Annotated in this window: 187 protein-coding genes, 3 tRNA genes, 2 rRNA genes, 1 other RNA gene and 7 pseudogenes (2 of these 200 running past the window's edge); 79 read left to right on the top strand and 121 right to left on the bottom strand. The window is 58.6% G+C overall.

Annotation, left to right across the window (positions count from 1 at the left end; genetic code table 11):
- The 6 genes from FHL16_RS03385 to pmbA all read right to left on the bottom strand — a co-directional run.
- Positions 1-352, bottom strand: the beginning of a protein-coding gene (locus FHL16_RS03385; RefSeq protein ID WP_077747423.1) for a ZIP family metal transporter. Its footprint begins 542 nt before the window's first position; the window shows 352 of its 894 coding nt (coding positions 1-352); the start codon lies at positions 350-352; its stop codon lies beyond the left edge, outside the window.
- A gap of 30 nt (positions 353-382) precedes the next feature.
- Positions 383-994 (bottom strand): superoxide dismutase, encoded by a 612-nt coding sequence (locus tag FHL16_RS03380; RefSeq protein ID WP_077747422.1) that lies wholly within the window; start codon positions 992-994, stop codon positions 383-385.
- 1 nt (position 995) lies between these two features.
- Positions 996-1,424 (bottom strand): hypothetical protein, encoded by a 429-nt coding sequence (locus FHL16_RS03375; RefSeq protein WP_077747421.1) that lies wholly within the window; start codon positions 1,422-1,424, stop codon positions 996-998.
- Positions 1,425-1,451: 27 nt separating this feature from the next.
- Positions 1,452-2,834, bottom strand: coding sequence for a class II fumarate hydratase (locus FHL16_RS03370; protein WP_077747420.1), 1,383 nt, complete (start codon positions 2,832-2,834; stop codon positions 1,452-1,454).
- Positions 2,809-3,222 carry a FagA protein gene (locus FHL16_RS03365; protein WP_077747419.1) on the bottom strand — a complete coding sequence of 138 codons (414 nt, stop codon included), beginning with the start codon at positions 3,220-3,222 and terminating at the stop codon, positions 2,809-2,811. The genes FHL16_RS03370 and FHL16_RS03365 overlap by 26 nt, the downstream gene beginning before the upstream one ends.
- A gap of 248 nt (positions 3,223-3,470) precedes the next feature.
- Positions 3,471-4,817 (bottom strand): metalloprotease PmbA, encoded by a 1,347-nt coding sequence (gene pmbA, locus FHL16_RS03360; RefSeq protein WP_010463346.1) that lies wholly within the window; start codon positions 4,815-4,817, stop codon positions 3,471-3,473.
- Positions 4,818-4,925: 108 nt separating this feature from the next.
- Here pmbA and yjgA point away from each other — a divergent pair, with 108 nt between their 5' ends.
- Positions 4,926-5,450 (top strand): ribosome biogenesis factor YjgA, encoded by a 525-nt coding sequence (yjgA, locus tag FHL16_RS03355; protein WP_010463348.1) that lies wholly within the window; start codon positions 4,926-4,928, stop codon positions 5,448-5,450.
- A gap of 49 nt (positions 5,451-5,499) precedes the next feature.
- Here yjgA and tldD read toward each other — a convergent pair whose 3' ends face one another.
- From tldD to mreB, 8 genes are all read right to left on the bottom strand, one after another.
- The gene (gene tldD, locus FHL16_RS03350; protein WP_010463350.1) at positions 5,500-6,942 is read right to left on the bottom strand and encodes a metalloprotease TldD; all 1,443 of its coding nucleotides are present in this window, start codon (positions 6,940-6,942) and stop codon (positions 5,500-5,502) included.
- A 4-nt stretch (positions 6,943-6,946) separates the two neighbouring features.
- Complete coding sequence (locus tag FHL16_RS03345) at positions 6,947-7,807, bottom strand: carbon-nitrogen hydrolase family protein (protein WP_010463351.1); 861 nt, start codon at positions 7,805-7,807, stop codon at positions 6,947-6,949.
- Between the two features lie 178 nt (positions 7,808-7,985).
- Entirely contained in the window at positions 7,986-11,789 is a 3,804-nt protein-coding gene (locus FHL16_RS03340) for a YhdP family protein (protein ID WP_010463353.1), read from the bottom strand.
- A 75-nt stretch (positions 11,790-11,864) separates the two neighbouring features.
- Complete coding sequence (gene rng / locus FHL16_RS03335; RefSeq protein ID WP_010463355.1) at positions 11,865-13,322, bottom strand: ribonuclease G; 1,458 nt, start codon at positions 13,320-13,322, stop codon at positions 11,865-11,867.
- Positions 13,323-13,379: 57 nt separating this feature from the next.
- Positions 13,380-13,976, bottom strand: coding sequence for a Maf family protein (locus FHL16_RS03330; protein WP_077747418.1), 597 nt, complete (start codon positions 13,974-13,976; stop codon positions 13,380-13,382).
- A gap of 43 nt (positions 13,977-14,019) precedes the next feature.
- Positions 14,020-14,511, bottom strand: coding sequence for a rod shape-determining protein MreD (gene mreD / locus FHL16_RS03325; protein WP_010463359.1), 492 nt, complete (start codon positions 14,509-14,511; stop codon positions 14,020-14,022).
- Positions 14,511-15,644: a rod shape-determining protein MreC gene (gene mreC, locus FHL16_RS03320; RefSeq protein WP_077747417.1), complete on the bottom strand. Its 1,134-nt coding sequence runs from the start codon at positions 15,642-15,644 to the stop codon at positions 14,511-14,513. Before mreC ends, mreD begins: the two co-directional genes overlap by 1 nt.
- Positions 15,645-15,784: 140 nt before the next feature.
- Positions 15,785-16,822 (bottom strand): rod shape-determining protein MreB, encoded by a 1,038-nt coding sequence (gene mreB / locus FHL16_RS03315; RefSeq protein WP_002555108.1) that lies wholly within the window; start codon positions 16,820-16,822, stop codon positions 15,785-15,787.
- Positions 16,823-17,032: 210 nt separating this feature from the next.
- Here mreB and gatC point away from each other — a divergent pair, with 210 nt between their 5' ends.
- From gatC to FHL16_RS03285, 6 genes are all read left to right on the top strand, one after another.
- Positions 17,033-17,320, top strand: coding sequence for an Asp-tRNA(Asn)/Glu-tRNA(Gln) amidotransferase subunit GatC (gene gatC, locus FHL16_RS03310; RefSeq protein ID WP_007901429.1), 288 nt, complete (start codon positions 17,033-17,035; stop codon positions 17,318-17,320).
- Positions 17,321-17,336: 16 nt separating this feature from the next.
- On the top strand, positions 17,337-18,788 hold the full coding sequence (gene gatA, locus FHL16_RS03305; RefSeq protein ID WP_077747416.1) for an Asp-tRNA(Asn)/Glu-tRNA(Gln) amidotransferase subunit GatA: 1,452 nt from the start codon (positions 17,337-17,339) through the stop codon (positions 18,786-18,788).
- Between the two features lie 10 nt (positions 18,789-18,798).
- Positions 18,799-20,244, top strand: coding sequence for an Asp-tRNA(Asn)/Glu-tRNA(Gln) amidotransferase subunit GatB (gatB, locus tag FHL16_RS03300; RefSeq protein WP_010463367.1), 1,446 nt, complete (start codon positions 18,799-18,801; stop codon positions 20,242-20,244).
- A 148-nt stretch (positions 20,245-20,392) separates the two neighbouring features.
- Complete coding sequence (locus FHL16_RS03295; protein ID WP_077747415.1) at positions 20,393-20,767, top strand: septal ring lytic transglycosylase RlpA family protein; 375 nt, start codon at positions 20,393-20,395, stop codon at positions 20,765-20,767.
- A 50-nt stretch (positions 20,768-20,817) separates the two neighbouring features.
- Positions 20,818-21,876 carry a calcium/sodium antiporter gene (locus FHL16_RS03290; RefSeq protein ID WP_077747414.1) on the top strand — a complete coding sequence of 353 codons (1,059 nt, stop codon included), beginning with the start codon at positions 20,818-20,820 and terminating at the stop codon, positions 21,874-21,876.
- The gene (locus tag FHL16_RS03285; protein ID WP_010463373.1) at positions 21,873-22,253 is read left to right on the top strand and encodes a carboxymuconolactone decarboxylase family protein; all 381 of its coding nucleotides are present in this window, start codon (positions 21,873-21,875) and stop codon (positions 22,251-22,253) included. Before FHL16_RS03290 ends, FHL16_RS03285 begins: the two co-directional genes overlap by 4 nt.
- Before the next feature lie 101 nt (positions 22,254-22,354).
- On the opposite strand, the gene FHL16_RS03280 is transcribed toward FHL16_RS03285, so the two are convergent.
- On the bottom strand, positions 22,355-23,296 hold the full coding sequence (locus tag FHL16_RS03280) for an AEC family transporter (RefSeq protein WP_010463375.1): 942 nt from the start codon (positions 23,294-23,296) through the stop codon (positions 22,355-22,357).
- Positions 23,297-23,542: 246 nt separating this feature from the next.
- Between FHL16_RS03280 and FHL16_RS03275 the strand changes: the two genes are divergently transcribed.
- Positions 23,543-24,049, top strand: coding sequence for a hypothetical protein (locus FHL16_RS03275; protein WP_077747413.1), 507 nt, complete (start codon positions 23,543-23,545; stop codon positions 24,047-24,049).
- Positions 24,050-24,256: 207 nt separating this feature from the next.
- Here the strand turns inward: FHL16_RS03275 and garD are convergent, their stop codons facing one another.
- From garD to kdgD, 4 genes are all read right to left on the bottom strand, one after another.
- Positions 24,257-25,810 carry a galactarate dehydratase gene (gene garD / locus FHL16_RS03270; RefSeq protein ID WP_010463378.1) on the bottom strand — a complete coding sequence of 518 codons (1,554 nt, stop codon included), beginning with the start codon at positions 25,808-25,810 and terminating at the stop codon, positions 24,257-24,259.
- Between the two features lie 11 nt (positions 25,811-25,821).
- Positions 25,822-27,279, bottom strand: coding sequence for an MFS transporter (locus FHL16_RS03265; RefSeq protein ID WP_224795491.1), 1,458 nt, complete (start codon positions 27,277-27,279; stop codon positions 25,822-25,824).
- Positions 27,280-27,354: 75 nt separating this feature from the next.
- The gene (locus FHL16_RS03255; RefSeq protein WP_077747412.1) at positions 27,355-28,800 is read right to left on the bottom strand and encodes an aldehyde dehydrogenase family protein; all 1,446 of its coding nucleotides are present in this window, start codon (positions 28,798-28,800) and stop codon (positions 27,355-27,357) included.
- 58 nt (positions 28,801-28,858) lie between these two features.
- Positions 28,859-29,770 (bottom strand): 5-dehydro-4-deoxyglucarate dehydratase, encoded by a 912-nt coding sequence (gene kdgD / locus FHL16_RS03250; protein ID WP_010463384.1) that lies wholly within the window; start codon positions 29,768-29,770, stop codon positions 28,859-28,861.
- A 236-nt stretch (positions 29,771-30,006) separates the two neighbouring features.
- On the opposite strand from kdgD, the gene FHL16_RS03245 reads away from it, so the two are divergent.
- From FHL16_RS03245 to FHL16_RS03235, 3 genes are all read left to right on the top strand, one after another.
- Positions 30,007-31,308, top strand: coding sequence for a hypothetical protein (locus FHL16_RS03245; protein WP_010463386.1), 1,302 nt, complete (start codon positions 30,007-30,009; stop codon positions 31,306-31,308).
- A 14-nt stretch (positions 31,309-31,322) separates the two neighbouring features.
- A complete protein-coding gene (locus FHL16_RS03240) occupies positions 31,323-31,514 on the top strand; it encodes a hypothetical protein (protein WP_077747411.1) in 192 nt (63 codons plus the stop codon).
- 280 nt (positions 31,515-31,794) lie between these two features.
- On the top strand, positions 31,795-32,139 hold the full coding sequence (locus FHL16_RS03235; protein WP_077747410.1) for a hypothetical protein: 345 nt from the start codon (positions 31,795-31,797) through the stop codon (positions 32,137-32,139).
- Positions 32,140-32,279: 140 nt separating this feature from the next.
- Here FHL16_RS03235 and FHL16_RS03230 read toward each other — a convergent pair.
- Positions 32,280-32,462, bottom strand: a pseudogene (locus tag FHL16_RS03230) (FCD domain-containing protein); the annotation flags it as partial.
- A 124-nt stretch (positions 32,463-32,586) separates the two neighbouring features.
- Between FHL16_RS03230 and FHL16_RS03225 the strand changes: the two are divergent.
- A complete protein-coding gene (locus FHL16_RS03225; RefSeq protein WP_077747409.1) occupies positions 32,587-32,985 on the top strand; it encodes a hypothetical protein in 399 nt (132 codons plus the stop codon).
- Positions 32,986-33,027: 42 nt separating this feature from the next.
- Here FHL16_RS03225 and FHL16_RS03220 read toward each other — a convergent pair whose 3' ends face one another.
- The 4 genes from FHL16_RS03220 to FHL16_RS03205 form a co-directional block, all read right to left on the bottom strand.
- Entirely contained in the window at positions 33,028-33,768 is a 741-nt protein-coding gene (locus FHL16_RS03220; RefSeq protein WP_177346216.1) for a FadR/GntR family transcriptional regulator, read from the bottom strand.
- Positions 33,769-34,019: 251 nt separating this feature from the next.
- Positions 34,020-35,747 carry an ABC transporter ATP-binding protein/permease gene (locus tag FHL16_RS03215; RefSeq protein ID WP_010463398.1) on the bottom strand — a complete coding sequence of 576 codons (1,728 nt, stop codon included), beginning with the start codon at positions 35,745-35,747 and terminating at the stop codon, positions 34,020-34,022.
- A gap of 96 nt (positions 35,748-35,843) precedes the next feature.
- Positions 35,844-36,404 carry a response regulator transcription factor gene (locus tag FHL16_RS03210; protein WP_007901386.1) on the bottom strand — a complete coding sequence of 187 codons (561 nt, stop codon included), beginning with the start codon at positions 36,402-36,404 and terminating at the stop codon, positions 35,844-35,846.
- Positions 36,397-37,659 (bottom strand): ATP-binding protein, encoded by a 1,263-nt coding sequence (locus FHL16_RS03205; protein WP_010463401.1) that lies wholly within the window; start codon positions 37,657-37,659, stop codon positions 36,397-36,399. Before FHL16_RS03205 ends, FHL16_RS03210 begins: the two co-directional genes overlap by 8 nt.
- Positions 37,660-38,002: 343 nt before the next feature.
- Between FHL16_RS03205 and FHL16_RS03200 the strand changes: the two genes are divergently transcribed.
- Positions 38,003-38,719, top strand: a complete 717-nt coding sequence (locus FHL16_RS03200; RefSeq protein WP_010463403.1) for an SIMPL domain-containing protein — start codon at positions 38,003-38,005, stop codon at positions 38,717-38,719.
- Positions 38,720-38,938: 219 nt separating this feature from the next.
- On the opposite strand, the gene FHL16_RS03195 is transcribed toward FHL16_RS03200, so the two are convergent.
- A complete protein-coding gene (locus FHL16_RS03195; RefSeq protein ID WP_077747407.1) occupies positions 38,939-39,307 on the bottom strand; it encodes a DUF6124 family protein in 369 nt (122 codons plus the stop codon).
- Positions 39,308-40,391: 1,084 nt separating this feature from the next.
- Between FHL16_RS03195 and FHL16_RS03190 the strand changes: the two genes are divergently transcribed.
- The 8 genes from FHL16_RS03190 to FHL16_RS03155 all read left to right on the top strand — a co-directional run bounded on the left by FHL16_RS03190 (position 40,392) and on the right by FHL16_RS03155 (position 51,170).
- On the top strand, positions 40,392-42,017 hold the full coding sequence (locus FHL16_RS03190) for an ABC transporter substrate-binding protein (protein ID WP_010463407.1): 1,626 nt from the start codon (positions 40,392-40,394) through the stop codon (positions 42,015-42,017).
- A 307-nt stretch (positions 42,018-42,324) separates the two neighbouring features.
- Positions 42,325-43,926 (top strand): ABC transporter substrate-binding protein, encoded by a 1,602-nt coding sequence (locus tag FHL16_RS03185; protein ID WP_010463409.1) that lies wholly within the window; start codon positions 42,325-42,327, stop codon positions 43,924-43,926.
- Positions 43,927-44,098: 172 nt separating this feature from the next.
- Complete coding sequence (locus FHL16_RS03180) at positions 44,099-45,517, top strand: OprD family porin (RefSeq protein WP_010463411.1); 1,419 nt, start codon at positions 44,099-44,101, stop codon at positions 45,515-45,517.
- A gap of 78 nt (positions 45,518-45,595) precedes the next feature.
- Complete coding sequence (locus FHL16_RS03175) at positions 45,596-47,191, top strand: ABC transporter substrate-binding protein (protein WP_077747406.1); 1,596 nt, start codon at positions 45,596-45,598, stop codon at positions 47,189-47,191.
- A 72-nt stretch (positions 47,192-47,263) separates the two neighbouring features.
- A complete protein-coding gene (locus FHL16_RS03170) occupies positions 47,264-48,274 on the top strand; it encodes an ABC transporter permease subunit (RefSeq protein ID WP_038978933.1) in 1,011 nt (336 codons plus the stop codon).
- A 7-nt stretch (positions 48,275-48,281) separates the two neighbouring features.
- Positions 48,282-49,211: an ABC transporter permease subunit gene (locus tag FHL16_RS03165; protein WP_371857861.1), complete on the top strand. Its 930-nt coding sequence runs from the start codon at positions 48,282-48,284 to the stop codon at positions 49,209-49,211.
- Positions 49,212-49,221: 10 nt separating this feature from the next.
- On the top strand, positions 49,222-50,190 hold the full coding sequence (locus tag FHL16_RS03160) for an ABC transporter ATP-binding protein (protein WP_010463418.1): 969 nt from the start codon (positions 49,222-49,224) through the stop codon (positions 50,188-50,190).
- Positions 50,190-51,170, top strand: a complete 981-nt coding sequence (locus FHL16_RS03155) for a peptide ABC transporter ATP-binding protein (protein ID WP_010463420.1) — start codon at positions 50,190-50,192, stop codon at positions 51,168-51,170. The genes FHL16_RS03160 and FHL16_RS03155 overlap by 1 nt, the downstream gene beginning before the upstream one ends.
- Before the next feature lie 177 nt (positions 51,171-51,347).
- Here the strand turns inward: FHL16_RS03155 and FHL16_RS03150 are convergent, their stop codons facing one another.
- The 4 genes from FHL16_RS03150 to FHL16_RS03135 form a co-directional block, all read right to left on the bottom strand.
- On the bottom strand, positions 51,348-51,599 hold the full coding sequence (locus FHL16_RS03150) for a hypothetical protein (protein ID WP_077747405.1): 252 nt from the start codon (positions 51,597-51,599) through the stop codon (positions 51,348-51,350).
- A 179-nt stretch (positions 51,600-51,778) separates the two neighbouring features.
- On the bottom strand, positions 51,779-52,963 hold the full coding sequence (locus tag FHL16_RS03145; RefSeq protein WP_077747404.1) for an MFS transporter: 1,185 nt from the start codon (positions 52,961-52,963) through the stop codon (positions 51,779-51,781).
- Entirely contained in the window at positions 52,956-53,990 is a 1,035-nt protein-coding gene (locus tag FHL16_RS03140; RefSeq protein WP_238706147.1) for a hypothetical protein, read from the bottom strand. Before FHL16_RS03140 ends, FHL16_RS03145 begins: the two co-directional genes overlap by 8 nt.
- A 14-nt stretch (positions 53,991-54,004) precedes the next feature.
- Positions 54,005-55,390, bottom strand: a complete 1,386-nt coding sequence (locus tag FHL16_RS03135) for a DUF6002 family protein (RefSeq protein WP_077747403.1) — start codon at positions 55,388-55,390, stop codon at positions 54,005-54,007.
- Positions 55,391-55,537: 147 nt separating this feature from the next.
- Between FHL16_RS03135 and FHL16_RS03130 the strand changes: the two genes are divergently transcribed.
- Positions 55,538-55,771: a hypothetical protein gene (locus FHL16_RS03130; RefSeq protein WP_234452936.1), complete on the top strand. Its 234-nt coding sequence runs from the start codon at positions 55,538-55,540 to the stop codon at positions 55,769-55,771.
- Here FHL16_RS03130 and FHL16_RS03125 read toward each other — a convergent pair.
- Positions 55,768-57,351, bottom strand: a complete 1,584-nt coding sequence (locus FHL16_RS03125) for a peptide chain release factor 3 (protein ID WP_010463432.1) — start codon at positions 57,349-57,351, stop codon at positions 55,768-55,770. The genes FHL16_RS03130 and FHL16_RS03125 overlap by 4 nt on opposite strands.
- 364 nt (positions 57,352-57,715) lie before the next feature.
- On the opposite strand from FHL16_RS03125, the gene FHL16_RS03120 reads away from it, so the two are divergent.
- From FHL16_RS03120 to FHL16_RS03105, 4 genes are read left to right on the top strand one after another with little or no spacing between them, the layout of a single operon-like run.
- Entirely contained in the window at positions 57,716-58,432 is a 717-nt protein-coding gene (locus FHL16_RS03120; protein WP_010463434.1) for an ABC transporter permease, read from the top strand.
- 20 nt (positions 58,433-58,452) lie between these two features.
- Positions 58,453-59,346: a glycine betaine ABC transporter substrate-binding protein gene (locus tag FHL16_RS03115; RefSeq protein WP_010463436.1), complete on the top strand. Its 894-nt coding sequence runs from the start codon at positions 58,453-58,455 to the stop codon at positions 59,344-59,346.
- Positions 59,347-59,358: 12 nt separating this feature from the next.
- A complete protein-coding gene (locus FHL16_RS03110; protein WP_010463438.1) occupies positions 59,359-60,012 on the top strand; it encodes an ABC transporter permease in 654 nt (217 codons plus the stop codon).
- Positions 60,009-61,166: an osmoprotectant ABC transporter ATP-binding protein OsmV gene (locus FHL16_RS03105; protein ID WP_077747401.1), complete on the top strand. Its 1,158-nt coding sequence runs from the start codon at positions 60,009-60,011 to the stop codon at positions 61,164-61,166. Before FHL16_RS03110 ends, FHL16_RS03105 begins: the two co-directional genes overlap by 4 nt.
- Before the next feature lie 61 nt (positions 61,167-61,227).
- Here FHL16_RS03105 and FHL16_RS03100 read toward each other — a convergent pair whose 3' ends face one another.
- Complete coding sequence (locus FHL16_RS03100; RefSeq protein WP_238706146.1) at positions 61,228-62,697, bottom strand: DUF2599 domain-containing protein; 1,470 nt, start codon at positions 62,695-62,697, stop codon at positions 61,228-61,230.
- A gap of 1,072 nt (positions 62,698-63,769) precedes the next feature.
- Between FHL16_RS03100 and FHL16_RS03090 the strand changes: the two genes are divergently transcribed.
- Positions 63,770-64,933, top strand: coding sequence for a type III PLP-dependent enzyme (locus FHL16_RS03090; protein WP_010463443.1), 1,164 nt, complete (start codon positions 63,770-63,772; stop codon positions 64,931-64,933).
- Between the two features lie 75 nt (positions 64,934-65,008).
- Here FHL16_RS03090 and FHL16_RS03085 read toward each other — a convergent pair whose 3' ends face one another.
- Both FHL16_RS03085 and FHL16_RS03080 read right to left on the bottom strand, forming a co-directional pair.
- Positions 65,009-65,785: a tetratricopeptide repeat protein gene (locus FHL16_RS03085; protein ID WP_077747400.1), complete on the bottom strand. Its 777-nt coding sequence runs from the start codon at positions 65,783-65,785 to the stop codon at positions 65,009-65,011.
- Positions 65,782-66,462: a Fe2+-dependent dioxygenase gene (locus FHL16_RS03080; RefSeq protein ID WP_077747399.1), complete on the bottom strand. Its 681-nt coding sequence runs from the start codon at positions 66,460-66,462 to the stop codon at positions 65,782-65,784. Before FHL16_RS03080 ends, FHL16_RS03085 begins: the two co-directional genes overlap by 4 nt.
- Positions 66,463-66,668: 206 nt before the next feature.
- On the opposite strand from FHL16_RS03080, the gene FHL16_RS03075 reads away from it, so the two are divergent.
- Both FHL16_RS03075 and FHL16_RS03070 read left to right on the top strand, forming a co-directional pair.
- A complete protein-coding gene (locus FHL16_RS03075; RefSeq protein WP_077747398.1) occupies positions 66,669-68,984 on the top strand; it encodes a TonB-dependent receptor in 2,316 nt (771 codons plus the stop codon).
- Between the two features lie 230 nt (positions 68,985-69,214).
- Positions 69,215-71,743, top strand: a complete 2,529-nt coding sequence (locus FHL16_RS03070) for a PepSY domain-containing protein (protein WP_077747397.1) — start codon at positions 69,215-69,217, stop codon at positions 71,741-71,743.
- Between the two features lie 131 nt (positions 71,744-71,874).
- Here FHL16_RS03070 and FHL16_RS03065 read toward each other — a convergent pair whose 3' ends face one another.
- From FHL16_RS03065 to ptsP, 4 genes are all read right to left on the bottom strand, one after another.
- Positions 71,875-73,416, bottom strand: coding sequence for an alkaline phosphatase D family protein (locus tag FHL16_RS03065; protein ID WP_077747396.1), 1,542 nt, complete (start codon positions 73,414-73,416; stop codon positions 71,875-71,877).
- A 164-nt stretch (positions 73,417-73,580) separates the two neighbouring features.
- Entirely contained in the window at positions 73,581-75,320 is a 1,740-nt protein-coding gene (locus tag FHL16_RS03060; RefSeq protein ID WP_077747395.1) for a PTS fructose-like transporter subunit IIB, read from the bottom strand.
- An 11-nt stretch (positions 75,321-75,331) separates the two neighbouring features.
- Complete coding sequence (pfkB, locus tag FHL16_RS03055; protein WP_077747394.1) at positions 75,332-76,273, bottom strand: 1-phosphofructokinase; 942 nt, start codon at positions 76,271-76,273, stop codon at positions 75,332-75,334.
- Positions 76,273-79,134 carry a phosphoenolpyruvate--protein phosphotransferase gene (gene ptsP / locus FHL16_RS03050; protein ID WP_077747393.1) on the bottom strand — a complete coding sequence of 954 codons (2,862 nt, stop codon included), beginning with the start codon at positions 79,132-79,134 and terminating at the stop codon, positions 76,273-76,275. Before ptsP ends, pfkB begins: the two co-directional genes overlap by 1 nt.
- Positions 79,135-79,425: 291 nt before the next feature.
- Between ptsP and cra the strand changes: the two genes are divergently transcribed.
- Together cra and FHL16_RS03040 are read left to right on the top strand one after the other, a co-directional pair.
- Complete coding sequence (gene cra, locus FHL16_RS03045; protein ID WP_010463461.1) at positions 79,426-80,421, top strand: catabolite repressor/activator; 996 nt, start codon at positions 79,426-79,428, stop codon at positions 80,419-80,421.
- A 3-nt stretch (positions 80,422-80,424) separates the two neighbouring features.
- Positions 80,425-81,201, top strand: a complete 777-nt coding sequence (locus FHL16_RS03040) for a TatD family hydrolase (RefSeq protein ID WP_010463463.1) — start codon at positions 80,425-80,427, stop codon at positions 81,199-81,201.
- A gap of 128 nt (positions 81,202-81,329) precedes the next feature.
- On the opposite strand, the gene FHL16_RS34895 is transcribed toward FHL16_RS03040, so the two are convergent.
- The 4 genes from FHL16_RS34895 to FHL16_RS03020 all read right to left on the bottom strand — a co-directional run bounded on the left by FHL16_RS34895 (position 81,330) and on the right by FHL16_RS03020 (position 87,355).
- Positions 81,330-82,034, bottom strand: coding sequence for a methyl-accepting chemotaxis protein (locus FHL16_RS34895; protein WP_371857853.1), 705 nt, complete (start codon positions 82,032-82,034; stop codon positions 81,330-81,332).
- A gap of 1,640 nt (positions 82,035-83,674) precedes the next feature.
- Positions 83,675-84,511 (bottom strand): regulatory signaling modulator protein AmpE, encoded by an 837-nt coding sequence (gene ampE, locus FHL16_RS03030; protein WP_010463467.1) that lies wholly within the window; start codon positions 84,509-84,511, stop codon positions 83,675-83,677.
- Entirely contained in the window at positions 84,508-85,083 is a 576-nt protein-coding gene (gene ampD / locus FHL16_RS03025; protein ID WP_010463469.1) for a 1,6-anhydro-N-acetylmuramyl-L-alanine amidase AmpD, read from the bottom strand. Before ampD ends, ampE begins: the two co-directional genes overlap by 4 nt.
- Positions 85,084-85,147: 64 nt before the next feature.
- A complete protein-coding gene (locus FHL16_RS03020) occupies positions 85,148-87,355 on the bottom strand; it encodes a DUF1631 domain-containing protein (RefSeq protein WP_077747391.1) in 2,208 nt (735 codons plus the stop codon).
- 285 nt (positions 87,356-87,640) lie between these two features.
- Here FHL16_RS03020 and nadC point away from each other — a divergent pair, with 285 nt between their 5' ends.
- Positions 87,641-88,489, top strand: coding sequence for a carboxylating nicotinate-nucleotide diphosphorylase (nadC, locus tag FHL16_RS03015; RefSeq protein WP_010463472.1), 849 nt, complete (start codon positions 87,641-87,643; stop codon positions 88,487-88,489).
- A gap of 90 nt (positions 88,490-88,579) precedes the next feature.
- Here nadC and FHL16_RS03010 read toward each other — a convergent pair whose 3' ends face one another.
- Positions 88,580-88,885 carry a DUF6388 family protein gene (locus tag FHL16_RS03010; protein WP_077747454.1) on the bottom strand — a complete coding sequence of 102 codons (306 nt, stop codon included), beginning with the start codon at positions 88,883-88,885 and terminating at the stop codon, positions 88,580-88,582.
- A gap of 315 nt (positions 88,886-89,200) precedes the next feature.
- Between FHL16_RS03010 and FHL16_RS03005 the strand changes: the two genes are divergently transcribed.
- A complete protein-coding gene (locus FHL16_RS03005; RefSeq protein WP_077747390.1) occupies positions 89,201-90,235 on the top strand; it encodes a hypothetical protein in 1,035 nt (344 codons plus the stop codon).
- Between the two features lie 9 nt (positions 90,236-90,244).
- Here FHL16_RS03005 and FHL16_RS03000 read toward each other — a convergent pair.
- The 16 genes from FHL16_RS03000 to rlmE form a co-directional block, all read right to left on the bottom strand.
- Positions 90,245-90,320, bottom strand: a tRNA-Thr gene (locus FHL16_RS03000).
- A 127-nt stretch (positions 90,321-90,447) separates the two neighbouring features.
- The gene (gene pnp, locus FHL16_RS02995) at positions 90,448-92,553 is read right to left on the bottom strand and encodes a polyribonucleotide nucleotidyltransferase (RefSeq protein ID WP_010463478.1); all 2,106 of its coding nucleotides are present in this window, start codon (positions 92,551-92,553) and stop codon (positions 90,448-90,450) included.
- A 195-nt stretch (positions 92,554-92,748) separates the two neighbouring features.
- On the bottom strand, positions 92,749-93,018 hold the full coding sequence (gene rpsO, locus FHL16_RS02990) for a 30S ribosomal protein S15 (protein WP_003176135.1): 270 nt from the start codon (positions 93,016-93,018) through the stop codon (positions 92,749-92,751).
- Between the two features lie 117 nt (positions 93,019-93,135).
- On the bottom strand, positions 93,136-94,053 hold the full coding sequence (truB, locus tag FHL16_RS02985) for a tRNA pseudouridine(55) synthase TruB (protein WP_010463480.1): 918 nt from the start codon (positions 94,051-94,053) through the stop codon (positions 93,136-93,138).
- 3 nt (positions 94,054-94,056) lie between these two features.
- Positions 94,057-94,458, bottom strand: coding sequence for a 30S ribosome-binding factor RbfA (rbfA, locus tag FHL16_RS02980; RefSeq protein ID WP_007942872.1), 402 nt, complete (start codon positions 94,456-94,458; stop codon positions 94,057-94,059).
- A gap of 159 nt (positions 94,459-94,617) precedes the next feature.
- On the bottom strand, positions 94,618-97,146 hold the full coding sequence (gene infB / locus FHL16_RS02975; protein WP_010463483.1) for a translation initiation factor IF-2: 2,529 nt from the start codon (positions 97,144-97,146) through the stop codon (positions 94,618-94,620).
- A gap of 27 nt (positions 97,147-97,173) precedes the next feature.
- The gene (gene nusA, locus FHL16_RS02970) at positions 97,174-98,655 is read right to left on the bottom strand and encodes a transcription termination factor NusA (protein ID WP_010463485.1); all 1,482 of its coding nucleotides are present in this window, start codon (positions 98,653-98,655) and stop codon (positions 97,174-97,176) included.
- A 47-nt stretch (positions 98,656-98,702) separates the two neighbouring features.
- Complete coding sequence (gene rimP, locus FHL16_RS02965; RefSeq protein ID WP_010463487.1) at positions 98,703-99,161, bottom strand: ribosome maturation factor RimP; 459 nt, start codon at positions 99,159-99,161, stop codon at positions 98,703-98,705.
- 138 nt (positions 99,162-99,299) lie between these two features.
- A tRNA-Met gene (locus FHL16_RS02960) sits at positions 99,300-99,376 on the bottom strand.
- A gap of 96 nt (positions 99,377-99,472) precedes the next feature.
- Positions 99,473-99,558: transfer RNA gene (locus FHL16_RS02955), tRNA-Leu, on the bottom strand.
- Between the two features lie 22 nt (positions 99,559-99,580).
- Entirely contained in the window at positions 99,581-99,964 is a 384-nt protein-coding gene (gene secG, locus FHL16_RS02950) for a preprotein translocase subunit SecG (RefSeq protein WP_010463489.1), read from the bottom strand.
- Between the two features lie 4 nt (positions 99,965-99,968).
- The gene (tpiA, locus tag FHL16_RS02945) at positions 99,969-100,724 is read right to left on the bottom strand and encodes a triose-phosphate isomerase (protein ID WP_077747389.1); all 756 of its coding nucleotides are present in this window, start codon (positions 100,722-100,724) and stop codon (positions 99,969-99,971) included.
- Between the two features lie 66 nt (positions 100,725-100,790).
- A complete protein-coding gene (gene glmM / locus FHL16_RS02940) occupies positions 100,791-102,128 on the bottom strand; it encodes a phosphoglucosamine mutase (protein WP_010463493.1) in 1,338 nt (445 codons plus the stop codon).
- Positions 102,129-102,144: 16 nt separating this feature from the next.
- Positions 102,145-102,996, bottom strand: a complete 852-nt coding sequence (gene folP, locus FHL16_RS02935; RefSeq protein ID WP_077747388.1) for a dihydropteroate synthase — start codon at positions 102,994-102,996, stop codon at positions 102,145-102,147.
- A gap of 8 nt (positions 102,997-103,004) precedes the next feature.
- Positions 103,005-104,918 carry an ATP-dependent zinc metalloprotease FtsH gene (ftsH, locus tag FHL16_RS02930; protein WP_010463496.1) on the bottom strand — a complete coding sequence of 638 codons (1,914 nt, stop codon included), beginning with the start codon at positions 104,916-104,918 and terminating at the stop codon, positions 103,005-103,007.
- Positions 104,919-105,120: 202 nt separating this feature from the next.
- Positions 105,121-105,750, bottom strand: coding sequence for a 23S rRNA (uridine(2552)-2'-O)-methyltransferase RlmE (rlmE, locus tag FHL16_RS02925; protein WP_008005470.1), 630 nt, complete (start codon positions 105,748-105,750; stop codon positions 105,121-105,123).
- 105 nt (positions 105,751-105,855) lie between these two features.
- Here rlmE and FHL16_RS02920 point away from each other — a divergent pair, with 105 nt between their 5' ends.
- Positions 105,856-106,164: a YhbY family RNA-binding protein gene (locus tag FHL16_RS02920; RefSeq protein ID WP_008057408.1), complete on the top strand. Its 309-nt coding sequence runs from the start codon at positions 105,856-105,858 to the stop codon at positions 106,162-106,164.
- A 9-nt stretch (positions 106,165-106,173) separates the two neighbouring features.
- On the opposite strand, the gene FHL16_RS02915 is transcribed toward FHL16_RS02920, so the two are convergent.
- The 8 genes from FHL16_RS02915 to grpE all read right to left on the bottom strand — a co-directional run bounded on the left by FHL16_RS02915 (position 106,174) and on the right by grpE (position 116,640).
- The gene (locus tag FHL16_RS02915; protein ID WP_077747387.1) at positions 106,174-106,578 is read right to left on the bottom strand and encodes an MFS transporter; all 405 of its coding nucleotides are present in this window, start codon (positions 106,576-106,578) and stop codon (positions 106,174-106,176) included.
- 28 nt (positions 106,579-106,606) lie between these two features.
- The gene (greA, locus tag FHL16_RS02910; RefSeq protein ID WP_010463507.1) at positions 106,607-107,083 is read right to left on the bottom strand and encodes a transcription elongation factor GreA; all 477 of its coding nucleotides are present in this window, start codon (positions 107,081-107,083) and stop codon (positions 106,607-106,609) included.
- Entirely contained in the window at positions 107,080-110,301 is a 3,222-nt protein-coding gene (gene carB, locus FHL16_RS02905) for a carbamoyl-phosphate synthase large subunit (protein WP_010463509.1), read from the bottom strand. Before carB ends, greA begins: the two co-directional genes overlap by 4 nt.
- Positions 110,302-110,422: 121 nt before the next feature.
- The gene (carA, locus tag FHL16_RS02900; protein WP_010463512.1) at positions 110,423-111,559 is read right to left on the bottom strand and encodes a glutamine-hydrolyzing carbamoyl-phosphate synthase small subunit; all 1,137 of its coding nucleotides are present in this window, start codon (positions 111,557-111,559) and stop codon (positions 110,423-110,425) included.
- Positions 111,560-111,817: 258 nt separating this feature from the next.
- Entirely contained in the window at positions 111,818-112,621 is an 804-nt protein-coding gene (dapB, locus tag FHL16_RS02895) for a 4-hydroxy-tetrahydrodipicolinate reductase (protein WP_077747386.1), read from the bottom strand.
- Between the two features lie 10 nt (positions 112,622-112,631).
- A complete protein-coding gene (gene dnaJ / locus FHL16_RS02890; RefSeq protein WP_010463516.1) occupies positions 112,632-113,756 on the bottom strand; it encodes a molecular chaperone DnaJ in 1,125 nt (374 codons plus the stop codon).
- A gap of 297 nt (positions 113,757-114,053) precedes the next feature.
- Positions 114,054-115,970 carry a molecular chaperone DnaK gene (gene dnaK / locus FHL16_RS02885; protein ID WP_077747385.1) on the bottom strand — a complete coding sequence of 639 codons (1,917 nt, stop codon included), beginning with the start codon at positions 115,968-115,970 and terminating at the stop codon, positions 114,054-114,056.
- A 103-nt stretch (positions 115,971-116,073) separates the two neighbouring features.
- Complete coding sequence (gene grpE / locus FHL16_RS02880; protein ID WP_077747384.1) at positions 116,074-116,640, bottom strand: nucleotide exchange factor GrpE; 567 nt, start codon at positions 116,638-116,640, stop codon at positions 116,074-116,076.
- Between the two features lie 239 nt (positions 116,641-116,879).
- On the opposite strand from grpE, the gene recN reads away from it, so the two are divergent.
- Complete coding sequence (recN, locus tag FHL16_RS02875; protein WP_077747383.1) at positions 116,880-118,553, top strand: DNA repair protein RecN; 1,674 nt, start codon at positions 116,880-116,882, stop codon at positions 118,551-118,553.
- A 75-nt stretch (positions 118,554-118,628) separates the two neighbouring features.
- On the opposite strand, the gene fur is transcribed toward recN, so the two are convergent.
- Positions 118,629-119,033: a ferric iron uptake transcriptional regulator gene (gene fur / locus FHL16_RS02870; protein WP_003197684.1), complete on the bottom strand. Its 405-nt coding sequence runs from the start codon at positions 119,031-119,033 to the stop codon at positions 118,629-118,631.
- Positions 119,034-119,130: 97 nt separating this feature from the next.
- Here fur and FHL16_RS02865 point away from each other — a divergent pair, with 97 nt between their 5' ends.
- Positions 119,131-119,658, top strand: a complete 528-nt coding sequence (locus FHL16_RS02865) for an outer membrane protein assembly factor BamE (protein ID WP_010463534.1) — start codon at positions 119,131-119,133, stop codon at positions 119,656-119,658.
- Positions 119,659-119,719: 61 nt separating this feature from the next.
- On the opposite strand, the gene FHL16_RS02860 is transcribed toward FHL16_RS02865, so the two are convergent.
- Genes FHL16_RS02860 through FHL16_RS02850 form a run of 3 tightly spaced genes read right to left on the bottom strand, consistent with a single transcriptional unit; the run spans position 119,720 to position 121,872 of the window.
- The gene (locus FHL16_RS02860; protein WP_077747382.1) at positions 119,720-120,034 is read right to left on the bottom strand and encodes an RnfH family protein; all 315 of its coding nucleotides are present in this window, start codon (positions 120,032-120,034) and stop codon (positions 119,720-119,722) included.
- Positions 120,027-120,461, bottom strand: a complete 435-nt coding sequence (locus tag FHL16_RS02855) for a type II toxin-antitoxin system RatA family toxin (protein WP_010463538.1) — start codon at positions 120,459-120,461, stop codon at positions 120,027-120,029. Before FHL16_RS02855 ends, FHL16_RS02860 begins: the two co-directional genes overlap by 8 nt.
- 7 nt (positions 120,462-120,468) lie before the next feature.
- Positions 120,469-121,872: a sodium-dependent transporter gene (locus tag FHL16_RS02850; protein ID WP_010463541.1), complete on the bottom strand. Its 1,404-nt coding sequence runs from the start codon at positions 121,870-121,872 to the stop codon at positions 120,469-120,471.
- Positions 121,873-121,990: 118 nt separating this feature from the next.
- Between FHL16_RS02850 and smpB the strand changes: the two genes are divergently transcribed.
- Positions 121,991-122,473 carry an SsrA-binding protein SmpB gene (smpB, locus tag FHL16_RS02845; RefSeq protein WP_007900551.1) on the top strand — a complete coding sequence of 161 codons (483 nt, stop codon included), beginning with the start codon at positions 121,991-121,993 and terminating at the stop codon, positions 122,471-122,473.
- Positions 122,474-122,522: 49 nt separating this feature from the next.
- Here the strand turns inward: smpB and FHL16_RS02840 are convergent, their stop codons facing one another.
- Positions 122,523-123,290 carry a GntR family transcriptional regulator gene (locus FHL16_RS02840; RefSeq protein ID WP_010463546.1) on the bottom strand — a complete coding sequence of 256 codons (768 nt, stop codon included), beginning with the start codon at positions 123,288-123,290 and terminating at the stop codon, positions 122,523-122,525.
- 262 nt (positions 123,291-123,552) lie between these two features.
- Between FHL16_RS02840 and FHL16_RS02835 the strand changes: the two genes are divergently transcribed.
- From FHL16_RS02835 to FHL16_RS02775, 13 genes are all read left to right on the top strand, one after another.
- Positions 123,553-125,247, top strand: a complete 1,695-nt coding sequence (locus FHL16_RS02835) for a lactate permease LctP family transporter (RefSeq protein WP_077747381.1) — start codon at positions 123,553-123,555, stop codon at positions 125,245-125,247.
- A 151-nt stretch (positions 125,248-125,398) separates the two neighbouring features.
- Positions 125,399-126,223 carry a (Fe-S)-binding protein gene (locus FHL16_RS02830; protein WP_010463550.1) on the top strand — a complete coding sequence of 275 codons (825 nt, stop codon included), beginning with the start codon at positions 125,399-125,401 and terminating at the stop codon, positions 126,221-126,223.
- Positions 126,220-127,674 (top strand): LutB/LldF family L-lactate oxidation iron-sulfur protein, encoded by a 1,455-nt coding sequence (locus FHL16_RS02825; RefSeq protein WP_077747380.1) that lies wholly within the window; start codon positions 126,220-126,222, stop codon positions 127,672-127,674. The genes FHL16_RS02830 and FHL16_RS02825 overlap by 4 nt, the downstream gene beginning before the upstream one ends.
- Positions 127,674-128,345, top strand: coding sequence for a LutC/YkgG family protein (locus FHL16_RS02820; protein WP_077747379.1), 672 nt, complete (start codon positions 127,674-127,676; stop codon positions 128,343-128,345). The genes FHL16_RS02825 and FHL16_RS02820 overlap by 1 nt, the downstream gene beginning before the upstream one ends.
- The gene (locus FHL16_RS02815) at positions 128,342-131,152 is read left to right on the top strand and encodes an FAD-binding and (Fe-S)-binding domain-containing protein (RefSeq protein WP_077747378.1); all 2,811 of its coding nucleotides are present in this window, start codon (positions 128,342-128,344) and stop codon (positions 131,150-131,152) included. The genes FHL16_RS02820 and FHL16_RS02815 overlap by 4 nt, the downstream gene beginning before the upstream one ends.
- A 206-nt stretch (positions 131,153-131,358) precedes the next feature.
- Positions 131,359-131,634 (top strand): hypothetical protein, encoded by a 276-nt coding sequence (locus FHL16_RS02810; RefSeq protein WP_010463558.1) that lies wholly within the window; start codon positions 131,359-131,361, stop codon positions 131,632-131,634.
- 367 nt (positions 131,635-132,001) lie between these two features.
- Positions 132,002-132,253 carry a hypothetical protein gene (locus FHL16_RS02805; protein ID WP_010463560.1) on the top strand — a complete coding sequence of 84 codons (252 nt, stop codon included), beginning with the start codon at positions 132,002-132,004 and terminating at the stop codon, positions 132,251-132,253.
- Between the two features lie 115 nt (positions 132,254-132,368).
- Positions 132,369-132,762, top strand: a transfer-messenger RNA (tmRNA) gene (gene ssrA / locus FHL16_RS02800).
- 183 nt (positions 132,763-132,945) lie between these two features.
- Complete coding sequence (locus tag FHL16_RS02795; RefSeq protein WP_077747377.1) at positions 132,946-134,202, top strand: integrase domain-containing protein; 1,257 nt, start codon at positions 132,946-132,948, stop codon at positions 134,200-134,202.
- A gap of 410 nt (positions 134,203-134,612) precedes the next feature.
- Positions 134,613-136,004: a YfjI family protein gene (locus tag FHL16_RS02790; RefSeq protein ID WP_077747376.1), complete on the top strand. Its 1,392-nt coding sequence runs from the start codon at positions 134,613-134,615 to the stop codon at positions 136,002-136,004.
- Positions 135,988-136,320, top strand: coding sequence for a hypothetical protein (locus FHL16_RS02785; protein ID WP_138739009.1), 333 nt, complete (start codon positions 135,988-135,990; stop codon positions 136,318-136,320). Before FHL16_RS02790 ends, FHL16_RS02785 begins: the two co-directional genes overlap by 17 nt.
- A gap of 538 nt (positions 136,321-136,858) precedes the next feature.
- Positions 136,859-137,104 (top strand): hypothetical protein, encoded by a 246-nt coding sequence (locus tag FHL16_RS02780; RefSeq protein WP_138739008.1) that lies wholly within the window; start codon positions 136,859-136,861, stop codon positions 137,102-137,104.
- A gap of 273 nt (positions 137,105-137,377) precedes the next feature.
- Positions 137,378-137,620, top strand: a complete 243-nt coding sequence (locus tag FHL16_RS02775; protein WP_077747374.1) for a hypothetical protein — start codon at positions 137,378-137,380, stop codon at positions 137,618-137,620.
- 505 nt (positions 137,621-138,125) lie between these two features.
- On the opposite strand, the gene FHL16_RS34890 is transcribed toward FHL16_RS02775, so the two are convergent.
- The 4 genes from FHL16_RS34890 to FHL16_RS02755 are packed head-to-tail and all read right to left on the bottom strand — an operon-like array spanning position 138,126 to position 141,497.
- Complete coding sequence (locus FHL16_RS34890; RefSeq protein ID WP_077747373.1) at positions 138,126-138,596, bottom strand: NUDIX hydrolase; 471 nt, start codon at positions 138,594-138,596, stop codon at positions 138,126-138,128.
- Positions 138,597-138,621: 25 nt separating this feature from the next.
- Complete coding sequence (locus tag FHL16_RS02765; protein ID WP_077747372.1) at positions 138,622-139,272, bottom strand: DUF7002 family protein; 651 nt, start codon at positions 139,270-139,272, stop codon at positions 138,622-138,624.
- Complete coding sequence (locus FHL16_RS02760) at positions 139,269-140,954, bottom strand: adenylosuccinate synthetase (protein ID WP_077747371.1); 1,686 nt, start codon at positions 140,952-140,954, stop codon at positions 139,269-139,271. The genes FHL16_RS02765 and FHL16_RS02760 overlap by 4 nt, the downstream gene beginning before the upstream one ends.
- 3 nt (positions 140,955-140,957) lie before the next feature.
- Positions 140,958-141,497 carry an AAA family ATPase gene (locus FHL16_RS02755; RefSeq protein ID WP_077747453.1) on the bottom strand — a complete coding sequence of 180 codons (540 nt, stop codon included), beginning with the start codon at positions 141,495-141,497 and terminating at the stop codon, positions 140,958-140,960.
- A gap of 1,276 nt (positions 141,498-142,773) precedes the next feature.
- Between FHL16_RS02755 and FHL16_RS02750 the strand changes: the two genes are divergently transcribed.
- From FHL16_RS02750 to FHL16_RS02730, 5 genes and pseudogenes are all read left to right on the top strand, one after another.
- Positions 142,774-143,637 (top strand): integrase domain-containing protein, encoded by an 864-nt coding sequence (locus FHL16_RS02750; protein ID WP_077747370.1) that lies wholly within the window; start codon positions 142,774-142,776, stop codon positions 143,635-143,637.
- A 350-nt stretch (positions 143,638-143,987) separates the two neighbouring features.
- Complete coding sequence (locus FHL16_RS02745; RefSeq protein WP_077747369.1) at positions 143,988-144,305, top strand: hypothetical protein; 318 nt, start codon at positions 143,988-143,990, stop codon at positions 144,303-144,305.
- 152 nt (positions 144,306-144,457) lie between these two features.
- Positions 144,458-144,712, top strand: a pseudogene (locus tag FHL16_RS34315) (YfjI family protein); the annotation flags it as partial.
- Positions 144,696-145,045 (top strand): annotated as a pseudogene (locus tag FHL16_RS34790) (hypothetical protein). The pseudogenes FHL16_RS34315 and FHL16_RS34790, both read left to right, overlap by 17 nt.
- A pseudogene (locus tag FHL16_RS02730) lies at positions 145,023-145,477 on the top strand (integrase domain-containing protein); the annotation flags it as partial. The pseudogenes FHL16_RS34790 and FHL16_RS02730, both read left to right, overlap by 23 nt.
- Positions 145,478-145,527: 50 nt before the next feature.
- Here the strand turns inward: FHL16_RS02730 and FHL16_RS02725 are convergent.
- The 3 genes from FHL16_RS02725 to FHL16_RS34885 all read right to left on the bottom strand — a co-directional run bounded on the left by FHL16_RS02725 (position 145,528) and on the right by FHL16_RS34885 (position 148,826).
- Positions 145,528-146,469 carry an Abi family protein gene (locus tag FHL16_RS02725; protein ID WP_077747367.1) on the bottom strand — a complete coding sequence of 314 codons (942 nt, stop codon included), beginning with the start codon at positions 146,467-146,469 and terminating at the stop codon, positions 145,528-145,530.
- 124 nt (positions 146,470-146,593) lie between these two features.
- Complete coding sequence (locus FHL16_RS02720; protein WP_077747366.1) at positions 146,594-148,066, bottom strand: HsdM family class I SAM-dependent methyltransferase; 1,473 nt, start codon at positions 148,064-148,066, stop codon at positions 146,594-146,596.
- Positions 148,059-148,826 carry a restriction endonuclease subunit S gene (locus tag FHL16_RS34885; protein WP_177346215.1) on the bottom strand — a complete coding sequence of 256 codons (768 nt, stop codon included), beginning with the start codon at positions 148,824-148,826 and terminating at the stop codon, positions 148,059-148,061. The genes FHL16_RS02720 and FHL16_RS34885 overlap by 8 nt, the downstream gene beginning before the upstream one ends.
- Between FHL16_RS34885 and FHL16_RS02710 the strand changes: the two are divergent.
- The 4 genes and pseudogenes from FHL16_RS02710 to FHL16_RS02695 all read left to right on the top strand — a co-directional run.
- Positions 148,808-149,075 (top strand): annotated as a pseudogene (locus FHL16_RS02710) (IS66 family transposase); the annotation flags it as partial. The gene FHL16_RS34885 and the pseudogene FHL16_RS02710 overlap by 19 nt on opposite strands.
- Positions 149,076-149,324: 249 nt before the next feature.
- Positions 149,325-151,691, top strand: coding sequence for an EcoAI/FtnUII family type I restriction enzme subunit R (hsdR, locus tag FHL16_RS02705; RefSeq protein ID WP_077747364.1), 2,367 nt, complete (start codon positions 149,325-149,327; stop codon positions 151,689-151,691).
- Positions 151,692-151,778: 87 nt separating this feature from the next.
- Positions 151,779-153,248: a type I restriction-modification system subunit M gene (locus tag FHL16_RS02700; protein WP_077747363.1), complete on the top strand. Its 1,470-nt coding sequence runs from the start codon at positions 151,779-151,781 to the stop codon at positions 153,246-153,248.
- On the top strand, positions 153,245-155,590 hold the full coding sequence (locus FHL16_RS02695) for a restriction endonuclease subunit S (protein ID WP_077747362.1): 2,346 nt from the start codon (positions 153,245-153,247) through the stop codon (positions 155,588-155,590). Before FHL16_RS02700 ends, FHL16_RS02695 begins: the two co-directional genes overlap by 4 nt.
- Before the next feature lie 374 nt (positions 155,591-155,964).
- Here FHL16_RS02695 and FHL16_RS02690 read toward each other — a convergent pair whose 3' ends face one another.
- A complete protein-coding gene (locus FHL16_RS02690) occupies positions 155,965-156,501 on the bottom strand; it encodes a dihydrofolate reductase family protein (RefSeq protein WP_077747361.1) in 537 nt (178 codons plus the stop codon).
- Positions 156,502-157,020: 519 nt separating this feature from the next.
- Between FHL16_RS02690 and FHL16_RS02685 the strand changes: the two genes are divergently transcribed.
- Positions 157,021-157,398: a DUF6124 family protein gene (locus tag FHL16_RS02685; protein ID WP_010463649.1), complete on the top strand. Its 378-nt coding sequence runs from the start codon at positions 157,021-157,023 to the stop codon at positions 157,396-157,398.
- A 119-nt stretch (positions 157,399-157,517) separates the two neighbouring features.
- Here the strand turns inward: FHL16_RS02685 and FHL16_RS02680 are convergent, their stop codons facing one another.
- The 10 genes from FHL16_RS02680 to FHL16_RS02635 form a co-directional block, all read right to left on the bottom strand.
- The gene (locus FHL16_RS02680) at positions 157,518-157,940 is read right to left on the bottom strand and encodes an organic hydroperoxide resistance protein (RefSeq protein WP_010463651.1); all 423 of its coding nucleotides are present in this window, start codon (positions 157,938-157,940) and stop codon (positions 157,518-157,520) included.
- Between the two features lie 37 nt (positions 157,941-157,977).
- Positions 157,978-158,934, bottom strand: a complete 957-nt coding sequence (locus tag FHL16_RS02675) for an enoyl-CoA hydratase/isomerase family protein (RefSeq protein ID WP_172792225.1) — start codon at positions 158,932-158,934, stop codon at positions 157,978-157,980.
- Positions 158,935-159,127: 193 nt separating this feature from the next.
- A complete protein-coding gene (gene pelG / locus FHL16_RS02670) occupies positions 159,128-160,498 on the bottom strand; it encodes an exopolysaccharide Pel transporter PelG (protein WP_010463655.1) in 1,371 nt (456 codons plus the stop codon).
- Complete coding sequence (gene pelF, locus FHL16_RS02665; protein ID WP_077747360.1) at positions 160,499-162,013, bottom strand: GT4 family glycosyltransferase PelF; 1,515 nt, start codon at positions 162,011-162,013, stop codon at positions 160,499-160,501. It lies immediately after the preceding gene.
- Complete coding sequence (locus tag FHL16_RS02660; protein ID WP_077747359.1) at positions 162,010-162,999, bottom strand: HEAT repeat domain-containing protein; 990 nt, start codon at positions 162,997-162,999, stop codon at positions 162,010-162,012. Before FHL16_RS02660 ends, pelF begins: the two co-directional genes overlap by 4 nt.
- Positions 162,977-164,344: a PelD GGDEF domain-containing protein gene (locus FHL16_RS02655; RefSeq protein ID WP_042932393.1), complete on the bottom strand. Its 1,368-nt coding sequence runs from the start codon at positions 164,342-164,344 to the stop codon at positions 162,977-162,979. Before FHL16_RS02655 ends, FHL16_RS02660 begins: the two co-directional genes overlap by 23 nt.
- A gap of 5 nt (positions 164,345-164,349) precedes the next feature.
- Positions 164,350-164,868: a hypothetical protein gene (locus tag FHL16_RS02650; RefSeq protein ID WP_010463662.1), complete on the bottom strand. Its 519-nt coding sequence runs from the start codon at positions 164,866-164,868 to the stop codon at positions 164,350-164,352.
- A gap of 28 nt (positions 164,869-164,896) precedes the next feature.
- On the bottom strand, positions 164,897-168,490 hold the full coding sequence (locus tag FHL16_RS02645; protein ID WP_077747358.1) for a tetratricopeptide repeat protein: 3,594 nt from the start codon (positions 168,488-168,490) through the stop codon (positions 164,897-164,899).
- Positions 168,468-171,281 carry a bifunctional glycoside hydrolase 114/ polysaccharide deacetylase family protein gene (locus tag FHL16_RS02640; protein WP_077747357.1) on the bottom strand — a complete coding sequence of 938 codons (2,814 nt, stop codon included), beginning with the start codon at positions 171,279-171,281 and terminating at the stop codon, positions 168,468-168,470. Before FHL16_RS02640 ends, FHL16_RS02645 begins: the two co-directional genes overlap by 23 nt.
- A 62-nt stretch (positions 171,282-171,343) precedes the next feature.
- Entirely contained in the window at positions 171,344-172,276 is a 933-nt protein-coding gene (locus FHL16_RS02635; protein ID WP_010463668.1) for an NAD-dependent epimerase/dehydratase family protein, read from the bottom strand.
- 417 nt (positions 172,277-172,693) lie between these two features.
- Here FHL16_RS02635 and FHL16_RS02630 point away from each other — a divergent pair, with 417 nt between their 5' ends.
- From FHL16_RS02630 to FHL16_RS02585, 11 genes and pseudogenes are all read left to right on the top strand, one after another.
- On the top strand, positions 172,694-173,617 hold the full coding sequence (locus tag FHL16_RS02630) for a hypothetical protein (protein ID WP_010463670.1): 924 nt from the start codon (positions 172,694-172,696) through the stop codon (positions 173,615-173,617).
- 178 nt (positions 173,618-173,795) lie between these two features.
- Positions 173,796-174,521, top strand: a complete 726-nt coding sequence (locus FHL16_RS02625; RefSeq protein WP_077747356.1) for a zeta toxin family protein — start codon at positions 173,796-173,798, stop codon at positions 174,519-174,521.
- The gene (locus FHL16_RS33975) at positions 174,518-174,685 is read left to right on the top strand and encodes a hypothetical protein (RefSeq protein ID WP_172792220.1); all 168 of its coding nucleotides are present in this window, start codon (positions 174,518-174,520) and stop codon (positions 174,683-174,685) included. Before FHL16_RS02625 ends, FHL16_RS33975 begins: the two co-directional genes overlap by 4 nt.
- Positions 174,686-175,077: 392 nt before the next feature.
- Entirely contained in the window at positions 175,078-175,461 is a 384-nt protein-coding gene (locus FHL16_RS02620; protein ID WP_077747355.1) for a DUF6124 family protein, read from the top strand.
- A gap of 35 nt (positions 175,462-175,496) precedes the next feature.
- Positions 175,497-175,754 (top strand): hypothetical protein, encoded by a 258-nt coding sequence (locus FHL16_RS02615; protein WP_077747354.1) that lies wholly within the window; start codon positions 175,497-175,499, stop codon positions 175,752-175,754.
- A gap of 308 nt (positions 175,755-176,062) precedes the next feature.
- Positions 176,063-176,755 (top strand): DUF433 domain-containing protein, encoded by a 693-nt coding sequence (locus tag FHL16_RS02610; RefSeq protein WP_077747353.1) that lies wholly within the window; start codon positions 176,063-176,065, stop codon positions 176,753-176,755.
- Entirely contained in the window at positions 176,752-177,159 is a 408-nt protein-coding gene (locus FHL16_RS02605; RefSeq protein WP_077747352.1) for a PIN-like domain-containing protein, read from the top strand. Before FHL16_RS02610 ends, FHL16_RS02605 begins: the two co-directional genes overlap by 4 nt.
- 96 nt (positions 177,160-177,255) lie before the next feature.
- Positions 177,256-178,662, top strand: a complete 1,407-nt coding sequence (locus FHL16_RS02600; RefSeq protein ID WP_077747351.1) for a DUF2252 domain-containing protein — start codon at positions 177,256-177,258, stop codon at positions 178,660-178,662.
- Positions 178,663-178,938: 276 nt separating this feature from the next.
- Positions 178,939-179,178: pseudogene (locus tag FHL16_RS34310) on the top strand (RAD55 family ATPase); the annotation flags it as partial.
- Positions 179,179-179,236: 58 nt separating this feature from the next.
- Complete coding sequence (gene rimJ, locus FHL16_RS02590) at positions 179,237-179,806, top strand: ribosomal protein S5-alanine N-acetyltransferase (protein WP_077747350.1); 570 nt, start codon at positions 179,237-179,239, stop codon at positions 179,804-179,806.
- Between the two features lie 102 nt (positions 179,807-179,908).
- Entirely contained in the window at positions 179,909-181,348 is a 1,440-nt protein-coding gene (locus FHL16_RS02585; RefSeq protein WP_077747349.1) for an ArnT family glycosyltransferase, read from the top strand.
- Here FHL16_RS02585 and FHL16_RS02580 read toward each other — a convergent pair.
- On the bottom strand, positions 181,299-182,162 hold the full coding sequence (locus FHL16_RS02580; RefSeq protein ID WP_077747348.1) for a phosphatase PAP2 family protein: 864 nt from the start codon (positions 182,160-182,162) through the stop codon (positions 181,299-181,301). The genes FHL16_RS02585 and FHL16_RS02580 overlap by 50 nt on opposite strands.
- Positions 182,163-182,188: 26 nt before the next feature.
- Entirely contained in the window at positions 182,189-182,860 is a 672-nt protein-coding gene (gene pmrG, locus FHL16_RS02575; protein WP_077747347.1) for a lipopolysaccharide core heptose(II)-phosphate phosphatase PmrG, read from the bottom strand.
- A gap of 263 nt (positions 182,861-183,123) precedes the next feature.
- Here pmrG and FHL16_RS34880 point away from each other — a divergent pair.
- Both FHL16_RS34880 and FHL16_RS34875 read left to right on the top strand, forming a co-directional pair.
- Positions 183,124-184,185 (top strand): annotated as a pseudogene (locus FHL16_RS34880) (methyl-accepting chemotaxis protein); the annotation flags it as partial.
- Entirely contained in the window at positions 184,180-185,043 is an 864-nt protein-coding gene (locus FHL16_RS34875) for a methyl-accepting chemotaxis protein (protein ID WP_409201930.1), read from the top strand. The pseudogene FHL16_RS34880 and the gene FHL16_RS34875, both read left to right, overlap by 6 nt.
- 117 nt (positions 185,044-185,160) lie before the next feature.
- On the opposite strand, the gene FHL16_RS02565 is transcribed toward FHL16_RS34875, so the two are convergent.
- The 8 genes from FHL16_RS02565 to FHL16_RS02530 all read right to left on the bottom strand — a co-directional run bounded on the left by FHL16_RS02565 (position 185,161) and on the right by FHL16_RS02530 (position 193,803).
- On the bottom strand, positions 185,161-185,529 hold the full coding sequence (locus FHL16_RS02565; protein WP_010463700.1) for a glyoxalase superfamily protein: 369 nt from the start codon (positions 185,527-185,529) through the stop codon (positions 185,161-185,163).
- Between the two features lie 120 nt (positions 185,530-185,649).
- Positions 185,650-187,107 (bottom strand): N-acyl-D-amino-acid deacylase family protein, encoded by a 1,458-nt coding sequence (locus tag FHL16_RS02560; RefSeq protein WP_077747345.1) that lies wholly within the window; start codon positions 187,105-187,107, stop codon positions 185,650-185,652.
- 1 nt (position 187,108) lies between these two features.
- Positions 187,109-187,969 (bottom strand): MurR/RpiR family transcriptional regulator, encoded by an 861-nt coding sequence (locus FHL16_RS02555; RefSeq protein WP_077747344.1) that lies wholly within the window; start codon positions 187,967-187,969, stop codon positions 187,109-187,111.
- A 15-nt stretch (positions 187,970-187,984) separates the two neighbouring features.
- Positions 187,985-189,334 (bottom strand): GntT/GntP/DsdX family permease, encoded by a 1,350-nt coding sequence (locus tag FHL16_RS02550; RefSeq protein WP_010463705.1) that lies wholly within the window; start codon positions 189,332-189,334, stop codon positions 187,985-187,987.
- A gap of 182 nt (positions 189,335-189,516) precedes the next feature.
- On the bottom strand, positions 189,517-190,962 hold the full coding sequence (locus tag FHL16_RS02545) for a SulP family inorganic anion transporter (RefSeq protein ID WP_077747343.1): 1,446 nt from the start codon (positions 190,960-190,962) through the stop codon (positions 189,517-189,519).
- Positions 190,963-191,167: 205 nt separating this feature from the next.
- Positions 191,168-192,061, bottom strand: a complete 894-nt coding sequence (locus FHL16_RS02540) for an NAD-dependent epimerase/dehydratase family protein (protein ID WP_077747342.1) — start codon at positions 192,059-192,061, stop codon at positions 191,168-191,170.
- 103 nt (positions 192,062-192,164) lie between these two features.
- Positions 192,165-193,076: a LysR family transcriptional regulator gene (locus FHL16_RS02535; protein ID WP_077747341.1), complete on the bottom strand. Its 912-nt coding sequence runs from the start codon at positions 193,074-193,076 to the stop codon at positions 192,165-192,167.
- Between the two features lie 136 nt (positions 193,077-193,212).
- Positions 193,213-193,803, bottom strand: coding sequence for an NAD(P)H-dependent oxidoreductase (locus tag FHL16_RS02530; RefSeq protein ID WP_010463714.1), 591 nt, complete (start codon positions 193,801-193,803; stop codon positions 193,213-193,215).
- Between the two features lie 161 nt (positions 193,804-193,964).
- Between FHL16_RS02530 and FHL16_RS02525 the strand changes: the two genes are divergently transcribed.
- On the top strand, positions 193,965-194,279 hold the full coding sequence (locus tag FHL16_RS02525; RefSeq protein WP_077747340.1) for a putative quinol monooxygenase: 315 nt from the start codon (positions 193,965-193,967) through the stop codon (positions 194,277-194,279).
- Here FHL16_RS02525 and FHL16_RS02520 read toward each other — a convergent pair.
- On the bottom strand, positions 194,269-195,033 hold the full coding sequence (locus FHL16_RS02520) for a sulfite exporter TauE/SafE family protein (protein ID WP_077747339.1): 765 nt from the start codon (positions 195,031-195,033) through the stop codon (positions 194,269-194,271). The genes FHL16_RS02525 and FHL16_RS02520 overlap by 11 nt on opposite strands.
- A gap of 207 nt (positions 195,034-195,240) precedes the next feature.
- On the opposite strand from FHL16_RS02520, the gene FHL16_RS02515 reads away from it, so the two are divergent.
- From FHL16_RS02515 to FHL16_RS02505, 3 genes are all read left to right on the top strand, one after another.
- Positions 195,241-196,131 carry a LysR family transcriptional regulator gene (locus FHL16_RS02515; RefSeq protein WP_077747338.1) on the top strand — a complete coding sequence of 297 codons (891 nt, stop codon included), beginning with the start codon at positions 195,241-195,243 and terminating at the stop codon, positions 196,129-196,131.
- Positions 196,132-196,186: 55 nt separating this feature from the next.
- Positions 196,187-196,762, top strand: coding sequence for an NAD(P)H-dependent oxidoreductase (locus FHL16_RS02510; RefSeq protein ID WP_077747337.1), 576 nt, complete (start codon positions 196,187-196,189; stop codon positions 196,760-196,762).
- 199 nt (positions 196,763-196,961) lie between these two features.
- Positions 196,962-197,372 (top strand): MerR family transcriptional regulator, encoded by a 411-nt coding sequence (locus FHL16_RS02505; RefSeq protein ID WP_010463721.1) that lies wholly within the window; start codon positions 196,962-196,964, stop codon positions 197,370-197,372.
- A gap of 64 nt (positions 197,373-197,436) precedes the next feature.
- On the opposite strand, the gene FHL16_RS02500 is transcribed toward FHL16_RS02505, so the two are convergent.
- The 11 genes from FHL16_RS02500 to FHL16_RS02450 form a co-directional block, all read right to left on the bottom strand.
- Complete coding sequence (locus FHL16_RS02500; protein ID WP_077747451.1) at positions 197,437-200,052, bottom strand: efflux RND transporter permease subunit; 2,616 nt, start codon at positions 200,050-200,052, stop codon at positions 197,437-197,439.
- A 33-nt stretch (positions 200,053-200,085) separates the two neighbouring features.
- Positions 200,086-200,922 (bottom strand): outer membrane lipoprotein-sorting protein, encoded by an 837-nt coding sequence (locus FHL16_RS02495; protein WP_077747336.1) that lies wholly within the window; start codon positions 200,920-200,922, stop codon positions 200,086-200,088.
- A 69-nt stretch (positions 200,923-200,991) separates the two neighbouring features.
- On the bottom strand, positions 200,992-202,290 hold the full coding sequence (locus FHL16_RS02490) for a DUF1302 family protein (RefSeq protein ID WP_010463724.1): 1,299 nt from the start codon (positions 202,288-202,290) through the stop codon (positions 200,992-200,994).
- A gap of 2 nt (positions 202,291-202,292) precedes the next feature.
- On the bottom strand, positions 202,293-203,057 hold the full coding sequence (locus FHL16_RS02485; RefSeq protein ID WP_010463725.1) for an SDR family NAD(P)-dependent oxidoreductase: 765 nt from the start codon (positions 203,055-203,057) through the stop codon (positions 202,293-202,295).
- Positions 203,054-203,791: a 3-oxoacyl-ACP reductase family protein gene (locus FHL16_RS02480; RefSeq protein WP_010463726.1), complete on the bottom strand. Its 738-nt coding sequence runs from the start codon at positions 203,789-203,791 to the stop codon at positions 203,054-203,056. Before FHL16_RS02480 ends, FHL16_RS02485 begins: the two co-directional genes overlap by 4 nt.
- Positions 203,792-203,800: 9 nt before the next feature.
- Complete coding sequence (locus tag FHL16_RS02475; protein WP_077747335.1) at positions 203,801-206,671, bottom strand: aminotransferase class III-fold pyridoxal phosphate-dependent enzyme; 2,871 nt, start codon at positions 206,669-206,671, stop codon at positions 203,801-203,803.
- Positions 206,672-206,716: 45 nt separating this feature from the next.
- Positions 206,717-207,934 carry a beta-ketoacyl synthase N-terminal-like domain-containing protein gene (locus tag FHL16_RS02470; protein ID WP_077747334.1) on the bottom strand — a complete coding sequence of 406 codons (1,218 nt, stop codon included), beginning with the start codon at positions 207,932-207,934 and terminating at the stop codon, positions 206,717-206,719.
- Positions 207,931-209,226, bottom strand: a complete 1,296-nt coding sequence (locus FHL16_RS02465; protein WP_077747333.1) for a beta-ketoacyl-[acyl-carrier-protein] synthase family protein — start codon at positions 209,224-209,226, stop codon at positions 207,931-207,933. The genes FHL16_RS02470 and FHL16_RS02465 overlap by 4 nt, the downstream gene beginning before the upstream one ends.
- Positions 209,223-210,281 (bottom strand): beta-ketoacyl synthase, encoded by a 1,059-nt coding sequence (locus FHL16_RS02460; RefSeq protein WP_077747332.1) that lies wholly within the window; start codon positions 210,279-210,281, stop codon positions 209,223-209,225. The genes FHL16_RS02465 and FHL16_RS02460 overlap by 4 nt, the downstream gene beginning before the upstream one ends.
- Position 210,282: 1 nt before the next feature.
- Complete coding sequence (locus tag FHL16_RS02455; RefSeq protein ID WP_077747331.1) at positions 210,283-211,557, bottom strand: beta-ketoacyl-[acyl-carrier-protein] synthase family protein; 1,275 nt, start codon at positions 211,555-211,557, stop codon at positions 210,283-210,285.
- An 8-nt stretch (positions 211,558-211,565) separates the two neighbouring features.
- The gene (locus tag FHL16_RS02450) at positions 211,566-212,135 is read right to left on the bottom strand and encodes an acyl carrier protein (protein ID WP_010463734.1); all 570 of its coding nucleotides are present in this window, start codon (positions 212,133-212,135) and stop codon (positions 211,566-211,568) included.
- A gap of 520 nt (positions 212,136-212,655) precedes the next feature.
- On the opposite strand from FHL16_RS02450, the gene FHL16_RS02445 reads away from it, so the two are divergent.
- Entirely contained in the window at positions 212,656-213,000 is a 345-nt protein-coding gene (locus tag FHL16_RS02445) for a cupin domain-containing protein (RefSeq protein ID WP_007946320.1), read from the top strand.
- Positions 213,001-213,219: 219 nt separating this feature from the next.
- On the opposite strand, the gene mmsB is transcribed toward FHL16_RS02445, so the two are convergent.
- Both mmsB and FHL16_RS02430 read right to left on the bottom strand, forming a co-directional pair.
- Positions 213,220-214,107: a 3-hydroxyisobutyrate dehydrogenase gene (mmsB, locus tag FHL16_RS02435; protein WP_077747330.1), complete on the bottom strand. Its 888-nt coding sequence runs from the start codon at positions 214,105-214,107 to the stop codon at positions 213,220-213,222.
- Between the two features lie 10 nt (positions 214,108-214,117).
- A complete protein-coding gene (locus FHL16_RS02430; RefSeq protein ID WP_010463738.1) occupies positions 214,118-215,644 on the bottom strand; it encodes a CoA-acylating methylmalonate-semialdehyde dehydrogenase in 1,527 nt (508 codons plus the stop codon).
- A gap of 163 nt (positions 215,645-215,807) precedes the next feature.
- Here FHL16_RS02430 and FHL16_RS02425 point away from each other — a divergent pair, with 163 nt between their 5' ends.
- Positions 215,808-216,755 carry a LysR family transcriptional regulator gene (locus FHL16_RS02425; RefSeq protein WP_010463739.1) on the top strand — a complete coding sequence of 316 codons (948 nt, stop codon included), beginning with the start codon at positions 215,808-215,810 and terminating at the stop codon, positions 216,753-216,755.
- On the opposite strand, the gene FHL16_RS02420 is transcribed toward FHL16_RS02425, so the two are convergent.
- The 8 genes from FHL16_RS02420 to FHL16_RS02385 all read right to left on the bottom strand — a co-directional run.
- Positions 216,752-217,255, bottom strand: coding sequence for an OmpA family protein (locus tag FHL16_RS02420; protein ID WP_010463740.1), 504 nt, complete (start codon positions 217,253-217,255; stop codon positions 216,752-216,754). The genes FHL16_RS02425 and FHL16_RS02420 overlap by 4 nt on opposite strands.
- A 6-nt stretch (positions 217,256-217,261) precedes the next feature.
- Positions 217,262-218,530 (bottom strand): diguanylate cyclase domain-containing protein, encoded by a 1,269-nt coding sequence (locus FHL16_RS02415; RefSeq protein ID WP_077747329.1) that lies wholly within the window; start codon positions 218,528-218,530, stop codon positions 217,262-217,264.
- Positions 218,527-219,102: a YfiR family protein gene (locus tag FHL16_RS02410; RefSeq protein ID WP_010463742.1), complete on the bottom strand. Its 576-nt coding sequence runs from the start codon at positions 219,100-219,102 to the stop codon at positions 218,527-218,529. Before FHL16_RS02410 ends, FHL16_RS02415 begins: the two co-directional genes overlap by 4 nt.
- Positions 219,103-219,216: 114 nt before the next feature.
- The gene (gene recD / locus FHL16_RS02405) at positions 219,217-221,328 is read right to left on the bottom strand and encodes an exodeoxyribonuclease V subunit alpha (protein ID WP_077747328.1); all 2,112 of its coding nucleotides are present in this window, start codon (positions 221,326-221,328) and stop codon (positions 219,217-219,219) included.
- A complete protein-coding gene (recB, locus tag FHL16_RS02400; protein WP_077747327.1) occupies positions 221,325-225,014 on the bottom strand; it encodes an exodeoxyribonuclease V subunit beta in 3,690 nt (1,229 codons plus the stop codon). The genes recD and recB overlap by 4 nt, the downstream gene beginning before the upstream one ends.
- Positions 225,011-228,463: an exodeoxyribonuclease V subunit gamma gene (gene recC, locus FHL16_RS02395; RefSeq protein WP_077747326.1), complete on the bottom strand. Its 3,453-nt coding sequence runs from the start codon at positions 228,461-228,463 to the stop codon at positions 225,011-225,013. Before recC ends, recB begins: the two co-directional genes overlap by 4 nt.
- A gap of 156 nt (positions 228,464-228,619) precedes the next feature.
- Positions 228,620-228,735: ribosomal RNA gene (gene rrf / locus FHL16_RS02390) — 5S ribosomal RNA — on the bottom strand.
- Positions 228,736-228,893: 158 nt separating this feature from the next.
- A 23S ribosomal RNA gene (locus tag FHL16_RS02385) occupies positions 228,894-230,686 on the bottom strand; it runs 1,099 nt beyond the window's last position.

Raw genomic sequence — 230,686 nt, 5'->3', positions numbered from 1 at the left:
TGATAAGGCCACTGGCCGCCCAGGGTGTCAGCCCCAGGCTTTCAGCAGCCGAGATCCCCGGAACGATCAGCGAAAACGCCGTCGCCGCGAGCATCACTCCGGCACCAAAACCGAGCAACGTATCGCTGACCGCCTGCGGCATGCGGCGAATCACCAGCACCGGAACCGCACCCAACGCAGTGCCCAGGGCACAAATCGCCCCGCCCTGCAGTGCACGCAGCAGCTTGGGTTCGAGATCGAGCCACGCCAGCCCGTGCGCGACCAACAACGACATGCCCGCCAACAGCAATAGCGATCCCACCGCGTAACGAAACATTCGTCCGCTGCCAAACGCCAGTGTTTCAGTGCCCATAGTCAGCCTTGGATTGTTTTTATAGAGGACTTAAACCAGCGCAGCCTGATAACGCGTAGCGACTTCAGGCCAATTGATCACGCTGTAGAACGCATTGATGTATTCCGGACGACGGTTCTGATATTGCAGGTAGTAAGCGTGCTCCCACACATCCAGGCCAAGGATCGGCGTATTGCCATTCATCAACGGGCTGTCCTGGTTGCCGCTACTTTCCACTATCAGGGTCTTTTGCGGCGTGACGCTGAGCCAGGCCCAGCCACTGCCAAAGCGGGTCAGCGCAGCTTTGGTGAAGGCATCCTTGAAACTGTCCAGGCCACCCAGTTGCTCATCAATCGCCTTGGCCAGCGCACCTTCGGGTTTGCCGCCACCGTGAGGCGCCATCACTTCCCAGAACAGCGAATGGTTGGCGTGGCCGCCGCCCTGATTGATCACCGCCGCGTGGAGCTTTTCCGGCAGCTGCCGGACGCTGGCGACCAGTTTTTCCACCGACCACTCGGCAAATTCGGTGCCTTCGACCGCGGCGTTGAGATTATTGATGTAGGTCTGGTGGTGCTTGGTGTAATGGATCTCCATGGTCTGCGCATCGATATGCGGTTCCAGGGCATCGTAAGCGTAAGGCAGGGCAGGCAAGGTAAAAGCCATTTCAATGGACTCCATGGTGTAGAGGCGCAGGCGATACGGTATCGGTGTGCAGCAAACGGTGGGTGCGCGGATATTCGCCGTGGTCGCTGATGAAATTCAGCAGCTCGACATAGGTTTTGCTGCTTTGGCGCTGTGCGGCTTCACGCAGTGCCGGGGCCAGGCGCGGGTCCTGCAGGGTTTGCAACAACCGCTGATGGATCGCGCACAAATATTCGGCGCTCTCCTCCGGCTGGTTCAGACGCAAATGCAGATCCGCCAGGTTGTGATGGGAAATCACGCAGGCCGCCACCGCTTCGTCGGCATCCGCCCAGCGCTCGAACAACACCTGGGCCAGGGCAAGTGCCTGCAAGTAAGCCTCGCGGGCATCGACCAATTCGCCCAGCATGAAATGGCGATTGGCCCTTTCGATCGTGCGTTTCCAGTGCTCCATGGTGAGCCTCCAAAGCGGTAGCGGTGATTACACGCCGCCTGCGGTGAGCTTCTCTGGGTTGAGTAATTCTTCCAGTTGGCTGCGCGTCAGGTCAGTGTGCTCCAGGGCGACATCGATCACCGGACGCCCCTGTTGATAGGCCTTCTTGGCGATTTCAGCGGCTTTTTGGTAACCAATGATCGGGTTGAGTGCGGTCACCAGAATCGGGTTGCGCGACAGCGCCTCTTTGATTCGAGATTCGTTGACCTTGAAGCTGGCGATGGCCTTCTCACCCAGCAGATGACTGGAGTTGGCCAGCAATTCGATGCTGCTCAGCAGGTTCTGGGCGATGATCGGCAGCATCACGTTCAGCTCGAAATTGCCTGACTGACCGGCGATGGTGATGACTGTGTCATTGCCGATCACCTGGGCGGCGACCATGGCAGTGGCTTCCGGGATCACCGGGTTGACCTTGCCGGGCATGATCGAAGAGCCCGGCTGCAAGGCTTCAAGTTCGATTTCGCCGAGGCCGGCCAGCGGGCCGGAGTTCATCCAGCGCAGGTCGTTGGCGATTTTCATCAGCGAAACCGCTGTCGCTTTAAGCTGGCCGGAGACCGCCACCGCAGTGTCCTGGGAGCCGATCAGCGCAAACAGATCCTTGCCCGGCGTGAACTGAACGTGGGTCAGCTCGCTCAGCTGTTGGCTGAAACGCGCTGCGAATTGCGGATGTGCATTGATCCCGGTGCCGACCGCCGTACCACCCTGAGCCAGGGATTGCAGGCTCGGCAGCAAGTCCTGCAAGTGACCGATGTTGGCCTTGAGCTGCTGCGCCCAGCCATTCAGGACCTGACTCATGCGCACCGGCATGGCGTCCATCAAGTGCGTGCGACCGGTTTTGACGTGGTGATGAACCTCTTCAGCCTTTCGCTCGATGACCTGCACCAGACCCACCAGCGCCGGCAGCAGCTGCTCATGCAAGGCAAGTGCAGCGCTGACATGGATGGTGGTCGGGATAATGTCGTTGCTGCTTTGACCGCAGTTCACATGATCATTAGGGTTCACCGGCTCGCCGAGCAGGCGGCTGGCCAGGGTGGCAATCACTTCGTTGGCGTTCATGTTGGAACTGGTGCCGGAGCCGGTCTGGAAGATGTCCACCGGGAAGTGCTGCATGAAGTCGCCCTGAAGCAGCCCCAGTGACGCATCGACGATGGCTTTGCCCTGGGATTCGCTGATTTGCTTGAGCTCGACATTGGCACGGGCAGCGGCGGCTTTGGCCAGAATCAGCGACCGGATGAACTGCACCGGCATCGGCTTGCCGCTGATCGGGAAGTTATCCACCGCACGTTGGGTCTGTGCGCCATAGAGGGCGTCCACCGGGACTTGAAGCTCGCCCATGCTGTCACGCTCAATACGAGTCTGAGGGTCTGTCATCAGAAAATCCTTGCACCAGTTCGTTTAGGGGAATCGAGGGCTGTAACTCGCAGATCGCCAATTGCCAGGTGTAGCTTTGCCAGCGCTTGAGGCGGCATTTGCACAGAGAGAGGCGTTCGAGTTCGCGCAGCGGGCGCCAGGCTTGGTCGAGGCAGTAAGTCCGCCAGTGCCACGGCAGCGCGACATCGGCGGCGGTGTCGAGCAACAAACGGAAGGACGTCTCGGCGATGGTCCAGGGAGAAGTGGCGGTGCAACACGCCAGGTACCGGCCTTCAGCCAGGTAATGTTCGATCAGGCGCGGCTCGTCGGGGTCCATCGCGCAACGGATCTGGCGACTCATCCAGCGCCAGCTTTCGAGGTAAGGCTGCTCGTGCAAGGCAGAACTCATGATCCGGGCTCATTCGGTAATGAGATTTATTATTAGATGATAATGAGAACCAAAACAACCCCGAGAGCACGCACCGAAATCCATTGTGGGAGCGAGCCTGCTCGCGAAGGCGACCGAATATTCAATATCTGTGTCGTCTGACACTCCGCTATCGCGAGCAGGCTCGCTCCCACAGGGAACGGTGCATGGCACATAAAAAAAGCGCGCCACCTGATGGGTGGCGCGCTTTTTTGCTTAGCGGTAAGGGTTTAGCTGCCCGCGACGGTCATCCGCTCGATCAACACCGAACCGGTGCGAATATTACTGCGCAATTCCAGGTCATTACCGACGGCAACGATCTGCTTGAACATGTCGCGCATGTTGCCGGCGATGGTCACTTCCTGGACCGCGAACTGGATTTCGCCGTTCTCGACCCAGTAACCCGCCGCGCCCCGGGAGTAATCGCCGGTGACCATGTTCAGGCCCTGGCCCATCAGCTCGGTGACCAGCAAGCCACGCCCCATGCGGCGCAGCAAGGCGGCTTGGTCTTCATCACCATGGGTGACGAACAGGTTGTGCACGCCACCCGCGTTGGCGGTGCTCGGCATGCCCAACTTGCGCCCGGAGTAAGTGCCGAGGATGTAGGACACCAACTCGCCTTTCTCGACGAACGGTTTGGCGTAAGTCGCCAGACCATCACCGTCGAACGCCGAACTGCCCATGGCGCGCATCAAGTGTGGACGCTCATCGATGGTCAGCCATTCCGGGAACAGTTTCTGACCCAGCGTGCCTTCAAGGAACGACGATTTGCGATACAGGCTGCCGCCGGAAATCGCCGAGAGGAAGCTGCCGAACAAGCCACCGGCCAGTTCCGCGGAAAACAGCACCGGCACTTCGCAGGTCGGCACCGGACGCGCGCCCAATCGGCTCGCGGCCCGTTGCGCGGCACGCTGGCCGATGCTCACCGGGTCGGCCAACAAGTTACCCTGACGGTTCACGTCGTACCAGTAATCGCGCTGCATCTGGCCGTCAGCCTCGGCGATCATCACGCAGCTCAGGCTGTGCCGGGTCGACGCATAACCGCCAATAAAACCGTGGCTGTTGCCGTAAACGCGACAGCCTTGATGGGTGCTGAGGGTCGTGCCGTCGGCGTTCTTGATCCGACTGTCGGCGGCAAATGCCGCGGCTTCGCAGGTCAGCGCCTGCTCGATGGCCTGCTCCGGGGTGATGTCCCATTCATGGAACAGGTCGAAATCCTGCAGATCCCTGGCCATCAGCGCGGCATCTGCCAGGCCGGAAGCTTCGTCTTCGGAGGTGTGCTTGGCGATGGCCAACGCCGCCGCGACGGTTTCACGAATCGCCTCAGGACCACTGGCCGAGGTGCTGGCCGAGCCTTTGCGCTGACCGACGTACAAGGTGATGCCAAAGCCCTGGTCGCGGTTGAATTCGACGGTTTCGACTTCACGCTGGCGCACCGAGGTGGACAGGCCCTGCTCCAGGGACACGGCCACTTCACAGGCACTGGCCCCCTGACGCTTGGCTTCAGCGATGATCTGCTCGACTTGTTCTTGCAGTGCCGGCAACGCTTGTGGGCCGACGCTTTCAACTGCACTCATGCTGTTCTCCACTCAAATTCTGCTTTCGGCTGGGGCCTTCGAGCGACCGGGCCGGACAAGCGGCCCCCGACTGGTTATCATGGCGGCGTTTCTTTGCGGACGGCCACCATGGTTGATTCTTACGACGACTCCCTCGATACGGGAGAAAAAAGCAAATCCCAGGTTAAACGCGAGCTTCATGCTCTGGTTGACCTCGGCGAGCGCCTTACAACGCTCAAGCCTGACTTGCTGGCAAAACTGCCGTTGACCGACGCTATGCGCCGGGCACTGGCTGATGCGCCCAAGCACACCGCGAATATCGCGCGTAAACGGCACCTTATGTTCATCGGCAAACTGATGCGCGATCAGGACACTGACGCCATTCTGGCGCTGCTCGATCAACTCGATGCCTCCACCCGGCAGTACAACGAACGTTTCCATGGCCTGGAACGCTGGCGCGATCGCTTGATCGCGGGCGACGATGCGGTCCTGGAGAAGTTCGTGCTCGACTACCCGGAGGCTGATCGTCAGCAGTTGCGCTCCCTGATCCGTCAGGCCCAGCACGAACTGGCGACCAACAAGCCACCGGCATCGAGCCGTAAAATCTTCAAGTACATCCGTGAGCTGGACGAGACTCAACGCGGCCTGCGTTAAATCTCGAATCGGGTGAGTCGCCAAGCGGCTCACCCGAAGCTCCATCCTTTTACGATCCTGTGCCACCCACAGTGATCGCATCGATTTTCAGCGTTGGCTGGCCGACACCCACCGGCACCGACTGCCCATCCTTGCCACACGTCCCCACGCCACTGTCCAGCGCCAGATCGTTACCGACCATCGACACCTTGCTCATGGCTTCCGGGCCGTTGCCGATCAACGTCGCGCCTTTGACCGGGGCAGTGATTTTGCCGTCTTCGATCAGGTACGCCTCGCTGGTGGAGAACACGAACTTGCCGCTGGTGATGTCCACCTGCCCGCCGCCGAGGTTGGCGCAATAGATGCCGCGCTTGACCGACTTGATGATTTCTTCCGGGTCGCTTTCGCCGGCCAGCATGTAGGTGTTGGTCATCCGTGGCATCGGCAGATGCGCATAGGACTCACGACGACCGTTGCCGGTGCGGGCCACACCCATCAGGCGTGCGTTGAGCTTGTCTTGCATGTAACCCTTGAGCACGCCGTTTTCGATCAATGTGGTGCACTCGGTCGGGGTGCCTTCGTCGTCGACGCTCAGGGAGCCACGACGACCGGCCAGCGTGCCGTCATCGACGATGGTGCACAGCTTGGACGCAACCATCTCGCCCATGCGCCCGCTGTAGGCCGAACTGCCCTTGCGGTTGAAATCACCTTCCAGACCGTGGCCGACCGCTTCGTGCAGCAGCACGCCGGACCAGCCCGAACCCAACACCACCGGCAACGTACCGGCCGGCGCAGGAATGGCTTCAAGGTTGACCAGCGCCTGACGCAGCGCTTCACGGGCGTAGCCCATGGCACGGTCATCGCTGAGGAAATAGCGGTAATCGGTACGACCGCCACCGCCATGACCACCGCGCTCGCGGCGACCGTTTTGCTCGACGATCACGCTGACGTTGAAGCGCACCAGCGGCCGCACATCGGCCGCCAGGCTACCGTCGGTCGAAGCGACAAGAATGCGCTCCCAGACGCCGGCCATGCTCACCGTGACTTGCTGGATACGCGGGTCGAGGGCGCGAGTCGCGACGTCGATGCGCTTGAGCAGTTCGACTTTTTCCGCGCGGCTCATCACTTCCAGCGGGTTGTCCGGCCCGTACAACTGGGTGACGTCAGCCGAGGTGAACGCCTGCACCGTGCCATTCTGCCCGGCGCGAGAGATCGAACGTGCCGCCCGGGCCGCAGCGCCGAGGGCTTCCAGGGTGATGGCATTGCTGTAGGCGAAACCGGTTTTTTCACCCGATTGCGCACGCACGCCCACGCCTTGGTCGAGGTTGAAGCTGCCCTCCTTGACGATCCCGTCTTCCAGCGCCCAGGACTCGGAAATCTGCCCCTGGAAATACAGATCCGCCGCATCGATGCCCGGACCGGCCAGATCGCCGAGCACACCTTGCAGGCTCTCGATCGTTACGCCACCGGGCGCCAGGAGGTGTTCACTGACGGAGGACAACAACTCGCTCATATGTTTACGCCTTAAATTCGTCGTTCCGGGCAGGTCGCTGTGCGCCCTGCGAGAAAAAGCGCCGGTGACTGGACACCGGCATCCGCGTCCTGATGGACGCCTGTTCGCTGCTATCGCGTTCGGCCAGCAGCACGGCCTCGCCTTGATCCTGTTGTGCCAGCACGCGTCCCCAAGGGTCGACGATTGCAGCGTGCCCCCAGGTTTCTCGCGGTCCCGGATGCGTCCCACCCTGGGCGGCCGCGAGCACATAACATTGAGTCTCGATGGCCCGCGCGCGAATCAGCACCTCCCAATGTGCTGCGCCGGTCACCGCGGTAAATGCCGACGGTGCGGTAATCAATTGCGCGCCCGCAGCCCGCAATTCGCTGTACAACTCCGGGAAACGCAGGTCGTAACACACTGTCAGGCCGACCCGGCCGACGGGCGTGTCCGCCACCACAATCCCACTGCCATAAGCATAGTCATCGGATTCGCGATAACGCCCGCGATTGTCTGCCACATCCACGTCGAACAGGTGCAGCTTGTCGTAGCGCGCCACCGTTTCGCCCTGATCATTGACCAGCAACGAACAGGCATGCGCCTTGGACGTCGGATGGCCCAACGGCGGCAACGGCAACGTGCCGGCCACTATCCATAACTTGAGGTCACGGGCGGTCTGTTTCAACCACGGCAGGATCGGACCTTCACCCAACGCCTCGGCGCGGCCGATGTCAGCAATGTCGCGACGGCCCATGGCGGCGAAGTTTTCCGGCAGTACCGCCAGCTGCGCGCCACCCGCCGCCGCCTCTTCGAGCAGATGCCGGGCCCGGGCCAGGTTGGCCAGCACATCGCTCTGGCTGACCATTTGAATCACCGCAAAAGACATGGCCTTTTCCTTATCGGGAATCAACACAACCCTGTAGGAGCGAGGCTTGCCCGCGAAGGCATCTTGCCTGACACACTGCGGTGCGTCGATTCGCGGGCAAGCCTCGCGCCTACAAAGATCAGGGGCGTAGCATCAGAACCGAGGACCATGCTACTCCATAGATCTGGAGAGTGGCTTTTCAAAAAGGCTTGTCGAAGGTGATTTTCGGCTCTTTCCATGGGCCTTTGACGGTGTATTTGACGCTGGCGAAACGTGCCACGCGGTCACCGATCAGCTTGTCGATCAGGAACAGCGCACCGCCGATGGCCGGTGCGCCGACAATCAACGCGGCAATCGGCAGGTTGTTGGTCACCGGCAAAGTCACCAGCAGTTTTGCGTCAACCTGGTCGGCCACCAGGTTCAGGGTACCGTTCAGTTCGATGTTGCTCGACGGGCCAGTCAGCAGGATCGGTTCCTGCGTCACATAAACCCCGTTGGTCGCGGCCAGCAGACCTTTGACCCGGTCATAACTCAAGCCTTTGCCGAACAGGTCGGAGAAGTCCAGGCGCAGACGACGACCGATCGAGTTGAAGTTGAGCAGGCCAAACACCCGCAGGGCCTGGGCGCTGCCTTCGACCTCAACGAACTGGCCTTTATTCAACGAAGCATCGAGGGTGCCGGAGAAACGTTTGGTGGCCAGCCACGCCGGTGAACCCGGCCAGCGACCGTCGACATCCATGTGAAACTCTTCACTGGTGACGCTCGGCGCGAAACCCCAGCCTTTGAGCACGTCAGCGAGATTCTTGCCGCTGATCCGTCCTTTGTACCAACTGCTGGAGCTGCCAGGTATGCCCTCCCAGCCGCCACTGCCCTGCAACAAAATACCTTTGAGGCCCAGGTCCAGAGTATTGAGCGCAATACCTTTGGCAGTCGGACGGACTTTCAGATACCAGGCGCCGACGAGGTCCTGCCCCTGGAACAGCTGATTGATGGTGATGTCCAGCGCCGGGATCTTGGTCGGGTCCACCGAGGCCAGTGGATCCGGTGAGTTTTCGTCGGCGAGGACCGTCGGGTCGGGTGCTGGCAACCGCACGGTTTGCAGATTGATCGCAATCGGCGCGCCTTTCGCATCAGGGATGCTCGCGCTGCCCTTGACCTGCTGACTGTCGAGTTGCAAGGCCCACGCAGCCGGTTTGCGGTTCAACTGCACCGAGGCCTGATCGAGCGTCGTGCCGACACCGCTGAGCTTGCCAACCTTGAAGTCTGCACTGCTGAGCAACTGCTTGGCACTGCCGCCCGGATCCTGGCCAGCGTACTTGTCCGCCAGATCCTTCCATGGCCCGACATCCAGTTCCGACAGCACGCCGCGCACTCGCAGCCCTTTGGCGCCGGGCAGCACGGCACTGCCGCCGCCCAGGAACAACTCGCCACGACCGTCGGCAAAATTGCCGGGCGGCGCCGCAAACGTGAAGTCTGCCAGCGCACCATAATTGACCCAGTAGCGGCGTTCCGGCCCTTGCAGGGTCATGCGGAACGTGGTGTCGCGGCCAGCATCGGCAGTCATGCCAAACGGCGCCGGCAAGTCGATCGCCACGCCTTTGAGGCTGGAATTGACCGAGAGCTGGCTGTCAGGGCCATCCAGGCTCAGTTGCAGTTGATACGGGATCAGGCCGGACACCGGCAATGGCTGGGTGACGCTCAACCAGTCAGTGAGCTTCTTGACCTCGACCTGACCGGAGGCCGTCACACGAGTCTTGAGATTGCCCGCGCTGCCATCGGCAAAAATCTGCGCGGTGACCGGTTTATCGAAGGCACGCGCAGTGATGTTCTGCCCGCTCAAGCCCTTGGCGCTGTCGAAGCGGAAATCACCTTTGAGCTGCGTCAGCTCCAGGGAAGGCTCGGCCAGCTTCAACCGCGCCTTGGCGGTCTTGAAGTCGACAAGAATCTTCGGCTGCTCGCCTTTGACCAGTGGAATATCCAGCTTCAGCTTGCCTTGCAGATCGCCCTCGCCTTCCCATCCGGCAAAGGTTTCAGCCGTGCCGATTGGCGCTTCCTGGAGAATCTTCAGGCCATCACCCAACCCGCCGGAAAACCCGCCGTCGAGGAACAGGTGAACGCTTTGCCCTTCCGGCGCATGGGGAATATTGACGTAAATGTCGCGAACCTGCGTGTCGAGCAATTGGCCCTTACTGGCCAGAACTCGCACGCCACTGTCTTCCACGAACACATCACCGGTGACCTTGCTGACATGCGGCCAACCCGGCTGAAAGGCCAGTTCGGCATCGTGCACCTTGAAGAACAGGCTGATGCTGCGCGCGGTGTCGGCGGCGCCTTGGTTCAGCGAGCCCTGATACTGGAAGAAGCCCTGGTCCACCGCGCCTTTGAGAATCGCCGTGCGCAACCATTCGTCCAGCGCCGGGCTGAGCATGGTCGGCAGGTACTTGGCGGTGTAGCGACCGTCGCCGTCCACCAGGCCGACCCGCAGGTCCATGTAGTCTTCCTGGGTGTGGTCGAAATGCAGGCGGATCAGGAAGTCACCGGCAATCTTGCCCTCCTCCCCCAGCACCTTCAGGTACGGCGCGATCAGGGTGAAGCTTTCCTTGTCGAGCTTCCAGGTCAGCCGGGCGTTGGCCTGAATGTATTGCCACGGCTTGGCGAAAATCGGATCCAGGTGCAGGACAAAATCCTTGCTGTCCATCCGCAGTTCGCCCTGACCGAGGTCACCGCTGATGCTGCCGCTGACATTTCGTGCTGCCGGAGCGCCGTGATACGCGTCGAAGCCGACCTGATCGAGGTTGGCAGCAAAGCTGAACTTGCTGTCATCGGTGGCATTGGGACGCAGATCGATCAGCACGTTGCGCAGCCCACCGGTCACCTTGAGTCGCTCGACCGCAGTGGCAACACCTTCGGGCAGCGGCCCCAAGGCGTTAATCAGCGGCGTGAGCGGAGTGAGATCGAGACGGTCGGCCTGCAAGTGCCAAAGTTCTTCAGCCTTGTCGGTGGCGGCGGTTTGTCGAAGTTGCAAGCGCGACTCCCAGCGGGTCTCGCCGAAGTTCATGGCCAGAGAATCAAGGGTCACCAGCATGCCTTCGGTGCTGCGCTGAAAATAACCGTTGAGCGCCAGATTGTTGATCTGGATCGGCTTGCGTTCGCCGAAGGCGCCCTTGAGTTGCGGCGCGTTCAAACGAATGGCACCGCTTTGCAGCGCGCCTTTGCCCCAGTTCACCCAAAGCTCGCCGCCGGCCTTGAGCTCGGAGAAGTTCCATTGCCGGGTCAGACGTTCGGGCAACCATTTCGACCAGTCGCTTTGCGGCAGGCTCAGGTAGGCCTCGGCCTCGCCATCCTTCCACTGGCTGGCGCGGATCCGCGTGTGCACACTCATGGCCACCGGTTGACCATCTGGCAGATTAAGACGGACATCGAGGCGCTGGCGGGAGACGCCGGTTTTCAGATTCAGGCCAACGTAGGTCAGGGTCAGCGGCGAGTGGTCCACAGGTTGCAACGTCACCTGACTGTCGATTACCGATAGCTGCTGGACCATTTGCAGGCGGTTGAGCAGTTGCTCCGGATCAAGCGGCTGGTCCTGTTGCACGGGCAACCCTTCCAGCGCCCACTGACCGTCCGCGCCTTCCTTGAGGCTGATCTTCAGGCCGTTGAGTTCCAGGTGGGCAATGCGCACTTCGCGAGCCAACAGGCTTTCCCAAAGGTCTGGCACCGCTCGCACCTGATCCAGGTGCAGGGCGTTGGCGCCCTCGCCGACCGTCACATCGTGCGCCAGCAAAATCGGCGCGAAGCCGCTCCAGTTACCTTCCAGCTTGCCGATCTGCAGCGGCATGCCCAAGGCGGCGCTGGCTTTGGTTTCGACGTCGGCGCGGTATTCGGCCACCAGAGGCGTCAGCTCCCGGCCGAGGCTGACGTACAACGCCATCAACACCAGGACCAACGCGCACAGGCCAAGACCCCAGCGGGTCAGTGCGGCCAAAATGCGTGTCAGACGTTCCATGTCAGTTGGCTCCCATGGCAAAAATACTGCAAAAAGCTGAGGCCAGCCGTTCTAGTAAGGGTGAAACACAGCGATTCAGAGCAGCACCACGTCGTATTGTTCCTGGGAATACATGGTTTCCACCTGGAAACGAATGGTGCGTCCGATAAATCCTTCAAGCTCAGCGACATTACCCGACTCTTCATCAAGCAAACGGTCGACGACTTTCTGGTTCGCCAATACACGATAGCCTTCCGCTTGATAGGCACGCGCCTCGCGGAGGATTTCGCGGAAAATTTCATAGCAGACCGTTTCCGGCGTCTTGAGCTTGCCGCGGCCCTGACAGCTGCTGCACGGTTCGCACAACACTTGTTCGAGGCTTTCACGGGTGCGCTTGCGCGTCATCTGCACCAGCCCCAACTCGGTGATGCCAATGATATTGGTCTTGGCGTGATCGCGTTCCAGCTGCTTCTCGAGGGTCCGCAGCACCTGGCGCTGGTGCTCTTCGTCTTCCATGTCGATGAAGTCGATGATGATGATTCCGCCCAGATTGCGCAGGCGCAGCTGGCGGGCAATGGCGGTCGCGGCTTCGAGGTTGGTCTTGAAGATGGTTTCTTCGAGGTTGCGATGGCCGACGAACGCCCCGGTGTTGACGTCGATGGTGCTCATGGCTTCGGCCGGGTCGACCACCAGATAACCGCCAGACTTGAGCGGCACTTTGCGCTCGAGGGCTTTCTGGATTTCGTCTTCGACGCCGTACAGGTCGAAAATCGGCCGCTCGCCCGGATAATGCTCAAGACGATCGGCGATTTCCGGCATCAGTTCGGCGACGAACTGCGTGGTTTTCTGAAAGGTTTCCCGAGAGTCGATGCGGATCTTCTCGATCTTCGGGCTGACCAGGTCGCGCAGCGTACGCAACGCCAGGCCGAGGTCCTCGTAGATCACACTCGGCGCACCGATGGTTTTGATCTGCTCGTTGATCTGATCCCAGAGACGGCGCAGGTAGCGGATGTCCATGAGGATTTCATCGGCACCGGCCCCTTCGGCGGCGGTACGCAGGATAAAACCGCCCGCCTCCTTGATGCCTTCTTTGGCCACGCAATCGGTGACGACTTGCTTGAGGCGTTCGCGCTCGGCTTCGTCCTCGATCTTCAGCGAAATGCCGACGTGGGCCGTGCGCGGCATGTACACCAGATAACGCGACGGAATCGACAACTGAGTGGTCAGACGTGCGCCTTTGGAGCCGATCGGGTCCTTGGTGACCTGGACAACCAGACTCTGGCCTTCGTGAACCAGCGCGCTGATGCTCTCCACCGCCGGGCCTTCGCGCAAGGATATTTCCGAGGCGTGAATGAACGCCGCGCGGTCCAGGCCGATATCGACGAAGGCGGCTTGCATGCCCGGCAATACCCGCACGACCTTGCCTTTATAGATGTTGCCGACGATCCCGCGCTTTTGCGTGCGCTCGACATGGACCTCTTGCAGGACACCGTTTTCAACCACTGCCACGCGCGATTCCATCGGCGTGATGTTGATCAGAATCTCTTCACTCATGGCAGGGTCTCGTCCAGGCATGTTCACGATAATGGCCGCATCTTGTCAGTACGACGCTCAGCGCGCGTTAAGGGTTTGCCAACAGGGTATGCCGAAATGGCCGAGCAGCTCAGCGGTTTCGCACAGCGGCAGTCCAACCACTGCCGAGTAACTGCCATTGAGCCCGGCGACAAACACCGCGCCCAGTCCTTGAATGCCATAACCACCGGCCTTGTCACGGGGTTCGCCACTGGCCCAGTAGGCCGCCGCTTCATCGTGAGCGATGTTGCGAAAACGCACCAGACTGCGTACTACCCGGGACTCACAACGCTCACCGTCGAGCACCGCAATGGCGGTCAACACTTCGTGTTCCTGACCGGCCAACATCATAAGCATGGCGCACGCATCGGCTTCGTCCACCGGTTTGCCGAGAATTTTCCCGTTGAGCACCACGGCGGTGTCGGCGCCCAGCACGCAAAAATCGGCGTCGGACACGACCGCGCCGCGCCCGGCCTCGGCTTTGCCGCGCGCCAGGCGCTCGACATAGTCCGACGGGGATTCTTGAGTTAAAGGGGTTTCATCGATGTCCGCGCTGATGGCGGAGAACGGCACGCCGATCTGCGTGAGCAGTTCACGCCGACGCGGCGAGCCTGAGGCGAGGTAAAGCACTTTCATCTAGACATCTCCCTGTCGAGGTACTGGCAGATGCCTGACCGAATTAATTGATCTTGTAGCGCCGACGCAAACCGCGCAAACCGTAGCTGATCCACGGCCAGAGTAATGCACTGACCAGTGCTGGCAAGACCAGCGCCAGTGTGGGCTGTCGATTGCCGGTCAAAGCGCTGAGCCATAGTTGAACAAGCTGCGCGAGGCCGAAGATGACCAGGATCACCAGGCTTTGTTGCCACATCGGGAACATGCGCAGGCGCTGTTGCAGCGACAGCACCAGGAAGGTGATCAGGGTCAGGATCAACGCGTTCTGGCCCAGCAACGTGCCGTACAGCACGTCTTCGGCCAGGCCCAGGCACCACGCGGTGACCATGCCGACCTTCTGCGGCAAGTACAACGCCCAGAAGGCCAGCAGCAAGGCCAGCCAGAGCGGACGGAGGATTTCCATGAATTGCGGCAGCGGTGAAACGCTGAGCAGCATGCCAATGGCAAACGTCAGCCAGATCATCCAGTCATTTCGGGATGCGGTTGCACCGACCATTATTCTCGTCCCCCTGTGGAAGCCGGCGCGGAGACAGGCGGTTTGGTGGCAGGCTTCACCGCGGCCGGTTGAGTGGCCGGCGGTTTGGTTGCGGCAGGTTGTGATGCAGGGGGCTTGGCGGCCGCAGGTTTGGCCGGGGGTGCCGCCGGTGCTGGTGCTGCCGGTGTTGCGGCGGGCGTAGCAGCAGGCGCGGGCACCACCACGGTCGCCGGCACAGGTTTAGGCACGGTCGCCGGAATGATCGGCCCGCCGCCGTGCTGGTCCAGCGCTTCTTGCGCCTGGGCAGCATCGTTGGCGCGCTCTTCGGCTGTGCGACCGTCGGTGAACACCAGCAGCAGGTAACGGCTGCGGTTCAACGCCGCGGTCGGCACGGCACGCACGATGGCAAACGGCTGGCCGGAATCGTGGATCACTTCCTTGACCGTCGCAACCGGGTAACCCGCAGGGAATCGCTGACCGAGACCGGAACTGACCAGCAGATCGCCTTCCTTGATATCAGCCGTGTCCGCGACGTGACGCAGTTCCAGGCGCTCCGGGTTGCCGGTGCCGCTGGCAATCGCCCGCAGACCGTTGCGGTTTACCTGCACCGGAATACTGTGGGTAGTGTCGGTCAGCAACAGCACACGGGAGGTATAAGGCATCAATTCGACCACCTGGCCCATCAGACCGCGGGCATCGAGCACCGGCTGACCGAGGACCACACCGTCACGCTCACCTTTATTGATGATGATGCGATGGGTGAAGGGGTTGGGGTCCATGCCGATCAACTCGGCCACTTCGACCTTCTCGTTGACCAGCGCAGAGGAATTGAGCAACTCGCGCAGCCGAACGTTCTGCTCGGTGAGGGCGGCAAGCTTTTGCATGCGACCCTGCAACAGCAGGTTTTCGGTCTTGAGTTTTTCGTTTTCGGCGACGAGCTCGGTACGGCTGCCGAACTGGCTGGCCACCCCCTGCCATAGCCGCTGCGGCAGGTCCGTGATCCAGTAAGACTGCATCAGTACCAGCGACATTTGGCTACGCACTGGCTTGAGCAGTGTGAAGCGGGCATCGACCACCATCAGCGCGACCGATAGCACGACCAGCACCAACAAGCGCACGCCCAGTGAAGGCCCTTTGGTGAAAAGCGGTTTAATAAGCCGCTCCTCCCAGGCAAATGTTTTGTTTATTCATACGGCAGACCGGCCTGGATACAGACTGACAGAAGGTAAACGCAAACAGGCAGCACTGCAAAGTGCCGCCTGCGCGCTCAACAGCATAGATGCATCGGGCGAGATCACTCGCTCGACAGCAGGTCCATGGTGTGTTTATCCATCATTTCCAATGCACGGCCACCGCCGCGAGCAACGCAGGTCAGCGGGTCTTCGGCAACGATCACCGGCAGACCTGTTTCCTGGGCCAGCAACTTGTCGAGGTCACGCAACAAGGCGCCACCACCGGTCAGTACCAGGCCACGCTCGGCGATGTCGGAAGCCAGTTCCGGAGGCGATTGCTCCAGCGCACTTTTCACAGCCTGAACGATGGTGGCCAGGGACTCTTGCAGAGCTTCCAGCACTTCGTTGGAGTTCAGGGTGAAGGCACGTGGAACGCCTTCGGCCAGGTTACGGCCACGAACGTCGACTTCACGCACTTCGCCGCCCGGGTAGGCCGTACCGATTTCCTGCTTGATGCGCTCGGCGGTGGATTCGCCGATCAGGCTGCCGTAGTTGCGACGCACATAGGTGATAATCGCTTCGTCGAAGCGGTCGCCGCCAACACGAACGGATTCGGCGTACACCACACCGTTCAGGGAGATCAGCGCGATTTCAGTGGTACCGCCACCGATATCGACGACCATCGAACCGCGTGCTTCTTCAACCGGCAGGCCGGCACCGATCGCGGCAGCCATCGGCTCTTCGATCAGGAACACTTCACGTGCACCAGCACCAAGGGCCGATTCACGGATGGCACGACGCTCAACCTGGGTGGATTTGCACGGAACGCAGATCAGCACACGCGGGCTTGGCTGCAGGAAGCTGTTTTCGTGAACCTTGTTGATAAAGTATTGCAGCATCTTTTCGCAGACGCTGAAGTCGGCAATCACGCCGTCCTTCATCGGACGAATGGCAGCAATGTTGCCCGGCGTACGGCCGAGCATACGCTTCGCCTCGGTGCCGACAGCAACGACACTTTTCTGGTTACCGTGTGTCCGAATAGCCACAACCGATGGCTCATTCAGGACGATACCGCGCTCGCGCACGTAAATAAGGGTGTTGGCAGTGCCCAGGTCAATGGAAAGATCGCTGGAAAACATGCCACGCAGTTTCTTGAACATGGGAAAGGGACCCTAGGCAACGCGTGGGTAAAAAAGTGCGGCAAACTCTAACAACGACAGGGATTTTGGGCAAGGCGCCAATATGTTAAATTGGCCGCTTTTCTGTGCACCAACCCCCACAATCGCGGCCTTATGACCGTAGAAATGCGGTAGTGTTCCGACAATCTAACACACGGACGCCGTCCGTTCTGTTTTCCACTGGAGATTCCCATGGCGCTTGAACGCTCCGACGTGGAAAAAATCGCTCATCTGGCCTGCCTTGGCCTCAATGATGCCGATCTTCCACACATTACTTCAGCCCTGAACAGCATTCTCGGGCTGGTCGACGAAATGCAGGCGGTCAATACCGACGGTATCGAGCCGCTCGCCCACCCACTGGAAGCCAGCCAGCGCCTGCGTGCAGACGTCGTGACCGAGACCAATCATCGCGAGGCCTACCAGTCCATCGCACCAGCGGTCGAAAACGGCCTGTACCTGGTTCCGAAAGTCATCGACTAAAGGGAAAGAGCCTGCAATGCATCAATTGACTCTGGCCGAGATCGCCCGCGGACTCGCCGATAAAAAGTTTTCTTCCGAAGAGCTGACCAAAACCCTGCTGGCGCGTATCGCCCAGCTCGATCCGCAGCTCAACAGCTTCATCAGCCTCACCGAAGACCTGGCGCTCCAGCAGGCGAAAGCCGCTGACGCACGCCGCGCCAAAGGTGAGAGCGGCGCCCTGCTCGGCGCGCCGATCGCCCACAAAGACCTGTTCTGCACCCTGGGCATCCGCACCAGCTGTGGCTCGAAGATGCTCGACAACTTCAAAGCCCCGTACGACGCCACGGTCGTTGCCAAACTGGCGGCTGCCGGCGCGGTGACCCTGGGCAAGACCAACATGGACGAATTCGCCATGGGGTCGGCCAACGAGTCGAGCTACTACGGCCCGGTGAAAAACCCGTGGAATCTGGAATACGTTCCGGGCGGTTCGTCCGGCGGTTCGGCGGCCGCGGTTGCCGCGCGCCTGTTGCCGGCGGCCACTGGCACCGACACCGGCGGTTCGATCCGCCAACCCGCCGCACTGACCAACCTCACCGGCCTGAAACCGACGTACGGTCGTGTTTCGCGCTGGGGCATGATTGCCTACGCGTCCAGCCTCGATCAGGGCGGCCCTCTGGCTCGCACCGCCGAAGACTGCGCGATCCTGCTGCAAGGCATGGCCGGTTTCGACCCGCAAGATTCCACCAGCATCGACGAGCCAGTGCCTGATTACAGCGCCAGCCTCAACGGCTCGCTGCAAGGCCTGCGCATCGGCGTGCCCAAGGAATACTTCGGCGCCGGCCTCGACCCGCGCATTGCCGATCTGATCCACAACAGCATCAAGGAGCTGGAAAAGCTCGGTGCCGTGATCAAGGAAATCAGCCTGCCGAACATGCAGCACGCGATCCCGGCGTACTACGTGATCGCCCCGGCGGAAGCGTCTTCCAACCTGTCGCGTTTCGACGGCGTGCGCTTTGGCCATCGCTGCGAGAACCCGAAAGACCTGATCGATCTGTACAAGCGTTCCCGTGGCGAAGGTTTCGGCCCGGAAGTGCAGCGCCGGATCATGGTCGGTGCCTACGCGCTGTCGGCCGGTTACTACGACGCCTACTACTTGAAGGCGCAGAAGATCCGTCGCTTGATCAAGAACGACTTCATGGCAGCCTTTAATGAGGTCGACATCATCCTCGGCCCAACCACGCCGAACCCGGCCTGGAAGCTCGGCGCCAAAAACAGCGACCCGGTGGCTGCGTACCTGGAAGACGTCTACACCATCACCGCCAACCTCGCGGGTCTGCCGGGCTTGTCCATGCCTGCCGGTTTCGTCGATGGTCTGCCGGTCGGCGTGCAATTGCTCGCCCCGTATTTCCAGGAAGGTCGCCTGTTGAACGTTGCCCATCAGTATCAATTGAACACTGACTGGCACACCCGCACCCCAACCGGCTTCTGAGGAGAAACACATGCAATGGGAAGTCGTGATCGGGCTGGAGATTCATACCCAGCTCACCACCCGGTCGAAAATCTTTTCCGGTAGCTCCACCACGTTCGGTTCCGAGCCGAACACCCAGGCCAGCCTCGTTGACCTCGGCATGCCTGGCGTACTGCCGGTGCTGAACCAGGAAGCCGTGCGCATGGCCGTGATGTTCGGCCTGGCGATCGATGCCGAGATCGGCCAGCACAACGTGTTCGCCCGTAAAAACTATTTCTACCCGGATCTGCCGAAGGGCTACCAGATCAGCCAGATGGAATTGCCGATCGTCGGCAAGGGCCACCTGGACATCGCCATGGAAGACGGCACGATCAAACGTGTCGGCGTCACCCGTGCGCACCTGGAAGAAGACGCCGGTAAAAGCCTGCACGAAGAGTTCAACGGCGCCACCGGCATCGACCTGAACCGTGCCGGCACGCCGCTGTTGGAAATCGTCTCCGAGCCGGACATGCGCAGTGCCAAGGAAGCCGTGGCCTACGTCAAGACCATCCACGCGCTGGTGCGTTACCTGGGCATCTGCGACGGAAACATGGCCGAAGGCTCGCTGCGTTGTGACTGCAACGTGTCGATCCGCCCGAAAGGCCAGGTTGAATTCGGCACGCGCTGCGAGATCAAGAACGTCAACTCGTTCCGCTTCATCGAGAAGGCGATCAACAGCGAAGTGCGTCGTCAGATCGAGCTGATCGAAGACGGCGGCAAAGTGATCCAGCAGACCCGCCTGTACGATCCGAACAAGGACGAAACCCGTCCGATGCGCAGCAAAGAGGAAGCCAACGACTACCGTTACTTCCCCGACCCGGACCTGCTGCCGGTGGTCATCGAAGACTCGTTCCTCGACGAAGTACGCGCCACGCTGCCGGAATTGCCACCACAGAAACGCGAGCGCTTCCAGGCGCAGTTCGGCCTGTCGGTGTATGACGCCAGCGTCCTGGCCACCAGCCGCGAGCAAGCCGATTACTTCGAGAAAGTCGTGAGCATCAGCGGCGACGCCAAGCTGGCGGCCAACTGGGTTATGGTTGAACTGGGCAGCCTGCTGAACAAGCAAGGCGTTGAAATCGACCAGTCGCCGGTCTCGGCCGAGCAACTGGGCGGCATGCTGCTGCGCATCAAGGACAACACCATCTCCGGCAAGATCGCCAAGGTGGTGTTTGAAGCGATGGCCAACGGCGAAGGCAGCGCGGACGAGATCATCGACAAGCGCGGCCTCAAGCAAGTGACCGACAGCGGCGCGATCTCGGCGGTGCTGGACGAAATGCTCGCGGCCAACGCCGAGCAGGTCGAGCAATACCGCGCGGCAGACGAAGCCAAACGCGGCAAGATGTTCGGCTTCTTCGTCGGCCAGGCCATGAAAGCCTCCAAAGGCAAGGCCAACCCGCAACAGGTCAACGAACTGCTGAAAAGCAAGCTCGAAGGCTGATGAGCATGGAGCCAGATTTAAAGCCTGGCTCCGATCCCTGTGGGAGCGAGCCTGCTCGCGATGACGGCAGCACATCCAACATTGATGTGTCAGACAGCCCGCCATCGCGAGCAGGCTCGCTCCCACATTTGTATGTGGATACCTTTAAATGAATCGTCTACTGGGTGCCTGCGCCCTGCTCGCTCTGCTGGCCGGTTGCGCCAGTAACGACATCATCGACCCACACGGCTACGACAAGACCGGTACGGCGTCCTATTACGGTGCCAAACACCAAGGCAAACGCACTGCCAGCGGCGAGCGTTTCAACAAGAATTCCCTGACCGCCGCCCATCGCCAATTGCCGTTCGGCACGCGGGTGAAGGTCACCAATCTGAATAACGACAAGTCCTGCGTGGTCCGAATCAACGACCGCGGGCCGCACACCCGCGGGCGCCTGATTGATCTTTCACACGAGGCCGCCGAACAACTGGGTATGCTCCGTAGCGGCACCGCACGGGTTCGCGTGCAAGCCCTCGACGATTAACAGACGGAGCCCCGACCATTTTCGGACTTGCCGATTTACCCCTGATCAGCCTGATTGAGTTGCTCGGCGGCCTGCTGTTGCTGATCGCCGGTGCCGAACTGATGGTCCGTGGCGCCGTGCGCCTGGCGGCGCGCTTGCAGGTGCGGCCGCTGATCATCGGGCTGACCATCGTCGCCTTGGGCAGCAGCGCACCGCAGATGGCGGTCAGCCTGCAAGCCACCCTGGCGCAAAACGCCGACATCGCCGTCGGCAGTGTGATCGGCAGCAGCATCTTCAACATCCTCGTCACCTTGGGGCTTTCGGCGCTGATCATTCCGCTGCGGGTTTCACGGCAACTGGTGCGCCTGGATATTCCACTGATGATCGGCGCCAGCCTGCTGGTGTTTGTATTGGCGTGGAATGAAGAGCTGACCCGCATGGACGGCATCGTTCTGCTGGCGGCCCTGGCGCTGTACCTGGGCTTGTTGCTGCGCCAGTCGCGGCACTCGACCCGTCCGCCCTCCCACGACGGAACCCCCCAGGCACCGTGGTTCAGCAGCGTGCTGATGATCGTCGCCGGACTGGCGATGCTGGTCTACGCCGGCCATTTGTTGCTGGGCGCCGCCGTGGCGGTTGCGACCGATCTGGGTCTGTCGGAGCGGGTCATCGGCCTGACCATCGTCGCCATCAGCACCTCCCTGCCGGAACTGGCCACCTCATTGATCGCGGCCTTGCGCGGTCAGCGGGACATTGCCGTGGGTAACGTGATCGGCAGCAACCTGTTCAACCTCCTGGGCGTACTCGGCCTGACCGCGCTTGTCGCCCCCTCGCCGCTGTCGGTCTCGCCCAATGCCCTGGATTTCGACCTGCCGGTGATGCTCGGTGTGGCGGTGCTGTGCCTGCCGCTGTTCTACACCGGTTACAGGGTGACCCGCGCCGAAGGTCTGCTGTTTTTGGGGTTGTATCTCGCTTACGGTCTGCACGTGGTGTCGTTCACCACCGGCATGCCCCTGGCCGGCAAGCTTGAACACTTGATGCTGTTTTTCGTCCTGCCGGCGCTGGTGGCGTTTCTGCTGTTCACATCGCTGCGCGCCTGGCGTCGCCAACACCACAAGAGGGAAATGCCATGACTGACAACAAAAAGCCTGGTGTAGAAGTCCGCCGCCAGGTGATGGGCGATGCGTTCGTCGACCGCGCACTGGGCAATGCCACTGAGTTCACCCAGCCGCTGCAGGACTTCGTCAATGAACACGCCTGGGGCGCCGTGTGGAACCGCGAAGGCCTGCCGCTGAAAACCCGCAGTCTGATCACCCTCGCCGCGCTGACGGCGTTGAAGTGCCCGCAGGAGTTGAAAGGCCACGTCCGCGGCGCGCTGAACAACGGCTGCACCGTGGAAGAGATTCGCGAGGCGTTGCTGCATTGCGCGGTGTACGCCGGTGTGCCGGCGGCGATTGATGCGTTTCGGGCGGCGCAGGAAGTGATCGACAGCTATCAGAAGCCTGAGTGAGTCTTCAAAAGTTGTGGTGACAGGACTGGCGCCTTCGCGGGCAAGCCTCGCTCCTACAGGGCGAGGCTTGCCAGCCCTGGACACCAGCGAAAATCCCGACGCTAGATCCACTCCCCCCACTGCAACAAAAAGATTCCGACATTGGTGGTGACCGCCGCCATCAACGTGGTGATCACGATGATCGCCGCCGCCAGTTCATGATTGCCGTTGGCCTGGCGGGCCATGACAAAACTGGCCGCGGCGGTCGGGCTGCCGAAGTACAGAAACAGAATCCCCAACTCAGCCCCGCGAAATCCCCAAAGCCATGCCCCCAACGTCGCCAACACTGGCAAGCCGATCATCTTCACCAGACTTGAGCTGAGCGCCATCTTGCCGCTTTTGCGCAATGCCGCCAGTGATAGCGTGCCGCCGATGCAGATCAACGCCAACGGCAACGTGGTTTGCGCCAGGTACTGGCCAGACGTTTCCAGCCATCCCGGCAAGCCGATCTTGAAATAGGCAAAGGGCGCCGCCGCCAACACACTGATGATCAGCGGGTTGACCATCACGCTTTTGCAGATGCTCCACGGATCGGACTTGATCACGGGGCTGTACACCGCCAGCACAATGGTCGAGAGCGTGTTGTAAAACAGGATCACCAGCGCCGCGAGAATCGCCCCGAGAGAAATCCCGTAATCGCCGTACATGCTGGCCGCCAACGCAAGGCCGATGACTCCGTTGTTGCCGCGAAAAGCGCCTTGGGTATAAATCCCTCGATCTTCACGCGGGCACTTCCAGATCGCCCAGCCCCAGGCGATGGCAAAACACGCCAGGGTGGCCAGCGAGAAGTAGATCAGCAGCGCCGGTTGCAACGCGGCGTGCAGGTCGGCATGCAGGATGCCCAGAAACAGCAGCGCCGGCATGGTGACGTTGAACACCAGGGCCGACGCGGTGTGGATGAAGTTGTCGTTGATCCAGTCGATGCGCTTGAGCAACACCCCCAGAAACAGCATGGCAAACACCGGCGCGGTGATGTTCAGGGTTTCGAGGAAGATAGCCAGCATGCCGGGGGGAACCTTGGGTGGGCGTCGTTAGGGGGCTAATGATAAGCGACTGGGGACCTTTGCGTGTGAGAGAACGACTTCGCTGACATGGTCACGTCCTGCACTGATTTTCTATAAATCCCACTGATTTCGAGCTGAAATTTGTGTGGACCGTTCGTCGCTACTGTCAGATCTGACAGTAGCCAATGCTTAGTCGTCGGGCACTTAATAATCCCGCAAATAAAACAAATTACAGGAGTAAAAAATATGTCAGTTAAATCAACAGGCGATAAATTTTCAGGCGCTTCAAAAACCGGTACTGTCTCAGAGAACAACGAGGACTGGGAAAGAGAACCCCTCCAGTCTTTTTTGTTGCAACTACCCGTGCGATTCAGTAACAATTTAATCGTTACTGTCGAAGATCAACCGGACGATAAAACCTCAGGAATAGTAAAAGCTCCCGATGGGGCGGGCTTCGGCGATAAAAGTCTATATTTGCCAAGTGGTTCCAGATTGAAATTTTCATTTGGAAACTATGTGAATAGCCTGAGGTTCCAGATCAAGGCAGCTGGCGGCAATGAAAGTGGTACTGCCTATATTATTGCAATGAAGAAAGAAGACGTCGTATACGGCGCCCCTATCAGTTCCGAAGACAAAGCGTTCGAAATTGCAGAAATACCCTTTGACGTACTATTGATCGCCGGCTTTTCTGGCAAATTATCCGTGACCGCTGGCAACCTTTATCTGGATAATCTGGCGTGGTCATTGGTTTAGTCTGAGGCATCCATAAAAAGCTAAAAGCACCGCATTAACACTTGATCGACAAGGTATTTAGGGTGCTGATCGAAAGCCATCCTCCATTGCTACTGACGATCAGTAATCGCTGTAGCGATGGAGAGGCGGCGCGCCTTATCTGCCGGTGAACTCTACTTGGGTGATCGCATTCCGAGTCGAATCCAGCATAGTTCACCCAGCGCTATCTCATGTTATCGGCGCCGGGTTGAACAGGGTGATGTCGTTATGCAGTTTGTGCTGCTCGGCCCACGTCTGCTTCTTGCCGCTCGCCACGTCCAGGTAGTAGTGGAACAACTCCCACCCAAGGTCTTCAATCGAAGCGCGTCCGGTCGCAATACGCCCGGCATCGATGTCGATCAGGTCCGGCCAGCGCTGTGCCAGTTCGGTCCGGGTCGATACCTTGACCACCGGCGCCATCGCCAAACCATAAGGCGTGCCGCGCCCGGTGGTGAACACATGCAGGTTCATCCCCGCCGCCAACTGCAACGTCCCGCAGACAAAATCACTGGCCGGGGTCGCGCAGAAGATCAGCCCTTTGCGCTTGAAGCGCTCGCCAGGGCCGAGCACGCCATTGATCGCACTGCTACCGGATTTGACGATCGAGCCCAAGGACTTTTCGACAATGTTCGACAACCCGCCCTTCTTGTTGCCCGGCGTGGTGTTGGCGCTGCGGTCCGCCTCACCCTTGGCCAGGTAACGGTCGTACCAGTCCATTTCCCGCACCAGTTCCTGAGCAACCTCCTCAGTTTCCGCGCGGGAGGTCAGCAGATAAATCGCGTCGCGCACCTCGGTAACTTCGGAAAACATCACCGTCGCGCCAGCGCGCAACAACAAATCAGAGGCATAACCCAGCGCAGGGTTGGCGGTGATGCCGGAAAACGCATCGCTGCCGCCGCACTGCATGCCCAGGATCAGCTCGGACGCCGGCACAGTTTCCCGGCGACGCTGATCGAGCTTCTTCAAACGGGTCTCGGCCAGCGCCATGATCTGCTCGATCATCTCAGTGAAACCGTGACTCGAATCCTGCAAGCGGTACAACCACGGCTCGCTCAAATCCACCGAGCTGTCGCCCTCGTGCATCACCTGCCCGGCCTGCAATTTCTCGCAGCCCAGGCTGATGACCAAGGCTTCGCCACCCAGGTTCGGGTTGCGCGCCAGATTGCGTACGGTGCGGATCGGGATGTACGCGTCAGTGGCAGTGATCGCCACCCCGCAGCCGTAGCTGTGGGTCAGCGCCACCACGTCATCGACGTTCGGGTACTTGGGCAGCAATTCATCCTTGATGCGCTTGACCGCATGGTCGAGCACGCCGGTCACGCACTGGACGGTCGTCGTAATCCCGAGAATATTGCGCGTGCCAACGGTCCCGTCGGCGTTGCGATACCCCTCGAAGGTGTAACCGTCCAGCGGTGCCTGGGCCGCAGGCACTTCGGTGGACAGCGGCAGGCTGTCCAGCGGTGGCGCGGTGGGCATGCGCAGTTGATCTTCCTTGACCCAGCTGCCGCGCGGGATCGGCTGCAACGCATAGCCAATGGTCTGGCCGTAACGAATCACCTGGCCGCCTTCGGGAATGTCCTCGAGGGTGACTTTATGGCTCTGCGGCACGAAGTCCACCGTCACCAGGCCATCTGGAAACTCGGTACCGGCCGGTACGCCTTGGTCGTTGACCACGATCACGACGTTGTCCCGCTCGTGCAGGCGGATGTAGCGCGGCGAGTCGGAATGTTCAATCAACTGCATGACGCCGCTCCTCAGGAATGCGCTTGAGACAATTTGTTATTGGTTTCAGGACCGCTGACTGGCGGCTCTTTCAGCACCACACGTTTGATCGGACCGACGATCACCAGGTAGCTGAACACTGCAACCAGTGCGTTGCAACCGACAAACACCAGCGCCCATTTGAACGAACCGGTGGAGCTGATGATGTAGCCGATCACGATCGGGGTGGTGATCGAAGCGATGTTGCCGAAGGTGTTGAACAGGCCACCGCTCAGGCCGGCAATCTGTTTCGGCGAGGTGTCGGACACCACCGCCCAACCCAGCGCACCCACGCCTTTGCCGAAGAAGGCCAGGGCCATGAAGCCGACGACCATCCACTCGACATCAACATAGTTGCACGCCACGATGCTGCTGGAGACCAGCAAACCCGCGATGATCGGTGCCTTGCGAGCGAAGGTCAGGGAATGGCCCTTGCGCAGCAGGTAATCGGAAATCACCCCGCCAAGCACCCCCCCGATAAAGCCGCAGATCGCCGGCAACGAGGCAATGAAACCGGCCTTGAGGATGGTCATGCCGCGCTCTTGCACCAGGTACACCGGGAACCAGGTCAGGAAGAAGTAGGTGATGCCGTTGATGCAGTACTGGCCCAGATACACGCCGAGCATCATGCGGTTGGTCAGCAACTGGCGGATGTAGTCCCACTTCGGACCGTCGCCTTTTTTGCCTTTGCCTTTGTCCTGGTCCATGTCGACCATGCCGCCGTTGTCGGCGATGTGCTTGAACTCGGCGTCGTTGATCATCGGGTGCTGGCGCGGGCTGTAGATCACCTTCAGCCAGATCCCCGAGAAGATGATGCCGATCACGCCCATGACGATAAACACGTGCTGCCAGCCGAAGCTGTAGACGATCCAGCCCATCAGCGGTGCGAACAACACGGTGGCGAAGTACTGCGCCGAGTTGAAGATCGCCGAGGCCGTGCCGCGTTCAGCCGTCGGAAACCAGGCCGCGACGATACGGGCGTTACCCGGGAAGGATGGCGCTTCGGCCAGGCCCACCAGGAAGCGCAGCATGAACAGCGCAACCACTGCGGTGGACATGCCGAATTCGCCGACATAGCCCTGCAGAACGGTGAACAGCGACCAGGTGAAAATGCTTAGCGCGTAGATCTTTTTCGAGCCGAAACGGTCCAGCAGCCAGCCACCGGGAATTTGCCCGGCCACGTAAGCCCAACCGAATGCAGAGAAGATGTAACCGAGGGTGACCGCGTCGATGCCGAGGTCTTTTTGCAGGCTGGAGCCCGCAATGGCGATAGTGGCCCGGTCGGCGTAGTTGATCGTGGTCACCAGGAAAAGCATGAGCAAAATCAAATAGCGGACGTGAGTCGGCTTGGTCGCTTGCATGTACATGTACTCCCACTGATTATTTTTATGCGCGGGTGAATCTTTGGTTTTTCTGTGGGAGCAAGCCTGCTCACGATGGTGGTCAACGATGACGCGGGGCATCAGGTTTACCGCCGCGTCCTCAAGACCTTCGCGAGCAGGCTCGCTCCCACAGAGGGTGTTGCGTTACGAACCGATGTAGCTGGTCTTCACGACCGTGTAGAACTCTTGCGCGTAGCGACCTTGCTCGCGGGAACCATAGGATGAACCTTTACGCCCGCCGAATGGAACGTGGTAATCCACGCCCGCCGTCGGCAGGTTGACCATCACCATCCCGGCCTGGGAGTGGCGCTTGAAGTGGTTGGCGTACTTCAGCGACGTGGTGGCGATGCCCGCCGACAGACCGAATTCGGTGTCGTTGGCCATGGCCAGTGCGGCCTCGTAATCGGCGACGCGAACGATGTTCGCCACCGGGCCAAAGATCTCTTCACGGTTGATGCGCATCGCAGCTGTGCTGTCGGCAAACAGCGTTGGCGCGAGGTAGTAGCCTTCGGTGTCGCAAGTCACCAAGCCACCGCCGCTGACCAGACGAGCACCTTCGGACTGGCCGATGTCGATGTACTTCATGTCCTGTTCAAGCTGCGCTTGCGAGACGACCGGACCGATGTCGGTGCCGGTTTTCAACGCGTGACCGACCTTGATCGACTTCATGCGCTCGGCCATGGCTTCGACGAACTTGTCGTGAATCCCGGCGGTGACGATAAAGCGGCTCGACGCCGTGCAACGCTGACCGGTGGAATAGAACGCGCTCTGCACCGACAGCTCGACCGCTTGCTTCAGGTCGGCATCGTCGAGAATGATCTGCGGGTTCTTGCCACCCATTTCCAGCTGAACCTTGGCCTGACGCGAGACGCAACTGACGGCGATCTGACGACCGACACCGACAGAACCGGTGAAGCTGATGCCGTCGACTTTCGGGCTCTGCACCAGCGCATCGCCAACCACGCGACCGCTGCCCATCACCAGGTTGAAGACGCCGGCCGGGAAGCCTGCGCGGGAGATGATTTCCGCCAGCGCCCAGGCGCAACCCGGCACCAGATCGGCCGGTTTCAGCACGACGCAGTTGCCGTAGGCCAGGGCCGGGGCGATTTTCCACGAAGGGATCGCGATCGGGAAGTTCCACGGGGTGATCAGGCCAACGACGCCCAAGGCTTCGCGAGTGACTTCGACGTTCACACCCGGGCGCACCGACGGAAGATAGTCACCGGACAGGCGCAGGCACTCACCGGCGAAGAACTTGAAGATGTTACCGGCGCGGGTCACTTCGCCGATGGCTTCAGGCAGGGTCTTGCCCTCTTCCCGGGCCAGCAAGGTGCCAAGCTCTTCGCGGCGGGCGAGGATTTCGGTGCCGACTTTATCCAGTGAATCATGGCGAGCCTGAATGCCCGAAGTCGACCAGGCCGGAAACGCAGCGCGAGCGGCGTCGATGGCGGCGTGGACCTGGGCCAGATCAGCCTTGGCGTAGTCGCCGATGGTGTCGGTCAGTTCGGACGGGTTGATGTTGGCGCAGTAATCACTGCCCGCCACCCATTCACCGTTGATGTAGTTATCGAAACGCTTTGTATCAGCCACAACAATCTCCTCACGCAAAAGGCCGCTGATTGCTCAGCGGCCTTATTAATCGGGTGTGTTACTGCGCACCTTGCTTGTCGATCAGCGCGGCCAGAGCTTCGTACTCTTCTGGCAGCAGATCGGTCAGCGGTGCACGCACAGGACCTGCGTCATAACCGGCAATTTTTGCCCCGGCCTTGACGATGCTCACCGCATAACCGGCTTTGCGGTTACGGATGTCCAGGTACGGCAGGAAGAAGTCGTCGATGATCTTGCCAACGGTGGCGTGATCTTCGCGGGCAATGGCGTGGTAAAAATCCATCGCCGTTTTCGGGATGAAGTTGAACACCGCCGAGGAGTAGACCGGTACGCCCAATGCCTTGTAAGCAGCGGCATAGACTTCAGCGGTCGGCAAACCGCCCAGGTAGCTGAAGCGATCACCGAGGCGGCGACGGATCGATACCATCAACTCGATATCGCCCAGGCCATCCTTGTAGCCGATCAGGTTCGGGCAGCGCTCGGCCAGGCGTTCCAGCAATGGCGCGGTCAGGCGGCAGACGTTGCGGTTGTAAACCACCACGCCGATGTTCACCGATTTGCACACGGCTTCAACGTGGGCGGCAACGCCGTCCTGGCTGGCTTCGGTCAAGTAGTGCGGCAGCAGCAACAAGCCTTTGGCGCCCAGGCGCTCGGCTTCCTGTGCGTATTCGATGGCCTGGCGAGTCGAACCGCCCACACCAGCCAGAATCGGCACGCTGTTTTCGCAGGTGTCGACAGCCGTCTTGATGATTTCCGAATATTCGCTGGCCGCCAGAGAGAAGAACTCACCGGTGCCGCCTGCGGCGAACAACGCCGTGGCGCCGTATGGGGCCAGCCATTCGAGACGCTTGATGTAGCCCGCGCGATGGAAGTCGCCCTGAGCATTGAAATCGGTGACCGGGAAAGACAGCAGGCCAGAAGAGAGGATGGACTTCAGTTCTTGTGGATTCATTATTCGAACACCCTGGGTAGCAACGTTTGTGTGAGAAAAGCGTTCAGCCTGTGGCCGAGTTGTAGGTCATCGTACAACTTAAATAATAACCGTCAACTGCATTTCATCGTCGCGCCTGGAAATTTGTGTCGGAAGGGGATTTTCTTGACGTAGGAAATTTCTCACCTAAGCTCTGATTAGCTGTATATACATACAGCTATCTTGAAGCATACCGACGACATATCAAGGAGCCAGAAATGTCAGGTCTACACGCTCAACCGCAGGAAAAACCAGAACAGATCATCGCGAACCTGGACGATCTTTTTACTGAAGACGGTATCGCCGTCACCGCCAACAGTTCGCTTATGCTGAAGCTCGGCGAACATCACGACGCACCTCAAACAACTAACGCTACGCCTGGCAAAGCCTTGAAAGGCAAGCCACAGCTGAGGTTTGAGGGCGGCGAGCACACCGCCATCGGTGACGGTACGTTGCTGCGTTTTATCAAGGACGCGCCCGCTGTGCCCGCCTCGCAGGTAGCGCTGCATTTACCCAATGGACTGGCGCTGACTTACGGTCAGGTCATCGCTCTGGGCGGTGACTTTTATGGCATTCCCGATCAACCAGTCAGCGAAGGCGCCACGCCTGCCGACCGCGTCCAGCGCTTTACCAATGCCTTCAACTCGCTGGCGGTGCTGCCGGCGTCCAATGCCGAAGCCAAGCTGATCCTCGGCGTCATGCAGAAGGAAATCGCCGCCGTTAAACAGGCAATCAAAGACGGCAAACAGCCTCACGAGGCGTATGACGCACTCGGAGATACGTTGTCAGAAGAGTGGAACAGAATCACGGGCGGCGGCAGTTTCGTCTCGGCGCTGTTTCCCTTGGGGCGCTATCTGAAACTGGCCGCCAATAATGCTGACCACTTTGCCGAATGGGCGCTGCTGGCCTATATCTCCGGGCACACGGCAGCTCTGCAACAAGCGGTGAAGGCTCACAGCAGCAACGATGAAAAGCAGCTGGAACTGGCCTACGCGATGAATGCGTTTGCCGATCACTACCTGACCGACCTGTTTTCTGCCGGCCATTTGCGAGTACCGCGCAAACAGTTGGCTGCGGTGGTCACGCCCAGTGATCTGGGCTCACTGATTACCCGCTTCATGCACGACGAAGACAGCAAGTTCGGCCTCAATGTGCGCAACGGCACCGGCGATCACTGGCGTGGGTACGGCGACAAACGCTACTTCGACGCCATCGACAGCGCCAATCGTGTCCAGGTGAATCAGGCGGTGCAGGTGTCGGCGGATGAAGTGTTTGCGGCGTATCTCAGCGGCACCGTCACGGTTCCCGATAATTTTGGCGCCTTGAAAAAGACCCCGGATCTGCAAGCCGTATTGAATCCTGCGAACAACTTTTCACCGTTGTTCCGGGTTGAAGGCAGCAAGGTGCTGCGGCGCAAGGACGTCAACAACCTGAACGACACCGCCACCGTCGATGACTGGTGGGGCTGGAGTACTTACTTGCTGCTCAAGGATTACAACCCCACTGGCAACGTGGCTTGATAAGGAGATTGATGATGACGATTAAATTGAAACTGGAACTGGCTTCAGGGCAATCGCTGGAGGGTGCGCCGTTGGAGTTGTTGTCCAAGGGTGTGCCCATTGCCCGCGGAAATGTGGATAAGCAGGGGGGGGTGACCTTCGAGGTTAAATCGGCGAAGACTGAATTGGCGGTACGGGTGGATCGTTCAGTTCTGAAAACCGGCTGAGGCGATTGCCCCATCACGAGCAGGCTCGCACCCATTAGTCTTTGGTATTCCACTGATTAGAACCCAAATGGAAGCGAGCCTGCCTTTGAACGCAAATCTCGGGACAAGTAAACACACGACACAAAACACTGACCGTTCGTCTGAACTGTAAATTCTGACAGTAGCACGACATCAACTGCGGTGACTTAATCACCTCAGGAGTTAACGAACCGGCCCCTTAGAACGCTTATAAAAGAGCGTTTATCAAAATGGTTCGACTTATTGTTGAAGGACTTTATTCATGACAGTACAAAAGAACGACTTGGCGCCCCCAAAAGTTAAAAATGTTGAAGAAGGTGTTTTGAGCGTTAGCCAAATTATTGGATCAGTCTCAATAACAGTGGAACCCATCGCAGATGCGAACAAGGGGGATGAATTAGCATTTATTGTAAAAACCTCTACAGGCAAATCCATCGTGTATTCAGTGACTATAGAAATTCCATCAGATGCATACGGATACGGAGCCGAAAAAAACTTCTTCGAAACAGGTTTGGCAGAAGGCGCCAGTGTTGAAGTGCAATACACTGTGACAAGAGATGGGGGAGTGAGACACTCCCCTAAGGTGAAATTTAGGCTCGTACAATAAGAGACGCGGACAGTTCTGTTAATCAGATTACTGTCCGCTATGGCCACTGAGATCTTCTACAGCGCACGCACCACCTGATTAACCCGGCGCTTTGGAATATTGCGACTTATACAAAACTCAGCTATCGGCGATAAAAAGCATTAACGCTGCGCCTCAGCCTCTTCATGAGCATGGCGCAGCCGCTCCCGACTGTTCGTCAAATGCAAACGCATTGCCGCCCGCGCCGCATCCGAATCCTGGCGCGCAATCGCGTCGTAAATCTCTTCGTGTTCGCGGCTCAGGCGACTCATGCGCTGTTGATCGTCATGGGCTACGCGCGCGCTCCAGTGCGTAACGACCCCTGGTCGCAACTGTCATTTCTGACAGTAGCCAACATTAAAAGCATCTGATGAACTGATGTCGCGGATAAGTTATCGCAAAATTACTTTTTATATATGGAGATTCGCCATGAGCACTGTCGAACTAACAAAAGTGGAAAAACCTGTAAAATCGCCAGTATCACCAGAATTAGCCGCGCCCACCGCCCCTGGAACAGATGGAACTACCCTTTACATAAAGGACTTCGGAGAAATCCATCAATTTAGGTTTAATTTCGCCGTTCAATATACAGGTCAAACTGGCGGGCAAGAATGCATGTTCTTTATAAAATTTCAAGATGAGGGCGGTTACGAAATGCTCTGGCGAGGCGAATTTTCTATTACAGGCATGGAACAGCACATCAAAAAAATCACCACGTCTATATTCGATACCATTGTTAACAAAAGTACGGCTGAGTTTTGGTATGAGGTAGAAATTGACGGGATCAAAAAAGAATCACACCCCCTTCGTCTCATCGTGGTGCGTTAGCAAAAGCGCTACAAAAAAACTGGGTCCCACCAACCGCAACTCTCAGCGCTGCGCCTCAGCCTCTTCATGCGCGTGGCGCAGCCGCTCCCGACTGTTCGTCAAACGCATTGCCGCCCGCGCCGCATCCGAATCCTGGCGCGCAATCGCGTCGTAAATCTCTTCGTGTTCGCGGCTCAGGCGACTCATGTAGTGCTGCTGATCATCATGGGCCAGGCGCGCGGAGTTCAGGCGGGTGCGCGGAATGATGCTGGTGCCCAGGTGGGTCATGATGTCGGTGAAGTAGCGGTTACCAGTCGACAGGGCGATTTGCAGGTGGAACTGGAAGTCGGACGCCACGGCATCACTGGCGTGGGCGGCGCTTTCATTCAAGGCGTCCAGCGCAGCGCGCATCAAGGCCAACTGTTCCGGGCTGCGGCGCTGTGCAGCGAGGCCGGCGGACTCCACTTCGAGGCTGATGCGCAGTTCCAGAATCGCCAATACGTCACGCAGGGTGACCACGGTCGCCGGGTCGATGCGAAAACCGCTCGGGCTCGGGGTGTCGAGCACGAAGGTGCCGATGCCGTGACGGGTTTCCACCTGGCCAGCGGCCTGCAAACGTGAAATTGCTTCGCGAACCACGGTTCGGCTGACGCCATGGGCATCCATGATCGCCGACTCGGTGGGCAATTTGTCGCCACGTTTGAGGTGGCCGTCGCGGATCTGCTCGGACAGCACCGTCACCAATTCCTGTGCGAGGCTGCGGCGCTTGCGAGGGAGGCGTGGTGCGTCGATCGGGTTTTCCATGGTGAACGTCTGTCTCGAAAATTGCGGCTGAAACCGCATCATAGCTCAACGCGGTTGTACGATCACCACCACCCACTTTTGTAAGAGCAACTGTGGCGTGGGGATTTATCCCCGTTGGATGGCGCAGCCATCCCAAAACCCACAGCCTCGGTGCATCAGGTATGCCGAGTGCAGTGGTTTTGCGACGGCTGCGACGCCGAACGGGGATAAATCCCCCGCCACAAAAGCTCGTTCCCACACGGATTGTGGTGTTATGCGATCACGGTCTGGTCCACCAGATGTCCATTTTCAATGCGCACATGCCGTGGGTGGAAACGCTTCAGACTGCTGCGATGCCCGACGCTGACGATGCTCAACCCCGGTATCTCATCGATCAAGGCCTGATACAGCGACGCCTCATCCTCTTCGTCCATCGCCGACGTCGCCTCGTCCATGTACAACCACTGTGGTGCATAGAGCAGCGCACGAGCGAAGGCCAGCCGTTGCTGTTCACCCGGCGACAGCATGCGCTGCCAGTGATTGGCCTCGTCCAGGCGCGCAACAAGGTGCGGCAAGCGGCAAGTTTCCAGCACATGCACATACCGCTCGTGCGGATAAGTCCCGCCGGCCTGTGGATAACTCAGTGCCTCGCGCAACGTGCCAATCGGCAGATACGGCTTTTGTGGCAGGAACAGGTAACGCGCCGTCGGCAGACGAATGCTGCCATGACCCGCCGGCCACAGGTGCCCCATCGCCCGCAGCAAGGTCGACTTGCCGCTGCCGGAACGACCGCTGAGCATGACGCGCTCGCCCTCCTCCACGGTCATGTCGGCGTTGGTCAGCAAGTGACGACCGTCGGCCAGATCGAGGCCCAGGTTGTGCACCTTCAAGGCTGTACCCGAATTCTGCACATCAATCGCCGGCGCTCGCTCTTCGTTGTCGGTCATCGCCTGGCGGAAACTCAGCAGACGATCACAGGTGGCTCGCCAAGCGGCCAAGTCCTGGTAGGCGCTGATGAACCAGCTGAAGTTCTCCTGCACGTTGCCGAACGCTGAGTTGATTTGCATCAGCTCGCCAAGCTCGATCTTGCCGGCGAAGTAACGCGGCGCGGCGACCATAAACGGGAAAATGATTGCGATCTGGCCATAACCGGAGGTGAAGAAGGTCAGGCGCTTGGACACTTTCATGATGTCCCAGAAGTTATGCCAGACCAGCCCGAAGCGCCCGCTCAGACGGCGGTTTTCATTGGGTTCGCCGTTGTACAGCGCGATGCTTTCCGCGTTCTCGCGAACCCGCACCATGGAAAAACGCAGGTCAGCTTCGAAGCGTTGTTGATTGTTGTTGAGGCCAATCAAACGACGGCCAATCAAGTGCGTCAGCCAGCTGCCGACGGCGGCATAAACCAGAGCGCACCAGAACATGTAGCCGGGGATGGTGAAACCGAACACTTCGATGCTGCCCGACACACCCCACAGAATGATCGAAAACGACACCAGACTGACGACGTTGCGGATCAGGCCCAGCCCCAGGCCCAGCGTATTGGAGGTGAAGCTATTGAGGTCTTCGGAAATCCGCTGGTCAGGGTTATCGGTGTAACCGCCCTGCTCCAGTTGGTAGTAGTTTTTATGACCGAGCCAACGGGCGAAGTGCTGCTCGGTGAGCCAGGCCCGCCAGCGAATCGTCAGCATCTGCGTCAGGTAGAGCCGATACACCGCACCGAGAATCGCCACCGCCGCGATCCCGCAGAAGTACAGAATCAGTTGCCAGAAAGCCGCTTCGTCCTTCTTTTGCAGGGCGTTGTAAAAATCCTTGTACCAACTGTTGACCCACACCGAAATCGCCACGCTGAACAGTGACAGCGCAATCACGGCGATCAGCAATGTCCAGGCCTTGCCCTTCTCTTCGCTGCGCCAATACGGCGTGGTCATCGCCCAGACTTTGCGAAAAAACTGCCCGCGCACAGCATCGTTGACCGCGGAATACTCAGCGTTCTGATTCATGGAAAAGGCTCGATAAAGAAAAGAACACACCCGAACCGATCATAGATGATCGGTTCGGGTTATCGCGAGGGCTGGCGTTAATCGTTCAGCGTCCGTTCAGCGGCGGACCGGACGCTTTTGCAGTTTGCGCTGCAGCGTGCGGCGGTGCATGCCCAAGGCGCGGGCAGTGGCGGAGATGTTGCCTTCGTGTTCGGTCAGTACGCGCTGGATGTGCTCCCATTGCAGGCGGTCCACCGACATCGGGTTTTCTGGCACCAGGGTGTCGAGGTCAGCATGCTCGGAAAGCAGCGCGGCCAGCACGTCGTCAGCGTCAGCCGGCTTGCAAAGATAGTTGCAAGCGCCGCGCTTGATGGCCTCGACGGCGGTGGCAATGCTCGAGTAGCCGGTGAGGATCACCACGCGCATTTCCGGGTCAAGTTCGAGCAGTTTGGGCAGCAACACCAGGCCTGAGTCGCCGTCCATTTTCAGGTCCAGCGCGGCGTAATCCGGGATGTCGGCCTGGGCGATGGTCAGCCCTTCTTCGGCGGAACCGGCGGTGCTGACGCGAAAACCACGGCGGGCCATGGCGCGGGCCATCACACGGGTAAAGGTTGCATCGTCGTCTACCAGCAGCAAATGCGGCAGTTCTTCGCCTTCAACTTGGATCTCGTCACTCATGTTCGTCTCCTCGGGCGACACGGGGCAGGCGCAGCTCGGTGAGCGTGCCGCCTTCCTCATGACTGTAGAGTTTCACTGAGCCGCCGGCGCGTGTCACGCTGGCCTTGCTCAAAAACAGGCCGAGGCCGAAACCTTTGCCCTTGGTGGTAAAAAACGGCTTGCCGATCTGTTCGGCAATGGCCAGCGGCACGCCGGCGCCATGGTCGCGAATGCTGATGGTCAGGTCCTCGGCATTCCAGTCCAGCGTCACTTGCAGCCCTTCGGGGCACGCATCGGCGGCGTTGTTGAGCAAATTCAGCAAGGCTTGCGTCAGGTCTGGCGGCGGTGCCATGCGTGGCACCGTGCCCTGGCCCAGCCGTTGGAAACGGTAACTGGCTTCCGGGCGCATCAAGTGCCAGCGGTTCAGCGCTTCGTCGAGCCAGTCGGTGACGTCCTGCATTTCCACCGCCAGGCGTCGATTGGCCTCGGCGGCGCGCACCAGTTGCTGCAAGGTCTCTTTGCAGAGTTTGACCTGATCTTGCAACACGCTTAAATCATCCTGCAACAGCGGGTCGGGATGGTCCTGGCGCATTTCCTTGAGCAACACGCTCATGGTGGCCAACGGCGTGCCCAACTCATGGGCGGCGCCGGCCGCCTGGGTCGCGACGGCCAGCAATTGCTGGTCGCGCAGGCCTTCTTCACGACGGATGGCGCGCAGTTCTTCCTGGCGGCGCAGCTCTTCGGCCATGCGCGCGGCAAAGAATGTGATGACGGCGGCGGCAAGGGCGAAACTCAGCCACATGCCGTAGATCTGCAAGTTTTCCCGGGCGATGGGGAAGGTTTCCAGCGGATAGAACCGCGCCAGCAACAACGTATAAAGCGCCAGCGCGATACCGGACAGAATCACCGAATAGCGCCACGGCAACGTCACGGCGGCGATGGTCAGCGGCACCAGGTAATAGGAAACGAACGGGTTGGTCGAACCGCCGGAGAAATACAGCAGGGCACTGTGGATAAACAGATCACAGGCCAGTTGCAGGGCATATTCCAGCTCGGTGACCGGCCACGAGGTGCGCAGGCGAACCGCCGTGAACGCGCACAGCAGCGTCGAGCAGCCGAGGGTCATCGCCAGTTGCACCCACGGCAACGGCAGCAGATCGAACCAGTAGGCCAGGCCCACGGAACCAGCCTGAGCGGCGAGTACCAAGGTGCGGATGAAGGTCAGCCGCCAAAGGTTCTGGCGAGTGGCGGAAGTGATTTGAACGGGGGCGAGCATGAGCTCTCCTGATGAGCGCTCCAGGCGGATCGCACGGAGTATAACCAAGCACGGGGGCTGGCAGGCAAAAGTGCGGCAAACAGCCACATGGCAGGAAGTTCTGCTGCGTCTATAAGGACGCCTTCGCGGGCAAGCCTCGCTCCTACAGGAATGTGTCGTTCAAAGGATTGGCGTACGACACATTCCTGTAGGAGCGAGGCTTGCCCGCGAATGGCCTCGACACGGTCTCCCCCATTCCATCTGTATGGAAGTTGTAACTGTGCGAACCGGATCAATAAAGTTAGAGTCTGATGGTTTCACGCAGGCTCGGACCTTAACCCCTGCGCACCTCCAAGGAGTTTTCATGCACAGTTTCCGCCGCAGCGCCGCTCTTCTTGCCCTTAGCGTTGGCACCGTCGCCAGCCTCCCGGCCCTGGCCGCCGACGAACTTCATTACAACCAGATCGCCCTGCGTGCCGAAGTCAGCCAGGAAGTGGCCCGCGATCAGATGATCGTGACCCTCTACACCGAAGAACAGAACACCGACCCGGCCAAACTCGCCGCCGACGTCAGCACCACCATGAACAAAGCGCTGGCCCAGGCCAAACAAGTCAAGGAAGTCACCCTGCGCCAGGGCAGCCGCAACAGCTACCCGATCTACGACACCAAGGGCCAGAAAATCACCGGCTGGCGTGAACGCGCCGAACTGCGCATGGAAAGCTCCGACTTCGCCGCACTGTCGAAGCTGACCGGCGAACTGCTGACCGACCTGAAAATGGGTGGCATGGACTTCGCCATCGCCACGCCAACGCGCAAGGCCAGCGAAGACGCGCTGCTCAAAGAAGCTGTCACCGCCTTCAAGGCCCGCGCGCAGCTGGCAACCGATGCGTTGGGTGGCAAGGGTTACAAAATCGTCAGCCTGAACCTGAACAGCAACGGTTATCCACAGCCGTACATGCGTGGGCCGATGATGATGAAAGCGGCCGGCATGGATGGCGCTCCGGTGACGCCAGAGGTTGAGGCCGGCACCAGCCAGGTGAGCATGACGGCAGATGGTGCGATTGAAGTGTTGATGCCTTGATTCGATAACCCGTACACAGAAACGGCGGTCACTGAAGTGATCGCCGTTTTTTGTTGCCTGGCGGAAAGCCGGCAGGTTTGTCTGATGATTTTGTGGTGATTGATCCACCGTCATCGCGTGCAGGCTCACTCCTACATGGGATCAGAGTCGTACACAAAACCCATGTACACACTCGCCCCCAGTGGGAGCGAGCCTGCTCGCGAAAAACGATAACGCGGTCTACGCCGGATCGACGTTATCCAGCGCCCGATTCACTGCCAACTCCGCCAGCATGATGATCTGCTGAATCGCCAACACCGTATTTCTCTGCGGGCCGATCAGGTTTGCTGCGAAATCACTGGCCATGACACTGGCAGACGCCAATGACTCGCAAGCTTGTGCCAGGAGACTTTCGCTGTCCATGTCCGGGGCGACCATGAACATGGTGCTGGGACGGCGGGGTTTGGGGGCGTATTGATCGGGGGGATCGAGGTAATAATCGAGGGCGCGCTTTATGGCTTCGTGATCCTTGAGGAGCGTTTCGGCTTCGGTGGCTTCGGCAGTGGGGGTTGTGGTGTTGAAGGGTGGATCGGGGACAATTTTGCTCATTTGCTTTCCCTGTTCATTTTTGGAGCCATCACTTTTCGTTTCTCACACGGAAAGTGGTGGCAGCTATGTGCAGGGTGAGAAAACCGGGAACAGAGAACCGGCCGGACCGAAGTCCGCCCGCACACAGCCGCCATAGAGCATTACAGGCAGCGTATAGCTGGCGGCAATTATGGTGATGCTGGCGCTAGATTCATACATATCTGTTCCCGGGTTCTCACACCCGTTCGCTGAGTTCTTCAGCGACAGTCAGAGGTTAGAGACACTGCTTCCTACCCGGCAACCTGAAAAATGCGTGGGAAATCGCTGTGTTTTTTACACATCTTTCAACACACAAAAATGAAACGCGGAGCCTCCCGGGCGGCATTCCCACGCGGAGCATGGGAACGATCAATCGGGAGCAACAGAAAGAGACAGGTCGGCTGTCAGGCCGCCTTCGCGGGCAAGCCTCGCTCCTACAGAGGACCGGGGTCATCTGGAAGCAAGGATCGGCAAACAGGCTCGTCGCCAACACTTGACCTATGCATATCCGTCATAAAAAGCTCAGGGATAAGACGCTCAACACGTGGAAAACAGCCAATAGTGCTACCGCAAGCAGCAGACAGGTTGCACCCTCGGTACTACCCACCACTCCCACGTAGCCTCCATCACCTCCCGGATCCAAATCATCCCCACAGATGTCCACTGCCAGACAGTAACGCAACAATCTGCCCCCACAGACACAACAACCCTTTAAACAACAAACACCTACCCACCCAACTACAACTCAATCTCATTCACGCCCACACCTCTCATCCACGCCCCTCAAAGATGGGTATAAATAAGTAACACCTCGCTCCAACCGGGTGCGAAAGTCTTGCCGATTGCCCCGTCGCGGTGCGCCAGATGCACCGAAAAAACCCTGCGCAAACGGTCAAATGCGCATGAATTTATACATATGCGACATTAAGGTACGTTCGTGCCACCGTTTAACGCCTGTGGTCGCTCCGGATCTTGCAATGGGTATGGCCCCTGCATAAGTATCCGCAGGCACGACTCACGAGGTCGTCCTCTAATTCCAAAAATGACAACAAATCATGAGGCCAACATGCTTAAACACGCGGTCATTCCGTTTTTAGTCGGCGCAGGCTTGTTAGCCTCCGCACCTTTCGCCCAAGCGGCGACTAACCTGGTGTTTTGCTCCGAAGGGAGCCCGGCCGGTTTTGATCCTGGTCAGTACACCACCGGAACCGACTTCGACGCCTCTGCAGAAACCATGTTCAACCGCCTGACCCAGTTCGAGCGCGGCGGCACCGCCGTGATTCCTGGTCTGGCAACCAAGTGGGACATCTCCGATGATGGCCTGACTTACACCTTCCACCTGCGTGAAGGCGTGAAGTTCCACACCACCCCGTATTTCAAGCCGACTCGTGAGTTCAACGCCGACGACGTGCTGTTCACCTTCAATCGGATGATTGACAAGAACGACCCGTTCCGCAAAGCGTACCCGACCGAATTCCCGTACTTCACCGACATGGGGATGGATACCAACATCACCAAGATCGATAAAGTCGACGACCACACCGTCAAGTTCACCCTTAAAGAAGTTGATGCCGCGTTCATCCAGAACATGGCCATGAGCTTCGCCTCCGTCCAGTCCGCCGAGTACGCTGCCCAGCTGCTCAAGGAAGGCAAGGCCGCCGACATCAACCAGAAGCCGGTCGGCACCGGTCCGTTCGTGTTCAAGAGCTACCAGAAAGACTCCAACATCCGCTACACCGGGAACAAGGACTACTGGAAGCCTGACGACGTCAAGATCGACAACCTGATCTTCGCCATCACCACCGACCCGTCGGTGCGTATTCAGAAGCTGAAGAAGAACGAGTGCCAGATCACTCTGTTCCCACGTCCAGCCGACCTGAAGGCGCTGCAAGAAGACAAGACCTTGAAGGTGCCTAACCAGGCTGGTTTCAACCTGGGTTACATCGCCTACAACGTGATGGACAAGATCAAGGGCAGCGATCAGCCGAACCCGATGGCTCAATTGAAAGTGCGTCAGGCACTGGACATGGCCGTCAACAAGCAGCAGATCATCGACTCCGTCTACCAAGGTGCTGGTCAACTGGCCGTCAACGCCATGCCGCCAACCCAGTGGTCTTACGACACCACCATCAAGGATGCGCCGTACAACCCTGAGAAAGCCAAAGAGCTGCTCAAGGAAGCCGGCGTCAAGGAAGGCACCGAGATCAACCTGTGGGCGATGCCGGTACAGCGTCCGTACAACCCGAACGCCAAACTGATGGCTGAAATGCTGCAGTCCGACTGGGCCAAGATCGGTATCAAGGCCAAGATCGTGACCTACGAGTGGGGCGAGTACATCAAGCGCTCCAAAGGCGGCGAAAACGGCGCGATGCTGATTGGCTGGAGCGGCGACAACGGTGACCCGGACAACTGGCTGAACGTGCTGTTCGGCTGCGACTCGCTGCAGGGCAACAACTTCTCCAAGTGGTGCGACAAGAAGTTCGACGGCATCGTCAAAGAGGCCAAGCGCACGACCGATCAGGGCAAGCGCACCGAACTGTACAAACAGGCGCAGCACGTCCTCAAAGACGCTGTTCCAATGACACCTATCGCTCACTCGACGGTGTTCCAACCCATGCGCGACAACGTGCAGGACTTCAAGATCAGCCCGTTTGGCTTGAACTCCTTCTACGGCGTCAGCGTCAGCAAATAAGGTTTTGCAACGGCGACGTATTTAACGTCGCCGTTGTTTTATCTGCCGAGAAAGTAGGAAAACGCCTACATCCAATTCCGTCACGGATGACCATCGTGATGTCGGATGCGTTGCCTTTTCCCACAAGTCTTTCGGACTCTACGCATTTACTGCCGGACCCACGGCTCATACCGTCGGGATCTGACCAGTTCATGCGTGGGCTCTCGGTTTTGCTGCATGGCATGGTTTGAACTCAGTGATGCCTCCACGTCCGCGGACGGGACGGCGGTTCATTGAAGACACTTAGAGAACAAGAAAAGGGAGCGTCATGCGCCATACCTTGGTTTTATCCGCATTGCTGGGCACCGGCCTGTTGGCCGCCACTTCCATCAGCCAGGCCGCCAATAACAGCCTGGTGTTCTGCTCCGAAGGCAGCCCGGCTGGCTTCGACACTGCGCAGTACACGACATCGACCGACAACGATGCCGCCGAGCCGTTGTACAACCGATTGGCAGAGTTTGAAAAAGGCGCCACCAACGTCGTACCCGGCCTGGCCACTCGCTGGGATATTTCCGAGGACGGCCTCAAGTACACCTTTCACCTACGCGAAGGTGTGAAATTTCACACGACCAAGTACTTCACGCCGACCCGTGATTTCAACGCCGATGACGTGCTGTTCACGTTCAATCGCATGCTCGATCCGCAACAACCTTTCCGTAAGGCTTATCCGACCGAGTTCCCGTATTTCAACGGGATGAGCCTGAACAAGAACATCGCCAAGGTCGAGAAGACCGGGCCGCTGACCGTGGTCATGACGCTCAACAGCGTCGACGCCGCGTTCATCCAGAACATCGCCATGAGCTTCGCCGCTATTCTGTCCGCCGAATACGCCGACAAACTGCTGGCCGAAGGCAAGCCGAGCGACATCAACCAGAAGCCGATCGGCACTGGCCCGTTCGCCTTCAAGAGCTACCAGAAAGATTCCAACATCCGCTACACCGGCAACAAGCAGTACTGGGACCCGAGCCGGGTCAAGCTCGACAACCTGATCTTCTCGATCAACACCGACGCGTCGGTGCGGGTGCAGAAGCTCAAGGCCAATGAGTGCCAGATCACATTGAGCCCGCGCCCCGCCGACGTTCCCGCGTTGAAGAACGACCCGGCACTCAAGCTCATCGAGAAGCCCGGCTTCAACCTGGGCTACATCGCCTACAACGTGCGCCACAAGCCTTTCGACCAGCTCGAAGTGCGTCAGGCGCTGGACATGGCGGTGAACAAGCAGGGCATTCTCAACGCCGTTTACCAGGGCGCCGGTCAATTGGCCGTCAACGCCATGCCACCGACTCAATGGTCCTACGACGACACAATCAAGGACGTTGCCTACAACCCGGAAAAAGCCAAGGAACTGCTCAAGGCTGCCGGCGTGAAAGAAGGCACCGAAATCACCTTGTGGGCGATGCCCGTTCAGCGCCCTTACAACCCGAACGCCAAGTTGATGGCCGAAATGCTCCAGGCTGACTGGGCAAAAATCGGCCTCAAAGTGAAGATCGTCAGCTATGAATGGGGCGAGTACATCAAGCGCACCAAGAATGGCGAACACGACGTCAGCCTGATTGGCTGGACCGGCGACAATGGGGACCCGGACAACTGGCTCGGCACGCTTTACAGCTGCGACGCCATTGGTGGCAACAACTACTCCATGTGGTGCGATCCGGCTTACGACAAGTTCATCAAGCAGGCCAAGGTCGTCACCGACCGCGACCAGCGCACCGTGCTCTACAAACAGGCGCAGCACTACCTCAAGCAACAAGTGCCGATCACGCCTATCGCCCATTCAACGGTTAACCAGCCGTTGAGCGCCAAAATCGAAGGATTCAAGGTGAGTCCATTCGGTCGTAACGTGTTCTCGGGCGTCAGTATCGACCAATAACCGATTAGCCAGAACGCTGGGGGCGCATTGCGCCCTCACGCAAACGTATTGCCGTAATTCGCCAATCCGGCATAAAGCAAACGTTTGCGAAGCCTTGTATGAGTTCTAAACCAAATAGCCGGATCACCAAAAAAGACCGGCATTAAAAAAAAGAAAGTAAGGAGCTTCACCCATGAAACTGAGCAGCACCGCGTTATTGGCCCTGGCCATCAGCAGCGTAACCGCCTCGGCTTACGCAGAAACCCAAAGCCAGGCTTTCACCCCGGTTACCGTGAAAGAGAAAAGCGCCCAAAGCGAAGCCACCGGCTTTGTTGAAGGCCAATCGATCACCGGTTCCACGCGTAACTGGTATGCGAATGAGTCGTTCAAGCGGGGCGCGACGCTCAACTATCGTAAAAATGGTGAGACTCGTACGACTGACCGTCGAATCAACTGGGTTCAAGGCACGATCATCAAGTACAACTCGGGCTTCACCGAGGGTACTGTCGGTTTCAGCACCGAAGTGGCGGCGTACAACGCCATTGCTCTGGACCGCGATCGCAAAGACCTCGCATCCGGTAACGGTGGTGCTCCCGAGCCAGGTCGTGGCGGCCGTGGCAACAACCGTACTTTGACTGAAAATGGCGGTGACGCTGTTGATCAGTGGAGCAAACTGGGCCTGGCCAACGTCAAGGCGCGTTTCTCCAATACCACACTGACTGCCGGTCGCCAGAACTTCAGCAGCCCGCAAGTAGATGTCATCGGTAACCGTCCACTGCCTTCGAGCTTCGAGGGTGTCAGTCTGCACAGCGAAGAGTTGGAAAACCTGACTTTCGACATCGCCACCTTTGACCGTAACTCGCCGCGTACCGAACAGAGCCAGCGCAAATTCCGTTCCGAATACGGCGACGGTACCGCTGAAGCCGATCACGTCAACACCGCCGGTATCACCTACACGCCGTTCGCCAGCCTGACCACCAGCCTGTGGGGCACCCAGGCCGAAGACCTGTGGAACCAGTACTACTTCGGCGCCACCCACGTTCTGGGTGACAGCTCGGTACTGAGCCTGACCACCGGCCTGAATTACTACAAAACCGTCGACGAAGGCAAAAAGCTGCTGGGCGAAATCGACAACGACACCTACTCCCTGTCGTTGGGCCTGACTCACCAGGCCCACAGCCTGACCTTCTCGTACCAGGAAGTGAACGGTAACGAGTACTTCGACTACCTGCACGAAACCAACGGCATCTACCTGGCCAACTCCCTGCTGTCGGACTTCAACGGCCCGAACGAGAAATCCTTCCAGATCGCCTACGGCCTGAACATGGCTGAATACGGCATTCCAGGCCTGAAGTTCAACATCTACCAGGCTCGCGGCTGGGGCATCGACGGTACTCACTATGCCGGCGGCGGTTACGACGGCGTGCAGTCGATGGACGGCGAAACCCACTATGAATACGGCATTGGTACTTCGTACGCCGTACAGAGCGGCCCGCTCAAGGCCACGGCTATCCGCGCGACCTACACCGCTCACCGCGCCAGTGATAACCAGGCGGATGGCAGCCTCAACGAGTTCCGTCTCGTGACCACCATCCCGTTCAACATTCTGTAATACACCTGCCGAACGGCTGATTCAGTGACGAATCGGCCGTTCGGCTTTTGTCCTTTAACCGATTGCAGAGGGTTCTTGATGAAAATGCTTCCCCTACGTGCGGCCATTGCAGCCGCGTTGCTGAGTGTCGCTGTTGGCGTCTCGGCCAAACCCCTGGTGGTCTGCACCGAAGCCAGTCCGGAAGGCTTCGACATGGTCCAGTACACGACTGCAGTCACAGCCGATGCGGTGGCCGAAACCATCTTCAATCGTCTGGCCGACTTCAAGCCCGGCACCACTGAAGTGATTCCGGCACTGGCCGACTCCTGGGAGATCAGCGAGGACGGTCTGACCTACACGTTCCACCTGCGTAAAGGCGTCAAGTTTCACACCACCGAATACTTCAAGCCGACCCGCGACATGAACGCCGACGACGTAGTCTGGAGTTTCCAGCGTCAGCTGGACCCGAACCACCCATGGCACAAACTGTCGAGCGTGGGCTTCCCGTACTTTGAAAGCATGGGCTTCAAGGAACTGCTGAAAAGCGTCGAGAAAGTTGACGACAACACCGTCAAATTCACCCTGACCCGTCGCGAAGCGCCGTTCCTGGCGGACGTCGCCATGGCCTTCTCCTCGATCTACTCAGCCGAGTACGCCGACCAGTTGCTCAAGGCCAACAAGACCGGCGACCTGAACAACAAACCGGTCGGCACCGGCCCGTTCGTTTTCCAGCGCTACAACAAAGATGCCCAGGTTCGCTTCAAGGCCAACCCGGACTACTTCCGTGGCAAGCCACCGGCTGATGCGCTGATCCTGGCCATCGCCACCGATAACAACGTGCGCCTGCAAAAACTCAAGGCCAACGAGTGCCAGGTCGCGCTGTATCCGAAACCGGATGACATCCCGAGCATCAAGAAAGACACCAACCTGAAGGTTGATGAGATGAACGCGATGACCGTTTCCTACATCGCCATGAACACCTCGCACAAATACATGAGCGATGTGCGTGTGCGTAAGGCCATCGACATCGCGTTCGACAAGGCGGCTTATGTCAACGCGCTGTTTGGCAAAGGCAACGCAACAGTGGCGGTCAACCCGTACCCGGACACCCTGTTGGGTTACAACCACGAGCTGAAAAACCCGCCACGTGATCTGGACAAGGCTCGTGCCCTGCTCAAGGAAGCGGGCGTGCCGGAGGGCACTGTTTTCACGCTGTTCACCCGTAACGGCGGCGGGCCGACCAACCCGAACCCGATGCTCGGCGCGCAGATGATGCAGGCTGACCTGGCCCAGGTCGGGATCAAGGTCGACATTCGCGTCATGGAATGGGGTGAAATGCTCAAACGCGCCAAAAACGGCGAGCACGACATGGTTTCCGCCGGATGGGCGGGCGACAACGGCGACCCGGACAACTTCCTGACGCCTAATCTGAGTTGCGAAGCCGCCAAGAACGGCGAAAACTACGCGCGCTGGTGCAATGAGAAATTCCAGACCCTGATTGACCAGGCACGGGCTAAAGTGAACCCGGCGGAACGTGCAGCGCTCTACGAGCAAGCCCAGGAGGTTTTCAATCAGGACCAGCCATGGATCAACATGGCGCACACCCGTATGTTTACCGCAATGCGCAACAACGTAGAGGGCTATCACATTAGCCCCCTCACCACTAATAACTTCGCCACCACCCAGGTGAAGTAGATAAGAAACTACCGGCATTCCTGACCCAGGAATGCCGGGCACGCCTAACCGGCTGATGAGGTACCACACAAGATGTTTAGTTTTATTGCCCGCCGATTGGGGTTATTGATCCCCACATTCTTCGGCATCACCTTGCTGACTTTCGCGTTGATTCGCATGATTCCTGGCGACCCCGTGGAAGTGATGATGGGCGAACGTCGGGTCGACCCCGAAATGCACGCTCAGGCAATGGAACGCCTTGGCCTGAACAAACCGCTGTATGCCCAGTACCTGGACTACATCGGCAAGTTGGCCCACGGCGACCTTGGCGAATCCCTGCGTACCCGTGAAAGTGTCTGGACCGAGTTCAGCTCTCTATTCCCCGCGACCCTGGAACTGTCCATGGCCGCGCTGTTGTTCGCCGGCATCCTGGGCCTCCTGGCCGGGGTGATCGCGGCACTCAAGCGAGGATCCCTGTTCGACCATGGGGTGATGGGCATCTCCCTGGCGGGATACTCGATGCCGATCTTCTGGTGGGGCCTGATCCTGATCATGTTCTTCTCGGTATCCCTGGGCTGGACCCCGGTGTCCGGGCGGATCGACCTGCTCTATGACATCGAGCCGCGGACCGGCTTCATGCTGATCGACACGCTGCTGGCCGATGACGTCGGTGCGTTCTTTGATGCCCTGCATCACCTGATCCTGCCGGCCATCGTGCTCGGCACCATCCCGCTGGCGGTGATTGCGCGGATGACCCGTTCGTCGATGCTCGAAGTGCTGCGCGAAGACTACATCCGTACCGCCCGCGCCAAAGGCCTGTCGCCGTCGCGCGTGGTTTTTGTTCACGGCCTGCGCAACGCGCTGATCCCGGTATTGACCGTGGTCGGCCTGCAAGTCGGCACATTGCTGGCCGGTGCGGTTCTGACCGAAACCATCTTCTCCTGGCCCGGCATCGGCAAATGGCTGATCGAAGCCATTGGCGCACGGGACTATCCCGTGGTGCAGAACGGCATCCTGTTAATCGCCTGCCTGGTGATTCTGGTGAACTTCGTCGTGGACGTCCTCTACGGCTTTGCCAACCCACGCATTCGTCACCAGCGCTGAGATCATCATGACCATGACCACTCCAGCTTCAACTCAAAATCAAACGGTAACAGTCGATCAAAGCCTGCTGTACCCGTCCCCTTACAAAGAATTCTGGCAAGCGTTTTCCAAGAACAAAGGCGCCGTTGCCGGCCTGATGTTCATGCTGCTGGTGATTTTCTGCGCGATTTTCGCGCCGTGGGTTGCTCCGCATAACCCGAGCGAGCAATACCGTGACTTCCTGTTGACCCCGCCGTCCTGGCTGGAGGGCGGGCAGATCCAGTTCCTGCTCGGCACCGATGAACTGGGTCGCGACCTGCTGTCGCGCCTGATCAACGGTTCGCGCCTGTCCCTGCTGATCGGCTTGTCGTCGGTGGTGATGTCGCTGATTCCGGGCATCCTTCTGGGCCTGTTCGCCGGCTTCTTCCCGAAACTGCTCGGCCCGACCATCATGCGTCTGATGGACATCATGCTGGCCCTGCCGTCCCTGCTGCTGGCGGTGGCGATTGTCGCCATCCTCGGCCCTGGTCTGATCAACACCATTATTGCCATCGCCGTGGTTTCGTTGCCGTCCTATGTTCGTCTGACCCGCGCTGCGGTGATGGGCGAATTGAACCGCGACTATGTGACCGCCGCGCGTCTGGCCGGTGCCGGTCTGCCACGCCTGATGTTCGTCACCGTGCTGCCCAACTGCATGGCGCCGCTGATCGTTCAGGCCACCCTGAGTTTCTCTTCGGCGATTCTCGATGCCGCGGCACTGGGCTTCCTCGGCCTTGGTGTACAACCGCCAACCCCTGAGTGGGGCACCATGCTGGCTTCGGCTCGCGACTACATCGAACGCGCCTGGTGGGTGGTAAGTCTGCCTGGTTTGACCATTTTGCTCAGCGTGCTGGCAATCAACTTGATGGGCGACGGTCTGCGCGATGCGCTGGACCCGAAACTCAAGAACGCCGCCTGAGGAGATTCAAATGTCACTGTTAGAAATCAAGAATCTCAACGTTCGCTTCGGCGACAAGAACGCGGTTCCGGTGGTCGACGGGCTCGACATTACCGTGGACAAGGGCGAAGTCCTGGCCATCGTTGGCGAGTCGGGTTCCGGTAAATCCGTGACCATGATGGCGCTGATGGGCTTGATCGAGCACCCGGGGATCGTCACCGCCGACGCGCTGAATTTCGACGGCAAGAACATGCTCAAGCTCAGCAACCGTCAGCGTCGGCAAATCGTCGGCAAAGACCTGGCCATGGTCTTCCAGGACCCGATGACCGCGCTGAACCCGAGCTACACCGTCGGCTTCCAGATTGAAGAAGTGCTGCGCCTGCACCTGAAAATGTCCGGCAAGCAGGCCCGCGCACGCGCCATCGAACTGCTGGAAAAAGTGGAAATCCCGGGCGCCGCCAGTCGTATGGACGCCTACCCGCATCAGCTTTCCGGCGGTATGAGCCAGCGTGTTGCGATCGCCATGGCGATTGCCGGCGAACCGAAACTGCTGATCGCCGACGAACCGACCACGGCATTGGACGTAACGATCCAGGCACAGATCATGGACCTGCTGCTGGCGTTGCAGAAAGAGCAGAACATGGGCCTGGTGCTGATCACGCACGACCTCGCGGTCGTGGCCGAAACCGCTCAGCGTGTGTGCGTGATGTACGCCGGCCAGGCGGTTGAAGTGGGTCAGGTTCCTCAGTTGTTCGACATTCCGGCACACCCTTACAGCGAAGCGCTGCTCAAGGCGATTCCGGAGCACAGCCTGGGTGCCACGCGCCTGGCCACGTTGCCGGGCATTGTTCCCGGTCGCTATGACCGTCCGCAGGGTTGCCTGCTGTCGCCACGCTGCCCGTATGTGCAAGACAGCTGCCGCGCCCAGCGTCCAGCCCTGGACCCGAAAAGCAACAGCCTCGCCCGCTGCTTCTACCCGCTGAATCAGGAGGTGGCGTAATGGCCGTCGTACTTACCGCCCGCGACCTGACCCGTCACTACGAAGTGTCCCGTGGCCTGTTCAAGGGCCATGCGACCGTGCGCGCCCTGAACGGTGTGTCGTTCGAACTGGAAGCCGGCAAGACCCTCGCCGTTGTAGGTGAGTCGGGCTGCGGCAAATCCACCCTGGCCCGCGCCCTGACGCTGATCGAAGAGCCCTCCTCCGGCTCCTTGAAAATCGCCGGGCAGGAAGTCGCCGGCGCCGACAAGGCTCAGCGCAAACAACTGCGCAAAGACGTGCAGATGGTGTTCCAGAGCCCTTACGCCTCGTTGAACCCTCGGCAGAAAGTCGGTGATCAACTCGCCGAGCCGCTGCTGATCAACACCAGCCTGAGCGCCTCGGAACGTCGCGAGAAAGTACAGGCGATGATGAAGCAGGTAGGCTTGCGTCCTGAGCACTATCAGCGTTATCCGCACATGTTCTCCGGCGGTCAGCGCCAGCGGATCGCCCTCGCTCGCGCGATGATGCTGCAACCGAAAGTGCTGGTCGCGGACGAACCGACCTCGGCGCTGGACGTATCGATTCAGGCGCAGGTGCTCAACCTGTTCATGGATTTGCAGCAAGAGTTCAACACCGCCTACGTGTTCATCTCCCACAACCTGGCGGTGGTTCAACACGTCGCCGATGACGTGATGGTGATGTACCTCGGCCGCCCGGTGGAAATGGGTCCGAAGAACGACATCTACGAGCGTCCTCTGCACCCGTACACCCAGGCGCTGCTGTCGGCCACCCCGACCATTCACCCGGACCCGAACAAGCCGAAGATCAAGATCGTCGGCGAACTGCCCAACCCGCTGAACCCACCGTCCGGCTGCGCATTCCACAAGCGCTGCCCTTACGCGACCGAGCGCTGCAGCACCGAAGAGCCGGCCCTGCGCCTGCTCGACAGCCGTCAGGTGGCTTGCCACTACGCCGAGCAGTTCCTCGACGGCGCGGCATAAAAAAATGTGGGAGCGAGCCTGCTCGCGAAGGCGTTAACCCGGTCAACATCAATGTCGACTGACACGCCGCTTTCGCGAGCAGGCTCGCTCCCACAGCAATAGGTGAGCTGTTCAATAACCCCTTCTGCCCCGGCTGCGCATCAGCCGGGACAGAAGGGGTTTTCATTTGCCTGCGGTTTATGTCTGGCTGTCGCCTTCATCATCGCTGTCCGGTTCATCAGTGGTCGAATCATCGTCGTCCGCACTGCCGCCCTGCCCTTGGTCGCCTGGCTCCGACTCGGACGCGGCGATCATCAGCCCAGTGTGCGTCACCTGCCCACTCGAAGCCTGCTCACGATGGTCCGGGCATTCCGCCCAGGCCGCTGACATGCCAACCAACAGCAGTACCCAAACTTTCAGCAACAACACAATGCGTTGAAAAATGCTCATGGCTGATTCCATCCTTATCGCAGGTGAAACGTGGTGGCCCGACGGCACTGGTAGACATCCGGTCCCGATGGGGCGGGTTGGGTTCTCCAGATAGGACTCTAACGATGCGCGGGAAATGCAGTGGGTGGGGAGAACGGATTTGAATAATGCCTATAACCAGATCAGCTAAATTACGCGAGCTATCTGCGAGTTGCCTGGCAAACCAGTGGCATGGACAAGATCGCCAAGGCCGCACACCCAAGCCAGACACTATGCCCACCAAAGTGGCCATAAAGGTGGCCTCCAAGCGTCGGAGAAAGCAGCACACTCGCGCTCCAACACATTGAGAAAAGACCAAAGTAGTGCCCGCTTTTTCCCGCTTGTGCGCGCTTCATGACCATCACGTTCAAAGTAGGCATGAAGAGAATTTCGCCAAGCGTCCAGATAGCGGTCGAGAGGCAGAGATAAAACACACCGGCGCCCAAGGGCAACATGCCAAGCCCGCAGGCCAGCAAAATGCTGCCTGCCAGCAGCCGCCAGCGTGCGCTCCATTGCTCGCTCCAATGAGATATCGGGATTTGCAGTACCACCACCAGCACTGCGTTGAGCGCAAATTGCCAACCAATGACTTCAGCACCCAACCGATAGTAATCAAGTAAATAGTTGCCCAACATGCTGTAGACCGGCTCAAAGGCAAGACCGAGCAAGACTGAGGCCCCCAACAGCCAGAGGAAAGGCTTGTCGCGATACGGTACGCAAGAACCTGAAGCCCCCTCAGAGTCCTCATCCTGCCTCAGAATATCTCGCTGATGTGTCGCCCGAACAAACCAGACCAAGGCCAGCAGAGACATGGCGGCACTGAGAAAAAATACCCAACGAAAATCCGTCTGCGCCAGGACGCCACCCACCACTCCGGCAACTGCCATGCCCAAATTGCTGGCAACACGGTTCAATGACTGCGAGCGAGTCCGCTGTGCAACCTCGCAATACTCCATGATCAACCGCTGATGAAGGGTGCGAATCGCACCATCAAGTACCCCGCTGAACAGAAGCAGACCTGCCAACAAAAGCACATCTGTAACCAGTCCCAACAAGACCAAAATCCACGCTGAAACAAAAAACAGCGCGGCAGTGAGTCGAGCCGTCGGGAAATGCTCACTCAGCAGTCCTCCCCCCATCGACCCTATCAACAAGCCGGCTCCGTACCCGGACAACAACCATCCAACGGTTTCAATCGGCAACGCCAACGCCTGACGCAGGTACAACGCCATGAACAGCTTCACCATGGCGCTCAAACGGCTGATAAAAATCAACGCAGCAAGCACCCAGGCCATTGGGCAGAAATAGCCACTGAGCCGAATCGGGTAAATGTACCGATCAGTCATCCCATTGATCCAGGTTGCGCCTTACTTCGCTTTGGATGCCCTTTGAAGCGAAAGGAATATCCGAGCGAACCTCATGCTCTGCATCAAAAAAATATTGCGCTTGTAACCGCCCCTCGGCATCCAGACCCAGTAAAGGGTTATTGATCAGAAAGTGTCTGGTGGACACACAAAGCGCCCTTGCCCGAATCAACAACCGCCATTGACCGAATGCGTTTTCAGGAACAACTGCCGTCGTCCCAAAGCGTTTCTTGTACTGGAATGTTCCTTTGCTCAGAAATGGCTCGCAGCCCTGGAAGTCGACACAATCAATCGCTGGATGGTCGGATGCCCACTCAAGGATCGCGTGGTAGACATAATTCTGCGCTCCATTGGCCCGGTAGACGGCGGCTCCCTCCTTCACTCCGATCAACCGCGCATTCAAGGTGCGTGTCGATTCATTAATCTGGGAAATACTGCCCGCCACCCACTCACCCTTTAAATGAACTCGAAACAAAACGCCTTGTTTAAATAAGTCGAGATAAGCCGCTTGCTCCGGCACGCTTCGCGCAAAACACCCGTAACGGGCGCTCATTGTCGGGACGTGCATCGACCGATAGAACGCAAAGAAGTCTTTATCTTCAAACGACACATCGAAATCAAAACCTTGTCCGGCCAATAGAGTGCGACGCTTGTTTTCTCGATGGGAGAATTGGCTCAGTACCTGCTGCCATCCAGCTGAAACATCAACTTGCTGGTGAATCCTGCTCACGCCGACAATATCGCCAGGCTGCCGGTATTGCTGAATGACCTCCAAGGGAGCCATCAACAAGTACAAGTCGGTTTGATCCTGCTTTATGAAACCCTCAAGCTGGTGCCACTCCAGAGTTCCTTCCTGCTCTATATACGACTTCTCATAAAAACACTGCGCCACAAACGGTGCGATATAAACCAAACCTTCCGCCACTCCTGCATAAACCAGGCATGCCGATTCTCCAGCTCTGGAGTCGCCCCGATAAACGCGAAAATGGCAGAGCGCTTTGCTGATCATGTGAGGATCAAAGCTCATGGATTACAAGGGCTGCGAAGGATCTCCATCATCTCTTCAGCACTATCAATAAAAGACAAACCCTCTGTGGGAATGCCTTCAAAATCCCGCCCGCAATAGGTGCCCGACGCGTGGATGGTGCAACCGTCCATACCCTCAAGTAGATGTCGATCAATTGCATTCAGGCAACCTGTCATGGCCATCACCAATGACCACTCTTTCAGATCACGAGGATCGGCTGGCAAGCTGACGGGCGTATTCGCGAGAAATTGAGCGCATTCACTGTAGCGCTGCATGCACTCATGAAGCGAAACGACTATCCCCGAGCCGCCATTGGCCCTGACCCGCGCAGTCATTTCCACTGCGGTAGGTGGCAGGTGTGTATAAAAAGTGTGTTCGAGTACTTCGTCTGGACTCCATGTTGTGGCAGGAAAGTGCGCAGACTCCGACTGCACCCATAAACCGTCGGCCCCCTGCTTATAGCGTGGAGCAGAAGCACCCTCAAAATTTCCGTCGAGCAAGTGCAGAACCATGTCGCTGGTTGCAAGATGTTGAACCAACAAAAATGACGGAGTGGAAACCTGTGTCCCGTGACGCTTCATCACATCCACACCTGAGCAATATCCCAGAAGACCATAAGCACTCGACACAGCATGCACATGCACGGTCTTGCGGTCAGTGTCCCAGGCGTCACCATACTCAAAATCAAAAAAAGCCCGGGCTTGATCAGAAAACCGGTAGTTCTCGAGCCGGAGGGAATGCCACAACTTCGAATCACCCAATGGACGACGATTGAAGAGATCCTTGAACTGTTGTCCAACAACCTTTACTGCTTCCGGCGACTCAGTATCCAGCACGAACACAGGATTCAAAGCACGCAATCGAGGATCGTCGTAAAGTTCGGATCTACGCAACTTTTCAGTCGTCAGGGCAGGCGTCAGCGTGACAATGCGTAACTGCTCTGGGTGGACCAGCTTGTTTTTAATTGCCCGTAGAACCGCATCACGTAGAGCGATGGCTTTGTTTCCGGATGAGGGGGAAAACAACACAATACTGTCGCCGGTATCCTGAATATGGCGAATGGCGCGCGCAACGATCAGCGTCGAGGCAAAGGTCTTTGTGGTTTGAGTATTTGCGTTTTGCCTCAGGTCGAACAAACGCAACGGCATACCTCGGTAACGGCCCATCTCAAAAAATTGCGCAGTGGCGACAGAAAGGAAGGCCTGCATTCGCGGCTCCATTTCGGGCAGCTTCATGGAAGGCTCAAAAGCGTCGTCACGGATGCTGACTTCGAAACAGGGAGCACTGCTGACGATCAGATCGTAGTAACGTTCGATGACAGAAATGGGAGTCAGAGGTCGTTGGGTTGTCAGTGCAGCCGCATCGGTTTTCATTACGTCCATTTGTCTTGTGCTCCTGCTCGTGGAAAGTCGCTACTTGCGAAATGTCCACCGAAAGCTAGACGTCAACGACTTCCATGTCTCGCGTAAAAGACTAGAGAAGTAAAAAGCAGAGCCCAGCTACAGAACTCCGTAAAAACGCCTACAGAAATGCCTGACGTACGCGTACTGACTCATCGCTTGATGATGTTCGCCCGCCTTGCGGAATTTCACGTCCGGCCAGCACTCGCGAAAGACGTCAACGAGAATGCGGGCCGCCTGATAACCCGTGGCGTCCTGACCACCATCGCGAGCCGGCTCGCCCCCACAGGGAATTGTGTCGGGCATGAAAAAGCCCCGGCGCTTTCGCGACCGGGGCTTTTGATTTTGCAACTCAGCGTTTAATGATGCTCACGCGTCGCACGGAATTTCACGTCCGGCCAGCGCTCTTCCATCAACGCCAGGTTGACCCGGGTCGGCGCCAGGTACGTCAGGTGACCACCGCCATCGACCGCCAGGTTTTCCACGGCCTTGACCCGGAACTCCTCGAATTTCTTCTTATCGTCGCAATCGATCCAGCGAGCGGAATAGACGGTGATCGGCTCGTAAGAGCACTCGACCTTGTATTCCTCTTTCAAGCGGCTGGCCACCACATCGAACTGCAGCACACCGACGGCGCCGAGGATGATGTCGTTGCTGCGCTCGGGGAAGAACACTTGGGTGGCGCCCTCTTCTGCCAATTGCTGCAAGCCTTGACGCAGTTGCTTGGATTTCAGCGGATCACGCAGGCGCACGCGACGGAACAGTTCCGGGGCGAAGTGCGGGATACCGGTGAAGCTCAGGGCTTCGCCTTCGGTGAAGGTGTCGCCGATCTGGATGGTGCCGTGGTTGTGCAGGCCGATGATATCGCCGGCAAACGCTTCTTCCAGTTGCTCGCGCTCGGAGGAGAAGAAGGTCAGCGCGTCGCCGATCCGCACGTCCTTGCCGGTGCGCACGTGGCGCATCTTCATGCCTTTTTCGTACTTGCCGGAGCAGATACGCATGAAGGCGATACGGTCGCGGTGTTTAGGGTCCATGTTCGCCTGGATCTTGAACACGAAGCCGGTGAATTTCTCTTCGACTGGCTCGACGGTACGCTCGTTGGCAACACGGGCCAACGGTTTCGGCGCCCAGTTGACCACGGCATCGAGCACGTGATCGACACCGAAGTTGCCCAGGGCAGTACCGAAGAACACCGGCGTCAGCTGACCGTCGAGGAATTCCTGTTGATTGAATTCGTGACAGGCGCCCTGCACCAGTTCCAGCTGATCGACAAAGCGATCGTATTCATCGCCCAAGTGCGCGCGAGCTTCGTCGGAGTCGAGCTTCTCGATAATTTTGACATCGGTGCGCTCGTGGCCGTGGCCCGCGGTGTACACGATGATGTAATCGTCGGCGAGGTGATAAACGCCCTTGAAGTCACGGTAGCAACCGATCGGCCAGGTGATCGGCGCCGCCTTGATCTTCAGGACCGCTTCGATTTCGTCTAGCAGTTCGATCGGGTCACGGATGTCACGGTCGAGTTTGTTGATGAAGCTGACGATCGGCGTGTCACGCAGACGGCAGACGTCCATCAGCGCGATGGTCCGAGGCTCTACACCCTTACCGCCGTCGAGGACCATCAAGGCCGAGTCCACCGCCGTCAGGGTGCGGTAGGTATCTTCGGAGAAGTCTTCGTGGCCCGGGGTGTCGAGCAGGTTGATCATGTGGTCGCGATATGGGAACTGCATGACCGACGTGGTAATCGAGATACCACGCTGCTTTTCCATTTCCATCCAGTCGGAGGTGGCATGGCGGTCGGATTTACGGGATTTCACCGTGCCCGCAATCGCAATCGCCTTGCCCATCAGCAAGAGCTTCTCGGTGATGGTGGTTTTACCGGCATCGGGGTGGGAAATAATGGCGAAAGTGCGGCGTTTCGCGACTTCGGCGGCCTGTTTGGTCATGGGAAATCGCCTGGCAGGTGATTCAAAAAAGGGCGGCGAGTATAGCGCAAACCGACCGTCACGGACCACCGTTCGCCCTCTCGCCCATGGCGATCGACAGGTCCAAAGGGAGATCAAGGGTGGCTAATTGCTGCTAATTATGGAACCTTTTAAAAGGTGCAGACGTCCACTCCCCTGTTACAGCTCTCGTAGCAGGGTTTGAAAAACCTGCAAGTTAGCCTGACGAGGCTGCGCTTATGGCTCGATCTCATGCGGTTGCATCAGCATGAAGAGCTGCTTCTCGCGAACGTTGTTTTTCCCGGCAGCCAGGAATGGCATGCCACACGGGACTGCGTTCGCCGACAAAGAAAAAAGGAGTCCGCCTGTGGCTATTCGCTATGGCAAGGGGCTGATAGGAGGTGCGGTTGTCGTCGCTCTCCTGGCCCTGCTGGTCCACTGGATTGGCATCAACACGATCGAACATTACCGCGACGATTTGTTGTTTTACCTGCAAGCTCACTTGATCCTCGTCCTTGTCTCCATGCTGGCCGCCCTCGTTGTGGGCATCCCCGCCGGTATCTTCCTCAGCCGCCCGAGCATGGTGGGCCGCGCTGAACGCTTCATGCAGATCTTCAACATCGGCAACACCGTGCCGCCTCTTGCCGTACTGGCCATCGCCCTGGGGATCCTCGGCATCGGCAGCGGCCCCGCGATCTTCGCGCTGTTCCTCGCCTCGCTGTTGCCGATTGTGCGCAACACCTATGAAGGCCTGAAAAACGTTCAGGGTTCCCTCAAGGAAGCGGCCGTCGGCATCGGCATGACACCGACGCAAGTGCTGTGGCGGGTCGAACTGCCGAACGCTGTACCGATCATCATCGGCGGCGTGCGCGTGGCCTTGGCGATCAACGTCGGGACGGCACCGCTGGCGTTCCTGATCGGCGCCAACAGCCTGGGCAGCCTGATTTTCCCTGGCATCGCCTTGAACAATCAGCCGCAACTGCTGCTCGGCGCGGCCTGCACCGCCCTGCTGGCCTTGCTGCTCGACGGCCTGGTGACACTCGCCAGCCGCCTCTGGCTCGAACGCGGCTTGCGCCCGTCTTAAGCCTCGGCAAAGGAAATCTCATGAAAAAAATATGCTTGTTTCTAGGCTGCGCCCTGCTGTTCGCAGGAATCGCCCAAGCCGCAGAAAAACCGGTCATCCGCATCGGCGCCCGGGTGTTCACCGAACAAACCCTGCTGGCGGAAATCACCTCCCAATACCTGCGCACCAAGGGTTACGACACTCAGGTGACCGGCGGTCTGGGCAGCAACCTGGCCCGTAGCGCCCACGAAAGTGGTCAGCTGGATTTGATGTGGGAATACACCGGCGTCTCGCTGGTGGCTTACAACCACATCACCGAGAAGCTCGACAGTGCGCAGTCCTACGCCAAGGTGAAGGAACTCGACGCGAAAAAAGGCCTGATCTGGCTGACTCCGTCGAAATTCAGCAACACCTACGCCCTGGCCCTGCCGGAAACCACCGCGAAGGCTTACCCGCAGATCAACACCATCAGCGAGCTGAACACGGTGCTGCAGGCTGAGGCCAAGACCAATCATCTGGTGGCGCTGGATACCGAGTTCGCCAACCGTTCCGACGGTCTGGACGGCATGGTCGATCTCTACGGCATGAACCTGTCCCGCAAGAACATTCGGCAGATGGATGCCGGTTTGGTCTACACCGCCCTGCGCAATGGCCAGGTGTTTGCCGGTCTGGTCTACACCACCGACGGTCGCTTGAACGCCTTCAAGCTCAAACTGCTCGAAGACGACAAGCACTACTTCCCGGACTACACCGCCGCGCCAGTTGTGCGTCAGGACTACCTCGACGCCCATCCAAAACTGGCGGAAGAAATAAAGCCGCTGGCTGAACTGTTCGACGACGCCACCATGCGCCAGCTCAACGCGCGGGTCGATGTCGATCACGAAAGCCCTTCATCCGTTGCCGCAGACTTTCTGCGCCAGCATCCCTTGAACTGAGGAGGAAAAGACATGGAATTTCTGAACGCCTTTTCCCATCTTGACTGGCCGCTGGTGCTGCACCTGACCTGGCAGCACATCACCCTGGTCGGCATCGCCGTGACATTGGCGATCCTCGTGGGCGTGCCGTTGGGCGTGCTGATGACGCGCTTCCCGACCCTCGCCGGCCCGCTGCAAGCCAGCGCCACGGTGCTGCTGACCGTGCCGTCGATTGCGCTGTTTGGCCTGTTGCTGCCGTTCTACTCGAAATTCGGCCAGGGCCTCGGTCCGATGCCGGCAATCACGGCGGTGTTTTTGTACTCGCTGCTGCCGATCATGCGTAACACCTACCTGGCGCTGACCGGCGTCGAACCGGGCATTCGCGAAGCCGCTCGCGGCATCGGCATGACCTTCGGCCAGCGCCTGCGCATGGTCGAACTGCCCATCGCCGTGCCGGTAATTCTGGCCGGTGTGCGCACCGCCGTGGTCATGAACATTGGTGTCATGACCATCGCCGCGACCATCGGTGCCGGTGGCCTCGGTGTACTTATTCTCGCTTCAATCAGCCGCAGCGATATGTCGATGCTGATCGTCGGCGCCGTGCTGGTCAGTCTCCTGGCCATCTTCGCCGACCTGCTTCTGCAATGGCTGCAACGCACGCTGACTCCAAAAGGACTGCTCAAATGATCGAACTTCAAAACCTCAGCAAGACCTTCCAAAGCAACGGCAAAGATGTGAAAGCCGTGGACTCGGTGAGCCTGACCGTCAATGAAGGCGAAATCTGCGTATTCCTCGGGCCATCGGGCTGCGGCAAAAGCACCACGCTGAAGATGATCAACCGCTTGATCAAGCCGACCTCGGGCAAGATCCTGATCAACGGCGAAGACACCACCGACCTCGACGCCGTGACCTTGCGCCGTAACATCGGTTATGTGATCCAGCAGATCGGCCTGTTCCCGAACATGACCATCGAGGAAAACATCACCATCGTTCCGCGCCTGTTGGGCTGGGACAAACAGAAATGCCACGACCGCGCCCGCGAGTTGATGAGCATGATCAAGCTGGAACCCAAGCAGTACCTGAATCGCTACCCGCGTGAGTTGTCCGGCGGTCAGCAGCAGCGGATCGGTGTGATTCGGGCACTGGCGGCCGACGCGCCGTTGTTGCTGATGGACGAACCCTTCGGCGCGGTCGACCCGATCAATCGCGAGATGATCCAGAACGAGTTCTTCGAGATGCAACGGGCGCTGAACAAGACTGTGATCATGGTCAGCCACGACATCGACGAAGCGATCAAGCTGGGCGACAAGATTGCAATCTTCCGCGCTGGCAAGCTGCTGCAGATCGATCACCCGGACACGCTGCTGGCGCACCCGGCGGATGACTTTGTCAGCAACTTCGTCGGCCAGGACAGCACCCTCAAGCGTCTGTTGCTGGTGAAAGCCGAAGACGCGGCGGACAACGCGCCGTCGGTCAGCCCGGAAACCCCGGTGGCCGAAGCCCTGGAGTTGATGGACGAACTGGACCGTCGCTATGTCGTGGTCACCTGTGCTGACAACAAGGCACTGGGCTATGTGCGTCGTCGCGATCTGCACCGTCAAACCGGGACTTGCGCGCAATACCTGCGCGAGTTCAACGCCACGGCGGCGTTTGACGAGCATTTGCGCATCCTGCTGTCGCGTATGTACGAGTTCAACCGCTCGTGGTTGCCGGTGATGGATGCGGAGCGGGTGTTCCTGGGGGAAGTGACTCAGGAATCGATTGCCGAGTACCTGAGTTCCGGCAAGTCCCGTGGGGGCAAGACCAGCATCGTTTCGCCGGCCGAGACTGCGCTGGCCTGACCCTAATCTGTCGCCGCCTGTTTGATAACCAGGCGGCGATATGGACGCCGCTTTCAACGTCTTAGTGAGGGTTGCATTTATTGTCACCCTGCAGCTCCATTATTACCTCATGAGCGACGTACGGGCGACGCGGTTCAAGGCTCCAGGTCGCCTTGTTCGCGGCGATGTCAGGGGAATCAAGATGACAGGCGAGTTGACGGCGCATGGTGCTGCCGATGTGATCGAAATTCCATTCCTTACTGGAATTGTTAGCCGCCAGATTGGCTAATTCCGCAAATACCACATTTGTTTTCCCCACTCCGGCTTTCCTTCCGCACTCGGTTGGTGTCACCGTCAGTGATGAGATGGTTCCCAGCACTGGCTCTTTGTAGTCGTCAATCCACACAGCCTTCTCGATGTATTTGTCACAGGACCGATTGTCGACCGGCGGTGCAACGACCTGATCGCCCGGGTAATAGGCAAATTTGGCATCCTCGACGATCGTGCGCGGCATTTGTACTTTTATGACTGGTTTCCAGCCGCCTTTACCAGATGGAATCTCCTCGTTCCATCTACGCTGGTCATCCTGAGCGAGCGCGCGACCCGCGAAGCTTTTGCCATTCGTCTCAACGAAGTCGATGCCACCGATATACGTAAATGCTGCGATAGGCAGTGCCTTAAATACCTGATTTGCAACTGTCGCCGGGTTTGTATCATCTGGGTCGGGAGAATCAAAATGGGTCCTGCTGAGGTTCCAGTCTCTTTTCCAAAAATTATCGTCAGGCCAAACGCGCAGTCGCAACTCCGTTTGAGTGGTTTGAGCTCTGATTTTTTCTTCAGGATCATGGGCTATCAATTTCCGCCCTTCAATAAAGGCATTAAAAGCATCCGCCTTATTGAACGTTCCAAAATAATCTGCGGTCGTATCGAACCCACATTGAAATCGATGAGCCTTGATAGGATCCGGATCCTTGGTCTGACGATCAAAATAAGCCATCCAGCCCGAGGCGCTACTGATCTTAAGCTTTTGACAATAATCCTCTTGAACACCAACGGTATTATTGATGTCGCCATCCTGAAAATAATCACCACAACCGTTATTGTTTCGATTATAAGTCCAGGCATCAATAGGAAACGCACAAAGCACTGTGACTTTGAATTGGTCATTTTCATTTATAAAATCATTAGGTATCAAAGCAAAACCATTAAACTTAAGCAAACCCAAACCATCGTATTCCGCGTCCTTGCGCAGATAGGAAGCAGACACGCCTCCATTGGAAACAACACCGTTGCCACCCGCCTCAGCGTTATGCGAGTTCGGACCAGCATTCCATGGACGGAATACTTTTTTGCTGTCCGTCCCCCGAAGAATCAATCCGGAACAGTCAGATGCAAGCCTTCCGCTGCCACAATCCCTGGCGGTGAGACGATACCAATACTCCATCAGCGTTGCCGTATCTGTGCCGGGACTTGCTTGCAAGAGAGGAGAGCCAGCGGCAACTCCTACCATCAAAGTGACGCGCGCCGCTTTTAACAATACATTATTAAACACATTAGTCTCCCATTGCGTTATTTAGGAAAACGCAAGACACGTGCGAAATCCGACACACTAAAACGCGCAGGGAAGTACTCACCCTAATAATGGCAATGCATCTATGACCGTACGAGCGAATTCCATTCGACCGAAATTTTCAACTCACTTTCGATCTCGAGTATCGGATAGATGAGGAGAGCGATCTACTGACACAAATAACAGGTTACAGTAGTTTTTAATATCATTTTCGAAACATCCGGAAAGTTTAGATTACCTTTTCGACTATAGAGAGATATTCAAACGATCATTACTTATGCGGTGCTCAATTTGTTTCCGTGGAGGGGATCCGCATGAAGATAACTCAACAATTAGAGAGTTACCGGTGTTTGGGCAAGTACCTAAGGGTCGGCCAACCCTGCTGTCGCCGGATCTAGTGCCTTCGCGAGCAGAATCGTGATGGCGCACCACAAATCCCGCTGCCCTCCCTCAAATTTCCCTACCAAGGGAACATCACACTGTCATGCAGGTCGGTTACATCAGTAGCTATCCAGGACCGCACGACGGAAGCGTGCAAAAACGCGACATTTTTTGTTGATCTCAAGCCCCTCACGCCCTAAAGTTCGCGCCGAACGTCCATGCTGGAAACGATCCATCCGGCTCAAGTACTGACGACGAGACAGCAAGGCCAAGGGAAAGCACCGCCTCCCGTGGCCTTTTTGCTTTCGGCGACATGCCTTGGGAAGTAGGCGAACCAAAGTGGGGATACGGAGGACGTTCAGGAGGGTGTGTCATCAATGAAATCACGAGTGCGCCGGAGCCTGCTTTGTGCGCAGGGCAAGGCGCGAGGCCCGCGGTTTGGTTGTTCCAAATAAGGGACGAGCAACGCAGCCTTGCGCAAAAGCAGGCCCGGCCCTTCGGGTTGTGCCTGAGCGCGCGCCATGCTGCGTTGCAGGCCTTGCGAAGGGAATGACCATTAGCGGCGGCCTGCGCCTTGCCTGGCACGCGCTCAGGCGCAACGCACTCGCGATTTCATTGATGACACACCCTCGCACCCATTGTTAATTTCAGTTTGCCAGTAGGAGTTCCCAGCATGTCGATCAACGTCGAAGACTATTTCGCGCGCGATACCTTCAACAAAATGAAGGCGTTTGCCGACAAACAAGAAACCCCGTTCGTGGTGATCGACACCGCGATGATCAGCCAGGCCTATGACGACCTGCGCGCCGGTTTCGAATTCGCCAAGGTCTACTACGCGGTCAAGGCCAACCCAGCCGTCGAAATCATCGACCTGCTCAAAGAGAAAGGCTCGAACTTCGACATCGCGTCGATCTACGAGCTCGACAAAGTGATGAACCAGGGCGTTGGCCCGGATCGCATCAGCTACGGCAACACCATCAAGAAATCCAAGGACATCCGCTACTTCTATGACAAGGGCGTGCGTCTGTATGCCACCGACTCCGAAGCAGACCTGCGCAACATTGCCAAGGCTGCGCCGGGTTCGAAAGTCTACGTGCGCATCCTCACCGAAGGCTCGACCACGGCTGACTGGCCTTTGTCGCGCAAATTCGGCTGCCAGACCGACATGGCCATGGACCTGCTGATCCTCGCCCGCGACCTGGGCCTGGTGCCTTACGGCATCTCGTTCCACGTCGGTTCACAACAGCGCGACATCAGCGTCTGGGACGCGGCGATCGCCAAGGTCAAAGTGATCTTCGAACGCCTGAAAGAAGAAGACGGCATCCACCTCAAGCTGATCAACATGGGCGGCGGCTTCCCGGCCAACTACATCACTCGCACCAACAGCCTGGAAACCTACGCCGAAGAAATCATCCGCTTCCTCAAGGAAGACTTCGGTGATGACCTGCCGGAAATCATCCTGGAGCCAGGCCGTTCGTTGATCGCCAACGCCGGCATCCTGGTCAGTGAAGTGGTGCTGGTGGCGCGTAAATCCCGTACCGCCGTCGAGCGTTGGGTTTATACGGATGTGGGCAAGTTCTCCGGCCTGATCGAAACCATGGACGAAGCGATCAAGTTCCCGATCTGGACCGAGAAGAAAGGCGAGATGGAAGAAGTGGTCATCGCCGGCCCAACCTGCGACAGCGCCGACATCATGTATGAGAACTACAAGTACGGTCTGCCGCTGAACCTGGCCATCGGTGATCGTCTGTACTGGCTGTCGACCGGTGCCTACACCACCAGTTACAGCGCGGTTGAATTCAATGGCTTCCCGCCGTTGAAATCGTTTTACCTGTAAGCGCTGAAGCGACAATCAAAAAGCCCATGACATGTCATGGGCTTTTTTGTGTCTGAAAACTTCTCCCCCGGCACTCTACAGCGCTTGCAGGGGGACGAGCTCCCGCTCAAGGTCGGCGCAGCGCTGAGCGTAATCGGTAGCCAATTCGCGAACTTGCCCGTTCTGCGCAGTCAACAACGTCTGACTCGCCACCCGCAGGAAATTTATATTTCCGCCGTCCCGCGCCTTGCGTAACCAACGCAGCGCTTCTTCGATATGCCCCTCGTCGGCCAGCACAGCGGCATGACTGAACTGCCCACGAAAATCACCACCGACCGCCGAGCGTCGATACCACTCACGCGCAGCTTGCGGATCCGCCGGACAGCCCCGTCCTTCTTCCAGATAACGACCGAACAGGTTCATCGACTTCGCATGGCCCAGTTCTGCGGCGCGACGATAAAGACTCAGCGCTTGCACCTGATCCTCCATCACACCTCGCCCGGTCGCCAGCAGATTGGCGTAGTTGTACATCGCCCAATCCAGCCCGGCGTCGGCGGCGATTCGATAATGCTGCGCGGCAACCGAAGCGTCCGCCGCACACCCCCAGCCATGTTCATGACAACGACCGAGCATGTTGCGCGCCATCAGATGCCCGCGCCGGGCGGCAATCCCGAACCAGCGCACGGCCAGCGGCTGGTCCTGCCCGATGCCCTTCCCGTCCAGCAGAATCTGCCCTAGCAAGGCTTGAGCATCGAGAATGTTTTCACGGGCAGCGATCAGAATCGCCTGGGCTGCACGAGCGGGGCTTTCTTCCAGCATGGCTTTGAGGGAATCACCGTCGAGGACTTCCTCGCGGCGCAATTGGAAACTCATACGTCGACCCAACGACGCAACAGGTTGTGATATGTGCCCGTGAGGCGGATCAACGACGGGTGATCGGGCATGTCCTGAGTCAATTGCTGGATCGCCCCGTCCATCTCGAACAGCAACGCGCGCTGACTGTCTTCGCGCACCAGGCTTTGGGTCCAGAAGAACGACGCATAGCGGGTGCCGCGGGTGACGGCGTTGACCTTGTGCAGGCTGGTGCCGGGATACAAAACCATGTCGCCGGCCGGCAATTTCACGCGCTGGGTGCCGAAGGTGTCCTGGATTTCCAGTTCGCCGCCGTCATAGTCCCCCGGTTCGCTGAAAAACAGCGTCGCCGACAGGTCGGTGCGGACCCGCTCGATACCGCCCTTGGGCTGACGCACGGCGTTGTCGATATGGAAGTCGAAACTGCCGCCCGCCGTGTAACAGTTCAGCAACGGAGGAAACACTTTGTGCGGTAAAGCCGCGGACATGAACAGCGGATTTTTCCACAGCCGCTCAAGCATCGCCGCCCCCACTTCCTTGGCCAGAGGATGACCTTCAGGCAGCTGCAGGTTGTGCTTGGCTTTGGCCGACTGGTAGCCGGCGGTGATTTTGCCATCGGCCCAATCCGCCTGCTCCAGAGCCTCGCGGATGCGCTGCACTTCTTCTTTCGCGAACACGCCGGGAATGTGCAGCAGCATGGGAGGACACCTGGAGGTAAAGAGGCGGCAATGGTATTGATTCTTATTGACTGTGTAAAACCCCCACGACGAACCAATCATCAAAAACCGTAAGGTTAAATTGTAAAGAATGTAAATTCCTCGCGAATAGTAACGTTTCGCAATTGATACAAATACGCGTCTACCCTATATTCCGCGGCCTCAAATCCTTGGGGAGGGGAATTCACATGTCACGCCAACACTCACATTTACCGGTCAGTTCACCGCGTTTGCTCGCGTCTGCAATTGGCGTGGCGATCACGGCCGGTTCTGCCGGCCACATGGTTTTCGCAGCCGAAAAGGCCGACGAAAAAGCGCCGGGCAATGCGATTTCCCTGGGGGCGACCTCCATCACTGGCGAAGCCCAGGATGCGACTTCCTACAACGTTGAAAAAGCCTCCTCGCCCAAGTACACCGCACCGCTGGTGGACACACCGCGCTCGGTCACCGTCATCCCGCAGCAAGTGCTCAAGGACACCGGCGCCCTCAATATGCAGGATGCGCTGCGCACCGTTCCGGGCATCACCTTTGGTGCCGGTGAAGGTGGAAACCCACAAGGCGACCGTCCGTTCATTCGTGGTTTCGACGCGCAAGGCGATACTTATCTGGACGGTGTGCGTGACACCGGTTCGCAGAGCCGCGAGATCTTCGCCGTAGAGTCCATCGAAGTCAGCAAAGGTCCGAACTCGGCCATTGGCGGCCGTGGCGCGGCGGGCGGCAGCATTAACCTGGTGAGCAAAAAGGCCCACTTGGGCGACTCGTTCGACGGTGGTTTTACCTGGGGTTCGGACCAGACCCAGCGTTACACCCTGGACGGCAACTACCAGTTCACCGACACCGCCGCTGGCCGTCTGAACCTGATGAGCCACGAAAGCAATGTCGCCGGCCGTGACAGCGTCGACTACGACCGCTGGGGCATCGCGCCATCGCTGGCATTCGGCCTGGGCACCGACACCCGGGTCAACCTCGATTACTACCATCTGGAAAGCAACGACACGCCAGACTCGGGCATTCCGTACACCATCCCTGTCGCAGGTTCCGCCGCCCGCACCAAGTCGAATCCGGACAAGCCGTTCGCCGGCGGCGATCACAGCAACTTCTACGGGCTGGATCGCGATTTCCGCAAGGGCCGCACCGACACGGCAACCTTTGCCATCGAGCACGACCTGAGCGATGCGCTGACCGTCAAGAACACCCTGCGCCACGGCAGCAGCATGCAGGATTACATCCTGACCCAGCCGGACGACAGCAAGGGCAACGTGAACAACGGCAGCGTCTGGCGCCGGGCCAACACCCGCGTGAGCAACACCGAGACCACCACGAACCAGACCGATCTGTTTGGTGACGTCTACATTGCGGGCTTCAAGAACAGCTTCGCCACCGGCATCGAGCTGAGCCGCGAGGAAAGCCAGAAATCCTCGTACAACGTCAACGTCGACACCACCCCGAGAACCGCGGCGTCGACCACCAACTGCTCGCCGGCACTGATCGGCGCGCCAAGCGGCTACAACTGCACCTCGCTGGCCAACCCGAACCCGAACGACCCATGGAACGGTGCGATCTCGCGGAACTACGCCGGCACTGATACCGAGTCCGATACCTACGCGTTGTATGTGTTCGACACCCTAGAGTTGTCCGAGCAATGGCTGGTGAACATGGGCCTGCGTTACGACCATTTCGACACCAAATACAAAACCTACAACGCATCCAGCGTGACCACCTCCAAAGGGGATGACGTCAGCGAGTTCGTGACCGGCCAGTTCGGCGTGGTTTACAAACCGGCCGAAAACGGCAGCATCTACGCGTCCTACGCCACCTCCGCCACGCCACCGGGCAACACGCTGGGCGAAGGTCAGGAAGGCAACCCGTTGGGCGGCACGCCGGATCGCAACGGCAATCTGCTGAGCAGCGACATGGAGCCGGAAACCACCAAGAACTACGAAATCGGCACCAAGTGGGACTTGCTGAACGATCGCCTGTCGTTGACCGCCGATATCTTCCGCACCGAGAAAGACAACGCCCGCGTCCAGGTCGACACCACGTCCTATGAAAACGCCGGTAAAACCCGCGTGCAGGGCATCGAATTGTCGGCCAGCGGCAAGATCACCGAAAAATGGCAAGTCTTCGCCGGTTACGCCTACATGGACAGCGAGCAAATAGACGGTGGCCCGCTGGGTAAAGCCAACGATGGCAACGAACTGCCGAACACCCCGAAAAACAGTGCCAGCCTGTGGACGACCTATCAGGTCACGCCGAAGCTGACCATCGGTGGTGGTGCGTTCTATGTCGACGACGTCTTCGGCAGCGTGGCCAACACCACCATGGTCGAGTCCTATGTTCGTTACGACGCAATGGCTGCCTACAAGTTGAGCAAAAACGTCGACCTGCAACTGAACGTGCAGAACCTGACCGACGAAACCTACTACGACAAAGCCTTCTCGACCCACTTCGCCAACCAGGCGGCGGGCCGCACGGCATTGCTGAGCACCAACTTCCACTTCTGATCAATGTGAGAGCGAGCCTGCTCGCGAATGGATGGTTGCCGCATCTCATCTGTGGCGACGGCTACAGCCTTCGCGAGCAGGCTCGCTCCCACATAAAGCAGCCGGCGATATAAGGTCAGGCCCCGTTCATCTGCATGAACGGGGCTTTTGTACGTAAAAAGAATGTTTCTCAGCAACCCACGGCATAATGCGCGCCGTGATGATTATTTCGAACGAACAAGGCGAGCGACGTGTTGAAGAAAACCCTGTTCCAGTTGCACTGGTTTTTCGGCATCAGTGCCGGGCTGGTCCTGGCCCTGATGGGCATCACCGGGGCGATGGTGTCGTTTGAGGATGAGATCCTCAGCGTGCTCAATCCTTCTGTGTTGCAGGTCGAGAAGCAAGTTGCCGGCGTCCTGCCGCCCGCCGAACTGGTGGAAAAAATCGAGGGCGCCTCCGGCAAGAAAGTCGCGATGCTCTGGGTCGAGACCGACAGCGGCAACGCCGCGCGGGTGAGTTTCACCCCGCCACCGGGCGAACGCCGGGGCGAGATGCGCTACTTCGATCCGTACACCGCCCAGTTCATGGGTGAAGCCATCGGTCAGGACTTCTTCGGCCTGATGCTGCAACTGCACCGCTTCCTCGCCATGGGCGATACAGGGCGGCAGATCACCGGGGCCTGCACGCTGATCCTGGTATTTTTCTGCCTGTCCGGCCTGTACCTGCGCTGGCCGCGCCAATGGAAAAACTGGCGCGCCTGGCTGACCCTCGACTGGAAGAAAAAGGGCCGCAGTTTCAACTGGGACCTGCACTCGGTGGCCGGCACCTGGTGCCTGGTGTTTTACCTCCTGTCAGCGCTGACCGGGTTGTCCTGGTCCTATGAGTGGTACAACAAGGGTTTGACCCAATTGCTGTCCGACTCTCCGCAGAACGAGCGCGTGCGCGGCGGTCGAGGTCCTGCCCCAAGCGGCCCGGCGCCCACCGCCGATTACGCCGCCATGTGGAGCAGCATCTACAGCGCCGCAGGTCCGGCACTCAGTGCCTACAACATCCGCATGCCGCCCGTGGCCGGCCAACCGGCGACGGTCTTCTACCTGTTGAACTCCTCGCCCCATGACCGTGCGCTGAACCAGATCAGCCTCGATCCGGCCACCGGCCTCGTCAAACGGCATGACCGTTACAGCGACAAGAGCCTCAAGGCACAACTGCTGACCAGCATTTACGCGCTTCACGTGGGCAGTTACTTCGGCATCGTCGGGCGGATCATCCTGACCCTCACCGCGCTGACCATGCCGCTGTTCTTTGTCACTGGCTGGTTGTTGTACCTGGACCGTCGCCGCAAGAAAAAGCAGATCAAGGACGCCCGCAAAAACTTCGCGCAAACGGGCAACAATGCGCCAGCCTGGTTGATCGGCTTCGCCAGCCAAAGTGGCTTTGCCGAGCAACTGGCGTGGCAAACTGCCGGGCAATTGCAGGCGGCCGGCCTGCCGGTAAAAGTCCAACCCTTGGCGAATGTCAGCGAACAGGATTTGCGTGAATCCAGCAATGCGCTGTTCGTAGTCAGCACCTTCGGCGACGGCGAAGCGCCGGACAGCGCCCGCGGTTTCGAACGCAAGGTGCTGGGCCAGGCGTCGAACCTGGAAAGCCTGAACTACGCGGTATTGGGTCTCGGTGATCGCCAATATCAACACTTCTGCGGCTTCGCCCGACGCTTGCACACCTGGCTTGGCGAGCATGGCGGCAAGACGTTGTTCGCCCCAGTGGAAGTCGACAGCGGCGACCCTTACGCCTTGCGTCACTGGCAGCAGCAACTCGGCCTGTTGACCGGGCAAGCACCGGTCGACACCTGGCAGGCGCCGAGCTACGACAACTGGACCCTGACCCGCCGCGAGCTGATGAACCCGGACAGCAGCGGCTCACCGGTGTACTTGCTGGGCCTCACCGCACCGACCACCAGCAGTTGGCTGGCGGGGGATCTGGTGGAAGTCCTGCCCCGCAATTGCCCGTGGGCAATCGAGCATTTCCTTGATGGCCTGGGTATTGAAGGCCGGGCGATGGTGACCTTCAATGGCTTGTCGCAACCGCTGGAGCACGCCCTCGCCAGCCGACAACTGCCGGAAAACAGAACCCATCTGGTCGGCCTGCACGCTCAGGCACTGGTCGATGCACTGGTGCCGTTGGCCATGCGCGAATACTCCATTGCTTCGATTGCGGCTGACGGCATTCTGGAACTGATCGTGCGCCAGGAAATGCACACCGATGGCAGCCTGGGCATCGGCTCCGGCTGGCTGACCGAACACGCTCCCGTGGGGGGCACCATCAGCCTGCGAGTGCGGCGCAACAGCGGGTTTCACCTGCCGACCGAGCCGGTGCCGATGATCCTGCTGGGCAACGGCACCGGGCTGGCTGGACTGCGCAGTTTGCTCAAGGCACGCATTGCCGATGGGCAGCAACGGCATTGGCTGCTGTTCGGTGAGCGTCATCGGGAATACGACTATCTGTGCCGCGATGAGCTTGAGGAATGGCTGACTTCAGGCGACCTGGAGCGACTGGACCTGGCGTTCTCGCGGGATCAGGCCGAGAAGATTTATGTGCAGGATCGGCTACGTGAGTCGGCCGATCTATTGAAGCAATGGCTGGCTGACGGCGCCGTGATTTACATCTGCGGGAGCTTGCAGGGAATGGCATCAGGGGTGGATCACGTACTGAATGAAGTGCTCGGGATTGCAGAAGTCGACCGCCTCATCGAGCAGGGTCGCTACCGCCGCGACGTCTACTGAACCACCACAATCCCTGTGGGAGCGAGCCTGATCGCGAAAGCGGTGGGTCAGACAACGACGCTGTTGAATGTGAAACCGCATTCGCGAGCAGGCTCGCTCCCACATTGGTTGTGTGTTGTTGGTGGAAACGGTCAGGCTGGCTGAAGCTTGCGCTCAAACACCGCCACCCCATCCAGATCCCGCAACACCACACTCATCTCCCCCGTCTGCCCATCGATATTCACCTCGCCAAAAAACTGGAACCCGGCAAACGGCGAGGTGTTCTGCGCCGGTGGTGCTTTCTCGAAAACCACCTCGGGCCCGAAGGTCTTGTCCAGCGGATTGGGTCCGAAGCTCCCGGCATTCAATGGCCCGGCCACAAATTCCCAGAACGGTTCGAAGTCCTGGAATGCGGCGCGGTCCGGGTGGTAATGGTGGGCTGCGCAGTAATGCACATCGGCCGTCAGGAACACGTAATTGCGCACCTGCTGCGCCCGTAAAAAGCCCAAGAGTTCAGCGATTTCCAGTTCACGTCCCTGGGCCGGTCCGGGATCACCGTTGGCCACTGCTTCCCAGCGTGCCACACCGGGGCTGACTTCTCCGTCGGGGACGCCGAGGCCGATCGGCATGTCGGCGGCGATGACCTTCCATTGAGCACTGGAGGCTTTTAACGAAGCCTTGAGCCAGTCGAGTTGCTCACGACCGAGAAACGGTTTGGCAGTGCCGAGGTTGTCGTCATTGGCTTCGCGATAGCTGCGCATGTCCAGCACGAACACATCCAGCATCGGCCCGTAGCTGAGCTTGCGATAAATCCGCCCGCCGCCATCGGCGCTCTGCAAACGCATGGGCGCATATTCGAGCCAGGCCTGGCGGGCGCGACCGACCAGGCTGTGGATATCTTTGCTCTTGTAGCGCTCATCCAATTGCTTGCCCGGTGACCAGTTGTTCACCACTTCGTGGTCATCCCACTGCCAGATCTGCGGGACTTCGGCGTTGAAGCGACGGATGTTCTCGTCCATCAGGTTGTAGCGGTAGTTGCCGCGATAATCGTCGAGTGTCTCGGCGACCTTGCTCTTGGCTTCGCTGGTGATATTGCGCCACACCCGGCCGCTTTCGGTGGCCAGTTGCGCCGGCACCGGGCCGTCAGCGTAGATGGTGTCGCCGCTGTGGATAAAGAAGTCGGGCAGGCGCAGACGCATGGCTTCGTAGATGCGCATGCCGCCAATGTCCGGGTTGATGCCGAAGCCTTGGCCAACGGTGTCGCCGCTCCAGACAAAACGGAGGTCGCGCCGGGTTTGCGGCACGCTGCGCAAATGACCGAACCAGGGTTCACTGGTGACACCGCTTTGGGCGTCTTCGAAATACACGCGATAGAAAATCGCCTGATCGGCCGGCAGCCCCGTGAGCTCGACCCGTGCGGTGAAATCGCTACGCGCATCGGCCAATGGCGAGACGAATCGGCGTGGGTTGCCAAACAGGCTGCGGGTGTCCCATTCGACCACCATCCGCGCCGGTCGGTCGCTGCGGCTCCAGATCATCGCCCGATCGCCCATCAGATCGCCGGACTGCACGCCATCGGTGAGCTGCGGACGGTCCTTGACCGAGGCGATGACGGCCGGCGCCAGCCCTGGAAGCAATAGCCCGGCGCCGACGGCTTGCATGACACGGCGACGGCCGAGGTCGAATTCGCTCATGGTGTTCTCCCTGAAAAGGAAAACTAAAGCACGTGCGCATGAAACCGGTGTGACACCGCCCCCCCTGTAGGAGCGAGGCTTGCCCGCGAAGGCGATCTTACAGACACCTATTTGTTGAATGTTAAACCGTCTTCGCGGGCAAGCCTCGCTCCTACAACGTGGTGTCAGGCTTTGGCGGGTTCGAGTGCCATCTCAACAGCTTCCGGCCGCTTGAGCAGCGCATACGCCACCGCCGTCAGCAGGCTCCCCGCCACAATCGCCAGCAGATACAACAGCGCATGGTTGATCGCATTCGGGATCGCCAACACAAACAACCCACCGTGCGGCGCCATCAGTTTGCAGCCGAAATACATCGACAACGCACCGGTCAGCGCGCCACCGGCAATGCTCGCCGGAATCACTCGCAACGGGTCTTTGGCGGCAAACGGAATCGCCCCTTCGGAGATGAAACACAGCCCCAATACCAGCGCCGCTTTACCGGCCTCGCGCTCGGTCTGGGCAAATTTGCGCCGTGCGATAAACGTGGCGATGCCCAAGCCAATCGGCGGCACCATACCGGCGGCCATGGTCGCGGCCATCGGGGCATAACTTTGCGAGGCCAGCAGCCCCACCGAGAACGCATACGCGGCTTTGTTGATCGGCCCGCCAAGGTCGACGCACATCATCCCGCCGAGCAGCACACCGAGCAGAATCGCGTTGGTGGTGCCCATGCTGTCGAGGAAGTGCGTGAGCCCTTCGAGCATCCCCGCCACCGGTTTGCCGACGATGTAAATCATCACCAGGCCGGTGAACAGGCTCGCCAGCAACGGGATGATCAGAATCGGTTTCAGTGCCTCAAGACTTTGCGGCAAGCGCGCATAACGATTGATCGCCTGCGCCGCATAACCGGCAATGAAACCGGCAATGATCCCGCCGATAAAACCGGCACCGAGGGTGCTCGCCAGCAGGCCACCGATCATTCCCGGCGCCAGGCCCGGACGGTCGGCGATCGAGTAGGCGATGTAACCCGCCAGCAGCGGCACCATCAACTTGAACGCGGTCTCGCCACCGATCTGCATCAGAGCGGCGGCGAGTGTGCCTTCCTCCTTGAATGCGGAAATGCCGAACACGAACGACAAGGCGATCATCAGACCGCCCGCCACCACCATCGGCAGCATGAACGACACGCCCGTCAGCAGGTGTTTATAGACGCCGGTCTTCTCTTGTTTGGCCGGGCCTTTGGCACCGGTCGAAGCGGTTTCCTGCTTGCCTTCGGCCAGCGCTTTATTCAGCGTCGCCTCGGCTTGCTTCAACGCAATGCCAGTACCGCAACGGTAGATTTTCTTGCCGGCAAAACGCTCGGTGGCGACTTCGATATCGCACGCCAGCAGCACCACATCGGCATCGGCAATCGCTGCAGCGCTGAGTGGATTGCGCGCACCGACCGAGCCTTGGGTTTCCACTTGCAGGTCGTAGCCCAGACGCTTGGCCGCTTGCTGCAAGGCTTCGGCCGCCATGAACGTGTGAGCGACACCGGTCGGACACGCCGTGATCGCCACCAGGCGTGGCGCGTTTTGAACGGTGGTAGCAGGTTGCTCGACAGCTTCGGGCGCGACATACACCTGAGCTTCTTCAGCCCCGCGTCGTAGCACCGCTTCGACATCCTGCAGGGCATGCGCGGGCGTGCTCTGGAACACTTTCTTGCCGATGAATCGCGACATCTCCACCGGCGCACTGGTGACCAGCAACACCCACTCGGCCGCTTCAATCGTGGCAGCCGACAGCTGACGTTCCGGATGCGCGGCATCGACCACTTCGACGCTGGTGCTCCAGCCCTGACGCTGGGCCGCTGCATCGAGCAAACGGGCGCACAGCACACTGGTGACCATGCCGTTCGGGCAGGCCGTAACAATGGCTAGTTTCATGACAAACCCTCTTATTGTTCTGTCAGGGTGCGGATGCGCACGCCCTGTTCGAGCCGCGCCAACTGCGCGACATCGCCAATTCCGAAACCGATCTGCGTGACCGCCATCGCGGCGATTGCCGTGGCGGTGCGCAGGGTCTGTTCAGGCGTGTCGGCACTGAGCAAACCGTGGAGCATGCCGGCCAGCAACGAATCGCCTGCGCCCACGGTGCTGACGACACTGACCTTGGGCGGCGTGGCGTGCATCGCCGAGCCGACACTGAACCAGTTCACGCCATCGGCCCCGTGGGAGATCACCACATGCTCGATGCCTTGAGCGTGCAAACGGCTCGCCGCTTCGGCTTGTGCCGCCACCGATATCACCTCGCAGCCCAGCACGTCGGCCAGCTCTTCAGTGTTCGGTTTGATCAACCACGGGCCGGCCTTGAGCGCTGCACGCAAGGCTTCGCCGCTGCTGTCGAGGGCAACGTTCAGACCGAGGTTTTTCAAACGTTCAATCAACGCCTGCAACCACTGCGGGCTTATCCCCTGCGGCAGGCTGCCGGCCACCACGACCGCGTCATGACCGGGCGCAATCTGCTCGAGTCGATCCAGCAGCGCCTGCTGAGCCGTCGCATTGACCATCGGCCCCGGACCGTTGATGTCGGTGATCCGCCCATCGTTTTCCGCCAGTTTGATGTTGCTGCGCGTCTCCCCGGGCACCCGGATGAACGCATCGACAAAACCGCGTTTGGCGAACAGGGTTTCGAACGCTTGAAGGTTGTCCTCACCGAGGAAACCGCTGACCGTCAGCTGATGGCCGAGGTCGGCGAGCACCTGCGCCACGTTCACGCCTTTACCGGCGGCGTGGGTGTGCATTTCGTCGCTGCGATTGACTTGGCCGGGCTCGAGGCGCGGCAACTGCACCGTCAAGTCCAGCGCCGGGTTGAGCGTCAGGGTCAGGATTTTGGCCATTACAGGGCCTCCACTAATGCGCGCACTTCATTGGCGCTGCCCACGGCCAGGGCCTGTTGGGCGAGAATTCTGGTTTGGCTGAGGCTGAGTTCGCGGATGCGTGCCTTGACCTCGGCAATGCTGCGACCGGACACGCTGAGTTCGTCCACGCCGAGACCGACCAGCACCGGCACCGCCAGCGGATCGGCTGCCAGCTCGCCGCACACGCCGACCCACTTGCCGTTGGCATGGGCCGCGCGCACGGTGATGTCGATCAGTTGCAGCACCGCCGGGTGCAAGCCGTCAGCCTGGGCTGACAAGGTTGGATGCCCCCGGTCGATGGCCAGGGTGTATTGAGTCAGGTCATTGGTGCCGACGCTGAAGAAGTCGACTTCCTTGGCCAGCACCGGCGCCAGCAAGGCCGCCGATGGCACCTCGATCATGATCCCCAGTTGCAGATCAGCCACCGGGATTTCCAGACGCAGACGCTCGGTCATGTCCCGCGCCTGGCGCCACTCATCGACGCTGCCGACCATCGGGAACATGATCCGCAACGGACGGTTGTCCGCTGCACGGAGCAAGGCGCGCAATTGCGCTTCCATGATCTGCGGACGCTGCAAGGTCAGGCGAATGCCACGCACGCCGAGGAACGGGTTTTCTTCTTTCGCAATCGGCCAGTACGGCAGTGGTTTATCGCCACCGACATCGAGGGTGCGAACCACCAGGGGACGACCGGCCAGGCCGTCGAGGACGCGGCGGTATTCGACTTCCTGGGTGGCCTCGTCCGGCGCCTGGGAATGGGCCATGAAAATCAGTTCAGTGCGCAGCAAGCCGATGCCTTCGGCACCCTGCTCCACCGCGCTGGTCACGCCGGCACTTTCGCCGATGTTGGCGAACACTTCGACCGCATGGCCGTCGGTGGTCAGCGCCGGTTGATGGCGTTGTTCGGCGGCGGCTTTCAGGCGTTGTTCGCGGGTGTCGCGTTCTTCGGTGGCGCGCTGCAAGGTTGCCGCGTCGGCGTCCACATGCAGGCGACCGCGCTGACCATCAATCAGCAACGGCGTGCCCGGCGCCAGCAGCAACACCGCCGCACCAGCGCCGACCAAGGCCGGAATGCCCAGCGCCCGGGCGACAATCGCGCTGTGAGCGGTCGCGCCGCCACGGGCCGTGAGAATGCCGGCCACACGGGTCGGATCGAGACGGGCAACGTCGGACGGGCCGACTTCGTCCATCACCAGAATGTACGGCTGATCGGGTTCACTCGGGGTTTCGACGCCGCTGAGTTGCGCCAGCACCCGACGACCGATGTCGCGCAGGTCGGCAGCCCGTTCGGCGAGCAAGGCGTCCTGCAACGATTCCTGTTGTTTGGCCGCCGCTTCAATCACCGCCATCCACGCCGCTTCAGCGCTTTCGCCTTGCTTGAGGCGGGTGTCGACTTCATCGGTCAATTCCGGGTCGTCGAGCATTTCCTGGTGGGTGATGAAAATCTCGCGGATGGCTTTGGATTTGCTGCGTTCGATCAAGCCTTCGATGTCGCGGCGCACGTGTACCAAGCCCTGCTTGAGACGTTCACGCTCAATGGCGGCAGACTCGCCACGCAACGGGTATTCGATGGTTTGCAGCACTTGAATGTGCGCCGGGCCAATGGCGATGCCCGGTGCAGCGGCAATGGCCTGGACCAGACTGCCGGACACTGGCGCCAGGAGCACTTCGGCGACATCGGCAAACACCTCGCGCTGCTGGCTCACGGCGGGCAACGGCTCGACGTCTTCACCGAGGCCTTCTTCGATGGCGGCCAGCAAGGCTGGCAAGGCATCGGCGGCGATGCTCGGTTCAGCGACGAACTCCAATACCTGACCGCGCCGGGCGCCGAGGCTGAGGAGTTTGCTCAAGCTCTTCACCGACACGGCGCTGTCGTGGCCATCGACGATGCGCACGCGGATCTCGCCTTCAAAACTTTTCGCCAACTGCGCGAGGATCTTCGCCGGGCGGGCATGCAAACCGTGGGCGTTGGCCAACGCAATGCGCGCGCTCGGCCAGTCCGCCGGCAGTTCACCGCCCAGCACTTCGAGGACTTTACGGCTGCTGGTGGCGCGACCCAATTCATGGCCACGGCCTTCGATCAGCAGCGCACACAGGCGTTCGAGCAAAGCCTGATGCGCCTCGCCGAGGCTGGCCAGGCAGAACAGGCCACTGAGGGGCTGGCCGAGGTAGCGCATGGGCTTGTCCGGCGTGACGAACGCCAGGCCCGGACGCTTGACCGTTTGTTCGCTGTGCAGCCACCACAAGCCATCGCCCAGCGGCAGCGCTTCGACCTGTTGCAAGACGGCGGAGAACCCGTTACTCACGCAATCGGCCTGGCGCAGCAAACGCGCGCCGCGCCATACAAGTTCTTCGAAGTCATCGGCGGAGACACCAAGGCCGATCATTTGTGCATCCAGCGCCAGTTCCTGCGGTGCCCCTTGCAGCAGTTTCAACAAGGCTTCGGCGGAACTGGCGCGACGCAGGGCCTGGCCCAGGTCGGTTTCTCCGAGGGCACGGGTCAGCAGTTGCAGCAGTCGCAGGTGTTCATCGGATTTGGCGGCAATGCCGATCGCCAGGTAAACGATCTGGCCGTCGCCCCAGTCCACGCCTTCGGGGAATTGCATCAGCCGCACACCGGTGGAAAACACCTGATCGCGGGTTTCCGGCGTACCGTGAGGGATGGCAATACCTTGACCGAGAAAGGTCGAGCCCTGGACTTCCCGGGCCTGCAAACCGGCGAGATAACCCTCGGCTACCAGGCCATCGGTGACCAGATGCCCGGCCAGTAATTGCAAGGCTTCGGACTTATCCACAGCCGACTGGCCCATGGATATCTGCTCTATGGTGAGCTCGAGCATGCTTTCTCCTTTTTGGCGTCTGTGGGCGCCAGGTATTGTTTTGGATGATTCCAGCTTAGGCGCTTCGTCATCATTTTTGGCGGTTTCACGGCAGAACCGGCCAAATGCGCTTATAACGTAGAAAATACGCTTGCTGAAACGTTTAATCTAGAATGATTGGCACGTTACTCGATTATGTCCCATCCTTGAAGTCCAACTTGTCGGAAGCGTTGCGACAATGGTCGTCTGCCCGAATCGGGTAGGATTGGCGAAAATGTCGGGGCAAGCTCGAACAAACAAGGAAATCCCGAGTTGAAACTCAGTGATATCGCACAGTTGGCCGGTGTGTCCGTTACCACCGCCAGTTATGTCATTAATGGCAAGGCCGAGCAGCAACGTATCAGCAGTGCCACCGTCGAGCGCGTTCGTGCGGTCGTCGAACAACATGGCTTCACGCCCAACCCTCAGGCGGCGGGGCTGCGCAGTCGGCACACCCGCACTTTGGGCTTCATTCTGCCGGACCTGGAAAACCCCAGTTACGCAAGAATCGCCAAACTGCTCGAGCAAGGCGCCCGGGCGCGCGGTTATCAATTGCTGATCGCCAGTTCCGACGATGCGCCGGACAGTGAGCGGCAATTGCTGCAACTGTTCCGCGCCCGGCGCTGTGATGCCTTGATCGTCGCCAGTTGCCTGCCGGCCGGAGATGACAGTTATCGTCTGTTGCAGGCCAAAGGCATTCCGATCATCGCCATCGACCGGGTGATGGAGCCTGAGCATTTCTGTTCGGTGATCAGCGATGATCGCGAGGCCAGCCTGCAACTGACCCGCAGCCTGCTCGACCCGCTGCCCAAGCAAATCGCGCTGATCGGTGCCCGCCCCGAGCTGAGCATCAGCCAGGAACGTGCCGCCGGGTTCAAGGAGGCGTTAAGCGGGTTCAAAGGCGACGTGCTGATCGAGCACGGCGAATCGTTCAGCCGTGAGTGCGGCAAGCAGTTGATGGAGGAATTGTTGCAGCGCCTGGGGCATTTGCCGGATGCGCTGGTGACCACGTCTTACGTGCTGCTTCAAGGCGTGTTCGATGCCTTGCACGACTTCCCGCTGAAAACCCGTCCGCTGCGCCTAGGCACCTTCGGCGACACGCAGTTGCTGGACTTCTTGCCGCTGCCGGTCAATGCCATGGCCCAGCAGCATCAGTTGATTGCCGACAAGGCGCTGGCGCTGGCGCTGGCCGCCATCGAGCAGTCCGACTACCAACCCGGCGTGCAAGCCATCGCGCGGACCTTCAAGCAGCGTATTCGCCAGGACTGAACCGTGGAGCTGATTGACAGCCACACTCATCTGGATTTTCCGGACTTCGACGAGGACCGCACGGCGCTGCTCGCCGAAAGCCGCGCCCTCGGGGTACGGCGAATGGTGGTGCTGGGGGTTTATCAGGGCAATTGGCAGCGGGTCTGGGACCTGGTGCAAAGCGATCCCGACCTGCATGCGGCGCTCGGTTTGCACCCGGTGTACCTGGACCAGCATCGCCCTGACGATTTACTCGAACTCGGTGACTGGCTGACCCGCCTGGCGGGTCATCGGCAATTGTGTGCCGTGGGCGAGATCGGTCTGGATTACTTCATCGAAACCCTCGACCGTGAGCGCCAGCAGGCCTTGTTCGACGCGCAACTGCAACTGGCGGTGGACTTCAATCTTCCGGCGCTGATTCATGTGCGGCGCAGCCATGCCGCGGTGATTGCCACGCTCAAACGGTTTCGATTGAAACGCGCGGGCATCATTCATGCCTTCGCCGGCAGCAAGGAAGAGGCGCGCGAATACATCAAGCTCGGTTTCAAACTGGGCCTGGGCGGCGCCGCGACCTGGCCGCAGGCGCTGCGCATGCACCGCGTCCTCGCTGACCTGCCCCTGGAATCAGTGGTGCTGGAAACCGATTCACCGGACATGGCGCCCGCCATGTTTCCCGGTCAACGCAACAGCCCGGCGCACCTGCCGGCGATTTGCTCGGCGCTGGCCGGCATCATGGCGATCAGCCCCGAGCGATTGGCGGCCGCAAGCACGGCCAATGCCTGCGAGTTGTTCAACTGGTAAATCAGCCCTGCACTAAAACCTGTGGGAGCTAGCCTGCTCGCGATAGCGGTGTGTCAGTCGACATCATTACTGACTGACGCACCCCTATCGCGAGCAGGCTCGCTCCCACATTTGATCCTTGTGTGCCGTCAGACCCGGAACGCGCTGATCAATTGTTTGAGTTCCAACACTTGGGCCGACAATGCTCGACTGGCATCCTCGGTCTGGTGCGCCCCTTCGGCGGTACGTTCACCCGCGCGGTTGATCTCGACGATGTTCTGGTCGATGTCGTGGGCCACCGCGGTCTGCTGCTCCACTGCGGCGGCGATCTGTTGGTTCTGGTCGACGATCATGCCGACGGCACCGAGGATGTTTTCCAGCGCCTGCTGGACCTTTTCCGACTGCCCGACGGTGCCATCGGCCACCTGATGGCTGACGCCCATGGCTTTCACCGCCGCGCCGACACCATTCTGGAGCTTGGTGATCATCTGCTCGATTTCTTCGGTCGATTGCTGAGTGCGCTTGGCGAGGGTCCGCACCTCATCGGCCACCACCGCAAAACCACGCCCTTGCTCACCGGCCCGAGCGGCTTCGATCGCGGCGTTGAGCGCCAAGAGGTTGGTCTGCTCGGCGATGCTCTTGATCACTTCCAGCACGCGGCTGATGGATTGACTGTCGCTGGCCAATTGGTTGACCACCCGCACCGACTGATCGATCTCGCTGGCCAGTTGCGCGATGCTGCCCTGCTGGGACGCCACCAGGCCGCGACCGCTGATGGTTTCGTCGTTGACGCTGTGGGCACTGCTGACTGCTGCGGCGGCACTGCGCGCCACCTCAAGGGAGGTGGCAGACATCTGGTTCATGGCCGTGGCGACCTGCTCGATCTGCGAACGCTGCCCCGCCACCGCCTGGTTGCTTTGGGCAGAGACACTTTCGACTTGTCCGGCCTGGCGCTCGACCTCGTTGACGGTCTGGCCTACCCGCTCGATCAGGTCATGGATTTTCTTCACGGTGCCGTTGAACACCTCGCCCAACTCGCCCAACTCATCGCGGCTTTCGGCCCGGAAGGTGACGGTCATGTCGCCCGCTGCAACTTTGTCCAGCGTCGCGCCCAGACGTTTGAGGGTGGTGCGGGTCGAGGCGTAGAAGCCGCCGTAGAGGTAGAAAATCAACACAAACACCACCGACAGCGCCACGGCCTGCAAGACCATATGGGTGCGGTTCTGCTCCAGTCGCTGCTGCAACTGGGTGCCGAGGAATGCCAGGGTGGCTTCGTTGAGTTGGTAGGTCTGGTCCATCAGGCCGGTGACCTGGTCGTAAAAGGCCTGCCATGGCGCATCGAGGGTGTCGGCCATCACCACCTGTTCTTCGAACAGTTCACTGGCCTTTTTCAGCGAGGCCTTGCTGCTCTCGGCCTGGGCGGCCAGGGTGTCACGCGCCGCTTTGCTGGAGCCCAATGCATCATTGAGCTTCAGACCGTATTCGCCCTGGAGCTTTTCGATCTGCGCCAGCAGCTCATCAAATCGGGTGCTCGACGACGAATTCAGAAAACCTTGCCCAAGCGAATAGGAACCCATCGCCCGGCCGTCGCCCAGGATCTGCGTCACAGGCGGAGTGACGTTGGTAATGAGTTCGCTGAGCTGACGCATGTCGCTCTGGGTATCGCGGCTCAGGCCGGCTTGACTGGCGATGATCTGGCTGAAAATCTGCGCGCTGCCGAGCAACTTGCCGATCATCCCACTTTTGCTTTGCAGGGAGTTTTCCGCTTGCTGGGCCTTGAACGCCGCGATCATTTCATCGCGCTTGCCATCGAAAACCGTGATCTGCTCCGGATCAGTGGTCATCGCCGTCAGCCCTTGCAGGCGGGCCAGAACACTTTGCTCCAGAGTGCTGATCTTCGTCTCGACGTTACCGGCCTTGCCGGACTGGCCAAGAGTGACGTTGATTTGCACCAGGTTGTTCAGGGTTTCCAAATCACGCCGCAGGGTCAGGCTGCTGCCGAGCAGGTCGAGGCTTTGCAGCTCGACTTGTGTGCCCTGGAATTCACGATAGGAGTCGCGGACCAGATAGAAGTTGGTCACCAGCATCGGCACGAGGAACAGCACACTGATCAGGCTGAACTTCATGCCGAAGCTCAGGCGATTCATCAGCGCGACGGCGGGATAGAGCAAGCTCTTCACTGGAAGTCTCCCTTTTGATTCTTATTTTTATTGGCAGGCGCGGGTCGACGGCAGATAGCCACTATTCAGCGCTATCCCTGTATAGCTTAAATCGGCTGAGGGTTTTGTAACTTAAGGTTAACGGCAGATCGCCGGACTTGAGATCGATGATCATCTTGTGGCGAGGGAGCCTGCTCCCGCTCGTCTGCGAAGCAGACGCAATGCAGGCGAGCGGGTTTTCCTGACATATTCGCCTGGCCGTTTGAGGGCGCTGCGCGCCCAGCGGGAGCAAGCCCCCTCTCCCACAAAGACGTTCACACAAGACAGCCGTTGGTTTACGGAAGGACCGTCCACAACGCAAAACCTGCATACCAGAGCACCGCCGCGCGCAGCAGCAGTTCCCAGATCCGGTCCAGGCTGTTGATACCGTCCGGTCCGACGACCGGTGCAGGAATTTCGCCAGCCACCAGGCCAACTTTCTCGATCAACTGGGCAGCGCTGATGTTCCAGTTCAGCAGTTCATGCAGCATGACGCGGCTGACCGCGACAAAATTTCCGACCAGCGCGAAACTGGCCGCCAACAGACGCACCGGCACCCAATCAAACGCATGACGCAACTGTGCAGCGCGCTCGACCACAGCAGGGTTCTGCCCGTGCTCTTCAGCCAGCGCCAGCAGCCGGTAGCTCAGTGCGGCGACCGGGCCCAGCACGAAGTACCAGAAAATCACCGCGAAAAAGCTCTGGTATGCCTCCCACAGCAAATGCCCTTCGACCCGCTCAAGCAGTTGCTCGCCGCTATCGGCGCAGATGTCCACGTCGCGCTTCGCCACATGGGCGGCGGCTTGCAGGTCTTCCCGGCGCCAGGCATCGCGAAACGGTCCCAGGCCGGCCAGCAAATCGCCGCGACCCAGACTGTAAATCACCACCAGCAGGTGCACCGGCAATGCCAGCAACCCGTAGGCCACCGGTTCAAGCACCACCAGCAACAAACCCAGCAGCGCCACCGGCAACAACACCAGCACCACCAATACCAGCCATGGCCGATCAATCAGGCGCGGGCTGACTTCAAGCTTGTTCAGTTCACGCACCCAACCGCCGTCACGTTGGACCCGATGGCGCAAGGCCGAGAATTTCTCGATCCAGACGGCCAACAGCAACACCAGAAAACTCATCGTTGTTCCTCTTGTTCCAAAGCGGCTTTTGCCAAGGCGGCGCGGTAGCGTGCCCAGTCGAACGCGGGTCCCGGATCCGTCTTGCGCCCCGGTGCGATGTCGCTATGCCCGCAGATGCGTTGCGCCGTGATCGCCGTAAATGTGCTTTGCAGTTGTCGGGTCAGAGTCGTCAACGCCTGATACTGGGCGTCCTCGAACGGAAGATCATCCGTGCCCTCAAGTTCGATGCCCACAGAAAAATCGTTGCAGGTCTCCCGCCCCTCGAAACTCGAGACACCGGCGTGCCAGGCGCGCTCAAGACAAGAGACAAACTGAGTGACGGTGCCGTCACGTTCGATCAGAAAGTGCGCAGACACCCGCAGGTCAGCAATACCTGCAAAATAGGGATGCTCCGTGACATCCAGACGATTCTGGAAAAATTCCTGCACCTTGCCGGTGGCGAACTGCGCTGGCGGCAGGCTGATGTTGTGGATCACCAGCAAGGAAATTTCGCCCGAGGGGCGCGCATTGAAGTTGGGCGAGCGGCATACACGCACGCCCTGACACCAACCGCTCGCGGGGTCCAACTGCATACAGGTTCCTTCAACGACGACTGTGTTGGCGCCCAGTATGCCGCGATAGGCCCTCGGGGCGCGATCACTTGCCGCGATTGAGACGCCGCAGATTGCCCAGCACCGACTCCAGGGCCCGGTCGAACAGCAAGGTATCGTCCAGCGCCCGCACCGCGCCACGGCGAAATTCCAGGGCCAGGCCGGTGCGGCTGCGCTCCAGCACTTTCATTCCCGTGCGGTCGACAAAGATGTATTTGCCGGTGGAATCGATGATCGCTGCCAGCTTGCAACGCAGGGTGTTTTCATCGTCTTCCTGAAACTCGACCCAGCAGCCCGGACGCAGTTGATCGACCTGAAGCAAACCGGCATCGTCCGCCGGCAACCGCACAGACACCACATCGGCCAGGCCTTCGTCCGCCGTGTGCAGCACGATTTGCTGCAGCACTTCGACCATAACCGGCGGGTCGACGGGTTGTTCAGCCGCCTGACCCGGGCGCTCGAACCGTTGCACGTGCAAGGTTTCCAGCTCACTGAAAAACTCACTGGTGGCGAACGGATCGAACGCCGAGCTGCTCAATCCGTCGCGCAAGGCCTTCAGCAGCCCGGGCACCAGCGCCAACAAACGCAGGCCGGCATCGGGCTCGTCATGGCGCTGCACGCTCCAGATCAATTGCTCCATAGTCTGCACATCGGCCTGCCATTGCGCCGACGCATCACCATGTTTGAGGCAGGTCAACAACAGCACTTTGCTCCAGGCCTCCTGCACGAAGACCACCACAGCCTGGGGCAGCACTTTGCCCAATAACGCCTGATTCAGCGCCTGCTCGACACGCTGGCGAGCCAGTTCGGTCCTGGCGCGGCCTTCCTCGGCGTCACGGGTACGCTGTTCCAGGAGTTCGCTGCGGCGGCGCTCATCACTGGTGAAGGCGAGAAAATCCGCCAGCAATTCGGAAAAGATCGCCGGATCGTCAACAAAGTCGTTCAACAGGCGCTGGACCACTTGCTCGATGCGCAGGTACAGGCTGTCACGCTCGTGGTCATCGCACTCGCCCCAGCCCATCGCGGCGGCAGCGATTTCGTTGAGCAGACGCCGGGCCGGGTGGCTGGCCCGGCTGAAGAAGCTCTTGTCGAGCACCGCCACTTTGAGCATGGGAATCTGCAACCGACCAATCAGCGCCTTGAGGGAGTCAGGCAGGTTGCGGTCATCAAGGATGCATTCGAAGAGCATGGCGATCAGGTTGATCACGTCTTCGTCAGCCACGCCGACCACGCGCGACTTGCCGCTTTTGACGCTGACCCGGGTTAGCAGCTGTTCGAGCTGGTTACGCAGATCGAAGTCGTCCTGGGTCGCCAGCGCCGGCACGTATTGCTGCAAGTGCGAGAGCAGGCGCAACAGGTCTCGGGTGGAAATGGGCTGTGTCTGGGCACTGGCTTCGAGGGTCGGCGCGACACTGCCGCGCACGTGTAGCAGCAGCTCCTGCAACGCGGCAAAGACTTCCTGCACGCCATCGTCGACCGGTGTATGGCCCGAGTGGATGCCGACTTCGATCGGTTCGGCATAGGCGCTGGCGGCGGCATGATCGCTGGCTCGCCGCGTGGGAGCGGGCTTGAGGTCGGGCAACACGCCGGTCGCGATGAGCAGTTGATTGGCTTCGGCGTACAGCTGATCAGTGCTGCTGAGCACGTAGCGATCGAATAGTTTGAGAATGATCAGCTTGACCTTGATCTCCACCCCCAGGTTGCGCCAAGCCTGCAAGAAATACTCGCAGAGCCGCGCAGGCCCCAGCGGGTTGTGCTCATCGTCCAGCGCCTTGCCCAGCAAAGCACTGAGTCGGGCTGTCAGTTGGTCAAGAGCGAACCCGTCGCGGTTCAGCACTTTGCTGACCATGGCGTCCACCGCGACGCTGCGTTCCAGATCGTCATTGGGCAATGCATCGGGTTCAAACGCCAATGCCTGAGGCAAGGCCGCCTGTGCGCTGTCGTGCTGCGAGAGACTGACGAACGCCTCGAAGAAGTGTTCGAGAAAACCGCGTTCGATGCTTTTTCGCTTGAGTCGCAAGTCGCGCATGGCTTCGAAAAAGAGGTTCTGCTCGACATCGCTGCGGGCCCGATCAGCCATTTCGAACAGCGTGTCGTCGGCGTTATCAAACAGCTCCTGCAAGCCATGCCTGAGCTGTTGAGTGGCCTTGTCGCGAACCTGAAGCAGAATCACAGGCAGGCGGGCGAGCGGCGATTGCGTCGCCTGACCGGTAGCCGCCTTGTGCAAAGGCACTACATTCCCGTCGTTGTGCATCCAAGCCTCCTGAAACGGTGATTCTGCGAATAGTCGTAAATCCAAACGAACGTCAAAGCCATGACGTCAAAAGCAAGGCGGATTATCTTGCAAAAGCGCTCCCATGTACCAGCAGACTCTGTGCTACGTATCAAAATAGACGCATAGGAAAGACGTTGACTTAGTGCCGATGATTCAAGGGAATCGACCAAATGCAGGTTTGCAGGTGAGGGGAACGCCTCTGATGCCTTGGGTTGCCTCGCGCCATGGCCCTATAATCGGGCCACTTTGTTTGTGGAGCCCGTTATGCCGAATCTACGTCTCGCCGATTTGACCGCCGAAATCGAAGCCAACGTGCGCCGTGCGTTGCTCGAAGACATCGGCAGCGGCGACATCACCGCACAGCTGATCCCGGCCGAACGCCTGGCAAAAGCCACCATCATCACCCGCGATGCCGCGGTCATTGCCGGCACCGCATGGGTCGATGCCGTTTTCCGGCAACTCGATCCACGGGTCGCGGTGCACTGGCAGGTGCGTGACGGCGAACGGGTGAAACCCAATCAGGCGCTGTTTCACCTCGAGGGCCCGGCACGCTCGCTGCTGACCGGCGAACGCTGCGCACTGAATTTCCTGCAATTGCTCTCGGGCGTGGCCACGCGCGCGCAATACCTGGCGGATTTTGTCGCCGAGACCCAGGTGAAGCTGCTCGACACCCGTAAAACTCTGCCAGGGCTGCGTCTGGCGCAGAAGTACGCCGTGACCTGCGGCGGTTGCCACAACCACCGCATCGGCCTGTACGACGCCTTCCTGATCAAGGAAAACCACATCGCCGCCTGCGGTGGCATTCCTGAGGCCATCAACGCCGCGCACAAGATCGCCCCGGGCAAGCCGGTCGAGATTGAAGTGGAAAGCCTGGCGGAATTGAAAGAAGCCCTGGCGGCGGGTGCCGACATCATCATGCTCGATGAGTTGAGCCTGGATGACATGCGTGAAGCCGTGCGCCTGAACGCGGGCAAGGCGAAACTGGAAGCCAGCGGTGGTATCAACGAAAACACGCTGCTGCCGATCGCCGAAACCGGGGTGGATTACATTTCGATTGGTGCGATGACCAAGGATGTGAAGGCTGTCGACCTGTCGATGCGCTTAAGCCTCTAAAACGCAGCCTCGAGCGGCAAGCTCCAAGTTTCAAGCAGTTTTGCTTTTACTTGCAGCTTACCGCTTGAAGCCTGAAGCCTGAAGCTGCTCTCAAACCACCAGATTGTTCATCTCGCAGTACTCTTCCCACTCGACGCCCAACACCTCGGCCGCCTCCTTGTGCAGCACCAGGCGCGCAGCCTCGAACTCTTCAGGGGTCGAGGTGTACTTGAGCGTCAGTTCCCATGGCTGCAAGCCCTGGGACTCCGCCTCATCCTCGAACGCCCACTGGATCTGGTCTTTCTGATCGTCGGCGGGCAGGTCCTTGATCTCTTCCGCTAGCTGGGGTGATTCAAGCAGGTACTTTTTAAGCGCTTCTTCGTGTCTGGCTTCTTGGGTCAATTCTTTAACGGTCATGGCGTTCTCGCTGATCTGGGGAATGGAAGATGGATCTGGATCATCAAGGATCTCTCTGACGCAAAAAACCGTGTGAAGCCCGGTTTGTCTGGCCTTCAGAACCATTCGGGGATCATCTGAAAACTGCAGAAGTGGTACGTGTGCAACGTCCGAATATAGGACGTTTGGTCGACGATTTATATGGACTTTTACATCAAATCTACAAAAAAACCGTTGATCGGCCTTTCTGAAAATTTTCCTTCGCTACCCAGGAACAACGTTCAAAAGGTAAAGTCATAGCGATGTGCCAGCTAGGCACTTCACAAGGAACCGGTGATGCGCAATTTTCCCAAGCTTCCATCTACCCTGTTTGCAACCGGCATGGCTGCCCTTCTTCTCGGTAGCCTGGCAATGCCCGATTCGGCTCAAGCCGGTCTGGAGTACAAATTCGACAGCGCAAACTCTTCCGATAAATTTTTGGTTTTCCACAACTATTACGGCACAGACGTGATGGTCAAATCAGGCCTCAGTATCGAAGACGTGGAAAAATTACAAAGAATGGTTAAAACCGATACGGCAGATCTTGAAGAGCTGAAGAAAACCGTCAGTACACAGGCGCGGCTCATCGAAGAGTTGAAAAAGAACACGGTGTCCGGTTCGAGTTCGACTGCCAGCGAAGTGGATAAACTCAAGCGCACCGTCAGTGATCAGGACACGGCGCTGAAAAACCTCGCCAAGGCCATGGACGAGTTCAAACGCAACAGTGGTTCGAGCTCCAGTTCCAGCGCCAGCGAAGTGAACGACCTGAAACGCACGGTCAGCGAACAGAACACCGGTTTGGTCAACCTTGCCAAGGCCGTGGACGAGCTCAAACGTAACAGCAGCTCGAATTCCAGCTCCAGTTCCAGCGAAGTCAACGACCTCAAGCGGACGGTCAGCGAACAGGACAACGGACTGAAAAAGCTCGCCAGTCAGATGGACGACCTCAAGCGCAGCAGCAGCTCGAATTCCAGCTCAAGCGCAAGCTCTAGCTCAAGCGAAGTGAGTGATCTGAAACGCGCGGTGAGCGAACAGGAAAACGGTCTGAAAAAGCTCGCCAGTCAGATGGACGATCTGAAGCGCAGCAGCGGCGGCTCGAACTCCAGTTCAAGCTCCAGCGAAGTGAACGACCTCAAGCGTACCGTCAATGAACAGGAAAACGACTTGAAAAGGCTTGCCAGCCAGGTGGAAGACCTCAAGCGCAGCGCCGGATCGAGTTCCAGCTCGAGCTCCAGCGACCTGTCCAGCCTTAAGCGGGAAGTCAGCGATCAGGACAACCAACTGGATCAGCTGAAACGCACCGTGGAAGATTTGAGCAGAAAGGTGAAATAACAGGGGGAATGGTGCCCGAGACAGGAATCGAACCTGCGACCTTCGCGTTACGAGTGCGCTGCTCTACCGGCTGAGCTACACGGGCGGTGGGCTAAACCTAGCACCGGGTTCGAAAGCCAGCAACTTCACACCCTGTTTCACAGACAAAAAAATGCCCCGCAGCTTTCACTGCGGGGCATTTTTATAACGTTGAAGCAATCAAGCGGGGGTGATTAAACGCCCGAAGCCTTGGCCGCTGCTACGTCTTTGATGGACAGTTTGATACGGCCGCGGTTGTCCACGTCCAGTACCAGTACTTCCACTTCCTGGCCTTCTTTCAGGATGTCGGTCACTTTCTCAACGCGAGCGTCACTCAGCATCGAGATGTGTACCAGACCGTCCTTGCCAGGCAGGATGTTGACGAATGCGCCGAAGTCGACGATGCGCTCAACCTTACCAACGTAGATCTTGCCGATTTCAGCTTCTGCGGTGATGCCCAGAACGCGCTGACGTGCTGCTTCAGCCGCTTCCTTGGTTTCGCCGAAGATCTTGATCGAGCCGTCGTCTTCGATGTCGATCGAAGCCTTGGTCTCTTCACAGATCGCACGAATGGTCGCGCCGCCTTTACCGATGACATCACGGATTTTGTCGGTGTCGATTTTCATCGCGATCATGGTCGGAGCATTTTCCGACAGTTCGGTGCGGGACTGACCAATGATCTGGTTCATCTGACCGAGGATGTTCAGGCGCGCTTCCAGGGCTTGGCCCAGAGCGATTTCCATGATTTCTTCGGTGATGCCTTTGATCTTGATGTCCATCTGCAGCGCGGTAACACCTTTGGCGGTACCGGCTACTTTGAAGTCCATGTCGCCCAGGTGGTCTTCGTCACCCAGGATGTCGGTCAGGACGGCGAACTTCTCGCCTTCTTTAACCAGACCCATCGCGATACCGGCAACCGGTGCCTTCATCGGAACGCCGGCGTCCATCAGAGCCAGGGAAGCGCCGCAAACGGAAGCCATCGAGCTCGAACCGTTGGATTCGGTGATTTCCGACACAACACGAATGGTGTATGGGAACACATCGGCAGCAGGCAGCATGGCTGCAATCGAACGACGGGCCAGACGGCCGTGACCGATTTCGCGACGACCAGCGCCACCCATGCGACCACACTCACCTACCGAGAACGGAGGGAAGTTGTAGTGCAGCATGAACGGGTCTTTTTTCTCGCCTTCCAGGGTGTCCAGCAGCTGTGCGTCACGGGCGGTGCCCAGTGTTGCAACAACCAGCGCCTGGGTTTCGCCACGGGTGAACAGCGCCGAACCGTGAGTCTTTGGCAGAACACCGACTTCGATGTTCAAAGGACGTACGGTCTTGGTGTCGCGACCGTCGATACGTGGCTTGCCGTTTACGATGTTTTCGCGAACGGTGCGGTATTCGATTTCGCCGAAAGCGGCTTTGACTTCGCTGGACGAAGGCTGGCCTTCTTCACCGGACAGCTTGGCAACCACCTGGTCTTTCAGCTCACCCAGGCGAGCGTAACGGTCGGCCTTGATGGTGATGGTGTAAGCCTGGGAGATCGCGTCGCCGAACTCGGCACGGATAGCGCCCAGCAGAGCAGTGGCTTCTGGCTGTGGAGCCCAGGTCCAGGTCGGCTTGGCAGCTTCGGCGGCCAGTTCCTTGACGGCGTTGATCACCACCTGGAACTCGTCGTGAGCAAACAGTACCGCGCCCAGCATCTGGTCTTCGGTCAGCTCTTTGGCTTCCGATTCAACCATCAATACGGCTTCCGAAGTACCGGCAACGACCATGTCCAGGCTCGAAGCTTTCTGTTGTTCGTAAGTCGGGTTCAGCAGGTAGCCAGTGCTTTCGTGGAACGCCACGCGGGCAGCGCCGATCGGGCCATCGAAAGGAATACCGGAGATAGCCAACGCAGCCGAGGTACCGATCATCGCAGCGATGTCCGGATCGGTTTTCTTGCTGGTGGAAACGACGGTGCAGACAACCTGCACTTCGTTCATGAAGCCTTCTGGGAACAGCGGACGGATCGGACGGTCGATCAGTCGGGAAGTCAGGGTTTCTTTCTCGGAAGGACGGCCTTCACGCTTGAAGAAACCGCCAGGGATCTTACCGGCAGCGTAAGTCTTTTCCTGGTAGTGAACAGACAGAGGGAAGAAGCCCTTGCCTGGATCGGCTTGCTTGGCGCCGACCACAGTCACCAACACGCTGACGTCGTCGTCAACGGTGACCAATACTGCGCCGGAGGCCTGACGGGCGATACGGCCAGTCTCGAGGGTAACGGTCGACTGACCGAACTGGAATTTTTTGATTACCGGGTTCACGGTGTCCTACCTTCTTTTGTGGCTCTTGGGGAACTTGTCTTCTTGCGAAATTCTTGGGCAATGTCGGGAATCGGCCCAACGCCTGTCCAGGGTAAAACGACTATCCAGATAAAACTTGAGGCTGGGAGCCTGCCATGTGCCAGCGGGAAACCCACTGGCGCACGACAGACAACCAACCTCTAGCGCAATCGCTTATTAGCGACGCAGACCCAGGCGACCAATCAGAGCCTGATAACGACCCAGATCCTTGCCTTTCAGGTAGTCCAGCAGCTTACGACGCTGGTTAACCATGCGGATCAGACCACGACGGGAGTGGTGATCTTTACCGTTGGCCTTGAAGTGACCTTGCAGCTTGTTGATGTTGTGGGTCAGCAGTGCAACTTGCACTTCTGGCGAACCAGTGTCACCAACAGCTTGCTGGTAGTCAGCTACGATTTGAGCTTTTTCTTGAACGTCGAGAGCCATGAGGCAATCCTTTTATCAGGAAACTGTTTCAAAGAAACAGCTTCAACAGGCCAGGGACAAATCCCTGTATCTAAAAATGAGTAGTGACCGTGCCTGTTAACAGCCACCCTCGTCCGGTCATTCTGACCGAATCAGTCGACGTGGCGCGATGCGCCCGTCTTCGCTCACTTCACCGATACCGATGAAGCGACCGTTGTGATCCTGTACCCGTACCATGCCGAACTTCGGTGCATCCGGGGCTCGTACCGGTTGGCCGTTAAGCCAGTAGAACGAACTGTGCTCCGAGAACTGCAACAGTGGCCAATCCAGAAGGCCGCTGTCCGATGGCATCAGGAAGCGGTCGACCGCTTCGTTGCCGCCTTCGGCATGTACCGCTTCCAACTCTTCAAGCGTGACCGTCTGCGCCAGCGTGAAAGGCCCGGCCTGGGTACGTCGCAATTCAGCCACGTAAGCGCCACAACCGAGTTGCTCACCGATATCCTCCACCAGGGTGCGAATATAGGTGCCTTTGCTGCAATCCACCGCAAGCCGCGCAGTATCACCTTCAAAGGCCAGCAATTCCAAGCGCGCAATAGTAACAGAACGCGGTTCACGCTCCACTACTTCGCCTGCACGGGCCAGCTTGTACAGCGGCTGGCCATCACGCTTGAGCGCCGAGTACATCGGCGGTATCTGACTGATTTGCCCGCGAAAATTCGGCAGAACAGCTTCGACATCTGCGCGACCAACGGTCACCGGACGCTCCTGCAAAACTTCACCCTCGGCATCGGCCGTGGTGGTGGTCTTGCCCAGTTGCGCCAGGGTTTCGTAACCCTTGTCGGAATCGAGCAGGTACTGCGAGAACTTGGTGGCCTCACCGAAGCACAACGGCAACACGCCGGTGGCCAGCGGATCGAGACTGCCTGTGTGACCGGCTTTCTCGGCGTTCAGCAGCCAGCGAACCTTCTGCAACGCGGCGTTGGAGGTGAACCCCAATGGCTTGTCGAGCAGAATGATACCGCTGACGTTACGACGGATACGTTTGACCTGAGCCACCGATTACTCCTTGGCGTCTTCGGGTTCAGCCGCTACCGGGTGCTGATTGTCTTCAGCCACCGCACGCTCGATCAGGGCCGACAGGTGCGCGCCACGCACGACGCTTTCGTCGTAGTGGAAGTGCAACTGCGGAACGCTGCGCAACTTCATTTCACGAGCCAACTGCATGCGCAGGAAACCGGCGGCTGAGTTGAGCACCTTGATGCTTTGCGCGATGTCTTCGGCGTTGTCCTGGCCCATCACGGTGATGAAGATCTTGGCGTGACCGACGTCACGGCTGACTTCAACAGCGGTAATGGTGACCAGACCGACGCGCGGGTCTTTGACTTCACGACGGATCAGCTGTGCCAGCTCACGCTGCATCTGATCGCCGATACGTTGGGTACGGCTGTATTCTTTTGCCATGTCTTGTTACCTGTTACTGCCCCACGGTGAAACCCGAGGGGTCTGAAAGCGGCAAACGCCCGGCCTGACAAAAGCCAGACCGGGCGTTGCGTTTAGAGTCCTGACGCGGTGCCGCGCATTTGCATGCGGCGGCTTGGCGTGGCCCTTGAAGTGCGCGAGTTAGAGGCTGCGAGCAACCTGAACCTTCTCGAAGACTTCGATCTTGTCACCGACTTTGACGTCGTTGTAGCTCTTCACGCCGATACCGCATTCCATGCCGGCACGTACTTCGGAAGCGTCATCCTTGAAGCGGCGCAGGGATTCCAGCTCGCCTTCGAAGATAACGATGTCTTCACGCAGTACACGGATTGGACGGTTACGGTGAACAACACCTTCGATAACCATGCAACCGGCGATCGCGCCAAACTTCGGCGAACGGAACACGTCACGCACTTCAGCGGTACCCAGGATGTTCTCGCGAACATCGCTGCCCAGCATACCGGTGAGGGCTTTCTTGACGTCTTCGATGATGTCGTAGATCACGTTGTAGTAACGCATATCCAGACCTTCCTGTTCGACGATCTTGCGAGCGCCAGCATCGGCACGCACGTTGAAGCCAAACAGTACAGCGTTGGAGGCCAGTGCCAGGTTAGCGTCGGACTCGGTGATACCACCGACGCCGCCACCGACAACACGCACTTGCACTTCGTCGTTACCCAGGCCGTTCAAGGCACCGTTCAACGCTTCCAGCGAACCACGGACGTCGGATTTGAGGACGATGTTGAGCGTCTTCTTCTCTGCCTGACCCATGTTTTCGAAGATGTTTTCCAGCTTGCCGGCGTGAGCGCGAGCCAGTTTGACTTCACGGAACTTGCCTTGACGGAACAGAGCCACTTCACGGGCTTTCTTCTCGTCCGACAGCACGCTCATCTCATCGCCAGCGTCCGGGGTACCGTCCAGGCCGAGGATCTCGACAGGGATGGAAGGACCGGCTTCTTTGATCGGCTTGCCGTTCTCGTCGAGCATGGCGCGTACACGGCCATAGTTCGAACCGACCAGGACCATGTCGCCTTGGCGCAGGGTACCGTCTTGAACCAGAACGGTTGCAACCGGGCCACGACCCTTGTCGAGACGCGATTCAACCACCACACCACGGCCAGGAGCCGAAGGCGTCGCTTTCAGTTCCAGAACTTCGGCTTGCAGCAGAACAGCTTCGAGCAACTCGTCCACGCCAGTACCGACTTTCGCCGAAACCGATACGAACGGAGTGTCGCCGCCCCACTCTTCCGAAGTCACGCCGTGAACCGACAGCTCGCTACGGATGCGATCGAGATCAGCGCCCGGCTTGTCGATTTTGTTCACTGCAACAACCAGTGGAACACCGGCAGCCTTGGCGTGCTGGACCGCTTCAATGGTCTGCGGCATTACGCCGTCGTCCGCTGCAACCACCAGGATCACGATGTCAGTCGCCTTGGCACCACGGGCACGCATTGCGGTAAACGCGGCGTGACCCGGGGTATCGAGGAAAGTGACCATGCCGCGATCAGTTTCAACGTGGTACGCACCGATGTGCTGGGTGATACCGCCGGCTTCGCCTGCAGCTACCTTGGCACGACGGATATAGTCGAGCAGCGACGTCTTACCGTGGTCAACGTGGCCCATTACGGTCACGACTGGCGCACGGGAGAACGTCTCACCTTCAAACTTCAGGGACTCGGCCAGGGAATCTTCCAGGGCGGTGTCGCTGACCAGGGTCACTTTGTGGCCCAGTTCTTCGGCTACCAGTTGAGCAGTTTCCTGATCAAGCACCTGGTTGATGGTCGCTGGCGTACCCAGTTTGAACATGAACTTGATGATTTCAGCAGCCTTGACCGACATCTGATTGGCGAGATCGCCAACAGTGATGGTCTCGCCGATCTGCACATCACGCACGACAGGGCCGGTTGGGCTCTGGAAACCGTGGGCGTTGCGTTTCTTCAGCTTGGCCTTGCCGCGACCACCACGACGGAAGCCATCGCTTTCTTCGTCGGTAGTACGTGGGGCAACGCGTGGAGCAGGCGCTTTCTCTTTAACCGAAGCACGATGCGGAGCGTTTTTGCGCTCACCATCGCCACTGCCACGACGATTGTTATCGTCGGCGCGTGGTTTGTCCGGACGGCGCTGTTCGTTCTGCTTGTTGCGAACGTCAGCAGACGGTGCTGGAGCAGCGGCTACAACCGGCGCGCTTTCGCGTACTGGCTCGGCAACTGCAGCAGGGGCTGCAACGGCGTCGTTAGTAGCGGATTGCGCAGCAGCAGGCTGGCGACGCGCTTCTTCTTCGGCGCGACGCTTGGCTTCTTCTTCAGCCTTCTGACGAGCAGCATTTTCTACTGCGCGACGTTCTTCCAGTTCGCGTTTGCGCTCGGCTTCAATTTCTTCCGGGCTGCGCTGTACGAAGACTTTCTTCTTGCGTACTTCAACGCTGATGCTTTTGCTGCCAGCAACACGCAGGGTGCTGGTGGTTTTGCGCTGCAGTGTGATCTTGCGCGGTTCTTCCACTTTCGCCTTGTGGCTGCTCTTCAAGTGAGTCAGCAAAGACTGCTTCTCACTATCGCTCACACCTTCATCGGCGGCGGTGTGCGGCAGACCTGCCTCACGCATCTGCTGCAACAGGCGCTCTACCGGTGTTTTGACCTCATCGGCCAGTTGTTTCACCGTGACTTGCGTCATGCACTTCTCTCCTCAGGCCGCGCCTAATTACTCGAACCAGTGGGCTCGGGCGGCCATGATCAACTTGCCGGCACGATCATCGTCAATGCCGTCGATGTCGAGCAGGTCGTCAATAGACTGCTCGGCCAGGTCTTCGCGGGTAATTACGCCGCGCACCGCCAGTTCCATCGCCAGATCCTTGTCCATACCCTCAAGCGAGAGCAGGTCTTCGGCCGGATGGGCGTCTGCCAGCTTTTCCTCAGTAGCGATGGCTTTGGTCAACAAACGATCCTTGGCGCGAGCGCGAAGCTCGTTGACGGTTTCTTCGTCAAAGCCTTCGATGTTGAGCATTTCTTCCAACGGTACGTAGGCAATCTCTTCCAGGCTGGTGAAGCCTTCATCTACCAGCACCTGTGCAAGGTCTTCGTCGACTTCCAGCTCGTCGATGAAGTTGCGCAGGATGTCGCCGGTTTCTGCTTGCTGCTTAGCCTGGATGTCCGATTCGGTCATCACGTTCAGGGTCCAGCCAGTCAACTGGCTAGCCAGACGCACGTTCTGACCACCGCGACCGATGGCCTGAGCCAGATTGTCTGCGCCAACGGCGATGTCCATTGCATGGGCATCTTCGTCAACGATAATTGCCGCAACCTCAGCCGGGGACATGGCGTTGATTACGAACTGAGCCGGGTTGTCATCCCACAGGACGATATCCACACGCTCACCGCCCAACTCACCCGACACTGCCTGGACGCGCGAACCGCGCATACCGATGCAAGCGCCCTGCGGGTCGATGCGTTTGTCTTTCGAGCGGACCGCGATCTTGGCACGCGAACCCGGGTCACGGGAGGCTGCCATTACTTCGATCAGGCCTTCAGCGATTTCCGGCACTTCGATGCGGAACAACTCGATCAGCATTTCCGGCGCGGTACGCGACAGGATCAGCTGCGGGCCGCGGTTCTCGGTGCGGATTTCCTTGAGAAGCGCACGCAAGCGCACGCCAACCCGGAAGGTTTCGCGAGAGATGATGTCTTCACGAGCCAGCAACGCTTCAGCGTTGTTGCCCAGGTCGACGATCACGTTGTCGCGGGTCACTTTCTTCACGGTGCCGGAGATGATTTCCCCCAGGCGCTCGCGATAAGCGTCAACGACTTGAGCACGCTCGGCTTCGCGAACTTTCTGCACGATGACTTGCTTGGCAGTCTGTGCAGCAATGCGGCCGAACTCGATGGATTCGATTTTCTCTTCGACTACATCACCCACCTGGGCGCCCGGGTGCGTTTCGGCAACCTTGCTCGGCCAGGTTTCGATGGCCGGATCATCCAGGTCTGCTTCTTCGACGACCGTCCAGCGACGGAATGTCTCGTAAGCACCGGTGTGGCGATTGATTTCCACACGCAGATCGACTTCGTCCTCGAAACGCTTTTTGGTAGCAGTGGCCAGGGCCAGCTCCAGCGCTTCAAAAATTACGTTTGCCGGTACGCCCTTTTCATTGGATACCGACTCAACAACCAGCAGTACTTCTTTGCTCATCGTACGCCTCGCCTTTCGCAAGCCATTGGATCCGCGGGATCCGCGTCTCAGTCAAAACTGGGAATAATGTTGGCCTTGTCGATCATATCGATCGGCAACAGGAACTCATGGTCTTCTACCTGCACCACGACGTCCTGCTCTTCTACACCGCGCAGAAGGCCCTGAAAGTTGCGTCGTCCTTCAAAAGGCGAGCGCAGCTTGATCTTCACTTGTTCACCGGCAAATTTTGCAAACTGCTCAATAGTGAACAGTGGGCGTTCCATGCCAGGCGAGGAAACTTCAAGGGTGTATTCAACGGCGATTGGATCTTCAACATCCAGGACACCGCTGATCTGACGGCTGACGATGGCACAATCGTCCACCAGCACACCGCCCTCTTTATCAATATAAACGCGCAACATTGAGTGGCGACCTTGAGCCGAAAACTCAATACCCCAGCATTCATAGCCCAGGGCCACGACCACCGGGGCCAACAAGGCCTGCAACTCTTCTAGCTTGCTCGACACCTGAACCCCCTCGTGCATGTATGTGCATGCTATGCAAAATAAAAAAATGGGCGAAACGCCCATCCTTGAAACGCCGTCGAACAGCGGCGTAGAAAGTGTCCAGCTAACAAAAAGCCCCTTAAAAGGGGCTCCTTAAACTGGTTGCGGGGGCCGGATTTGAACCGACGACCTTCGGGTTATGAGCCCGACGAGCTACCAGACTGCTCCACCCCGCGACAAAGCTGGGGCGGAAGTATACGACCGATCCTTGACAGGGTCAATGTAACCTTCCACCTACAAGAAAGCCCGCAACAGCGGGCTCTCCTGATAATTGGTACCGAGAAGGGGACTCGAACCCCTACACCCTATGGGCACAACCACCTCAAGGTTGCGTGTCTACCAATTCCACCACCTCGGCAATACTACGTTTGAAACCCTTCTTACTTTTGCTCTTGAGCTGGAGGCACGTCAGTCGCTGGAGTAGCCGACTTTTGCTCTTGAAGCACCGGTACATCATCAGAAGCCGGTTGTTGCTTTGGAACTTCCAACACTGCCGGGTTTGGCAAACCTACTTGAGTCAGCTGCTGAGCTTTCTCTTTAGCAAAGTAACCTAACCCTAAGCTGGTTATGAAGAAACCGGCGGCAAGTATAGCAGTAAACTTACTAAGAAAGGTAGAGGAACCTTGGCTTCCGAACACAGTATTTGAAGCACCTGCTCCGAAAGACGCGCCAGCATCCGCACCTTTACCCTGCTGCAGCAATACCAGAGCAACTACGCCCAATGCACCCAGCAGATGAAAAACGACTACGACTGTTTCCAGCATTTTTTCAGTTTCCCGCGGCGCGACAAATCGCACCGAACTCATCTGCATTCAGGGAAGCTCCACCAATGAGCCCCCCATCGATATCCGGCATGCCGAACAGTTCGACCGCATTGGCCGCCTTCACGCTGCCGCCGTATAGAAGCCGCACACCTTGTGCGACCTCAGAATTCTCTGCCGCCAACTGAGCGCGAATGGCTGCATGCACATCCTGCGCTTGTTGCGGCGAAGCAGTCAGCCCAGTGCCAATGGCCCAGACTGGCTCGTAAGCAATTACTGCATTTGCAAAGGCACCTACACCCAGCTCCTCTATGATACTGCCTAGCTGACGCCCGACAACATCTAGAGTTTTACCGGCTTCGCGCTGCTCAAGGGTTTCCCCTATGCACAACACCGGGATCAAGCCACATGCCTGCGCCGCTGCGAACTTGCGAATCAGCACACCGTCCTGCTCGCCCATAATCTGGCGGCGTTCGGAATGCCCGACAAGAACCAGGGAACAACCTGCATCCACCAATTGACTCGGCGCGATTTCACCGGTCAGTGCACCTTGCATGGCTTCCACCGCAGAGTTCTGCGCGCCGACCGAAATCGACTTGCCGTTCAAGCCATCAATCACTTGATTGATATGCAAGTAAGGCGGGAATACCGCTACATCAACACCGCTCGGCAAGGCCAGATGACGAAGGCCATTGATCAGCTCAGCGACGCTGGCGCGGGTACCGTGCATCTTCCAGTTACCAGCTACCATAGGGCGACGCATGCTGTACCTCGTCGGTCAAAGTGGGCGCAGATGTTACCCAACACAATCATGGCTGGCAAGCCGAATTCAGGCAGAAACTTCAGTAACCAGTTTTGCCAGCTCTTCGGCGTAGCCACGGACCTGTGTTTCGTCCTCGCCTTCAACCATCACCCGCACCAACGGCTCCGTCCCGGACTTGCGCAACAACACGCGCCCGCGGCCGGCCATAGCCTGGGTAACACGGTCGCTGGCTTCCTTGACCGCCGGATGGTCGAGCGGACTCGCGCCCCCGCCGAACCGGACATTGATCAGCACCTGAGGGCACTTGCGCAGCGCCTGACGGGCCTGAGCAAGTCCTTCCGAGCGCGTTTTCAGCGCCATCAGCACCTGCAACGCCGCGATGATCGCATCACCTGTGGTGGTGTGATTGAAGCAGACGATATGACCCGAGTTCTCACCGCCTACCAACCAGTTACGCTCCAGCAAGTCAGCGATCACATAACGGTCGCCAACGTTGGCACGCACGAAAGGAATCGACAGATCCGCCAGGGCCAATTCGAGCCCAAGGTTACTCATCAATGTACCAACCACGCCGCCTTGCAGCTTGTCGCGCTCATGCAGATCGCGGGCGATGATGTACAGCAACTCGTCACCATCTACGATGGCGCCTGTGTGGTCGACCATCAAGACGCGATCACCGTCACCGTCAAAGGCAATACCCAGATCGGCGTGTTCGGCCAATACCGCAGCCTGCAACTGCCCCATATGGGTCGAACCGCAATTGTCATTGATGTTCAAGCCGTTTGGCTGAGCAGAAAGCACAACGACTTCGGCACCCAACTCGCGGAACACGCTAGGTGCAACCTTATAGGTCGCGCCGTGAGCGCAGTCGATCACGATTTTCAGGCCGGCGAAGTTGGTACCGGTCGGCACGCTGCTCTTGCAGAATTCGATATAGCGGCCAGAGGCATCGTTGATTCGCGAAACTTTGCCGATCTTGCTCGACTCAACCACGGTCATCGGGGTGTCGAGCAACTCTTCGATCATCAGTTCGACTTCATCCGGCAGTTTGGTGCCCTTTCCGGAGAAGAACTTGATGCCGTTGTCATCATGAGGATTGTGCGAGGCACTGATCACAATACCGGCTTCAGCATGAAAGGTACGCGTCAGGTAAGCGATCGCCGGCGTTGGCATCGGGCCCAACAGCATCACGTCAGCACCTGCCGACGTCAGACCAGCCTCGAGCGCGGACTCAAACATGTAACCGGAGATCCGGGTGTCCTTGCCGACCAGCACCTTGCAGGCGCCCATTTTGCGGAACGCCATGCCTGCAGCCCAACCGAGCTTGAGCATGAAATCAGGAGTTATCGGGTATTCACCGACCCGACCACGGATACCGTCGGTGCCAAAGTATTTTTTGCTCATAAGTGCTCCATCATTCTTATTCGGCTGATTCCACTGCGGCGATCATCCGCACCACGTCCACTGTTTCGGCTACATCATGGACGCGCAATATACGCGCACCCTTGGCCGAAGCCAGCGCCGCGAGCGCTAGACCGCCAAACAGGCGTTCTCCAACCGGGCGATTCAAGGCCTGACCTATCATGCTCTTTCGCGAAACCCCAACCAACAGGGGCCGCCCCAAGGCATGCAGGTCTTCCATATGTTTGAACAAGCTTAGATTGTGCTGCAAGGTTTTTGCGAACCCAAACCCCGGATCAAGAATAATCCGCTCAGCAGGGATTCCCACCAACGCACACTGGGCCATACGCTCAGCGAGAAACTCGCAGACCTCTTTAGTCACGTCCTCGTAGTGCGGATTATCCTGCATATCGCCCGGCTCACCGAGCATATGCATCAGACACACCGGCAATCCGGTGGCGGCTGCCGCATCCAGGGCACCGTCTCGGCGCAGCGAGCGCACATCATTGATCAAGCCCGCTCCGAGCCGTGCGGTTTCGCGCATGACCGCCGGAGTGGAGGTATCAACCGAAATAATCACATCCAGTTCGCGATTGATGAGCTCAACGATAGGCGCCACGCGCTCCAGCTCTTCAAGTGGCGAAACCGCCCTTGCACCGGGCCGGGTCGATTCGCCACCGACATCGATCAGCGTGGCGCCCGCCGCTACCATCGCCTCGGCGTGGCGCAGGGCCGCGTCGAGCTGGCTGTATCGGCCGCCATCAGAAAAGGAATCGGGAGTGACATTGAGAATACCCATGACATGCGTCTGGGCCAAATCAAGAACCCGGTTGCCGCAAGGCAACCGGGTCGAGGACTGAACAGAAGTCATTTCAAACCTTAGACGTCAGCAGCCGGACCGCCGATCGGTGTTTGCGGACGCTCATCCTGGACCACCGGAGGTGTCCCGGAAGTACCGGTGCCGCCACCCGACCAGTCGCGTGGTTCGCGAGGGGTACGTCCGGCCATGATGTCATCGATCTGATCGGCATCGATCGTCTCGTACTTCATCAAGGCATCCGCCATGGCGTCGAGCTTGTCACGGTTATCCGTGAGGATCTGCTTGGCCGTGCCGTAGCACTGGTCAATGATGCTGCGCACTTCGGAGTCAATCAGCTTGGCTGTCTCACCAGAGAAGCTCGCACCCTGACCACCGCCGCCGCGACCAAGGAATACTTCGCCCTCTTCTTCGGCATACATCAACGGACCGAGTTTTTCCGAAAGGCCCCACTTGGTCACCATGTTCCGCGCAATCTGGCTGGCACGCATGATGTCGTTGGACGCGCCGGTGGTAACACCGTCAAAGCCCAGGGTCATTTCTTCAGCGATACGGCCACCGTACAGCGAGCAGATCTGGCTGATCAGCGCACGCTTGGACAGGCTATAGCGATCTTCTTCCGGCAGGAACATCGTCACACCCAGCGCACGACCGCGCGGGATGATCGACACCTTGTAGACCGGATCGTGCTCTGGCACGACACGCCCGACGATGGCGTGACCCGCTTCGTGATAAGCGGTGTTCTGCTTCTCTTTCTCCGACATGACCATGGATTTGCGCTCGGCGCCCATCATGATCTTGTCTTTCGCCAGTTCAAACTCTTTCATTTCGACGATGCGCTTGCCGGTACGGGCAGCGAACAACGAGGCCTCGTTCACCAGGTTAGCCAGGTCGGCACCAGAGAAACCAGGCGTACCACGTGCAATCACCGCAGGAGCGACGTCGTCACCCATTGGCACTTTGCGCATGTGAACCTTGAGAATCTGCTCACGACCACGAATATCCGGCAGACCTACCACAACCTGACGGTCGAAACGGCCCGGACGCAGCAACGCAGGGTCCAGTACGTCGGGACGGTTGGTAGCAGCAATGACGATGATGCCGTCATTCATTTCAAAGCCATCCATCTCAACCAGCAATTGGTTGAGTGTCTGCTCGCGCTCGTCATGACCGCCACCCATGCCGGCGCCACGGTGACGACCGACAGCATCGATTTCATCGATAAAGATGATGCAGGGTGCGTGTTTCTTGGCCTGCTCGAACATATCGCGAACACGGCTGGCACCGACACCGACGAACATCTCGACGAAATCGGAACCGGAAATGGTGAAGAACGGTACTTTGGCTTCGCCGGCAATCGCCTTGGCCAGCAAGGTTTTACCGGTACCCGGAGGACCCACCATCAGCACGCCGCGTGGAATGCGGCCGCCCAGTCGCTGGAACTTGCCCGGATCACGCAGGAACTCGACCAGTTCACCGACCTCTTCCTTGGCTTCGTCGCAACCGGCAACGTCACCCAAGGTGGTTTTCACCTGATCTTCGGAGAGCAGGCGTGCCTTGCTCTTGCCGAAGCTCATCGGCCCGCCCTTGCCGCCCGCACCGCCCTGCATCTGCCGCATGAAAAACATGAACACGGCGATGATCACCAGGATCGGGAAGCTGGCGACCAGGAGTTGAGTCCAGATGCTTTGCTGCTCAGGCTGCTTGCCTTCGACCACGACGTGGTTATCCACGAGATCGCCGATCAGACCGTTGTCCTGAATGGCAGGACGAATGGTCTTGAAGCTATCGCCATCGGTGCGCTTACCGGTAATCACATAGCCGTCAACTGCTACGCGCTCGACCTTGCCATCCTTGACCTGCTGGATGAAGTCGGAATAGTTGAGGGTCTGCGGCTCGTTAGGGCTGGAGAAGTTGTTCATCACCGTCACCAGGACAGCCGCGATGATCAACCACAGGATCAGATTCTTTGCCATATCGTTCAATTAACTACCCTCTGAAGCAAGCTCCGCTAATGGCGCGCGCTTCGCATGATATTCACCGGCCTAACTTACTACATTACCTACGACTCTGGCAGGCGCCGTCTGTAACCCTTTGTGAAACACTTTCTACACAATATTCGCTAATGCTCACGGGGCGAAATACGAAAATCCTATCGACCCGCAAAAAAACCTCGATTTACTCGCTACGGCCACGATAGCCCCAAGCCAGCATGTATTGCTCGCGGGAACTGCCGCGGGAAGAATCCGGCTTGATCATCTGGACCTTGTCGAATTTCTGACGAGCGTCCTTCACATAAGCATCAAACCCTTCGCCCTGAAACACCTTGATCACGAAATTACCACCCGGCTTGAGTATCCGAGCCGCCAGATCAAGAGCCAGCTCACATAGAAACATGGCTTTGGGCATATCCACCTCAGGCGTACCACTCATATTGGGGGCCATATCGGAAATCACAAGGTCCACCTGCGAATTACCCACGGCTTCGAGGATCTGAGCGAGCACTTCGTCCTGGGTGAAGTCACCCTGGATGAAAGTCACGTCCGGAATGCTGTCCATTTCCAGGATGTCCGAGGCGATCAGTCGCCCCTGACCACCGATCAGCCGACTGGTGACCTGCGACCAGCCGCCGGGCGCCGCTCCCAGGTCGACAACGCTCATACCCGGACGGATCAGTTTGTATTTCTCCTGGACCTCCAGAAGCTTGTAACTCGCACGCGAGCGATAACCATCCTTCTGCGCCTGCTTCACATAGGGATCATTGACATGTCTTTGCAGCCATTTAAGGCTTGTCTTGGAACGGGCCACGGGCCACCTCGAAAATAAAACGGGTCGTGATTAACTGGGCGGTCCCGGACTCGCTCGGGTAAACTGGCCGCCGCTTTTTACAAGATCAGACGCAGGGGTCAGATTATGCCGCTCACTCAAGAGCAGAAGAAACAGTACAAATCCATTGGCCATCATCTGAAACCAGTTTTGATTGTGGCTGACAACGGTTTGACTGAAGGTGTGTTAGCCGAACTTGAACGCGCTTTGGCGGATCACGAGCTGATTAAAATCAAGCTCAACATCCTCGATCGCGAGTCGCGCCTGGCGAACATTGCAGAACTGTGCAAGGTCGGCAAAGCGGACCTGGTTCAGGTCATCGGCAAGATGGCACTGATTTACCGCAAGAACTTCAGCGTCAACAAGCAGCTGTCGAACGTTCATCGCTTCAAGTGATGGCAAGGGTCAAGGGTGTGCTTCGCGCACCCTGCCACTCCATCCTGGCACCGGCTGCAACACCAGCACCACCCCGGAAAAGCCCAGAACAAGGTAACTGAACACCTGCCAGCGCACGGCATCCGGCCAACCGACGCGCACCGCGAAGAACATCCCGCACGCATACAGCGCCATCAGCAGCAGTTTCCCACGAATATCGCGCCATAGACTGACAAGGCCCTCGGCCTGAATCAGCACCAAAGCCTGAAAAATCACACACGCTGTGGCGAAACCCACCATCAGCGCATCAAGCATGCCTGCAATTTCGTCAATCAGCAGCGGCGCCAGGCCAATCTGGCCCAGCGCCGGCAGCAGACCGATGTGTAACAGCCACAAGCCGCCCACCCACAACATCTGAGTGAGCTGCCAAAGCATGGAGCCCGCACGGAGCGGGCGCCTGCGTTTAGATGTGGCGTACTTCGACAATCTCGTACTCGATAACGCCGCCAGGCGTTTTCACGGCAACCACGTCACCCTCTTCCTTGGCAATCAAGGCGCGGGCCAGTGGTGAGCCCACCGAAATCTTGCCGAGTTTAAAGTCAGCCTCATCCTCACCCACAATGTGGTAAGTGACGCTTTCATCAGTCTCGACGTTGGCGATTTCAACGGTGGTACCGAAAATCACTTTGCCGGTGTGAGGAATGGTCGTGACGTCGATGATCACCTGATTCTGAATCCGGCCCTCGATGTCACGAATCCGCGCCTCGACCATCCCTTGCTGCTCACGGGCAGCGTGGTATTCGGCGTTTTCCTTCAAGTCACCCAACTCGCGGGCCGTGCCGATGTCCTGGCTGAGCTTCGGACGGACGACCTTGGTCAGGTGAGCGTGTTCTTCTTCCAGGGCTTTCGCGCCCTGGACGGTCATAGGGTACTTGATCATGCCTTCAATCCTGCGTGTAGATCCTGCAAGCGGCGTACGGTCTTCTCGGGACCGAACTTGAGCGCTTCGCAGATGGCTTCGCCAGCAGCAATAGTCGTGGTGCAGTAGATCTTGTGCTGCAGGGCATTACGACGAATGGAGTACGAATCAGCAATCGACTGACGACCTTCGGTGGTGTTGATGATCAGCGTGACTTCGTCATTCTTGATCATGTCGACCACGTGCGGACGACCTTCGGTCACCTTATTCACACGGCGCACTTTCAGGCCTGCGGCTTCGATCAGCTTGGCAGTACCGGCAGTGGCGACCACTTCGAAGCCCAAGTTGATCAGATCACGGGCCACGCCTGCAACCAGTGGCTTATCGTCGTCACGCACGCTGATGAACGCGGTGCCGCCGGTCGGCAGCACTTCGCTGGCGCCCATCTGTGCCTTGGCGAACGCTTCGCCGAAGGTGTCACCCACGCCCATCACTTCACCGGTGGACTTCATCTCAGGGCCCAGGATCGGGTCCACACCAGGGAATTTGGCGAATGGGAACACCGCCTCTTTCACGCTGTAGAAGTTCGGGATGATTTCTTTGGTGAAGCCGATTTCTTTCAGGGTTTTACCGGCCATCACGCGTGCCGCGATCATGGCCAGGGAAACACCGATGCACTTGGACACGAACGGTACGGTACGGGAAGCGCGCGGGTTGACTTCGATGACGTAGATGTCTTCGCCTTGCAGCGCCAACTGAACGTTCATCAGACCGACGACGCCCAGTTCCAGGGCCATTTTCTTGACCTGTTCGCGCATCTCGTCCTGGATGTGCGCAGGCAGCGAGTACGGCGGCAGGGAGCACGCCGAGTCACCGGAGTGAACGCCGGCCTGCTCGATGTGCTGCATGATCGCGCCGATTACCACGTCGGTGCCGTCGCAAACCGCATCCACGTCCATTTCGATGGCGCAGTTGAGGAAGTGGTCGAGCAGCACCGGGCTGTCGTTGGACACCTTCACCGCATCGCGCAGGTAGCGCTTGAGTTCTTCTTCTTCGTAGACGATTTCCATCGCACGACCGCCCAAAACATAGGACGGACGAACCACCAGCGGGTAACCGATCTTGGCGGCAGCACGAATCGCTTCGTCTTCGCTACGCACGGTGGCGTTTGGCGGCTGACGCAGGTTCAGGCGCTCAACCATTTGCTGGAAACGCTCACGGTCTTCGGCACGGTCGATGGCGTCAGGGCTGGTGCCGATGATTGGCACGCCAGCTTCTTCCAGGGCGCGAGCCAGTTTCAGCGGGGTTTGGCCGCCGTACTGGACGATCACGCCTTTTGGCTTCTCGACGCGGCAGATTTCCAGCACGTCTTCCAGGGTCACCGGCTCGAAGTACAGGCGATCGGAGGTGTCGTAATCGGTCGAAACGGTTTCCGGGTTGCAATTGACCATGATGGTCTCGTAACCGTCGGCGCGCAGGGCAAGTGCCGCGTGTACGCAGCAGTAGTCGAACTCGATGCCTTGGCCGATGCGGTTAGGACCCCCGCCCAGGATCATGATCTTGTCGCGGCCCGTCGGTGCGGCTTCGCACTCTTCCTCGTAAGTCGAGTACATGTAGGCGGTGTCGGTGGCGAACTCGGCCGCGCAGGTGTCAACGCGCTTGTAGACCGGGAAGATTTCCAGCTTGTGACGGTGGCGACGCAGCGCCTTCTCGGTCACGCCCAGCAGCTTGGCCAGACGCATGTCGGAGAAGCCTTTGCGCTTGAGCTTGAACATCAAGTCGCGGTCGATGCTAGCCAGACCCAGGGTCTTGACCTTCTCTTCGTCCTTGATCAGATCTTCGATCTGCACCAGGAACCACGGGTCGATCATGTTCATGCCGAAGATGTCTTCGACCGACAGACCGGCGCGGAACGCGTCAGCCACGTACCAGATACGCTCGGCACCCGGCACGGTCAGTTCGCGCTTGAGGATGCTCATGCTTTCCGGATTGCTCAGGTCGAGCTTCTCGTCCAGGCCGCAAACGCCCACTTCCAGACCGCGCAAAGCTTTCTGCAGGGATTCCTGGAAGGTCCGGCCGATCGCCATGACTTCACCGACCGACTTCATTTGAGTGGTCAGGCGCGCGTCGGCTTTCGGGAATTTCTCGAAGGCGAAGCGTGGCAACTTGGTCACGACGTAGTCAATGGACGGCTCGAAGGATGCAGGAGTAGCGCCGCCGGTGATTTCGTTCTGCAGCTCGTCCAGGGTGTAGCCGATCGCCAGCTTGGCAGCGATACGCGCAATCGGGAAACCAGTGGCTTTCGAGGCCAGTGCCGAAGAGCGGGATACACGCGGGTTCATCTCGATGACTACCATGCGGCCAGTGTCCGGGCAGATGCCGAACTGGACGTTGGAGCCGCCGGTTTCCACGCCGATCTCGCGCAGTACCGCCAGAGAGGCGTTACGCATGATCTGGTATTCCTTGTCCGTCAGGGTTTGTGCCGGAGCAACGGTGATCGAGTCACCGGTGTGCACGCCCATCGGGTCAAAGTTTTCGATGGAGCAGACGATGATGCAGTTGTCCTTCTTATCGCGGACAACCTCCATCTCATACTCTTTCCAGCCGATCAGGGATTCATCGATCAGCAGTTCCTTGGTCGGCGACAGGTCGAGACCGCGGGCGCAGATTTCTTCGAACTCTTCGCGGTTGTAAGCGATACCGCCACCGGTGCCGCCCATGGTGAAGGACGGACGGATGATGCACGGGAAGCCAAGCTTCTCGAGCACTGCGTTGGCCTCTTCCATGCTGTGGGCGATACCCGAACGCGGGCAGTCCAGGCCGATGGATTTCATCGCCTTGTCGAAGCGCGAACGGTCTTCGGCCTTGTCGATGGTGTCAGCGTTGGCACCGATCATCTCTACGCCGAACTTCTCCAGAACGCCTTCGCGCTCCAGGTCCAGGGCGCAGTTCAGAGCAGTCTGGCCACCCATGGTCGGCAGCAGCGCGTCCGGACGCTCTTTCTCGATGATCTTGGCAACGGTCTGCCATTTGATCGGCTCGATGTAGGTGGCGTCGGCCATATCCGGGTCGGTCATGATGGTCGCTGGGTTGGAGTTCACCAGGATGACGCGGTAACCCTCCTCGCGCAGGGCTTTGCAGGCCTGGGCGCCGGAGTAGTCGAATTCGCAGGCCTGGCCGATCACGATCGGGCCAGCGCCGAGAATCAGGATGCTTTTAATGTCTGTACGTTTTGGCATGGGTTTGTCACTCAAATCCGCAGGTCAGTCGGCAAGCCGTCTTGTTCAATCTGTGAAGCCTTGAGGGGGGCCGCCGATGTTCGGGACCGCCCCTCAAGCTTTGCAACATCAAGGCGAGCGATTAGCGTCGCTTGGCCATTTCGTTGATGAAGCGATCGAACAATGGCGCTACGTCGTTCGGGCCAGGGCTGGCTTCAGGGTGACCCTGGAAGCTGAAGGCGCTTTTGTCGGTACGCTCGATGCCTTGAAGGGTGCCGTCGAACAGCGATTTGTGAATCGCGCGGACGTTGGCCGGCAGGGTCGCTTCGTCTACCGCAAAACCGTGGTTCTGGCTGGTGATCATCACTACACCGGTATCCAGATCCTGGACCGGGTGGTTGGCACCGTGGTGGCCGTGGCCCATTTTCAGGGTCTTGGCACCGGAGGCCAGGGCCAGCAGCTGGTGACCGAGGCAGATGCCGAAGACCGGAATCTCGGTTTCGAGCACGTCCTTGATCGCCTGGATCGCGTAGTCGCAAGGCTCAGGGTCACCAGGGCCGTTGGACAGGAACACGCCGTCCGGCTTCATCGCCAGAACGTCAGCGGCTGGAGTCTGAGCCGGCACCACGGTCACGCGGCAACCGCGTTCGACCAGCATGCGCAGGATGTTCAGCTTGACGCCGTAGTCGTAGGCAACCACGTGGTAGGGCAGCTCGGAGGCTTCGATGGTCGCGTGGCTGTCGGTTTTCAGATCCCAGACAGTCGAGCGCCACTCGTATTGCTCTTTGGTGCTGACGACTTTCGCCAGGTCCATGCCTTTGAGGCCAGGGAAACCCTGGGCGGCGGCGATGGCGGCTTCTTCGGAGATGTTGTCACCTGCCATGATGCAGCCGTTCTGCGCGCCTTTTTCACGCAAAATGCGTGTCAGGCGGCGAGTGTCGATACCGGCGATTGCCACTACGTTGTTGGCTTTCAGGTAGTCGGACAGGGACATCGTGTTACGCCAGTTGCTCGCAACCAGTGGCAGGTCACGGATGACCAGGCCAGCGGACCATACGCGGTCGGACTCGGCGTCTTCCGGCGTTGTGCCGGTGTTGCCGATGTGCGGGTAAGTCAGGGTAACGATCTGTTGGGCGTAGGAAGGATCGGTAAGGATTTCCTGATAGCCGGTCATGGCGGTGTTGAATACCACCTCACCAACGGTTTGACCGTCGGCTCCAATTGCTTCGCCGCGAAAAATGCTGCCATCAGCAAGGGCGAGTATGGCTGGCTTAGTCAAGAAGACCTCCCGTAAATAAAGCCTGAAAGGGCGATCGCAGGTGTAAAAAAGCGGAGTGACGTATGGACACGTCACCCCGCTCATTCACTGAATTATTCTGCGCGCTTTTAGTGAACACACTAAAGCTGTAGCTTACAGAAAAAGGCATTTTCGGTCTACCGCCAATGAGCCTTAAAGGCCGGAGAATGCGACAGGACGTCGCTTGGCGGAGTAAAACCGGGCTCAAACGCCGTGTTTGAACCCGATTTCAGGCACTTCTTAACGCAGGTCGAGCACGTCTTGCATGTCATAAAGACCCGGCTCGCGCCCATCCAGCCACAAGGCAGCACGTACTGCACCCTTGGCAAAGGTCATGCGACTGGACGCTTTATGCGTGATCTCGACACGCTCACCATCAGCGGCGAACAGCACGGTGTGATCACCGACGATGTCACCGGCGCGCACCGTGGCGAAGCCGATGGTTTCGCGAGCGCGGGCGCCGGTCTGGCCTTCACGACCGTAAACCGCCACCTTCTTCAGATCACGCCCCAGCACATCGGCAATCACTTCACCCATGCGCACGGCAGTACCGGACGGCGCATCGACTTTATGCCGATGATGGGCTTCAGTGATTTCGATATCGACATCATCACCCAGCACCCGGGCAGCGGTGTCGAGCAGCTTCAGGCAAAGATTAACGCCGACGCTGAAGTTGGCCGCGAAGACAATCGGAATGTCCTTGCCCGCTTCCGCCAGCAACTGCTTCTCCTCAACGCTGAAACCGGTGGTACCGATGATCATCGCCTTGTGATGCTTGCGGCAGAACGCGAGGTTCTTCAGCGTCACCGTCGGGTGCGTGAAGTCGATCAGCACGTCGAACTCGTCGACCACGCGATCCAGATCACCCGACAGCGGCACTCCGATACGACCCAGCGCAGCCAGTTCGCCGGCATCTGCGCCGACCAGCGAGCTGTCCGGACGATCAATGGCCGCCGTCAGACCCGCGCCCTGCTGTTGCTGCACGGCCTCGATCAGGGTTTTGCCCATGCGCCCGGCGGCGCCCATCACTGCAATACGTCGCATGCCTGTCTCCTTACAAATCGCCGAAGAAGCGCTTCACGCCTTCGAACCAACCGGTGGTTTTCGGCGAATGGCTGTTGTCGTCCGCCAGCGAGCTGCGGAACTCTTCCAGCAATTCGCGCTGACGACGACCCAGATTGACCGGAGTTTCGACCGCCACACGGCACATCAAGTCACCGGCTCCACCGCCACGCACAGGCGCAACGCCTTTGCCGCGGACACGGAACTGCTTGCCGGTCTGGGTCCCTTCAGGGATTTTCAGTTTGACTCGACCATCAAGGGTCGGAATCTCCAGCTCGCCGCCCAGTGCAGCATCAACAAAACTGATCGGCACTTCGCAGAACAGGTGCTTGCCGTCGCGCTGGAAGATCGCGTGCTCGCGCACATTGATCACCACGTACAGATCGCCCGTCGGTCCACCCTGCGCACCCGCCTCGCCTTCGCCGGACAGACGAATGCGATCACCGGTATCCACACCGGCCGGTACTTTCACCGAGAGGGTTTTGTACTCTTCGACGCGGCCTTCGCCGTTGCAGGAGTTGCACGGGTCGGAAATGATCTTGCCCTGGCCATGGCAACGCGGGCAGGTCTGCTGCACCGAGAAGAAGCCCTGCTGCATGCGCACCTGGCCAATACCGCCGCATGTCGGGCAGGTCACTGGCGAGGAGCCTTTCTTGGCACCCGAACCATCGCAGGGCTTGCAGTTGACCAGTGTCGGAACGCGGATATTCACGGTCGTGCCGCGCACCGCTTCTTCCAGGTTCAGCTCCAGGGTGTAACGCAAGTCGCTGCCGCGCTGAGCGCCGCCACGGGCACCGCCGCGACCACCACCGAAGAAGTCACTGAAGACATCACCAAAGATGTCGGAGAAGTTCTGACCGCCAAATCCGGCACCGCCGCCACCCATGCTCGGGTCGACGCCGGCATGACCGTACTGGTCGTAGGCCGCGCGTTTGCTGGAATCGGACAGTACTTCGTAGGCCTCGTTGGCCTCCTTGAACATCTCTTCCGACGCTTTGTCATCGGGATTACGGTCCGGGTGATGCTTCATCGCCAGGCGACGGTAGGCCTTTTTCAGGTCTGCTTCACTTGAACCACGCTCAACACCCAATATTTCGTAATAGTCACGCTTTGCCATAAGTCTTTGCACTCTTAAGGACGTCCGGCAAACCCCTCCTGAGCCTCGCCAAACTCGTTGAGCCCCAATACAGGCCCGGACCCAACTCACGTCAATTCAACGATCCTGGTCTTTGATTCAATGCGGTACTTTCAGCTCGAGAAGCAGGAGCATTCCCGGCCATACCGCCAGCATTCGAGCGTTGTCGCATGCTGTAAAAATTCGCTAACTCCAGACACGCCAACGCGGGAGCAAGCTCCCGCGCGGCGACATCCTACCAGTCACCGCCAGAAGGCAGTCAACCGGGCGACCAACAACTTACTTGTGGTCTTTGACTTCTTCGAACTCGGCATCAACAACGTCGTCGGCTTTTTCGGCTTTTTCGTCGTTAGGTGCCGCGCCTTCGGCAGGCTGGGCCTGTTCGGCGTACATCTTCTGCGCCACTGGAGCGGAGACTTTGGACAACTCTTCAACCTTGGCTTCGATTGCAGCCTTGTCGTCGCCTTTGACAGCGGCTTCCAGAGCAACAACAGCGGCTTCGATTGCAGTCTTCTCTTCAGCCGTCACTTTATCGCCAGCGTCAGCGACCATTTTGCGAGTCGAGTGAACCAGTGCATCGCCCTGGTTGCGGGCTGCGGCCAGTGCTTCGAACTTGCTGTCTTCTTCGGCGTTGGCTTCAGCATCGCGAATCATCTGCTGAATCTCTTCCTCGGACAGACCGGAGTTGGCCTTGATCACGATCGACTGAGTCTTGCCGGTGGCCTTGTCTTTGGCGCCTACGTGCAGGATGCCGTTGGCGTCGATGTCGAAGGTCACTTCAATTTGTGGCACGCCACGTGGTGCTGGTGGAATCTCGGCCAGGTCGAACTTGCCCAGGGACTTGTTCTGTGCCGCTTGCTTACGCTCACCTTGCAGCACGTGAATGGTCACGGCGCCCTGGTTGTCGTCGGCAGTCGAGAACACTTGCGATTTCTTGGTAGGAATCGTGGTGTTTTTCTCGATCAGCGCGGTCATCACGCCACCCATGGTTTCGATACCCAGGGTCAGCGGGCTGACGTCGAGCAGCAGAACGTCTTTCACGTCACCGGCCAGTACGGCACCCTGGATAGCAGCACCCATGGCAACGGCTTCGTCCGGGTTCACGTCTTTACGTGCTTCTTTACCGAAGAACTCGGTCACCAACTTCTGAACCAGTGGCATACGGGTCTGACCGCCCACCAGGATCACGTCGTTGATGGCGCCAACGTCGATACCGGAGTCTTTCAGCGCGATGCGGCAAGGTTCGATGGTGCGCTGAACCAGGTCTTCTACCAGCGCTTCGAGCTTGGCGCGGGAGATTTTCACGTTCAAGTGCTTAGGACCGGTGGCGTCTGCAGTGATGTACGGCAGGTTCACATCAGTCGACATGCTCGAGGACAGTTCGATCTTGGCTTTTTCAGCGGCTTCTTTCAGGCGCTGCATGGCCAGCGGGTCACCTTTGAGGTTCATGCCGCTTTCTTTCTTGAATTCGTCGACGAGGTAGTCGATCAGACGAATGTCAAAGTCTTCACCGCCCAGGAAAGTGTCACCGTTGGTGGCCAATACTTCGAACTGGTGCTCGCCATCGACTTCAGCGATTTCGATCACGGAAACGTCGAAGGTACCGCCGCCCAAGTCGTAAACGATCACGGTGTGATCGCCCTTCGCCTTGTCCATACCGTAGGCCAGAGCGGCCGCGGTCGGTTCGTTGATGATACGTTTTACGTCCAGGCCAGCAATACGGCCGGCGTCTTTGGTGGCTTGACGCTGGCTGTCGTTGAAGTAAGCCGGAACGGTGATGACCGCTTCGGTCACTGGCTCGCCGAGGTAGTCTTCGGCGGTCTTCTTCATTTTCTTCAGAATTTCAGCCGAGATCTGTGGCGGCGACATTTTCTGGCCGTTCACTTCTACCCATGCGTCGCCGTTGTCAGCCTTGGCGATTTTGTACGGGACCATCTTGATGTCTTTCTGTACGACTTCTTCGTCGAACTTACGACCGATCAGACGCTTCACCGCGTACAGGGTGTTATGCGGATTGGTCACAGCTTGACGCTTGGCGGACTGGCCAACCAGGATTTCGCCGTCGTTGGCGTAAGCGATGATCGACGGCGTGGTACGCGCGCCTTCAGCGTTTTCGATAACTTTGGCTACGCCGTTTTCAAGCACGGAGACGCAGGAGTTGGTAGTCCCCAGGTCGATACCGATAATTTTGCCCATGTTTATTCTCCCGAAACTTTTGGATTTGGTTGCCGCAGCAGTGGTGGCTAACTGCGGTAGCACTTAAACGCTTGACTTCTAAATGGGGGCCTTGTGGCTAATTTCAAGCCTGCTCATCAATAGAAGGCGAAACTGGCGCAGGGGCCTTGCTCACCACAACCATGGCCGGGCGCAGCAGACGACCGTTGAGCTGATACCCTTTCTGGAACACCTTGAGCACGCTGTTCGGCTCAACGTCGGCGCTTTCCTGCATGGCCATTGCCTGGTGCTGAACGGCATTGAACGGCTCGCCATGCGGATCGATCACTTCCAGCTGATAACGCTTCAGGGTGTCCTGGAACATTTTCAGGGTCAGCTCGATGCCTTCGCGCATTGGGCGGATGCTTTCGTCATCCGGGTTGGACAACTCCAGGCCACGCTCCAGGCTGTCGATGATCGGCAACAAATCGCCAGCAAATTTTTCCAGGGCGAATTTGTGCGCTTTTTCTACGTCCTGCTCGGCTCGACGACGGACGTTCTGCAGATCAGCCGCTACACGCAAAGCTTGATCATGAGCGCCAGCCAATTGCTCCTCGAGCACTTGTACGCGAGCCGCCAGTTCATCACCCGAATCCGGGGCAGCCTGATCGGCGTCTAGATTTTGCGTATCCACTGTCTGTTCGTCAGCCATAGAATTCTCCTTTCAATAACGTCCGCGAGCTCAACTCGCGCTTCTGTCCCGGTATATGGGGCCGCAAAAATCAGCTTCAAGGGGCGGGTTGCGATTAACCCTACAAAAAACGCTGCATTGTGATTACGCGACGACCAGGCATTTCGTCAGACCGAGGCGATCGAGCACTTCAGGGGCATTGTCAGCCGCAAATAAAACACTGTATAAATAACCAGACCTAAAGCCTGGGAGCGGCCTTTATGCTGGTGCACCTGTCCGTACATAACTACGCCATCGTTGAACATCTCGATCTCGAGCTCGATCGCGGGATGAGCGTGATAACCGGGGAAACCGGTGCCGGCAAGTCGATCATGCTCGACGCCCTCGGCCTGACCCTGGGCGACCGTGCCGACAGCGGCGTAGTCCGTCCCGGCGCCGACAAGGCCGACATCCTTGCAACCTTCGACCTGGTCGACATCCCGGAAGCCAGCGCCTGGCTGGCAGAGCGCGACCTGGAAAGCGACGGCCCGTGCATCTTGCGACGGGTCATCACCGCCGAAGGACGCTCTCGTGGCTATATCAACGGCACGCCCTGCCCGCTCGGCGACCTCAAAGCCCTCGGCGAACTGCTGATCGATATCCACAGCCAGCACGAACACCAATCCCTGCTCAAGACCGACACTCACCGCCGCTTGCTCGACGAATACGCCGGCGCCACTGATCTTGCCCGCCAGGTGCATCTGGCCGCCCAACGCTGGCGCCAGACTCGCCAGGAGCTGGAGCGCCTCTCCAATTCCGGCGACGAGCAGCGCGCTCGCCATCAATTGCTCAGCTATCAGCTCGAAGAGCTGGAAAACCTCGGCCTCGGCGAAAACGAGCTGGAACAACTGGAACAGGAGCACAAGAACCTCACCAACGCAGAAACCCTGCTGGGTATCTGTCGGCAAGTGGTCGAGCAATGCAGCGAAAGTGATTCCGGGAATGTCCTGAACGCGCTGACCGCCAGCCTCAATCGTCTATCGAGCGTCAATAACTCGATCGGCGCACTGGGTGAAGCCAGCAGCCTGCTGACCAGCGCACAGATACAGGTCGAAGAAGCCGTGGGCGAGCTCAACCGCTTTCTCGACAACTTCGACGCCGACCCGGCACGCCTTCAATACCTGGAAGAACGCCTGGATGCGATCTACACCATGGCGCGCAAGCACCGCATCCAGCCGACCGAAGTCGCCGAGATGCAGCAGCGCTTGCTGGATGAAATCGAAACCCTGAACGCCAACGATGAATCCATCGAGCGACTGAGCGATGAGCTGGCTTCTTATGCCCGTCATTATCAGGAGAAGGCTCGAGAACTAAGCGACCTGCGCCATCAAGCCTCGAACAGCCTGGCCAGCGCCGTGGAACAGGAAATCCAGCGACTGGGCATGCCCGGCGGGCGCTTCACTATCGAATTACGTCCTAACAGCAGCGAAGAACTGCTGCCTAATGGACTGGAGCAGGTCGAGCTGCTGGTCAGCGCCAACCCCGGTCAGCCATTAAAAGCCTTGGCCAAAGTGGCCTCGGGTGGCGAACTGTCACGGATCAGCCTGGCTATTCAGGTGATCACCGCACAGACCTCACGTGTGCCGACACTTGTATTCGATGAGGTAGACGTGGGCATCGGAGGCCCCACCGCGGAGATCGTTGGCCAACTGCTACGTCGCCTCGGTGAACGCGGACAGGTGCTGACAGTGACCCACTTGCCGCAAGTGGCCGCCCAGGGCCATCAACATCTATTCGTGCACAAGGTGCGCGGCGAAGAGGCGACCCACACGGCTGTTTCCAAACTGAGCAAGAATGATCGCGTCGAAGAAGTAGCGCGGATGCTGGGTGGCATCGATCTGACCAAGGAATCCCTGGCTCACGCGAAAAAAATGGTCGTCACCGCAAAAATTTAAGGACGGCAGAAAGCACGAAGGCGACCCTTGGGTCGCCTTCGCTCGTTTCGCGAATGTAAAATTCGCGCGACATGCTTACTTTTTCTTGCGCACGTACAGCACCAGATTGTGATCAACCATCTCGAAGCCGTACTTATCGACGATGGCTTTCTGCAGACGCTCGATTTCTTCGTCGAAGAATTCGATCACTTCGCTGGTTTCGACGTTGACCATATGGTCGTGATGCTTGCCGTCATCCAGCTCGAAGACCGCATGGCCTCCGTCAAAGTTGTGCCGCACCACAAGGCCAGCTGCCTCGAACTGAGTCAGTACACGGTAAACCGTGGCCAGACCGACGTCCTCACCAGCCTCCATCAGCGCCTTGTAAACATCCTCGGCACTCATGTGGCGTTGCTCGGCGGAATCGAGCATTTGCAGAATTTTGACCCGTGGAAGGGTCACTTTGAGGCCGGCTTTGCGTAGTTCGCTATTTTCAACCATGGTCAGCTTTCTCGCGATGCTGCTTCGCAGCTTCTCTTAATGCGGGTATGATCGGCGTTTACGTTGTCCCAGCCAAGATAGTGGAAGTCGCCCACCGATGCAAAACACCAAGCTCTTGCTAACCAGTTTCACCTTTGTGGGACTGCTCGCACTCGCCGGTTGTTCATTCCCCGGGGTTTACAAAATCGACATCCAGCAGGGCAATGTCGTCACGCAGGACATGATAAACCAGTTACGCCCGGGAATGACCCGTAAGCAAGTACGGTTTATCATGGGCAACCCTCTGCTGACCGACACGTTCCATGCCGATCGCTGGGATTATCTGTACAGCCTGCAACCGGGTGGCGGTGAACGCCAACAGGAACGCATTAGCGTTATCTTCAACCCAAATGACCAACTTGTCAGCCTCTCTGGTGATTTCATGCCAGGCGTGAGCCGCGACGAAGCCATTCTCGGCAAGGACAGTGGCACAACAGTCACTGCACCAGCAGAAAACGCCGAGAAGCCGAAACCGGAAAAACCGGTCAAGCCAGGCTCGTTGCTGGACCAGATCCAGAAGGACGTAGACGGTGTAGAAACCGTTCCGGTCCCGACGCCAGAACCGCTGGAAACCTCGCCGCAATAATTTGCGACGCAATAAAAAACCCGGCATGTCCGGGTTTTTTATTGTCTGGCGCTTGGGCGGCTTACTGATTCCGGGCCTTGGCCTCAGCAGCCTTGGCGGCACGCAGCCGACGAACCTCTTTCGGATCTGCCAGCAATGGCCGGTAAATCTCGATGCGATCACCCGCCTGCACAGGACAAGTGTCCGCATCAGTAATTACTTTACCGAAGATCCCCACCGGGCAATGGGTCAGATCCAGCTCCGCGAAGGTCTCGCCAACGCCTGACGCCAGCAAAGCCGCGCGCACCGTCGTTCCTGCTGGCACCGACACTGCGAGAAGCACCTGACGATCAACTGCGGCGTAGACCACCTCGACGTCAACCTTCGACTCAACCATGCATTTGTTTGGCGCGCTGGCAAAACGCGTCCACCAACGTGTTTGCGGCCTGATTGAACAGCGGCCCCAAGGTTGCGCGAACAATCGGCCCGGCGTAATCGAAGGACAGGTCCAGACTGATCTTGCAGGCCTTTTCGCCCAACGGCTTGAACACCCAAATGCCGTGCAACTGGGTGAAAGGTCCTTCCTCGAGGTTCATCTCGATTGAATGGCCGGGCACTAAAGTGTTTCTGGTAACAAAATGCTGACTCAACCCACCCTTGGCCACGCCCACGCTGGCACGCATGTGCTCGGGAGTGCTTTCCAGCACTTCAGCAGTGGAACACCACGGCAGAAATTCCGGGTAACGCGCCACGTCGTTGACCAGGTCATACAGCGCTTGCGCCGGGTAAGGCAGCAGAGCCGAACGTTGAATGTGTGTCGTCATGTCAGCGTCACTTCCACAGCTGTGCGGCAAACACTACGAGAATGCCGATGGGCGCCACATAGCGCATCAAGAACAAGGACAGGGCGAACAGCGCAGGGTTGCGGACCGACAACTCGTCGCGCACCGCTTCACGCCCCATCACCCAGCCCGCAAACACCACGAAACACAAACCACCGAGTGGCAACATGATCCGCGACGTGAAGAAATCGATCACGCCAAAGAAGTCCAGGCCACCTGCCGCACCCCATTGATAGAGATGGAACATCCCGCCTTCGTTCACGAAAAATTTGGCTTCCTTCCAGATATTGAAGGAAAACACCGTGCCCAACCCCACGAACCAGCAGATAAACGCCAGCCAGAAAGTCACCCAGGCGCGACTGACTTTCGTGCGCTCGACCAGGTAAGCCACCATCGGCTCGAGCAGGGAAATCGCCGAGCTCCAGGCAGCCACCGCGACCAGTACGAAGAACACTACGCCCATCAACTGGCCGAACGCTACGTTACCGAAGGCGAACGGCAGGCTGACAAACATCAGGCCCGGGCCTTCGCTCGGGTTCAAGCCCGCAGCGAACACAATCGGAAACAATGCCAGACCAGCCACCAGGGAAACGAAAGTGTCGAGCAGCGCCACGCCGACCACGGTGCCGGAGATCGACGAATGCTTGGGCATGTAAGCGCCGTAAATCATGATCGAACCAACGCCCACACTCAGGGAGAAGAACGCGTGCCCCATGGCCGGCAACAAGCCGTCGAGGACTTTTTCCGGGTGGAAGTCGAACATGAAATGCACGCCTTCCATGAAATGCCCGGTGGTCATGCTGTAGCCCAGCAGCACCAGAATCATCACGAAAAGCAGCGGCATCATGATCCGCAGGCTGCGTTCAAGCCCGGCGACCACGCCTTTGGCGATGACGACGGCAGACAGCAGCATGAAAATCGTGTGCCAAAGTGTCAGGCGCCACGGATCGGCGATCACATTGCCAAAGTACGCGCCGACCTGATCCGGCGTTGCTCCCTGGAAGTCGCCACGGCCCATGTCGATGATGTAATCCAGCGACCAGCCGCCGACCACACTATAGAAAGACAGGATCAGCAACGCCGTGATCATCCCGGCGAATGCGCCCCAGGACCACTTACCCGAATGCCCTGCTTCCACCGCCAGCACCTTCAAGGCGTTGGCCGGGCTCTGCCGCGCGCGGCGGCCGATCAGGGTTTCGGCCAGCATGACCGGCACGCCGATCAGCGCGATACAGGCCAGAAACATCAGCACGAAGGCGCCGCCGCCGTAGACGCCGACCATGTACGGGAATTTCCAGATACTACCCAGGCCCACGGCCGAACCGGTCGCGGCGAGTATGAAGACCCAGCGGCTAGCCCAACTGCCGTGGACAGAAACCTTGTCTGTCGACATCGTTATCACGCCCAAGCGTTCAAAAAAGAGGCCGCATTGTCCGGGATTCAATCAACCTGCTCAAGCACGTAGCGATACCGTAGCCGACTCGCGTGCAACTCCCTATAATGCCGCCCCTATGGCTAAACAGAAGAAACACCCAACAGGGACCATCGCGCAAAACAAAAAGGCGCGACACGATTACTTCATCGAGCATAAGTTCGAGGCTGGTCTGGTCCTGGCCGGCTGGGAAGTAAAAAGTCTGCGGGCAAGCAAGCTGCAACTGGTTGACAGTTACGTGCTGCTCAAGGATGGCGAAGCCTGGCTGCTCGGCAGCCACATTACGCCGCTGATGACCGCCAGCACCCACGTCATCGCCGATCCGACCCGCACCCGCAAATTGTTGCTCAACCGCCGCGAGCTTGAAAAACTGGCCGCCGCCGTGCAGCAAAAAGGCTATGCCTGCGTGTGCCTGTCCTGGTACTGGAGCAAGCACATGGTCAAGTGCGAGATCGCTCTGGGCAAGGGCAAGAAGGAATACGACAAGCGTGATACCGAACGCGAACGCGACGCCGGTCGCGAGTTGCAGCGTGCGGTGCGCAACAAGGGCAAGGAAGATTAATCTTTCGGTCTGATGATCGTTCCCACGCGGAGCGTGGGAATGATCATGGCTACATCCCCTTGCGCCGCTCCGCCCGGGCCATGCGCTGCACTTCCTGACGCACTTCTTCCAGCACTTCCTGCACATACAAAATATGTCGGCTGGAGACTTCCCGCGCCTGTTCCGCCCGCCCTTCGATAATCGCCAGGTACAACTCCCGATGTTGCGTGATCAGCATGTCACGGGTTTCCGTGCGCTGCTTGTACATGCCGCCAATGTTGGTCACCACGTTGCGCTTGAGCAGATCGAACAGCCCGCGAATGGTGTGCAGCAACACAGCGTTGTGACTGGCTTCGGCAATCGCCAAATGAAACTTCGCATCCGCCGCGCCCTCTTCCGCCCGGCTCACCTCATCGTGACGCGTGTAGCAGTCCTGCAATTCATTGAATGCCGCCGTCAGCCGCTCGCGATCGACATCCGTGGCGCGCAGTGCCGCGTAATAGGCGCAGGACGCTTCCAGCGTATGACGAAATTCCAGCAGATCGCGCTGGGCTTCCGGGTTGCTTTCCAGCAGATGCAACAGTGGATCGCTGAAGGTTGAACCCAGCGACTCCACCACATAATTGCCGCCGCCCTGCCGACTGACCAACAAGCCTTTGGCCGCCAGTTTCTGAATCGCCTCGCGCAACGAGGGGCGTGACACGCCGAACTGCTCGGCCAATGCGCGCTCGGCCGGCAAGCGCTCGCCAGACTTCAACGTGCCTTCGAGGATCATCCCCTCGAGTTGCTCGACAATATCGTCAGACAAACGGCGCTGACGAATCTGATCAAACCCCATAACTCAATTCTCCACGGTCCCGACGGCTCGCCGGGCCCTCTATTCTGGCCTATCGGCGCTGTGCCAGCACCTACCAGACGGCATTTGTTAAAGCGGATCACGCCCACTATTCAGCACTTATTCGACAAAAGTTTTAGGGCGACAAATTGACACACCGCATACAAGGCTTTTACCCTAGCCAACAGCGATTGTAAATTGGTATTACCAATTATCCAAGAACGCTGACCAGTGCCTGACCAACAACAATTAGGGGCCACCCCATATGCAAACCTGGCAACAGCTCTATACCCCGCTCGGCAGCCTTGGCGTTTCCGCGCTCGCGGCCGTTATTCCCATCGTGTTTTTCTTCCTGGCGTTGGCGGTGTTCCGCCTCAAAGGCCATGTGGCCGGCAGCATCACCCTGGCGTTGTCCATCGCCGTTGCGATCTTTGCCTTCCAGATGCCGGTCGATATGGCCTTCGCCGCCGCAGGCTATGGCTTTGCCTACGGTCTGTGGCCGATTGCCTGGATCATTGTCGCGGCCGTGTTCCTCTACAAACTGACGGTCAAGAGTGGTCAGTTCGAAGTGATCCGCAGCTCGGTATTGTCGATCACCGACGACCAGCGTTTGCAGGTGCTGCTGATCGGTTTCTGCTTCGGCGCGTTCCTGGAAGGTGCCGCTGGTTTCGGTGCACCGGTAGCGATTACCGCCGCGCTGCTTGTAGGGCTGGGCTTCAACCCACTGTACGCCGCTGGCCTGTGCCTGATCGCCAACACCGCGCCAGTGGCCTTCGGTGCCCTGGGGATTCCGATCATCGTGGCCGGGCAAGTGACCGGCATTGACGCGTTCAAGATCGGCGCCATGACCGGCCGCCAACTGCCGTTGCTGTCGCTGTTCGTGCCGTTCTGGCTGGTGTTCATGATGGACGGCCTGCGCGGCGTTCGGGAAACCTGGCCTGCTGCGCTGGTGGCCGGCTTGAGCTTTGCCATCACCCAATACTTCACGTCGAACTTCATCGGCCCTGAGTTGCCGGACATCACCTCGGCCCTGGCCAGCCTGATTTCCCTGACGCTGTTCCTGAAAGTCTGGCAGCCAAAACGCGCCGCCGGCCAACACATCGCCGGTGCCGTCTCGGCCTCCGTGGTGACCGCCAGCGCCGGCGGTTTCGGCCAGCCGCGCACCAGCGTAGCGTCGCCTTACAGCCTGTTTGAAATCGTCAAAGCCTGGTCGCCGTTCCTGATCCTCACCGTGCTGGTCACCATCTGGACCCTGAAACCGTTCAAGGCCATGTTCGCCGCCGGCGGTTCGATGTACAGCTGGGTGTTCAACTTCGCCATCCCGCACCTGGATCAGATGGTGATCAAGGTCGCACCGATCGTGACTGCGCCGACCGCCATTACAGCGGTGTTCAAACTCGATCCGATTTCCGCGACCGGCACGGCGATTTTCTTCTCCGCGCTGATCTCGATGCTGGTGCTGAAGATCAACATCAAAACTGGTCTTACCACTTTGAAAGAGACCTTCTACGAGCTGCGCTGGCCGATTCTGTCGATCGGCATGGTGTTGGCGTTCGCCTTCGTCACCAACTACTCGGGCATGTCTTCGACCATGGCACTGGTATTGGCAGGCACTGGCGCGGCATTCCCGTTCTTCTCGCCATTCCTCGGCTGGCTGGGCGTGTTCCTGACAGGGTCCGATACCTCGTCCAACGCGCTGTTCAGTTCGTTGCAAGCAACCACCGCGCACCAGATCGGCGTGAGCGATGTGCTGTTGGTGGCGGCAAACACCAGCGGCGGCGTGACCGGCAAGATGATCTCGCCGCAATCGATCGCCGTGGCCTGCGCCGCCACCGGTCTGGTGGGCAAGGAATCGGACCTGTTCCGCTTCACCCTCAAGCACAGCCTGTTCTTTGCAACCATCGTCGGCCTGATCACCTACATCCAGGCCTACTGGCTCACTGGCATGTTGGTGCACTAGGGACTACAAGCCACATCGAAAAAACCGACGCCGGACCACGATTCCGGCGTCAGCTATTCACAACCCGGTCTGTAAGGCTGCTGAAAGTTTCCCTCTCTATATTCAGCAGCCTCAGCAGACGGATAACCGGGTCCACCCGGAGACACGCCTGATGAGCGAGCTTTTTTACAACGCCGTGCCGAATGCGACCCGCGTCGCCCCGCCACTGCCCGAGCCTCGGCAATACCCCAGCGAGAAACCGTCACGGGTCTACCTGTTCGGGACCTGCGTGGTGGACTTGTTCTACCCCGAGGCCGGGATGGACGCGATTCACTTGCTGGAACGCGAAGGTATCCGTGTCGAGTACCCGCAAGGGCAGAGCTGCTGCGGACAACCGGCCTACACCTCGGGTTACACCGAGCAGGCAAGGACCGTGGCGCGCTCGCAACTGGCGCTGTTCGCCGGGGATTACCCGGTGGTGGTGCCGTCGGGATCCTGTGCCGGGATGTTGCGCGAACACTACGCCGACTTGTTCAAAGACGAGCCGCAGACGTTGAAGCAGGTTCAGGCGCTGGCGGCCCGGACTTACGAACTGGCCGAGTTCCTGCTGTTTGTCTGCAAGGTGCAGCTCAAGGACGGCGGCGAGCCGGTAAAAGTGGCGTTGCACACCTCGTGTTCGGCACGGCGTGAAATGAACACCCACTTGCACGGTCGCGAGTTGTTGTCGCAACTGAGCAACGTGGAGCGAGTCGACCACAGCCACGAAAGTGAATGCTGTGGCTTTGGTGGAACGTTCAGCGTCCGTATGCCAGATATTTCCGGCGCGATGGTGGCTGACAAGACAAGGTCGTTGAAGGAATCCGGTGCACACAAGGTCCTCAGTGCCGATTGTGGTTGCCTGATGAACATCAACGGCTCGCTGGAGAAACAGAAGGAAGCGTTGCGCGGCCAACACCTGGCCAGTTTCCTTTGGCAGCGAACCGGAGGTGTTCTATGAACGCTTCCGCGATTATTCCTACGGTTGCCGTGGAAGAAGACTTTCGCACCCGGGCTCACAAGGCATTGGGTGACAAGCAGCTGCGAAACAACTTTCGTACTGCGATGGATTCTCTGATGACAAAACGGGCAGCGTCCTTCAGCGATGCCCATGAAAGAGAACATTTACGAGCGCTGGGCAATGCAGTCCGTGCCCGTGCGTTATCCAAGTTGCCCGACCTGCTCGAGCAGCTGGAACAGAACCTGACCCGCAACGGTGTGACAGTGCACTGGGCGGAAACGGTGGACGAGGCCAATGGCATCGTCCTCTCGATCATCCGCGCTCACGAGGGGCGGCAAGTGATCAAGGGCAAATCGATGGTCAGCGAAGAGATGGAGATGAACCATGTCCTCGAAGCTCAAGGCATTGAATGCCTGGAGTCGGACATGGGGGAGTACATCGTCCAGCTCGATCACGAGAAGCCTTCACACATTATTATGCCGGCGATCCACAAGAATGCCGGTCAGGTCGCGTCCTTGTTCCACGACAAACTTGGCGTGGAGTACACCAAGGACGTTGACCAACTCATTCAGATCGGTCGCAAAGTCTTGCGACAGAAATTCTTCGAAGCGGACATCGGCGTTTCTGGCGTCAACTTCGCCGTGGCCGAAACCGGCACCTTGCTGCTGGTGGAAAACGAAGGCAACGGCCGCATGACCACCACGGTGCCGCCGGTGCACATCGCGGTGACCGGCATCGAAAAAGTCGTGGAAAACCTGCGCGACGTGGTTCCGCTGCTATCGCTGTTGACCCGCTCGGCCCTCGGCCAGCCGATCACCACCTACGTCAACATGATCTCCAGCCCGCGCAAGGAACATGAACTCGACGGTCCGCAGGAAGTGCATCTGGTCCTGCTCGACAACGGTCGCAGCCAGGCCTTCGCCGACAGCGAATTGCGCCAGACCCTGAACTGCATCCGCTGCGGTGCTTGTATGAATCATTGCCCGGTGTACACCCGAATTGGCGGTCACGCCTATGGGGAGGTTTACCCTGGGCCTATCGGAAAAATCATCACCCCGCACATGGTCGGCCTGGCGAACGTCCCGGACCATCCGAGCGCATCGTCGCTCTGCGGTGCTTGCGGTGAAGTTTGCCCGGTAAAAATTCCGATCCCGGCACTGCTGCGTCGCCTGCGGGAAGAGAACGTCAAAGCCCCGGACAGTGCGCATCAAGTCATGCGCGGTCAGGGCAGCAAATATTCGCGCAAGGAACGTTTTATCTGGAACGCCTGGGCCAGACTCAACAGCTCGCCGACGCTGTATCGTCTGTTCGGCTTTGTCGCCACACGACTGCGTGCCCTGGCACCGAACAATGTTGGCCCGTGGACGCAAAACCACAGCGCACCGAAACCCGCTGCCCGCTCACTGCATGACATGGCCCGTGAGCATCTGGCCAAACAGGGAGATCGTTGATGAGCGCCAAGCAAAACATCCTCGCCAAGCTACGGAAAAGTCTGACAGGCACCACGCCCGTGCCCGACGAATTCGACGTCGAGCTGGTGACTGCGCCTTACACCTACACCGCCGAGCAACGCATCCCGCAATTGCGCAAACTGATGGAAGCGGTGCACACCGAGATCCACCTCACGTCCGGCGAAGGTTGGCCGGCGCTGCTCGCACAGTTGTTGCGAGACCGTCAGTTGCCGAGCTTGTTGATCGCGCCGACTACGCCTCATGGGCAACGCGTCACTCAACACTGGGCGAACAATCCTGATCTGCCGACACTCAAGTCCTACGACCGTCCGGTTGAAGAGTGGAAAGCCGAGCTGTTCAACGACACCCCGGCCAGCCTGACCACCACCCTTGGCGCAATTGCCGCCACCGGAAGTCTGATTCTCTGGCCAACACGGGAGGAACCGCGCTTGATGAGCCTGGTTCCGCCCGTGCATTTTGCCCTGCTGAAGGCCAGTGAAATTCGCGACAACTTCTATCAGGTCCAACAGGAATTCAACTGGGCGCAAGGCATGCCGACCAACGCCCTGCTGGTGTCCGGCCCGTCGAAAACGGCCGACATCGAGCAAGTCCTGGCCTATGGTGCGCACGGTCCGAAAGACCTGGTGGTTTTGATTCTGGAGGACCAATGACTCTACCGGCGGCTTTCCTGCGAGATGCGCAGCAACTGATCCCCCAAGAGCGGCGCTTCGACGACCCATTGTCGACATTGGCCTTCGGCACCGACGCCAGCTTTTATCGACTGATTCCGAAACTGGTGATCCGTGTCGAGTCCGAAGACGAAGTGGTGGCGCTGCTGAAACTGGCACAACGTGACCAGGTCCCGGTGACCTTCCGCGCTGCTGGTACCAGCCTGTCCGGCCAGGCCATCAGCGATTCGGTGCTGATCGTGCTTGGGGATAACTGGAACGGTCGCGAGATCCGCGGCCAAGGCACGCAAATCCGCCTGCAACCGGGCGTGATCGGCGCGCAGGCCAACGCCTGGCTGGCGCCGTTCGGGCGCAAGATTGGTCCAGATCCAGCCTCGATCAACGCCTGCAAAATCGGCGGCATCGTCGCCAACAACGCCAGCGGCATGTGCTGCGGCACCGCGCAGAACACCTACCACACGCTGGCCGGTATTCGTCTGGTCCTGGCCGACGGCAGCCGTCTCGATACCGAAGATCCGGCGAGCGTTGCCGCGTTTCACCAGAGCCACGCCGCGCTGCTTGAACGTCTGGCGACATTGGGCCGCGAAACCCGCGCCAATGCCGAACTGGCTGCGAGAATCCGCCACAAGTACCGCCTGAAAAATACCACCGGCCTGTCACTCAATGCGCTGGTGGATTTTGACGAGCCTGTGGATATCTTGAGCCATTTGCTGGTGGGCTCCGAAGGCACGCTCGGCTTCATCAGCGCGGTGACCTACGACACGGTCATCGACCACCCGAACAAGGCTTCGGCGCTGATCGTGTTTCCGGATGTGGAGACCTGCTGCAACGCCGTCACCGTGCTGAAAAGCCAGCCGGTGTCCGCCGTGGAACTGCTGGACCGTCGCAGCCTGCGCTCGGTGCAGGACAAACCCGGCATGCCCGCTTTCGTACAACAGCTGTCGAACAATGCCTGCGCCTTGCTGATCGAATCCCGAGCCGCATCGTCCACTTTGCTACAGGAACAACTGGCGCAGATCATGGCGTCGCTGACTTCTTTCCCGGTGGAAAAACAAGTCGACTTCACCGAGGACCCCGTGGAAAACGCTCGACTTTGGGCGATCCGCAAAGACACCTTCCCTGCCGTCGGTGCGGTGCGCAAAACCGGCACCACGGTGATCATCGAAGACGTGACCTTCCCGGTCGAACAGCTGGCCATTGGCGTTAACCGCCTGATCGAGCTGTTCGACAAACACCACTACGACGAGGCGATCCTCTTCGGCCATGCCCTGGAAGGCAATCTGCACTTCGTCTTCACCCAAGGCTTCAACAACCCGGAAGAAGTCGCACGCTACCAGGCATTCATGGACGACGTGGCGCAGTTGGTGGCGGTGGAGTTTGGCGGATCGTTGAAGGCCGAGCACGGCACCGGCCGCAACATGGCGCCCTTTGTCGAGCTGGAATGGGGCAGCGATGCCTATCAACTGATGTGGCAACTCAAACGGCTGCTCGACCCTAATGGCATCCTCAACCCGGACGTGGTGCTCAGCGAAGATCCGCAGATCCACCTCAAGCACCTGAAACCGCTGCCGGCCGCCGACGAGATTGTGGATAAGTGCATCGAGTGCGGTTTCTGCGAACCGGTCTGCCCGTCGAAAGGACTGACCCTGAGCCCGCGCCAGCGCATCGTGATCTGGCGTGATATTCAGGCGAAGAAACGCGCAGGCGTCGACACCGCCGAACTTGAAGCCGCCTACGAATACCAAGGCATCGACACCTGCGCCGCCACCGGTTTGTGTGCACAACGTTGCCCTGTAGGCATCAACACCGGTGAGCTGGTGAAAAAGCTTCGCGGCCGCAAGGCGACGCATACGAAAACCGCCAACTGGCTTGAAGGCAATTTCGCCACGGCACTGCAAGGCGCGCGTTTCACCCTGCATGTTGCCAATGGTGCGCGGATGCTGCTGGGCGCACCGCGCCTGGCGAAGCTGTCGGCGACGTTGACCAAGTTGTCCAAAGGTCATGTCCCGCAATGGACCAACGCTATGCCGCAGCCAGAAAAAGCCATTCGTTTCAGCCCGGTCGTATCGGACCAACGCCCTCGTGTGGTGTATCTGGCGGCGTGCGTCTCGCGGGTCATGGGCCCGGCAGCGGGTGATAAAGAGCAGATGTCGCTGTACGACAAAACCCGTGGGCTGCTGGAAAAAGCCGGTTACCAGGTCGTCTTTCCCGACAATCAGGACAGCCTCTGCTGCGGTCAGCCATTTGCCTCCAAAGGTTATGCGGAACAGGCCGAGCACAAACGCCAGGAACTGATCGGCGCATTGCTGCACGCCAGTCGCGGCGGGCTCGATCCGATCTATTGCGACACCAGCCCGTGCACGCTACGGCTGGTTCAGGATTTGGGCGAAGTCCGACTCGACCTTTACGACCCGGTGCGATTCATCCGTACGCATTTGATGGATCGCCTGGATTTCACACCGCAGGAAGCGCCGATCGCGGTGCACGTCACTTGCAGCACCCAGCACCTTGGCGAGAGTCAGGCGCTGATTGATCTGGCGCGTAAATGCAGCAAAAACGTGGTCATTCCAGAGGGCATTCACTGCTGTGGTTTTGCAGGGGACAAGGGCTTCACCACCCCCGAACTGAACGCTCACTCACTGCGCAGCCTGAAAGACGCCGTGCAGTTCTGCGCAGAAGGCATTTCCACCAGCCGCACCTGCGAAATCGGCCTGAGCCAACATGGCGGGATCGACTATCACGGTCTGGTTTACTTGGTGGATCGTGTGACGCGAGTGCGTCCGGCTTGAGAGCACTTTGGTGAAAATGGGGCGATTTCGCCCCTTTTTCATGCACTGCTGTTGCGCCAATCTTCTCGACACGCCTTCAAAAAAAAACCGAACTCCAGCATGCGGCTATAGTCATTTAGCTAGGCCCTGTGAACGGGCTTATAACCACCTCGGCCAGCAGCCTACTTCACCGGCAGCACCGAGCCCTCATGCGCAAGGAGATACCCATGAAGCACTCTGCAATTGCTGGATTGTTCATCACCACCGCACTGTTGGCCTCGCCGGTGTTTGCGGCAGATAAAGACCTTTGCAAACAAAACATAAGCCAAATTCAGCAGGTACTGGACTCTGATCCCGCCACATCAGAAAACGCCAAGGACAACATACAAGCCGGTTTGGACAAAGCAAAAGCAGCCCAAGCCGCAGGGGACGACAAGGGGTGCGTTGGAATCACTAGCGGTTTGCTTGAGAAAATTCAAACGCGAAACCCAACCAACAAGTAATCCCGTGTGACCAGGCCAACCTTCGGGTTGGCCTTATCCACCGCGGTGGCGCACACGGCGCGGGCGTGTTGTTCACTTTGAATCACAGAGCAACAGGCTCGGGGCCGTTCAGGATTTGACGCCGGTTCAAGCAGCTAAAACTTACACAACCCCACCCGCGATACAGAAGCAATTACCCCCATTTTTAGTGCCACTGCACCCATCGACTATCAAACAGTTTTTTCATAGCCATTCTGAAAAAACCGAATTTCTGCGCCGTGTCGTAGTCTTTTAGGTAGGCCCTAATCAATCGTGGCTTATTTTTCGGACTCGCCCGAGCCGCCCGCTCATACGGCAGCACCGAGACCATCAGTACAAGGAGATATCCATGAAACGTACCGCACTCGCGGGTTTGTTCATGTCTGCTGCAGTGTTGGCCTCTCCCGTATTTGCAGCGGACAACGACCTTTGCACGAGCAAACTGCAGGAACTCGAAGCCAAAGTGAATGCGCTACCAGCGACCTCCACCAACGCACCGGAGATCAAAAGACTGCTGGCCAGCGCCAAAACTTCAAAAGCCGCCGGGGACGACAAAAAATGCGCCACCGAGGCCATCCAGGCATTGGCGCTGACAAACTGAGCAGCGAACCCAACCAGTAACCACTCGCGGCCAACCTTCGGGTTGGCCTTCTCACGCGTGTTGGCGTACAATGCGCAGGCTTGTTGCTCACTTTGATTCACCGAGCAACAGGCTCGGGGCCGTTTAGGATTCGACGCCGGTTGCGAAACTTTAGGTGCATGCCGAGTTGGTAACAGAACTCGTAAATCCACTGTTGCAACTTTCTATAGTTGCCAATGACGAAACCTACGGGGAATACGCTCTCGCTGCGTAAGCAGCCTTAGCCCTTCCCTCCTGGTACCTTCGGGTCCAGCAATCATCAGGGGATGTCTGTAAACCCAAAGTGATTGTCATATAGAACAGAATCGCCGTGCAGTACGTTGTGGACGAAGCGGCTAAAACTTACACAACTCGCCCAAAGCACCCTGCCCTTCGGGTCGCTGAGGGTTAACTTAATAGAAACGGCTACGCATGTAGTACCGACAGCGGAGTACTGGCGGACGGGGGTTCAAATCCCCCCGGCTCCACCACTTCATCATCTAAAGACGTCCACGGACGTCTTTTTTTGTGCCTGAAATCCAGTAAATACGGGGGTTTCAGGGCCATTGAGCTCCACAGCGCTTCAGGCAGATCCATTTTGAAATGTATTCCAAGGCGTATTCCAAGCCCGTGACTGGTAAATTTTGGAATACACAAACAGCGTTGGAGTACCCATGGGAGCCCAAGCCACACGCCTTTCAGACATGAAAATCAGAGCCGCCAAGCCCAAGGACAAGGACTACACACTGACCGACGGCGACGGCCTTCAGTTACGAGTCCGAACCAACGGTTCAAGGCTTTGGAATTTCAACTACATCCATCCCGTGACCAAGAAACGGATCAACATGGGACTGGGGACGTTCCCAGAACTCAGCCTGGCTCATGCGCGAAAACGCACGGTTGAAGCCAGGGAGCTGGTTGCCCAGGGACTGGACCCGAAAGAGCAACGCGATGCAGATCGCCAAGCGAAAAAAGCCGCGACAGAGCACACCTTTCAAAACGTGGCGACAGCCTGGTTTGAACTGAAGAAAGACTCCGTGACAACCGCCTACGCTGAAGACATTTGGCGCTCGCTCACGCTGCACATCTTCCCGGATCTACACGCGACCCCAATTTCTGAAATCAGCGCGCCTCAGGTCATCAAGTTGCTTAGGCCACTTGAAACCAAAGGCAGCTTGGAAACGGTCAAGCGCCTGACCCAACGCCTCAACGAAATCATGACTTACGGGGTGAACTACGGACTCATTCATGCCAACCCCCTGAGCGGAATTCGATCAGTCTTCAAAAAACCAAAGAAGAAAAACATGGCGGCATTGCCCCCCGATGAGCTCAATGAACTCATGGTGGCAATTGCCAACGCCAGCATCAAAAGAACCACCCGATGCCTCATTGAGTGGCAGCTCCACACGATGACTCGGCCAGCAGAAGCTGCGACCACTCGATGGGCTGACATCGACTTCAAGAAGAAGATCTGGACGATCCCAGCGGAGCGCATGAAGAAACGTCGCACACACATCATCCCGCTGACGGAGCACGCTTTGGCGCTCCTGGAAGCCATCAAGCCCTACAGCGGACACAGGGAGTACGTGTTTCCCGCCGACCGTAATCCTCGCACCCATTGCAACAGCCAGACCGCCAACATGGCGCTGAAACGGATGGGGTTTGAGGGGCGACTCGTAAGCCACGGAATGCGCTCCATGGCGAGCACCATCCTGAACGAGCATGCATGGGATGCCGAACTAATTGAGGTTGCCCTAGCTCATGTCGACAAAGATGAGGTTAGAAGCGCTTACAACCGCGCAGACTATATTGAGCGTCGACGTCCAATGATGGCCTGGTGGAGCGAGCACATTCAAAAGGCGGCCACAGGTGACTTTTCAATAGCAGCAATCCATGAAAACAGAAGCCGGAAAGTCGTCTCGATTCGTTAAACAAAGTCAACTTGATGGCGACGGCGGCGACAGCGGCGACAACCCTCGTCGTCTCTGACCACGGGCGAGGCGACAAACTGGCGGCCGTCGCCACCACAAGTGTCGATCATACTTTTCCGCCAAAGCCGCTGCGGTCGGGAAGGCTTCGCAGCAACGTTTGCAGTGGCTCGCTTGGCGATCTTACAAACGGTAGTAAATCTATCTAGAGCCACCGAGATCCAAGGTCTTCTACGTCAGTTGCATTCCCAATGTCCCGGTTGATCGCTAGTCGAACGTGGGGTACACCAACGCCTCACGAGGAGCAGTTAGCGGCGATTCCGAGTAGTTCTAGAGCACTGAGACTACGACACATTGTCGTCCTTCTTCCTAAGGAGCGAGGAAAAACTGACCTCATAAGGAGATTGTTGTCGATGCAACTGTGCGAAAAATGCGATCCACCGCGCCCTCTTCTGGATTATCGGCCCCAACCATTGACCTACCCGGTCGAAGCGCTGGGTGAACTCCTGGGGGGAGCGGTAGAACGGATGGCAGAGGTTATCGGCGCACCGAGTGCCATGACCGCACAATCGGTGCTGGCCACCGCAGCTCTAGTGACTCAAGGCCACTTCAACGTACAACTCGATGGCCGCACCTATCCGCTGTCTCTGTATCTGCTGACGGTCGCATCATCAGGTGACCGTAAAAGTGCAGTGGATCATCAAGCTCTCTCTGCAGCGCGTAACTGGGAGCGAGAGCAGTGGTCTGTGTACACAGAAAAGCTCAACGTCTACCAATCTGCCATTCGCCTTACGGCCAAAGCCCAACGACAGGCAAAGCATGAAATCTGTGAACTATCCGAACCCGTCCAGCCCAGGCTGATCTCCACCGACCCCACCATCGAAGCACTCATAAAAAACCTCTGTTATGGGTTGCCGAGCATGGGCCTGTTCAATGACGAAGGCGGTCAATTCCTCGGTGGCAGCACCATGAGCAAAGAGAACCAGCTCAAAGCGATCACCACGCTTTCAAGAATCTGGGATGGCAGTCCCATTGACCGGACACGGTCCATGCCCGGTGAAAGCCTGCGAGCCTATGATCGTCGTCTCAGCATGCATCTGATGCTGCAGCCGTACCTGGCCAATCAGTTCCTCAAAGATCCGATGATCAATGGTCAAGGTGTGCTCGGCAGATTCCTGATCAGTTGGCCTGAACGTTTGATCGGTCAGCGCCTGTACAAGGCGGTAGATCTGACGCAAGACCCCAAGATCCAACGCTACCAAACGCATATCACTGATCTGCTGAAGAAACCGTTAGCGACCAACAAGGACGGATCACTCAAGCTCACGACATTGGAGTTGACGGACAGCGCCCGCTTGGCCTGGATTGATATTCACGACACCATAGAGTGCCAGTCTGGCGAGTTCGGGGAGCTGGCCGGCGTTCAATCCGTCGCAAGTAAAGCTGCTGCCAATGTACTGCGCATCGCGGGGGTTCTGGCGGTAATCGAAGAAGCCTGTGCCTTGAACGAAGAGCATATTCAGCGCGCTTCAACGCTAATGGATTATTACCTGGCCGAGATCCAGCGCTTGACTGAGCAAGAGCCGGTTAACATCCTACGTGAGGAAGCGGATCGTTTGTTACGCTGGCTGAAGCAGAAAGGCTGGACCCGCTTCACCATCCGAGACATCAATCGCAACGGCCCTCGCTTTGCACGCAAGAGCTGTAATCACACCGCCACGCTCCTCGTTGAGTTACTCACAGCGAACTGTGTGAAGAGCCAAGACGCCAAGACTTTCGAGGTGTGCCGTGTTCCGTCTGAATGACGCAGTACGCCGCTTTCAGTCGAAAAATCAGACGCCCCCTGTCCTGCGGTGTGTCGCCACTTCCGTCGCCAAACTGTCGCAAGATGCCAACCGTGGCATTCCGCAGGTTGTCGCCAGTGTCGCCGCTGTCGCCACATCCAGCTCGGACCCTGTCGACATCAAACTGCTGATCCAGCAACTTCGCAATGACGGAGTAGTGCTGCACCATCATGAAAATACTCTGCACATACGACCCAGGCACTGGCATCAGCTGGACCAAATCAATGGATCCTGGAAAGCCATGCTCCTCTTCTTCCAAACGAATGAAAATGGATGACGATGGCGTTGATCGGTCAGCGTGAGAGCCACGACGTTGCCTATCTCCAACTGCGGTCCACCAACACTAGAAGATCTGGTCTTCGGCACTCACATCTCTACGGTGAACTAGGCATGAGACTCGCAGTCCTCAGACCGACAACATGCACGAGATGCTGAGCGTTGAGGCCTGGCGACAGAATTGGTGCACGCCTGCAGCCACATGAGCGACCACTTCTGACTGATCAAAGGCTTGCTCGCTACACCCAATTCGGAAGATGAAAGTGTCGGACCGCAAACAACCCTTGGCCCAACATTCGGAAACTCTCGATAGTCGGTTTTCGGATTGACGGCAAATGTCAGCGAATGCAATTTACAAGCTCACACTAGCCGCCAGGATCTTCAAGACGGCGCTGCGGTTTCCCGCAGGATCCTCCCGATAACGCATCGCTTCCGGAAGCGCGAACAGTCGACTTGAATGTCGACGGAAGCATGATATTCCCCCACCCAAGACGGGCCTCCCCGTCTTGGGGCAGGCCTTTTTTATTTTCGAGGCCTTAATGAAAAATCGACTGGCAATGTACAAAGCCCTGAAGGCGATCAACGTGCCTGAGCAGCAAATCGAAGCAGTTATCCAAGCCATGGATTCTGATATGCATTTATCTTTTGCAGGTACATCCGATCCCGACTTCGCACAATTTCGGGCAGAGCTATCCCGGTTTCGGGTGAGTCTCAATATAGATATTGGCGTGATGCTCTCCCTCGTGGTGGCGATTCTCTTCGCCGGGATTGCGTTTATCCGCTGACAACTCTTTCTTCCAGCAAAATCAGAAACCATCTGTTCTAGGACAGGTGGTTTTTTTTGCTCAGGTAGCAGTCATTGGATTGCCCAAGCATTGTCTACTAGGCCGCTATGCCCAGTCAGGTGCACGCGCGGCTAAGGGCAGCTATCGGCCAAAAGCGGACGCTCAGCCCCCTCTTTTTCGGCAATACGTCACCGCCTGGCAGGCATTCCTAAAAAGGATTTACACTCGTTTTGCCTCGATTCAGACCGCTGTCTACATACGGGAAATAGACTTGTGCAGATTCAAATTATTTACACCCAAACAGGCATGTTGCTCTCCAAGCATCCTTACCCATCGTGGAGAGAGGTTCAAAATCAGTACCCTGACTACGTGACTTCGCTCGGACCCTGGGATGCAGATGCGGTTATCGAATATCTAGCAGATGAATACCCCGAACTTTTACCGCATCCAAAAGAGCAAGTGGTCGCGTTAATTGAAGATACTCAAGAAACTAGAGTGCTTACTTTTGCCGCGTGAAAAACCTCCTGACGACCATTCGCCGATGTTCGCCAATGACGTCCGCTTTGGGTCGAGGCTGTGTAAAAACGTTTTTCAGTGCGACAGGTACTCAAAACCGGATTGAAAATTGCGCTTCTACGCGAAATCTGCATCTGCTGACGTGCCGATAAATTTCAGATTTAACGTAGACGCGCACACTTCAATTTTGGCGAAGCGTTTTTACACACTCTGGGTCGACTGCAGCCCCTCGCGACAGGCAGCAATCGGCCGAGGCTGTGTAAAAACGTTTTTCAGCGCGACAGGCACTCAAAACCGGACTGGAAATCGCGCTTCTATGCAAAATCCACATCTGCTGACGTGCCGATAAATTTCAGATTTAACGTAAACGCGCACACCTCAATTTTGGCGAAGCGTTTTTACACACTCTGGGCCAAAAGCAGCCATTCAACGTGTCTGGTACATCAAGGACGACATTGGTGAGGTCAGTATCCGCAGGAGATGGCGCAACGGAAATGGTTGATCCCTAGCCAGATTGATCAGGCGTCATGAGCAAGGCTCGGGCAAACAAAATCGGCAGATCCGGCGGTAGGATTTCTTCAGTGCTAGCCATTAACTCATTTTCTGACCACCACCTTATTCTACATACAGCGTCTCGCTCCTGAGCGCTCCAACTTGCAGTCGAACAATGCTCGTTGCCTACACGTACCACATAGTAATTTTCGACCGCGAGCACATGTTCCCCATCCGGCATTTGCCAGATGAACTCCTTTCGTGCGATACAGCGACCAACGGACTGAACGTCGAGGCCAGTCTCCTCGGAAAGCTCACGCACTGCCGCCGCCTGAAAAGACTCATCACCTCGCAGCGCACCACCAGGTGTGGCCCAGTAGCTTCTCCCCTCCAATGCGCCGGTCTTGTAGTGGATCTTGAAAAGCAACAGTCGGTGAGAGGAACTGACCAGCAAAATCCGTGACGCTGAACGTCGTCGCGGCATAACTCCCCCGGTGGGTATATGATCGCTAGCCAATGACTTTCAACACTTCACAGCCCCTCATACGCCGAACTTCCACCACATAGTCAGCGATGTTAGGAACGGAGTAATCGACAACAAGCTCGACAACATTTTTGACCGGTTTGCCCGAAGGTTTCACAGGATAATCTGCAATTCTACGAAAGATCTCCGTATCACGACGATGCGGAATTGGCCATGTGTTACCCGAGTTCATGTGGCACAGCCATATTTTTTCAGCATAGGCCGGGATGAATTCCGCCGAGTTTAACGTCAGAACATCGTGTTCGAGCGTGCGGTAATCACGAGCGCCGAGCAGGCGATGCAGTCTTTCCTCCTCGACCCAGAAGAAGACCTTGTCGTTGATCAGTTCATACCATTGCCGGGGCGTTGTTCCGTTCGTTAGAGCCTGTAACAACCGCCCCTCTGGCATCGGCTTTTGATCACGAAGCACGATATTGGAAGGGTGGCCTGCCCTCACATCCATTTTCTGATCACGGTGTTCGCTTTCGAACTGAGCACGCTCGGCATCAGCTACCTCAAGATGATCAAGGACTGCGGTCGCGCTCATCAGTCCACGTTGTTGAATACTCTCCCATGCCCCAAGCTCAGCCATATGGTAGACACGAGGATAAAGCTCGATCAGTTTTTCTAAATTCATTGGTCTCTCCTACCAGAGCGTGCAGTCCAATTGCGTCGATCGATCAAAGATCGTAGGTCACTTGCATTTGGATCTCTGGAAAACCTAGTGTTTATCAGCGACACAGGGGCTTGGGAAACGCGCTCCAGCTCTTCCACGAATTTGATTGTGTCCGGATGGAGCTGCTCGAACCTATGCGCTTTACTGTTCGTGGACTTAAGGTAATCCGCAAATGTCAGAACGATGTCGGTGGGAGCATTGAGCGCGCATGCTTTCCGGAACTGATCCCATTCGAACCAGCCGACCCGTCTGTTGCGACCAGTGGTGGACGTCTTCTCAGCAGCGTTTAACGCATCAGCATCAAGACCCGCAAATTCTGCAATCTCGTTGAAGGTAGTGGGATGCTTGAGTGTTCCTGACGTGTGGCCCTTGTCTCCATCAGGATCGCCAACACGAATTGGCATCGGTCGAATGACCATAAGAATTTTGCGGATCCTGCTGGGCGATATCCCAACCTCCGCGAGGCATCCTGCTACGTTGGTGTCCCTGGAGGTCACATGAGGATAATCACCATGGAAAATACTCAACCCGCTACCTTGGGTGCCCTCCAATAGAATTGAATGGCCATTGTGGTAAGCCTCTTCCAACCTGTCTGATGTGGAGCCGTGATAATTTCCAGGAGTGCCGACATACGGACGCAACTCATCCACGTCCCGTGCAAGCCTAATTGTTGCCTCACCTCTACTCAGAATACGCCGTGCAGCTGCAGCTCCACTCCCGCTTCCGGTGGACGCGATGGTTGAAACCAGATGTCTCTTCTCCGTCTGAATGTCTTCATCTTCAATGATGGTGGCTTGAGGATCGATGAACAGCCGGTCTTCGCCGATATCGCACTCCTCGATTTCTTTTAAAAGCCCCTGCAATCGGATAGTCATACCTGGGCCGAGGAGCAGTCGCGCGGTCACGTCCCGCGCCCCTGACGGCAGATGATGATAAGTGTAGGGGCCTGCGGAACTGGCCACGGTGTGTCCAGCGTTTGGGCCCCCAACACGAACCATGACATCGTATTCTCGAGCTAGGTAGGAAACTATATTGCCTTTACCCTCACTTCCGTACTGCCCTCCAATGAGAACATCCACACATCTAATTTCAGGCGGCGTAAAAAGATGCAAGCGAGCGGCTACTCGCACCAACGTGTCCTTGGAGGACGAACGTTCGGTGTATATTCGAACGTCCGCATCTTCCTTAAGCGCGTTAATTTCCTCCGACTCCCTCAGTTGATTGACCTCGTCATAAGCCGCAGGATCGGTTTTGCCTTCTACTCTTTTCCCGTAACGCTCATGAAGGGTCTTGTCACTCGCGTAAAGGTGGACATGAACCAGGTTTGCCCCGAAGGCCTCTCGAAACTGCAAAACCTGTTTCAGCGTAACCAGATGATCTACGACCAATGGCCGGTCATCCTTCTGAGCAGCACATATCTCCTTCGTTTCGACCAGCATCCATTGGGCATGCTGAGTGTCGTCTAGCTCTCTTCGGCGATCCATCAGCGTTGGCTGATCCATGCTGAGATTCCACTCGGAATTTTGAGAGGCTCGACGATCGCGAACCACAACAAAGTTAAAGTCCTTTTCCAGTAAATGAGCCAACTCACTTTTGCCGCTACAAGTTTTTCCACTGATCACCACGATCTGCCGAGTTTCCATGCGCTACTTCTCCCAGAGTTCTATTATCTGACGTGCGACTTCAAGGACTGTAAGTGTTCCGGTATCGAAAACCTTGTCCGCAATACTTCCTAGCGAACGTGCACTCAGCTCATTGGGGTGTCGCACATTTGCTTGATATTCCGCGAGATGATTTAGGCCACGCTCAGCGTATCTCTGCTGCAGAACGGACTCTGGCGCGTCTATATGTATGTGCATCACCGCCCCCGCATAGTGGAGCTTGAAAATTTCCAGCTGTCTCGACTTGCGCACGGCGTCCAGCAACCAATTATCGACATCCGGCCGGGCGTTGATCGCCGGTCTAGCGACTGAGTCAATGACCCACGAAAAGTCAGTAGACTTATCCAGACTGTCTCCAAGCTCCTGAAGCTTGTGACGGTCAGGCACTTCGCCTTGACCAACCAACTGCGCTCGCAAAAAAGAACTACTACTGATTGAGAAAAAACCAAAGTGTTCTTGTAGAACTGCGGATACAGATGTTTTACCACTGGCCATTGGGCCACTTAGCAGAAGTAGTCGCTTCACGTTTATGACGAATCCCTGTCTGGAATATTCGGTATCACACGAAGCGTAGCTGAGTTGTACAAAGTGATAAGTTTTTTTACCGAAGCTACTGCACCACAACCATTCTCTTAAGTTTACGCTCAGGAATGCGAATTCTTGCCGCCCCTACTCCTGATGACGTTTCAGAAGCTCATCGGATATCAAGATCGATTGGAGACCACGGATAAAGGTTGAATCGGCCCCAGTGTTGTAGACCTCATTTGAAGGACTGCTTTTGGCTGATTGCTGCCATTCGCGACCGGCAGCTCTCGGCCATTCATTCGCCGCACAGAGTAGCCACCGAAAAGTATCCTAAGCTCCGGCTCATTCAGCGAAGGCCCTGATCACCTGCTTCGCTATATTGTATTTTCTCAGCAAATGGTAGCTCCTGGCCGGTTAGAGACGGCAGGTGTCGACCATCGCGATGGCTGGACCGAAGAGAGCCAGATCACGATTTCGTTCTGCAAATTGAAGCCCAACCCAGATGCCCCATATATCTCGGTGATGAAAAACAGCGATGGGATTCCCAGCCCGGTTTTTCACACAAGCTCCCTGCGCAGTCGTGGCATGGGGACCATGCCGCCTCTGCGCAGGGAGCCGACAAGGCCGAAAGCCGCGTCAGTCCCACAGGCAATGATATGTATGCCCCCGCCCGATGACGCGCAACTCACATGAGCCGGGCCGTCACTGCAAACCGCAGTGACGGCCCCGCCGACGCCTCAACATTACGGGCAAATGCTGAATCCTAAAACGTGCGGCATACATGATGATGCCCCCCATACACTGGCCCAGCAAAATACCTAAGACGACAGGTTCGAGAGTCGTCATCCCAACAGCGCAATACTCCTGCAAGCGCTGATCCAGCAGGACGGAGTTAGCCAGGTATGCAAGGTTCCAGAAGCATACCGACCCATACCCATGGGGCGGAGCCGCCTTTATCCGTAGATTTATTCCGTGATGTGCCGCTACTGCACCGTCCTGGACAGCGGACCTTTGCGCAATAGCGACTGCTTCAGCTTAACAATCCCATCCATTTCCTTGGAGTACTCATCCACATTAAAAACCAACTCATCCCGCTCCATCTCCGTCCGACCTTCCAGCAGGAAGGAAGACGGACGTCTCAGCCGAGACACCGGTGTTTCCTGAACACCATGCCCCTGCCCTTCGGGGATCTCGCCTAGCGAGTTGGCACCAACACTTACCAATGATTTTCAGGACAGGACAACAGCACAAAACATAGCCAGTGAGTGGATGGGATATGGACGATTTGACCTACACCCTGCGGCAACTTTGCCGGCGCAATCGCGATGGCAGTCACAACACTCAGGCCGACCGCATCCGCTCACTGGGACTGATCGCCCGCCAGCTAAACGAGTCTGGTTTCCGGCAGATGAAAGCCCCCTCGCTCAAGGGCAAACATGTACTGGCACTCCTGGATCGCTGGCAAGGCGAAGGCCTGTCACCTGGCACCATCAAAAATCGGCTTGCGCACCTTCGATGGTGGGCTGAAAAAATCGGCAAGGCTGGCATTCTCCCCGCGGACAACACGCAGCTGGGTGTGGCCGAACGGCGTTTCGTCACTAACGCCAGCAAAGCTCAGGAACTGGGAACAGACCTTGGCAAGATCACTGACGCCCATGTGCGCATGAGCCTCCAGCTTCAGTCGGCGTTTGGACTACGCCGTGAGGAAGCAATCAAATTTCAGCCCAAGTATGCGGATCAAGGAGATCACATTCTCCTCAGGGGCTCATGGACGAAGGGTGGGCGTGATCGCTCTGTTCCGGTCACTACTTCGCTACAGCGCGAGGTGCTGAACGCGGCACATCAGCTAGCGAGAGCCGGCTCATTAATCCCAGCTCACAAAACGTATATCCAGCAGAGAAACAACTACGATGGTCAGTGCAAGGCAGCAGGGCTGAGCCATATGCATGGGCTGCGTCATCATTATGCACAAAGTCGTTACGTAGCTTTGACAGGATGGATGGCTCCGGCGGCAGGGGGAATCTCGTCCAAGGAATTGACTCCAATGCAGCGCTCTCAAGACCTTATTGCTCGGCAAATGATCAGCCGTGAACTCGGGCATGAGAGAACACAAATTACCGCGATTTACCTTGGCCGATGATTCAGGGCGTTCGACGTCGATACTCAACAACCCGAATCTGAAAGTGGTGGTGAGCGCAGGCAGTGAGAAGCCTCACACAACATTAGGAAACAGTCGGAAACCGATTACCGGATTGACAGCAGAAGGCCTCAGGGGCATTTTTGCCATGCATCTTAGCTGATTCGTTCAGCACCCCAGCCGCCAGGATCTTCAAGACGGCGCCGCGGTTATCCGCAGGATCCATCATATGACCGCATAGCTTCCGGCAGCGCGGACAGTCGACTTGAATGTCGATGGAGGCATGACTTTCCCACCCACGACGGGCCTTTCCCGTCGTGGGGAAGGCCTTTTTTTTGTTTTAGGAGGCCTTAATGAAAATGGAACTGGCGATGTATCAGGCACTGCGCGCAATCGACGTGCCTGAGCTCAAAGCCGAAGCTGTTATCCAAGCATTGGAATCTGACATGCTCACACTACTCGCGACGAAAAGTGATCTCACCAATCTAGAGCAGCGACTGACTACTGAGTTGGCTAAGACTGATCATCGGCTGACCTCCGAGATATCTAAAATTGATCATCGACTGACCGCAGAAATTGCTAAATCGGATCTCAAGTTGTCCATTCGCATGGCCTCCATGCTCGCAGTGACGATCGGCATCTTGATCGGGGCGATGAAAGTCTTCTTATAGTTTTCTTAGTAATTATTGAAACCACGAAAATCACCTGTCCTTCGACAGGTGATTTTTTTTGCGCCTCTTGTCCACGGGCAAGACAGTGAGTTCGACTAATCACTGCTCTGATGGTTATCAAGATCCTTCGCCCAATCGAGGCCAAAGAGAGCCTCGAAACCGTGAAACGATTGACCGAACAAGAGCCCGTCAATAGTCGACGAGAGGAAGCGGATCGGCTGCTGCGCTGGCTGGTACAGAAAGGCTGAACCTACTTCACTGTCCGTGACGTCAATCGCAACGGTCCTCGTTTTGCCCGCAAGAGCGCTGACCATACCGCCTCTTTATTCGTCGAGTTGATCACTCATAGCTGGTTGAACAGCCGCGATGGAAGAACCTTCGAGGTCCGCCATGTTTTGCCTCAATGACGCGGTGCGCCGCTACCAGGCGCAACATCAACCGCAGCCAGAAATGCGGTGTGTCGCCGCCTCTGTCTCGACCCTGTCGCCACGCGCTAGGCCAGAAACGACGCGGGTTTTCGCCACTGTCGCCGCAGTCGCCACCCCGCCCCTGGACCTGCTCACCTCGCCTTACTGATTGAGCAACTGCGTGAGAAAGGGGCACTGCTACAACACCAAGAGAAAGCCCTCCTAATCCGCCCGACAGCAAGTAGACATGCTCAGCCTCCACTGGAAAGCCCTGCTGCTCTCTCTGCAAACATACAAAATGGAAGTGACGATGGCATTGGTCGGTCGGCGTGATGGTCGCAACTTCGGCTATGGCCGCCAGCTGAGCTACGCAGGCCCGCAAGCGCTCAATGATCTGTCTGCGGGCGGATCCTTCGCCACGGTCAAAGCGCATAGCGATCGCCAGCAAGCGTTCGTGCGTTGATGTCGGTCAACGGACGGGCCCGGTTACAACGATCCGCGCCAGATTGGTCGAAAGAGGCTGCAAGGCTACGCCGGTTACCTGCGCCAGCAGATCCAGCAAGGTGAACTCACATCGCCACCGCGCAGAACCGCCTGAGCAGCGTCAATCTTACCCTCGCTACGCTGCACGGTGATCAGGACATGAGAATCGCCAGCCCGAGTCAGGCGTTGGGACAGAAGCGCTCAAGCGTACGCACCCGCGCACCACACGGCCAAGATTACCAACAGGTGCGGCGAGTTATTGCAGCGTTGCGTGAACAGCAAAATGGGTAAGCCGGCGCCACTAAGTGATCTGTATAGACTGAAAGCCTTGCTCAGTAAAACATGCACCGCAACAGTCGACGCCTTTTGATACCAAGCGCTTTGGAGTGGTTATTCTGCTTGAGTTTTGGAGCTTTCTTGGCCTTGTAGACTGGCGCTCGAACCATGGTTTTCTCATAGTTGACCGCTTTGCCACCGTTTTCGCGGTACGAGAACAGCGTATCTCTAGTCAACAACCATTGCAGATGACGCCAATGGGGCGTCGCCTTAATGTACAAGCTAATACGCGGATCGATCCAGCCTGCAAACCAAGCAATTTGATCGGCTAGCAAGCGCATGCTCGTAACGGTTTGCCGAGGTCGACGGGGAACGAAGCCTCGACGCCCATAGGCATCGAATTCGGCCGTTTTCCACAGTGAATCGTGATGGCCAATCCGATTTCGGACATCACGCATCTGGTAAAGCAGGCTTGCTATTCGGTCGACAAGCGCCGGATCACCGAAGACGCCATTGTGCAGACCAGGAATATTGGGGAATGCAACGGCCAAAACGCGTGCTTGCATGTCTTTAGGGTGAGACTTATGTTTCAACCCGTTAACGATTACCTCCCAGAAGCCAAAGGCGACTTTCGCGACAATATCGTCCACGGTTACCCTGCAGCCCATTCCCTTGCTCTTCTTGACTTTTTCGACCGCGCCGAGCACATCGTCGTAGGTACGGGGATTCAGCTTGTGCCAGGAAGTTAGGCCACCTGGGCTAGAATGGTTGGACCGCGTCTTGAGCATCCATTCAAAGCTGTCTGTCTTCCCGTAGAACTGCGACAGCCCTCGGTGCAACGCGTTACGCAAGCTCACCTCAAGGTCACCTAGAATCGGCAACAGTGCCGCACCTACCGCCTGGGTCCACGCATAGCAACCATAAAGGTCGCTTTCGCTAGTGGTTTTAAAGAATTTTTCGAGGGTATTGAGCCGGACAGCGGTCAGATGGACGAGCATAAGGCACCTTGTCAGCAGAGCGATTTTCTAATATCTTGTTATTCGACACGCGGGTTTTCCGGCTTTCCGGTCGTGCCCGTGTACCCAGAGTGAGAACCCCGCCGAGCTGCGGGGTTTTTGCTTTTTATGGCTTGGATACACCTCGGTAGTCATACCCGATCCGCGCGAGCAACCCCTCCAGCTTTTCTTCAAGGCTCGCCAGTTCACATTCGAGCTGCAGCCGCTCAGCCCTTAGCACGTCGACATCGACCTGTTCCTCCATTTCGACATGCTCGACATAGCGCGCAACCGAGAGGTTGTAATCGTGCTGCGCAATCTCAGCATGTGACACCACCCGCGCAAGCTGAGGCACGTTGCTCCTCGCCTGATAGGCGGCGTCAATGAAACTCAAGTCACTCTCGCTCAAGCGATTGCGAATCTTTCCAGTCTCAAAAGAGCGGCTAGCATCAATGAACAGCACGTCATCTGCTTCTCTGTCTTTACGCAGCAGCAAAATAGCGGTCGGTATCCCCGTGTGAGTGAAAAGCTTGGGAGGAAGTGCAATCACTGCATCGATCAATTTGTCGCGAACTAAGTGCATGCGAATCTGGCCTTCAACCCCACTGCGGAACAGTACGCCGAGTGAAACCACCACTGCCATACGGCCATTGGGCTTCAAGCTTTTGAGCATGTGGCTAATGAATGCGAAGTCTGCCGAGCCGCGGGGCGGAATTCCGCGCAGATAACGTCCGAACAAATCACGGGCTGCATCTTCATGCCCCCACTCCCGCATTGAAAAGGGAGGCTGTGACACGGCGATATCGAACGTCATCAGGTCACCAACCGGGCTTAGCAGCGTAGGGCTTCGCAGGCTGTCACCCCATTCAAGGCGGTAGCTATCCTCGCCATGCAGAATCATATTCATCCGAGCAAGTGCCAACGCGTCTGCGTTTACTTCCTGGCCATACAGACTCGCACCCTGCCCTACATTGGAAAGGCGAGCCTGTTTGCCGCATTCGATCAAGGAACCGCCCACGCCGAGGCACGGGTCATAAACGGATTCGCCCACTGCAGGGCGCAACAGTCGGGCCAGCAATCGCGATACGTCTGGGGGCGTCACGGCCTCCCCATCGCGCCTGCCACTCGCCTCATCTACAAAGGCCCACAACGCATCGCATACCTCCGCAGCGGCACCTTGCGCCTCACGATGCCCCACAGAGAAATTCAGGATGGGAGTGTCGAATGCTTCCAATAACCGGCTAAGCAAGATGTCTGCCCGCTTCGTCGCGCCGAGCTTAGCTGAACAGAAATCGACACTGTCGAACATGCCGTAAAGATCGTCGTTCGCCTGCCCGATCAAGCGCAGTGCGATATTTATGCGCTCACCGTTATAAGGTCCAAGGCGGGCGCGCTTGAGCTCCTGGAAATGCGCCTGCCTTGGTATCCGATAGCTCAAGCGAGAGCCGCAATCGGAGTCAGAGACATCAGAAAGGTATTTCAGTACAAGCATGGGCAGGACAAAGTGTTTGCTTTCTTCGCAAGGACTGCCCCCTCGGAAGACATCAAAGATTTTCGCAATAGCCATGCGAATCGTAGTGTCCTTGTTAAGATCAGCCATGACTGCTGTCCTCTGCGAGCAGCAAAGTCGACGTCAGGTACGCCATCTCTTCTTTATCCAACTCATTCAAACGATGGCGTATGGCACCAATCCGCTGGGTAGTGCGATCCAAATCGGCGATCAACAGCTGCTTCGCAAAATCTGGTAGCTCTACCTTCAAGCTAAGCAGCGCAACTTTAGTGAGCGCTTTGATGCTCGTCCCGGTCAACATTGAGCCCAACGTTACCTGAGTCGATTTTTTATTCAGGTACCATGCGAGATAGCGCGCATCCAGCGTGGCATTAGGTGTGATGATATTCAGCTGACCCAGCGGGAATACCGGCGCGTTCGCACCTTCGTAGACCCACGATCTGTAGTAGTCACCCCTGGAAGGGATGACAACATCGCCGGGCTGTAAGCATTGGCCGAGCAGACTTTCGTCAATGGAAATACGAGGAAGCTCATCCCACTGAAGTGGCTTGGCCGATACCAAATCCCTGATGGCCAAAGCCCGCACGTTCCCGTCCGGAGCCTCTTGAGGAGCCTGAGTCCTGAAGACCATAGCCGTGCGAATTTTGGCGTGATAGCTGAGCTCGATGGCTTTCACTGCAAATAACTCTACTTCATCAACATGGAGAGATAGTAGTTCTCCCATGATCATGGCGCAAGTAGAATTATTTGCTGAGTAAAAATCTTCTGCACCGACCTGGTGATTGCCTGCACGGCACTGGCGCAGTGAGTCTGACAGAGCGGCGGCAACACCAGCCGTTGTTGGATGCACTGCATGAAACGCTGCTGAGCCAAGACGTTATCCACACCGACGAGCCACCGGTGCAAATCGCACCATGCCTCAGGAAAACCCATCGAGTCTTAGTCTGGGTCTACCGCACCGCGCCATTTTCTGCGCTCAGGCGGTGGTGTATGACTTCAGCCCAAACCGTGCCGGCGAACATACGCGAACTTTCTGGGCACCTAGAGCGGCAAGCTGGTCTGCAACCACATAGCTGGCTACAAGGTGAGTTTGGCGGAGCTTACGCAGAAAAAAGCGCGTGATTTAGTTTCTCGATCAACTCTTTAAAATGCGTAGTGAGGCCGGCATCACCACCTGCCGACCATTCGGCTCCTCGTCCAATGATTAGAAAAGCCCTGGATATTCAACCGTTACCAAGGCATACGCTAGCCTGATTGCCGAATCCTGAGAGCCCCGCTGTTGATACTGGCAGCATGCCTCTAGCCCTTCTGATAAAGTCCGTTGGACGTCATAGGGACATAGCCAGTCATGGACAAGAAATCGCTTTCCGAGCGGGACATCTGCAGCAAGTACATCGCCCCAGCAGTTCAGCAAGCTGGATGGGACATGCACAAGCAGGTGCGCGAGGAAGTCAGCTTTACCAAAGGCCGCATTATCGTCCGAGGCAAACTTCACAGCCGTGGCGAAGCACGCCGTGCAGACTTCATCCTCTACCACCAGGCCAACCTGCCTATCGCTGTGATCGAGGCAAAGGACAACAAGCACTCCGTAGGCTCCGGCATGCAACAAGCCTTGGGCTATGCAGAGGCGCTGGACGTACCGTTCGTGTTCTCCAGCAATGGAGATGGCTTCTTGTTTCACGACCGCAGTGGCACAGGCGGCCAAGTAGAAACCGAACTCACCCTTGATCAATTCCCTAGCCCTGCCGAACTCTGGCACCGCTACTGCCAGTGGAAGGGGCTGGATACTACAGCCCAGCACAAGATCGAAGCGCCCTACTACGACGACGGCTCCGGGCGCATGCCTCGCTATTACCAGATGAATGCCATCAACCGCACCGTAGAGGCTGTGGCACGCGGCCAAGACCGTATTCTGCTGGTGATGGCTACAGGCACCGGCAAGACCTACACCGCTTTCCAAATCATCTGGCGGCTGTGGAAATCGAAACAGAAGAAACGCATCCTGTTTCTGGCCGACCGTAACATTCTTGTCGACCAGACCAAGAACAACGACTTCAAGCCCTTCGGCCAGGCGATGACCAAAATCGCCAAACGCCAGATCGATACCTCCTACGAGATCTACCTGTCGCTCTATCAGGCCGTCACCGGCACTGATGAAGAGATGAACATCTACAAGCAGTTCTCCCGCGACTTCTTCGACCTGATCGTGATCGACGAATGCCACCGTGGCAGCGCCTCTGAGGATTCCGCCTGGCGTGAAATCCTCGATTACTTCTCCAGCGCCACCCATGTCGGCCTCACCGCCACACCGAAGGAGACCAAAGAGGTATCGAGCATCACTTACTTTGGTGAGCCAATTTACAGCTACACGCTGAAGCAAGGCATCGAGGACGGCTTCCTCGCTCCCTATAAGGTAGTGCGCATAGACTTCGACAAAGACCTGCAAGGATGGCGTCCGCCCAAGGGCATGCTCGACAAAAACGGCGAACTGATCGAAGACCGGATCTACAACCTCAAGGACATGGATCGCACCCTAGTCATTGAGGCGCGCACCCAACTGGTGGCGCAAAAAGTTACCGAGCTACTCAAGGCCACCGATCCGTTCCAGAAAACCATCGTCTTCTGCGACGACATCAACCATGCCGAGCGTATGCGTCAGGCCTTGGTCAACCTCAACCCCAAGCGCGTGGCCGAGAATCGCAAATACGTCATGCGTATCACCGGTGATGACCAGGAAGGCAAGGCCGAGCTGGACAACTTCATCAACCCGGAAGAACGCTACCCGGTGATTGCCACCACCAGCAAACTAATGACCACCGGCGTCGATGCTCAGACCTGCAAGCTGATCGTCCTCGATCAACACATAAAATCGATGACCGAGTTCAAACAAATCATCGGTCGCGGCACTCGCATCAACGAGGAATACGGCAAGTATTGGTTCACCATCATGGACTTCAAAAAGGCTACCGAACTGTTTGCCGACCCGGCGTTCGACGGTGATCCGGTGGTGATCTACGCCCCCGACGCGAATGACTCGCCCGTGCCACCAGACGATCCGCAGGGAGATGAAGACGGCATCACCGCAGGCGGCGATAGCGACGGTAATGGACTGGAGTTTACCGGCGAGGAGGATGGCAAAAAACGCATTAAGTACGTGATCGATACCGTCCCGATTTACGTCGTTGCCGAGCGCGTGCAGTACTACGGTCCGGATGGACGACTCATCACCGAGTCGCTCCACGACTACACCCGCACTTGTGTAAAAAAGCAGTTCACCTCGCTGGATGACTTCCTCCGGCGCTGGAGTGATGCCGAGCAAAAGAAAGTCATAATCGAGGAAATGGCCATTCAGGGTGTGATGTGGGAAGCCTTGGCCGAAGAAGTGGAAAAGAAGCAGGGGAAAGCGCTCGATCCGTTCGATCTGATCTGCCACGTCGCCTTCGATCAGCCCGCCCTGTCACGCCGCGAGCGAGCCGAGCAGGTGAAAAAGCGCAACTATTTCGTCAAGTATTCCGGTGCCGCCCGCCAGGTCCTAGAGGCGTTGTTGGATAAATATGCCGATACCGGCATCGAGCATATCGAGGACATTAAAATCCTTCAGCTTGACCCTTTCAGCCAGTTCGGTGCGCCCATGGAATTGGTCAAAGCCTTCGGCGGCAAGGCTGGCTACAACCAGGCCATCCACGAACTGGAAGACGAACTTTACGCCAGTTGACGGCCAACTACCGACGACCTGCCAAAGCAGCTGCCCACACTATCCTGTAGAATTTCGCCCCCTTGCGGTACACGTTGAGAGAACTTCATGTCCATTAGCTCCACCATCAAGTCCATTCAGGACATCATGCGAAAAGACGTTGGCGTAGACGGCGACGCCCAGCGTATCGGCCAGCTCGTTTGGCTGCTATTCCTGAAAATCTTCGATGACCGCGAGCTTGAATGGGAGCTGATGGACGACACCTATCGTTCGCCCATTCCCGAAAGTTGCCGCTGGCGTGCCTGGGCCGCCGATCCCGAAGGCATGACCGGTGATGGGCTGAAGGACTTTATCGACAACAACCTGTTCCCCCAGCTGCAGAACCTGCACGAGTACAGCAACACGCCGTCAGCCTTCGTAGTGCGCAGCGTGTTTGAAGACGCCTACAACTACATGAAGTCCGGGCAGTTGCTGCGCCAGGTGATCAACAAGATTCAGGAAGGCGTGGACTTCAACAAAGCCCAGGAACGCCACGAGTTCGGCAACCTCTATGAGCAACTGCTGCGTGACCTACAGAATGCGGGCAACTCTGGTGAGTTCTACACCCCGCGTCCGGTCACTGAGTTCATGGTACGCATGGTCGACCCCAAGCTAGACGAAAAAGTTATGGACCCAGCCTGCGGCACTGGCGGCTTTCTCACGTGCGCCATCGAACATAAGCGCAGCCGCTACGTAAAAACCGCCGAAGACGAACGTATCCTGCAGGCCAGCATCTTCGGCGTGGAGAAAAAGCCGCTACCGCACCTGCTGGCTACCACTAATATGATCCTGCACGGCATCGAGGTGCCCAGCCAGATCCGCCACGACAATACCCTAAGCAAGCCGTTGATCAGTTGGGGGCCGAGCGAGCGCGTGCACTGCATTGTGGCCAATCCCCCCTTCGGCGGCATGGAAGAAGATGGCATCGAAACCAACTTCCCCGCAGCATTCCGCACCCGTGAAACCGCCGATTTGTTTCTGGTGCTGATCATGCAACTGCTTAAAGACGGTGGTCGCGCCGCCGTGGTGCTTCCTGATGGTTTTCTGTTCGGCGACGGCATCAAGAGCCGGATTAAGGAAAAGCTGCTTACCGAGTGCAACCTGCACACCATCGTTCGCCTGCCAAACGGTGTGTTCAACCCCTACACCGGCATCAAGACCAACCTGCTGTTCTTTACCAAAGGCACGCCGACCAAGCAAGTATGGTTCTACGAACACCAGTACCCGGCCGGCGTAAAGAACTACTCCAAGACTCGCCCCATGCGTATCGAAGAGTTCGCCGTGGAGCAAGACTGGTGGGGTAACGAAGCCGATGGCTATGCCGCACGGATGGAAAACGAATTCGCGTGGAAAGTCAGCATCGAAGAGCTGCAAGCGCGCAACTGGAACCTGGACTGCAAAAACCCGCATATCGGCGAGCAGATCAGCCACGATCCGGACGAACTGCTTCGCAACTACGCCAGCCTGCAAGACGAGATCAGCGACCTGCGCGACCAGCTCAAAGCGGTGCTGGCCGAAGCCCTGGAGCGCGAGGTATGACAGCGTTGCTCACAGACAACCTGCCACTGCTGGCCGTAGCGCCCAACGGCATCAAGAAGCTACGCGAGCTGATTCTGGAGTTGGCGGTGCGTGGCAAGTTGGTGCCGCAAGATCCGAATGATGAGCCCGCCAGTGAGCTCCTAAAGCGGATTGCCGAGGAAAAGGCGCAGCTCGTGGCTGAGGGAAAGATCAAGAAACAGAAACTGCTGACCGAAAATTACGAGGAAGCACTGCCGTTTGAATTGCCAGCAGGTTGGAAGTGGAGTTCATTAGCGCAAGTGGCATTTGTTAACCCCCGCAATGCTGCAGCAGACTCACTTGAAGTCTCGTTTGTGCCTATGACTTTTATTGGCACACGCTTCGATGATCAGCATGCGCAAGAGCCCCGATTGTGGGGTGAAGTGAAGCAAGGTTTCACGCATTTTGCCGAGGGCGATATTGGTGTGGCGAAAATCACACCTTGCTTTGAGAACAGTAAAGCATGTGTCTTTTCCAATCTCGTGAATGGTTTAGGCGCAGGTACGACTGAGCTGTACATTGTTCGTCCTGTTACCGGAACTCTTGATCCTAGGTACGTACTAGCCTATCTGAAATCTCCGCAGTTCTTGCTTGTTGGCGAACCCAAGATGACAGGGACAGCAGGCCAGAAACGATTGCCCAAAGACTTTGTTGAAGCAAATCCGTTTCCACTGCCCCCGCTCGCCGAACAACACCGCATCGTCGCCAAAGTCGATGAGCTGATGGCCCTGTGCGACCGCTTGGAAGCCCAGCAGGCCGACGCCGGAAGCGCCCACGCCCAACTGGTACAAGCGCTACTCGATTACCTGACGCAGGCCAGCGATGCCGCCGAGTTCGCTGTAAACTGGCAACGCTTGGCCGAACACTTCCACACCCTGTTCACTACCGAACCCAGCATCGACGCCCTCAAGCAAACCCTGCTGCAACTGGCCGTGATGGGCAAGCTGTTACCGCAAGATCCTAGCGATGAGCCTGCTGGTGAGCTGATTAAAAAAATTGAGTGTGAAAAAAATCGTCAGATCGAAGCGGGAAAATATAAGAGAGCAAAACAAGCGGATCCGATTGAGGGGGTGAATAAGTCCTTCCAACTACCAACAAGTTGGGAGTGGGCGCGACTTGCCAATATTACTTTTCAGATAACCGATGGAGCGCACCACACACCAACATATATTGATGCTGGAGTACCGTTTCTGTCTGTGAAGGATATGAGCGGAGGTACCTTAGACTTTACAGCTACAAGATTTATTTCTAAGGAAGCACATGAGTTACTTGCGAAGCGTTGCCACCCGCAGCGTGGTGATCTCTTGCTCACGAAAATCGGCACTACGGGCGTACCCGTCATAGTCGACACTGATCAACCTTTTAGTATCTTTGTAAGCGTAGGATTAATTAAGGCACCTTGGGACCATCTGAACGTTCAATACTTGCAGCTACTTATAGGATCGCCATTTGTGAAAAAACAGTCTGCAGATGGCACCGAAGGAGTGGGTAATAAAAACCTTGTTCTGCGTAAAATTGCTAACTTCTTGATCGCTGTTCCGCCTCTCGCCGAACAACACCGCATCGTCGCAAAAGTCGAGGAGCTAATGGCCCTCTGCAACCAACTCAAAACCCGCCTAACTCGGGCTCGTCAATTGAACGAACAGCTAGCCAGCACCTTGGTCGAACGTGCTCTTGCCGGTAATGGCCCACAGACGCCCACTGGTACGCACCAGCAAGCATTCCGCACATTGCTCGCCGCAGAAGTCACTCACCGCCTTCATACCCAGCGCACCTTTGGCCAACGCAAGCTGCAGAAAGTGATTTACTTGGCCGAGCACGCAGCTGGGCTCTCCGCTATCCAAGGGGAATACCTGCGCGATGCCGCAGGGCCTCATGATCGCCAGTTGATGACTAAGGTCGAAGCCGAGCTGCAAAACCATCAATGGTATGAGCGCTTCGAGCGCGAGACTATTGGCCATGCTTATCGCCCGCTTTCCCAAGCAGGGCGGCATCGGCAGGCATATAGCAGCGCCTGGTCGGTCGCTGAGCGAGCCACCATTGAGCAAGTCATCGAACTAATGCGGGACTGGGATACAGATCGTTGCGAAATGACTGTGACGCTCTATGCCGCCTGGAACGACTTTATTCTCGAAGGCCGCCCGGTTTCCGATGAAGCCATCGTGGACGAAGTCATGCATAGCTGGAACAACACCAAGCTGCGCTTTGGCAAAACCGAATGGTTGGCGGTACTCGCAGAGATGAAAAAACAGAAGATTCTAATGCCCACCGGCTTTGGCAATCGCACGAAAGGCGGCATGCTCAGCTTGCCCGGCTTCGAGTAAACAGACGACCCTTTTGGCCGGTCTTGCAAGATATAGAATCGAAGCATATTGCTCATTTTAGCTTGTCTCGGTATTCCAATCGGTATTCCAAAGAAATTTACGAACTCACATTAATCAATTAAATCAATCGACTAACAATCCAGTTCAGATTACCCCGGTACTTCAACGAAAAAAGACGTCCACGGACGTCTTTTTTTGTGCCTGAAATCCAGCGCGTCACATGCTCATGCGCTCGTATACGCCAGTTCTCGTTCTGTCCCGTCAACACCGCGAGAATCAGTGCACCCCCTGCCTGTGGACCTGTCGGATGGGCGGTGGCGGCTGCAAAGCGACCTGAAACGCGTGCCTGCCACCTCGTTAGCACTATGAGCGGGTCATGGCGCCAACCGATAGGTGGACTGCACCAGACCTGAAGGAAAGCTGCGGCTGGATACCAGTTTCAATCCAATGTCCTGCTGAAGGGCTCCGAACAATGGCCTTCCCGATCCGATCAGCACGGGCACAGTGGTAATCACCATATCGGCGACTAATCCATCGCGCAGGAAGGATTGCACCAACTGCCCGCCATCGACATAGACCCGATGCACGCCCTGCCTCGCCAGTTCCGCCATCGCGTCCCTGGGGGCAAGGTTCGAGAAACGCAGCTTGCCCTTCAGGGCCTCGGGCACCGGCGAATTGGCCAGCTGTGCAGAAAGCACCACGACGGGCCGATCGTAAAACCATGTGTCGAAGGTCAGCACCTTCTCATAGCTTCCCCGCCCCATCACGATGACCTCCTTGTCGGCGATGAAGGCAGAGTAGCCATGATCTTCAGTTGGATCATCACGTTGCAGGAGCCAGTCGATGTCGCCATCTGGCCGGGCGATGAAGCCGTCCAGACTGACGGCGATGAAAACATGTGCAGTGGCCATCGGGACCTCCTTATTAAACGACGTTTACGCAGGATCATAAGCCGAATAAGCAGCTCGCCTTCGCTTGGTAGTTATACGAAGTCGTGGGAGTGCTGGAATGTGGGCGGGTTGAAATTTCGCGCAGGGGCTTCGAACCAGGCCAGGGGCCGACAGAAACTTCTGACCCTGGAAGCATTTTTAAACAAAAATCCGGGTTGGGTCCTACAGACGCTGTGATTTTCAGGGACGTTTCCGACAGGTTCCGGCGGTTGTCGGGTAGGAAGCGCAGCGGATAGGCTTTGTGGGTCGCTGCACATCAGCGACCGGGCCTGGAAACCCGAGGTATTGAAGGCGTAACAGCTCAACAAATGGGATACTGCGGCGATTTTTTGATTGCAGTTCTCCATTATGGCGGCTGTGCGAGGGAGACCTTCGGGTCTGCCGGGCTCCTTCTGCCTCGGTTTCCAGCCCGCGCATAGCTGCCACCCTTTCGCTTGGAACGAAAGATTGGTAGCTCCATTACGCAGAAGGAGTTACACCATGATCAAAGAAACACCAAACCCGCCCGCCCCGGACGACGTTTCCCCCTACGAATCCATCGATTCAAAAAAACTCCACGAAGCCGCCGACCGTGCGCTCGATCACTACCTGAACCCCTGCGCCCTGAAATCCCCCATGGCCCGCAAGCCGAGCACGATGTTTCTCGTTGCGCCGGATATCAAGGACGAAGACCTGCTCGCCCATACCTGTGAATCGTTGGCCCAGGCCAGTGTGATGGCGGGTGATTTTGCGGGGTATCTGGAAGGTCCGCATCGACACACGGCGATGGCGATTCAGCAGATTGTGATGCTGGCTGAACTGGCGGTGAATCGGATGCTGGATAACGTTGAAGTGCCGAGATCTTCACCACGCAGTTGATACCCCTGTGAAAGCGGGCTTGCTCACGAAATTGGCGAATCAGTCGACATTGTTGTTGAATGACAAACCGTATTCGCGAGCAGGCTCGCTCCCACATTAGTCCGGTGGGTGGCGGGGATTCAAAGCACCTTCAAATCCACCGACACATGCCCCCGCGTCATCCGCGAATATGGGCACATCTCGTGCGCAGCCTCAGCCAGTTCCCGTTTCACCCTCTCTTCCAACCCGGGAAAGTTGACGTTCAACCGGACCGCCAATTGAAAATCCCCAGCGCCGGTTTTGCCCAGATCGACCTCGGCATCCACAGACGTGTCTTCCGGCAATTTGATCTTCATCTTGCCCGCCGCCACCTGTATCGCGCCGATGAAGCAGGCGGAATACCCCAGCGCAAACAGTTGCTCCGGATTGGTGCCCGGCTTGCCCGAGCCGGGCGAGCTGAATTTGACGTCCAGCTCGCCGTCGCTGGATTTGCCGGTGCCGGTGCGACCGCCGACTGTGTGGGTTTTTGCGGTGTAGAGAACGGTTTCCAGTGCAGCACTCATGACAGTGACTCCTGATCAGGATTGAACGACGGCGAGCTCATTTCGAGGCCTCGCCCAGGGTGCCGGTGTAGTGCGCCAGGCGTTTTTCGACGTCGGCTTTTTTCTGCAGGCCAAGCTCCATCAGTTGGGTGATGCGTTGCTGCGCCGCCGGGCGTTTGACCGAGCCGATGAAACCGTCCCATTCGGCGGCGATGGCTTCGTTGGGTGGCAGGCTGGCGGCGTCGACCAGGCGCTTGATGTCGGCGATCGACTGTTTGTCGAACCGGGCGATGCGCCGGGCCATGGTGTCGACGAATGCATCGAGTTCGGCATCGGGCAGCGCACGGTTGACGTAGCCGTAGCGTTCGGCGAGTTCGCCATTGATGTCGTTGCCGGTGAGCAGCACTTCCAGCGCGCGCCCACGGCCCATCAGCCGTGGCAGGCGCGCCATCGGGCCGCCGCCGGGCACCAGGGCGGCGCCGATTTCCCATTGCGAGAGGATGGCTTTTTCGCGGCTGGCGAAACGCATGTCGCTGGCCAGGGCCAGTTCGCTACCGACGCCGGTGGCGCGACCGCGAATGGACACTATCGAGACCACGGGCGCCTTGCTCAAGCGAACCAGCATATCGGGCAGCGGTGGCAGGCCGGTGGGGCCGTTGGGCAGGCTGGTGGTGTCGGTCAGCGGCGGGACGAAGTCGTAGTGGGTGAGGAAGAAGTCTGGAACGTCACTGTCGAAGACTACGACCACCACTTTCGGATCGGTCTCGATGGCCGTGACGACCTCATTCAGTTGCGGCATGGTCTCGGGGCCGTAGATGTTGTACGGCGGGTTGTGGAAGGTGACGCGCCAATACTCGGGGGTGAGGCGGGTGAGCTTGATCTCCTGTTTTGCTGCGTGGGTGGACGGGGTCTTGTCGGGTGAAGCGGATGCGGTCGATGCTTCACCGGCGAGAGACGGGTCGGTGGCCGCCATGCTGGCGACAATGATCGCGGCATTGAATAGCTGCAGTCTCATGGGAAAACCTCCAGTTGAAAAACATGTGGTCCCCGCGAACAACGTTCTACAGTCTGAAGCAGATAATGGGCATGCCGGAAAGGTCCGGCTGAACAAGCCTAGCAGCGCAACTCCGGCTGACAAGTGACGTCAGTCGGACAAAAAAAAGGCACTGGCGATGATCGCCAGTGCCTTTTTTGCCTGAACCGTAACGTCAGCGAGACAGCATGAAAGTGTCGTACTCCAGATCTTCCAGCGCCGTCGAAAGCCTGTGCAAACCCAGCAATACACAAATCAGCAACGACAGCGTAAACCCATACCCGAAGAAGCTTGGCCCCAGGTACATGCTGAACAGCGTCAGCATCGCGTTCAACACCGCAAACAGCACGCACAGCTCCAGCACCACGGTGCGCTTGTCGAGATAGAAGAACACGTTGAGCAACGCCATGAACACCACCTGGATGCTCACGCCGATCAGGTCGATGTAGAACAGCGGCAGGTAATAACTGGAGATACCCAGCCATTCAAGCAGGCGCGGCGCGAACAGGAACAACAGCACCGCCGTCAGCCCCTGCACCTTGCAGATTTCCAGCAGGCCCTGGCGGATCGACAAGGTCATCTCGGTTTTCAGTTGCCCGATGTGTTGCAGGGTTTCACCTTCGCGGATCGCCCGGAACAGGCGGTCGTACCACTCGGCAAAGTCGGTCTCGATGCGCACCAGAAACACCGCCATGCCGGGGATGATCGCCAGGTACGCGAGGAAGATCGGCAAGTCATAGAGGATCGAAGCGCGCAGCGGGCCGACGATTTCGTTGGAGGTGCCGGGGTTGAACCAGAACAGGAACTTGTCGATCCAGATCCCCAGGTTGTAGAAGAAACCGGTGGCCAGCAGGCTGAGGAAAACGTTGCGCCGGTCGAGGAAATCGAAGGCGATCAGTTTCTCGGCGCGGTACTCGCGCAGGATGTCGTAGAGGAACAGGAACAGCAGCGTGCTGTGCCCGATCAACAGCGCCAGCAGCAAGCCCGGCATCTGCAAAAAGCTCAACAGGTAGGCGCTCGCGACCATCAGCGTGTAACCCACCAGCATCACCAGCAGAATGCGGTTATAGGCCTTCATCCCCGAGAGGAAGATGATCACCAGCCACAAGTTGCACAGCACCACGAAGTTCGCCAACACCAGTACGCGGTAAATCAGCGGCTCATCGAACAACAAGCCCAGCACGACGATCCCCAACAACCCGGCGCCGAGGGTGACCAGCAACAACACGCCCAAGAGGTTGGGCAGGATCTGATCGTACTTGTGCTCGAACAAGCGGTCGGAGACGAAGCGCGTGAAGAACAGCTGCAAGCCGCCCGTCAGGATCAACGAAGTGGCCATCAGGTACGTCACCGTCACCAGGAACTGCCCGACCAGCATGTTCGGCAGCAACAGGCCGATGCTGATGATGCCCACCAGCATGACACTGATGATCGACAACACCCACGGCCCGGAGCTGATCAGCCCGGCGTAGACGTAGGCGTGCAAGGTCGCCGTGTAGGAATCACGCGAAAGGATTTTTCGCAGTTCAAAGCCAATACCGGCCATTTAGCTGTTCTCCATGGCGGCTTGATACAGGTCGCGGTAACGCTGCAGCATCAAGGCTTCGGTGTAGTAACGATTGACCCGCAACAAGCCGCTGGCCTGGGCGGCCTGCCAGCGTCGCGGGCTGCGCAACAGTTCAAGGATCGCGGCGCACGTGGCTTGTGGGTCGGCAATCGCCACCACTTTGCCGGCGTGTCCGAGGTCACGGTCTTCGGCACTGCCGCCTTCGATCAACTCGCGGCACGAACCCACGTCGCTGCTGACTACCGGCGTACCGGCGGCCCAGGCTTCGAGGATCACCAGCGGCTGCGCTTCACTGATCGAGGTCAGCACCATCAGGCCGAGTTTCGGCAGGATGTCCTGAATGCGCTGGAAGCCGAGGAAATGCACCTTGCCTTCCAGGCCCAGACTGGCCATCAGGCTGCGGCATTCGCTGACGTATTCCGGGTCTTCCTCTTCCGGGCCGACAATCCAGCCCTCGGCTTGCGGCATCGCGCTGATCACGCCGCGCATCGCACGCAGATAGGTTTTCACGTCCTTGATCGGCACTACACGGCCGATCAAACCGACCACAGGCGCAATGCCGTGAGCGCGGGATTCCAGCGCTGCGGTCCACATCGGCAGGTCGATGCCATTCGGAATGACCTGGGTGCGGGTCGCGAGGGCGCCGTCCTTGATCTGGCGCTGACGGTTGCCGTCGTAGAGCGCGATGATGTTGTCGGCGCTGTTGTAGGTCAGTTGACCAATGCGCTCGAAGAAACGCACCCACAAGGTTCGGATGTAACCCGAGCCGGCATCGAGGCTGCGGTTCAGCGCCTGGCCGGAACTCTCGGCGATCCAGCTGGCCTGGGCCAGGTCGATCTTGCGTTCCTTGGTGTAGATCCCGTGTTCGCTGAGCAAGTAGGTGCAATTCCAACGCTGCTTGAGGATGCAACCCAGAAAGCCCGCGTACCCGGTGGAAATCGAATGCAGCACCCGCGCCTTCGGCATCCGTTGCGCGGCTTCGGCGAGCATCAGCAACGGCGACTGCATCGCGCGCAAGGTCCAGAAATAATTGACGAAGGACGGATCGGCGCAATGCTGGCGATAGCCTTCGCTCAGCGACTCCCAACTGGCGCGGCTGCGCAGCACGTCGTCGAGGGTCATGTGGCCCTGGGCGATGCAGTCGAGCAAGCGTTCGCCCAAGGCCGGGTCTGGCGCATCCGGGTGATGCAGGAAGCGATACAAATCCTGCAACTGCTGCGGGTCAGCCTCGCGCGGCTCTACGTGCGTGTTGGTCGGATGGGTCGCATCTTCGAGAAACACTTCTTCGATGTGCAGCACGTTGGCCGGTATTTCGTAGCGCCGGGTCGGATAGGCCTGACGCTGGCCGCCGATGAACATCACCGAAAAGGTCAGTTCCGGCAGGCCGAGGATCATCTGGTGAATCCAGCTGGAAACGCCGCCACGCACGTAAGGCCAGGTGCCTTCGAGCAGCAGACAGATGTCGGTAACCGGTGCCTGTTCCTTGTGACTCATGTCCAGCTCCTGACCAATGCGGCGAACGGCGGCCGCTGACGGGTTTCCTCGGGAAGACGGGCGAGCAAACCGGGAATTTCGTGGTAACGACCGGCCTCGAACGCCAGCTCGGCGCGAAACGGCAGCACCTGCGCCGCGCCCATGCCGTTCTCTTGAGCCTGACTCAGCAGCACTTCGGCACGCTCGACATCGCCACGCTCCAGCGCGATGCGCCCGGCCAGCAGGAACAGCTCACCGCCCTCGCCCGCTTTCAAGCCTTGCTCGGCATGTTCGCTGGCCTGGGTCAGCACGTGATCAAGCACGCTGCCTTGCGCCAGGCCCAGATACGCCAGCTCCCAATACCAACGCGCCAGCCTGCCGTGCAGCGCACCCGCCGTTTTGGCGTTGGCGTTGACCAGTTCGCCGAGCGCGATCTGGATGTGCAGGTTGATGTCGCTTTCCTGCTTGTCGAGCATCGAATACGCCAGCAGCCGCACATCGTCACTCGGGTCACCGAGGGCCAGTTTGAGGATCGGCACCGCTTCTTTGCCGGGCATGCGCCGAGTCGCCAAGAGGGCGGCCAGACGCTGATCCGGATCCGGGGCATGGCGCAACACGTCCTGCAAACCGCCATCGGCAAAGATCGGCGAGTGCAGTTGCAATTGCGCGCGGAACGGCAGTTTCGGGATGCCCACCGCTTGCCACGCTTGCTTGTCGCGTTTGCGCGGCAGGTACAGCGCCGGGAAAATCGCCGCCACCACGCCGACCGCGCCGAGCACCGGCACGAAGAACGCCAGGCTGAAGATAAACAGCGGGCTCCACGGCAGCGGCGAACGGTAGCGCGCCGGCAGCAACAGCCACACGGCCGCGCACAACATCACGCACGCCAGGCCGTGGCTGAGGGTGAACACCAGCAATTGTTGCAACTCGGGCGCCGCAAGCCACAAGCTGGCCCAACTGCCCGCCTCTAACAACAAGGCTCCGCTAAACAGCCACTTGCTGATCATTCAGGCCACACTCGTTGAACAGGAAATTACGCAGCCCGTTGCGTTCACAGCCAGGCTCCAGGTTGAACGGCAACACGCGCACGCCGAGGCTGTCGAGGCTGCTTTCAATGCCAAAGTGCTCGTGCAGCATCAGGTTCATCCGCGCCAGATAACCTTCGGTGCCTTGCGGACTGGTCAACGGCAACAGCACCAGCAACAGCTGATGATCGCGGTTATTACGCAGCGGCAATTGCAGGTCGAGGCCACGCTGGCTGCGCTCGAACAGACGCGACAGCTCATCGTTGGGGCGGGTCAATTCGAAGGCAAAAAGGCCGGCCGCCAGTTTGTGCTGCTCGACATCCACCAGCGAACGCTTGAGTTGCAGCGTGAACTGCTGCGCATCGGCGTCGGCCAGTTGCAGCACTTGCGGGTCGCGGCGCAGCAGGTCGGCGATGTGCCCGGCGAGCAACGCCAACAGGCTCAGCGTGCGATCCTGGAAGGCGAAGAACGGCATCTGCCGCACCGCCAGAATCGCCAGCAAACGACCTTCGGCATCGATCAGCGGAATGCAGGCCTGCAATGACGAGAATTGCGCCGAGCTGCCGGCATCAATCAGTTCCTGACGCACGCTGACCAGTTCACCGCGTTCCAGGCACAGCTTGACCAGACCGTCTTCGGTGCCCAACGGCCCCATGACGCCGATGGTCGCCAGGGCTTCGGGCAAGACGTTCTCTTCGCGTTCATCGACGCGATACAGCCCGGCCACGCGCAGCGCACCGTACTGACCGAGCATGGCCACGATCGGGTCGGCCAGCGCGGCCAGTGCATCGCCTTCGTCCGGCATCACCCGCAGTTTGTCGCGCAAGCCCAGCAACGAACTGCGCAAGCTTTGATCGCTGCCCGCCACGCGCTGCTCCAGCAGGTCGTGGGAAACCCGCAAAATCTGGTGCGCGCGGGTAAATTCGTCGAGTCGATACTGGCGGTAATCGTTGGCCATCTGCAGACGCTGCAAGCGCCGTTCCCACAGATCGCGAACCTCGCCCACCAGCATGCCGCTGACCAGCACGCCAACAATGAATGACGGATCAAGCTGCGCGTAGGCTTCATGCCCGATATAGCGCAGCGCAAACAGCGCCGCCACCAACAGGCCCGCACTGAGCAGGCCACGCACAAAACCATAACGCACACCCAACAGCAGCGGCGCCAGCACCGGCCAAGGGAAACCGGCGTGCATTTGCAACGGGTCTTGCGGGGTCAGCCACAAGCCCAGGCCGATCGCCGCGCCGGTGACCAACAGCGTTTCCAGCCAAGACACCGGGCCGCTGGCACGCGGCGCGAGGCTGTAATCCATGTGAGGAGAATTCATTGCATTCACTCGAACCGAAGGGCGCCAACAAGTGTGTCGAGCACCGTTTGTGCGGTGCCGGCGAGGCTTTCACGGGACCAGCCCGCACGCGCGCCGCTCTTGCTCCAGAGCACACGACCGCTGCTGGCTTCGAGCACGCGCAGGCTGATGCCCACTGCCGGTTCGCCGTCCAGACCGTTCTTGTACTGCCACTCTTCAACGCTGCCAGCGACCACGTAATCAAGCTTCTGATCACGTGCCCAATCGAGGGCGCCGGCCAAGCGTTCGTTGTCGTCCATCAGCGCTTGTTCGCCCTGCGTACTGACCGGGTAAACACGTGGTTGCAGACCGTGGCTGCTGAGCACGCTGAGCAGGATCTGCTCGGCACGCTCGCCGGCTTGCGGGGTTTGCGAGTAGTTGATCATCGGCACGGTGCCCCACTTCGCAGTACGCGCAAAGTTCGGGCTGGTGTCGCCGGTAAAGCTGGCGCAACCGGCGACGAACAGGACTGCCAGAGCCAGGCTCAGATTACGAATTGCTTGCATCAGTTTTTCTCCCGTAAACATTTCATGATCAGCGTCCGAATCGCACGCCGTAGCTCACACCCAGTGTTCCGCCCGCCTGACCGTCCCCGCCTTGTGGCGCGGATTGGTAGCCAACGGTGAGGGCCAATTCGTCACCGCCCAGCACTTCGACGCCGATCCCGGTGTTGATGCCGTAGTTGAAGGTTTGATCCAGCCATTGCCAGCCCGCCGTCACGTCCACCAGCCAGGTGTATTGCGGGCGAGTACGCACCAGGGCACCCGGCAAGCCGCGACGCCATGAGCTACCGACATACAGTTGGCCGTAACGGCTTTGCAGCAGATCGTTGGCCGTCACGATCGCGGGATCGTCCGAGTCATCAACGCTTTTCACCGGACCGTCGTTGGCGCTGGACAGGTACTCCAGCGTGCGGTCCTTGACGTTGTTGTGCTGATAATCGACACCGCTGCGCACGGTCCAGTTAGGTCCGGCGAATTCCAGCGTGTGGTTGTATTCCATCTTCAGCGCCTGGCCGTTGCCCAAGGAATCGCCCGCACGAGTCGAGAACGATTTCTGCGCCACTTCCCAGCTGATCTGATCCCGCGCCGAGAACCCGTGACGACCGCCGACCCACACACTGTCGTGCTGGCCGAAAGCGCGCATCAGGCCGCTGTCTTCGCTTTTGCGATGCCAGTCCAGACCGGTCTCGATCTGGTCACTGGCGCTCAACTGCCAGGTCCGGGACAGGCCCAGGCCATTTCGGTCGTCGTCCTTGCGCTGGCTGGTGTCGGCGAACAGTTTGTAGCCGCCGTCCTCCACCGAACGTTGCAGGGTCAGCGCAGCGTTGCGCTCATCGCCCATGCGCGATTCGATCAGCTGATCGCTGTTGTAGGTGCCATTCTCCAACTCAAGATTGGCGTACCACTGAGCGCCAAGGTTGTGCGCGATTTGCAGGCGCGGGGTGTTGAATTCCAGGCCACCGAAATCCTGTTGATGCCAGGACAGCTGCGCGCCCTGCGGCGTCAATTCCTGCAACTCGGCAGCCTGACGGCGCAACTGCTCGCGCACGGCAGCCGGTTGATCGTCACCCAGCGCGGACTGGCTGAGGTCTAGAGCTTCGTCGAAGCGGCCGAGACGACTCAAGGCCTGGGCGCGTTGCGCCGGGTTGAGGTCGCTACTGGCCAATAGCGTTTCGACTTGCGCCTTGTTGCGGCTGCGCAAGGCTTGCTGGATTTCTTCGTAACGCTGAACCTTCAAGCCTTGGCTGCGCGCCCACTCCAGCCACTGGTCTTTCTGCGATTCCTGGTTCGTCGCGTCGAGACGCGCCAGCAACCGCTCGAACCACAATTGCAGCATGGCCGGCGAGCCGTCTTTCCACTTCGCCACCTCCTGCTGTGCCTTGGCCGGCGAATAACTGCTGGCCATCAAGCGCAACCAGATCGCATAACGCTGGGACGATGGCTGAATGTTTTCGCCTTCGGGGCTGCGCAGCAGCTTCAGGCGCAACCGTTGGGCCGCGTCCTGATAACCGGCGCTTTCCAAAGCATCGGCGTAGGCCGCACGCACCAGCCAATCCTGCGGACTGGTCTTGAGGTACATCCGATACCAGGCCAACGCTTCGGTATCGCGACCGAGCATCTGGCTGGCACTGGCGAACGGCAGCCAGAGGATTCGGTCCTGACGCGCCTGGGGTTTCCATTCCGTCAGCAAAGGCTTGAGCGCGGCGGTGTTGCCTTGATCGACGTACAGCCACATCAGGCGCTCGCGGAACAGGTTGTCATCCGGGAAACGCGACAGGCCCAACAGGTACAAACGCTGCGCCTCGTCGATATTTCCCTGCTGCACCGCCAAGGCACCGCGAATCGCCAGCACTTGTGCTTGCTCGTTGGCTTCCGGGTATTGCTCGGCGTCTTTGAGCAGCGCGACCACTTGCGGCCAGTCCTGCAATTCCTGGGCTTGCTGCAAGGATTCAACCAGACGCTGCGGATCCCGGGTGCGCTTCCAGCTGCCGACCATCATGGTCAGCGCCCGCTTCGGATCGCTGGTGCGGTACATCGTGATCAGCTGACTCTCGTCGCCACTGTTCAGCGAACCCTTGAGCGCGAGGAGTTTCTCCAGGGAAAACTGCAGCTCGTCATCGAGCTCCAGATCCCACGCCAGCGCAGCACGTAAGCGCCAGTAACCCTCATCGGTGATCTTGCGGTTATCAACCTGCAATACCTCCCACGCCGCCTGATTATCAAACAGCTTAAGGTCGGTATTGGCCCAGTCGATGCGCTCGGTCGTCGTCAGCGCGAAGCGTTTCGAGTAGCGCTGATAGACCTCGGTTTTCTGTGCGAACTGCCCGGTGTTTTCCAGGTTCTGCAGCAGGCGTGTCCAGGCCAGGCGATGCGCCGGGTACTTGCGCAAGTAGGCGTGCAACCAGGCTTCGGCCTGGGCCGGTGTGCCGCGCGATTCGTGAGCGTAGATCAGCGCATCGAGTTCGACGTCGGTCAGCGCACGTTGCTCCATGATCTCGGCGAGCAAGGGAATCGCATGGTCAAAGTCGAACTGCTGACTCGCCAGACGCCAGGCGTGTTCACGGGTTTGCGGGTCTTCGTGCAGCTTGAGCAGGCGAATCCAGTAGCCGAGGGCGGCCTGACTGTCGCCACGCCATTCGCCCAGATGCCCCATTTGCTCGAGCAATGCCAAGTCATCCGGGTGCTCAGCCACCAGCTGCTGACCACTGTCCCACGCACCGGCCAAATCGCCGAGGGCCAGGCGCATGCTGAATTCCTTGCGCAGGATTTGTGGGTTGTCCGGCTGCAACACGCGCCACTGATCCAGAAAGCGCTGCGCCAGATCAAAGCGCTTGCTGCCAACGGCAACGTCGACGCCCTGCTCCAGCCACGGCGAGTCGGTTTGCGGATCCTTGAGCTGATCCAGTTCATCGGCCAGTACGCGCGCGGCCTGTTCACCGCGACCGGCGGCCAACAGACTGTTGAACGCCAGTTGCGCGTATTCGCGACGCTCGGACGCTTGTTGGCTGTCCTGTTTGAGCAGCAGATAAATGTCGGCGGCGCGACCAGGTTGCTCACCGGCCAGGTACCACTGCGCGGCGGACTTGAGCGAAGCGATGCGCTGGGCCGGGTCGCGGTCGGCGATTTCTTCGTAGACGCTGGCAGCAAACGCCGGCGCTTGTAGCGTCAGCGCCAGCTTGGCCAGGTTGTGCAATTGCGGCAGCGGCAACAGGCGGTGATCGAAGCTTTGCAGGCGTTCGATCAAGGCTTTCTGCGCGATCGGATCATCGGCTTTCGCCGCTTCCAATGCATCGAGTTCCAGCCGGTAATAGGCCTGCAACTCAACGACCGGTTTCGGCCAGTTCTCAAGGTGCAGGCGCGCTTTCGGGTAGTCGCCGAGACGGATCAGCAGATCGACCAGCTGCAAGCGCAGGTGATCGTCATCCGGGTGCGCGGCCAGCAGCAATTCGGCGTAATTGGCCGAGACCGCATCGGGCTCACGGCCGTCCGGCTGGAACACTTCTTCGCGCTGGAACGTCAGCCACAACAGGCCGCCCACGGCCACCGCCACCACCGCCAATGCCCAGGGATTGAGCAGGCGGCGGCTTTTAGTTGCTGAGGCGTTAGATGCAGTAGAGCTGACCATGACTCACCTGCTTCATTGGTAATTGAAAAGTCCACAGACCGGCGGATGCCTTGCCTGCAAAAGTTTGCCCGTCCACTTCCACCCGGCAACTGCTCGCCGAGCGCACGGAGAAGCTCAGGTCCACTTGACCGGCAAACGAAAAGCTCACGTGTTTTTCGTCCACATATTTCCAGTCCACCAACGGCAGGTTGGCCTCCTCCAGCGCCGGCCGTTCATCCCGGTCGGGACGCAACACCAGCAACGCCTGGTCGCTGCTCAACGCCACATACCGGCCTTGCGGCAAGTCACGAACACCGGCAACGCCTTGCGAACGCAGCAGGTCCGGCCAGCCCATTTGCGGGTCGAGTCGAAGGGTGCGCAGCGCGTCCATGCCGCGAACCTGCCAGTCACCCTCGGCGGTGCGCGCCAGACTGGCCTGATACAAACCGTGCACACGATCGAGGTAGTCGCTCATCCACAGCGACATCGGTTGCTGGTCCTTCATGTAGCCGTAGATCTCGTTCATCGCCTTGATCGAGGCCTGCTTGGTGCTCGAATAGAAGTGGTAATACAGGTGCAGGCCGCGCAAGCGCCGTGGGCTGTCGGTGAGTTCGAAGGTGTCGATCACATCGCGGAAACCGTAATACGGCCCCTTCCACAGGTTGGTGTAGAGGTTCTCGTTGATGATCGGCGCGTAGTACTGCAGGCCGCCTTCGGTGGGACGCAGCAAAGGATTGAGACCGGTCAGCGACGGGTTGGCCTTGGTCAGCATGGTCTCGGCGCCGTTGACGTTTTTCAGGCCCGCGTCGTAGGCCAGCTTCAAGGTCGCTGCCGAGGGCAAGGCATCGCCCGGCCAGAAGACCAGCTTCACCGGTTTTTCCGGGGTGGTGAGCTGCTGGTTGATGTAGTCGCGCGAGCCAAAAATCTCGCGGCGGAAATCGATTTTGTCGTAGCCCGGAATGGCCATCTTCAAGCCGTATTCCGGGTTGAAGTTCTCACGTTTCTGCGCCACCTCCGGCTGCATGAAAAACGGATGGCTGAAGGTGTGGGTGGCGACTTCGACTTTCGGGTTGGCAAACAACTCACGGGCAATGGGTTCCAGTTCGCGCGCCAGGAACGGGAACATGCCGCGCGGTGAAATCTCGCCTTCGACGATCGACACCGAAGTCAGGAACGGGTTGGGCCGGATGAAATCGTCGAGCACCTGCTTGCCGGCATACGGCGTGCCGCGCACTTCAGCGCGCGACGGAAAACCATCGCCGTCGATGTGCACGGTGGCGATGCGGCGGCCGTTTTCGGTGGTGGTGTCGGGGCGTGGCTGAACCGGCAGGCGCAAGCTGGCCTGGAGGAAAGCGAACGGATCGAGAATCCAGCGGCTGCGCTCGTTATTCGTTTCGAGAATGTATGGCGCAAGGGCAACACCGCCCCACTCGGCCGTCGCCACCGGGGCAAATGTCTGGCCGTCGGCAGCGGTCAGCAGCAACGCGGCTTTCGGGCCTTTGGGCAGCAGGGAGATTGCGGTCAGGTCACGGGATCGGGGCTGCACCGGGGCTTCGAACGCGCCGATCAGCGCCTTGTCCTGATAGCTGATGGTCAAGGCCTGAGTACCGATCGGCGCCGAGCGGTTCAGGCCCAGGCGCTTGAGCAGCAGCGGGTCTTGAATCGGCAGGCCGGAAAAGAACACCACCGGCACCTGTTCGTCCAGACGTTTGCCGATCCAGCTATTGAAAGCCGATGCGTCCTGCGGCGGGCCGCTGGTCATCCAGGTCACGATCCCGGCGTACAAACCGCTGAAACGGTGCTCCGGCAGCGAGCCGTCGACCGGCAGGTAATCGACCCGGTAGCCGAGGTATTCAAGCAAACCGCCGAGCAAGGTGTGCCCGGCGTTGCGCACCAGATCGCCTTCGCGCGGGTCGTAAAGCAGCGCGATTCGGCGCGGCTGGATTTCGATGCTGCTGATGCCCATCGAGTCCAGCTCTGGCGTGCCGATATAGGGAATGAAGCCCTCATCGCGCAGACGCTTGGCCAGTTTGCGCGCTTCATCGCGGCGCTCCGGCGGCAGATAGTCAATCGCTACCAGCGGAATACCTTTGGCGCGCAACGGCTGGATCTGGGTTTCCAGCCATTCGCGGTCGGCTTCCGGTACCGGGCGATAACGCTTGGCGGAAGCGTCCCAACCAGCGTGAATCGATTCGATCGCCACCGCGGCGGCCACGCCATTGAGGTCGGGCAGCACTTCGAAGCCACGGTTGAAAAACAGCTTCAGGTTTGGCTGACGCTGATGCAATTCCCGCAGGAAACCGGCGAGTGCCACACGCTGTGTTTCTCGTGCCGACTCCGGCAGCAACTGGAAGCTGTCGAGGGTATCGAGGAACAACCCGGCGTAGCCTTCGGCCTGCAACGCCTTGGCTCGGCCGAACAAATGTTCACGCCAGGCAGGTGCCGCGAGGTCCATGACCTGGCTGTCCCACGCGCCATTGCGCACCGGGCTGACCGCTCCCGTGAGGGATGCCTTTTCGAGCTCGGCCTTCCCACCATGGAACTCGCCCACCGACAGGTAGGCGAACGGCTGGCTGCCCAACTTGCGCAGTGTTTTGACGTCGCCCTCGGTCAGATGCCCCGGCTCGACCACTGACCAGTCGAACTGAGCCAACTCGGAAATGGGTGGTTGATCGGCGTACCAGAAAACCACGCTGGCGGGTTGCGGCAATGCTGCGGCCTGAACAGCGGGCCCACTCACGAACAACGCTAAAGCGGCGAGCAGCCGTTTAGCGGCCGCGCGGACACGCGTCCTGCGAAAAACGATTTCCATAACTCACTCTTGAATGGACTGAACCGATACTGCTTGGATGTCGGACAGTGGAACCGGCCGGGTTACAGGCTGCGAATAAGCTGCGACAACCCCTTGCCGATGGCGGTCGGTTCCGGGAGCTTGAAACGCTCCAGCAGGCGACTGTTGTTGGCGCGCGAATGGCGAATGTCGCCTTGACGTGGCGCGTGATGAATCACCTTCAACGGGCTGCCGGTGACGGTGCCCAATTCGGCGATCAGATCGTTGAGGCTGGTGGAACGACTCAGGCCAACGTTCACCGCGCCGGGGCTCGGTTCACTGACTTCCAGGGACTGCACGAGAATGCTCACCAGGTCCTGGACATAGACGAAGTCGCGGGTCTGCGAACCGTCACCGAAAATCGCCACCGACTGCTCGGCCAAGGCCAGCTTGGTAAAGATGCTGATCACGCCGGAGTACGGCGATGACGGATCCTGGCGTGGACCGAAGATGTTGAAGAACCGAAAGATCATCGGCTCCAGACCATGTTCGCGGCGATAGAAATCGAGGTATTGCTCGCTGGCCAGTTTGTCGCTGGCATACGGCGTGAGCGGGGATTTTGGCGTGTCTTCGTGAATCGCCGTGCCTTCGCCGTTGTTGCCGTAGATAGCAGCGCTGGACGCGAATACCACGCGCTTGATCCCGGCCTTCACCATGCTTTCGCACACGTTGAGGGTGCCGACGAAGTTGCTTTGATGGGTGCTGACCGGATCATCCACCGACGCTTGCACCGAGGCCACTGCGGCCAGGTGAACGACAGCACCGCAATCGCGCATGGCTTGTGCCACTACGGCGCCGTCCGCGACATCACCGATGACCAGGTTCAGATTGGCATTGTCCATCGGCAGATTGCTGACTTTTCCAGTCGACAAATTATCCAGCACGCGAACCTTGTAGCCCTTGCCCAGCAAGGCTTCTACGAGGTGCGACCCAATAAAACCGGCACCGCCAGTCACCAGTATTCGCTCAACAAACATGAAATCTCTCCCTGAACATTAGAGCGGATACGAGTGGTTGAAGTCCGCCAACTTTGTGGCGCAAGGCCATCAAAACGCGGCCGATAATGGGAGATCAGATTGGCACTGTCAATACTTTGTCTAATTTATCGCCGAGCGGTAATTCGCCCCTAAAATCGTCACTTATTTGACGGCAGTTATCAGTTACAGGCCGTCATACAATTGCCACTTCTGACCCGCAAACTCCGTCTGCGCCGGAACTCACGCCAGGCTTCAAGCCCTCCTCATCATCGACGCTTCAGCTCAGCTTCGCGAATCAGACCGGCGCGCTGGCGTGAAGCCTTGGGCGCATCATTTCAAGCACACGATATGATCAGATGAGCTGTAATCAATTTGGGTCGGGCTATTGGGCGCTGTCGCGCTTGCAGGAAATCAAACATGAACATCTGGCTTGCCGCCGCGCTTGCGGCCATTGTTTCCCTGTCTGCACAAGCGGCCACTAAAGTTACGCCACGAGTCGAACGAGTCACTTTCGAAAAAGGCGCCGACGCTGTCGAGTTCAACCAGTCCATCCAGGGCCCGCTCACCGCGCAATACCGAGTGAGTGCAAAGGCGGGCCAAATACTGACCGTCGACCTCAAGCCTTCCAATACATCTGCCTACTTCAACATCACCGCCAAAGGCGCGGACTACGCGCTGTTTAACGGCTCGATCATGGGCAACCATTTCATGGGTCCGTTACCCGCCGATGGTGAGTACACGGTTCAGGTGTACCTCATGCGCAACGCCGCACGACGCAATGAGGTGGCGAACTACAACCTTTCATTGAACCTCAGCCCCGCTGATGCCTCGGACAGCACTCGACCGTTTGACCAGACGCTTGAATTACAGGGCATCCGGTTTCATGTGACGACGGAGGGGATCGATGACCACCGTGTGCTGCGTATTTCACCTCAAGGGCTGGAAACCGATAATTCAGACTTCACACGGCCATTGACGGGAAACGTCGTCCGGGCCGAGGTGGCGGACCTTGATCGGGATGGCTCGCCAGAGCTTTACGTCTTTGCCCGATCACCGGGACGCGGATTGCCGGGTGAACTCGTCGCCTATTCGGCGAATCGCAAAAAATCGCTCAGCGAGATTTATCTTCCGCCGGTGAGTGAGGACGTCGAGGCAGCCGAGGGCTATCAGGGAGAGGATGAGTTTGCGGTGGTGGAAAATGTGCTGGTGCGGCGCTTTCCGGTTTATGAGAGTGCGGACGCCGGGGCCGGGAGGACGGGGAAGATGCGCGAGGTTCGGTATCGGTTGATGGCTGGGGAGGCTGGATGGGTTTTGCGGAGGGGTGAAGTTATCGTGTATTGAGCATTCGGTAACTGGAGAGCCTGCACAACGTCGGTATACGGTCCTAGGAGATTTCCTTCAAGTTTTGGCGATTGCCATGAACTGGAGCTTTGCAAGCAAATCGTTATTCTTTCGTCCAAACAGATTCGTCGTCGTTTTCTGTTCCCCCTGACATTTTGCTTAGCACAGGAATGAACAAATGACTCCTGCTGAACAGCTCATGCGAGACGAAGCTATCTATTTTGCGCGATCGAATAAGAAAGCCATAGCTAGGCGCCGGACCGACAAATTGTTGTACCCTCCGGAGCAAGATCCCGTGTCAGTATTTATGGCTGGCTCACCAGGAGCAGGGAAGACAGAGGCATCAATTGCCTTAGTGAATCTATTTGCTGATACAGCAATCCTTAGAATTGACCCTGATGAGCTACGCAGCGAATTTACTGACTATGCGGGAGGAAACGCCTGGGTTTTCCAAAGCGGAGTGTCGATTTTGGTCGAAAAAATTCTAGATTGTGCTTTCGACCAGAGACAGTCTTTTGTACTGGATGGAACACTTTCTAATATTGATGTGGCGAGAAGGAATGTGGAGCGATCCCTTGGAAGGGGTAGATTCGTGCAAATCCTTTACGTCTACCAAAATCCGCTCTTGGCATGGGAATTCGTCAAAGCCCGTGAAGAAGCCGAAGGCAGAAGAATTCGGCCAGAGCATTTCGTCGATCAATATTTCGCCGCACGTGACGTGGTAAATGCTCTTAAGCTAGAGTACGGCGGAAACGTTCACGTGGATTTGCTGCTCAAGCACATCGACAATTCGGGACGTCTCTACAAAGCTGGGGTCGATAAAATTGACTACCATATCCCTGAGCGACACACGCGAGCCGATTTAATGGCTCAGCTCGGGTTAGGATCAGGAGCACATTCATGATATCGATCAAGCTAGGTTTTACTAAGGGCACCAAGAGCCCCTTTGCCGACTTTATTCGTAACGCCAAGTCGGAGCAGAAAAAGCGTGTCTACAGTGAAGTGCTGACGGAGGCTACCAAGCAGCAAAACCTCGTGATGATGGAAGCTGAAGCCAAACGAGGTTAACTCACGGTTCTGATAAAGAAGCCCGGCCAAGCGCCGGGCTTTTTTTATTTGTATGAACGCGGGCCTGAGAGGCGTGTAGTCCGTCCTAGGAAACTTCCCGCAACTCGTATCGGCTTTCATGAACTGGCGGAAGCGGTTCTGCATCGATAGCCTTCAGGTATCGCTGCAAATCAGCGATCGGCTTTGACAGGCTGAAGAACCGCAAGCTTTCACTCCTCCGGATAAAACGGCATCCTTTCACGTGTGCAGTTCCGTTCTGGTGGCTGTGCGTGGGGCATCTTCGGGTGCACTGGATGCTTGCGTTTCCGGTCTGTCAACCCGCGTACAGCCGCCACCCAATCCTGTTTGACAGCAGGGGACTGGCAGCTCCCACCAACGCAAGGAGCTCCATCATGAAAAAGATCACCCCAAATCCGCCCGAATCTGCCGCACTTTCAGAAGCAGACGCACCCGATTTAAGCCAACTCTCCGAAACCACAGAACGCATCATCAGCGCACGCCTGCGCAACCCGAACCACCCCGATCCCATCAGTCACGTCTTTACCCTCCTCCCCGCCGTCGACACGCCAACCCTGCTCGCTCACGCCTGCGAAACCCTCGCCTCACTCAACGTCATGACCACCGACCTGGCCTGCGACCTCGAAGGCTCGCGCCGTAACGTGGCACTGGCGATCCAGCAGTTGGCGGTGCTGGGTGAACTGTTGGTAAACCGAGCGCTGGACAACCTCGATCCACCCAATGGTGTGTCGGAAGTTTCGTCCGCCAGCCACCACTGAGTGGTCATGCTCTTTTACCAAATGGAGGTTTTGTCATGGATCGATACATGCCTGTCACCGGCATCGACTGCACCATCGCGTCACTGCTGATCGACACCGAAGCACCGCTGGACGTATTGCACGAAACTGCGGCTTACCGCATCCGCACGGCAACTCAATTGCTGGAGAGTTTTGCTGTGAACGAGGGGGTTCACAGTGAACTGGCGCGGGTGTTGGTGACTTCGCTGCGCGATGGCTGCGATTTGATGGATGTCGTTGGGCGAAGATTGCAGGCGCAGGTTTCGTCGATGTAACAAAAAAGGCACCTGACGAGAATCGCAGGTGCCTTTTTTGGGCTTTGACTCAACAGAAGGTTTCATAAACTGTAACTTTCTGTCGACTCAATTGACTCCCGGCCCCTCGATCCGTCGCAAGAGCGAATTGCAGGACAAGTTCTTCGGAAATTTCCTGCAAGCCATATCGGCTCTGAGCTGATTGTGATGATCACGCTTTAAATCTACGCTGAACAAACAAAACGGCTGTTCGTCCCCGACTGGTTGCTTGAGTTCATCCTTACGACCAGAATCCCCTCGCCGAATCACCTGATGACAAGGAGGCCAACATGCAAAACATCAAACTGCCTAGCCGCCTTGTCGGTATTGGCTTATACACACCGGCGGAAGCTTCCCTTTACACGGGGATTCCAGCTGCCGATATCCGCCGTTGGCTTTTCGGATATACCGCGCATGGTGTTCAGCATTCGGGGCTTTGGAGCTCGGAACTGGCCGACCTGGATGAGTGCGTACTAGGCTTTCATGACCTCCTGGAAATTCGATTCGTCCATGCCTTCCGCCAGCACGGTGTAAGCCTGCAAGCCATCCGCAATGCCTCGCAGCAAGCAAAAGAGATGTTCAATCAAGCCTATCCATTTACCTGCAAACGTTTTCAAACCGATGGTCGGCGTATTTTCGCCACGGTCATGAGCGAAACAGGGGATGAATCCCTTCTCGACCTGATCAAACGACAGTACGCGTTTGAGCAAGTCATCAAACCTTCGTTGTATGAAGGCATTGATTACACGGGATCAGAAGCCGCTCAGCGCTGGTATCCGGTAAAACGCAGTAAAGCGATCGTTCTGGATCCCTCCCGGAACTTTGGGAAACCAGTTCTTGCAAACACGGGAATCGATACGGCGGCAATTTTTAGCGCCTACAAGACAGAAGGGGAAAACACCAAACGTGTGGCACTTCTCTATGAGATTCCTGCTGCAGCAGTTGAAGCGGCGGTCAATTTTGAGCAAAGGAATGCTGCTTGAATTTCTTACTGGACAACAATCTTCCCCCCGCCCTTGCCCGCGCATTAAATGAGCTGACCAAAGCAGACGGACATTCGGTATTGCCACTGAAGGATAAATTTCCGCAGAACACCACGGACGTTGATTGGATTTCAGTACTGAGCGACGAAGGCGGCTGGGCCGTTATCTCTCAAGATAAATTTACAAAAGGCGATATTGAAAAACGGGCGTTTCGCGAATGTGGCCTACCCGTGTTTTGCTTGGCTAAACACTGGGGAAACGAATCCTATTGGAACAAGGCCCATAATTTGGTGCGTTGGTGGCCCGCCATTACAACTCAAGCAAACTTGATCAGAGGCGGCGCAGCATTCCGCGTCCCGTGGAAATTTCCTTCACACGGGAAATTTGATCAGATAAAAATTTAGAGCCCGACTAATAATCGGGCTTTTTATTTCATCGAATATTTCGCGCTCTGTATGGCCTTCTACACTCAATCCGCACACCGCCTACAGCGAGCCCCCATGACCACCCTCAAAGACCGCTTGAAGCAAGGCAAGGACGCCCGCAAGAATTGCCCCCGTAATTCCCAAGCGTCCACGGGAAAAACCAACCGCGACCCGCTCCCCCTGATCAAAGCCTCAAGCGAAGGCCGAATCAAGTCCCTGATCGAACTCCGCTACGGCCGCATGCTCGTCTCCCCCTTCAGCTTTTATCGCGGCACCGCGCTTTTGCAGGCTCACGACCTGTCTTCCACGCCGAACATGGGACTGACCTCACCGATCTGCGGCGATTGCCACCTGACGAATTTCGGCGGGTTCGCCACGCCCGAACGCAATCTGTTGTTCGGCGTCCACGACTTCGACGAGGTCCATCCCGGCCCTTGGGAGTGGGACGTTAAACGGCTGGTGGCGAGTATCGTAGTGGCCGCCCGCGATCTGCGTCATGGCGAAACGATCGAAGAGACGGTCTGCCGCGAAGTGGTCAGCGCTTATCAGGAAACCACGCTCGAGTGCGCCGAACAAAGCTCGCTGGAAACCTGGTACGAGTCCATCCGTTACGACGACTTGCGCAAGCAGGCGAACAAAAAAACGCTGGAGCATATCGAGCGTGCCATCGAAAAGGCCGAGGGCCGATCCCACGCCGAGCTACTGCCGAAAATCAGCGAACGTGACGCCCATGGTCGTCTGATCATTCGCGATGACCTGCCGGAAATTTTCCACTTGCACAAAAACACCACATTGCTGGATGCCGATGATGACTGGCTACGCCACTCGGATTGGCGGCCAATCTACGACGCCTTCATGCGTGAGTATCCCGGCACGCTGCAGGCTGACCGACGGGCGTTGTATTCACGTTTTCACGCCCAGGACATGGCGTTCAAAGTGGTGGGTGTCGGCAGTGTTGGCACCCGTTGTCTGGTGGTCTTGCTGACCGACGATCAGGAATTCCCGCTGTTCCTGCAATTCAAGGAAGCACGGCGCTCGGTGCTGGCCGATTACGTGAAGACGAAATCAACAGTGCGGCATAACGGTCAGCGGGTGGTTGAGGGTCAACGATTGATGCAATCGGCCAGTGACCTGTTTCTCGGTTGGACCACCGGCCCCAGCGGTCGACACTTCTACGTGCGGCAATTGCGCGACATGAAAATCTCGGCCGAACTCGAGACGTTCGATGCGGACACCTTCGCCGCGTATGGTCGCGTCTGTGGTCGAGCCCTCGCTCGCGCGCATGCCAAATCGTCCGGGCAGGCCGCGCAGATCAGCGGTTACATCGGCAAGAGCGATGCGCTGGCCGACGCGCTGTTCAAGTATGCGAAAAGTTATGCAACGCAGAATGAGCAAGACTTTGAGCGATTCCAGCAGGCCTGCCGCAAGGGCCGGTTACAAGCTCGCTCCGAGGCAGACTTTGCGGCAGATCATTTGCCCTGAGCGGGTAACGCGGTCCATCCACACATGAACTTTTCTTCACCCCACCACCTCCCCCCAACCGGTACAGTGCTCCCGCTCATTCAAGAAACTACGGTTTGCCCGCCCTCCCGCGGGCTTTTTTTTGCCTTTTGATCGACCAGCGGCGGTCGGTGTCACCCAGTGTCTCCTCTGGAACTGTCGCCAATCACGCCCAACCACCTTATTGTGTGTACCCTCGATGTCTGCCACCGGCGTGCCAGGACTGGACGAGGTGCTGGGCGGAGGTTTGCCGGAGTTTTCGTCACCGCACTGACGAGCATCGGTGTCAGTGTGTTGCTGACCTCGGAACTGGAAGACCGCTGCACCGACCTGCGTTTCAGCCCTTACGGCACGGCGTTTCTCACCGATGCAATCATTGTCCAGCGCTACATCGAAGTGCAGAGCCGCTTGTTGCGCATCATGGCGGTGGTCAAGGTTCAGGCCAGCGCCCATTCCGATGAATTGCGCCTGTACAGCATCGATGATAACGGCCTGCAGAGTTTTTCCGTTGGTCGCGTAATGCTTGCGCGACGATCCCCCCGAACCGGAGCGCCCTATGCCGTTGTTGTCCCTGCCCTGCAAACGCTTGACGCTGGCGGTGCTCGCCCCCGAACAGGCGGCGCTGGAAAGCGATTTCTACCGGCGCAACCAAAGGCACCTTGCCCGGTGGTCGCCGATTCGCCCTTCCGACTACCACAGCCCAGAAAACATTCGTCCGCGCCTTGAGGTGCAAGCCAGTGCGTTCGAGGCCGGCCTGGCGGTGCATTTCGCGCTGCTGGACCCGGACAACGGCCAGATGATCGGCGCCTGCAATTTCAGCGGTATCACTCGCGGAGCGTTTCAGGCGTGTTATCTCGGTTACCACATCGACGAATCCCGTCAGGGCCAGGGCTTGATGCAGGAAGCACTGGAAGCAGGCATCGGCTACATGTTCGATGAGCAGAAACTGCACCGGATCATGGCCAATTACATCCCCGGCAACGAACGCAGCGCGCGGCTGCTGGAGCGTCTGGGATTTGAACGTGAAGGCTACGCCAAGGCCTACCTGAGTATCGCCGGGCGCTGGCAGGATCACGTGTTGACCGCGTTGATCAATGATCGCTTTGAAACCCCGGAACAGCGCTGATCCAGGCGCCTCTCGTAATATTTCGCGGCCGTTCACAATTCATTAAGCATTCGCACCGTATGCTCGGGCTTCCCGGTCCACCTGCTCGGTAGCCAGAAGCCTATGTCGCGTCCCGCCACTTCACTGTTCCTGCTGGCCGCCCTGCTGTTTTTCTTTGCCTTGGGCAATCATCAACTGCAAGGGTCCACCGAGGCCCGGGTGGCCGGGATCGCCATGCAGATGCACTTGGACAACGACTGGGTGACGCCCCGTTTGTTCGGCGAACCGTTTCTGGAAAAACCACCTTTGAGCTTGTGGCTCGATGCCGGCGCCATCCGTGCATTTGGCGGCACGCCGTGGGCGGTGCGACTGGCCTCGGCGTTCGCCGGGCTGTTCAGCGTGATGCTGTTGTACGCGATGCTGCGGCGGTTCGGCCGGCCCAAGGCGATTGCCTGGACGGCGGGAATCTTTCTGGCAACCATGGCCAGTTATTGGAGCAACGTGCGCGGCGTCGGTGAAGACGCGTTGCTCGCCCTCGGCGTGACCCTGGCGTTGCTGGCGTTCTTTCAGGGGCAACGTCAATCGACGCCCGGCAACGCGCTGCTGTTCGCCTCGGGAATCGCTATCGCCACACTGAGCAAAGGCGTCCTCGGCCTGGCGATGCCGGGCGTGGTGATTTTCGCCTATCTGCTGGCCGAGACCTTGATGGACAGGCGCCTGAAAATCCACGACTGGTTGCGTCCCGGTTTACTGACGCTGGCTGGATTGATCCCGCTGATGATTTGGCTCGCCGTGCTGTACCAGCGTGGTGGCGCGCAGGCCGTGGGGGAAGTGCTGCTGACCAACAGTGTCGGGCGCTTCAGTGGATCCTTCGTCGAGGCCGGGCATTACGAACCGTACTATTACTACCTGGCCAAGCTGCCCCAGGCGTTTCTGCCGTGGAATATTCTGATGTACCTGGGGCTGTGGCATTTTCGCAAACGCCTGATGGCCAATCGTTACTTGCTGTTTTTCACCCTGTGGATCGTGGCGCAGTTTGTGATGCTGACATTGGCGTCGAGCAAGCGCACGGTGTATCTCATGTCGATGACGCCTGCGGCGGCGGTGATTGCGGCGGAGTATGCGGGCGTTCTGTTCGAGCGGCTGAAGATGCGCGAAGGGGCCTCGAACCTTTTGGGGCACATCGCACGGCATCGACGCGGCGCAGCCATTGGCGTGATCGCGTTGGTGATCGGCAGCTACCTGGCCGCCGCTCAATGGGCGCTGCCCCATGCGGACCGCAAACTGTCCTTCCTGCCGTTGACTGCACAGATCCAGACGATGCAGGCCAACGGGCAACACATCGCCCTGTTCCAGGCCAACGAACGGGTGGGCGGTGCCAGCGTGTTCTACACCCGACAAGTGCTCAAGGGCCTGGACACCGAGGCGCAACTGCATGAGTTTCTGGCGGCCTCACCCTCCAACGTGGCGGTCATGTCTGGTGAAATCGAACCGGCCGCGCCGTTGAAAGTGCTCAAGAGCATGAAGGTGGGGCGTCAGGCTTACTACTTTGTGAACCAATAAGCGGCTCGGCGGTTGGCGCTTCAGCCTTTTGCAGCACCGGCATCTCCAGCCGCGCTCGTCCGTAAAATGGCAACGCCGTCAGCAAACAGGCCAGCCACACGAAGATCCCGGCCCAAAAGGTGTGGGACATGTAGTGCCAGCCTTGCAGGACACGTGTCGTGCCATAGACGAAACCGAGCAGCAACGCTCCGTACATCAGCGCCTTGGAGTAGCGCCAGCGGTAGCGGCGAGCCACGAAATACAGCGCGAGCATGGTAAAACCGCCGGAAGCATGGCCACCCGGCCAGCAACGGCCATCACCGGCCTCCCTGAACAGCTGGAAGTTGTTGTACCACTCCACGTGAGGCAATTTCCCACCGTAGAGGGTTGTTTCGATCGGGCAGTACACGCTGGTGTGCGCCTTGAGGAAATGGATCACGCCGGTGCAGATGGCAAATGCGAAGACGACGAACAGAAAATCCCGACGATGTTCGTTGGCAAATCGCAACACCGATGCCGCCTTGCTCCGTTCCAGAAAACCACCAAGGCGAGGATGCTTTGAAGTGTTGATCAGCGGCCAGACAAACGACAGCATCGCACCGATCAAGGCGATCTCGGCGGTCCAGTTCGGAATGATGCGCGCCCACTTGTGGGTGAGCTTTTCGAAGAAGTGAACCTTGTCGAGCGGGAAGATCTGAGCGACCGGATCAAACAGAAGATTACTGAAGGCGATGTCGATCCGGGTCATGTCGAACATCAGGAAAACCAAGGCCGCGCAGGCCAACGGGATACCGAAGTTCATCCAATAAAAGTGGTTGCGGGAAGACGTCAGCATCGTGTGTCCTGATACAGAGGAAAAATTCATTCGGTGGTCACCGAACGCCAGTCAGAGGCTTCAATGAAGCCGAGCATTTTCGGTGTCAGAGGTTTTCTGGCGGAAATAAACAATGAAGCGCCATAACCGAGCGTGGAGGTCGACACCTTGAGGTCTTTTTCAAGTTGCGCCATGCATTCGCTGTGGGTCACCAGGATCAAATTGCGACCCGCCACTTTGTGCGCCAGGGCATCGCGCAGCATCGTGCCCTTGCAGCTCACCAGCCAGTCCTCGCCCACACCGACCTTGTTGAACATGTAGCCGGCCGTCTGTGACGTGCGCATCATCGGGCTGTTGTAGATATCGGACTTGTCCAACCCCAATTGTTCGAACCGCGCACCGACACTGACCGCGACGCTGCGCGAGCGATCGGTAATGCCATCGTTGCCACTCAGGCACGCGGCTTTCGAGTGATCGCAGCGCTCGACATGGCGGACCAGCACGATGACGTCGCCTTTGGCCCATTCGGTGGCCAACGTTCGTGCGCCGGCCACATTGCCATGGGCCAGGTCAGGCACAGCGGCCGGCTGCAACAGCCATACGATCAATGGAATGACCAGCAGCGCCGAGGCCAGCACCACTACGGTGTTTCGATGGCGGGTCAAACAGCTCAGGTTAATTGAGCGTTTTATCCCGAACAGACTCAGTCTCAATTCCACATCAAGCCGCCTCGCCGGCATGCACCATTGTTATTCGAAGCCGCGAGGGTAGAGAGGCGCGCGTCGGCAGCCGGTGAAACCCATGTGAAAAAAAGCTTAAGCCGCTCACAAAAACCTTGTTACAGAATCAGTCCGACAAAAACCTTTCAGCTCTCGCGATTGCTGCCGATACAGGCCTGCTACACACCCTTGCTGGCACCTAAAAAAACAACAATCTTCCAGCCAACTGACGATCGAAAGCGCAACGTTCCTGGAGGAATTTGATGAATAGCTGGTTCGGCAACATTAGCGTGAACATGAAACTGGGCCTGGGGTTCGGCCTGGTCCTGGCACTGACCTGCGTACTGGCCCTGACCGGCTGGACGAGCCTGGGCGGCTTGATTGACCGCAGCAACTGGATGAGCGACATCACCCAGCTCAACTCCGGCTTGACCAAGCTTCGTGTGGTTCGCCTGCAATACATGCTGACCAACGGCGACGAAACCGCCGCTCAGAACGTACAGACCACCCTTGACGCCTTTTCCGCTCAGCAACAATCGCTGTTGTCGAAGTTCAAGAGCCCGGAAAACCTCAAGCTGCTCAAAGAGCAAGGCACTTACATCGACGCGTACAAGACGTCGCTGAACAAGATGCGCAGCGCCTACCGCACCGGCAACAGCGCCCGCGACACCATGGCCGCCAATGCTGAAACAGCCAGCACGCTAATCGACGCCATCAGCACCCGCGTGCAGCAAATGCCCCTGAGTGACCAGCGTTTCGAACAGTTCCAGGCTGTCACCACCGCCAAGGAAGCGTTCATCCTGGCCCGCTACGAAGTGCGCGGCTACACCGCCACCACCAATGCCGAGACCGAGCAAAAAGCCGTCGCCCAACTGGATTCAGCAATTGCCAGCCTGAAGCCGCTGAACGTGCATTTCGCCGAGACCCAGCAAGATGCCCTGCGTCAGCTGGAAACCGCACTGGGCAATTACCGCAGCGCGTTGATCGCCTATAAAGCCGCCAACAGCGATGCCGTGCAGGCGCGCAAGGAAATGACCGACCAGGGCGCCGCCATCGTGACCCTGAGCGAGCAGCTGTATCAGATCCAGCTCGACCGTCGCGACGCCGAAAGCGCCCAGGCGCGCACACTGCAGTTGATCAGCACATTGCTGGCATTGCTGGTGGGCATCATTGCTGCCGTGATCATCACCCGTCAGATCACCGGCCCGCTACGCGACACCCTGGCCGTGGTCGAACGCATCGCCAGCGGCGACCTGTCCCAGGACGTCAAAGTGACGCGCCGCGATGAACTCGGCGTGTTGCAGCAAGGCATCGCACGCATGGGCGTGACCCTGCGTGACTTGATCAGCGGCATCCGCGACGGTGTCACCCAGATCGCGAGCGCCGCGGAAGAACTGTCCGCCGTCACCGAGCAAACCAGTGCCGGCGTCAACAGCCAGAAGATCGAAACCGATCAAGTGGCCACCGCCATGCACGAGATGACGGCCACCGTGCAGGAAGTCGCGCGCAACGCCGAAGAAGCCTCCCAGGCCGCAGCCGCCGCTGATGGTGAAGCCCGCGAAGGCGATAAAGTGGTCAACGAAGCCATCGCCCAGATCGAACGCCTGGCCACTGAAGTGGCGCGCTCCACCGAAGCCATGAGTGTGCTGCAACAGGAAAGCGACAAGATCGGCAGCGTCATGGACGTGATCAAGGCCGTCGCCGAACAGACCAACCTGCTGGCCCTCAACGCCGCCATTGAAGCCGCGCGCGCCGGTGAAGCCGGTCGTGGTTTTGCGGTGGTTGCCGACGAAGTCCGTGGCCTGGCCCAGCGCACACAGAAGTCCACCGAAGAAATCGAAGGCCTGGTGGCCGGTCTGCAGAATGGCACCCAACAAGTGTCGACCGTGATGAACAACAGCCGCGCCCTGACCGACAGCAGCGTGGCCTTGACCCGCAAGGCTGGCACGTCGCTGGAAAACATCACCCGCACGGTGTCCAACATCCAGTCGATGAACCAGCAGATCGCTGCCGCCGCCGAGCAACAAAGCGCCGTGGCCGAAGAAATCAGCCGCAGCATCATCAACGTGCGCGACGTGTCGGAACAGACTGCCGCCGCCAGCGATGAAACGGCCAAGTCCAGTGTTGAGCTGGCGCGGCTGGGGAATCAGTTGCAGATGATGGTCAGTCACTTCAGGGTTTAAAGCACCGCCGCTCTCCAGCCCCGCAGAAGCCCTTTAAATAAAGGGCTTCGTCATTTTTACGGAGCATTTATCCGTCCGTAACGCTCACGGGTGATTTGGAGGAACTGATGAAGCTTTTTACAGGCAGATCGCGTTGGTAAACACCAACCGGTTGCCGAACGGATCACTGATGGTCATGTCCTGGCTTCCCCAGGGCATGGCCTGGATCTGCGGGTGCGAAAACGGATACGCCTTCGCCAGCAGTTGCTGCTGGAAGGCCTCGAGCTCATCGGTCTCGATGCGCAGGGCCGAACCCGGCGTGCCGTCGCCATGGTGCTCGGACAGGTGCAGCACGCATTCGCCACGGGAGACTTGCAGGTACAGCGGGGAATTCGGCTCGAAGCGATGCTGCCAGTCGACCGTGAACCCCAGAAAGTCGACGTAGAATTCCAATGCCTTGGCCTCGTCGAAAATCCGCAGGATCGAGGTGGTTTTGCCGAAGCTCATTGGGTTGCTCCCTGACTGAAAAGACACCCGTTGAAGTTGGGCTGGATGTCAGCGCTTCGGCTTGGCGCTGACATTCTTTAATCGCAATGTGCCATCACTGTGACGTATTTCTCGGAATAACTACTGAAACCCGTCACGCAAATCCCCTTCCCGCGCCAGAAACCGCCCTTCCCGTTTCCCGTTCGCCTGGCCATCGCTGTAACTCAACACGCCGTTGACCCATACACCTTCAATCCCCTCGGCCGCCTGTTGCGGGTCACTGAAGTCCGCCACGTCGCGAATGCTCAGCGGATCGAACAACACCAGGTCCGCCCAATGCCCTTCACGAATCTCACCCCTTTGTTTCAAGCCAAAACGTGCCGCCGACAATCCGGTCATTTTGTGTACGGCGGTATGCAGCGGAAACAGGCCGACGTCGCGACTGAAATGTCCGAGCACACGTGGGAAAGCGCCCCACAAGCGCGGATGCGGGAACGGATCTTCCGGCAATCCGTCGGACCCCACCATCGACAAGGGATGGGCGAGGATTCTTCGCACATCGGCCTCGTCCATGCCGTAGTACACCGCGCCGGCCGGTTGCAGACGGCGTGCAGCGTCAAGCAACGGCACGTTCCATTCGGCGGCGATGTCCATCAAGTCGCGGCCGCCCAATTCCGGGTGCGGCGTGGACCAGGTGATGGTGATGCGATGGGCGTCGGTGACTTGCTTGAGGTCCAGGGTCGAAGAACTCGCCGCGTAGGGATAACAATCGCAGCCCACCGGATGAGTTTTCGCCGCTTCCTCAAGCGAGGCCAGCAATTGCGGACTGCGCCCCCAGTTACCGGCCCCCGCGCATTTGAGGTGGGAAATGATCACCGGGGATTTCGCATGCCGGCCGATCTGGAACGCCTCGTCCATCGCCTCCAGCACCGGTTCGAATTCACTGCGCAAATGGGTGGTGTACACGGCGCCGAACGCCGTCAGCTCCTCAGTCAGTTGCATCACTTCGTCGGTGGACGCCGAGAACGCGCTGGCGTAGGCCAGACCGGTGGATAACCCCAAGGCGCCCGCCTCAAGACTTTCACGCAACTGCTCGCGCATCGCGCTGATTTCATCAGGCGTGGCGGTGCGAAACAGGTCGTCGAGATGGTTGCTGCGCAGCGCGGTGTGGCCCACCAATGCGGCGACGTTCAGCGTGGTGTTCGCCGCTTCGACCGCTGCGCGGTAAGCGCTGAACGTCGGATAAACGAAGGCTGCCGAGGTGCCGAGCAGGTTCATCGGATCGGGCGGATCGCCACGCAGGCTCACCGGTGACGCGCTGATCCCGCAGTTGCCGACAATCACCGTGGTCACACCCTGGCTGAGCTTGGGCAGCATCTGCGGCTGGCGGATCACCACCGTGTCGTCATGGGTGTGCACGTCGATAAAACCCGGCGCCAGCACGCGGCCGGCAGCGTCGATTTCCTCGCGGGCGGTCGCCTCATGCAAGTCGCCGATGCGCGCGATGCGGCCGTTCTGAATCGCCACATCGGCGGGGTAACCGGGGCTGTTGCTGCCATCGATGACCAAGGCGTTGCGGATCAGCGTGTCGTACATCATGTCAGTCTCCCAGCGGCAAACGATCGTCGCCGCCACGGTAATCGTCCAGGGCGAGTTTGATCCGCCGCAGACGTTCTTGATTGTCTTCAGGGTTGGCCAGCGCGAGCTCGGTGGCAAGCACGTCGATGGCCAGCAGCATGCCGTAGCGCGCCGCCGTCGGTTTGTAGATAAACGAGGTTTCGACACCTTGCAGCGGCAGCAGCACATCGGCCAATTGCGCCAGCGGCGAGTCGGCCCGGGTGATGGCGATAATCCGTGCACCGTAGTTACGGGCCAGTTCGACCGCGTCGATGAGTTCGGGGGTGATGCCGGTCAGCGAGCAGGCAATGACCGCGCGTTCGGCATCAAGGCTGGCGGCGGTGACGCGCATCATCACCGGGTCGTGGCACGCCGCAATCGGGTAGCCAAATCGCACCAGCCGCACTTGCAGCTCATCGCTGCACAAGGTTGAACAACCGCCCAGGCCGAACGCATGAATCATCCGCGCCTTGCCCAGCAGTTTCACGGCATCGGCGAACCGCGACTCGTCGAACGCCGACAGATGCTGACGCAGGGTCGACTCAATATCGCCGACGATCTGCCCATAGAACGCCGACTGATCCGGCGTCCCCGCCGGGTCAAGGAAGCGGCTGCCGACGCCGCTGGCCTGGGCCAGTTGCAGGCGCAGATCACGCAGATCGCGACAGCCCACCGTGCGGGCAAACCGCGACAGCGTGGCGGTGCTGACCTCCGCCCTCTGCGCCAGCTCATCGAGGCTGGCGGCCGAGGCAAAGCCGACGTCGTTGAGCATCAGCCGCGCGATGCGTCCTTCACCGGCGCTGAAGGAATCCTGGCGGGCGCGGATCTGGTAGAGGATGTCCATGGCAGGCGGCTCCGGTTAGATCAGGTAAGAAAGACCCACGGTCAGCGCGAAAGCCACCACCGAAATAATGGTTTCAAGCACCGTCCAGGTCTTGAAGGTCTGGGCAACGGTCATGTTGAAGTATTCCTTGATCAACCAGAAGCCGCCGTCGTTGACGTGGGAAAAAATCACCGACCCGGCGCCGGTTGCCAGCACCAGCAACTCGGGGTGCGGATACCCCAGACCGATGGCCACCGGCGCGACGATGCCCGAGGCGGTGGTCATGGCCACGGTGGCGGAACCGGTGGCGATCCTCATCAACGCCGCAAACAGCCAGCCCATGATCAGCGGCGACAGGTGAAATTCATCGGCCAGGCTGACGATCTGATCGGTGACTCCGGCGTCCACCAGAATCCGGTTCAAGCCACCGCCGGCGCCGACCAGCAAAGTGATGCTGGCGGTTGGCGCCAGGCATTCGTTGGTGAACTTGAGGATCGATTCGCGGCTGAAGCCTTGGGCGATGCCGAGGGTCCAGAAACTCAGCAGGGTCGCCAGCAGCAAGGCGATCACCGAGTTGCCGATGAACAGCAGGAACTGGTTGAAACCGCTGCCCGGCGTGGAAATCAGGTTCGCCCAGCCACCGATCAGCATCAGCACCACCGGCAACAAAATGGTCGCCATGGTGATGCCAAACCCCGGCAGGCTGTCGCGCGGTTCGCGGTCGAGGAACTGCCGCTCCAGCGGGTTTTCCGCCGGCAGTTGAATGCGCGGCACGATGAACTTGGCGTACAAGGGACCGGCGATGATTGCGGTCGGAATGCCGATCAGAATCGCGTACATCAAGGTCTGCCCGACCGACGCCCCATACACCTGCACCGCCAGCATCGCTGCCGGGTGCGGCGGCACCAGCGCATGCACCACCGACAAGCCAGCGACCATCGGCAAACCGACCATCAAGATCGACACGCCAACCCGCCGCGCCACGGTAAAGGCGATCGGCACCAGCAATACAAAACCGACCTCGAAGAACAGCGGCAGCCCGACCAGAAAGGCGATGCAAACCATCGCCCAGTGCGCGTTCTTCTCGCCAAAACGGTCGATCAAGGTCCGCGCCACCTGCTCCGCGCCGCCCGACTCGGCCATCATCTTGCCGAGCATCGTGCCCAGCGCCACCACCAGGGCAATGTGCCCCAGGGTTTTGCCAACCCCGGCCTCGTAGGCCCCGACCACCCCGGACGCCGGCATGCCGGCCAGCAGCGCGAGGCCGATGGAGACCAAGGTGATGACGATGAACGGATTGAGTCGGTAGCGGGCGATCAGAACGATCAGGGCAATGATGGCGATGGCGGCATACACCAGCAGCCAATAGCCGAAGGACAGGGTCATGCGGTACTCCTCGAAAGGGTCACGTCGAATGGGTTGTGAAACTCTTAAATCATTTCGAGGCGTGACATTCAAACGAGGTGAAAGTTATTTTCGTGCAGAGGTAAGGGATGTCGCGCAGAGGTATGCCAGGTCGGTGGATATGAAAATCAGGCAGGCGGATTTACATCGCGCCTGCGTTGATTTCAGTCGTGATTCACGCGGGCACGTTTGAGCAGCTTCTTGCAGCGCTCGGACAAATGCAGCACCCGCAGATGCTTGCCGGCCTTGGCGTAGCGTTCACGCAAAGTCTTCAGCGCGGCGATGGCCGAATAGTCGACAAAACTCAGGTGGCGGCAGTCGATGGTCACGACAGGCGGATCATTGGCGGGGTCGAACTGATTGAGAAACGGCGTAGTCGAGGCAAAGAACAACGTGCCATGCAGGTAGTACAACTTGCTGCCATCGCTCTCGAGATGAGCATCGGCATACAGCTCGCGCGCCTGCTGCCAGGCAAAATTGAGCGCCGCGATGATGATCCCGCACAACACGGCAGTGGCCAGGTCGGTGAACACGGTGATGACCGTGACCGCCACAATCACCAACACATCGTTCAGCGGCACCTTGTTCACTACCCGCAACGACGCCCAGGCGAACGTTTGCTGCGACACCACAAACATCACGCCGACCAGCGCGGCCAATGGGATGCGCTCGATCAGCGGCGACAGAAACAGAATGAACAGCAGAATCAGCACCCCGGCCACCACCCCGGACAGCCGGCCACGACCACCGGAACTGAGGTTGATGACGGTCTGACCGATCATCGCGCAGCCACCCATGCCGCCAAAAACCCCCGAGACCATATTGGCCGCGCCCAACGCCACGCACTCGCGATCCGGGAAGCCACGGCTTTCGGTGATCTCATCGGTGAGGTTCAGGGTCAGCAGGGTTTCCAGCAGGCCGACCAGCGCCATCAAGATCGCGTAGGGGGCGATGATGCGCAGGGTGTCCAGGCTCCAGGGAATGTCTGGCAGCGCGAACGTCGGCAAGCCGCCGGCGATGTGCGCCATGTCGCCCAAGGTGCGCGTCGGCAGGCCGAGCAGATACACCGCCAGCCCGACACTCAGGATCGCCACCAGCGCCGGCGGCACGGCACGCGTCAGGCGCGGCAGCAGGTAAACGATCGCCATCGTCAACACCACCAACCCGGTCATCAGGTACAACGGCGTGCCACTGAGCCAGGTTTCGCCATCCTTGAAGTGTTCGAGTTGCGCCAGCGCAATGATGATCGCCAAGCCGTTGACGAACCCAAGCATCACCGGGTGCGGCACCATGCGCACCAGTTTGCCAAGCCTCAGCAGCCCGAACGCCAGCATGATCAGGCCACCGAGCAACACGGTCGCGAGCAGATACTGCACGCCGTGTTGCACCACCAGCGCGACGATCACCACCGCCATCGAACCCGCCGCACCGGACACCATCCCCGGCCGCCCGCCGAAAAGCGCGGTCAGGGTGCAAATGATGAACGCGCCGTAAAGCCCCATCAGCGGATTGAGGTGGGCCACCAACGCGAAGGCAATGCATTCGGGGAGCAGGGCGAAAGAAGTGGTGAGTCCGGCCAGGACATCGGCGCGCAGACGTTTTGGTTTCATGGAGGATCGAACACGACAGGGAGAGAGGGTGCGGATGTTACGGAATCGGGGGCGACCCGGCCAGTTGTCGGGTTGCTGAAAACGCAATCGCGAGCAGGCTCGCTCCCACAGTGGATGTCCGTTACACACAAAATCTGTGTCCAATGAAGATCAAACTGTGGGAGCGAGCCTGCTCGCGATTGCAGCGACGCGGTCTAAAGCGAACTCAAACCATCTCGTCCCGAATCCATTCAACCACCGACGTCCGTTTCGGCTCCCAGCCCAGCAATTCACGCGCATGCTTGCCGCGCACCCGGCTGTTGGAGCCCAGGCCATAGTTGGCCATTTCATAACCCCATTCGGCTTCGGCGTCTTTCAACGGCCAGTCTTGCGCCTTGCCCAGTTTCAGCGCTTCAGCCATGGCCGTGGTCATGTCGATGAAGGACGCTTCACCGCTTTCGACGAAGTAGAACGTGCCCGGCACGTTTTTGGTCAGTGCCAGCAGATACAGGGACACCACGTCTTCGATGTGTACGTTGGACCAGATGTTCTGACCCGTACCGACATGTCGGACCACACCGCTTTTACGCGCCTGTTTGAGCAAGCGCGGCAATTGCACGCTGTCGCGATTGACGCCCAGGCTGTGGCCGTAAATCAGGGTGTTGCAGATCACGGCCGAGTTCACGCCGTCTTTCGCCGCGGCGAGGATCAGGTTGTCGATGGCCACGCGGGCAGCCTTGTCGACGGTCGGTTCCGGCAGGTTGTCTTCGAAGTAGATGACGTCACTGGCTTTACCGCCGGAGGCATCGCCGACGATGCTCGAACCGCTGGTGTGCAGGAACACTTTGTGGGAGCCGCGCAACGCATTGAGCAAGGCTTCCACCGCGCCACGATGGTCGCTGCTCGCAGCGTTGATCACGGCATCGGCGGCGCGGGCCTGTTCAGCCAGTAGTGCGCTGTCGTCAAGAGTGCCGATCACCGGGATGATACCGATTGCGCTCAGTTCAGTGGCTTGGTCGGCGTTGCGAACCAGGCCGGTGACTTTATGGCCCGCCCGGACAAGACCGGTGGCAATGGAGCCGCCGATGAAACCAGCAGCGCCGGTAACGAATACGTTCATGGAGAAACTCCCTGCGTGAATAAGTGATGCATTGAGTATCGAGGACCGTCCCGTGGTGAAACAGACCCGCAGACCCAAATCACTCTTGCGCAGGGATCACGAATCAGCCTGTGAAGTTCGCATTCGCATAAGCCGCCAACTTGCCCTGAATGAAGTCCAGGAAGCATTGAATGCGCAGGGCCAGTTGCGAGTTGCGGTAGTACACCGCGTTGATCGGTTGGCGATAGCCGCTGTTGAAGTCCGCCAGCAGCACCTGCAAGCGACCGGCACGAATGTCGTCGATCGTCATGAAGTGCGACAGACAGGCAATGCCCTGGCCTTCCAGCGCCAGGTGCCGGATCGTCTCGCCGCTGGAGGCGCTGATCGACGCCTGAATCGGCCAGCGATCACCGTGCACATACCGTAGCGGCCACTGGTTGAGGCCCTCGTTCTGGGTAAAGCCCAGCAACGCATGCCCGGCCAGGTCTGCAACCGCCGTTGGCGTGCCGTGTTGCTCAAGGTACGCCGGGCTGGCGAGGATGTGCAGCGGGCTGCAACCCAGTGAGCGTGCGTGCAGGGTTGAATCGGCCAGTGCGCCGATGCGGATGGCGATATCAGTGCTTTGTTCGAGCAAGTCGATGATCAGGTCGTTGCTGTTGAGTTCGAGCTGAATGTCGGGGTAGAGGCGGCGGAACTCGTCGATGTACGGCACGATGGCGTGCAGCATGAACGGCGAGGCGGCGTTGATCCGCAGACGCCCGGACGGGGTTTGCTGGCGTGAGGTCAGGCGTTCTTCGAGCTCGTCCATCTGATCGAGAATCAGCTTGGCGTGCTCGAAGAAATACTTGCCCTCCTCCGTCAGGTCCATGCGCCGCGTGGTGCGGTTGATCAGCGTGGTATCGAGCTTGGCCTCCAGCCGCGACAGCGTGCGGCTGACCGCCGAAGGCGTCTGCCCAACCTGTTCGGCCGCCGCGGAAATCGACCCGCACTCAATCACGCAGACGAAAATCTGCAACTCATCGGATCTGGCTTTCACGGACGCCCCTCATCGATCAATTCAGCGCCGGCCTCTGTAGGAGCCAGGCTTGCCGGCGAAGGCGTCCGCTAAAACGCCTTCGCCGGCAAGCCTGGCTCCTACAGGTTCTGGCTTCAGGTATCGATAGTAACCGAGCTCACGCCTTGAGGCCGAACACCTCGGTCAGGTGCTGTTCATAGCGCGCCACATCAGCCTCGATATTCGGACGCTTCATCACATCGACCGCCAGGAACGTCGGCAAACCGCTCATGCCGAGAAATTCGTTGGCCTTGTGAAACGGGAAGTACACCGCGTCCACACCTTTGCCTTCGAAGAAGTCGGTCGGGTCGTCAAAGGCTTGCTGCGGTGCGTTCCAGGTCAGCGACAACATGTATTGCTTGCCGTGCACCAAACCGCCGCTGCCGTATTTTTGCGAGGCGTCGGAACGGGTGCGGCCGTCGCTGGCGTAGAGGCTGCCATGGCCTTCAGTGAAGACTTCGTCGATGTACTTCTTCACCGTCCACGGTGCGCCCATCCACCAACCGGGCATTTGATAAATGATCACGTCGGCCCAGAGATATTTGGCGACTTCTTCAGCAACGTCGTAGCCCTCGTCGATGAAGGTGGCTTTTACATCGATGCCGCCGCGATCCAGCACGCTCAACGCGGCTTCATGCAGAGTGGTGTTGTAGCGGCCATCGGAGTGGGCGAACTTTTTGCCGCCATTGAGCAACAGGACTTTTTTCATGAGAAATCTCGGAAAGTCAGGAATTCGATGGCGGCAGAGTAACGAGCTGCCTCGCGCGGAATAAGCGCTGAATTCGCAAAATACATTTGACCAATACGCACGAATAGACAGGTGATTGTTGCCATAAAATTGCGCCGATTCTGAACTTGAGGAGATTTCTGATGAGTGAACTGCAAGGCTTCATCCTGCACGCCAAGACCCGCCCGGAAAAATCCGACGCCTTCGAAGCGTTTTTCAGCGGCTATGTAGAAGCGAGTCGCGCCGAGCCCGGCTGTATCGAGTACCACATGCTGCGCGACAAACAGGACCCGACCCTGTTTATCTTCTACGAGATCTGGCAGTCCCAGGCGCACCTCGACGTGCACTCGAACCTGCCGCACATGCAGCAGTTCCGCGACATGCGCATGGAATACCTGGAACGGGATTTTGATATCCGCGCCATCGAGATGCTTAGCCCTTCCTCCGCTACCCGTTGATTAGCAAATGGCCGCCGAGCACACCGAGGCCGATGAAGAACACGCGCTTGAACAGCACGGCGCTGATCCGCTGACGCAGCCATTGGCCGAGCAACATGCCGAGCACTGCCGGGATCAACGCCAGCAACGACGCACTCAGTTCACCACCGCCAAGGGCGCCGCGCCATAACAGGCCGGCGGCCAGGGCGAGGGTCGAGATGGTGAAAGACAGGCCTAGGGCTTGCACCAGTTCATCCTTGCTCAAACCCAGTGCTTGCAGATACGGCACCGCCGGAATCACGAAGACGCCGGTGGCCGAGGTGATGACGCCCGTCACAACTCCACACAGCGGACCAAGCCAGCGTTCGCTCTGACCACTCACGCGCAACGCCGGCAGAAATAGACCGCTCAGTGCATAAAGCATCAGTGCCCCGCCCAACGCCCGCACCACCCACTGACCTCCGGCCATGCCGATCCACACCGTGCCTGCCCCGGTGCCAATGAAGATCGCCAGGAGCATCGGCCACAACCGTTTGATCAAACCGAGCAAATGCCCACCGAATGCCAGTTGCCAGACATTGGTGAGGGTTGCCGGGATGATCAGCAGCGCGGCAGCCTGTGACGGGGCCATAGCCAGACCGAGCAGGCCCATGGCGATGGTGGGTAATCCGAGGCCGATCACGCCTTTGATCATGCCGGCCAGCAGGAATGTGGCGATCACCAGCAAGGAAAGGGTCAGACCGAGGTTTTGATAGAACGCAGAGAGAGTATTCATGGGGCCATGGTGAGCCTGGATTGGCGGGTTGAAAATCTGCCATATACTGAGGCAGCCTCTTGCTTGACAAGAGGCTGACAACTGCGTCGTTACGACTGACGCCTTCGCGAGCAGGCTCGCTCCCACAGTTGAAACGCATTCCAATGTGGGAGCGAGCCTGCTCGCGAAAGCGCCCTTCCAGGCAACACATATTTAGAGGTTGCTGCCATGCACTTCGACCTGACCGACCTGCGCCTCTACCTGAACATCCTCGACACTGGCAACATCACCGCCGGTGCCGCCCGCAGCCACTTATCCCTGGCAGCGGCCAGCGCCCGAATCCGGGCCATGGAATCCTCCCTCGGCATCGACTTCCTGGAGCGTGGCCGGCGCGGTGTCACACCCACCCCGGCCGGCAAAGCCCTGGCGAAACACGCCCGTGCCCTGCTGCAACAAGCCGAGCGCCTGCAACAGGATCTGGCCGAATACGCCAAGGGGGTCAAAGGTCAGGTGCGATTGCTGTGCAACACCACCGCGATCACCGAATACCTGCCGGAGTTGCTCGCCGACTTTCTGCGCGAGCATCCGAACCTCGACATCGACCTTCAAGAATTGCCCAGCGCCCGCATCACCCATGCGTTGCGCCAAGGGGCGGCAGACCTCGGCATCGTGTCCGACGCGGTGGACACCGATGACCTGCACACCCGGCCGTTTCGCGATGACCCGCTGGTGTTGATTCTGCCTCCTGATCATCCCTTGGCCGACCAGCCATCATTGACCTTCGCCGACACCTTGAACCACGACTATGTGGCCCTGGGCGCCAGCAGTGCCTTGGCCATCCACGTGGAAGAACAGGCCCTGCACATTGGCCAGCGCATGCCGATCCGCATTCGTGCCGACGGCTTCGATGGGGTCATTCGCATGGTTGCGCGCGGTGCAGGACTGGCCATCGTGCCGCGGGTGGCCATCGAGCGCTGGCCACAGGTACAAGGGGTCACGACCCGCGCTCTTCCCGAAGACTGGGCCAACCGCACCCTGAAAATCTGTGCCCGTGATGTCGACAGCCTGCCCGGTTACGCCCGGGCCTTGCTGGAGGCACTGACGCCGGGAACGCCTTGACTCTACCGTAAGGGGCAGACTCTATGCTGCGGGCTTCATTTCAGGAGTACACGCGATGAGCAAACGAATGCTCGTGATTCTGGGCCACCCCTCCACCGACAGTTTCTGCGGGGCGTTGAGCGAAACTTACGTCCAGGCCGCCAAGGATGCCGGACATGACGTGCGCCTGCTGCGTCTGGATGCGCTGGACTTTGATCCGGTCTTGCACCATGGCTATAACACTATCCAGCCGCTGGAGCCGGACCTGTTGCAAGCCCAGGCCGATATCACCTGGGCCGAACACCTGACGTTCGTTTATCCGATCTGGTGGGGCGGCATACCGGCGTTGATGAAGGGCTTTCTCGACCGCATTTTCCTGCCCGGTTTTGCTTTCAAATACCGTGAGGGCAAGGCCTTCCCCGACAAACTGCTCAAGGGCCGGACCGCGCATCTGCTGGTGACCATGGACACGCCGCCCTGGTATTACAAATGGGTCTATCACATGCCCGGCCTGCACCAGATGCGCAAGACGACCCTGGAGTTCTGCGGCATCAAGCCGTTGAAGACCCTGACTTTCGGGCCGATCCTGGGTTCGAAGTCGACCCAGCGTGACGCCTGGCTCGAACAGGCCCGGGTTACCGCCGGTAGCTGACGCACCCTTCGCTGTCTGCTGACGGCGCACCCTCGCCGTCAGCCCGTCCTCACGTCCCCTCTCAAGCGGTCGTTCGTCGGCTGTGCGCGTCATTTACACACCGCTGCAACCATTGAATGTTATTCACTATATTATTCGCTCCGATCAGGCATGAGGTCTGGTCGCGCTACGCCCTGTTTGATCATCGAGACGGATCTTTATGTATATCGGCAAAGCCGCCCAGCTGTCGGGCACCACAGTCAAAAGCATTCGCCATTACGAAGAAATCGGCCTATTGCCCGAGCCCAAGCGTGAAGGCAAATACCGTATCTACAGCCAGCAGAGTGTCGAGGTGTTGACGTTCATCAAGTGCGCCCAGCAACTGGGTTTCAAGCTCAAAGAGCTGCGGTTGATGTTGAACAACTACCACGGTGACGAATTCCCGTGGGACATGGCGCAAAAAGCGATCGCCGAAAAAAAGGCCGAGCTGGTCTCCCAGATCGGCGCTCTACAGCAACTGCACAACGGCCTCGAAGAATTCGAAAACAACCTCAACGATGCCCGAGATGAATGTCAGTTCGAGCGTATCGCCCGCTATGGCGAAAAAAACCCGGGCACTACGCTGAACTGACTACCCTGCTGCGCAGGGTGATCCCTCGCATGTCACTGGCGCGCCTGCGCTGCCGGTCATCAGGTCAGATCAAGGCGGGTTTCCCTGCGGCTCGATCTTTTTCCGGCAGCGGCGCCACCGGAACAATCGCGGCGAAGAACCACGGCGCCACCAACGTCACCAGCAGAATGGTCATGACACCGCTGGAAAACAGCGCCATCGCCACCAGTGCGCCCAAATCGACAATCGGCTTGAAGTCGGAAAACAGCAGCGCCATGAATCCCACGGAGAAAATCACCACGTTGACCACGGTCGAACGGCCGACGCTGTGCATCGCCTGCAAAATGGCCGCGTCGATATGAATGCCTTGCTGCACCAACAGTTTGATCCGAGACAGCAGGTGCACCGCGTAATCGACCACACCCACCACCAGGAAGGTCACCAGCGTCGTACCGATGTTCAGCTCGATGCCGAACAGGAACATGAAGCCATAGACTGTCACCGAGGTGGTCAACAGGGTCAGCATGCCGAGTACGCCCAACCGTACCGACTTGAGCCAATACATCATCATCAGCGTGACCACCAGCAACGCCAGGGAAAAACTCAAGACCTGGCCCTGGGTGATTTCCTGCAACACGCCGGTCCAGATCAACGGCGTGCCGGCGTGCGTCACTTCGAGATTGGCCGGTTTGTTCACCAGCAACCAGGCATCGAGCTGATCCAGCATGGCCTGGTAGTCGCTGGCCACCGACGACGTCATGGTGTACAGCGTCAACGCCTTGGAATAGTCGGCATTGAGCACGTTATTGAGGTCCGAGCCGCCGCCGTTCTCGAACAGCATCACGTGTTGCTCGATCAGTGAATTGCCCGGCACCTCGAACCGCTCGACCTGCCCCTCATCATTGACCGACGTCACCTGCTCCAGCGCCTGGGGCACGCGCAAGTAGTCGGGGTTCATGTCGTTGAGCACCAGGTTCATGCGCTTGACGTAAGTCGCCAGGGAATAGCCGTAACTGACGTGCGGTTGCTGCTTGATGAAGTGGTCGAGCTTGTCGATGAACTGCACCACTTCAGTGGTCAGCACGCCGCGCGGCTCTTTGCTGTCGATGGCGATCCAGCCCGGTGCCGTGCCCGCGACCCCGGCTTGGTTGATGAACTCGTCCGAAACGCGAATATGGCTCTCGGGCTTGAAGTAGGCGATGCCCGAGTCTTCGATATCGACGCGAAAGGTGAACACCGTCATCAAGATCAGCAAGGGCAGCGTCACGATCAAGATCGGTTTGCGCCACTGGATCAACCGCGCGCAGAACGCCACCAGATAACGCGAAATGATCGATTCCTTGTGCACGGCAGCGAGGGTTTTCGGAGTCTGGTCCTTGCCCCAGATCGAAATCCAGGCCGGAATCAGCAACAGTGAAATAATCAGCGCCGCCGTCAGGCCGATGGACATGAATACGCCGAAATTGCGGATGCTGACGATGTTGTTGGTCGTGGAAATCATGAAGGTGGCGATGGTGGTCACCGTCGTCAACACCACCGGCACCACCATCAGCCGTTGCGTCTCGCGATTGGCTTCACGGTTACTTTTACCGGCGTTTTTCTGTTCGTAATACTCGGCCATCACATGGATCGCATCCGAGCAGCAAATGGTGAACAGAAACACCGGCAGGACACTGGTCAGCAAGTCGAACGGCACCCGCAACAAAGCCATCAGGCCCAGTGTCCAGATGGTGCAGAACAGAATATTGAACAGCGGCAACAGCACGCCCAGCGGTTTGCGGAAGAAGAAAATCAACAGCAGGGTGATCAGCAAAAAGACAATCGGAAACAGCACCGCCAGGTCATGGTCGATGATCTCCTGCTGGGCCGCGATGAAGATCGGCATGCCGGCAATGAAGATCTCATCCTTGAACTCCGGGTGCGCTGCCTGATAGTCCGCGACAATGCCGCGCACGATCTGGTAGGCGCGCAGTTGCGCCTGGGCGTCGTCTTGCTTGGTGCCCAGCTCGGCCACCAGCATCGCGACTTTCTTGTCCTTGGAGACTACCCCGTCGACCATCAGCTCGTTGCCCATGATCTGCGACTCGACCAGCGCCGGGTCCATGTCGTAGGCGTTGAGGGTCTTGTGGATCAGCAACTCGCCATCGCCGGTCAGCACGATGTTTTCCAGGTCGCCCATCGACGCCATTTCACGGATCGGGTTGATTCGCTCGGCGAGAAAAGTCAGGAACAGCTGATCATGGGCATCCCAGTTCTGGCTCTTGGCGTAATCACGCAGGGCCTTGGCCTGGGCGTAGTCGTTCTGGGAAAAACCGTTCTCCAGAATGTCCCGCGCCAGCAACTGTGCACGACTGTCGTCTGGGTGCTTCGCAACGATTTGCGTCAACTGTTCCTTGTCGGCGTCGTTGGCCAGGATCATCTTGCGCACCGATTGCGACATCGAAAACAGTGCGTTGAGGGTCGGCTTGTTGAACACCGTCTGCGGGTTGTTGATTGCCACCATCACCGAGTCAAACGTGCCGGTGAATTCGCTTTGCAAGTCGATGATGGTCTTGCGCGCCGGATGGGTTTCCTTGAGCAAGTAAGGGTTGGTGTCGGAGATCAGCGAGCCCAGCGTATAGGTGAAATACGCCGTGACCGCCACCAGCAGGAAAACGATCGCCCGCGCATAGCGCTCGACGAAGTTCAGGTATCTTTCCATGATCATGCGTTCCAGGGTCGTCGGGATCGGTGCTTAGCGGGCAGACACGGCAAAGTCCGGCACGTCGCCGGTTTTCAGCCCGCGCTTGATGGCGGTCTGGGTGAACAAACGGTCTTCCAGTTGCACGTTGTATTGCAGGTGGTTGAAGCGCATCTCTGAACGCGTGCCGTCGATGAAGTGCTCGGTTTCGCTCAACACGATGCTGTCGATCGAGTCGATGGTGTCGACCTTTTGCGTGCGCATCTGCTTGACCAGCACGCCTTTGACGTCGAAGAAGTCCTGACGCATGACCAGGAAATTCTGCTTGTCGATCCACACTTTCAGCTTGTTGTAGCCAGTCTTGGCCAGCACCTCGGGCGACGCCGGTTCACGCTCGATCACGTAGCAGTCGCGGCCCTTGACCTGTTCTTCGCCGACCAGCGTCTGGGTGTAATCCTTGACCCTGATCTTGTCCAGGTCGGCGTAGGAGTACTCGCTGCCCATGAACGAGCCGCGCTTGTCGGTGGTGGAGATCCGCCGCGTCTGGCGGCTGACCGGCAAGTACATCCACTGGCTGTCTTCCTGACCCAGGGTTTCGTGGGGGTTTTCGATATGAAAAGCCACGTCGCGCACGTCAGTGGGGGCGGAGAAATACATGCTGAATTTGTCGCTGTCCGGGTAATCCTTTTGCAGGTAAGTGAACTCGCGAACCCGGGTATTGCCCTTTTTGTCGTGGAGGATCAGCGACACTTGGGACATGAAGCTTTTGCCGTCGTTTCGATCCCGCACCTGGCGGATGATTTCATCGGCATTCTTGCCGTCGGCGGCGGTGGCGCAAGCGCCGCTCAGGATCAATGCGGCGGCGGTCAGAGTTTTGAATAGCGGCAACATGGGAACTTCCCTTTTCGTCAGATGAATATGGTCGAGCCCATGCGCCAGGGGCACGCAGGCGTCATAGGGTTAAAACAGGTAACCGGCGGACAGCCGCACTTGGTCGCGGTTGTCGTACTCGCCGAAGGGCTTGTCGGGCTTGCCGAAGAACACATCCACTTCCAGCCCGAGCTTGATCCAGTCCACCGGTTTGTAAGTGAAGATGCCTTGCAACAGCGCATCGTCGTTAAACGGTGGCGAGGCGGCGACCACCAGCCGGCTCTTGAGTCGGTCCTGCCAGTGGGTGCCCTCGGCGGATAAGGTGAACAGGTGCTCGCGCTTGTCTTGCAGCATGCCGTCCTGCCAGTCGAGCAATTGCTGTTGCTGCCACTGCACGGAAATCAGCCAGTCACGCAGCAAGTAGTCGACGCCCAGCAACGACTTGACCATCGAGGTGCTGTCGGCGCCGTAAGCGCGGGTCGGATTGGTCACCCGCCAGTTGTCGAACCAGGCAATTTCGCTGCGCACCACGATGCTGTGACCGGCGTCGATCGCCAGCCCCGCGCCGCCCATGGTGTAACGGGGAAACTGGCGTTCCAGTCGCGTGCGGCCGTCATCGGCCAGGCCTTCGACGGCGTACACCGGGTCCTGCTGGCGCGCGTTCAGTGCGACGAAACTGGTGTCCACCGAACCGATGCGGCCGTTGGCGCTCAGGCCATACGAAAAGCCCTTGTCACCGTCGTAGCCGGGCTTGGAATCGAGCAGGAAATACTGAGGATCCGGCGCGGCAAACAGCGGCGCGTCGAACTCGCTGCCTGCCACCGGCGGCTGGTTTTTCACAAAGTCGGTGACCCACAGCGCCTCCAGTTCCCACTCGCCCACCGGTTGCGCAAACCGCACCATGGGCACCGCGATCCGGCTGTCTTCCAGTAGCGGAGTCAGGCCATCGCGATAGTCCACCGGGTTGATCTGGTCGAGCACCCGCAACTCATCGGCACGGCCCCAGACCACTTGCTGCCAGCCGACAGTCACCTCGCCGTCGCCCACCGACTGGCCCCAGTACAAATGCCGCCAGTCGGCGTCGAAGCGGTATTTGTCCCGCGCCCGTTCGCTGTACGGATTGTTGCCGTCGTAGCGGGCGTCGTAACGCACCCGGCCCTTGGCCTTGTAGTAACCACCGTCCCAGTTGTCTTCCAGGTTGGCCTTGAAATACATGGCCTTCTGGGTGATCTGGTCGTCACCGTGCAGGCGCAACGCGGTGGCGACGCCGACCTCGGCGTCGGCGTAATCCGGCTTGAGGTCGTCGACCGTCAATTCAGCCAGCGCCGGCGGCGCGACCATGCAGGCCAATACCGCCCACGCGGCACGGTTAATGTGTGATCCCGGCATGGTTACATTCCCAACCCGACACCGCCGTCGATCACCAGGCTCTGCGCAGTCACCCCGCCCGCTTCGGGGCTGGCCAGGTAACGCACCATCGCCGCGACTTCTTCGCTTTGAATGAAGCGGCGCATCGGCAGTTTTTTCTTGGCGTTGCGCAGGATCTGTTCCTGGGTCAGCCCGGCAATGGCCGCTTGCGCCGCCAGTTCACCTTGCAGCATGGGCGTGTCGATCCATGCGGGCAGAATCGCGTTGACGGTGATCAACCGTGGTGCCAGGTCCAGCGCCAGGGCTTTGGTCATGCCGACGATGCCGTGTTTGGAAGCGCAGTACGCGGTGTTGCGGACCTTGCCGGCGCGGCCGAGGATCGACGACATGTTGATGATCCGCCCGCGGTCCGGCATCAACGGCAGGCACAACGAAGTGACGTAGAACGTACCGTTGAGGTTGACCGAAATCACCTTGTGCCAGTTGTGCAAATCTTCCGGTTCGTTCTCGTTGCAGATACCGGCGCTGTTGACCAGCACATCGACGTAGTCCACCTGTTTGGCGAGCATTTTGAAGAAGGCTTCCATGCCCTCCAGGTCGGCAATGTTCGCCGAATGGGTTTCGACACGGGCCTTGATCTGCCCGTGTTGCTCGTCGACCCAGCGTTGCAGTTCCGGTAAATCCAGATCCAGCAGAATTAAGCGGTGCCCGGCGTCGGCGGCAAAATTCTCTGCCACCGCCCGGCCGATGCCTTTGGCGGCACCGGTAATCAGAATGGTCCGGCTCATGGCATCTTCAACCCGCCGTTGACCGGCAGGACCTCACCCGTCAGGTACAAACCGCGATCGGCGATGTACAGCACCGCCTCGGCTATCTCATGGGGTTCGGCGTAACGCTTGATCAGCAACCGTGACTGGATTTCCTGTTCCTGACTGCCGATCAGCGCCGTGCTCATTTCGGTGTTGACGATGCCCGGCGCCACCGCATTCACCCGAATGTTGCGCGGCGCCAGTTCCACTGCCAGGGCACGGGTCAGCGCTTCGACACCGCCCTTGGCCGCGGCATAGTTGCTTTGCCCCTTGCCGGGTTTCTGCGCTGCCACCGAGCTGATGTTGACGATGCAACCGCTGCGCTGGCGCATCATGCCCGGCACCACTTGCTGACAGCAGAGCAAGGTGCCGATCAGGTTGGTCTGGATCACCTCGACGATGTCGCGGCTCGGCATCGTCGCCAGCAACCCGTCACGGGTGATGCCAGCGTTGTTGACCAGCAGATCGACGCGCTGGAAATGCTCGTCGACCCGTTCGAAAAAGCCTTTGATGCTGTCGCCGCTGCTGACATCGCATTGCAGCGCCAGGCACTCGAGGCCCAGTGCCTGAACCTCGTCGCGCAAGGACATGGCGGCCACTTCGTCGCGTACATAACTGAATGCAATCTGATAGCCCGCGCCGGCCAGGGCCAGGACAATCGCCCGGCCGATACCACGACTGCCACCGGTCACCACTGCTACTTTATTCGGCATGACCGTTCCTTAGAGTGAGTTGTCAGTCTTGAACTGCGCGAGGCTGAAGCCGTGGGTCGCGGCCAGGGCACGAATCTGCTGCACTTGCTCGCGGCTGATATCGCCGTAGGAGTAGTGCTGTTTCATCCCGGACAACCCCATCAACACTGACTCCGCCATGCAGGCATACAACTGGCCTTCCTTGAGGTAGGCGCGCACGTTACGAATCAGGCCATCGCCCAATGGGGTCTGGACAATCCCGCCGTGCATGTACAACACGTCAGCCCGTTGACTGGAGAGGTTCTGATCGACGTTCAGCGGCACCGCGATGTCGCAGATCACGCTGTTTTCGGCGAAGTGATCGGCACCGAGAAACGGTTGAGGGGCATTCGCCGCACAGAGCACGATGCGCGCCTGTTTCAGCACCTCAAGGTCATTGCTGACCGTGATGAACGCATTCGCACCCAGGTGCTCTTCGACCAGACGCTGCACTCGCAAACCAAGGTCGGCGCCAGCACCGTGGGCCTGCAACAACGCGTCGATGCCGTCGAGTTTCTGCAAGCGGCTGGCGAGGCGGTCGTGCTCGGCGACACCTTTGAGAATCGCGCGGGCGGCCTCGGCGTAAATCAGCTGGGCGGTCTTCTCCAGGCGCCGCAGTGAGCCGTCGCGACCGCTGCCGATGAGGATCAGGTGTTCGACACTGGTGGACAGCAACGAAGCGTAAGTCGAAGCAATGTTGCCCGCCGCGCCGACCACCGCCGCCGTCTGTTGGCTCAGTTCCAGGCCTTGCTGCTTGCAGCCTTGCTCGATCGCTTCCAGGCCCATGCCGATGGTCAGCGCATTGCCGGAAGTCAGCGCCATGTCGGGGATTTTCAGCGCCTGACAGTTGTTGGTGACGATCGAGGTGTACATGCCCAGACCGGCCACACTGTAGCCATCCGCCCGGGCATCACGGATGCGATTACCGACTTCGTCGCGGATGGTGTCCAGGTCGCCACTGGCGATGTACGCAGCCATGGCATCGGAGTCCATGCACAACGGGTACAGGGTGAATTCCACGGCGGTACCGAGTTTCGAACGAATCAGCACCGGGCCGATTGGCGCAGCACGCCGCTCCGGGGCCATACGCTTGATGAACTCGCGCTTCTGTTCGGCGCTGAGGGTCGACAGCGACGGGTCAACATCACTGAGCATGTCGGAATCGATCAGGTGATTGATGAACGCCACGCGCGCCACCACGCGAACGTTCTCTTCAGGCTTTGGGAGGTGTTCAGGCTGCTTGAAGCTCACCTCGCGGGCCGGTACTTCGGGGATGCTGTCGGCGCAAACACCCGCCGCCAGCGGGAAGGCATCGCGTCGACGCAGCATGTCGCAGACCTTTTGCAACGAGCCGATCAAGCCGTCGATTTCCTCGAAGGTGATGCACACCGGCGGCTCCAGGCGAATCACGTTGGCGTTGCTGCCCGACGGCGCGACCCGCAGCGATTCGAATTGCAGCAGGTAGCCGGCAATGATGTAACCCAGCGCATCGTTGTACTGCGCCGACGCCTGCACCAGCGAACTGGTGCCGGTCAGGTCGTGCAGTTCGAACCCCAGCAGCAACCCTCGACCACGCACGTCGGCAATCACGTCCGGGTACGCGGCTTTGAGTTCGAGCAATGACGACTTGAGGTATTCGCCTTTCCTGTTCACCTCCTTGAGCATCGCGCTGTCGTTGGCAAACAAGCGGCGCAATGCCGACAGGGCGATATGGCACGAGGCATCGTCTTCGGCGAAGGTCGAGCTGTGGATGTAGCTGAAATCGTTTTCGTAGTGGCTGGCACGGATGACCGTCGCGGCAATTTTCATCAGGCCACCGCCCAACGCTTTGGACAGGCAGTAGTAATCGCCCTGCAAGTTGAAATGGCTGGCGCCGAGCAAAGTGCCGGTGCGGCCGAAACCCGATTGCACTTCGTCGATGATCAGCGGGCATTGCTGCTCGTTGCACAGGCGACGCAGGCCCAGGTAGAACTCGTTGGCGAACTCGTTGATGCCGCCCTCGCCCTGGATCGGTTCGAGCAACACCGCCGTGATCGCGCTGAAAGCGTCACGACGTACCTGCAAGGTCTCGCCGCTCCACTCAAGGCTAAGCCAATGCCGCGTGTGGCGGGCCGGCAAATCCAAGATCTGCTGGGGTTGCTGCGGATCGATGAACTCGACGTTAAGGCCAAAACGGGCGAACGGCTGACGGTACTGTTTGCCGTACGTCAGCTGGACGGTGTTCACCAGTTTGCCGTGAAAGCTGCCGCGAAGGGCGACGAATACCGGCTCGACATGCAACTGCGCGAGGTTGTGTTGACGCACCGCTTCCACCACTTGGCGCACGGTCACGTAAGACAGATTTTCCGGCAGCAATCCGGCAGGCAGGTCGAGGTCATCAACGTCCAGTTCGACATAGGCCTTGTCGCTGGCGGTCAGGTTGGCCAGGGCGAAATCCCGTTCGTCGAACTGCTTCTGCAAGGTTTTCTGACGGCGGTATTCGGCATGCTTGACGGCGATTTCCACCGATTCGGCGCCACTGTTGGAGAAGGTCGAAATGTAGCGCTCGTTGTTGTTCAACTCCCGATTGAGCGCCTCGCTGAGTTCGCGCCCCAGCATACCGGCGGCGCCACGCACGGACATCTGCGCATTGAACGGCACATCGGCGCGCAACAGGCCGCAGAGTTGGTCGACGAACTGCGGGTCATTGTGGCCAAACAACGCCGCACCGTAACCGCCCAGAAAGTCGGTGACGGTCACCTCTGCGCCTTGTTTGTCGAGGTAAAACAGCTTGCTGCCCAGCGCCCGGTGGAACTGGCATTCCAGGCCCAGGGCCTGCATCAATTCAACGAATTTAGGTCGTACGTAATCGCGGTAATCCATAAAAGTCATATCCCTTGATCAGAAAATAGAAGCGATTCATTACGTTCAAAACGGCTGACCGGCCGCCTGATAGTCGAGCTGGTAGCAGGCGCTGAAACCGTTGTCGTCACGGTTGATGATCAGGCAGTCGCGCAGCACCGCGTCCCGGCCCTCACCGAGCACAAACGGCAGCTGCGGTTCCACCGGTTGCTGCAACCCGATGATCGGCGGCACACGCTGGGCCTGCAGTGCATGACGGGACAGAATCAGGTCGACCAGGCTCGGCGCGCCGCTGAGAATGCCGGTCACCGGCACGCTACTGGTGATATGCGAGGCACCGGCGCGGGCCAGCGTCCGTGCCAGGTCGGTGTCCTTGTGCGGATCGCCACTGGCGCTGCTGACCAGCAGATCGACCTGCTTGTCCGGCAGGTTCAACGACCCCAGTCGTGGATGGGCGGTGAGTCCCGACAGGCAGGTCTGCGGCCCATCCGGTAGATCGTCGGCCCGGCGCAAAATCAATGCCGCCGCGCCTTCACCGGCAATCCCACCCGTGCCTTGGCGATCGAATGCACGCAAGGTTTGCGAACCCTCGGTGCTGATCACGCCAGCCTCGGCCAGTGCGGCCAGCGCCAACGGATCGAGTTCACTGCCGGCGCCGACCACAATCGCCGCATCGATACGACCGCTTTGCAACGCCGCGCATGCCTCGCGCAACGCCGCCAGATTGCCGGCCACGCCTTGCATGTAGGCGTTGCATTCGCACTCCAGTTTCAGCGCCAGACTGACAACCCCGAGCAAGCCGTTGCTCAGGCTCTTGAGCACCAGGAACGGGTCGAGCGCGCGCTCCCGCAACACCCGTTGAGCGAGGCGCCGCATGTCGGCACCGGACTCATCGCGGCACTCGTGGAGCAACTCGCCATAGGCCGCCAACGACGGATGGGTATAACCGCCCTGGCAGCAATAGAGGCCGTAGCGCAGCCCGTCATTGCCTGGTTCAAGCCCGGCTTCGACCAACGCCTGGCGCACCGCGCTGACGCCCCAGATCACGGCCGGCGGGCAGTAACGCTGGAGATTCTGGGCCACGTCCTGGCGACTGGTTTGATGGTCTTCATCACTGACATGCCCGAACGCCGTCACGCGCTCACTGTGGAACAGTTTCGACTGCAGCAAAGCGATACCGCTGCGGGCTTCACTGGCCGCTGACCAAAAGCGTTGCACGCCCCAGCCGCTGGGTAATACGCAACCGCTGCCGGCGATGGCAACGCGCACAGTAGCGCCCGTCATTGTCCGTGCTCCCGATATTTGCCCAAGGCCAGCGAAGTGTTGAGGCCGCCAAAACCGAAGGAGTTGCTCAAGGCAAAATCCACCCGGCGGCTGACCGCTTGTCCGGCGCAATAGTCCAGGTCGCATTGCTCATCGACCTCATGCAGGTTCACTGTCGGAGTGACCAGATCGTTCAGGCACGCCAGCGCGGTGATCATGCATTCGGGTGCGCCGGCGGCGGCAATCAAATGCCCGAACTGCGACTTGTTGGCGCTGATGGCCAGGGACCGGTAGTGCTTGTGCTCGGCGAACACACTTTTGATCGCCAGGGTTTCGGCGACGTCATTGAGCGGCGTCGAGGTGCCGTGGGCGTTGATCAGATCGATCTGTTGCGCACGCAGGCCGGCGTCGTCCAGCGCGGCTTGCATCGCCAGCGCCGCGCCCCGACCTTCGGGTTGCGGTGCGGTGACTTTGTAGGCGTCCAGGCTGCTGCCGAAACCGAGCACTTCGGCATACGGCGTCGCTCCTCGTGCCAACGCATGCTCAAGGCTTTCCAGTACCAAGAAACCACCGCCCTCGCCGGCAATCAGGCCACTGCGATCACGGTCGAATGGCCGGCACAAATCGACACCCCAGCGCTGTTCGCTCGATGCCGCGCCGAGCAGGTACAGCGCGGCCATGGTGTCGAGGTTCAGCACCGAATCGGCGCCGCCGGCAATCGCCACGTTCACTTCACCGCGACGAATCATCTGAAAAGCATTGCCGATGGCCTGGGAGGCTCCGGCGCATGCGCTGCTGATATTGATCACCGGACCTTCGCAACCCAAACCGTCGGCAATCACCCGAGCCAGTCGATCATTGCTCTGACGCAGCGAGCCCTCGGTACTGACCTGCCCGGCGCGGGGCATCAGGTGTTGCCAGCCCGGGGTGCAGCCATCCGGTGCCTGGGTCAACAGCATGTCGGCCAGCATGTGTTGGGGCGCGCCCGAAGCGCAGAGCACGGCGGCTTCACGTAGCTGTTCAGGAGCAAGTCCGCTGTCTTTCACTGCTTGGGTGGCGGCCACCCAGCCAAAACGGCTGCGTTTTTCCAATGCAACGGTCCAGGCCGGGTGGTCCTGCAGGGCCTCAGGCAACAGGCTCATATCCACGGCCGCGGCGTAGCGCACCGGGAACGTGCCGTCTTCCACCCCGTCGGGCTGCCATGGACGCACGCAATGTTCGGCGCCAAGCATTTTTTCCCAGAGGGTCTGCCATTCGAAACCGAACCCGGTCACGGCGCCCATGCCGGTAATCACAATCCGTGTCGCACTCATGTGTGCTTCTCCATGGTTTCACTGGCCAGCAGCAAGGCGCCCCAATGACCGGCGCGGCTATGGCTGACCAACAGCGTATAGCCCGGTGTCGCCGAAGCGTTGTGGGTAAGGTGCAAGGCCAGCGCGATTTCGGTCAGCAAAGCGCTGGCGCCAAGATCGCCGGTCATGGCATGAGTGCTGCGAACGTCCTGCGGTCGATCGGCGAACAGGCTCATCAGTTGCGCATCCTCGGGGTTGGCGACGATTTGCTGGACGTCACCGAGGCACAGTTTTTCCAGGCTCAGTGCCTGGTCGATCACCCGCCGGGCAACCGCTGCGCCCCGTTGCGGATCAGCGCTGTAACCCCGGGCGAACCCGGCAATGCGCAAGGCCTTCGGGTTGGTGCGCGAAGGCGTCGAGCCGAGCAGCAGTGCCGCGGCGCCTTCGCCATAAGTCGGCTCGTCTGCCTGATAGGGTTCACGCAGATACAGGGCGGGCGTCAGGTTCGGACTGCTGCTGACCACCAGCGCCGCTTCGGCACGTTGCTCGACAATTTGCTGGCAGGCTTCGATCAAGGCATCGAGCCCGGCGTTTTCCTGGGAACAGAACCCCCCCATCGGCCCGTGGCATTGCAACGCTTCGGCCACGTAGGCGATCACGCTGCTGTTGAGCAGCGTCAGGGCATGCAGCGGCGGTGTATTGGCCAACAGTTGCGCCAGTGGCTTTTGCGGTTGCTCGCCGATCGCTTGCACTGCGTCCCAGCAAGGGCTTGGCGCGTCGACTTCTGGAATGGCCGCCGTCAGGGCAATCCGTGCCGGCGGCAGTTGCAGGGCCGCGAGCGCGGGCGCCAGACGCGCCGTGCAATGCAAAAGCCGCAGGCCTTGAGGTTCGACGCTGCGCTGGATTTTGCGGTCGAACAGATCGCTGGCCAGACGCGGTGTCGGCAGCGGGTATGCCCGTCGCGTCGCGTCAAATGCCAGCGGTTGCGGCGAAGGTGGCGTTCCGAGCAGGTCGGCACATTCGCTGCCGGCGGCGTTCAGCACGGCGGCAGAATGGATGAAAACGGCAATGCTCATGTCATGCCCTCCCCAGAACCAGCGAGCTGTTGACGCCGCCGAACCCGAACGAATTGGACATCACCACATTGATCGACTGGCGCACCGGCTCGCTGAGAAACTTCAGTGAGGGGTATTCGGCGCGGTCGTGATCGTAGTTCAAGGTCGGCAACAGCACGCCGTCCCGCAGGCTGATCAATGACAGCACCGCTTCAATCGCGCCGCTGCCCGCCAGGGAATGACCGATGGCCGATTTGTTGGCAGTGAACGTCACATGTTCCTGGCACTCGCCGAACACGCGCTGCAAGGCCAACGCCTCGCAGCTGTCGTTGGCCTGGGTAGACGTGCCATGGGTGTTGACGTGTTGCACGGCGCTGCTGAGCAGCCCGGCGTCTTCGATTGCAGCTTCCATGCATTCCTCGTATTTGCTGCCGTCCCGGCTGCTGGAGGTCATTTTTTGTGCCTCGCACATATTCGCGTAACCCAGCACGCGCCCCAACGGCGCGGCTTTGCGACGTTGCGCATGCTCGGCGGATTCGAGAATGATCATGGCCGCGCCCTCGCTGATCACGAAGCCACGGCGGTCCGGCATGAACGGTCGACTCTGCTCGCTTGCCGGCAGGTCGGCCTGACACAGCGCGCCCAGGCTGTTGAACATGTAGTACGGCAACTCGTTGGCCATCAGTTCGACGGCACCGCAAATGGCCAGGTCGATTTCACCGCGCTCGATCGCGCGGTAGGCGCTGCCGATCGCCATGGTGCCGGCGGCGCAGGCATCGGAGTGGGTCGAAATGTGATCGCGGATACCGAGCATCTCGGCCAGGTGCTGGGTCTGCTGATCGACCCGGCGCCCGAAGACCGCGCTCGACGCCGCCGGGTTATCCAGCAGTTGATCCAGATCGACACGCCCGGACTCATCCATGCAGCGACTGGCCCGGTGCAGATCGTGACTGTCCGCGCAGTACTTGTTGGCCCCCAGGAACAATCCGCTGCGGGTGTGAGCAAAGGCTGTCGGGGTCAGACCGGCATGCTGAATGGCTTGTCGAGCGACGAACTCGGCCAGCACACTTTGCCGTGGATGCAGCGCAGCATTGCCGCCGAAACCCGCGGCGATCTGCTGCCACTGGCCGTCATCGATAAACCCGGCAGCGCTGTTGTTGAAGCCCAGCGCCTTGAACCGTGGATGTTCGCGAACACAGGACTGCTTCTGGCAGATCCGCTCGAACAACGTGGCGGCGTCCAGTGCCATGGGCGCCACCAGACCGAATCCGGTCACATAGACTTCTCGTGCCCGCATGAGAACTCCTACACCGTCTCTTTGACGTGAGTGGCCACAAATTGCTCCACCAGTTGGCGTGAAACCTCGTCGCCGTCGGCCGGCACCAGCCGCGCACTGCACGCGTCACAGACCACTTGCTGACGTTCGTTCAGCACGGCTTTTTGAGCGCCGCAATCGGGGCAGTTCTGCGGCAGATAGTTGAAGAGGTTGCGGCACTGTTGCGCCCAGTTGCGCACGGTGGTGGCGGCAAATACCTGCGCCGGTTGCATGCCGGACTGGAGTTGATCCGGGGAGTAGGCGCTGAGGCTCTGTTCAAGCAAGGCCTTGCCGTTTTCAGTGATGCGACCGCTGGCCAGGAACTCGCCGGCGTCGCCGCAGACAGCGACGGCGTGATCGAGCACGCTGGTTTTGGGCAAGGTGCAGCCATACTGACGACCCAGTTGAAAGCTCAGGTCGACGATGTCCAGCGAATCGGCGCTGAGATCCTCGACGATACTGCTGTTCTCATCGATATCATCGACGCTCATCACCAACAGTTGCGCGAGGATCTCGCGGGTGCTGACAATGACGTTTTCCAACTCCAATGGATTGTTCATCTCTATCTCCCTATATCGTGATTGCTTCATGAATTCCGTATGTGAGAAGTAACTTTTCCCACAGCAACTTCTGACGCGGCGGAAATCTAAACTCTGCCCTTAAGGGGAGAGTCAACGAACTATTCAAAGTTTTTTAACAACTTGAGACAGACGTCCTAACAGGCCTGCGCACCGCACTCGATTGGTGCGAAGCCCCATGCCTGCCGACTTATTTACTTAACAAAGGCTGCGTATGGTGGGGTGCACACTGTATCGTCGGCTAAATAGAGAGGGGCTCGAAAGTATTAACTTCTGGCTGACAGCACAGACGTACCAATAATAAAAACCGGATAAGAAAACAGTTATAACTTCATAACTTTCAACCTGGCCCTTAGATAATGCGCCTTGAAGATTTAGAAGCCGATCAGGCAAATCGGCACAGCGCTTCTGGGTAACTGAGTGTCGAGCACAGACAACTGACCGAGTGCGGGGCGCTATAGGGTGCGGCTTCAGTTCTCTAATCCACTGCCCCGGAGTCCACATGACCGCACCTATTACCGTTCTTCGCGATACTCATCCGCTGCCGGTGCTCGACGCCTGCAAATGGGAAAAACTCGAAGGCGACCCGCACACCGTCAACCTCAACGCCTACACCAGCGAAGACGGCAGCAAGATCATGGGCACCTGGATCTGCACGCCGGGCAAGTGGTATGTGGAATACGTGAAGTGGGAATACTGCGATTTCCGCGAGGGGTATTGCATCATCACCCCGGAAGGCAAAGAGCCGATCCATCTGCGTGCCGGTGATATTTTCGTCATTGAGCCGGGGATGAAAGGCACGTGGGAAGTGGTTGAAACCGTGCGCAAGTATTTCGTGTTTGCCTGATGCAAAAAACCGGGAGACCACCCGACGTGGTCTCCCGGTAAATACGCATTCCTTGTGGCGAGGGAGCTTGCTCCCGCTCGGTTGCGAAGCAGCCGTAAAATCAGCAACTGCGTTTTATCTGACGCACCTCGTTCACGGGCATCAGGTCCGCTTCGCGAACCAGCGGGAGCAAGCTCCCTCGCCACAAAAGCCTTTAATCACACTCCCCGGAAAAACTTCTTACTGGGGTTTGCGATAGCTGTTGATGATCGCCGAGAAGTCCTTGCCACCCTCCCCACGCTGGCTCATCGCCTGATACAACTGCTGGGCCACCGCGCCGAGCACCACCGGTTGGTGCGCCTGACGTGCCGCCTCAGTGGCCAGCCCCAGATCCTTGAGCATCAGTTCGGCACCGAAACCACCGGTATAACCGCGCGAGGCCGGTGCCGTTTCGACGATGCCGGGCCACGGGTTGTACATCTCCGAACTCCAGCAACGCCCGGTGGAACTGTTGATGATTCCCGCCAGCACGGTGGTGTCGATGCCGAGGGCATCGCCCAGCGCCATGGCTTCACTGACGCCGACCATGGAAATCGCCAGCAGCAGGTTGTTGCAGATCTTGGCGATTTGCCCGGTGCCGACTTCACCGCAATGAACGATGTTGCGGCCCATCTGCGCCAGCACCGGTTGCAGGGTCGCAAACAGTTCAGGCGTGGCGCCGACCATGAAAGTCAGCGTCCCGGCCGCCGCACCGCCCGTACCGCCAGAGACTGGCGCATCGGCCATGGCCACGCCTTGCTTGGCCGCAGCGGCTGCCACATCGCGCGCAGTCTGCGGATCGATGGTGCTGCAATCCACGGCTGGCACGCCTTTGCCGATACCGGCGAGCACACCATCCTCACCCAGCCAGACACTGCGGACATGCACAGCGGCGGGCAGCATGGTGATCACCAGTTCCGCGCCTTGCGCCGCTTCACGGGCCGAAGCGCTGATGCTGCCGCCCAGTTGTTCCAGCTCCGCCAGAACGGTTTTGTTCAGGTCCACCAGGCTCAGTGCGTGGCCGGCCTTGATCAGGTTGCGCGCCATCGGCGCGCCCATGTTGCCGAGACCGATAAAAGCGATTTTCATGTCCCGCTCCTTAACGCAAGTTGATGGTGGTGTTCACACCGTCGTTGACGCTGTCGTCATCGAACCAGCGACTGGTGACCGTCTTGGTCTGAGTGTAGAACTGCACCACTTGCTTGCCATACGGACCGAGGTCGCCCAGTTTGGAGCCGCGCGAACCGGTGAAGCTGAAGAACGGGACCGGCACCGGAATCGGGATGTTGATGCCGACCTGGCCAACGTCGATTTCGGTCTGGAATTTGCGCGCGGCCGCACCGCTTTGGGTGAACAGGCCGGTGCCGTTGCCGAACGGGTTGGCGTTGACCAGTGCGATGGCCTCATCGAGGGTATCGACCTCCAGGACCACCAGCACCGGGCCGAAGATTTCCTGGGTGTAGATTTGCATCTCGGGGGTCACGCCGGAGAACAGGGTCGGGCCGACAAAGTTGCCCTTCTCGAAGCCTGGAACGGTGACGTCGCGACCATCCAGCTCCAGCTTGGCGCCTTCCTTGATGCCGCTCTCGATCAGGTCGAGAATCCGCTGTTTGGCTTTTTTCGAGATCACCGGGCCAACGTCAGTGCCCGGCTCGCTGCCGGCATTCACGGTGAGTTTTTGCGCCAGCGCTTTCAGGTCCGGCAACCATTGTTTGGCCGCGCCCACCAGCACCACCACGGACGTGGCCATGCAACGTTGGCCCGCTGCGCCGAAACCGGCGCCAACCAGCGCATTCAGTGCTTGTACGCGATTGGCATCCGGCAGAACCACGGCGTGGTTTTTCGCGCCCATCATCGATTGCACACGCTTGCCGTGTTTACCGGCCAGGTCGTAGACGTGAGTACCGACCGCAGTCGAACCGACGAAGGAAACAGCCTTGATGTCTTTGTGGGTGCAGAGCGCGTCCACCACGTCCTTGCCGCCATGCACCACGTTGAGCACGCCCGCTGGAACGCCGGCCTCGATCGCCAGTTCCACCAGCAGCATGGTCGACATCGGGTCCTGTTCGGACGGCTTGAGCACAAAGGTGTTGCCGCAGGCGATGGCCATCGGGAACATCCACAGCGGAATCATCGCCGGGAAGTTGAACGGGGTGATGCCGGCGCAGACGCCGATGGGCTGACGCAGGGTGTAGGTATCGACGCCGCCGGCGACGTTTTCGGCGAACTCACCCATTTGCAGGGTGCCGATGGAGCAAGCGTGTTCGACCACTTCCAGACCGCGGAAGATGTCGCCCTCAGCGTCGGCGATGGTTTTGCCCTGCTCGTTGCTGAGCACCACGGCGATGCGCTTGGAGTGCTCGCGAATCAACGCCTGGAGCTTGAGCATGATGCGCATCCGCGCGCCGATCGGCGTCAGCTTCCAGGTCTGGAAGGCGCGATGGGCAGCACTGATCGCGGCGTCCACTTCCTGCGCGGTGGCGAACGGAACCTTGGCCAGCACTTGCTGGGTGGCCGGGTTGACGATGTCGTGCCACTCGGTGGTCTGGGACTCGACCCACTCGCCGTCGATCAACAGCTTGACCGTTTGCACAGTGGTTTCGTTTGGCGTGAGCGATGCGTTCATGTTGGGTCTCCGGGACGTTGTTGTTATCTAGAGAACTATCTTGAGAGCCAAGGCGAGAAAGCAGCCTTGAGATGAGGCGTGTGTCGCGAATTGGTTGTCGGACTGTTTTTGGAGTATAGATGTGCAAACTTCTAATAAGAACGCACATAAAAGCCGGTCCATCATGCAAAAAAACATCACGTCGTTAGGCTCATTGAACTGGGATGACCTCAAGTTTTTCCTCGAAGTCGCCCGCACCCGCAAGGCCAGTACTGCGGCCAAGCGCCTGGCGGTGGACTACACCACCGTGTCGCGTCGCATCAGTTCATTGGAAGCCGCATTGGGTACGCTGCTGTTCGAGAAGTCCCGGACCAGCGGTTTTGTCCTGACCACCGAAGGTCAGCGATTGCTCGGTTACGCGGAATCGATTGAGAGCACGCTGCACATGGCCTGCGAACAGGTTTCAGGCTCCGGCGTGGCGCTGTCCGGGCATGTGCGCATGGGTTGCACCGAAGGCTTCGGCAGTTTTTTCATCACCCCGCAGCTGAGCCATTTTGTCGACGCCTACCCGGCGATCTCGGTGGACATACTGCCGCTGCCGCACTTCATCAGCCTGTCCAAGCGCGAGGCGGACATAGTCATCGCCCTGGAGCGCCCAGAACATGGCCCTTACGTCTGCTGCAAACTCTGCGACTACAAACTGCAGCTTTATGCGACGCAGGATTATCTGGACAAGCACCCGCCGATCCGCCGCCCGGCAGATTTGGGCAAGCATTCATTCATCAGTTATGTCGACGATCTGGCGTTTAGCTCGGAGCTGTTGTACCTGGCGAATGTGTTGCCCGGCGCCAGCGCCAACTTGCGCAGCACCAGCGTGATCGCACAATTCGTGGCGGCGCAGCAAGGACGGTCATTGGCGATTCTGCCGTGCTTCCTCGCGGCGCAGGACTCGCGCTTGCTTCCGGTGTTGCCGGAAGAGATCAACATCACGCGGCAGTTCTGGATGTACTGCCGCGAGGACCTGCGCAAGCTCAAGCGGATCACCCTGTTGTGGGATTACATCCGTTCTGTCACCGAGCAGAATCAGAGTCTGTTGATGGGCGAAAGCCGGGAGATGTTGTTCGCCGACTAATCGGCGCTCACCACGATCGATACCCGGCGGTTTTCGGTGCGGCCAGAGGCGGTGTCGTTCGACGTCACCGGCTGACTGCTGCCAAGACCGCGCAGTTGGATGTTTTCTTCTTTCATACCCACCGTGGTCAACACTTTGCCGACGCTTTTCGCGCGACGCAGGGAAAGTTGTTCGTTGTAGGACTCTTTGCCCGAGGCATCCGTGTGACCGTCGACCCGCACTCGCTCGATGCCGACACCCAGCAAGGCCTTGCCGATCTGTTGGACGATCCCGGTGCTGGCGGCGTTCAGGCTGTCATCGTCACTGCCAAACAGCACTTTGCCGGATAGACCGAACGCCCAGCCCTCATCGGTCAGCTCGAAGCCTTGCTGTTTGAGTACAGTGATTTGCGCCGGGGTCAGCCCCTTTTGCGGTGCGGTCTGGCACCCGGTCAATGCCAGGACGGCCATGAACAAGGTGATTGCGAAAAATCGCGGGGAACGCTGGGTAATTGAGAACACGGCAATTTAGCTCCTGGTGTGTACGTGGGCGACCGGGTGCTCCGCCCCGGACGTGTGCTGCGCACCTCGGGAAAGGCGCTTGGCCTGGTACATCGCCGCATCGGCGGCATTGAGCAATGCGCCCGGGGTGGCACCATGATCCGGGTACACGGCGATACCGATACTGAGTGAAGTCAGGACCTGGGTATGACCCGGTAACGGGATGGGCTCTTCCATGCTGGCAAGGATCTTGTCAGCGATCCGCTCGGCGTCTTCGGTTTTATGCAGCGGCGTCAGCAACACCGCAAATTCGTCACCGCCCAGCCGCGCCACCAGATCCTCTTCACGCAACTGCGCCCGAACCCTGCTGGCGACGGCAACCAGCACGGCGTCGCCGGCGGCATGACCGAAGCTGTCATTGATTTCCTTGAATCGATCGCTGTCGAGAAACAGCACGGCTACGCGCTCATTGAGCTTGTGGGCATTGCGCAGTGCACGCATCAGACGGCCTTCGAAAAACGCCCGGTTTGGCAATCCGGTGAGGCTGTCGTGGCTGGCTTGGTGCGCCAGGGTTTCGTTTTCGCTTTGCAGGTGGGTCTGCCAGGACTCGAGTTCATCGAGCAAGGCATTGAAGTCGTTGCCCAGGTTGTCGAGTTCAGCGATATCGGCGGGTGGCACGCGCCGGTCGAAGGCTCGATCGCTTCGGGCGGCGTGGGCGACGGCGGCCAGGCTTCGCAGAGGCCCCGTGATCCCGCGAAGTTGTCGGCGTGCCAGATAGAGTGCGACCCAGGCGCTGATGGCCGTACACAGAATAATGCCCATCAGGCCGCTGAGCAGAAAACGCATCAAGCTGCCACCGTGACCGGTGAGCTGAATGCTGCCGATTTCCCGACCTTGATGAACGATCGGCATGTCGATGGGTTTTTCCAGAAAGGCTTTGGCGATCTGCAATTCCAGATCAGAGAGCAAGCCGCTTTCCGGTCGCTGCCAACGGGCCAATAACCGGCCTTTTTCATCCAGCACCCTGGCGTCAGCGACTTCTTCCGTGGAGGCGATCAATGCCAGGGCCTCAGTGGCAGCGGCTTTGTCGTTGAACACCACCGCGGCTTCCACGGTGTAATTGATCGAGCGTGCGATCAGGTGCAGGTTGTGGTCGGCATACACCCGCAACGCCAATACACCCAGCAGTGTCAGCGAGACGCTGGCCATGGCCACGGCGACCAGGGCGACGATCAAATGTCCCCGGCCAATGACCGAGCGCAACGTTGGACGACTACCCGGTTTGAATAGACTCATGGCGCCGCCGGCTTGCGGCGGGACAGTTGCAGCACACTGGGGTGAATGCGCACGCCGCTACGGGCGACGGAATCGAGGTTGACCTCAAAAGATACCTGATCATCAGTGACCCTGAGGCAGAACAGGCTGCCGACGGTGCATTGATCATCGCTCTCGCTGATGCTCAACACCGGGCGTCCTGTCAGCGAAGCAAAGAGTTGGCGGCGCTCGTCGTCGGTCAATTTGCCGATGTACACCGCATCGCACTCACCGACGATCGACGGATTGTCGGCCAACAGCCGGCGCACAGTGACGGGCCGGCCGGTGGCTTGGGTTGTGCCCTTGACCAGGTCGTCGGTGTATTCGGTGGGGCCGACCACGCACAGGCGCAGTTGCGCAGGCTCAACAGGCCAGCGCGCATAACTGAGAATCCCGAGGACAACCTGAGTGACCGATCTGGCACGTTGGTCGGCCATGCTCACCGGGGTTTCCGATTGAGCGAACACGACACCGGTCAGCAAGCAGAGGAGCCCCGCGAGCAGCACTTGCTTGCGGCTAACGACGCGCCCTGTCGTCCAGACAGCCACCTTCATGCGGGGGATTCTCTTCGATGTTACGAAATAATGTCGCAACGATAGCATAGCGTTTACCCCCCAGCGAGGCGGTGCACTACGGCACTTCGGACAGTTTCCGGCGTACACGCCAGCCTATCGATGGCTCGGCTCAACCCCATCGTCCAACTCCAGCATCAACCCGCTCAAGCGCTTGACCTTGCGCCGCACGGCCTCCTCAAACACTCCGGCCCGTGGCTCGATCAAGGTGAACCAGTTCTTGGCCCGGGTGATCCCGGTGTAGATCAACTCCTTGGTCAGTACAGGGTTCAGCGCATCCGGCAGAATCAACGCCGTATGGGCAAACTCCGAGCCCTGGGATTTGTGTACGGTCATGGCATAAACCGTCTCGACATCGTTGAGTCGACTCGGTAGAACAAATCGCACGCCACCCTGGCCATCATTGCGCGGGAACGCCACACGCAGTACGTGCTTGCCAGCCTCAGGCCCATCACGTTCCGGCAGTTTGAGGGCAATACCGATATCACCGTTCATCAACCCCAGGCCATAGTCATTACGCGTCATCAATACCGGTCGACCTTCGTACCACTGCTGGTCGCTGTCGATCACTCGAGCCTTGAGCAGCGCGCCGGTTACACGTTGATTCAATCCCTCCACGCCCCATGGCCCTTTGCGTACCGCGCACAACAACTGGAAGGCGTCGAAAGCTTGCAATACCTGACGCGCCCAATCGGTCCAGCGGGAGTCTTCGAGCAGGCTGTCGAGCGGTGGCCGCTGGCTGCGAAGCACACTCAGGTAGTGGCGATAACCTTGCGGTCCGTCGCCATGGCCTTCGAGCAGCAAGTGTTCCAGCGCCCGGTCGTGCTCACCTTTGAGGGGCAGGGAAAACACGTCGGCGTGACTTCGAGCAGCCAACAACGTGCGGGCTTCCTCCGGTTGCTGCTGATTGACCCATCGCGCCAACTGGCCAATGCCGCTGCCTTCACCGAAGCGGCGCGAGTGACGCAGCATCACCACTTGCTGGGCCAGGGGGTGAGTCGCGTCAGTGTCTTCCTGCAAACCGCTGGCCAGCAGGCTTTCACCACTGACCGTCTCCAGCCACTGGCGCGTCTGCGGGCTGTACCAACCGGCCTCGGCGTCGCGGCACAAATCACCGAGCACGGCGCCGGCCTCCACCGATGCCAGTTGGTCCTTGTCACCGAGCAACACCAGCCGGGCATGGGCCGGCATCGCGTCGAGCAAGTTCGCCATCATCTCCAGGTCAATCATTGAGGCTTCGTCCACCACCAGCACATCCAGCGGCAAGCGATTACCGGCATGGTGACGGAAGTGCCGGGTACCGGGGCGACTGCCAAGCAGGCGGTGCACGGTAGTCACGTCAGAGGGGATCTTGTTTCTTACGTTTTCATCGACTTCCAGCGTCCGGACTTGCTGGCTGATGGATTCTGTCAGCCGTGCCGCCGCTTTACCGGTGGGTGCGGCAAGGCGAATTCGCAACGGTTTGCCGGCCTCCACCGCTGGCGCCTGGAGCAATGCCAGCAACCGCACGACCGTGGTGGTTTTACCGGTCCCCGGGCCGCCGGTGACGATACTGAACGCACTGCGGGTAGCCAGGGCACAGGCGAGTTTCTGCCAATCGATCACTTCGCCGGGCCTGGCTGGACCGAATAAACCAGTGAGTCGCTGGGGCAAGTCATTCGGCGTTGTTTCGTGTTCAGCCAGGCGCAGGCGAAGGGCGTTGTCGATGCGTCTTTCGTAAACCCAGTAGCGACGCAGGTACAGGCGCTTGCCCGACAACACCAAGGGCCGTGATTGCGCAGCCTCACGACCATCGACCGCCAGAGCCACCAGACGGCTGGACGCCAGGACCTTGCACCAATGGGCGCCATCCAGCGCCTCAAGCAGTTGCGACGGCAACAGCATCGCGCCACTTTGCAGATCGCCTTCGGGTGGCAGCGACAGGGCAAAATCCGGCTCTTTGAGCGTCTCGAACAGGTCCAGGCAGACATGGCCGTGACCCAGTTGGTGGCTGGTCAATGCGGCGGCAAGCAACACCAACGGATCGTCGTCGGGGGCAAGCTCGTGGAGGAAGGCCACGAAGGCTTTGTCCAGCGCCCGCAGCCAGCCGCGTTCGACCCACCGCGAGAGTAAAAGCAACAAGTCATCGGCACGACTCAGGGGTGCCAGATCCGCCATGGTTTCGGCTGCCAATGACGTGGGCAGCAAATCGGCGAAGGTGCGGCTCATAACAATACTCCCTGTTCCCAGGCGGGTTCGGCCTTGGGTTCTGGCTTGCCCTGGAAGAGCCGATCCAGACGCTCGATCAGCTCTCTGGGCGGACGGGAGAAATAGACGCCCTGGGTGGATGCCCGTGTGCCGCGCAAGAACAAATACAGAGCGCCACCGACATGCCGGTCGTAATCGTAGTCGGCAAGCCGCGCCTTGAGCTGGCGATGCAGGGCCAGCAGGTACAACACGTATTGCAGGTCGTAACGATTGTCGAGAATCGACTGCTCCATGGCCTGCTCGGTGTACGCCGCGTCATCTGGGCCCAGCCAGTTGGATTTGTAGTCGGCAACGTAATATCGGCCGTCGTGTTCGAACGTCAAGTCGATGAAACCCTTGAACATGCCGTTGAGCGAGACCGGTTCAGCGGCGACCCGGGCGATGCCGTTGTGGGTGTATTGGCGCACCAGTTCATCCAGCTTGAGCACGTCGACTTTATGGCTGGCGAACCAGAATTCCATCTCGACGCGGTATTGAGTGAGCTGCTCGAACACGACCGGAGGCTGCCCCCCGCCGAGGTGCAACGAAGACTTGAGCAAGTGCTGCAACCAATCACTCAGCGTGGTGATCCAGCCTTCCCAGCCTCGGCGGTTGCAGCGGCGGGCAATGGCATCTTCCACGACTTGTGGTGCAGCAGAAAAACCTTCATCACCGGCCCACTCCAGCAAACCATGGAGAAAGGTGCCGGGGTTGGGGCCGCGAGGGAACCGATGGATATCGGCACCACCGACGGCCACTTCTCGTGGCGCCTGCGGATCGAGACGTTCATCGTCAAAGAGCTTTTGCGCCTGCGGATTCTCCGGGGCCTCGTCACTGCCCACGCTCAGACTGTCGCCGATACGCAAAGCGCTGTACGAAGCAATCCACCAGTTTTCACTGGCCTTGCGCTTGGGTATCAGCGGCGCAAGCAACGTCGCGTCATTGCGTGGCGGATGGTAATGCTCGGCCGTCGCTGGCGGCATATCACCGTACAGAAGCGCCGGGCAGTCCTGCTGGAGGTCTTCGAGCCAGCGTTTCAAACCTGCGGACTCGGCCAGAGGGGCACCACCGCCGAGCAAGTAACCCAATGCAGAAAGGTGCAGCACCGAGCTGTTGTTATTGCCGCGCTTGAGATCGGTCACACCCAGCCAGCAGGCATGTTGCGCCCGGGTCAGGGCGACATAGAGCAAACGCAGATCCTCCGCCAGACGTTCATCATCGGCCAGGGCGATCAACTCCGCAGTCGGTTTTAAAGTCACCTGCGCCTTGCCGTTTGAATCGTGGTAATGCAGCGGCAAACGGCTGCCATCCACCGGTTTTGCCGAGCAAATGAACGGCAGAAACACCAAGGGATACTCAAGGCCCTTGGACTTGTGAATGGTCACGACTTTAACCAGTTGCTCGTCGCTTTCCAGACGCAGGATCTGTTCTTCGCCGGCCTGACCGGACAACGCCAGATGCTCGGACAAATGACGAATCAGCGCTTGCTCGCCATCAAGCTCCGCAGCGGCTTGTTGCAACAACTCGGACAGGTGCAGCAAGTTAGTCAGTACCCGTTCACCGTCGCTGCGGGCGATCAACGATCGAGGCAACTGGAAGTCATGCAGCAAGCGCCGCAACATGGGCAGCACGCCTTGCTTGCGCCACAGCTCGCGATAACCGCGGAACTGCATGACCCGCGCTTCCCAGGCCAGTTCGTCCTGATTCAGCCGCTCCAGTTCCGCCAGGGAAAGGTTCAGCGTGATGCTGGCCAATGCGGCTCGCAGCGGTCGCTCGACATCCGGCTCGGCACAGGCTTTGAGCCAGGTCAGCAGGTCGTGGGCTTCTTGAGCGGCGAACACCGAATCCTTGTCCGACAGATAAACGCTGCGCACCCCGCGTGCAGACAGTTCGCCACGCACGGCCTGGGCCTCTTTGCCGTCGCGAACCAGAATCGCGATGTCTGCGGGTAGCAGGCCCCTGAAGTCCATGTCCTTCTCAATGAAACCTGCCCGACCTTCCTGGCCACCATTAAGTAACGCGGTGATTTCACTGGCGCACGCGGCGGCGAGTTTTTGTCGGTATTCCACGCCGGACAGCGGCTGATCGGCGGACAGGTGCCAGATGTTCAGAGCCGGCACGAGCTGGCCATCGATGTGCAGAACTTCTTTGCGCCCTTGGGACTCGACGGGCAGGAACGGTACCGGGTTCTCACCGTTCTTTTCACGAAACAGAAACGCGCCGCGCCCCAGCTCACGAGACTCCGCGCGCTCGAACACATGGTTCACCGCATTGACCATGCCATGGCTGGAACGGAAATTCGTACCCAGGGTATGCAGACGGCCGGCGGTGGCCTGGCGGGCTCGCAAGTAGGTGTAGATGTCGGCGCCGCGAAAGGCGTAGATCGCTTGCTTGGGATCGCCGATCAGAAACAGGCCGCCTTCAGGGTTGTTGTCTTCGATGCGATAGATGCTTTCGAAAATCCGGTACTGCACCGGGTCGGTGTCCTGGAACTCATCGATCAGCGCCACCGGAAACTGTTCGCGGATCAAGGTCGCCAGGCGTTCACCACCCTCGGATTGCAACGCCGCATCGAGGCGCAGCAACATGTCGTCGAAGCCCATTTCCGCGCGGCGGCGTTTTTCTTCTTCGAACCGTGCCCCGACCCATTGCGCAGCATGTTGCAGAACGGCCGCGTCGGGGGTTGGCAAGCCGTCGAGGCTGGCCTTGAGCCCGGGCATGGCGTCCAGCCCCGGATGACTGGGGGCGGCGCCTTTCCAGGCTTCGGCCATGCCGTCAGGCGTCAGGCGAGTGAAGCCCGTGCCGATATCCAGTTGCTCAAGGGATTCATCTTCAGCCCATGCTTTGAGCTTTTCGAACCAGGGTTCGAAATAACGTGCCTGCATCTTTCGACCATCGACACTTTTGCTCGCAACACCTTGGTGACAGATGGCAAGCAGTTCGTCCGCCCATTGGCGCCAGGGCATCTTGAGTTCGAGCAAGGCCAGTCGCCGTTCCTGCAAGCACTCGGCGATCAGCTCGGCAGGCTCCTTGCCTTCAGTGCTGTCACGCTCACTGGCGAATAAACTACGTACTCGCGGTAATAACGCCGCTGGCCCTCCCCAATTACCCCGCACCCAGTTCAGCGCATCACCTTGCATCGGATAGCAGAACAGCCGCCAGTAATCACGCAGGACTTCACCCAGCAAGTCGCTGTGATCGGTTTCCAGGGTCTGGGTAAACAGGCTGCCACTGTCAAACGCGTGCTCACGCAACATGCGCTGGCACCAACTGTGAATGGTCGAGACGGCGGCTTCATCCATCCACTGCGCGGCAATGTCCAGACGGTTTGCACAGCCGGACCACTGTTCCGGGAGGTACTGGTCACGCAACTCCGCGATGAGGCTATCGGGTGCCTGGGTCTCGTCACGAAAGTATCGGGCCGCTTCGGCCAGTCGGGTACGAATACGCTCGCGCAGCTCTTTGGTCGCGGCATCAGTGAACGTGACCACGAGGATTTGCGGCGGCAAGAGTTCACGCCCAAACCCACTCGATTCGCCACCGTGACCAAGGACCAGACGCAAGTACAGCGCAGAAATGGTGAATGTCTTGCCGGTACCGGCGCTGGCTTCGATCAGTTGGCTGCCGCTCAGGGGAAAAGCCAGGGCCAGCGGTGTTTTCGTGGTCATGAGCGCGCCTCCTCGCTGGTCAATGAACGCCAGGGGGCTTCAAGCATCGGTTTGTACAAAGCGTTGCACCAATCGGGGAAAGTCTCCTCGGCGGTCAGCGCGTCGTAATCAGGGAACTGTCGTGCGAGTGCCGGACTTTCGCGGCGTTCGCCGTCGGTGGTTTGACCGTCGCCTTCATAGGCCTTGCGAGCAGCGGTGTCGGCTTTGGCCGGGTCAGTTTGAGAGAGCCACGCGAAGGCGGTTTTCACGGCAATCGGCAGGGGTTGGCGCATGCCGGTTTGCCATGCTTGCAACAGGTTACTCAAGGCATGACGTGCAGCGCCCTGCTCCAAAGGGGCCAGTAGCAGACTGTCGTCACTGGCGACCAGCGCGGTGGTCATCGACATGCCGCTGGCGCAAGCGACCAGGTGATTGACCCAAGGTCGCGTCAGCCGATGCCACTTGCGGGTCTTGATCGAACCAATGCTGTTGGGAATCGTGGTAATCGACAACAGGCCGCCATCCGCACGTTGGTGCAGGCCACTGAGCCAGCCTTCCAGGCGCAGGCCTTCCAGTTCCAGATTCACAGGCAACGCACTAGTCAGCGGCGTTGGCCACAACGTAAGGAGTTGTTGATAACGCTGCAACAGATCCGGCAGCGGTTCGATCAACTCTCGCTGCAGGCATTCGCCGAAACCGGCCATGGGCAAGAGCCCACTGTTTTGCAAACGTTTAGCACGGGCCTCAAGCGCATGATCGACGTGATCCAGTTGCCCGAGCGCCGCTTCGAGCAAACTGTCACTGAGGCTATAGCGTTGGAGAGCGTCGAGTACAAAGGGCTCTTCGTCGGCCAAGGGGGCATCAGCCGCTTCGAAGAACACCTTGAGTCGCTGACTGAAAAAATGTCGCACGGGATTGCGCAGGAAATCCTGCAATTGACCGAGGCTCAGCGGCTCTTCCTGAACATAGGCATCAAGGAGCTTGATGTCCGTTGCCTGTTCACTGGCTTGATGAAGCACCTGCCACTCGCTTGCGAAACTGAACAGGTCATTACCTTCATGAAAATAGCGTGCGCTGAAGGGTTGCAGCGGGTGCTCCTGAGTCACCGATTCCAGCAGCTTTTCACTGTCGACCTGTAATCGCCAACCACCGGCAAGATGATCGCGCAGTTGACCAATCAGTACCGAGGCTGGGCGCTCGCTATTGTCCCGAATACTACGGCCGACCCAACTGATATAGAGTTGGTCACGTGCCGACAACAGGGCTTCCAACAAGAGATAGCGATCATCCTCGCGCCGGGAACGATCACCCGGGCGGTAATCGCTGCCCATGAGATCAAAGTCCAGCGGCGGTTGTGCACGCGGGTAATCTCCGTCATTCATCCCGAGCAAACAGACGAGTTTGAAGGGGATCGCCCGCATCGGCATCAAGGTGCAGAAGTTGACGGCTCCGGCCAGAAAACGCTGGGACAGCCGGCCCTGGTCGAGGCCTGCCAGCCAGGCTTCACGGACCACGGTCAAGGGCAGCTCATCATGCAAGCCCACTGATTCGCAGGTCTCGAGCCAGGTTTCCCGCAGTTCTTCGAGTTGACCCAGCAAGTAGTCGTCATGTTCATTGCTGGCCTGGAAGAACAACTGCACCAAAGCTTGCATCCTGACGCCCCATTGCTTAGGCGGTGCAGGTTGAGTCAGTTCCTGATGGGCAATCTCCAACGCGTCCAGCAGCGCAACCAAAGGACCGATGAGCGCAGCATCCAGACCGCCAATCTCGTCGTAAGGCTCAATGCCTTCGCAAGCAGCGGCGCTGCCGACGGCATAACCAAGCAGCATCCGGCGCAGGCCAAAACGCCAACTGTTTTGCTCCAGTTCTTGAGGCAAACCCAGACCCGCGCGCTGCTCGGCATTCATCCCCCAGCGAATACCAGCGCCTTCGATCCAGCGATGCAGGGTGGGCAGGTCACGTTCCTCGACACCGAAGCGAGCGCGCAGTGCAGGAACATCCAGCAAATCGAGGATCTCACTGACGGGGAAACGGCTGTCGGGCAGTTTGAGTAGATGTTCGACAGCAATCAGCAGTGGATCACGACCGCGCTGGCCTTGATCCGCCAGTGTAAAGGGGATGAAGCGCGGATCGAAGCGATCAATTTGACCGAAGACTGCACGGATATGCGGAGCGTAGCTGTCGATGTCCGGAACCATCACGATTATGTCGCGAGGCTTCAAGTCTGGATCGGCACTGAAGCGTGCGAGCAACTGATCGTGGAGGATTTCCACTTCGCGCTGGGCGCTATGGGCGATGTGGAAACGAATGGATTCGTCCTGATTGAGATCGACAGGCGGCCAGAGTTCGCGGGTTTCATTCAAGGGGCGCAGTTCAAGGATGTCGTCCTGCAACTGGTTGAGCATGGTCTGTGGCTGGCTATCACTGAACAAGTCGATGCGCCCATCACGGAATGCCGAGCGGTAGCTGTTGGGATCGTCGTAGCTGTCGAGCAGATTGATGTAGTCCCGTCCCTGCTTGCCCCATGCCGCCAATAGCGGATGTGCATGTTGGTGAAGGGTTTGCGGATCAAGCACGACAGGCATTCCGCTCTTGCGAGCCTGGCGCTTGTATTGATGCCGCAGAAGGTCTTTATCGGCGACGATGTCTGCCCAATGATGACGACATGGGTTGTGTACGCAAAGCAGAACCTGGCTGAATCGCGCCAGTCCGGCGAGAGCTTCGAGCGCTTGCGCCGGGAGAGAGGAGATCCCGAAAACGATGACCCGGGAAGGTAATCCGCTGGGGGCCACGTCGAGGCTGTTGATGCGCTCGATGAACCGTTGATGAACACCGGCACGGCTTTGCGCCATGCCTTGCTCACCCACATCCAGCAACAGAGCCCGCCATAACTCTGCCTGCCAGCAGTTGGCTGGGGTCAGGGGCTTGGCTTCGCCTCGGCCGTTTCGCAATTGATGACGACCGTCCGCCCAATCTTCAAGCCAGTCGGCCCGGTATACCTGGTATTGGTCGAACAGATCAGCCAGCCGCTCGGACAGTTGGTAGCGTTTGCGCAGGTCAGTGTCATTGGTAAGGAAGCGTTGCAGCGGTTCGAAGTGCGGTTGATTGATCAACTGGGGAAGCAGACGCATCAGACGCCAGGTGAGTGGAGCTTTATCGAGCAGGGATTTGACCGGAATTTCATCACGACCCAGAACCATGCGATAGAGCTGCCACATGAAGCTGCCTGGGAGTTGAACGTCGATGGCTGCCGCAATGCCGCAGCCACCCATGTCGTCTTCTTCAGGGTCTTCAGCCAGAGCCAGTTTCAGCCACTGGGCGATGCCGTTGCTCTGTACCAGGGCGATTTCATTTTCCAAGGGAGCCAACGGGTAGCGGCGCATCCAGCTGACCACCAGACTGCGCAACTCGTCCAGGCGGTTACCGTGAACCACCATAAAACCAGCACTGAGGGACGTCGCGTCCGGCATAAAGGCTTCCTTGGAAAAATACAAAAGCTAGGGCCGAACCTTAGCATTGTCGGGAGACTGTGACAGCCGGGAGCCGTCCGATGTTGCTGTACGAACTTTCCTGCGGACAAAACAAAACCCCTACCTGCATACGCAGATAGGGGTTTCGGAATTTAATCTTGACGATGACCTACTCTCACATGGGGAAACCCCACACTACCATCGGCGATGCATCGTTTCACTGCTGAGTTCGGGATGGGATCAGGTGGTTCCAATGCTCTATGGTCGTCAAGAAATTCGGTAGCCAGGTCGTTTGCCTTACGGCGCACGCTCCAGCGAATGGGTATGTGATAGATCTCGGTGTTTGTGAACAATCGAACTTTCGGTTCGTTTCGTCTTCACACACCGCAATCTGGTGCCTTTTCAGGTCAGCAAATTGCTTGGGTGTTATATGGTCAAGCCTCACGGGCAATTAGTATTGGTTAGCTCAACGCCTCACAGCGCTTACACACCCAACCTATCAACGTCGTAGTCTTCGACGGCCCTTCAGGGGACTCAAGGTCCCAGTGAGATCTCATCTTGAGGCTAGTTTCCCGCTTAGATGCTTTCAGCGGTTATCTATTCCGAACATAGCTACCCGGCAATGCCACTGGCGTGACAACCGGAACACCAGAGGTTCGTCCACTCCGGTCCTCTCGTACTAGGAGCAGCCCCTCTCAAATCTCAAACGTCCACGGCAGATAGGGACCGAACTGTCTCACGACGTTCTAAACCCAGCTCGCGTACCACTTTAAATGGCGAACAGCCATACCCTTGGGACCGGCTTCAGCCCCAGGATGTGATGAGCCGACATCGAGGTGCCAAACACCGCCGTCGATATGAACTCTTGGGCGGTATCAGCCTGTTATCCCCGGAGTACCTTTTATCCGTTGAGCGATGGCCCTTCCATACAGAACCACCGGATCACTAAGACCTACTTTCGTACCTGCTCGACGTGTCTGTCTCGCAGTCAAGCGCGCTTTTGCCTTTATACTCTACGACCGATTTCCGACCGGTCTGAGCGCACCTTCGTACTCCTCCGTTACTCTTTAGGAGGAGACCGCCCCAGTCAAACTACCCACCATACACTGTCCTCGATCCGGATAACGGACCTGAGTTAGAACCTCAAAGTTGCCAGGGTGGTATTTCAAGGTTGGCTCCACGCGAACTGGCGTCCACGCTTCAAAGCCTCCCACCTATCCTACACAAGCAAATTCAAAGTCCAGTGCAAAGCTATAGTAAAGGTTCACGGGGTCTTTCCGTCTAGCCGCGGATACACTGCATCTTCACAGCGATTTCAATTTCACTGAGTCTCGGGTGGAGACAGCGCCGCCATCGTTACGCCATTCGTGCAGGTCGGAACTTACCCGACAAGGAATTTCGCTACCTTAGGACCGTTATAGTTACGGCCGCCGTTTACCGGGGCTTCGATCAAGAGCTTCGCGTTAGCTAACCCCATCAATTAACCTTCCGGCACCGGGCAGGCGTCACACCCTATACGTCCACTTTCGTGTTTGCAGAGTGCTGTGTTTTTAATAAACAGTCGCAGCGGCCTGGTATCTTCGACCGGCATGGGCTTACGCAGTAAATGCTTCACCCTCACCGGCGCACCTTCTCCCGAAGTTACGGTGCCATTTTGCCTAGTTCCTTCACCCGAGTTCTCTCAAGCGCCTTGGTATTCTCTACCCAACCACCTGTGTCGGTTTGGGGTACGGTTCCTGGTTACCTGAAGCTTAGAAGCTTTTCTTGGAAGCATGGCATCAACCACTTCGTGTTCTAAAAGAACACTCGTCATCAGCTCTCGGCCTTAGAATCCCGGATTTACCTAAGATTCCAGCCTACCACCTTAAACTTGGACAACCAACGCCAAGCTGGCCTAGCCTTCTCCGTCCCTCCATCGCAATAACCAGAAGTACAGGAATATTAACCTGTTTTCCATCGACTACGCTTTTCAGCCTCGCCTTAGGGACCGACTAACCCTGCGTCGATTAACGTTGCGCAGGAAACCTTGGTCTTTCGGCGTGGGTGTTTTTCACACCCATTGTCGTTACTCATGTCAGCATTCGCACTTCTGATACCTCCAGCAAGCTTCTCAACTCACCTTCACAGGCTTACAGAACGCTCCTCTACCGCATCACCTAAGTGATACCCGTAGCTTCGGTGTATGGTTTGAGCCCCGTTACATCTTCCGCGCAGGCCGACTCG

It is taken from the genome of Pseudomonas sp. FSL W5-0299, from assembly GCF_005930655.1.
GTDB lineage: Bacteria > Pseudomonadota > Gammaproteobacteria > Pseudomonadales > Pseudomonadaceae > Aquipseudomonas > Aquipseudomonas mandelii.
The sequence above is the reverse complement of the archived record's forward strand: the minus strand, read 5'-3'. Positions and strand labels throughout refer to the sequence as shown.

What these genes read in the sequence shown, in the direction of transcription:
- gatA (WP_077747416.1), top strand. Translation starts at nt 17,337, where the DNA reads ATGCATCAATTGACTCTGGCCGAGATCGCCCGCGGACTCGCCGATAAA.
- nadC (WP_010463472.1), top strand. Translation starts at nt 87,641, where the DNA reads ATGCCGAATCTACGTCTCGCCGATTTGACCGCCGAAATCGAAGCCAAC.
- FHL16_RS02470 (WP_077747334.1), bottom strand. Translation starts at nt 207,934, where the DNA reads ATGACGGGCGCTACTGTGCGCGTTGCCATCGCCGGCAGCGGTTGCGTA.
- FHL16_RS02500 (WP_077747451.1), bottom strand. Translation starts at nt 200,052, where the DNA reads ATGGAAAGATACCTGAACTTCGTCGAGCGCTATGCGCGGGCGATCGTT.
- FHL16_RS02640 (WP_077747357.1), bottom strand. Translation starts at nt 171,281, where the DNA reads ATGGAAATCGTTTTTCGCAGGACGCGTGTCCGCGCGGCCGCTAAACGG.
- gatC (WP_007901429.1), top strand. Translation starts at nt 17,033, where the DNA reads ATGGCGCTTGAACGCTCCGACGTGGAAAAAATCGCTCATCTGGCCTGC.
- garD (WP_010463378.1), bottom strand. Translation starts at nt 25,810, where the DNA reads ATGCAGTTGATTGAACATTCCGACTCGCCGCGCTACATCCGCCTGCAC.
- FHL16_RS02525 (WP_077747340.1), top strand. Translation starts at nt 193,965, where the DNA reads ATGAGTGAACTGCAAGGCTTCATCCTGCACGCCAAGACCCGCCCGGAA.
- folP (WP_077747388.1), bottom strand. Translation starts at nt 102,996, where the DNA reads ATGACTTCTGTTCAGTCCTCGACCCGGTTGCCTTGCGGCAACCGGGTT.
- FHL16_RS02915 (WP_077747387.1), bottom strand. Translation starts at nt 106,578, where the DNA reads ATGCTTTGGCAGCTCACTCAGATGTTGTGGGTGGGCGGCTTGTGGCTG.
- FHL16_RS02610 (WP_077747353.1), top strand. Translation starts at nt 176,063, where the DNA reads ATGCAAAACATCAAACTGCCTAGCCGCCTTGTCGGTATTGGCTTATAC.
- FHL16_RS03140 (WP_238706147.1), bottom strand. Translation starts at nt 53,990, where the DNA reads ATGATCAGCAAAGCGCTCTGCCATTTTCGCGTTTATCGGGGCGACTCC.
- FHL16_RS34890 (WP_077747373.1), bottom strand. Translation starts at nt 138,596, where the DNA reads ATGCCGCGACGACGTTCAGCGTCACGGATTTTGCTGGTCAGTTCCTCT.
- recD (WP_077747328.1), bottom strand. Translation starts at nt 221,328, where the DNA reads ATGAGCCGCACCTTCGCCGATTTGCTGCCCACGTCATTGGCAGCCGAA.
- tpiA (WP_077747389.1), bottom strand. Translation starts at nt 100,724, where the DNA reads ATGCGTCGCCCTATGGTAGCTGGTAACTGGAAGATGCACGGTACCCGC.
- FHL16_RS02765 (WP_077747372.1), bottom strand. Translation starts at nt 139,272, where the DNA reads ATGAATTTAGAAAAACTGATCGAGCTTTATCCTCGTGTCTACCATATG.
- FHL16_RS03340 (WP_010463353.1), bottom strand. Translation starts at nt 11,789, where the DNA reads ATGGAACGTCTGACACGCATTTTGGCCGCACTGACCCGCTGGGGTCTT.
- FHL16_RS02445 (WP_007946320.1), top strand. Translation starts at nt 212,656, where the DNA reads ATGACCGCACCTATTACCGTTCTTCGCGATACTCATCCGCTGCCGGTG.
- pelF (WP_077747360.1), bottom strand. Translation starts at nt 162,013, where the DNA reads ATGAGTCACAAGGAACAGGCACCGGTTACCGACATCTGTCTGCTGCTC.
- FHL16_RS02585 (WP_077747349.1), top strand. Translation starts at nt 179,909, where the DNA reads ATGTCGCGTCCCGCCACTTCACTGTTCCTGCTGGCCGCCCTGCTGTTT.
- FHL16_RS02580 (WP_077747348.1), bottom strand. Translation starts at nt 182,162, where the DNA reads ATGCTGACGTCTTCCCGCAACCACTTTTATTGGATGAACTTCGGTATC.
- FHL16_RS03220 (WP_177346216.1), bottom strand. Translation starts at nt 33,768, where the DNA reads ATGGAAAACCCGATCGACGCACCACGCCTCCCTCGCAAGCGCCGCAGC.
- FHL16_RS02450 (WP_010463734.1), bottom strand. Translation starts at nt 212,135, where the DNA reads ATGAACAATCCATTGGAGTTGGAAAACGTCATTGTCAGCACCCGCGAG.
- glmM (WP_010463493.1), bottom strand. Translation starts at nt 102,128, where the DNA reads ATGAGCAAAAAATACTTTGGCACCGACGGTATCCGTGGTCGGGTCGGT.
- FHL16_RS03075 (WP_077747398.1), top strand. Translation starts at nt 66,669, where the DNA reads ATGTCACGCCAACACTCACATTTACCGGTCAGTTCACCGCGTTTGCTC.
- FHL16_RS02760 (WP_077747371.1), bottom strand. Translation starts at nt 140,954, where the DNA reads ATGGAAACTCGGCAGATCGTGGTGATCAGTGGAAAAACTTGTAGCGGC.
- FHL16_RS02675 (WP_172792225.1), bottom strand. Translation starts at nt 158,934, where the DNA reads ATGAGACTGCAGCTATTCAATGCCGCGATCATTGTCGCCAGCATGGCG.
- FHL16_RS03200 (WP_010463403.1), top strand. Translation starts at nt 38,003, where the DNA reads ATGCACAGTTTCCGCCGCAGCGCCGCTCTTCTTGCCCTTAGCGTTGGC.
- FHL16_RS02505 (WP_010463721.1), top strand. Translation starts at nt 196,962, where the DNA reads ATGTATATCGGCAAAGCCGCCCAGCTGTCGGGCACCACAGTCAAAAGC.
- FHL16_RS02820 (WP_077747379.1), top strand. Translation starts at nt 127,674, where the DNA reads ATGAGCGCCAAGCAAAACATCCTCGCCAAGCTACGGAAAAGTCTGACA.
- FHL16_RS03245 (WP_010463386.1), top strand. Translation starts at nt 30,007, where the DNA reads ATGTCAGGTCTACACGCTCAACCGCAGGAAAAACCAGAACAGATCATC.
- FHL16_RS02795 (WP_077747377.1), top strand. Translation starts at nt 132,946, where the DNA reads ATGGGAGCCCAAGCCACACGCCTTTCAGACATGAAAATCAGAGCCGCC.
- FHL16_RS03330 (WP_077747418.1), bottom strand. Translation starts at nt 13,976, where the DNA reads ATGAAAGTGCTTTACCTCGCCTCAGGCTCGCCGCGTCGGCGTGAACTG.
- FHL16_RS03155 (WP_010463420.1), top strand. Translation starts at nt 50,190, where the DNA reads ATGGCCGTCGTACTTACCGCCCGCGACCTGACCCGTCACTACGAAGTG.
- FHL16_RS02495 (WP_077747336.1), bottom strand. Translation starts at nt 200,922, where the DNA reads ATGTTGCCGCTATTCAAAACTCTGACCGCCGCCGCATTGATCCTGAGC.
- FHL16_RS03065 (WP_077747396.1), bottom strand. Translation starts at nt 73,416, where the DNA reads ATGAGCGAATTCGACCTCGGCCGTCGCCGTGTCATGCAAGCCGTCGGC.
- FHL16_RS02630 (WP_010463670.1), top strand. Translation starts at nt 172,694, where the DNA reads ATGAACATCTGGCTTGCCGCCGCGCTTGCGGCCATTGTTTCCCTGTCT.
- FHL16_RS03235 (WP_077747410.1), top strand. Translation starts at nt 31,795, where the DNA reads ATGACAGTACAAAAGAACGACTTGGCGCCCCCAAAAGTTAAAAATGTT.
- secG (WP_010463489.1), bottom strand. Translation starts at nt 99,964, where the DNA reads ATGCTGGAAACAGTCGTAGTCGTTTTTCATCTGCTGGGTGCATTGGGC.
- FHL16_RS03165 (WP_371857861.1), top strand. Translation starts at nt 48,282, where the DNA reads ATGACCATGACCACTCCAGCTTCAACTCAAAATCAAACGGTAACAGTC.
- FHL16_RS02480 (WP_010463726.1), bottom strand. Translation starts at nt 203,791, where the DNA reads ATGCCGAATAAAGTAGCAGTGGTGACCGGTGGCAGTCGTGGTATCGGC.
- FHL16_RS02565 (WP_010463700.1), bottom strand. Translation starts at nt 185,529, where the DNA reads ATGAGCTTCGGCAAAACCACCTCGATCCTGCGGATTTTCGACGAGGCC.
- ftsH (WP_010463496.1), bottom strand. Translation starts at nt 104,918, where the DNA reads ATGGCAAAGAATCTGATCCTGTGGTTGATCATCGCGGCTGTCCTGGTG.
- FHL16_RS03365 (WP_077747419.1), bottom strand. Translation starts at nt 3,222, where the DNA reads ATGAGTTCTGCCTTGCACGAGCAGCCTTACCTCGAAAGCTGGCGCTGG.
- FHL16_RS02690 (WP_077747361.1), bottom strand. Translation starts at nt 156,501, where the DNA reads ATGGCCACTGCACATGTTTTCATCGCCGTCAGTCTGGACGGCTTCATC.
- recB (WP_077747327.1), bottom strand. Translation starts at nt 225,014, where the DNA reads ATGACCACGAAAACACCGCTGGCCCTGGCTTTTCCCCTGAGCGGCAGC.
- FHL16_RS02545 (WP_077747343.1), bottom strand. Translation starts at nt 190,962, where the DNA reads ATGAAACCAAAACGTCTGCGCGCCGATGTCCTGGCCGGACTCACCACT.
- FHL16_RS02805 (WP_010463560.1), top strand. Translation starts at nt 132,002, where the DNA reads ATGAAACGTACCGCACTCGCGGGTTTGTTCATGTCTGCTGCAGTGTTG.
- FHL16_RS02615 (WP_077747354.1), top strand. Translation starts at nt 175,497, where the DNA reads ATGGATCGATACATGCCTGTCACCGGCATCGACTGCACCATCGCGTCA.
- FHL16_RS03280 (WP_010463375.1), bottom strand. Translation starts at nt 23,296, where the DNA reads ATGCTGGCTATCTTCCTCGAAACCCTGAACATCACCGCGCCGGTGTTT.
- FHL16_RS03240 (WP_077747411.1), top strand. Translation starts at nt 31,323, where the DNA reads ATGACGATTAAATTGAAACTGGAACTGGCTTCAGGGCAATCGCTGGAG.
- FHL16_RS02550 (WP_010463705.1), bottom strand. Translation starts at nt 189,334, where the DNA reads ATGACCCTGTCCTTCGGCTATTGGCTGCTGGTGTATGCCGCCATCGCC.
- smpB (WP_007900551.1), top strand. Translation starts at nt 121,991, where the DNA reads ATGGCTAAACAGAAGAAACACCCAACAGGGACCATCGCGCAAAACAAA.
- FHL16_RS03225 (WP_077747409.1), top strand. Translation starts at nt 32,587, where the DNA reads ATGAGCACTGTCGAACTAACAAAAGTGGAAAAACCTGTAAAATCGCCA.
- FHL16_RS03110 (WP_010463438.1), top strand. Translation starts at nt 59,359, where the DNA reads ATGGAATTTCTGAACGCCTTTTCCCATCTTGACTGGCCGCTGGTGCTG.
- rbfA (WP_007942872.1), bottom strand. Translation starts at nt 94,458, where the DNA reads ATGGCAAAAGAATACAGCCGTACCCAACGTATCGGCGATCAGATGCAG.
- FHL16_RS02700 (WP_077747363.1), top strand. Translation starts at nt 151,779, where the DNA reads ATGTCCATTAGCTCCACCATCAAGTCCATTCAGGACATCATGCGAAAA.
- FHL16_RS02660 (WP_077747359.1), bottom strand. Translation starts at nt 162,999, where the DNA reads ATGATCAGCAAGTGGCTGTTTAGCGGAGCCTTGTTGTTAGAGGCGGGC.
- FHL16_RS02510 (WP_077747337.1), top strand. Translation starts at nt 196,187, where the DNA reads ATGAGCAAACGAATGCTCGTGATTCTGGGCCACCCCTCCACCGACAGT.
- FHL16_RS02790 (WP_077747376.1), top strand. Translation starts at nt 134,613, where the DNA reads ATGCAACTGTGCGAAAAATGCGATCCACCGCGCCCTCTTCTGGATTAT.
- FHL16_RS03170 (WP_038978933.1), top strand. Translation starts at nt 47,264, where the DNA reads ATGTTTAGTTTTATTGCCCGCCGATTGGGGTTATTGATCCCCACATTC.
- FHL16_RS02600 (WP_077747351.1), top strand. Translation starts at nt 177,256, where the DNA reads ATGACCACCCTCAAAGACCGCTTGAAGCAAGGCAAGGACGCCCGCAAG.
- FHL16_RS02835 (WP_077747381.1), top strand. Translation starts at nt 123,553, where the DNA reads ATGCAAACCTGGCAACAGCTCTATACCCCGCTCGGCAGCCTTGGCGTT.
- FHL16_RS02920 (WP_008057408.1), top strand. Translation starts at nt 105,856, where the DNA reads ATGCCGCTCACTCAAGAGCAGAAGAAACAGTACAAATCCATTGGCCAT.
- FHL16_RS03285 (WP_010463373.1), top strand. Translation starts at nt 21,873, where the DNA reads ATGACTGACAACAAAAAGCCTGGTGTAGAAGTCCGCCGCCAGGTGATG.
- carB (WP_010463509.1), bottom strand. Translation starts at nt 110,301, where the DNA reads ATGCCAAAACGTACAGACATTAAAAGCATCCTGATTCTCGGCGCTGGC.
- FHL16_RS03010 (WP_077747454.1), bottom strand. Translation starts at nt 88,885, where the DNA reads ATGACCGTTAAAGAATTGACCCAAGAAGCCAGACACGAAGAAGCGCTT.
- FHL16_RS03375 (WP_077747421.1), bottom strand. Translation starts at nt 1,424, where the DNA reads ATGGAGCACTGGAAACGCACGATCGAAAGGGCCAATCGCCATTTCATG.
- FHL16_RS03195 (WP_077747407.1), bottom strand. Translation starts at nt 39,307, where the DNA reads ATGAGCAAAATTGTCCCCGATCCACCCTTCAACACCACAACCCCCACT.
- FHL16_RS02515 (WP_077747338.1), top strand. Translation starts at nt 195,241, where the DNA reads ATGCACTTCGACCTGACCGACCTGCGCCTCTACCTGAACATCCTCGAC.
- ampD (WP_010463469.1), bottom strand. Translation starts at nt 85,083, where the DNA reads ATGCAGTTGGACCCCGCGAGCGGTTGGTGTCAGGGCGTGCGTGTATGC.
- FHL16_RS02635 (WP_010463668.1), bottom strand. Translation starts at nt 172,276, where the DNA reads ATGTTTGTTGAGCGAATACTGGTGACTGGCGGTGCCGGTTTTATTGGG.
- FHL16_RS03145 (WP_077747404.1), bottom strand. Translation starts at nt 52,963, where the DNA reads ATGACTGATCGGTACATTTACCCGATTCGGCTCAGTGGCTATTTCTGC.
- ptsP (WP_077747393.1), bottom strand. Translation starts at nt 79,134, where the DNA reads ATGCTCGAGCTCACCATAGAGCAGATATCCATGGGCCAGTCGGCTGTG.
- dnaJ (WP_010463516.1), bottom strand. Translation starts at nt 113,756, where the DNA reads ATGGCAAAGCGTGACTATTACGAAATATTGGGTGTTGAGCGTGGTTCA.
- FHL16_RS02620 (WP_077747355.1), top strand. Translation starts at nt 175,078, where the DNA reads ATGAAAAAGATCACCCCAAATCCGCCCGAATCTGCCGCACTTTCAGAA.
- FHL16_RS03090 (WP_010463443.1), top strand. Translation starts at nt 63,770, where the DNA reads ATGTCGATCAACGTCGAAGACTATTTCGCGCGCGATACCTTCAACAAA.
- gatB (WP_010463367.1), top strand. Translation starts at nt 18,799, where the DNA reads ATGCAATGGGAAGTCGTGATCGGGCTGGAGATTCATACCCAGCTCACC.
- infB (WP_010463483.1), bottom strand. Translation starts at nt 97,146, where the DNA reads ATGACGCAAGTCACGGTGAAACAACTGGCCGATGAGGTCAAAACACCG.
- mreD (WP_010463359.1), bottom strand. Translation starts at nt 14,511, where the DNA reads ATGGTCGGTGCAACCGCATCCCGAAATGACTGGATGATCTGGCTGACG.
- rimJ (WP_077747350.1), top strand. Translation starts at nt 179,237, where the DNA reads ATGCCGTTGTTGTCCCTGCCCTGCAAACGCTTGACGCTGGCGGTGCTC.
- FHL16_RS02425 (WP_010463739.1), top strand. Translation starts at nt 215,808, where the DNA reads ATGCAAAAAAACATCACGTCGTTAGGCTCATTGAACTGGGATGACCTC.
- FHL16_RS03215 (WP_010463398.1), bottom strand. Translation starts at nt 35,747, where the DNA reads ATGAATCAGAACGCTGAGTATTCCGCGGTCAACGATGCTGTGCGCGGG.
- FHL16_RS02655 (WP_042932393.1), bottom strand. Translation starts at nt 164,344, where the DNA reads ATGAATTCTCCTCACATGGATTACAGCCTCGCGCCGCGTGCCAGCGGC.
- fur (WP_003197684.1), bottom strand. Translation starts at nt 119,033, where the DNA reads ATGGTTGAAAATAGCGAACTACGCAAAGCCGGCCTCAAAGTGACCCTT.
- dapB (WP_077747386.1), bottom strand. Translation starts at nt 112,621, where the DNA reads ATGCGACGTATTGCAGTGATGGGCGCCGCCGGGCGCATGGGCAAAACC.
- FHL16_RS03085 (WP_077747400.1), bottom strand. Translation starts at nt 65,785, where the DNA reads ATGAGTTTCCAATTGCGCCGCGAGGAAGTCCTCGACGGTGATTCCCTC.
- FHL16_RS02490 (WP_010463724.1), bottom strand. Translation starts at nt 202,290, where the DNA reads ATGCCGGGATCACACATTAACCGTGCCGCGTGGGCGGTATTGGCCTGC.
- FHL16_RS02825 (WP_077747380.1), top strand. Translation starts at nt 126,220, where the DNA reads ATGAACGCTTCCGCGATTATTCCTACGGTTGCCGTGGAAGAAGACTTT.
- FHL16_RS02855 (WP_010463538.1), bottom strand. Translation starts at nt 120,461, where the DNA reads ATGACGACACACATTCAACGTTCGGCTCTGCTGCCTTACCCGGCGCAA.
- rpsO (WP_003176135.1), bottom strand. Translation starts at nt 93,018, where the DNA reads ATGGCTCTCGACGTTCAAGAAAAAGCTCAAATCGTAGCTGACTACCAG.
- FHL16_RS03125 (WP_010463432.1), bottom strand. Translation starts at nt 57,351, where the DNA reads ATGACCAAACAGGCCGCCGAAGTCGCGAAACGCCGCACTTTCGCCATT.
- FHL16_RS03295 (WP_077747415.1), top strand. Translation starts at nt 20,393, where the DNA reads ATGAATCGTCTACTGGGTGCCTGCGCCCTGCTCGCTCTGCTGGCCGGT.
- FHL16_RS34895 (WP_371857853.1), bottom strand. Translation starts at nt 82,034, where the DNA reads ATGTCTGCCACCTCCCTTGAGGTGGCGCGCAGTGCCGCCGCAGCAGTC.
- mmsB (WP_077747330.1), bottom strand. Translation starts at nt 214,107, where the DNA reads ATGAAAATCGCTTTTATCGGTCTCGGCAACATGGGCGCGCCGATGGCG.
- FHL16_RS02645 (WP_077747358.1), bottom strand. Translation starts at nt 168,490, where the DNA reads ATGGTCAGCTCTACTGCATCTAACGCCTCAGCAACTAAAAGCCGCCGC.
- FHL16_RS03115 (WP_010463436.1), top strand. Translation starts at nt 58,453, where the DNA reads ATGAAAAAAATATGCTTGTTTCTAGGCTGCGCCCTGCTGTTCGCAGGA.
- FHL16_RS03345 (WP_010463351.1), bottom strand. Translation starts at nt 7,807, where the DNA reads ATGTCTTTTGCGGTGATTCAAATGGTCAGCCAGAGCGATGTGCTGGCC.
- pelG (WP_010463655.1), bottom strand. Translation starts at nt 160,498, where the DNA reads ATGGCCGGTATTGGCTTTGAACTGCGAAAAATCCTTTCGCGTGATTCC.
- FHL16_RS03380 (WP_077747422.1), bottom strand. Translation starts at nt 994, where the DNA reads ATGGCTTTTACCTTGCCTGCCCTGCCTTACGCTTACGATGCCCTGGAA.
- FHL16_RS02485 (WP_010463725.1), bottom strand. Translation starts at nt 203,057, where the DNA reads ATGAGCCGGACCATTCTGATTACCGGTGCCGCCAAAGGCATCGGCCGG.
- FHL16_RS02750 (WP_077747370.1), top strand. Translation starts at nt 142,774, where the DNA reads ATGGACGATTTGACCTACACCCTGCGGCAACTTTGCCGGCGCAATCGC.
- FHL16_RS02680 (WP_010463651.1), bottom strand. Translation starts at nt 157,940, where the DNA reads ATGAGTGCTGCACTGGAAACCGTTCTCTACACCGCAAAAACCCACACA.
- FHL16_RS02685 (WP_010463649.1), top strand. Translation starts at nt 157,021, where the DNA reads ATGATCAAAGAAACACCAAACCCGCCCGCCCCGGACGACGTTTCCCCC.
- FHL16_RS02720 (WP_077747366.1), bottom strand. Translation starts at nt 148,066, where the DNA reads ATGGCTGATCTTAACAAGGACACTACGATTCGCATGGCTATTGCGAAA.
- kdgD (WP_010463384.1), bottom strand. Translation starts at nt 29,770, where the DNA reads ATGAATCCACAAGAACTGAAGTCCATCCTCTCTTCTGGCCTGCTGTCT.
- greA (WP_010463507.1), bottom strand. Translation starts at nt 107,083, where the DNA reads ATGATCAAGTACCCTATGACCGTCCAGGGCGCGAAAGCCCTGGAAGAA.
- FHL16_RS02745 (WP_077747369.1), top strand. Translation starts at nt 143,988, where the DNA reads ATGAAAATGGAACTGGCGATGTATCAGGCACTGCGCGCAATCGACGTG.
- pfkB (WP_077747394.1), bottom strand. Translation starts at nt 76,273, where the DNA reads ATGGCCAAAATCCTGACCCTGACGCTCAACCCGGCGCTGGACTTGACG.
- dnaK (WP_077747385.1), bottom strand. Translation starts at nt 115,970, where the DNA reads ATGGGCAAAATTATCGGTATCGACCTGGGGACTACCAACTCCTGCGTC.
- FHL16_RS02695 (WP_077747362.1), top strand. Translation starts at nt 153,245, where the DNA reads ATGACAGCGTTGCTCACAGACAACCTGCCACTGCTGGCCGTAGCGCCC.
- recC (WP_077747326.1), bottom strand. Translation starts at nt 228,463, where the DNA reads ATGCCGGACGCGACGTCCCTCAGTGCTGGTTTTATGGTGGTTCACGGT.
- FHL16_RS03275 (WP_077747413.1), top strand. Translation starts at nt 23,543, where the DNA reads ATGTCAGTTAAATCAACAGGCGATAAATTTTCAGGCGCTTCAAAAACC.
- FHL16_RS02650 (WP_010463662.1), bottom strand. Translation starts at nt 164,868, where the DNA reads ATGCAAGCAATTCGTAATCTGAGCCTGGCTCTGGCAGTCCTGTTCGTC.
- FHL16_RS03130 (WP_234452936.1), top strand. Translation starts at nt 55,538, where the DNA reads ATGCCTGACGTACGCGTACTGACTCATCGCTTGATGATGTTCGCCCGC.
- FHL16_RS02840 (WP_010463546.1), bottom strand. Translation starts at nt 123,290, where the DNA reads ATGGGGTTTGATCAGATTCGTCAGCGCCGTTTGTCTGACGATATTGTC.
- FHL16_RS03060 (WP_077747395.1), bottom strand. Translation starts at nt 75,320, where the DNA reads ATGAAACTAGCCATTGTTACGGCCTGCCCGAACGGCATGGTCACCAGT.
- FHL16_RS02850 (WP_010463541.1), bottom strand. Translation starts at nt 121,872, where the DNA reads ATGTCGACAGACAAGGTTTCTGTCCACGGCAGTTGGGCTAGCCGCTGG.
- FHL16_RS02410 (WP_010463742.1), bottom strand. Translation starts at nt 219,102, where the DNA reads ATGAAGGTGGCTGTCTGGACGACAGGGCGCGTCGTTAGCCGCAAGCAA.
- FHL16_RS03105 (WP_077747401.1), top strand. Translation starts at nt 60,009, where the DNA reads ATGATCGAACTTCAAAACCTCAGCAAGACCTTCCAAAGCAACGGCAAA.
- FHL16_RS03370 (WP_077747420.1), bottom strand. Translation starts at nt 2,834, where the DNA reads ATGACAGACCCTCAGACTCGTATTGAGCGTGACAGCATGGGCGAGCTT.
- FHL16_RS02560 (WP_077747345.1), bottom strand. Translation starts at nt 187,107, where the DNA reads ATGATGTACGACACGCTGATCCGCAACGCCTTGGTCATCGATGGCAGC.
- FHL16_RS02555 (WP_077747344.1), bottom strand. Translation starts at nt 187,969, where the DNA reads ATGGACATCCTCTACCAGATCCGCGCCCGCCAGGATTCCTTCAGCGCC.
- FHL16_RS34875 (WP_409201930.1), top strand. Translation starts at nt 184,180, where the DNA reads ATGGGCGTGACCCTGCGTGACTTGATCAGCGGCATCCGCGACGGTGTC.
- FHL16_RS03180 (WP_010463411.1), top strand. Translation starts at nt 44,099, where the DNA reads ATGAAACTGAGCAGCACCGCGTTATTGGCCCTGGCCATCAGCAGCGTA.
- FHL16_RS02860 (WP_077747382.1), bottom strand. Translation starts at nt 120,034, where the DNA reads ATGGTTGAGTCGAAGGTTGACGTCGAGGTGGTCTACGCCGCAGTTGAT.
- FHL16_RS03205 (WP_010463401.1), bottom strand. Translation starts at nt 37,659, where the DNA reads ATGCTCGCCCCCGTTCAAATCACTTCCGCCACTCGCCAGAACCTTTGG.
- FHL16_RS02455 (WP_077747331.1), bottom strand. Translation starts at nt 211,557, where the DNA reads ATGCGGGCACGAGAAGTCTATGTGACCGGATTCGGTCTGGTGGCGCCC.
- FHL16_RS03185 (WP_010463409.1), top strand. Translation starts at nt 42,325, where the DNA reads ATGCGCCATACCTTGGTTTTATCCGCATTGCTGGGCACCGGCCTGTTG.
- FHL16_RS02415 (WP_077747329.1), bottom strand. Translation starts at nt 218,530, where the DNA reads ATGAGTCTATTCAAACCGGGTAGTCGTCCAACGTTGCGCTCGGTCATT.
- FHL16_RS03020 (WP_077747391.1), bottom strand. Translation starts at nt 87,355, where the DNA reads ATGCACAACGACGGGAATGTAGTGCCTTTGCACAAGGCGGCTACCGGT.
- FHL16_RS02830 (WP_010463550.1), top strand. Translation starts at nt 125,399, where the DNA reads ATGAGCGAGCTTTTTTACAACGCCGTGCCGAATGCGACCCGCGTCGCC.
- FHL16_RS03160 (WP_010463418.1), top strand. Translation starts at nt 49,222, where the DNA reads ATGTCACTGTTAGAAATCAAGAATCTCAACGTTCGCTTCGGCGACAAG.
- grpE (WP_077747384.1), bottom strand. Translation starts at nt 116,640, where the DNA reads ATGGCTGACGAACAGACAGTGGATACGCAAAATCTAGACGCCGATCAG.
- hsdR (WP_077747364.1), top strand. Translation starts at nt 149,325, where the DNA reads ATGGACAAGAAATCGCTTTCCGAGCGGGACATCTGCAGCAAGTACATC.
- FHL16_RS02530 (WP_010463714.1), bottom strand. Translation starts at nt 193,803, where the DNA reads ATGAAAAAAGTCCTGTTGCTCAATGGCGGCAAAAAGTTCGCCCACTCC.
- FHL16_RS02465 (WP_077747333.1), bottom strand. Translation starts at nt 209,226, where the DNA reads ATGAGTGCGACACGGATTGTGATTACCGGCATGGGCGCCGTGACCGGG.
- FHL16_RS03135 (WP_077747403.1), bottom strand. Translation starts at nt 55,390, where the DNA reads ATGGACGTAATGAAAACCGATGCGGCTGCACTGACAACCCAACGACCT.
- FHL16_RS03175 (WP_077747406.1), top strand. Translation starts at nt 45,596, where the DNA reads ATGAAAATGCTTCCCCTACGTGCGGCCATTGCAGCCGCGTTGCTGAGT.
- FHL16_RS02475 (WP_077747335.1), bottom strand. Translation starts at nt 206,671, where the DNA reads ATGGATTACCGCGATTACGTACGACCTAAATTCGTTGAATTGATGCAG.
- tldD (WP_010463350.1), bottom strand. Translation starts at nt 6,942, where the DNA reads ATGAGCGAGTTGTTGTCCTCCGTCAGTGAACACCTCCTGGCGCCCGGT.
- pmbA (WP_010463346.1), bottom strand. Translation starts at nt 4,817, where the DNA reads ATGAGTGCAGTTGAAAGCGTCGGCCCACAAGCGTTGCCGGCACTGCAA.
- FHL16_RS03080 (WP_077747399.1), bottom strand. Translation starts at nt 66,462, where the DNA reads ATGCTGCTGCACATTCCCGGCGTGTTCGCGAAAGAAGAAGTGCAGCGC.
- FHL16_RS02815 (WP_077747378.1), top strand. Translation starts at nt 128,342, where the DNA reads ATGACTCTACCGGCGGCTTTCCTGCGAGATGCGCAGCAACTGATCCCC.
- FHL16_RS02520 (WP_077747339.1), bottom strand. Translation starts at nt 195,033, where the DNA reads ATGAATACTCTCTCTGCGTTCTATCAAAACCTCGGTCTGACCCTTTCC.
- rng (WP_010463355.1), bottom strand. Translation starts at nt 13,322, where the DNA reads ATGAGTGAAGAGATTCTGATCAACATCACGCCGATGGAATCGCGCGTG.
- FHL16_RS02460 (WP_077747332.1), bottom strand. Translation starts at nt 210,281, where the DNA reads ATGAGCATTGCCGTTTTCATCCATTCTGCCGCCGTGCTGAACGCCGCC.
- FHL16_RS03005 (WP_077747390.1), top strand. Translation starts at nt 89,201, where the DNA reads ATGCGCAATTTTCCCAAGCTTCCATCTACCCTGTTTGCAACCGGCATG.
- FHL16_RS02725 (WP_077747367.1), bottom strand. Translation starts at nt 146,469, where the DNA reads ATGCTCGTCCATCTGACCGCTGTCCGGCTCAATACCCTCGAAAAATTC.
- FHL16_RS02540 (WP_077747342.1), bottom strand. Translation starts at nt 192,061, where the DNA reads ATGAACGTATTCGTTACCGGCGCTGCTGGTTTCATCGGCGGCTCCATT.
- FHL16_RS02780 (WP_138739008.1), top strand. Translation starts at nt 136,859, where the DNA reads ATGAAAAATCGACTGGCAATGTACAAAGCCCTGAAGGCGATCAACGTG.
- FHL16_RS03210 (WP_007901386.1), bottom strand. Translation starts at nt 36,404, where the DNA reads ATGAGTGACGAGATCCAAGTTGAAGGCGAAGAACTGCCGCATTTGCTG.
- recN (WP_077747383.1), top strand. Translation starts at nt 116,880, where the DNA reads ATGCTGGTGCACCTGTCCGTACATAACTACGCCATCGTTGAACATCTC.
- FHL16_RS02625 (WP_077747356.1), top strand. Translation starts at nt 173,796, where the DNA reads ATGACTCCTGCTGAACAGCTCATGCGAGACGAAGCTATCTATTTTGCG.
- FHL16_RS03190 (WP_010463407.1), top strand. Translation starts at nt 40,392, where the DNA reads ATGCTTAAACACGCGGTCATTCCGTTTTTAGTCGGCGCAGGCTTGTTA.
- FHL16_RS02810 (WP_010463558.1), top strand. Translation starts at nt 131,359, where the DNA reads ATGAAGCACTCTGCAATTGCTGGATTGTTCATCACCACCGCACTGTTG.
- FHL16_RS03150 (WP_077747405.1), bottom strand. Translation starts at nt 51,599, where the DNA reads ATGAGCATTTTTCAACGCATTGTGTTGTTGCTGAAAGTTTGGGTACTG.
- FHL16_RS02865 (WP_010463534.1), top strand. Translation starts at nt 119,131, where the DNA reads ATGCAAAACACCAAGCTCTTGCTAACCAGTTTCACCTTTGTGGGACTG.
- ampE (WP_010463467.1), bottom strand. Translation starts at nt 84,511, where the DNA reads ATGAGTTTTCTGGTGTTGCTGTTGGCCGTCTGGATCGAGAAATTCTCG.
- mreB (WP_002555108.1), bottom strand. Translation starts at nt 16,822, where the DNA reads ATGTTCAAGAAACTGCGTGGCATGTTTTCCAGCGATCTTTCCATTGAC.
- FHL16_RS33975 (WP_172792220.1), top strand. Translation starts at nt 174,518, where the DNA reads ATGATATCGATCAAGCTAGGTTTTACTAAGGGCACCAAGAGCCCCTTT.
- yjgA (WP_010463348.1), top strand. Translation starts at nt 4,926, where the DNA reads ATGGTTGATTCTTACGACGACTCCCTCGATACGGGAGAAAAAAGCAAA.
- nusA (WP_010463485.1), bottom strand. Translation starts at nt 98,655, where the DNA reads ATGAGCAAAGAAGTACTGCTGGTTGTTGAGTCGGTATCCAATGAAAAG.
- FHL16_RS02430 (WP_010463738.1), bottom strand. Translation starts at nt 215,644, where the DNA reads ATGAACGCATCGCTCACGCCAAACGAAACCACTGTGCAAACGGTCAAG.